The 230686-nt window shown below is 37.5% G+C and carries 183 protein-coding genes and 2 tRNA genes (2 of these 185 only partly in view); 120 read left to right on the top strand and 65 right to left on the bottom strand.

From position 1 onward, the window contains the following. From IWC72_RS06620 to cobA, 4 genes are all read right to left on the bottom strand, one after another. Window positions 1-1242: the 5' portion of a CmpA/NrtA family ABC transporter substrate-binding protein gene (locus IWC72_RS06620; RefSeq protein ID WP_194529247.1), read on the bottom strand. Its footprint begins 144 nt before the window's first position; only the first 1242 of its 1386 coding nucleotides appear in the window; its start codon is at window positions 1240-1242; its stop codon lies beyond the left edge, outside the window. Window positions 1243-1509: 267 nt separating this feature from the next. Further along, window positions 1510-2271, bottom strand: a complete 762-nt coding sequence (locus IWC72_RS06615; RefSeq protein WP_194529246.1) for a Crp/Fnr family transcriptional regulator — start codon at window positions 2269-2271, stop codon at window positions 1510-1512. 6 nt (window positions 2272-2277) lie between these two features. Then, on the bottom strand, window positions 2278-3699 hold the full coding sequence (locus IWC72_RS06610) for an MFS transporter (protein ID WP_194529245.1): 1422 nt from the start codon (window positions 3697-3699) through the stop codon (window positions 2278-2280). A gap of 276 nt (window positions 3700-3975) precedes the next feature. Next, window positions 3976-4749, bottom strand: a complete 774-nt coding sequence (gene cobA, locus IWC72_RS06605; RefSeq protein ID WP_194529244.1) for a uroporphyrinogen-III C-methyltransferase — start codon at window positions 4747-4749, stop codon at window positions 3976-3978. Window positions 4750-4873: 124 nt separating this feature from the next. Here cobA and nirB point away from each other — a divergent pair, with 124 nt between their 5' ends. From nirB to IWC72_RS06580, 5 genes are all read left to right on the top strand, one after another. Continuing rightward, complete coding sequence (gene nirB, locus IWC72_RS06600) at window positions 4874-7390, top strand: nitrite reductase large subunit NirB (protein WP_194529243.1); 2517 nt, start codon at window positions 4874-4876, stop codon at window positions 7388-7390. A gap of 30 nt (window positions 7391-7420) precedes the next feature. Next, the gene (gene nirD / locus IWC72_RS06595) at window positions 7421-7798 is read left to right on the top strand and encodes a nitrite reductase small subunit NirD (protein WP_194529242.1); all 378 of its coding nucleotides are present in this window, start codon (window positions 7421-7423) and stop codon (window positions 7796-7798) included. Between the two features lie 132 nt (window positions 7799-7930). Then, the gene (locus tag IWC72_RS06590; RefSeq protein ID WP_194529241.1) at window positions 7931-8524 is read left to right on the top strand and encodes a DUF4202 domain-containing protein; all 594 of its coding nucleotides are present in this window, start codon (window positions 7931-7933) and stop codon (window positions 8522-8524) included. A 30-nt stretch (window positions 8525-8554) separates the two neighbouring features. Continuing rightward, window positions 8555-10414: a sensor histidine kinase gene (locus IWC72_RS06585; protein WP_194525386.1), complete on the top strand. Its 1860-nt coding sequence runs from the start codon at window positions 8555-8557 to the stop codon at window positions 10412-10414. Continuing rightward, window positions 10401-10988, top strand: a complete 588-nt coding sequence (locus IWC72_RS06580; protein ID WP_194529240.1) for a precorrin-2 dehydrogenase/sirohydrochlorin ferrochelatase family protein — start codon at window positions 10401-10403, stop codon at window positions 10986-10988. Before IWC72_RS06585 ends, IWC72_RS06580 begins: the two co-directional genes overlap by 14 nt. Window positions 10989-11022: 34 nt before the next feature. Here the strand turns inward: IWC72_RS06580 and IWC72_RS06575 are convergent, their stop codons facing one another. The 6 genes from IWC72_RS06575 to IWC72_RS06550 all read right to left on the bottom strand — a co-directional run bounded on the left by IWC72_RS06575 (window position 11023) and on the right by IWC72_RS06550 (window position 17661). Next, the gene (locus tag IWC72_RS06575) at window positions 11023-12024 is read right to left on the bottom strand and encodes an LLM class flavin-dependent oxidoreductase (protein WP_194529239.1); all 1002 of its coding nucleotides are present in this window, start codon (window positions 12022-12024) and stop codon (window positions 11023-11025) included. Window positions 12025-12235: 211 nt separating this feature from the next. Beyond that, entirely contained in the window at window positions 12236-13261 is a 1026-nt protein-coding gene (locus tag IWC72_RS06570; RefSeq protein WP_194529238.1) for a Gfo/Idh/MocA family protein, read from the bottom strand. A 9-nt stretch (window positions 13262-13270) separates the two neighbouring features. Continuing rightward, the gene (locus IWC72_RS06565) at window positions 13271-14539 is read right to left on the bottom strand and encodes an MFS transporter (RefSeq protein ID WP_194529237.1); all 1269 of its coding nucleotides are present in this window, start codon (window positions 14537-14539) and stop codon (window positions 13271-13273) included. Between the two features lie 6 nt (window positions 14540-14545). Then, window positions 14546-15931 carry a four-carbon acid sugar kinase family protein gene (locus IWC72_RS06560; RefSeq protein WP_194529236.1) on the bottom strand — a complete coding sequence of 462 codons (1386 nt, stop codon included), beginning with the start codon at window positions 15929-15931 and terminating at the stop codon, window positions 14546-14548. A 6-nt stretch (window positions 15932-15937) separates the two neighbouring features. Beyond that, entirely contained in the window at window positions 15938-16576 is a 639-nt protein-coding gene (locus IWC72_RS06555; protein ID WP_194525382.1) for a cyclase family protein, read from the bottom strand. 5 nt (window positions 16577-16581) lie between these two features. Continuing rightward, on the bottom strand, window positions 16582-17661 hold the full coding sequence (locus IWC72_RS06550; RefSeq protein WP_194525381.1) for an isocitrate/isopropylmalate dehydrogenase family protein: 1080 nt from the start codon (window positions 17659-17661) through the stop codon (window positions 16582-16584). A 611-nt stretch (window positions 17662-18272) separates the two neighbouring features. Here IWC72_RS06550 and IWC72_RS06545 point away from each other — a divergent pair. From IWC72_RS06545 to IWC72_RS06525, 5 genes are all read left to right on the top strand, one after another. Then, complete coding sequence (locus IWC72_RS06545; RefSeq protein WP_194529235.1) at window positions 18273-21419, top strand: SusC/RagA family TonB-linked outer membrane protein; 3147 nt, start codon at window positions 18273-18275, stop codon at window positions 21417-21419. Window positions 21420-21436: 17 nt separating this feature from the next. Next, a complete protein-coding gene (locus IWC72_RS06540; protein ID WP_194529234.1) occupies window positions 21437-23191 on the top strand; it encodes a RagB/SusD family nutrient uptake outer membrane protein in 1755 nt (584 codons plus the stop codon). Between the two features lie 16 nt (window positions 23192-23207). Next, window positions 23208-23882: a hypothetical protein gene (locus IWC72_RS06535; RefSeq protein ID WP_194529233.1), complete on the top strand. Its 675-nt coding sequence runs from the start codon at window positions 23208-23210 to the stop codon at window positions 23880-23882. Between the two features lie 41 nt (window positions 23883-23923). Beyond that, entirely contained in the window at window positions 23924-25030 is a 1107-nt protein-coding gene (locus IWC72_RS06530; RefSeq protein ID WP_226979512.1) for a hypothetical protein, read from the top strand. 72 nt (window positions 25031-25102) lie between these two features. Continuing rightward, entirely contained in the window at window positions 25103-26986 is a 1884-nt protein-coding gene (locus IWC72_RS06525) for a DUF5060 domain-containing protein (protein ID WP_226979511.1), read from the top strand. 51 nt (window positions 26987-27037) lie between these two features. On the opposite strand, the gene IWC72_RS06520 is transcribed toward IWC72_RS06525, so the two are convergent. From IWC72_RS06520 to IWC72_RS06505, 4 genes are all read right to left on the bottom strand, one after another. Next, window positions 27038-28060 carry a LacI family DNA-binding transcriptional regulator gene (locus tag IWC72_RS06520; RefSeq protein ID WP_194529232.1) on the bottom strand — a complete coding sequence of 341 codons (1023 nt, stop codon included), beginning with the start codon at window positions 28058-28060 and terminating at the stop codon, window positions 27038-27040. A gap of 204 nt (window positions 28061-28264) precedes the next feature. Continuing rightward, window positions 28265-30769 carry a heavy metal translocating P-type ATPase gene (locus IWC72_RS06515; protein ID WP_194529231.1) on the bottom strand — a complete coding sequence of 835 codons (2505 nt, stop codon included), beginning with the start codon at window positions 30767-30769 and terminating at the stop codon, window positions 28265-28267. 70 nt (window positions 30770-30839) lie between these two features. Beyond that, complete coding sequence (locus IWC72_RS06510) at window positions 30840-31397, bottom strand: helix-turn-helix domain-containing protein (RefSeq protein WP_194529230.1); 558 nt, start codon at window positions 31395-31397, stop codon at window positions 30840-30842. Window positions 31398-31408: 11 nt separating this feature from the next. After that, a complete protein-coding gene (locus IWC72_RS06505; RefSeq protein ID WP_194525374.1) occupies window positions 31409-32041 on the bottom strand; it encodes a DUF1801 domain-containing protein in 633 nt (210 codons plus the stop codon). Window positions 32042-32371: 330 nt separating this feature from the next. On the opposite strand from IWC72_RS06505, the gene IWC72_RS06500 reads away from it, so the two are divergent. The 13 genes from IWC72_RS06500 to IWC72_RS06440 all read left to right on the top strand — a co-directional run bounded on the left by IWC72_RS06500 (window position 32372) and on the right by IWC72_RS06440 (window position 48847). Next, entirely contained in the window at window positions 32372-33670 is a 1299-nt protein-coding gene (locus IWC72_RS06500; RefSeq protein WP_194529229.1) for a tyrosine-type recombinase/integrase, read from the top strand. Between the two features lie 32 nt (window positions 33671-33702). Next, window positions 33703-34479, top strand: a complete 777-nt coding sequence (locus IWC72_RS06495; RefSeq protein ID WP_194529228.1) for a hypothetical protein — start codon at window positions 33703-33705, stop codon at window positions 34477-34479. Between the two features lie 77 nt (window positions 34480-34556). Then, a complete protein-coding gene (locus IWC72_RS06490; RefSeq protein WP_194529227.1) occupies window positions 34557-34847 on the top strand; it encodes a helix-turn-helix domain-containing protein in 291 nt (96 codons plus the stop codon). A gap of 2 nt (window positions 34848-34849) precedes the next feature. Then, window positions 34850-35479 carry a hypothetical protein gene (locus IWC72_RS06485; RefSeq protein ID WP_194529226.1) on the top strand — a complete coding sequence of 210 codons (630 nt, stop codon included), beginning with the start codon at window positions 34850-34852 and terminating at the stop codon, window positions 35477-35479. A 3-nt stretch (window positions 35480-35482) separates the two neighbouring features. Continuing rightward, window positions 35483-36214, top strand: coding sequence for a P-loop NTPase family protein (locus tag IWC72_RS06480; protein WP_194529225.1), 732 nt, complete (start codon window positions 35483-35485; stop codon window positions 36212-36214). 577 nt (window positions 36215-36791) lie between these two features. Next, a complete protein-coding gene (locus tag IWC72_RS06475) occupies window positions 36792-37331 on the top strand; it encodes a hypothetical protein (RefSeq protein ID WP_226979510.1) in 540 nt (179 codons plus the stop codon). Between the two features lie 45 nt (window positions 37332-37376). After that, window positions 37377-40154 (top strand): type I restriction endonuclease subunit R, encoded by a 2778-nt coding sequence (locus tag IWC72_RS20410; protein ID WP_194529224.1) that lies wholly within the window; start codon window positions 37377-37379, stop codon window positions 40152-40154. Further along, complete coding sequence (locus IWC72_RS06465) at window positions 40154-40531, top strand: hypothetical protein (protein ID WP_194529223.1); 378 nt, start codon at window positions 40154-40156, stop codon at window positions 40529-40531. Before IWC72_RS20410 ends, IWC72_RS06465 begins: the two co-directional genes overlap by 1 nt. Further along, on the top strand, window positions 40531-42108 hold the full coding sequence (locus IWC72_RS06460; protein WP_194529222.1) for a type I restriction-modification system subunit M: 1578 nt from the start codon (window positions 40531-40533) through the stop codon (window positions 42106-42108). The genes IWC72_RS06465 and IWC72_RS06460 overlap by 1 nt, the downstream gene beginning before the upstream one ends. Further along, window positions 42108-43835, top strand: coding sequence for a restriction endonuclease subunit S (locus IWC72_RS06455; protein WP_194529221.1), 1728 nt, complete (start codon window positions 42108-42110; stop codon window positions 43833-43835). The genes IWC72_RS06460 and IWC72_RS06455 overlap by 1 nt, the downstream gene beginning before the upstream one ends. Continuing rightward, on the top strand, window positions 43832-45523 hold the full coding sequence (locus tag IWC72_RS06450; protein WP_194529220.1) for a restriction system-associated AAA family ATPase: 1692 nt from the start codon (window positions 43832-43834) through the stop codon (window positions 45521-45523). Before IWC72_RS06455 ends, IWC72_RS06450 begins: the two co-directional genes overlap by 4 nt. Further along, window positions 45504-46577 (top strand): hypothetical protein, encoded by a 1074-nt coding sequence (locus IWC72_RS06445; protein WP_194529219.1) that lies wholly within the window; start codon window positions 45504-45506, stop codon window positions 46575-46577. Before IWC72_RS06450 ends, IWC72_RS06445 begins: the two co-directional genes overlap by 20 nt. Before the next feature lie 137 nt (window positions 46578-46714). Continuing rightward, entirely contained in the window at window positions 46715-48847 is a 2133-nt protein-coding gene (locus IWC72_RS06440) for a hypothetical protein (RefSeq protein WP_194529218.1), read from the top strand. A 224-nt stretch (window positions 48848-49071) separates the two neighbouring features. On the opposite strand, the gene IWC72_RS06435 is transcribed toward IWC72_RS06440, so the two are convergent. The 12 genes from IWC72_RS06435 to IWC72_RS06380 form a co-directional block, all read right to left on the bottom strand. Then, window positions 49072-50583 (bottom strand): glycosyl hydrolase family 28 protein, encoded by a 1512-nt coding sequence (locus tag IWC72_RS06435; RefSeq protein ID WP_194529217.1) that lies wholly within the window; start codon window positions 50581-50583, stop codon window positions 49072-49074. A gap of 36 nt (window positions 50584-50619) precedes the next feature. Continuing rightward, on the bottom strand, window positions 50620-52761 hold the full coding sequence (locus tag IWC72_RS06430; protein ID WP_194529216.1) for a glycosyl hydrolase 115 family protein: 2142 nt from the start codon (window positions 52759-52761) through the stop codon (window positions 50620-50622). A 39-nt stretch (window positions 52762-52800) separates the two neighbouring features. Then, the gene (locus tag IWC72_RS06425) at window positions 52801-53775 is read right to left on the bottom strand and encodes a mannonate dehydratase (RefSeq protein ID WP_194529215.1); all 975 of its coding nucleotides are present in this window, start codon (window positions 53773-53775) and stop codon (window positions 52801-52803) included. Window positions 53776-53792: 17 nt separating this feature from the next. After that, window positions 53793-54536, bottom strand: a complete 744-nt coding sequence (locus tag IWC72_RS06420) for an RraA family protein (RefSeq protein WP_194529214.1) — start codon at window positions 54534-54536, stop codon at window positions 53793-53795. An 11-nt stretch (window positions 54537-54547) separates the two neighbouring features. Beyond that, window positions 54548-56017: a beta-galactosidase gene (locus IWC72_RS06415; RefSeq protein WP_194529213.1), complete on the bottom strand. Its 1470-nt coding sequence runs from the start codon at window positions 56015-56017 to the stop codon at window positions 54548-54550. Between the two features lie 22 nt (window positions 56018-56039). Next, the gene (locus tag IWC72_RS06410; RefSeq protein ID WP_194529212.1) at window positions 56040-56870 is read right to left on the bottom strand and encodes an SDR family NAD(P)-dependent oxidoreductase; all 831 of its coding nucleotides are present in this window, start codon (window positions 56868-56870) and stop codon (window positions 56040-56042) included. Window positions 56871-56873: 3 nt separating this feature from the next. Beyond that, window positions 56874-58277, bottom strand: a complete 1404-nt coding sequence (uxaC, locus tag IWC72_RS06405; protein WP_226979509.1) for a glucuronate isomerase — start codon at window positions 58275-58277, stop codon at window positions 56874-56876. A 2-nt stretch (window positions 58278-58279) separates the two neighbouring features. Further along, window positions 58280-59956 carry a sodium:solute symporter family transporter gene (locus IWC72_RS06400; protein ID WP_226979508.1) on the bottom strand — a complete coding sequence of 559 codons (1677 nt, stop codon included), beginning with the start codon at window positions 59954-59956 and terminating at the stop codon, window positions 58280-58282. A 91-nt stretch (window positions 59957-60047) separates the two neighbouring features. Further along, complete coding sequence (locus tag IWC72_RS06395; RefSeq protein WP_194529210.1) at window positions 60048-60989, bottom strand: RraA family protein; 942 nt, start codon at window positions 60987-60989, stop codon at window positions 60048-60050. Window positions 60990-61012: 23 nt separating this feature from the next. Then, entirely contained in the window at window positions 61013-62851 is a 1839-nt protein-coding gene (locus tag IWC72_RS06390) for a DUF4861 family protein (RefSeq protein WP_194529209.1), read from the bottom strand. A gap of 191 nt (window positions 62852-63042) precedes the next feature. Further along, a complete protein-coding gene (locus IWC72_RS06385; protein ID WP_194529208.1) occupies window positions 63043-64719 on the bottom strand; it encodes a RagB/SusD family nutrient uptake outer membrane protein in 1677 nt (558 codons plus the stop codon). Window positions 64720-64737: 18 nt separating this feature from the next. Further along, a complete protein-coding gene (locus tag IWC72_RS06380; RefSeq protein ID WP_194529207.1) occupies window positions 64738-67761 on the bottom strand; it encodes a SusC/RagA family TonB-linked outer membrane protein in 3024 nt (1007 codons plus the stop codon). A 297-nt stretch (window positions 67762-68058) separates the two neighbouring features. On the opposite strand from IWC72_RS06380, the gene IWC72_RS06375 reads away from it, so the two are divergent. Beyond that, window positions 68059-69096: a LacI family DNA-binding transcriptional regulator gene (locus IWC72_RS06375; RefSeq protein ID WP_194529206.1), complete on the top strand. Its 1038-nt coding sequence runs from the start codon at window positions 68059-68061 to the stop codon at window positions 69094-69096. A gap of 138 nt (window positions 69097-69234) precedes the next feature. On the opposite strand, the gene IWC72_RS06370 is transcribed toward IWC72_RS06375, so the two are convergent. Together IWC72_RS06370 and mce are read right to left on the bottom strand one after the other, a co-directional pair. Then, window positions 69235-69308, bottom strand: a tRNA-Ile gene (locus IWC72_RS06370). A 150-nt stretch (window positions 69309-69458) separates the two neighbouring features. Beyond that, window positions 69459-69863: a methylmalonyl-CoA epimerase gene (mce, locus tag IWC72_RS06365; RefSeq protein WP_194529205.1), complete on the bottom strand. Its 405-nt coding sequence runs from the start codon at window positions 69861-69863 to the stop codon at window positions 69459-69461. A gap of 71 nt (window positions 69864-69934) precedes the next feature. Between mce and rbfA the strand changes: the two genes are divergently transcribed. Beyond that, window positions 69935-70327, top strand: a complete 393-nt coding sequence (gene rbfA, locus IWC72_RS06360; protein ID WP_194525372.1) for a 30S ribosome-binding factor RbfA — start codon at window positions 69935-69937, stop codon at window positions 70325-70327. Window positions 70328-70329: 2 nt separating this feature from the next. Beyond that, the gene (locus tag IWC72_RS06355; RefSeq protein WP_194529204.1) at window positions 70330-71523 is read left to right on the top strand and encodes an ABC transporter permease; all 1194 of its coding nucleotides are present in this window, start codon (window positions 70330-70332) and stop codon (window positions 71521-71523) included. Between the two features lie 106 nt (window positions 71524-71629). Here IWC72_RS06355 and dusB read toward each other — a convergent pair whose 3' ends face one another. Continuing rightward, window positions 71630-72625: a tRNA dihydrouridine synthase DusB gene (dusB, locus tag IWC72_RS06350; protein ID WP_194529203.1), complete on the bottom strand. Its 996-nt coding sequence runs from the start codon at window positions 72623-72625 to the stop codon at window positions 71630-71632. Between the two features lie 67 nt (window positions 72626-72692). Between dusB and IWC72_RS06345 the strand changes: the two genes are divergently transcribed. Genes IWC72_RS06345 through IWC72_RS06335 form a run of 3 tightly spaced genes read left to right on the top strand, consistent with a single transcriptional unit; the run spans window position 72693 to window position 75008 of the window. Beyond that, window positions 72693-73460, top strand: a complete 768-nt coding sequence (locus IWC72_RS06345) for a prolipoprotein diacylglyceryl transferase family protein (RefSeq protein ID WP_226979506.1) — start codon at window positions 72693-72695, stop codon at window positions 73458-73460. After that, on the top strand, window positions 73432-74826 hold the full coding sequence (locus tag IWC72_RS06340) for a radical SAM protein (protein ID WP_194529202.1): 1395 nt from the start codon (window positions 73432-73434) through the stop codon (window positions 74824-74826). Before IWC72_RS06345 ends, IWC72_RS06340 begins: the two co-directional genes overlap by 29 nt. Beyond that, window positions 74823-75008, top strand: a complete 186-nt coding sequence (locus IWC72_RS06335; RefSeq protein WP_194525368.1) for a hypothetical protein — start codon at window positions 74823-74825, stop codon at window positions 75006-75008. Before IWC72_RS06340 ends, IWC72_RS06335 begins: the two co-directional genes overlap by 4 nt. An 18-nt stretch (window positions 75009-75026) precedes the next feature. On the opposite strand, the gene IWC72_RS06330 is transcribed toward IWC72_RS06335, so the two are convergent. Further along, window positions 75027-77426, bottom strand: coding sequence for an outer membrane beta-barrel protein (locus IWC72_RS06330; protein WP_194529201.1), 2400 nt, complete (start codon window positions 77424-77426; stop codon window positions 75027-75029). 119 nt (window positions 77427-77545) lie between these two features. Next, window positions 77546-77938 (bottom strand): hypothetical protein, encoded by a 393-nt coding sequence (locus IWC72_RS06325; protein ID WP_194525366.1) that lies wholly within the window; start codon window positions 77936-77938, stop codon window positions 77546-77548. 93 nt (window positions 77939-78031) lie between these two features. Here IWC72_RS06325 and IWC72_RS06320 point away from each other — a divergent pair, with 93 nt between their 5' ends. Together IWC72_RS06320 and lepA are read left to right on the top strand one after the other, a co-directional pair. Beyond that, window positions 78032-79213 (top strand): helix-turn-helix domain-containing protein, encoded by a 1182-nt coding sequence (locus IWC72_RS06320; protein WP_194525365.1) that lies wholly within the window; start codon window positions 78032-78034, stop codon window positions 79211-79213. A 101-nt stretch (window positions 79214-79314) separates the two neighbouring features. Then, window positions 79315-81111: a translation elongation factor 4 gene (gene lepA, locus IWC72_RS06315; RefSeq protein WP_194525364.1), complete on the top strand. Its 1797-nt coding sequence runs from the start codon at window positions 79315-79317 to the stop codon at window positions 81109-81111. A 59-nt stretch (window positions 81112-81170) separates the two neighbouring features. Here lepA and IWC72_RS06310 read toward each other — a convergent pair whose 3' ends face one another. Beyond that, entirely contained in the window at window positions 81171-81539 is a 369-nt protein-coding gene (locus IWC72_RS06310; RefSeq protein WP_194529200.1) for a hypothetical protein, read from the bottom strand. Between the two features lie 255 nt (window positions 81540-81794). On the opposite strand from IWC72_RS06310, the gene IWC72_RS06305 reads away from it, so the two are divergent. Beyond that, a complete protein-coding gene (locus tag IWC72_RS06305) occupies window positions 81795-82028 on the top strand; it encodes a GTP-binding protein LepA (protein WP_194525362.1) in 234 nt (77 codons plus the stop codon). An 80-nt stretch (window positions 82029-82108) separates the two neighbouring features. Here the strand turns inward: IWC72_RS06305 and IWC72_RS06300 are convergent, their stop codons facing one another. Then, entirely contained in the window at window positions 82109-83977 is a 1869-nt protein-coding gene (locus IWC72_RS06300; RefSeq protein ID WP_194529199.1) for a cation:proton antiporter, read from the bottom strand. Window positions 83978-84460: 483 nt separating this feature from the next. On the opposite strand from IWC72_RS06300, the gene IWC72_RS06295 reads away from it, so the two are divergent. From IWC72_RS06295 to gloA2, 7 genes are all read left to right on the top strand, one after another. After that, the gene (locus IWC72_RS06295) at window positions 84461-86770 is read left to right on the top strand and encodes a type IA DNA topoisomerase (RefSeq protein ID WP_194529198.1); all 2310 of its coding nucleotides are present in this window, start codon (window positions 84461-84463) and stop codon (window positions 86768-86770) included. Between the two features lie 87 nt (window positions 86771-86857). Then, the gene (locus IWC72_RS06290; RefSeq protein ID WP_194525359.1) at window positions 86858-87721 is read left to right on the top strand and encodes an MBL fold metallo-hydrolase; all 864 of its coding nucleotides are present in this window, start codon (window positions 86858-86860) and stop codon (window positions 87719-87721) included. 361 nt (window positions 87722-88082) lie between these two features. Beyond that, a complete protein-coding gene (locus tag IWC72_RS06285) occupies window positions 88083-89714 on the top strand; it encodes a S8 family peptidase (RefSeq protein WP_194529197.1) in 1632 nt (543 codons plus the stop codon). Between the two features lie 6 nt (window positions 89715-89720). Next, on the top strand, window positions 89721-91583 hold the full coding sequence (locus IWC72_RS06280) for a M1 family metallopeptidase (protein ID WP_194529196.1): 1863 nt from the start codon (window positions 89721-89723) through the stop codon (window positions 91581-91583). A gap of 85 nt (window positions 91584-91668) precedes the next feature. Then, window positions 91669-92064 carry a ribonuclease P protein component gene (gene rnpA / locus IWC72_RS06275; RefSeq protein WP_194529195.1) on the top strand — a complete coding sequence of 132 codons (396 nt, stop codon included), beginning with the start codon at window positions 91669-91671 and terminating at the stop codon, window positions 92062-92064. Window positions 92065-92115: 51 nt separating this feature from the next. Beyond that, the gene (locus IWC72_RS06270; protein ID WP_194529194.1) at window positions 92116-93747 is read left to right on the top strand and encodes a S41 family peptidase; all 1632 of its coding nucleotides are present in this window, start codon (window positions 92116-92118) and stop codon (window positions 93745-93747) included. A gap of 18 nt (window positions 93748-93765) precedes the next feature. After that, window positions 93766-94152, top strand: a complete 387-nt coding sequence (gene gloA2, locus IWC72_RS06265; protein WP_226967966.1) for an SMU1112c/YaeR family gloxylase I-like metalloprotein — start codon at window positions 93766-93768, stop codon at window positions 94150-94152. A gap of 7 nt (window positions 94153-94159) precedes the next feature. Here the strand turns inward: gloA2 and IWC72_RS06260 are convergent, their stop codons facing one another. Beyond that, a complete protein-coding gene (locus tag IWC72_RS06260) occupies window positions 94160-94954 on the bottom strand; it encodes a 3-keto-disaccharide hydrolase (RefSeq protein ID WP_194529193.1) in 795 nt (264 codons plus the stop codon). Window positions 94955-94994: 40 nt separating this feature from the next. Next, a complete protein-coding gene (locus IWC72_RS06255) occupies window positions 94995-96101 on the bottom strand; it encodes an acyltransferase family protein (protein ID WP_194529192.1) in 1107 nt (368 codons plus the stop codon). Window positions 96102-96271: 170 nt separating this feature from the next. Between IWC72_RS06255 and IWC72_RS06250 the strand changes: the two genes are divergently transcribed. The 6 genes from IWC72_RS06250 (at window position 96272) to IWC72_RS06225 (ending at window position 103330) form a co-directional block, all read left to right on the top strand. Continuing rightward, window positions 96272-98695: a glycoside hydrolase family 95 protein gene (locus tag IWC72_RS06250; protein ID WP_194529191.1), complete on the top strand. Its 2424-nt coding sequence runs from the start codon at window positions 96272-96274 to the stop codon at window positions 98693-98695. 64 nt (window positions 98696-98759) lie between these two features. Beyond that, a complete protein-coding gene (locus IWC72_RS06245) occupies window positions 98760-100889 on the top strand; it encodes a pyrroloquinoline quinone-dependent dehydrogenase (RefSeq protein ID WP_194529190.1) in 2130 nt (709 codons plus the stop codon). A gap of 33 nt (window positions 100890-100922) precedes the next feature. After that, a complete protein-coding gene (locus IWC72_RS06240) occupies window positions 100923-101786 on the top strand; it encodes a fructosamine kinase family protein (RefSeq protein WP_194529189.1) in 864 nt (287 codons plus the stop codon). Window positions 101787-101903: 117 nt separating this feature from the next. Then, window positions 101904-102476 carry an REP-associated tyrosine transposase gene (locus IWC72_RS06235; RefSeq protein WP_194529188.1) on the top strand — a complete coding sequence of 191 codons (573 nt, stop codon included), beginning with the start codon at window positions 101904-101906 and terminating at the stop codon, window positions 102474-102476. Window positions 102477-102487: 11 nt separating this feature from the next. Beyond that, window positions 102488-102685, top strand: coding sequence for a fructosamine kinase family protein (locus tag IWC72_RS06230; protein WP_194529187.1), 198 nt, complete (start codon window positions 102488-102490; stop codon window positions 102683-102685). 186 nt (window positions 102686-102871) lie between these two features. Further along, window positions 102872-103330, top strand: a complete 459-nt coding sequence (locus tag IWC72_RS06225; RefSeq protein WP_194529186.1) for a hypothetical protein — start codon at window positions 102872-102874, stop codon at window positions 103328-103330. 135 nt (window positions 103331-103465) lie between these two features. Here the strand turns inward: IWC72_RS06225 and IWC72_RS06220 are convergent, their stop codons facing one another. Then, window positions 103466-104659: a C40 family peptidase gene (locus IWC72_RS06220; RefSeq protein WP_226979505.1), complete on the bottom strand. Its 1194-nt coding sequence runs from the start codon at window positions 104657-104659 to the stop codon at window positions 103466-103468. A gap of 58 nt (window positions 104660-104717) precedes the next feature. Here IWC72_RS06220 and dcm point away from each other — a divergent pair, with 58 nt between their 5' ends. The 3 genes from dcm to IWC72_RS06205 all read left to right on the top strand — a co-directional run bounded on the left by dcm (window position 104718) and on the right by IWC72_RS06205 (window position 107179). Beyond that, window positions 104718-105944: a DNA (cytosine-5-)-methyltransferase gene (gene dcm, locus IWC72_RS06215; RefSeq protein ID WP_194529185.1), complete on the top strand. Its 1227-nt coding sequence runs from the start codon at window positions 104718-104720 to the stop codon at window positions 105942-105944. 29 nt (window positions 105945-105973) lie between these two features. Then, the gene (locus tag IWC72_RS06210) at window positions 105974-106588 is read left to right on the top strand and encodes a hypothetical protein (RefSeq protein WP_194529184.1); all 615 of its coding nucleotides are present in this window, start codon (window positions 105974-105976) and stop codon (window positions 106586-106588) included. 216 nt (window positions 106589-106804) lie between these two features. After that, window positions 106805-107179, top strand: a complete 375-nt coding sequence (locus IWC72_RS06205) for a hypothetical protein (RefSeq protein WP_038236721.1) — start codon at window positions 106805-106807, stop codon at window positions 107177-107179. Between the two features lie 124 nt (window positions 107180-107303). Here the strand turns inward: IWC72_RS06205 and IWC72_RS06200 are convergent, their stop codons facing one another. From IWC72_RS06200 to IWC72_RS06190, 3 genes are all read right to left on the bottom strand, one after another. Next, window positions 107304-107747 (bottom strand): GNAT family N-acetyltransferase, encoded by a 444-nt coding sequence (locus tag IWC72_RS06200; protein ID WP_194525346.1) that lies wholly within the window; start codon window positions 107745-107747, stop codon window positions 107304-107306. A 1-nt stretch (window position 107748) separates the two neighbouring features. Then, complete coding sequence (locus IWC72_RS06195; protein WP_194525345.1) at window positions 107749-108660, bottom strand: cation diffusion facilitator family transporter; 912 nt, start codon at window positions 108658-108660, stop codon at window positions 107749-107751. A gap of 156 nt (window positions 108661-108816) precedes the next feature. Further along, window positions 108817-109248, bottom strand: a complete 432-nt coding sequence (locus tag IWC72_RS06190) for an RpiB/LacA/LacB family sugar-phosphate isomerase (RefSeq protein ID WP_194529183.1) — start codon at window positions 109246-109248, stop codon at window positions 108817-108819. Between the two features lie 651 nt (window positions 109249-109899). Between IWC72_RS06190 and rnr the strand changes: the two genes are divergently transcribed. The 3 genes from rnr (at window position 109900) to IWC72_RS06175 (ending at window position 113621) form a co-directional block, all read left to right on the top strand. Beyond that, on the top strand, window positions 109900-112092 hold the full coding sequence (gene rnr / locus IWC72_RS06185) for a ribonuclease R (RefSeq protein WP_194529182.1): 2193 nt from the start codon (window positions 109900-109902) through the stop codon (window positions 112090-112092). A 56-nt stretch (window positions 112093-112148) separates the two neighbouring features. Next, window positions 112149-112829 (top strand): head GIN domain-containing protein, encoded by a 681-nt coding sequence (locus IWC72_RS06180; RefSeq protein WP_194529181.1) that lies wholly within the window; start codon window positions 112149-112151, stop codon window positions 112827-112829. A gap of 120 nt (window positions 112830-112949) precedes the next feature. Then, window positions 112950-113621 carry a LysE family translocator gene (locus IWC72_RS06175; protein ID WP_194525341.1) on the top strand — a complete coding sequence of 224 codons (672 nt, stop codon included), beginning with the start codon at window positions 112950-112952 and terminating at the stop codon, window positions 113619-113621. Between the two features lie 83 nt (window positions 113622-113704). On the opposite strand, the gene IWC72_RS06170 is transcribed toward IWC72_RS06175, so the two are convergent. The 6 genes from IWC72_RS06170 to IWC72_RS06145 form a co-directional block, all read right to left on the bottom strand. Then, window positions 113705-113775: transfer RNA gene (locus IWC72_RS06170), tRNA-Cys, on the bottom strand. Between the two features lie 146 nt (window positions 113776-113921). Continuing rightward, window positions 113922-114284 (bottom strand): dihydroneopterin aldolase, encoded by a 363-nt coding sequence (gene folB, locus IWC72_RS06165; protein WP_194525340.1) that lies wholly within the window; start codon window positions 114282-114284, stop codon window positions 113922-113924. 104 nt (window positions 114285-114388) lie between these two features. Continuing rightward, complete coding sequence (locus IWC72_RS06160; protein ID WP_194525339.1) at window positions 114389-115342, bottom strand: PorP/SprF family type IX secretion system membrane protein; 954 nt, start codon at window positions 115340-115342, stop codon at window positions 114389-114391. A gap of 31 nt (window positions 115343-115373) precedes the next feature. Continuing rightward, window positions 115374-130010: a T9SS type B sorting domain-containing protein gene (locus IWC72_RS06155; RefSeq protein ID WP_194529180.1), complete on the bottom strand. Its 14637-nt coding sequence runs from the start codon at window positions 130008-130010 to the stop codon at window positions 115374-115376. Continuing rightward, the gene (locus IWC72_RS06150) at window positions 130010-132154 is read right to left on the bottom strand and encodes a PorP/SprF family type IX secretion system membrane protein (protein WP_194529179.1); all 2145 of its coding nucleotides are present in this window, start codon (window positions 132152-132154) and stop codon (window positions 130010-130012) included. The genes IWC72_RS06155 and IWC72_RS06150 overlap by 1 nt, the downstream gene beginning before the upstream one ends. A 13-nt stretch (window positions 132155-132167) precedes the next feature. Then, window positions 132168-134423 (bottom strand): T9SS type B sorting domain-containing protein, encoded by a 2256-nt coding sequence (locus tag IWC72_RS06145; protein WP_194529178.1) that lies wholly within the window; start codon window positions 134421-134423, stop codon window positions 132168-132170. A 220-nt stretch (window positions 134424-134643) separates the two neighbouring features. On the opposite strand from IWC72_RS06145, the gene IWC72_RS06140 reads away from it, so the two are divergent. The 4 genes from IWC72_RS06140 (at window position 134644) to IWC72_RS06125 (ending at window position 137631) form a co-directional block, all read left to right on the top strand. Beyond that, window positions 134644-136326, top strand: a complete 1683-nt coding sequence (locus IWC72_RS06140) for a glutamine--tRNA ligase/YqeY domain fusion protein (protein WP_194529177.1) — start codon at window positions 134644-134646, stop codon at window positions 136324-136326. 412 nt (window positions 136327-136738) lie between these two features. Further along, window positions 136739-137068 (top strand): YtxH domain-containing protein, encoded by a 330-nt coding sequence (locus IWC72_RS06135; protein WP_194525334.1) that lies wholly within the window; start codon window positions 136739-136741, stop codon window positions 137066-137068. Window positions 137069-137071: 3 nt separating this feature from the next. After that, window positions 137072-137422: a hypothetical protein gene (locus IWC72_RS06130; protein WP_194525333.1), complete on the top strand. Its 351-nt coding sequence runs from the start codon at window positions 137072-137074 to the stop codon at window positions 137420-137422. Continuing rightward, window positions 137419-137631 (top strand): DUF6327 family protein, encoded by a 213-nt coding sequence (locus IWC72_RS06125; protein ID WP_194525332.1) that lies wholly within the window; start codon window positions 137419-137421, stop codon window positions 137629-137631. Before IWC72_RS06130 ends, IWC72_RS06125 begins: the two co-directional genes overlap by 4 nt. 79 nt (window positions 137632-137710) lie before the next feature. On the opposite strand, the gene IWC72_RS06120 is transcribed toward IWC72_RS06125, so the two are convergent. Together IWC72_RS06120 and gltX are read right to left on the bottom strand one after the other, a co-directional pair. Then, a complete protein-coding gene (locus tag IWC72_RS06120) occupies window positions 137711-138637 on the bottom strand; it encodes an SPFH domain-containing protein (RefSeq protein WP_194525331.1) in 927 nt (308 codons plus the stop codon). 170 nt (window positions 138638-138807) lie between these two features. After that, on the bottom strand, window positions 138808-140316 hold the full coding sequence (gene gltX, locus IWC72_RS06115; RefSeq protein ID WP_194529176.1) for a glutamate--tRNA ligase: 1509 nt from the start codon (window positions 140314-140316) through the stop codon (window positions 138808-138810). 131 nt (window positions 140317-140447) lie between these two features. Between gltX and IWC72_RS06110 the strand changes: the two genes are divergently transcribed. From IWC72_RS06110 to IWC72_RS06085, 6 genes are all read left to right on the top strand, one after another. Beyond that, entirely contained in the window at window positions 140448-143912 is a 3465-nt protein-coding gene (locus IWC72_RS06110; RefSeq protein ID WP_194529175.1) for a DUF4175 family protein, read from the top strand. Then, the gene (ybeY, locus tag IWC72_RS06105) at window positions 143905-144324 is read left to right on the top strand and encodes an rRNA maturation RNase YbeY (protein WP_194529174.1); all 420 of its coding nucleotides are present in this window, start codon (window positions 143905-143907) and stop codon (window positions 144322-144324) included. Before IWC72_RS06110 ends, ybeY begins: the two co-directional genes overlap by 8 nt. Before the next feature lie 74 nt (window positions 144325-144398). After that, window positions 144399-146267, top strand: a complete 1869-nt coding sequence (gene mnmG, locus IWC72_RS06100) for a tRNA uridine-5-carboxymethylaminomethyl(34) synthesis enzyme MnmG (RefSeq protein WP_194529173.1) — start codon at window positions 144399-144401, stop codon at window positions 146265-146267. A 294-nt stretch (window positions 146268-146561) separates the two neighbouring features. Next, a complete protein-coding gene (locus IWC72_RS06095) occupies window positions 146562-147110 on the top strand; it encodes a hypothetical protein (RefSeq protein ID WP_194529172.1) in 549 nt (182 codons plus the stop codon). Continuing rightward, entirely contained in the window at window positions 147088-147918 is an 831-nt protein-coding gene (locus IWC72_RS06090) for a class I SAM-dependent methyltransferase (RefSeq protein WP_194529171.1), read from the top strand. The genes IWC72_RS06095 and IWC72_RS06090 overlap by 23 nt, the downstream gene beginning before the upstream one ends. Window positions 147919-148297: 379 nt before the next feature. Next, complete coding sequence (locus tag IWC72_RS06085) at window positions 148298-148804, top strand: OmpH family outer membrane protein (RefSeq protein ID WP_194525324.1); 507 nt, start codon at window positions 148298-148300, stop codon at window positions 148802-148804. Window positions 148805-148859: 55 nt separating this feature from the next. Here the strand turns inward: IWC72_RS06085 and IWC72_RS06080 are convergent, their stop codons facing one another. Both IWC72_RS06080 and IWC72_RS06075 read right to left on the bottom strand, forming a co-directional pair. Next, complete coding sequence (locus IWC72_RS06080; protein ID WP_194525323.1) at window positions 148860-149258, bottom strand: DoxX family protein; 399 nt, start codon at window positions 149256-149258, stop codon at window positions 148860-148862. A gap of 63 nt (window positions 149259-149321) precedes the next feature. After that, a complete protein-coding gene (locus IWC72_RS06075; protein WP_194529170.1) occupies window positions 149322-150473 on the bottom strand; it encodes a DNA polymerase III subunit in 1152 nt (383 codons plus the stop codon). Window positions 150474-150614: 141 nt separating this feature from the next. Here IWC72_RS06075 and IWC72_RS06070 point away from each other — a divergent pair, with 141 nt between their 5' ends. From IWC72_RS06070 to IWC72_RS06060, 3 genes are all read left to right on the top strand, one after another. After that, window positions 150615-151805: a phosphoglycerate kinase gene (locus IWC72_RS06070; RefSeq protein WP_194529169.1), complete on the top strand. Its 1191-nt coding sequence runs from the start codon at window positions 150615-150617 to the stop codon at window positions 151803-151805. Between the two features lie 144 nt (window positions 151806-151949). After that, window positions 151950-153593, top strand: a complete 1644-nt coding sequence (locus tag IWC72_RS06065) for a LysM peptidoglycan-binding domain-containing protein (RefSeq protein WP_226979504.1) — start codon at window positions 151950-151952, stop codon at window positions 153591-153593. A gap of 12 nt (window positions 153594-153605) precedes the next feature. After that, window positions 153606-154601, top strand: coding sequence for a DUF4837 family protein (locus IWC72_RS06060; RefSeq protein ID WP_194525320.1), 996 nt, complete (start codon window positions 153606-153608; stop codon window positions 154599-154601). Window positions 154602-154679: 78 nt separating this feature from the next. Here the strand turns inward: IWC72_RS06060 and IWC72_RS06055 are convergent, their stop codons facing one another. The 3 genes from IWC72_RS06055 to tatA all read right to left on the bottom strand — a co-directional run bounded on the left by IWC72_RS06055 (window position 154680) and on the right by tatA (window position 158360). Continuing rightward, window positions 154680-154850 (bottom strand): DUF6747 family protein, encoded by a 171-nt coding sequence (locus IWC72_RS06055; RefSeq protein ID WP_194529168.1) that lies wholly within the window; start codon window positions 154848-154850, stop codon window positions 154680-154682. Window positions 154851-155200: 350 nt separating this feature from the next. Continuing rightward, on the bottom strand, window positions 155201-157816 hold the full coding sequence (locus IWC72_RS06050; RefSeq protein WP_226979503.1) for an OmpA family protein: 2616 nt from the start codon (window positions 157814-157816) through the stop codon (window positions 155201-155203). Between the two features lie 361 nt (window positions 157817-158177). Then, window positions 158178-158360 carry a twin-arginine translocase TatA/TatE family subunit gene (gene tatA, locus IWC72_RS06045; RefSeq protein ID WP_194525318.1) on the bottom strand — a complete coding sequence of 61 codons (183 nt, stop codon included), beginning with the start codon at window positions 158358-158360 and terminating at the stop codon, window positions 158178-158180. Between the two features lie 195 nt (window positions 158361-158555). On the opposite strand from tatA, the gene IWC72_RS06040 reads away from it, so the two are divergent. The 22 genes from IWC72_RS06040 (at window position 158556) to purD (ending at window position 183873) form a co-directional block, all read left to right on the top strand. Next, window positions 158556-159422 carry a M23 family metallopeptidase gene (locus IWC72_RS06040; RefSeq protein ID WP_194529167.1) on the top strand — a complete coding sequence of 289 codons (867 nt, stop codon included), beginning with the start codon at window positions 158556-158558 and terminating at the stop codon, window positions 159420-159422. 67 nt (window positions 159423-159489) lie between these two features. After that, window positions 159490-160989: a GH3 auxin-responsive promoter family protein gene (locus IWC72_RS06035; protein WP_194529166.1), complete on the top strand. Its 1500-nt coding sequence runs from the start codon at window positions 159490-159492 to the stop codon at window positions 160987-160989. A gap of 145 nt (window positions 160990-161134) precedes the next feature. Continuing rightward, window positions 161135-162820, top strand: coding sequence for a DUF6909 family protein (locus IWC72_RS06030; protein WP_194529165.1), 1686 nt, complete (start codon window positions 161135-161137; stop codon window positions 162818-162820). Between the two features lie 4 nt (window positions 162821-162824). Then, window positions 162825-163832, top strand: a complete 1008-nt coding sequence (locus IWC72_RS06025; protein WP_194529164.1) for a hypothetical protein — start codon at window positions 162825-162827, stop codon at window positions 163830-163832. Between the two features lie 10 nt (window positions 163833-163842). Continuing rightward, complete coding sequence (rfbB, locus tag IWC72_RS06020) at window positions 163843-164865, top strand: dTDP-glucose 4,6-dehydratase (RefSeq protein WP_194529163.1); 1023 nt, start codon at window positions 163843-163845, stop codon at window positions 164863-164865. A 4-nt stretch (window positions 164866-164869) separates the two neighbouring features. Further along, window positions 164870-165724 carry a glucose-1-phosphate thymidylyltransferase RfbA gene (gene rfbA / locus IWC72_RS06015; RefSeq protein WP_194525312.1) on the top strand — a complete coding sequence of 285 codons (855 nt, stop codon included), beginning with the start codon at window positions 164870-164872 and terminating at the stop codon, window positions 165722-165724. Window positions 165725-165742: 18 nt separating this feature from the next. Then, window positions 165743-166288, top strand: coding sequence for a dTDP-4-dehydrorhamnose 3,5-epimerase (rfbC, locus tag IWC72_RS06010; RefSeq protein WP_194525311.1), 546 nt, complete (start codon window positions 165743-165745; stop codon window positions 166286-166288). Further along, window positions 166285-167061: a dTDP-4-dehydrorhamnose reductase gene (gene rfbD / locus IWC72_RS06005; RefSeq protein ID WP_194529162.1), complete on the top strand. Its 777-nt coding sequence runs from the start codon at window positions 166285-166287 to the stop codon at window positions 167059-167061. The genes rfbC and rfbD overlap by 4 nt, the downstream gene beginning before the upstream one ends. Window positions 167062-167079: 18 nt before the next feature. Continuing rightward, window positions 167080-167661, top strand: coding sequence for an acyltransferase (locus IWC72_RS06000; protein ID WP_194529161.1), 582 nt, complete (start codon window positions 167080-167082; stop codon window positions 167659-167661). A gap of 16 nt (window positions 167662-167677) precedes the next feature. Then, a complete protein-coding gene (locus IWC72_RS05995; RefSeq protein WP_194529160.1) occupies window positions 167678-168772 on the top strand; it encodes a DegT/DnrJ/EryC1/StrS family aminotransferase in 1095 nt (364 codons plus the stop codon). Then, window positions 168773-169711, top strand: coding sequence for a Gfo/Idh/MocA family protein (locus tag IWC72_RS05990; protein ID WP_194529159.1), 939 nt, complete (start codon window positions 168773-168775; stop codon window positions 169709-169711). Between the two features lie 12 nt (window positions 169712-169723). Beyond that, window positions 169724-171004 (top strand): lipopolysaccharide biosynthesis protein, encoded by a 1281-nt coding sequence (locus tag IWC72_RS05985; RefSeq protein ID WP_194529158.1) that lies wholly within the window; start codon window positions 169724-169726, stop codon window positions 171002-171004. A 2-nt stretch (window positions 171005-171006) separates the two neighbouring features. Beyond that, the gene (locus IWC72_RS05980) at window positions 171007-172128 is read left to right on the top strand and encodes a CapA family protein (RefSeq protein WP_194529157.1); all 1122 of its coding nucleotides are present in this window, start codon (window positions 171007-171009) and stop codon (window positions 172126-172128) included. Next, a complete protein-coding gene (locus tag IWC72_RS05975) occupies window positions 172125-173309 on the top strand; it encodes a hypothetical protein (RefSeq protein ID WP_194529156.1) in 1185 nt (394 codons plus the stop codon). Before IWC72_RS05980 ends, IWC72_RS05975 begins: the two co-directional genes overlap by 4 nt. Then, the gene (locus IWC72_RS20405) at window positions 173302-173793 is read left to right on the top strand and encodes an acyltransferase (RefSeq protein ID WP_194529155.1); all 492 of its coding nucleotides are present in this window, start codon (window positions 173302-173304) and stop codon (window positions 173791-173793) included. Before IWC72_RS05975 ends, IWC72_RS20405 begins: the two co-directional genes overlap by 8 nt. Continuing rightward, entirely contained in the window at window positions 173793-175184 is a 1392-nt protein-coding gene (locus IWC72_RS05965) for a polysaccharide deacetylase family protein (protein ID WP_194529154.1), read from the top strand. The genes IWC72_RS20405 and IWC72_RS05965 overlap by 1 nt, the downstream gene beginning before the upstream one ends. 1425 nt (window positions 175185-176609) lie before the next feature. Beyond that, on the top strand, window positions 176610-177593 hold the full coding sequence (locus tag IWC72_RS05960; RefSeq protein WP_194529153.1) for an O-antigen ligase family protein: 984 nt from the start codon (window positions 176610-176612) through the stop codon (window positions 177591-177593). 204 nt (window positions 177594-177797) lie between these two features. Then, window positions 177798-178919 carry a glycosyltransferase family 4 protein gene (locus IWC72_RS05955; protein WP_226979502.1) on the top strand — a complete coding sequence of 374 codons (1122 nt, stop codon included), beginning with the start codon at window positions 177798-177800 and terminating at the stop codon, window positions 178917-178919. A 165-nt stretch (window positions 178920-179084) separates the two neighbouring features. Further along, complete coding sequence (gene wecB, locus IWC72_RS05950) at window positions 179085-180176, top strand: non-hydrolyzing UDP-N-acetylglucosamine 2-epimerase (RefSeq protein WP_194529152.1); 1092 nt, start codon at window positions 179085-179087, stop codon at window positions 180174-180176. A gap of 200 nt (window positions 180177-180376) precedes the next feature. After that, the gene (locus IWC72_RS05945; RefSeq protein WP_194529151.1) at window positions 180377-181123 is read left to right on the top strand and encodes a glycosyltransferase family 2 protein; all 747 of its coding nucleotides are present in this window, start codon (window positions 180377-180379) and stop codon (window positions 181121-181123) included. Window positions 181124-181139: 16 nt separating this feature from the next. Continuing rightward, a complete protein-coding gene (locus tag IWC72_RS05940) occupies window positions 181140-182507 on the top strand; it encodes a sugar transferase (RefSeq protein WP_194529150.1) in 1368 nt (455 codons plus the stop codon). 94 nt (window positions 182508-182601) lie between these two features. Further along, on the top strand, window positions 182602-183873 hold the full coding sequence (gene purD, locus IWC72_RS05935) for a phosphoribosylamine--glycine ligase (RefSeq protein WP_194529149.1): 1272 nt from the start codon (window positions 182602-182604) through the stop codon (window positions 183871-183873). A 52-nt stretch (window positions 183874-183925) separates the two neighbouring features. Here purD and IWC72_RS05930 read toward each other — a convergent pair whose 3' ends face one another. Next, complete coding sequence (locus IWC72_RS05930; protein ID WP_194525296.1) at window positions 183926-184147, bottom strand: DUF6341 family protein; 222 nt, start codon at window positions 184145-184147, stop codon at window positions 183926-183928. A gap of 252 nt (window positions 184148-184399) precedes the next feature. On the opposite strand from IWC72_RS05930, the gene IWC72_RS05925 reads away from it, so the two are divergent. The 3 genes from IWC72_RS05925 to IWC72_RS05915 are packed head-to-tail and all read left to right on the top strand — an operon-like array spanning window position 184400 to window position 186919. Then, a complete protein-coding gene (locus IWC72_RS05925) occupies window positions 184400-185245 on the top strand; it encodes a hypothetical protein (protein ID WP_226967962.1) in 846 nt (281 codons plus the stop codon). Window positions 185246-185280: 35 nt separating this feature from the next. Beyond that, a complete protein-coding gene (locus tag IWC72_RS05920) occupies window positions 185281-185883 on the top strand; it encodes a DUF4254 domain-containing protein (RefSeq protein ID WP_194529148.1) in 603 nt (200 codons plus the stop codon). Beyond that, a complete protein-coding gene (locus tag IWC72_RS05915) occupies window positions 185870-186919 on the top strand; it encodes a glycosyltransferase family 9 protein (protein ID WP_317171392.1) in 1050 nt (349 codons plus the stop codon). Before IWC72_RS05920 ends, IWC72_RS05915 begins: the two co-directional genes overlap by 14 nt. An 8-nt stretch (window positions 186920-186927) precedes the next feature. Here IWC72_RS05915 and IWC72_RS05910 read toward each other — a convergent pair whose 3' ends face one another. After that, the gene (locus tag IWC72_RS05910) at window positions 186928-187545 is read right to left on the bottom strand and encodes a TetR/AcrR family transcriptional regulator (protein WP_194525293.1); all 618 of its coding nucleotides are present in this window, start codon (window positions 187543-187545) and stop codon (window positions 186928-186930) included. Between the two features lie 363 nt (window positions 187546-187908). Here IWC72_RS05910 and IWC72_RS05905 point away from each other — a divergent pair, with 363 nt between their 5' ends. From IWC72_RS05905 to IWC72_RS05865, 9 genes are all read left to right on the top strand, one after another. Then, window positions 187909-188619 carry a TIGR04282 family arsenosugar biosynthesis glycosyltransferase gene (locus IWC72_RS05905; RefSeq protein WP_194529147.1) on the top strand — a complete coding sequence of 237 codons (711 nt, stop codon included), beginning with the start codon at window positions 187909-187911 and terminating at the stop codon, window positions 188617-188619. Between the two features lie 84 nt (window positions 188620-188703). Continuing rightward, window positions 188704-191922, top strand: coding sequence for a SusC/RagA family TonB-linked outer membrane protein (locus IWC72_RS05900; protein WP_194529146.1), 3219 nt, complete (start codon window positions 188704-188706; stop codon window positions 191920-191922). Between the two features lie 38 nt (window positions 191923-191960). Further along, window positions 191961-193403 carry a SusD/RagB family nutrient-binding outer membrane lipoprotein gene (locus IWC72_RS05895; RefSeq protein ID WP_194529145.1) on the top strand — a complete coding sequence of 481 codons (1443 nt, stop codon included), beginning with the start codon at window positions 191961-191963 and terminating at the stop codon, window positions 193401-193403. An 81-nt stretch (window positions 193404-193484) separates the two neighbouring features. After that, entirely contained in the window at window positions 193485-194708 is a 1224-nt protein-coding gene (locus tag IWC72_RS05890) for an ABC transporter substrate-binding protein (protein WP_194529144.1), read from the top strand. Then, window positions 194698-195552, top strand: coding sequence for an ABC transporter permease subunit (locus IWC72_RS05885; RefSeq protein WP_194529143.1), 855 nt, complete (start codon window positions 194698-194700; stop codon window positions 195550-195552). The genes IWC72_RS05890 and IWC72_RS05885 overlap by 11 nt, the downstream gene beginning before the upstream one ends. Next, window positions 195542-196315, top strand: a complete 774-nt coding sequence (locus IWC72_RS05880; RefSeq protein WP_194529142.1) for an ABC transporter permease — start codon at window positions 195542-195544, stop codon at window positions 196313-196315. Before IWC72_RS05885 ends, IWC72_RS05880 begins: the two co-directional genes overlap by 11 nt. Beyond that, window positions 196315-197034 (top strand): ABC transporter ATP-binding protein, encoded by a 720-nt coding sequence (locus IWC72_RS05875; protein WP_194529141.1) that lies wholly within the window; start codon window positions 196315-196317, stop codon window positions 197032-197034. Before IWC72_RS05880 ends, IWC72_RS05875 begins: the two co-directional genes overlap by 1 nt. Window positions 197035-197058: 24 nt before the next feature. Beyond that, window positions 197059-197979, top strand: coding sequence for a nucleoside hydrolase (locus tag IWC72_RS05870; RefSeq protein ID WP_194529140.1), 921 nt, complete (start codon window positions 197059-197061; stop codon window positions 197977-197979). A gap of 34 nt (window positions 197980-198013) precedes the next feature. Continuing rightward, window positions 198014-198799: a patatin-like phospholipase family protein gene (locus IWC72_RS05865; protein WP_194529139.1), complete on the top strand. Its 786-nt coding sequence runs from the start codon at window positions 198014-198016 to the stop codon at window positions 198797-198799. Between the two features lie 40 nt (window positions 198800-198839). On the opposite strand, the gene IWC72_RS05860 is transcribed toward IWC72_RS05865, so the two are convergent. Further along, window positions 198840-199889 (bottom strand): ferredoxin--NADP reductase, encoded by a 1050-nt coding sequence (locus tag IWC72_RS05860; protein WP_194529138.1) that lies wholly within the window; start codon window positions 199887-199889, stop codon window positions 198840-198842. A gap of 270 nt (window positions 199890-200159) precedes the next feature. Between IWC72_RS05860 and IWC72_RS05855 the strand changes: the two genes are divergently transcribed. The 19 genes from IWC72_RS05855 to IWC72_RS05770 all read left to right on the top strand — a co-directional run bounded on the left by IWC72_RS05855 (window position 200160) and on the right by IWC72_RS05770 (window position 218161). Next, on the top strand, window positions 200160-201629 hold the full coding sequence (locus tag IWC72_RS05855; RefSeq protein ID WP_194529137.1) for a DUF5687 family protein: 1470 nt from the start codon (window positions 200160-200162) through the stop codon (window positions 201627-201629). Window positions 201630-201664: 35 nt separating this feature from the next. Further along, a complete protein-coding gene (locus tag IWC72_RS05850) occupies window positions 201665-202393 on the top strand; it encodes an ABC transporter ATP-binding protein (protein ID WP_194529136.1) in 729 nt (242 codons plus the stop codon). Between the two features lie 415 nt (window positions 202394-202808). Next, window positions 202809-205361, top strand: coding sequence for a type IX secretion system periplasmic lipoprotein PorW/SprE (porW, locus tag IWC72_RS05845; RefSeq protein WP_194529135.1), 2553 nt, complete (start codon window positions 202809-202811; stop codon window positions 205359-205361). A gap of 3 nt (window positions 205362-205364) precedes the next feature. Beyond that, a complete protein-coding gene (locus tag IWC72_RS05840) occupies window positions 205365-205814 on the top strand; it encodes a bactofilin family protein (protein ID WP_194525279.1) in 450 nt (149 codons plus the stop codon). Continuing rightward, on the top strand, window positions 205792-206016 hold the full coding sequence (locus IWC72_RS05835; RefSeq protein WP_194529134.1) for an AtpZ/AtpI family protein: 225 nt from the start codon (window positions 205792-205794) through the stop codon (window positions 206014-206016). The genes IWC72_RS05840 and IWC72_RS05835 overlap by 23 nt, the downstream gene beginning before the upstream one ends. A 2-nt stretch (window positions 206017-206018) precedes the next feature. Continuing rightward, entirely contained in the window at window positions 206019-206405 is a 387-nt protein-coding gene (locus tag IWC72_RS20450) for a DUF6168 family protein (protein WP_226979501.1), read from the top strand. Between the two features lie 113 nt (window positions 206406-206518). Next, entirely contained in the window at window positions 206519-207679 is a 1161-nt protein-coding gene (atpB, locus tag IWC72_RS05830) for a F0F1 ATP synthase subunit A (RefSeq protein WP_226979500.1), read from the top strand. 38 nt (window positions 207680-207717) lie between these two features. Beyond that, a complete protein-coding gene (gene atpE, locus IWC72_RS05825) occupies window positions 207718-207906 on the top strand; it encodes an ATP synthase F0 subunit C (protein ID WP_013993139.1) in 189 nt (62 codons plus the stop codon). A gap of 88 nt (window positions 207907-207994) precedes the next feature. Then, on the top strand, window positions 207995-208495 hold the full coding sequence (locus tag IWC72_RS05820; protein WP_194529132.1) for a F0F1 ATP synthase subunit B: 501 nt from the start codon (window positions 207995-207997) through the stop codon (window positions 208493-208495). 66 nt (window positions 208496-208561) lie between these two features. Continuing rightward, entirely contained in the window at window positions 208562-209101 is a 540-nt protein-coding gene (atpH, locus tag IWC72_RS05815; RefSeq protein ID WP_194525275.1) for an ATP synthase F1 subunit delta, read from the top strand. A 62-nt stretch (window positions 209102-209163) separates the two neighbouring features. After that, window positions 209164-210744, top strand: coding sequence for a F0F1 ATP synthase subunit alpha (gene atpA, locus IWC72_RS05810; RefSeq protein ID WP_194525274.1), 1581 nt, complete (start codon window positions 209164-209166; stop codon window positions 210742-210744). A gap of 104 nt (window positions 210745-210848) precedes the next feature. After that, a complete protein-coding gene (atpG, locus tag IWC72_RS05805; RefSeq protein WP_194525273.1) occupies window positions 210849-211709 on the top strand; it encodes an ATP synthase F1 subunit gamma in 861 nt (286 codons plus the stop codon). Between the two features lie 141 nt (window positions 211710-211850). After that, window positions 211851-212294, top strand: a complete 444-nt coding sequence (locus IWC72_RS05800) for a hypothetical protein (protein ID WP_194525272.1) — start codon at window positions 211851-211853, stop codon at window positions 212292-212294. An 80-nt stretch (window positions 212295-212374) separates the two neighbouring features. Then, entirely contained in the window at window positions 212375-213841 is a 1467-nt protein-coding gene (locus tag IWC72_RS05795; RefSeq protein ID WP_194531090.1) for a lipopolysaccharide biosynthesis protein, read from the top strand. 46 nt (window positions 213842-213887) lie between these two features. Beyond that, window positions 213888-214322, top strand: coding sequence for a dUTP diphosphatase (dut, locus tag IWC72_RS05790; protein ID WP_194529131.1), 435 nt, complete (start codon window positions 213888-213890; stop codon window positions 214320-214322). 25 nt (window positions 214323-214347) lie between these two features. Beyond that, window positions 214348-215283, top strand: a complete 936-nt coding sequence (locus IWC72_RS05785; protein ID WP_194529130.1) for a tetratricopeptide repeat protein — start codon at window positions 214348-214350, stop codon at window positions 215281-215283. A 14-nt stretch (window positions 215284-215297) separates the two neighbouring features. Next, window positions 215298-216092: a DUF4292 domain-containing protein gene (locus tag IWC72_RS05780; RefSeq protein WP_194529129.1), complete on the top strand. Its 795-nt coding sequence runs from the start codon at window positions 215298-215300 to the stop codon at window positions 216090-216092. After that, the gene (locus IWC72_RS05775) at window positions 216082-217311 is read left to right on the top strand and encodes a murein hydrolase activator EnvC family protein (protein WP_194529128.1); all 1230 of its coding nucleotides are present in this window, start codon (window positions 216082-216084) and stop codon (window positions 217309-217311) included. The genes IWC72_RS05780 and IWC72_RS05775 overlap by 11 nt, the downstream gene beginning before the upstream one ends. Window positions 217312-217318: 7 nt before the next feature. Then, window positions 217319-218161, top strand: a complete 843-nt coding sequence (locus IWC72_RS05770) for an aldo/keto reductase (protein WP_194529127.1) — start codon at window positions 217319-217321, stop codon at window positions 218159-218161. A gap of 7 nt (window positions 218162-218168) precedes the next feature. On the opposite strand, the gene IWC72_RS05765 is transcribed toward IWC72_RS05770, so the two are convergent. After that, window positions 218169-218681, bottom strand: coding sequence for an acyl-CoA thioesterase (locus tag IWC72_RS05765; protein WP_194529126.1), 513 nt, complete (start codon window positions 218679-218681; stop codon window positions 218169-218171). Window positions 218682-218814: 133 nt separating this feature from the next. Next, complete coding sequence (locus IWC72_RS05760; RefSeq protein WP_317171391.1) at window positions 218815-219837, bottom strand: HU domain-containing protein; 1023 nt, start codon at window positions 219835-219837, stop codon at window positions 218815-218817. Window positions 219838-219879: 42 nt separating this feature from the next. Here IWC72_RS05760 and dprA point away from each other — a divergent pair, with 42 nt between their 5' ends. After that, the gene (gene dprA / locus IWC72_RS05755; RefSeq protein WP_194529125.1) at window positions 219880-220983 is read left to right on the top strand and encodes a DNA-processing protein DprA; all 1104 of its coding nucleotides are present in this window, start codon (window positions 219880-219882) and stop codon (window positions 220981-220983) included. Window positions 220984-221165: 182 nt separating this feature from the next. Here dprA and trpS read toward each other — a convergent pair whose 3' ends face one another. Then, entirely contained in the window at window positions 221166-222134 is a 969-nt protein-coding gene (gene trpS / locus IWC72_RS05750; protein WP_194529124.1) for a tryptophan--tRNA ligase, read from the bottom strand. A gap of 72 nt (window positions 222135-222206) precedes the next feature. Here trpS and IWC72_RS05745 point away from each other — a divergent pair, with 72 nt between their 5' ends. After that, window positions 222207-222947 (top strand): lysophospholipid acyltransferase family protein, encoded by a 741-nt coding sequence (locus IWC72_RS05745; RefSeq protein WP_194529123.1) that lies wholly within the window; start codon window positions 222207-222209, stop codon window positions 222945-222947. Between the two features lie 17 nt (window positions 222948-222964). Here IWC72_RS05745 and IWC72_RS05740 read toward each other — a convergent pair whose 3' ends face one another. The 6 genes from IWC72_RS05740 to recA form a co-directional block, all read right to left on the bottom strand. Further along, window positions 222965-223885: a YeiH family protein gene (locus tag IWC72_RS05740; protein ID WP_194529122.1), complete on the bottom strand. Its 921-nt coding sequence runs from the start codon at window positions 223883-223885 to the stop codon at window positions 222965-222967. A gap of 75 nt (window positions 223886-223960) precedes the next feature. Beyond that, complete coding sequence (locus IWC72_RS05735; protein WP_194529121.1) at window positions 223961-224845, bottom strand: LysR substrate-binding domain-containing protein; 885 nt, start codon at window positions 224843-224845, stop codon at window positions 223961-223963. Between the two features lie 57 nt (window positions 224846-224902). Next, the gene (locus tag IWC72_RS05730; RefSeq protein WP_194529120.1) at window positions 224903-226498 is read right to left on the bottom strand and encodes an outer membrane beta-barrel protein; all 1596 of its coding nucleotides are present in this window, start codon (window positions 226496-226498) and stop codon (window positions 224903-224905) included. Between the two features lie 56 nt (window positions 226499-226554). After that, window positions 226555-227127 (bottom strand): RNA polymerase sigma factor, encoded by a 573-nt coding sequence (locus IWC72_RS05725; RefSeq protein WP_194525259.1) that lies wholly within the window; start codon window positions 227125-227127, stop codon window positions 226555-226557. 93 nt (window positions 227128-227220) lie between these two features. Beyond that, window positions 227221-227649: a hypothetical protein gene (locus IWC72_RS05720; RefSeq protein WP_194529119.1), complete on the bottom strand. Its 429-nt coding sequence runs from the start codon at window positions 227647-227649 to the stop codon at window positions 227221-227223. Window positions 227650-227801: 152 nt separating this feature from the next. After that, window positions 227802-228809 carry a recombinase RecA gene (gene recA, locus IWC72_RS05715; RefSeq protein WP_194525257.1) on the bottom strand — a complete coding sequence of 336 codons (1008 nt, stop codon included), beginning with the start codon at window positions 228807-228809 and terminating at the stop codon, window positions 227802-227804. 613 nt (window positions 228810-229422) lie between these two features. On the opposite strand from recA, the gene trhO reads away from it, so the two are divergent. Then, complete coding sequence (trhO, locus tag IWC72_RS05710; RefSeq protein ID WP_194529118.1) at window positions 229423-230454, top strand: oxygen-dependent tRNA uridine(34) hydroxylase TrhO; 1032 nt, start codon at window positions 229423-229425, stop codon at window positions 230452-230454. 3 nt (window positions 230455-230457) lie between these two features. Here trhO and IWC72_RS05705 read toward each other — a convergent pair whose 3' ends face one another. Next, a protein-coding gene (locus IWC72_RS05705; RefSeq protein ID WP_194529117.1) for an MFS transporter crosses the window boundary here: on the bottom strand, window positions 230458-230686 show its final stretch. Its footprint extends 941 nt past the window's final position; the window shows 229 of its 1170 coding nt (coding positions 942-1170); its start codon lies beyond the right edge, outside the window — the gene reads right to left on this strand; the stop codon is at window positions 230458-230460.

The raw sequence follows: 230686 nt of genomic DNA, 5'->3' as shown, positions 1-230686 counted from the left end.
CACTAGCAAGTCCGCTGCTTTTTTCCAAATGTCCGGACGATAAATATCTTTAATCGTTTCGCCGTACCACTCAGCCGATTTGGTTTCAGGAATTTGTCCCCATCTACGCATTTGAGTTAAAAACCAAATACCATCCGAGTAAAATGGATATGTAGCGTTATACTTGTAGAACACGTTGAAATCAGGCATCTCGCGCTTATCACCTTTTTCAAATTCAAACGTACCGGTCATAGAGTTGGCCAATACTTCCTCTGGAGCACCTACGTACTGAGACATAGATAGGATTTTTACAGCTTCCGGTCTATTTGAAGGCTCATCTAACCATTTACCTGCACGGATTAGAGCTTTAGTAACCGCAATAGCAGTATTTGGATTATCCGCCACGAACTTTTCGGTCATTACAAATACTTTCTCTGGATTGTTTTTCCAGATATCATAATTGGTAGTAACAGGAACCCCGATACCTTTAAAAACTGCTTGTTGGTTCCAAGGCTCACCTACACAATAGCCATAAATAGTACCAGATTCCAGCGTGGCCGGCATTTGTGGTGGAGGCGTAACAGAAAGTAATACTTCGGCATCAATTTGACCTTGTACGTTATCAGCAGTATACATCCCTGGATGGATACCTGCCGCGGCCAACCAATAGCGTATTTCATAATTATGTGTAGAAACAGGAAATACCATTCCCATTTTAAAAGGTTTACCACTGTTCTTATAATCTGTGATTACAGGTTTTAAGGCATCTGCTTTAATAGGATGAATTGGTTTTCCTTCAGAATCTGCTGGTACGTTAGGTTTCATTTTAGACCAAACATCGTTGGATACGGTAATACCATTTCCATTTAAATCCATAGAAAAAGGAGTAACCAATTTTGCCTGTCTTCCAAACCCTGCGCCAGCCGCAATAGGCTGACCCGCTAACATATGAGAACCATCTAACTGACCGTCTATAACACGATCTAAAACGTTTTTCCAGTTTGATTGTGCTTCAACGGAAACAAACAATCCTTCATCTTCAAAAAATCCTTTCTCTTTAGCAATGGCCAAAGGGGCCATATCCGTCAATTTAATAAAACCGAAAGTTAATTGTGGTTTTTCTATATCTAACATTTTGGTTTTAGATGCCACCGCTTCTTCCGTACCTGCTGCTTCAGTTTTTTTTGCTTCTTTTCCTCCACAAGCCATAACTACTGCAGCCATAGTTGCCAGTAATGATGCTTTTGTAAAAATGGTTTTCATAATAGTATGGTTTTTAATTTAACTACGTATTAATACTTATTTTAAGCAAATATATACGTATTTTACTTTCTGTCATATGGAATAATACAGGTTGATTCCTCTTTTTGTACCATGTATAAAACTGATTATGCACAGTATAAAACCTGCTAAAAAACATGTAATTTATGTAACGCACTCTGAATTAAAGTATTAACACATTACACCTATAGACAATAGATACGTAGTAATACTTAACAGTAAAATTTCTGGTTGTAAGGGGTATTGAGGCTAACTATCCAAGTAAAAGTTATGCTCTAATATTTCATCTTTTAAAAGAGAAGTATTATTAATTCCTACGCGTTTTCCTTTGGTAACTATTAAACCTTCTTTCCTCAAGGCTGAGAAAACACGTATGATCTGTTCCTCGGTAGTGCCCGTATAATTGGCGTATTCACGTCTACTGAGAATGATATCGATAAAATTATTTCTTTGTCCAAACTTTCGCTCTATATAAATCAAAGTATCAATAACGCGTTCTCTAACCGTCATTTGAGAAATGGATTTTACTTTGGCCTCACTTCTATTCAATTCATTGGCATAGAACAACATCAAATCAAAAGTGAAGCTTGGTGCCATTAACAACATTTCCTGTAAATTATCTTTTGAGAAATAACAAAGTTTGGTGTCTTCTAGAGCCATGGCACCTATGGTATAATATTCTTGCGTACCAAAACCTCTATGCCCGATTATTTCTCCAGAATTGGCAAAGCGAACAATCTGCTCCCTACCATTAATACCCGTTCTAAAAACCTTTACTTTTCCGGAGAGCACAAAGAATAACCCATTAACCGGAGCGCCTTCAATTATAAACTGTTGTCCTTTTTTACATGTGAACTCTTTTCTTTCTTGTGTAAACTGCGAAACTGTTTTGTTCTCCTTTATGTTGTTTTTGATTAAGCAATTCTTATTCGAACAAATAGCGCATGCCGTATTGACCAAACTTTCGTCGGTACCAGCTAGGTTTTTATTTGTCAAAGTAGAAATCAACATTGCTCCTTACTTATTTCCTAAAGCGTACTCAGGTGTTTTAGTTCTTTTCATTTCTAGTGCAGTGGCCTCTTCGTCTTCAGTCGAAAACTTTATAGCTAACGATAATCCTGCCGCAAGAACAACACATATGCCAATAACCAGGTATCCAGCGGACACCGCAGTAGACGCAGCAGCAGCTTGAGCTGTTCTAACCGCCTCTTCCCCTAAAGCAGTATTTGCAGCAATGGCCTCGGTCTCCGCCAATGCCGACTTCGATTTAAGAAACATAGCAGCCACAAAAGCCCCTACATTACCTCCCGCACCAACAATACCAGAGATAGAACCAATGGCTTTTTTATTTATAAACGGTACTACTGAGAAAGTAGCTCCTTCCGCCATTTGCACAGATAGGCTAAAAGCTATCAAAAATAAAATACCGAAGGCAATGCTAGTAGTTGTTGAAAAAATGGTCAACATACAGCCCTCAATAGCAAGAATAAGAGCTAAAAACATAACTCTTCCTCTTAGGCCTTTTAACTTCCCAAATCTATCCCCAAAAAAGCCTCCCAATGTTCTGGCAAAAATATTCATCAATGCAAACGAGAGTACCAGATTTCCTGCCGTGGTTCGGGTGAGTCCAAATGTATTCTGCAAATAATCATCCATCGTTCCATAGACGGTGAGTTCCATTCCAAATGAAGCTGCATAAATGACGAACAAAATCCACACTCTATAATCTTTTAATACACTTGCAAAACTTTCCTCATCTTTTTTAAGTGTTGGCATTTTACCCTCCTTTTTCAATTGTGCAAAATTACCTTCTGGTGTATCTTGTGTGAAAAAGTAATATACAAGCCCCATTAGCATTGCGATAACACCGGCAATCATCATTGAATATCTCCAAGCAACCTCGTCGGCAACTCCAAAACTTACAACGGCAGCAGCAATCAAAGGCATACCCAAACGGTTTGCTCCACCGCCTAAATTCCCCCATCCTGCGGAAGTTGCATTTGCCGTACCCACAATATTGGATGCAAACATGATAGACGTATGAAACTGAGTAATTACAAACGATGCTCCAATAAATCCAATAAACAAACGACAGATTAAAAACTGTGTCGGGGTTTGCACAAACCCAAGTAGAATTACAGGTATTGCTCCTAAAATCAATAGATAGGTATAACATATTCTTGGCCCATACTTATCGCATAATTTACCAATTAGCAACCTTGCGAATACCGTTCCTGTTACTGCCAAAATAATGGAGTTCCATTTTTGTTCAGGGGTAAGACCTAAATCCTTTACAACATCCGGCATAAATGGCACAATACCGAACCAAGCAAAAAAACATATAAAGAACGCTATTGAGGTTATCCAAAATGTACGGATTGGCACAGTTTTAATATCGGTCAGTTTTAAGCTGGTCGCTTTTTTAGATTGAGTTTCCATAATACTGATGTTTAAAGTTTAACGATATTCAAAACTACGTATATAAATACGTATTACTACGTATAATTATAAAAATTAGCCAACTTTTAAGTATTTTTACGAAGGCAGAAGGAAGTAGCGGAGAAAAATCAGTTATTCTAAAAAAGGTTAGGGGAAATTTGATAATATGGAATTATATCAAAAAATAAATCGCTCTATACACCACTTAGAACAAGCAATATATAGAGCGGTTATACCTTATCATATGTTAAGATACGTATTTACTGACGTATTGATTTACATACCAGAATGTAGTACGCGTTGCACCTCTTCCTCAAAAAACGAAGGGTGTTCTGCCACTACATCACCTATAACAATGATACCTGGTTTAGACAAATCTATATCCAAGACGTCAGAATTTATACTACCCAAAGTTCCTACTTTGCAGGATTCATTTTGCATAGTACCGTTTTGAATAACGGCCATTGGAGTTAAATACCCTCTGTATTTATTGACTTCGGATGATATCTCTTTCAATTTTCGAACTCCCATCAAAATAACCATCGTTGCAGAAGATTGAGAAGCATGTTTTAAATCTTCAGAAAAAGATCCGTCACGTTTTGTAGCCGTCATTACCCAAAAACTACTGCTTACTCCTCTGCGGGTCATAGGTATGCCTTGACTAGAAGGAACCGCTATTGCACTTGACACCCCAGGAACGACCGTTACCGGAATACCAAAAGATTCTACATAATCAATTTCTTCGTGAGCTCTCCCAAAAACAAAAGGGTCACCACCTTTTAGGCGAACCACATGACCAAACTTAAAGGCATTTTCAACTATCAACATATTAATATCGTCTTGCGTGAACGAATGTTTGCTGCAGCGCTTGCCTACGTATATTTTAGGAATACTATCATCAATCTGCAATAATAGGTCTTCATCAATCAAAGCATCATATAATACTACGTCCGCGGCCTTCAAAGCTTTCAAACCCCTAACTGTTATAAGGTCTGAGCTTCCCGGTCCTGCACCTACCAAGGTAACTATTGGTTCTTTTACTGTTTTCATACCGAACACTTTTAAAGGGTTGTTTTAGTAATTCCTCAACAAAACTACGTAATTATTTTCATAAAAATAGTTTATATATACGTATTAATACGTAATATTGCTAAGTAGTTTAAAATCGAAGCCTATGAAAACTATTATTGTTGTCGGAAACGGCATGGTCGGATATAAGTTCTGTGAAAAAATCGCAGCTAAAGAAGAATCAGAAAATTTCAAGATCATCGTTTTCGGTGAAGAACCAAGACCTGCTTATGACCGTGTTCATCTAAGTGAGTTTTTTGAAAACCAAGATGCAAAAGCTTTAGAAATGGCTCCTGCAGAATGGTATACAGAGAATAATATAGATTTGATCGTTGGTGAACTCGTTTCTGATATTAATAGAGAAGAGAAAACTATAACCACGGTTAAAAACCGAGAGTTTTCATATGACTATTTAGTTCTAGCGACGGGTTCATCCGCATTTGTGCCTCCAATTAAAGGTGTGGAGAAAGATGGCGTTTTTGTTTATCGTACCATTGAAGATTTAGAAGGCATGCTTGCTTATGCAGCAAAACTTAAAGAGAAAAACCCAAATGCCAAAGCTGCTGTCCTTGGTGGCGGTTTATTAGGTCTAGAAGCCGGTAAGGCAGTTATGGATATGGGCTTAGAACCTCATATTGTAGAATTTGCCCCAAAACTTATGCCGAGACAATTGGATTCTAGAAGTAGCCAAGTGCTACGACTTAAATTAGAGTCTATAGGTTTAAATATTCATTTAAGTAAAGCTACCAATCAAATTCTAGGTGATAAAGCCATAACAGGAATGGAATTTGGCGAAGATGATGTCTTAGATGTTGAAATGCTAGTTGTTTCCGCTGGTATTCGCCCTAGAGATGAATTAGGAAAATCTTCGGGTTTAGCCATGGGTACCCGTGGCGGTATTGTTGTAGATAATAAAATGCAAACCTCGGACCCTAATATTTACGCAATAGGAGAAATTGCCCTTTATAACCAAATGATATATGGTCTAGTTGCTCCGGGTTATGATATGGCTGGGGTTGCTGTAGACCAAATAATAGGAAACACAAAAACCTTAATGCCAGACGAAATAGACATGTCTACCAAGCTAAAACTTATTGGGGTAGATGTTGCTAGTTTTGGAGAGCCCTTCATGCCTGCCTCTAAAGGGCATTCTATTATTTTCGAAAACAAAACCCAACATTTATATAAAAGAATAAACGTAAGCCTTGATGGTAAAACCTTATTAGGGGGTATTCTAGTTGGCGATGCTACGGATTATAGCATGCTACACCAAATATATTTAAACGGAATGGCCATTCCTGAGGACCCTGCACAGTTAATTTTACCGGCAACTGAAGGTGGCGGTTCTTTTGGCGATGTTATGGACTTACCAGATGAAGCTCAGATTTGTTCTTGTGAAAATGTCACGAAAGGGCAAATTTGCGGAACTATAGAAAGTGGTGAATCCAAAGACCTTGCCGATGTGGTTGGCTGCACCAAAGCAGGTACGGGTTGTGGTGGTTGTAAACCAATGGTAAAAGACCTTACGGAAGCTACTTTAAAATCTTTAGGTATAGAGGTTAAAGATACCGTTTGTGAACACTTTGATTTAAACAGACAGGATTTATATAAAATAATACAAGTAAAAGGATATAAAACTTTTAATGAAGTTCTAGATAATCACGGAAATGGTGGTCATGGTTGCGAGTTATGTAAACCAGTTGTAGCATCTTTAATGGCTAGTATAAATGCAGATACTGCTAATAAAGAATATGCTATACAAGATTCTAATGATAGGTTCTTAGCTAACATTCAACGTAACGGAACCTATTCTGTTGTTCCTCGTGTTCCTGGTGGAGAAATTACACCAGATAAGCTAATTGCTCTTGGAGAAATTGCCAAGAAATATGATTTATATACCAAAGTAACTGGTGGTGTTCGTATCGATTTATTTGGTGCTACCTTAAACCAATTGCCATTAATCTGGAAAGATTTAATAGATCACGGTTTTGAAAGCGGGCATGCTTACGGAAAATCTTTACGTACAGTAAAAACTTGTGTGGGTTCTACTTGGTGCCGTTACGGTATGGATGAAAGTGTAAGTTTTGGTATTGAATTGGAAAATAGATACCGAGGAATACGTGCTCCACACAAAATTAAAGGTGGAGTTTCTGGCTGTATTCGTGAATGTGCCGAAGCTCGTGGTAAAGATTTTGGTTTAATTGCTGTAGAAGGTGGTTGGAACTTATATCTTGGCGGTAATGGTGGTGCTACACCAAGACATGCTGAGTTATTTGCAGAGCAAATAGATAACAAAACGGTAATTAAATATATAGACCGTTACTTAATGTTATACATGCGTACTGCTAAACCATTACAAAGAACAGCGGCATGGCAAGAACGTTTAGAAGGTGGTCTTGATTATTTAAAAGAAGTAATTATTGAAGATAAATTAGGAATTGCAGAAGATTTAGAAAATGAAATGCAAACGCTAGTTAATAAGTTTGAGTGCGAATGGACACAAGCTATTAATGACCCAGAAATGATGAAACGTTTTAACCACTTTGTAAATAGCGAAGAGGAAGATGACAACTTAGTATTTGTACCATTAAGAGAGCAAAAAATGCCAGAAAAGTGGATCTAATTGAGTTTTAAAGCAACTAAATTTTAAATCATGAATATAGTTTCAGATAAATATAAAACAGTAAAACCAGAAGATGTAACCGTTTGGTTTAAGGCTGCACCCATTACTGTGTTTCCAAAAGATGGAGGCGCTTGTGTAAAATATAAAGATTTACAAATTGCCGTATTTAATTTTGAAAGGTTAAATACATGGTATGCTTGCCAAAACCTATCTCCTGAAAAACAAGAAATGGTTTTAAGCAGAGGAATGATCGGTGATCACAAGGGTACTCCTATGGTTGCCTGTCCATTGCATAAAAAGATATTTTCATTAGAAAATGGAGAAAATTTAAACGGGGATTTAGAAGCAATTGCAACATATCCGATTAAAATAGAGAGTGATTTTGTCTATGTTGGTTTTGAAGAGTAGTAGTTAACCGGATATACAAAAACGTGCAAACCACCCTAAAAACCTCCTATATTCCGATTAGTTAACTAAAGTGATTTCATAGAAGAGGATTAGGTTTCACGGTATTCGTATATTAGGGCCAAAATATACGCTATGGCATCGCCCGATAAATTACAGCAAGCCTTTTCATTGTTTGATAAGGCGAATGAAAAAGACCCACATACAGAAACTGCTCCTTCAGGGAAAACATACCCAAAAGAATTGCTTTATGCACTTCGGATGACGGAAAAATTGAATGATTTTGCACCCAAAGCCTCAGAAGCTTTACAGTTAACAGCAAGGTGCCAACATATCTGCCGTTGGGAAATTCCGCGGGAATCATATGAAATGAACCGTACAGGTTATCTCAAATGGCGTCAAGACCTGAAAAAATTCCATGCAAAAAAAGCGGGTTCAATTTTAGAAGAAGTGGGTTACGACCAGGAAACTATTGATAAAGTGGCCTTTTTGCTTGAGAAAAAGCAACTGAAGAAAAATGAGGATACACAAACCTTAGAAGATGTTATTTGCTTGGTATTTTTAGAGCATTATTTTGAACCATTTGCCTCCGAGCATGAAGAAGCCAAGGTAATAGATATCCTTCAAAAAACATGGCGAAAGATGTCGGAAGAAGGTCATAAAGCCGCATTGAAACTACCTCTTTCAAAAAGCTCGCTTAAATTAGTTTCAAAGGCAATAGCAGGTTAATACAAGGGTCAGTAATTTGATACACCTAACATGGCAAAAGACAAAACCCAATTACCACTTGACTCCGAAACTTTTCTGAGTATCAGAAAGTGGTACTTATGGGCTTTGGCGGGTATTGCAATAACAATTATCATTTCGCAGATTCTAATTCAATTGCACCTAAATTCGCAACTGAGCGATTCTCGTGTTATTAATGTGGCCGGACGCCAACGCGCCTACAGTCAGAAATTGGTAAAAGAGGCATTACTCCTTCAAGAGAGTCCTATCTCTAAGGAAAAAAAACGCTTAATCGCCTTAGAAATTAAGAAAACACTTTCTGTCTGGAAGGCTTCTCATGCAGGGCTCCAGTCAGGAAGTTCAGAGCTGAACCTTCCCGTTGAAGAAGATGCTAAGATTCTTTCTTATTTCCATGAGATCGAACCCCATTATTCAGCCATGGAAAAAGCTGCTCAAAATATCATTGAGCTTGTTTCTGACCCCACGCCTCAACCCTTAGAAAACCTCACGACCGATGTTTCCGTTTTATTAAAAAATGAACGTTCCTTTCTGACATTAATGGATACTATTGTTAATGCCTACGATGAGAATAGTAATGAAAAACTACAGGGGTTAAAACGAAAAGAACTTCTACTGCTAGGCTTTTCTCTCTTAATTTTACTATTGGAAATATTCTTTGTCTTCCGCCCTCTTTCCCTGCAAATCCGCAAGACCATAGGAAATTTAATGCAAAACCAAGTAAACTCTGAAGCTCGTGCCAAAGAGGTTCAACAACTATATTCAGAAAAAGAAAAGTCCCTACAGGAATTACAAGAGCTTAATTTTGTCATAGACAATGCCTCACTATTTGCAAGTGCACGAAAAGATGGAAGCGTTGTTTTTATTAGCAAAAAATTTCTTGATTTATTAGGAATTACTGAAAATCAACTCAACAAGCCCTTAGCAGAAATTCTTACAGCCGACTCGGGCCAACAGGAATACCTTAGAGAAGTGCTGAAAAGCAATAGAAAAAATATAATCCGCACCGAAGAAATTAAGATTACGACCACAAAAGGAGAGCATTTTTGGCTGGATATGTCTATCGTACCCATGCATCAATCAAGCAGACAACAAAGTATTCTTATTCTATGCTCGGACGTAACGGAACGTAAAGAGAACAGCATTAAAGTTGAACAGCTTACCCAACAGAATTTTGAAGCCCGCATGCTTCAAAAAAAGGTACAAGCCAGCCAAATTGTAGAAGGGCAAGAAGAGGAACGCAAACGTATTGCCAAAGACATTCATGACGGTATTGGTCAAATGTTGACCGCACTAAAATTTAATATTGAGTCTATTGACCCTGAAAACCAAGAAAAAACGGTAGAAAAAATAGCCTATCTAAAATCGCTAACATCAGATTTAATTAAGGGCGTGCGCACAGCTACTTTCAATTTAACTCCGCCGGAGCTTAGTGATCACGGTATTTTTCCTGCGCTTCAAAAAATGACGGCAGAGCTCTCAAAACTGACAGGAAAAACCGTATTATTCGACAATAAAACCGATGAACACCTACGGTTTGATTCCCTAGCAGAAACCAATATGTATCGTGTGGTGCAGGAAGCGGTGAACAACGCTATTAAATATGCCGAAGCAAATTATATTTTGGTAACCATTAGATTTCAGGACGAAATTTTAAGTATAGTTATTGATGACGATGGCAAAGGTTTTGATGACTCTATATTAGGAAAAGTACCAAAGAACAACAGCGAAGGCGGAATGGGCCTCTTTTTTATGAAAGAGCGTATAGATTATATAAACGGAAGGTTGTTTATAAATTCCATTCCTAATGAAGGAACACGTGTCACCATCAATTATAAAACAGAAAAACAAGCAGAAGAACATGGAGCGGAATGAACTGTACCCGGTATTTCTTAAAGTATCGAATCTAAATATTTTAATCGTAGGCGGTGGAAACGTGGCTTTAGAAAAATTGACCTTTTTACTAAAGTCAAGCCCCAGTGCACAGGTTGAAATGGTATCACCTATGTTCAGGGAAGAAACCGTTACCCTAGCCAATAAGTTTGGAATTAAGATGCGTGTTAGCAATTATAACGAAGCTTTTCTGAAAGGAAAACACATGGTGGTAGCCACAACGGACAAGGTTGAGGTTAACGAACAAGTTTATCATGATTGTAGAGCGCAGAGTATTCTAGTTAATGTAGCGGACAACCCTCCTTTTTGCGATTTTTATATGGGCGGAATCGTTACCAAGGGAAATGTAAAAGTGGCTATTTCCACAAACGGAAAATCCCCAACAACCGCAAAGCGTTTACGTCAGTTTTTTGAAGATGTTATTCCTGAAAATATAGATGATTTAGTGCAAAACCTTAATGAATTCAGAAAAACCATTAAAGGAGATTTTGAGGAAAAAGTGGAAACCTTGAACGAATTCACAAAAGGTCTGGTCAACAAAAAAGACGAAGATTAGGCCACTATTTACACAACCTAATCTTCAATAACTTTTACATTTCGTTCATCACCTCAGAAAACAGTCGGAATGAGTTGATTCTATCCTCTTGATTGTAAATATGTGATACTGCTATTACTTCGTTTACACCTGTCTGCTTAATAAATTCCTCTGTTTGCTGTTTAACGGTAGCCTTATTCCCTACAAAAGCATATTTCAACATTCGCTGAAAGGCAGGGTCTGCAGAAATTTGTTTAAGCTCAGCTGTCATCTTTACCGGTGGCTGCATATAATCAATCTTACCGGTCAATACACCTAATATTAAGCGTAACATAGAAGTTGAAATGGTCTCGGCCTCTGCATCGGTTTCGGCAGCAATTACATTTATGCCCGCCATAGTATAAGGCTCTTTTAGATATTTAGAAGGCTGAAAACTATTATAGTAAATATTCAGCGCCTCCATAAGATGAGCGGGTGCAAAATGACTTGCGAACACATAAGGTAAACCTTCTTTTGCCGCCAAATGTGCGCTGTCCGTACTAGAGCCTAAAATATACATAGGCACATCAACACCTTCGGCTATTGGCACCCTAACTTTTGCATGCTGATTCTCTTTTGAAAAGTATTTTTGAATATTGTGTAGTTCTTCAGGAAAACGGTATACCGCCTGCATTCTATCCGGACGAATGGCATTTGCAGTGGTTTGATCTGTTCCAGGTGCTCTCCCTAACCCTAAATCTATTCTATTGGGGTATAAGGATGCCAAAGTACCAAACTGCTCTGCAATGAGCAAAGACGAATGATTGGGCAACATAATTCCACCAGAACCCACTCGTATTTTTTGTGTTCCACCGGCAATATGCCCCATAAGCACAGAGGTTGCCGAACTGGCAATACTTAACATATTATGATGTTCTGCCAACCAAAAGCGGTTGTAACCAAACTCTTCAGCCTTTTGTGCCAATTCTAGACTATTGTCAAAAACTTCTTTTGGCTTAAAACCTGCACCGACGGTTGCTAATTCTAATATGGAATATGGTGTTTTCATTTCTTTCATGTCTTCTTATCTTCAAAATTAAAGAATAAATCACCTTTAAAACCTAAAACCCTCATGCCAATGAGCTAAATCTATGTAGTTCAGCACACTAAAGAAATTTTAGATTTAAAGGGAAATATTAGTCGTTCTAAAGGTGGTTTTCTTACAGTGAAAATACGGCAGGTGTTTACATGAATCCATCAATAATAATGAAGACGAAAAGCGATATAAACTAGATTTTTACCGGGACTCCATTCTTACTGGATTCGTAGATTTTTTCCAGCACCAAAATGTTGGGAATATAGTTAGAAACATCCGTTTCAAAAGGAGTTTCAGAAATGAGATTCAATACAAAATGGTGTTGTGTGGCAAAAACACAATCCCCCGAAAAATTCTGATTATTAAAGCTATATTCATGCTCCTTTTCATTCTCCCCAAGAAGCTGAATCGTAATCTTTCCATCATCGTAAAGTCTCAAGCTGCCTTTATCACCTTCAATAAGCACGGCACCAAAAGTTAACCTTGGATCTTCGGAAGTATTTTCATTGTACCTATTGGCATCTAAAAACCCTAATCCCCCATTTTCAAAATCAAAATGCACCCAAGCAAAATCTTCGCCCTTTATGTTACTATTCAGCGTTCTCAGTTTTGCATAGACTTCGGTAATTTCCCCTGCCAAATACCGGAACACATCAATAAAATGAATTCCCGTTTCATAAATGAGTAAGCGCTCCATTTCCCTAAAATAAGGTTGACGGTTCATATAAGCGTCCGTTTGCCAACCATCGCCCATACGCATACGCAGGTTTATGGTGTGTAGTTTATCGCCTATTACATTAGTTTCCAGTAATTTTTTAAGTTCACGGTGCCAAGGTTGAAACCGGAAATTTTCGTGCACCATCATCCTAACGTTAGATGCAGCAATAAGGGATTCTATCTTGCGAGCTTCTTCTAATGTGGGCGCCAAAGGTTTTTGACAAATAATATCAATATTATGTGCCACTGCCAATTTACAGAGTTCCAAATGGCTTTCAGGAGGTGTAATGATATCTACAAAGTCCGGCTTTTCTAGGCGGAACATTTCTTCAACATTGGCATAGGCCTTTTTAAACCCGTAAGTTTTTACAATTTCTTCCGCGCGTTCTTTGACGGCATCACAAACCCCTACAATTTCTACCTCATCTATTCTTTGCCATGCCTCAAAATGAAACTGACCAAAGTAACCCGCTCCTATACAAACGCCTTTTAATTGTGCCATACTTCCTGATTAATACGTGCTAAAATGCCTTTGGGGTTTCATGTTGTACCACATTACAATTGCAATAGTATTCAATAATGCGCCCACCACAAAAAATGGAGTTGTAGATTCCGTCCAAGATTGTAGATACGGAAATGCCAAAGCGGTCAAAAAAGCACCAATATTTCCGGCCATGTTCATCGTTCCCGATACGGCGCCTGAATGTTCTTTTCCAATATCAACACAAAAGGCCCATGAGGATGGCAAGGTCATGTCGGCACCAAAAATCGCAAGGCTCAAGCATAGGATTGCACCTTCCACGGAATCCATATAAATACTTCCTACTAGTCCGAGTGCAGCAAGAAAAAATCCTATTGATGCCGGGAGGATACGAGACCTATCCCAGTTTCCTAATTTATATATGCGATCGCTCATCGCACCGGAGGTCCAGTTACCAAAAGCACCAAAAATTAATGGAATCGCGGTATAAAAACCGGCTTCCATAGTATTGAGCCCGTACTCGCTTTTCACATGCGGGAACAGCCAGGTCAAGGCAAAGAAAAAAGTAAAATTGCTGCAGAAATACTGCCCCATGGCCAACCATATATTTTTTGATTTTAGCAGGTCGCCCATATTTATTTTTTCGGCCTTTACACTGGCATCTTGCTGTTGTCTTGTAGATAAAATAAACTCTTTTTCATGTTCGGAAACGCCAGAATGCTCCTCCGGAGTATCCCTAAAAAACAGAAACCAAGCGGCGGCCCAAACTACACCCACAACCCCGAGAATAACAAAAGAAGCCCTCCATCCGAAGCTATCGATCAACCATGCTACCGCAGGAAGCGCAAATGCCGCTCCCAATCGAGAACCAGAAAAATTAATGCCAGTAACGAGGCCCCTTTCCTGTAAAGGAATCCAGGTATAAATTGCTCTTGACATTCCAGGAAAAGCACCCGCTTCTCCCGCTCCAAAAAGAAACCGCACCACCAAAAGCGATATAAAATTGAAAGCTGCACCTGTTAAAGCCGTAAAAACGGACCAAATGGCCACGATGGCCGAAAGCACTTTTCGCGGTCCCAAAGCATCTGACAGCATGCCTGCCGGAGTTTGGAAAAGGGCGTATCCCAAGGAAAATGCTGCTAGCACCCAACCCATCTGTTTATCGCTCAAACTGAGCATATCAGAAATTGGGTCTTTTGCCACTGAGATACAAACACGGTCTACATAAAGCAGTAAGGCCAATAAAAATGTGCCTAAAACCATAAAATACCGCTTTGGAAAATAGCCCTGAGTCTTCATATTTTTTTATTTCAATACCGTGATTAATTCATACAACGCCTTATCATCTCCCACGTTCCCTGGAAACACGATGTAAGGCATATCAGGAAATTTTGACTCCTGGTCCAATTGCCATACAGGCACACCTTTAAGCACTTGCCCAAGAACATTTGCACGACGTACATTGAGACCTTTTGTAGCTACATCACTTGATGTGATCCCTCCCTTTGCCAGAATATATTTGGGTCTAAACCTTATCTTTTTTACAATGGAGATAAGAGCGTTGGAAACCCGATTTACAATTTCCAGGCTTTCTTGTTTTGTGGCTCCTTTTACTACTTTTCTACTAGTAAAAACAACTACGTCCCGACCGGACTTAATATTAAAATTTATCTTATCAACCAACAGCACCAATTCTTTACAGAAAAGGTCAATATTAAAAATATTGGTTACATCTAACTCTAGAAATTTGGCATCGCCATATTCTTTAATGTAAGCCAGTTGAGCTGTAGTCTTAGGCACATAGGAACCCACCACGATTAACGCACCATTTGAAGATGGATCTATTAAAATTTCATCTTTCGTCAAGCAAGGTTTTATGTCAATACCAGAAATGGCATTTACAAATGAGGCTGCCGTTCTAAAAAGTAAGGGGGCGTTGCATTGTAAAGCAGCAAGTGCCATCACCTGCAAATCTGCATAGGACGTGGCATTTATCACCAAGTGTGTGGTATTTGGCCATTCAATTCTTGTCTTTATTTCTTCGGACGATATACTTCGCAATTCTTTCACCGAAATACTATCGATAGTATTTCGGTCTATTTTTCCTTCTGATTTTTCTACTATCCAGTTTTTTAAATTGGATGACGTATAACCGAATGTATTGTCTTTTGCAAAAGGAGTTTCCGCTGCAGGGATAAAATCGTTCCCTTCTTTTACATAATGAATATCATCATACGTATAGCGACCACCTTCAAAAAAAGCAGGAACCAATAATTGCTTTGAATGCCTAAGGCCTATTCCTTTTTCCAGCGCATCGACCTCATTAGGATAATGCCCTCTGAGTGTGGAATCGCTTCGGCTGATAATAATTAGTTTCTTTTGATGCTTCTCCGCCAATTTCTGTAATCTGCTTCCCAGTAGTTCCCCAAGTGCATCGGCTTCATCAACTTGTAAACTTCTAGAATTGGTGAGTATAAAAAAAACAGGACTGACCAAAAGTTCTCTTTCCAATATATCCTCCGTCCATTCTGTAATCACCGGAACATCGTACACCGTTTGTGTTCCTGTTGGGTCATCATCTAAAACAACGATCGATTTTGGGTTTTTTGCTAGCTCAGCACGTACCTCAGACTCATGGCCGCGCAAGCCCTCCCCATCTTTAATCGATTCTAAAAGTGTTTGGTGAGACATTGCGAATTAGTTTTGTATGGCAATTATACGGGCAGGTGCCCCGTCACCATTTTTTACCTTCAACGGAAGGGCCACAAGGGTGATTTTAGACTGTGAAATTGCCTCTAGATTTGTTAAACCCTCAACAATAATTATATCGTTTTTCATTAAAATGGTATGCACCTCGGTCACTTCTTGAATATTATTGACATCCGCCACGGAAGGGGGTTCAACACCCAGAATATTCACCTTTTTTTCTCCCAACCAATGCGCCAATTCAGGGCTGATTCTAGGGAGGGCGTCACGATATTCTTCGGTTCCTACTTTTTTACTCCATCCTGTATGCAAGAGAATGCTTTGACCATTTACGAGCTTTTCTGCCACCGCTCCCAAATGCGCTACGGTAATGGATTCCTTAGGCTGAATGCCCAAAAGGTTTACTACCCAAGCCTCAGAAACAAACCGATCAACCGGAATTTTATCTATCGTTTGATCATTGACCTCAAAATGCAACGGAGCGTCCATATGGGTACCACTATGCGAATACAAGTGTAAAGTGGTGGCATTCCACCCGTCTTCTGCCAAGGTTTTGGCCTTATCAATGGTCACGCCTTTATCCCCGGATTGAATGGGCAAAGTAAGGTCAATGATTTTTTTATCTATCATTCTGATTATATGCTTGACAATTTTGTAGCATTAATATACTCCACTACGCTCGCGGCCACCTCAGACGTTGATGCCGTACCGCGAAGGTCTTTTGTTAAATTTCCTTTTGCCGTTGTAGCTTCTATACCCGCCATAATATCTTTTGCCGCTTCGGTTTCTCCCAAATGATCTAACATTATGGCTGCAGACCAAATCTGGCCGATAGGATTGGCTATATTCTGACCTGCAATATCGGGAGCAGAACCGTGAATAGGCTCGAACATAGAAGGAAAATCCTTTTCCGGATTGATATTTCCACTTCCACCGAGACCCAAGCTACCCATAACGGCGCCTCCTAAATCAGAAAGGATATCTCCAAAAAGGTTGGTAGTCAAAATAACATCAAAAATCTCTGGACGCAAAACAAAACTCGCCGATGCATTGTCAATATACATTTTATTGTATTCAACATCTGGGTATTCTTGTGCCACCTCCGCAATTACACTGTCCCAATAGGCAAGGCTATTGATAAGTGTGTTGGACTTGGTTACATTGGTAACCTTATTATTACGTTTACGTGCCAATTTAAAAGAATAATGTGCAATACGTTCAATACCGAATCTAGTGAAAATACTGGTATCCATTGCCATTCCGCCCGGTTTGTCGCCGTGCATGATTTTTCCACTCTGAACAAATTCGCCTTCATTGTTTTCGCGCACTACAACAAAGTCAATATCCTTTTCCGTTTTGTAGCGCAACGGACTTTCAACTCCCGGAAATAACTTCACGGGGCGGTAATTTACATACTGTTGAAAAGAGGTCCTTACACGAAATGTATAATCTCTTGCCGGAAGGGTATCATCAACATCCGTTAAGCCTACGGCGCCGAAATATATAGCATCAAATTCCTTTAAAGTTTCAAGAGCATCGTCTGACATAAACTTGCCATGCTCCTTAAAATAACCTGCTCCAAAAGGAAACTCCTGTTTATCTAATTTAAATCCGAATTTTTCTGCTACCGCATCTAGCACGGAAACTCCGGCAGGAACTATTTCAGCCCCAATTCCGTCGCCGTTAACAACAGCGATTTTGTACGTTTTTCCCATTTTATTTTTCTGATTGTAATTATAACTTCAATTGCGCAATATTTGCGCAAAAGTTTCAATTAATTGATAATTATACTAAATATCAAACAAATATATACAAATATTATTATAATTACCTATATAAAACATCATTTAAGCATAATTATTGTGCAAATATTTGTATTAATTCTGTACTGGAACCATATAGCAAAACAAAAGTCGCCACCTGTAAAGAAGCAACATATATACAACCAAAATTAAAGATTAAAAGAAAAAACAAATCAAACACTAGCTTTCCATTTTCCAAATAGAGAAACACTCAATTCATTTTATAGACAAACTAGTTCCAATCTATCAACCAACAGCAACCTTGATAATTTGCGCAATTAATTGCACTCAAATATTTGTCAATTTCTTGCTATATAAAGAAATATTTTATAGTATTGCTATTATAATTAACTATTTATGATAATTAAATATATATAATTATGAAATGAACAATTATTTGCACAATTACTTTGTTTTAATGAGCCACCATCTTTTAGAGTATTAAAATTGAAAAAAGATGTTCTCCTAACTATAATTCATCAATTATAGGGTCACTTCTACTTACTTAACAACATCTCTACACTATGAGAACCACCTCTTTTAAAACTATTATTTCGCCAGCGATATGTGCCATAGTACTCTTTCTGGGAGTTAGCGCATTTGCACAAAACAATCAGATTACCGGTACTGTATTTTCATCCGATGGCTTTCCTCTACCCGGAGCCAACGTTATACAGAAAGGAACAACTAATGGGGTAGTTACCGATTTTGACGGTAAATTTTCGCTCAACCTCCAACCAAACTCCGATATTTTAGAAATATCATATATAGGTTTTGAGCCACAAGAAGTTACTGTTGGAGCCCAAAAATCTCTTAGTATAACTCTTGTTGAGAATCTTGAGAATCTTGACGAAGTTATAGTTACTGGTTATGGATCTCAGAAAAAAGTTGATGTGACAGGTTCTATTTCAACAATAAAAACCAAAGAACTAACAACGGTTCCAACCCCCACAATAGCCCAATCTATAGCTGGTAGAGCAACTGGTGTATTTGTACAAACTAAAAATGCCCAGCCAGGAGATTACGATGGTCTTTCTTATAACATTAGGGGTTTTGGTGAGGCTTTGCTTATCATTGACGGGATGCCTGCATCTAATGAAGAGTTTCTACTTCTAGACCCAAACGATATTGAAGAATTCAACGTTCTTAAAGATGCCGCAACCGCAGCGGTATATGGGGCAAGAGCAGGTAATGGTGTTATTCTCGTAACCACCAAGCGTGGTAAAGTACAAGATGCCAAGTTTAGTTATACCGCCAGTTTTGGATGGCAAAAATTAACAATGTTACCACATGCAGTCTCTTCTTGGGAAAATGCCCAATTTGAAAATGTTGCACGTCAGAATGCCGGACTAGACCCATTATGGAGCAACGATGATATTAGTAAGTTCAAAGCAGGAAATGACCCAGAATACCCTAATACAGACTGGTGGGATTTAACCTTGCGCGAAGCAGCACCACAAACACAGCATAACATAAACGTTAGAGGAGGAACCGAAAAAATCAAATATTTCGTTTCTGGAGGATACTATTCCCAACAGGGTATATACCGTTCCGATGATTTAGAAAACAAAAAATACAACCTTAGATCTAACCTTGACATAAAACTAACAGATAAATTAGACCTTGGGATTAATATATCCCTTTTAGAAAACGATTATGTAGGTCCCAGTTGGGATATGGCAAACAGAAATGGTCACCTAGGAGTTATGATGCTGCTCTATCGTTCACGGCCTCAGTACCCTGGTGAATACCCTGACCCCACAAAATTCCCAGCCATGGGTAATGATGATTTAAATCCTGTATCCGCTACTAAAATAAGTGACGTTGGTTATCTTAAATGGAATCAATTAACAGCTGACACAAAATTAAATCTATCTTATAAACTTCCATACAATTTCACAGCCAGGGCCAATTTTAATTATAACCGTGTTTCAAGAAGAGATAAAAGAAAAGAAAATATAGCGCCAGCATATTGGTTCGACTACGATGCTGAAGGCAATATCGTATATCACAACCACAGAAACTTTAACAATTACAACTGGTTATACGAAAAGAGCCAAGTGTCCAAAAACATAAACCAACAGTACATGTTAAGTTGGAACAAAGAGCTGGGAGACCACCGCATTAACGCTCTTGGAGTTTATGAGCATTTAAGTAGTGAAGGAGACTATATAGATGCGCAACGTATCCGTTATGAATTTGACTTAGATTATCTTTTTGCAGGCCCAGATTTAGATAAGTCCAACAACGGCAGTGGATGGCAAGATGGTCGTATTGGACAGATATTTAGCCTAGATTATAGTTTTAAAGAAAAATATCTGTTTGGGTTTAATATTCGTAGAGATGGTTCTCCTAAGTTTCCAGAAGACACACGCTGGGGAACCTTCCCTTCTGTTTCTGCAGGTTGGCGTATTTCTCAAGAAAACTTTGTTAAAGAGAAGTTGCCTTTTATCAATAGCCTTAAACTTCGTGCATCATGGGGTAAGTTAGGGTATGATAATACTGGAGATTATCAATACCTATCTACTTACTCCATTCAACCTGCGCAAGTAATGGTAGACGGCGTGATTAAATCTGGTATTAATGCCGATAATGTTCCTAACTACAACATTACTTGGGAAAAAATGACCACAACTAATATTGGCCTAGATTACGGTCTTTTTAATAACAAATTCTCTGGTGCAATAGACGCCTTCTATCGTAAACGTAGTGACGTTCTAGGAAACAGACAGGTTTCACTCCCCGATATTGTAGGCGCTACATTGCCCAAAGAAAACATAGAAGAATACAGTAACCGAGGTATAGAAATGTCTTTACAGTATGCCACCAACATTGGCGAGGTACGATTTAGTTTAGGCGGCAACATTTCTTATTCACGTGAGAAAATTGAGTATATAGATCAACCCGAATATGCTTCCGAAGAAGATTTTAGGCGTAACAATAAAATAGGACAATGGTCGGACACTAGCTGGGGCTACCAGTCTGACGGAGTCTTCACGTCCCAAGAAGAAATAGATGATTGGGCCGTAATTGATGGTAGAAATAATGCTACCGTAAACGTAGGAGACATTAAACTAATAGATTACAACGGAGATGGTGTGATCAATTCGCAAGACAATGTTATAATTGGCAGAGGTACTTCTCCCGATATAATATTCGGTATCAATAATTCCATTTCATGGAAAGGAATAGACTTTAGCATGCTCTGGCAAGGTGCTGGGCTTTATGATATACATTATGGCGCTAGCGGTGATTTAAGTGAACCCTTTAGAGGAGGCAATGCTCCATTTTCTGAAATGTACAATGAATCCTATGTTCCTCAAAACGAATGGGGAATGCCAGCAAATGTAGATTCTCACCCCACATTCCCAAGATTTTACTGGCCAGGATATCAGACCCATAACACGAATGCCAACTCTAGTTTTTGGTACAAAAGCGGAAATTACATTCGTTTAAAATCAATTGAACTGGGGTACAACCTCCCCAAAAAAGTAGTGAATCGTTACGGAATAGACAATCTTAAAGTTTACTATTCTGGATACAATGTTCTTACTTTTTCTTCTCTAGATTTTTATGACCCAGAACTTCAAAATAGTAATGGTGGTAATAATGCCGCTCTAAACTATCCCTCTACATCAACATATAGTCTTGGATTGATTCTGGATTTTTAATTCTAAAAAAACGAACAATGAAAAATAAGATATTTATAATAGGAATTATTGCCATTATAGCAGGAATCTATAGTTGCGACAATGATGTTCTTGACCGTAAGCCTCTCGATAAGATCTCAGACGAGGAAGTTTGGCAGAGTGAGTCTCTCATGCAGGGATACGTTATCGATCTTTATGATAGATTCCCTTCTTTTGCCTTTGAAGATTATTTTGAATACTCTGATGAAGGTACGGGCAGCAGTGGAAACAGCAACCCAATTACTCAAGGAACAATGTCTAAAGGAAATGTGCCCAACGATCTTGAATATTGGGATTATGAGTACATCAGAGACTGCAACACTTTTCTTGAAAATGTAACTGAAGCACCTATTGCAGAAGAAGTTAAAGCTCAATTAGAAGGAGAAGTCACAACTATGCGTGCAGTTGCATATTTCGAAATGGCAAAACGGTATGGTGGTGTTCCCATAGTAACCGAAGTAATTGATCCTTTCGGAGAAATAAATGAAGAACTAAAAGAAAGAAATACCGAAGTTGAAGTTTATGATTTTATAGATACTGAACTCACAAGAGCGATTACGTTACTTGAAAATAGTGAAAGTCAAACACCAACAGCACGCATAAATAAGTGGGCAACATTGGCCTTTCAAGCGAGAGCGAACCTTTGGGCAGCTTCTATTGCAAAATATGGTTCCGTACAACTTAATGGAATTGTTGGTGTGCCAGAAAATAGAGCAGATGATTTTTTCCAAAAAGCAGCTACAGCAGCAAACACGGTATTAACTACTGGTCCGTATGAGCTCTATTCCGGCAAGGAGGACAAAGCTCAGAACTACCAATACATATTTTTAGAAGAAGGCAATAGCGAAATAATGTTTGCCAAAGAATTTAATGGTGTTGAGGTAAGACATGATTGGGATCATTGGAAAGCACCTCCACGATTTGCCAGTGGGCAAGGAGCCAGATGTAATCCAACTCTAGACTTTATTTTAAAATATGAAAATGTGGACGGCTCTACCACTGATTACACTCAATTTTTTAACGAAGACAATCTATATACAGATGGATGGGACCTATTTAAAGACAAAGACCCTCGCTTAAATGCAACTGTTCTCTTTCAGGGTTCATTCTTTGTAGATGATCAAATTCAAACTTACGAAGGTATTGATACCGGAAATACCCCAGACCCATCCAATATTGTAAACAATCCTAGTCTAAGTTATGAAGGGGTAAAGCAAGTAGGTGTTGATTCTAGATTAGTAGTTGGTGATGACAAAACTACCAACTCAGGTTTCTTAGTGCGCAAATGGTGTGATGAACCCAACTTACCCGTACCGGCTAGTCAAAGCCAAGTAGATTGGACAATTATGAGATTGGCCGAAGTATATCTCACCAAGGCCGAAGCAGAATTTCAACTCGGTAATACAGCGCAAGCAGTTACAGCACTAAATGCCACCAGAGAAAGAGCAGGCATTAGTCTTGTTGACGAGAGCACCATAAACATAGAAAAAATACAGACCGAATGGATGGCAGAATTTGCTTTTGAAAATAAGCGCTTCTGGGATTTGAGAAGATGGCGCATTGCAGATGACGTATTGAACAACCAATTTAATGGGCTTAAAATCATATGGCATTACGACTCCAATCAGTACTATTTTCTTCCTTTATTGGCGGAAACTTTTAACCGTGTTTTTAGACAAGAACATTATTACCTTCCCATAACGAACGAGATGCTAAACAACAATCCGTTGTTGGAACAAAACCCATTATACTAATCAAAAAATGGAAAAGATGAAAACGACCAATATAAAATTGATTTTATTGACATTCATAGCTACAGTTACTTTTAGCTGCGAAGACGAGGTAACGGATTTTGGATTTAACGGAACTATTTCGGGCATGATTAGCGATAATGATGGCACGGCATTGTTTGGTGATTTAAACAGTAACAACCTTGTAGTTTATCTTTTGGGCGAAGGTGATGAACAGCCCACACAGATACGGGTTGATGGAGAAGGGGCTTACCAAAATTTAAAAATGTACCCTAAGGCTCACAAAGTTTGGTTGGAAGGGCCTATAGTCGCTTCCGATACTGTTTCCGTTGACTTTAGTACGCAGGAAATGATTGAAAAATCTTTTACCGTAGTACCGTTAATTACTCCAAAAATTTCTTCTGCCAACACAGCAGGACAGACCATCTCTGTAGAATATGTAATTTCCCCAAATCAAGGGAATTCTGTAAGCAAAATGGAAATTTATTGTAGTACAGTAAAGCATCCTACGGCAGCAACTGGATCCAGAACCAACGTCTATTTCACAAAAACAGTAGAACTTTCAGAACTTTCTGGAAATGTAGTCATTGACGGTTTAGAATCTGGAGTAGAATACTATCTTAGAATAGGCGCTCAAGCTCAAGGCGCATCAGTAATGAATTATAGCAACCAAGCAATCGTTACAACCAATTAATAATACTTTGCCCAGAACAATTCAATAATAAAACAATATTTATGAAAAAGTACATTATTGCCTCCTTACTTCTTTTATTCGGTTATTCTATTTCTTTTGGTAACGAGCCTCCTCCTGAGAAAAAAGAAAGAAAAACAGTAGTTACTATTGAAAAAGATAAGTTTTTTATAAATGGTGAGCCTACATACAAAGGGCGTACTTGGCAAGGTCACAGTATAGAAGGACTTCTCATGAATTCCAGAATGGTGCAAGGGGTGTTTGACGATTTAAATCCTGAAACCGTAGACCGCTGGAAATATCCCGACACTAACACTTGGGATGCTGATCGAAACACAGATGAATTCATCGCAGCCATGGATGGTTGGTACGATAAAGGTTTGTTGGCTTTCAATATTAATTTTCAAGGCGGTAGTCCTGAAGGTTATTCAAAAGTTCAACCTTGGGAAAACAATGCCTTTGACTCCAACGGCTCTCTACGCCCGGCATTTGCAAAAAGAATGGCTCGGATTATTGAAAGGGCTGACGAATTAGGCATGGTGGTCAATTTAAGTATATTCTATTTCGGTCAGGACGAACGTCTAAAAGATGAAAAGGCTGTTATTGCAGCAGTAGATAATGTGGTAGCATGGATTTCTAAAAAAGGTTACACCAATATTATTTTAGAAGTAGCCAACGAAAGTAATAATGGAGCCTATCAACACAAAATTATAGGTCAACACCGTATACATGAGCTAATTTCAAGAGTAAAAAAAATAGCCCCATCCCTATTGGTCTCCACTAGTTTCAACGGAAATACCTTACCACCAGATAAAGTTGTTGAAGTTTCTGATTATGTATTGATACATGGAAATGGAGTAAGTAACCCAAACCGTATTACAGAAATGGTTGCCCAAGTAAGGGCTCTACCCTCTTATCGCCCTATGCCTATAGTTTTTAATGAAGATGACCATTTTGATTTTGACAAACCATCCAACAATTTTGTTGAAGCAGTAAAAGCATTTGCCTCTTGGGGTTATTTTGATTTTAGAATGAAGGATGAAAACTTCAATGATGGTTACCAATCCGTACCTGTCAATTGGGAGATAAGCTCACCTCGAAAAAAAGCATTCTTTAATAAACTAGAGGAAATCACAGGAGGGTTTCACTAAACAACATAGGTGATATTCTTTCAGTTTTATATCAAAATTCTACTTCTACAAGCTATTTGAAAAATAATTAAAATGGAAAACATGAACTATCCTTTTATAAAAACATCCTTTTTACTCAGTACAGTCTTTTTTTTCACAACTTTGGTTTCCGGTTGCCAATCCGAACCGGAATATACTATTCAGGGGGAACTCAAAAAGTGGCACAAAATAGAATTAGTTTTCAACGGCCCCTCTACTGATGAAATGAATGAGGTAAATCCTTTTGTGGACTACCGACTAGACGTTACATTTACTAATAATGATCAGACCTTTGTAGTACCCGGTTTCTATGCCGCAGATGGTAATGCCGCAGAAACAGGGGCAGAAAAAGGAAATAAGTGGATAGTCCGTTTTGCTCCAAACGCTACTGGAAATTGGAATTTTAAGACTTCCTTTAAAAAGGGAACCAATATTGCCGTTGCAGATGCTGTTAATAATGCCACCAGCGCAGAATATATAGATGGAACAACCGGTAATTTTACCGTGGCCGAATCAGACAAATCAGGTATTGATAACAGAGCAAGGGGCAAGTTAGAATATGTGGGCGAACATTACCTTAAATTCAAAGAAACGGGCAAATACTTTATAAAAGTTGGGGTAGACGCTCCAGAAAATATTTTAGCCTTCAGTGATTTTGATGCCACCACCAATGCCCTAGATTTACTTAAAACGTGGGAACCACACCGGAAAGATTTTAATGAGGACGCTAAAGACCTGTTATGGCAAGGTGAAAAAGGCAAAAACTTACTTGGTGCCATAAACTATCTAGCTTCTGAAGGCCTAAATGTATTTTCTTTTCTAACATTTAATGTTGATGGAGATGACCGTAATGTTTTCCCGTATCGCTTAAAGACATCTGAAGAAGAATACACTCAATATGCCAATGACAAGAAAAACAAAAATGCATGGCAGACCATGTTTCATAAAACCCGTTTGGATGTTTCCAAACTAGAACAATGGGAGCGAATTTTTGACTATGGCGAAAGAAAAGGAATGTTCTTACATTTTAAGACCCACGAAACCGAGACCGATCATTTAATGGACAACGGGGTCTTTGGTGTTGAGGGCAAATTATATTATCGCGAACTTATTGCCCGTTTTGGGCATCATTTGGCTATGAACTGGAATATTGGCGAAGAAAACAACCAACCCATAGAAAATGTTAGGGAAGTAACGGATTATGTGGCAAAGTTAGACCCTTACAATACACACAGGGTATTGCACACATTTCCTGATCAAGATTATCGTTATGCAGAATTGGTAGGTGACCAATCTACGCTTACCGGAGCCTCACTACAACTAAGTGAAGAAGACTTTAAAGATGTACACCCAAGAGTTCTAAAGTGGATGAAAAATGCGGACGAAGCAGGTAAAAAATGGGCTATTGCCGTAGATGAGCCGGGCAAAGCAAAAATTGCGCTTTTGCCAGATGCAGAAGACAAAGAGCATAATGATGCCCGCGGGAATGCACTCTGGGGAACCTTATTGGCTGGAGGCTACGGTGTTGAATGGTATTTTGGTTATGCAAGTCCACATTCGGACCTTACTTGTCAGGATTATAGAAGTAGAGACCTGTTTTGGAACCAAAACCTTCACGCTAAACTCTTTTTTGAGAACCACATCCCTTTCTGGGAAATGGAGCCCTCAGATGACCTAACCATCGATTCTGATTCTTTCTGTTTTTCAAAAGCCGATGAGGTATACGTAATCTATCTCCACCCAGGAAAAGAAACAACCTCGTTAAATTTAGGTGATTCCGGCGACACATTTTCTGTAAAATGGTATGACCCAAGAAACGGTGGTGATTTGTTAGATGGATCCGTTACATCAGTAGAAGCTAAAGGCACTGTTGCTTTGGGCAACCCTCCAAAAGATCAAAAAAAGGACTGGGTAGTGCTAGTTCAAAAAAAGAACTAATTGTAGTTAAGTTTTAAAACTCCTACTCTGTGGGTATTGGTGATTTGTTTTCTACAATTTATTCTTATTCGTAGAATTACGAATCACCAATTCTGATTTTAAGACCTTACGTGAATCTTCCTTTTCGTAGTTTTCGATTCTATCTAGAATTAGGTTTGCGGATTCTACACCCATTTCATAACTGGGCTGATCTATACTGGTAAGAGAGGGTTCTAAAAGCTCGTCTATAGGTTCGTTATTGAAGCCTATAATTGCAATATCTTCGGCCATTTTCAAACCTCGCTCTTTTGCGGCGAGCATTACCCCTATTGCTACTTGATCACTAAATGCCAGTACTCCGTCTGCATGTTCTGGAGAGTACAACAATTTTCTAGCAGTACTTAAATTTCCTTCTCGTGTGAAATCTGTAGTTTCAATAAACTTTTCATCCACAGGAATATCAGCATCTATCAAAGCCTTTTTATAACCCAAAAGACGGGTAGAGCTTATCTGTAGCATTTCTGGTCCTCCAATATAGGCAATGCGTTTACACCCTACTGATATTAAATGTTGGGTTGCATCGTAGGCCGCTTTAAAATTATCGATGATTACCTTGTCCGATTCGACCTCATCGCAAAGGCGGTTAAAAAACACCAATGGTATTTTTCTTTTTTTAGCTTCCAGAAAATGGTCGAACTCTTTGGTTTCGCTTGCCAGAGAAACTATGAGTCCGGACACTCCTATATCCATCAATTCTTTGACCAATATTTTTTCTCGCTCGTACGACTCGTTCGATTGACAGATGATTATCTGCATCTGGTGTTTTTCCAGGACTTCCTCAATACCTGAAATGGCCATGGCATAGAGGTGATACTTTATACTCGGTACAATAACCCCTACCGCTTGTATCTTCTTTTTAGAAAAGGGGTTGATATGCTTGGTCTGAAAATAATTGTACTCTTGCGCCAGTTCAAGAACTTTTTCCCGGGTTTGTGCGCTGATGCGGGTATTGCCCTGTAATGCTCTAGAAACGGTAGAAATAGAAACATTAAGTTTCGCGGCAATATCCTTTAAGGTCGTTTGTTTTTTATCCAAATCACTAGAAATGAGTGCGACAAATATAACTTAAATATACTTCCTTATGGCTTATAGGGCAAATTCTGTTGCTGCAAATCAATATTTATTTGGCATAAAAGAGAGCCCTTACAGACAATTTTATATCATTTGCATGTAAGCGCTCTCTTCTTTAAAACAATTCTATGGGATTTATCTAGACGCAACTTTAAACCACGACCATTATCAACTATCTATTTTTACTGTTCTTAGCCTCAATGCATTCGCAATTACAGAAACGGAACTAAAACTCATGGCAAGAGCAGCAATCATTGGTGATAATAAAAGACCGAATACAGGAAACAAAACTCCTGCGGCAATAGGAATACCAACGGTGTTATAGATTAAGGCAAAAAACAGGTTTTGCCTGATGCTCTTCATTACGGCCTCACTTAAATTTCTTGCTTTTACAATGCCGTGCAAATCGCCTTTTACCAAAGTTATCATCGCACTTTCTATAGCCACATCGGTTCCGGTTCCCATAGCAATACCCACATCGCTTTTTGCCAACGCTGGGGCATCGTTTATTCCATCACCTGCCATAGCGACTACCTTACCTTGTTCTTGCAACCTTTTTACCTCGTTTAACTTGTCCTCAGGAAGCATTCCTGCTTTAAAATCCGCAAGCTTAAGTTCTTTGGCAACTGCTTTGGCGGTATCATGATTATCTCCTGTTAGCATTACCACAGCTATACCCTTCTCCTGAAGAACCTGAATTGCTTGAGCACTTGTTCCTTTGATTTTATCGCCAATAACAACATAACCCACCACCTGCTCACCTACGGATAAATACGATACCGTTTTGCCTTTTTTCTGTTGCTCGTTGGCTTCATGCTTCAGGTTTGCTCCTAAAGAGGCCTTTGCATGCTCCATCATTTTTAAATTGCCCAAAGCAACTTTCTTCCCTTCTATTTTACCTTCTACCCCTTTTCCGGTTACGGCATTAAAACTATCGGTCTTCAAGATTTCTACGCCTTGTTCTTTCCCGTATGTTACGGTAGCTTCCGCAAGAGGGTGTTCACTGGAACTGTTCAAAGAAGCTATTAACTGCAATATTTCTTTTTCGGAATATTCGCCTTTAAACGTGCCAATGGCTTCCACGGTGGGTTTTCCTTCGGTAATCGTTCCCGTTTTATCAACAATCAACATATCTACTTTGTACATTTTTTCCAAAGCTTCGGCATTTTTGACCAATACCCCATTCTGAGCTCCTTTGCCCACACCCACCATAACGGACATTGGCGTTGCCAAACCTAGAGCACAAGGGCAGGCGATTATCAAAACTGCAATTGCGTTCACCAAAGCATATACATACGCAGGTTCAGGACCCCAAATGGCCCATACCAAAAATGTAATTATAGAAATAAGCACCACAGCAGGTACAAAATAACTGGACACCGTATCTGCCAATTTCTGTATGGGAGCGCGGCTTCGGCTAGCATCGTTAACCATATGAACAATTTGAGATAACAGCGTCTCACTCCCCACTTTTTCCGCCTTCATTAAAAAGGATTGGTTGCCATTTATGGTACCGCTGCTGACCTCATCTTTCTCCGCCTTATTTACGGGAAGCGGTTCCCCAGAAATCATAGATTCATCTACTGTGGTCGTTCCCTCAACAATAAAACCATCTACCGGGATTTTCTCTCCTGGTTTTACACGAAGCACATCGCCTTTTTGGATTTGGTCTATAGCAACTTCTTCCTCTTTTCCGTCAACAACGCGTACCGCTTTATTGGGTGCTAACTTCAACAATTCTTTTACGGCGGAATTGGTTTTGCTATGTGCCCGCGCCTCCAACACTTGGCCCATCAACACTAAAGTAAGTATGACCGTTGCTGCCTCAAAATAGACGTGCACCGCATCTGTTTCCGTTTTGAACTGTGGTGGAAAAAAGTCTGGAAACAACATTCCGAATACACTAAAAAGCCACGCCACCCCGGCACCAATGCCGATAAGGGTAAACATATTCAGGTTCCATGTTTTTACACTTCGGTAGGCGCGTTCAAAAAACATCCACGTGGCATAGAACACAACGGGAATAGAAAGTCCCAACTGTATCCAGTTCCACCATTTTTGTTCCATAAGAGCATATAGCGGATTGTTCGGAATCATCTCGCTCATAGCAATGATAAAGATGGGTAGCGTAAAGCCAAGTGCCAGCCAGAATTTGTTTATGAGCTTTTTATACGTTTTCTCTTCTGCGGAAAGGTCGGGTTCCATAGGTACCAAATCCATACCGCAAATAGGGCAACTTCCCGGTTCATCACGGATAACTTCTGGGTGCATGGGGCATGTCCATTTCTCGGAAGATGTCGCATTTAAATTTTGCTCTTCCACTAAATCCATTCCACAAACAGGACAATCACCTGCTTCATCATAGGTCTTATCACCTTCACAATGCATGGGGCAATAGAAAGTGCCGGTACCCTTGCCCTGCGGTTTGGGTTTTTCAGCTGCCTCATGGCGTGGACCTTCCCCTAGATTATGAATACTGTATGAACCGCCATCATCTTTTAGCGCCTGTTGAAAAGTATCTAAAGTAATATGAGATTCCATCTCAATGACGGCTTCTGCTTTTTCTAAATTTACAGAAGCATTGGTCACGCCCGCTACCTTTGATAGTATTTGTTCTACATGGCCGCGACATCCGTTGCATGTCATTCCGTGTATATGATAGGTATGTGTCATTTCCTCATAATTTTAGAGTGTAAAATTACTAAGAGGCAATACAAATCGTTTACACAATTACGATTCTTATTTATACAATTTGGTCCAAGGTCTTTCTATTCCAGCTTTCTAGGTTTTTGTATGCGCTCATGGACATTCCGGTGGAATTTTTGAACTGCCGTGCCAAGTGGCTACTGGTTTTATAGTTTAGGGTATAGGCTATTTCGGAGAAATTAAGCTGTCCCAACTGAATGTATTCTTTTACTTTTTCAATTTTTAGGTTGATGGTGTATTTTTCTAAGGTTACGCCCTCAGATTTGCTGAACAACTTGCTCAAAGCTGTTTCGGTCTTGCCAAATTCTTCCGCTAACGATTGAAAGAGGTGTTCCATTTCCCCGGATTCTATTTTACTTATCAATTTTACTTTTATCTGCTCAACAAGTGTTTCAGTTTCGTTATCGATAAGCTCAAATCCTGTTTCCTTCAAATCATTGGCCAAATTGGCCTTGCTACTTTTATCATCTGCAACGGCGTTTACTTTGCCTAATTCTATGGATTCCACCGTGTAGTTTTCCTTGGCAAAAATATCCAAAACCGAAGCGATACAACGGTTACAGACCATGTTCTTTATGTAGAATGTTTCACTCATTGTTTAATTTTCTATTTATTATGCGACCCATCACAATTGGGCATTCGTTTGGAACGACCGCAAGTACAATCATTCAGACCAAATTCGCCTAATATCCGTTCCGTGCTTTTTTCAATTCTAGATATTCGTGTAGCAGATTGCTTTGCCTTTGAAAAATATAGTAAATAGCCTTTTTGCCTTCCCGGGCTCAGGTTTTTAAAAGCTTCTTTAAACTCGAGGTTCTCTTTGAATTTCTGTTCTAACTCAACAGGAGTTTCATATTCTGAAACCATTTTCGTTTTGACTTTGAGTCCTAGTTTTTCAACTTCTATCGCCTCAAGAATATATTGTTTGATGATGGCTTTTTGCTCTTCTATTTGGGTAAGGTTCGTAAACCTAATTTGTCTTGCAGCCTGTGTGTTCCTGGTTTGCTGAATCAAAATTTGCTCAACATTCTGCAGTAACGCCCCCTTATTGAAAAGGAGCGCGCAATAGTTCTTGAAGCCATGAATAAGTACAATGTTTTTACCTTTATAGGTGTAACATGGATGCATCCATTTGAATTCCTCCACCAATTGACAATCCAGAATTAACTCGCGCAGTCCGGATAGTTCTTCTTGCCATTGGTCCAGACCATTTAGAAACTCATCTACTTTTGGGTTCATTATCAAGGAAAAATATTAAATTCTTAGCGGTAGCAATTAATAGTGCTGCTATACATAGTAATTAATCATAAAAGATAACACTATTCGGTTTTAGGAAGTAACTAAAAAAGAAAAAACCTCTCAAGAACGATTGTTCTGAGAGGTTTTATGTGGTCCCACCTGAACCATTTATATCTTGAATACATGTTACTTAAAATTACTCAAAACACTCGTAAACCACCGTTTATATTGCACAATTAGGATTTAAGGATAAAATGTGTACTTTTGAATTATCAACAAATAAAGGATATGTTGTCCCTTATGTTGTCACTTTTTACCATTTTACAAAATATGGATAAGTATATTAATTCTACGACAGGCACTGTTCGTTTCATTCTAAAAGACCCAAAATCTGATAGGGCTTGTCCCATAATATTTAACTTTAGTTTTGGTAGAGGTAAGAGATTAAGATGCGCTACAGGCTTTAAGGTTCACCCAAAAAATTGGGACTCTAAAAATCAAAGAATCAGAGCGATTTCTACAATTGCAAACAGAGAAGAAGTAAATGCACGGCTGAGAGATATAGAGAGCTTATTTTTAAAAAGAGTTTCCTTCTACCATAATCAAGGCAAAAATATTGATCGGACTTTTCTTAAACAGATTTATGCCAATCTTAAAAACAGAATTGAAAATGATTTAGAAGACAACAAGGTGAATTTCTTTTCTTACGTTGATGGGTTTACAGATGATAAACAGAGACATATAGACAAGACCAAAACAATCCCTCTAAGTAAAATAACCCTAAGAGCCTATAAGCAAACAATTAAGAAGCTGAAGGCGTACAGTAAATCACACAATCCCAACTTAGATTTTGACAGTATCAACCTTGAGTTTTACTACTCGTTTATACACTATCTAGAAAACACAGGGCTTTCTCTAAACACCATTGGCAAGCATTTAAAAAATCTCATAGCAATTTTGAACAGGGCAACAGAAGAGGGTGTAAATACTAACTTAGCTTATCAACATCGTGAGTTTAGAAGGGTTTCCGAGAATACTACTTCTATTTATCTTACCGCTCAAGAAATTGATAAATTAGAAAGGAAAGACCTATCCGACAAACCCCTTCACGAAAGAGCTAGAGATATATTTTTGATAGGTTATTATACTGGCCAAAGAGTATCTGATTACAATGGTTTGAGTGTAAACAACATTAGAAATTTTGAAGGGAGAGATGTTTTCGAAATTATACAAAAGAAGACCTCAAAAACCGTATACATTCCAATACACCCAAAACTTAAAGCTATATTCAAAAAGCGGTATAAAGGTAAAATGCCCAGTAAAATGCCAGAACAATTAATAAATAAATATATCAAAGAAATTGCTCAGTCAGTTAAAATTAAAGAAGACGTATACGTCACAAAAACTATTGGAGGAAAAAAAATCACAGAACCAATAAAAAAACATAAGCTAATAGGTACACATACAGCCAGAAGGTCTTTTTGCACTAATGCGTACCTCTCAAAAATGCCTGTTATAGATATTATGGCCGTTAGTGGCCATACAACCGAAAAAGAATTCTACAAGTATATTAAGGTCTCTTCACAAGAAAGAGCTGTTAAAATAGCCGATTCGGCCTTCTTTCAATAATAAATTAATTAATACAACAAACCCTATTTCATATGTATCAGAATGTATTTTCAATTGACGAAACTTATTACAAAAGCAGAATAGAAAATGGAGAGCCTTTACCCGAATACCAATTGAATAATTACGACTATTACCTACCAAGGTTAGAGGAAGATATTTACCTTAGAATCTTTCTTAAAAAACTATTGTTTGACATTGACATATTACAAGTATCAGAATATTTAGACTTTCACTACGAAAACTCCCAAAGAAATAATAAGTTAATCCAAATTATAGAATTAAAGGTCCTTCCAGCCGTAGATAACATTATTGCCAACTCCTCAATAAATCTAAATGGAGGCTATCCTAGTCAACGCAAGCTAGAAGATGGTTTTGTCGATATAGAAGGTACTTTTAAGAATGACCAATATGAATTCAGCACATTTTATCATATAACAGGTTTCAAGAAACTATCAGAGGGACTAACAAAACGAAAACTTATAATTTTCGATTGGCTGAAGACCTTTAGTATACAAAACGAGCCTCTTAAATTCACTCCAATTAAATGGTGCGGAAAACCCTCTCATATCGGTATTGTAGTAAATGAGTTGATTCAACAAGGCTATATAGAAGCTCCACTAAATTCAAATGATGAAATCAACTATTCCGAACTTTCACGAACTATTTTAAAAATGTTCTCATTTGATAAACCTTCTTCCGTTGAGACTTTAAGAAGGTATTTAAATCCCGATGACAACAAACACATCCCAGTAAAAGAAAACTTTGACAATCAAGGTTTTAACATACCTCACTCGGGACTGACCAGTTAGGTACCGGTACCCTCTGGTACCCATAGAGAACTCATTGCATAGTAGTTTTGTTCAAAACAAATTTAATACAAGCTACTATGCATTCTAATCAGAACAAATTCTATCAAATCGTTCCCGAGACACAAACGACAGATATTATTTCTGGACTGGTAAAAGCAATAACACCTCTCTTAAGTAAAACTCAAGAAAGGCCAACCGATGATTTCGAAGAACTGTTCACAGTTGACGAAACTTTAAAGTTTCTTAAATGCTCCAAACAAGCGTTATGGAACTGGAGGAAAAATGGTATCCTCCCATCTTATAGATTGGGTAATAGGGTATACTACAAGAAGAGTGACATTTTTGCAAAACTTATCAAACAAGAATAGTTATGATAGGTTTTATAAAACTACCTCGAGAAATTCTTGATTGGGAATGGTATACCCACCCAACCGTATCTAGACTCTACATTCACTTACTCGTAAAAGCTAACTATACTGATAAATGTTGGCAGGGCAACGTAGTAAAAAGAGGGCAGCTAATTACATCCTACAAACACCTTGCTGCACAATTGAACATAACAATTCAACAGGTTCGTACTGCTCTAAAAAAATTGTCTACTAGTGGTTATATCACATACCAACCAACAAACAGATTTTCACTTATAACGATAGTAGAATATGACAATACACAGAACTCTACATCTGAAATTAACAAACAGTCTTTAACCTTAGAAACGCACAAAAAACATTCTGGAAACAATCCAATAACAACAACTAAAGAAAATAAAGAAATATATAAATCAAAAGAAGAGTTTAGAAGAGCGGTTTTTTCTCACTCAAATCATTCAAAAATAATTTTAAAAAGTTTTTTCAATTATTGGAGCGAAACCAATAAAACAGGGAAAACTATGCGAGTTAATGGTGAAACTTATTTCGATGTCTCGGTGCGAATAGAAAAATGGAAGAAAAACGAAAGGGCAATCCAAAACAAGGACTATAAACTATCAACTAATCGTTAACTTATGAAAACTACACAAACACTATCATTGGCTTCGCAAAATTTGATACAAGCAATAACCAATCAAAATATATCAGGTGACCTAAATCAAAAAGCTCTTAGTAATCTGAACAAAAAGCACCTCTGGCCACTATTTCTTAGAAAATTTGAATCAATAACTAAAAGTAAATTCCATCAAACCCCAGAATCTCTTGCAAACATTAGTTGCTTGTTTCATTATTTTTTAATGGATGAAAAGTTTTTAAATCATCCAAACATTAGAAAAGACTTATCAGAACCATCATTCACAAAAGGCTTGTTAATAATTGGTGGTTATGGAGTTGGAAAGACGGCCTATATGCGAGCCCTCGAAGAAAGTTTCAAGGCTCTGAAAATTTATGCTTTTAAGACCTGTTCTACCAATAGTGTGGTCCAAAGATTTGAAGAATGTGGTACTCATGAAGATAAAGTCTCTCTAAGAAAAGATTTTCAGAGAGGCATTCTCCTCTTCGACGACCTTAACTCTGAACGCGTTGCCAATCACTATGGAAAGGTTGACGTTATGAAGGAAACACTAGAAGAGCGATATATGCTAAATAAACTTACCCATATCACTATGAACTATCTTGAACAACATGAAAATGACGTAGAAGCAACCCTAATGTCAATAGGCCAAAGGTATGGAAGTAGAGTATATGACAGATTATTTGAAATGTTCAATATTGTGGTGTTCAATGGTAAAAGTTTCAGGAAATAGGGTGATAGGGTGATAGGGTGATAGGGTGATAGGGTGATAGGGTGATAGGGTGATAGGGTGATAGGGTGATAGGGATATTACAAAACCTTAGAAACATACCACCTTTAACCATAATGTATTGAATAAGTGTGGTTGAATTTATTCCCCTATAACTTTACTTAAGGTATTTCTACACATATCAAATCTAACCAGCTATATAACCACACCATATCCAAATGCTCCAAATATCATATCATTTTTTATAAATTAAATAAGCCATATGCTCTTAAATAATCGCAAGAAAAAAGGTAATCTATAAAATTCAAAACGGTTTGCAGTTAAAGATGTGGAGTTTAATAATGTTGAACTGTGTTTCAACATTATGAATATATATGAACCATACAAATAACGGATTTAACCATATAAATGAATCCGTTATTACCTTCACCAGCCTATATTTATTCCTTTACGCACTCAATCTATTTGCCACCTTTAATCAATCACCAACTACCACCACACAATTTGTAAGAAAAATGCTTATTTTGGTAGTTGCAAATAGATAGAGACCTTACCACTCTCACAAACATATCAAACCAAAATGCCAGATTGTATTGAATCCAGCGCCAATACTAAATTTAAAAATGGGCTCTGTTCAGATTGTTACCAAAGAAAGAATGGGAATCCATGGGTTTCCGGAGTGATTAAAGGACGAATTGCTGAAACTATTATTGAGCAACTTTTCATTTCATTAGACTTCCAAGTGTTTAAATATGGTATGGAGAATTCTATACCTGGAATAACCGACCTACTCAAAGGAGTGAGAGGAGACGTTGCTAAAAACATCCGCCAGATGCCTGACTTTGTCGTGTTCAAGGATAATCAAGCTCACTTTATTGAAGTGAAGTTCAGAAAGAGCGGAAAACTAACTCGAAAAGACATTGAAAATTATGGTGACTATCCCTTTGAAAATGCTCTATTTGTTTTAGTCACCCCCAAACATATTAAATGTATCTCATTTGAAGAGCTTAAAGAAGGAAAGGAAATCCATGAAAAATGTCGAAATTGGCTAGGCGATAGAAAAGAATTTGAAACCTGTAGAGAGAAAATAAAGGAGTATTGTAGTACGCAAATTCTTTGAAAATGTCGACTAATTAGAACCATATCAAGGCAATAGAATCAACTTGTGAAAGAAGCTCAAACCAGAAAAGAAATTATTGATCACCAGCTAAAACTGGCTGGCTGGAATGTTAATGACTATACCCAAGTAGCTGAAGAGTATTCAGTTATATCAAAATTAAATGAATCATCCATAGAACATGATACTACTTTTAGTGATTATGTTCTTTTGGGAAAAGACGGTAAAGCACTAGCAGTAGTGGAGGCAAAAAAAACATCTAAAGATGCAGAAATAGGTAGGGAACAAGCAAAGCAGTATTGCGAAGGAATAAAAGAAGATATAGGAATTCTGCCTTTTTGCTTTTATACTAATGGATTAGATATTTTCTTTTGGGATTTAAACAATTACCCACCTAAAAAAATTATTGGTTTTCCTACTCGTGATGATTTAGAACGATATGATTATATAAGAAAACGGAAAAAACCACTTGCAGCCGAATTAATAAATACGGCTATCGCAGGAAGGGGTTACCAGATACAAGCCATTCGTGCAGTCATGGAAGCCATTGAAAAGAAGCGCACAAAGTTTCTTTTAGTTATGGCAACAGGAACTGGTAAAACAAGAACCTGTATTGCTTTAACAGATGCATTAATGCGCGCTAGTTGGGCTGAACGTGTTTTGTTTTTGGTAGACAGAATAGCATTGCGCGATCAGGCCTTAGATGCTTTCAAAGAACATTTACCTAACGAACCCACTTGGCCTAAACGAGATGAAAAATTAATTGCTACCGATAGGCGTATTTACGTTTCTACCTACCGCACAATGCTTAATATTGTCAAAGATGATGAGAATACCCTTTCTCCACATTTTTTTGATTTGATTGTTATAGATGAAAGCCACCGCTCCATTTACAATACCTACCAAGAGGTTTTAGGTTATTTCAATACCATAACGCTAGGGTTGACTGCGACACCTACAGATGTGATTGACCATAATACGTTTGATTTGTTCGAATGCGAAGATGGCTTGCCAACCTTTGCGTATTCCTATGAAGAGGCGGTGAAGAATATTCCACCTTATCTGTCGAATTTTGAGGTGATGAAAATTCATACCAAGTTTCAAGATGAAGGCATTAGCAAGCGTACGGTTTCTTTAGAAGACCAAAAGAAATTATTGTATGAAGGCCGTGATATTGAAGAAATCAATTACGAAGGTACACAACTCGAAAAATCAGTACGGAACAGAGGAACGAATGCTTTGATTGTTCGAGAATTTATGGAAGAATCTATCAAAGATTTAAACGGTGTACTGCCGGGTAAGAGTATATTTTTCTGTCAATCTATTCCACAAGCACGACAAGTAGAAGAGATATTTGATAAGTTGTATCCCGAATATAATGGCGAACTGGCCAAAGTTATGGTTTCAGATGACTCAAGGGTTTATGGAAAAGGTGGGTTGCTAGACCAGTTTAAGTTAAACAATATGCCTAGAGTGGCTATTAGTGTCGACATGTTGGATACTGGTATCGATGTTCGCGAATTGGTGAATTTAGTTTTTGCAAAGCCTGTCTTCTCTTATACCAAATTTTGGCAAATGATTGGGCGAGGCACTCGCCTTTTGGAACCAACGGCAATGAAACCTTGGTGTGTTGAAAAAGATGTATTTAGAATTATCGACTGTTGGGATAATTTCGAATATTTTAAACTGAACCCGAAAGGTGTAGAAAACAAAAAACAAGTGCCCTTACCTGTTCGTTTTGCAGGACTACGGATCGATAAAATTGAACTGGCTCTAGAACTGAATGAATTGGACATTGCGCTAAAAGAAATTGAACTATTCCGAACACAACTTAAGAACTTACCAAAAGATTCGGTAGTTATCCAAGATGCGCAGACACCTTTGGTAAGAGCTATGAAAGCAGATTTTTGGGAGAATTTAGATACTAAGAGTTTTGAGTTTCTTAGAGACATCATACGCCCTTTGTTTAGAACAGTTTCTCAAGTTGACTTCAAGGCTATGCGTTTTAAAAAAGATGTATTGGAGGCCTCTCTGGCGCATTTAGAAGATAATGCCGAACAATTAGAAATTCTAAAAGAAAATATTCAAGAGAAAGTATCGCTTTTACCCCTATCGGTAAATGTGATTGAAAAACAGGCCAGCTATATCAAAAAGGTGCTTACAAACAACTATTGGGCTACTATTACAGATACAGAGTTTGATGTGCTTGCCCAAAAGCTGGCCCCTTTAATGCGCTATGTTGATAAACCTGTGACAGGTAGTGGTATGGATCATTTAAATATGAAGGATGTTGTCACCACAAAGGAGTTTGTGGAATTTGGGCCCCAGCATGAATCGGTTAGTATTTCCCGGTATCGAGAAATGGTAAAGCAGAAAATCATGGAGCTTTTGAAGCGCAATCCTATACTGAAAAGCATTAAGGAGGGCAAACAAATAACAACCGAAGAAGCCGCTCAATTGGCCGAAGAACTGCATTCGGAAGACCCTCATATAACCGAAGCCTTATTGCAAAAAGTGTACAAAAACCAACGTGCCAATTTTTTGCAGTTCATAAAACATATTTTAGGTATTGAGGTATTGGAAAGTTTTGATGAAACTGTTAGTAAAAAAGTCGCTGAATTTATACAAACACACACTACCTTGAGCACCCGACAAATTGAGTTTTTAAATCTCTTGCGCGATTATATTATTGAGCGAGGGCAAATACATAAACGAAATTTATTAGAAGCACCTTTTACGGTAATACACCCAAAGGGAATACAAGGGGTATTTAACCCTAAAGAGATCAAAGAAATAGTAACATTAACTGAGCAACTGGTAGCATAATGGAAAGTGATATTAGAAAACACCTTATTGAATTAGCGAGGCTACGTACGACTCGCAGTTATTCACAAGTTAATGATGCGTTAATGCTTGGCCTTGATTTTTCAAATGACTACCATCGAAATCTCATTGGTGAATGGTTAGGTAACATTTCTGTTTATGAGTTTAAAAATGGCAGACCTTTATTGAGTGCTTTAGTCACACACAAAAATGGACAAAGGGAACAGGGAGATGGTTTTTATAAACTTTCTGGGGATCTGCTAAAAAAAGATTGGCAAGACCTAAAGAAAGATAAAAAGTGGGAGAATGGCGTTATTACCAAATGTTATGAATTTTGGTTAGATAAAGAGAACTTTAGGAATTTCAAAAACGATTATTAATGAGCTTATTACAACATAATCCAACCATAAAATCAAAAATTCAGGAACTCTGGAATAAATTCTGGAGTGGTGGCATCTCTAACCCACTGACCGCTATTGAGCAGATCACCTATCTGCTTTTTATGAAGAAATTGGATGAAAATGATACCGATGCTCAATCACGAGCGGAATTTACAGGAGACCCTTTTAAATCTCGTTTTGAAGGAGAGTTTCAATTGCCCAATAGTGACCTTAAAATTGAAAAGCAACAGTTACGTTGGAGCGAATTTAAACGATTACCCGGTGAAGAAATGTTGCAACGGGTACAGCAATATGTGTTTCCGTTTATCAAGACCTTGGATACCAATGATTCCCCCTTTGTAAAACATATGCGCAATGCCGTTTTTATCATTCCTAAACCATCGCTGTTGGTAGAGGCGGTGAAGATTATAGATAGCATCTATGAGGAAATGGATAGGGATGCCTCTGAAAAGGGACAGGATTTTCAGGATATACAAGGGGATGTATATGAATACTTATTAAGCGAAATAGCAAGTGCGGGTAAAAACGGTCAATTTAGAACACCACGCCATATCATTAAATTATTGGTGGAATTGGTTGCTCCACAATTGGGTAATCGTATTGCAGATCCAGCTTGTGGTACAGGTGGCTTTTTGTTGGATGCTTATCAATATTTAGTAACTCAATTAGATAAAGAGAAAGGTACACGAGAAACCGACGAAGACGGATTTATACGCTCTAGCAAGGCATCAAGATTTGATGAAAAGACAAAAGCAATTTTAGATGCCAGCCTTCAAGGCTACGATATAGACCAAACCATGGTACGTTTGGGGTTGATGAACCTGATGATGCACGGTATAGAAAGTCCTCAGATAGATTATACCGACACCCTTAGTAAAAGTTATAATGAAACCAGCCAATACGATGTGGTATTGGCCAACCCACCCTTTACAGGTAATATAGATAAGGGAGATATTAATGAAAGCTTGCAATTGAGTACGACCAAGACCGAACTGCTTTTTATAGAACGTATTTACCAAATGCTGCGCATGGGTGGTACGGCCGGTATTGTGGTGCCACAAGGGGTTCTTTTTGGAAGTGGAAAGGCCTTTAAGGAAGCCCGCAAGTTGATGATAGAAAAAAGTGAGCTTAAAGCGGTAATAACGGCGCCAAGTGGCGTTTTTAAACCATATGCCGGGGTTAGTACTGCCTTACTCATTTTTACCAAGGGTGGTGAAACCGAAAATGTTTGGTTCTATGACATGCAAAGCGATGGCTATAGTTTAGATGACAAACGGGGCAAATTAGAAGGTTATGGAGACTTGCAAGATATTGTCATTAAATATAAAAGTGCAAAACCGGCGTCTGAAAATGACCGGAAACGAAAACACTTTACCGTACCCAAAAAGGAGATTGTTGCAGAAGGCTATGATTTGAGTTTCTCCCGTTACAAAGAAGAGGTATATGAGGAAATTAAATATGAAAAGCCCGAAGTAATTTTGGAAAAACTAATGGGAGTAAATGGTTTGGAAGCTCAAATTTCCAAAAAGTTGAACGAATTAAAGGAGTTGTTTTGATGAAAATGCAATCCAAAAACATAGCCCAGATAGCAGAGGTAGTTGCCGGTCAATCTCCACCTTCTGACAGTTATAATGATATAGCTGAAGGGCTTCCGTTTTATCAAGGCAAAACTGATTTTGGTGCTATAAATCCTATTCCTAGAAAATGGTGCACTAACCCTAAGAAAATCGCTGAAACCAATGACATACTAATGTCTGTTAGGGCGCCAGTAGGTCCTGTTAATTTGGCCAATGAAAAGGCTTGTATAGGAAGAGGGTTAGGAGCAATAAGAGCTAAAAGACAAAATGATTTTAGATACATTTATTATTTTTTAAAAAACAATCAAGAATTAGTCTCTAGATATTCTACGGGTTCAACTTTCAAATCAATATCAAAAAGGGATATTGAAAGAATTAAAATTTATGTTCCAAAAGACCCTTTAGACCAAAAACGCATAGCGCAAGTCCTGACCGATTGTGAAGAACTCATTGCCAAGCGCAAAGAAAGTATTGCCCTTTTAGATGAGTTGTTGAAAAGTACTTTTTTGGAGCTATTTGGGGATCCTGCTTTGAATAATAAAAATTTTTCAGTGCAAAATGTTGAGGATATAATTTCGAGCAAACCGGTTAACGGTATTTCACTACCCAAATCTTCGTATAAAGATGATGGAGTTGAAATGGTACATATGTCAGACTTATTTTATGATATAGTAAAACGCGGAGAATTAAAAAGAGTGAAAATTCCAGAAAATTTTATTACAAAATATGGATTAAACTCGGATGACATTTTAATAGCTAGAAGATCACTGAATTTTGAAGGTGCTGCAAAAGCATGTTTAATACCAAAAAGTGATGAACCTTTAGTATTCGAATCTTCAATGATTCGGCTAACTCCAAATCAAGATTTAATATTACCTATATATCTTTTTCATTTTTTCAACAATGAGAGAGCAAAAAAAAAGTATGTTTTAAAACGTGTTACAAAATCAACTATATCCGGAATAAATCAGTCAAATTTAAAGCTGATAGAAGTTATTTGCCCTCCACTCCAGTTGCAAAAGGCTTTTGCCAAAATTGTAGATAAGGTTAACGAAACTAAAGAGCTATATCAAAACCATTTAAATGAGCTTGAAAACCTTTATGCTCGCTTAAGTCAAGATGCATTTAAAGGTGAGTTAGATTTGAGTAAGGTAGTTTTGAGGGAGGAGTTTTCAACAAAAAATAATAGTACTGAAATCCAACAAGAATATCTTAAGTCTGAAGAGCAACCCAAAATCATATACAAAGAAAAGGTTTCTCTTCCTCCCATAACGGATGAGGAAGCGGAAGACATGAAATGGGAAAGTTTTGACCCAGAAGAACCCCTGAAACTTAGAATAGAAGATGTCAGTTCAGAGTTTTTAGCAGACCTTATAAAAGAACGTTTTAGAAACCACCATTTTTCAATGGAAATGTTAAGAAAGTGTTTTAAAGAAGAACAAAAAATGGAAATAAGCTACTATTCTTCTGAACAGTTAAAAAAGAAACCACATTTACACGAGCAACAAGATTTAAAGAAGTTTATTTTCTCATCCATTGTTTTAGAGTCGGGTAAAAACCGCAACCCGTATTTAAAGTTAGAGCAAGCTTTTTATGATGCCCAAAAAGAAAATTTTGATTTAAAATTAAGCGCTAGAGACTATAAAATCTTCAAAGAAAAAGATGTGCATCAACGTTCTGGCATCTATTTTAAAATATTGGGATGAGATTAAAAAGTGTTGAAATATTAGGAAGTGAATTTAGTAGCTTAAAACCAAACTATCGTTTTGAGTTTAACAACTCTAAGGATACGACACAACTTTCCACCAAGATTTTTGCAGGCTTAAATGGTAGTGGTAAATCTAATTTACTTGAGCTCTTTTCTAAAATTTTTTACTTCTTAGAATTATACCATTTACCATCAGCCTCTGAGGAAAATAGATTGGACAAAAATTTTGGTTTTATTATTGAGTATTACCTGCCTTATGTAGCTGTGCAAACTGCTATTCATCAGCAAGATCAAGAGCAATATTTAGTAAGGATTTCAAAAAAAATTGGGGAGCACCCTGAATTTTCTTTACACTATAACAATGAAAAAGATTCAAGAAGAATTGATTACACGGGACCCGAAGGTGAAACTAAAGATATACTTCCTAAAAAAGTAATCGCATATACATCTGGCCAAAATGAGTTATTGAGCAACCCATACTACAAAGTACGTTACCATTACTTTAAGCAATTGGAAACTGATAAGCAAAAAGGACCTAACCATAATCCAATGGAGAAAAACACATTATTTTTCATGGATTACGAGTCAAATTTTTCTGTTTTTATTTGCAACATGCTGCTGGCTAATAAAGTGAATCTAGATTATTATAAACAAATTCTTGCCATTGACGGTCTTAGTTCCTTTAGGATAACTTTGAACCTTACTGACTATAAAAACAAAAATGTTGTCTTAGGATACCGATTAGAAAAAGAACTCCAAAGATTAAAGTTATGTGCAACTTCCTATTACGAAGAAAAAGGCAAAAAAGGATTTAAATCTAAAGTGATTTTAGATTATAAAGTAAACAATGCGACAATAGAGGCGTTTAAATTTCATTTCAAGAACGCCTTTGACTTGTTCAAAGTGTTCTATGAGTTTGATACACTCAATTTATATATGGTTCCTGTAATGACCCGTAAATTGATTATGAATGCTCATGAGACCTTAAACTTATCAGATGAAATGCCAAAGGCAGATCCATCAAGTCTGGTATTTAGAATAGAGAAGATAACCGTTGATAAGATTATTAACAGATCAGAAAACGAAATCAAGGAAATTTATTACAAATCCCTATCCGATGGAGAACATCAATTTAGTCAAGTAATAGGGTCGGTTTTAATGATGGAAGAACCAGGTTGTCTATTCCTTTTTGATGAGCCTAATACGCACTTTAACCCTATGTGGCGTGCCAAAATGATAAGCATTCTTAATAAAATTACGGGGATTGAATTTGATAGTAATAAACGGGTTTCAAAGGTTAGACAGCAAGAAGTAATATTGACCACGCACTCCCCTTTTGTAATTTCTGACAGTTTTAAAGAGAATGTTTACAAATTTGAAAATGGAAAATTTTCAAACCCGGAATTACAAACACACGGTAGTTCCATAACCTTTCTTTTAGAACTAATATTTAATAGAGATATCTCCATTTCAGATTTTTCTAATGAAAAATTGATAGAACTAAAAGAAAGTATTCATACAAAAGAGGATATAGCTAAAGTCAAAAAAAGCCTATTAAACTTTGGTGAGTCCATTGAAAAATTTGATATATATACCTTCTTGATGGAAAAAGAGGAAGAATTTAAAGACGATAAAGATGGAGACAATTTAATGCCACCAACGACCAATGATCTACAGCTACAATAAAATAAAGCATAAGATTACTGGTTTTCATTGGCACATTTGTTATGTCTTTGAACAAATCTTCAAACTTGATTTAACGAGTTATGATGAAGATAAATTAATTCATCCTGACTTTAGACCAATTGTAGGCGCATCAAAAGTTAGGTTAGAAAAACCTTTAAAAGAAATCGTACATGCGTATCATAATCTTCCAGACTCAGCTAAAATTCAACTTCAAGATGCGTTTCTTGCTAATAATGATATTGCATGTTTAAGTGATAATAGTAAATACTTAGTTCCATATGAGGCCTTACATGAAGATATTGTAGATATTCTTAAGCCTTTTTTTACATCCCTTTGGGAAGAGTATCCAATAGTGATTGCAATGGAAACTGATTTTGGCACCGTAAAGTCCCATTATGAGAGTCTAGCACAAAATATTTTTGTTTGTCCTTTTTGCGGATTGGAGTCTTTTGAGACCCCTGAAGATGATTACAGAGAAGCCTATGATCATTATTATGCAAAATCTAAATATCCTTTTATAAGTGTCAATTTTGATTTGCTCTTCCCCACTTGTCATAAATGCAATTCTAAAGAAAAAAAGGCCCTTGATATCTTATACTTCGATGATGGAACTAGACGTTTAGCATACAATCCCTATGACGATAAACTATGTTCTGATGAACTTGAAGTTCAAATCATTAAAGATGAAAAATATAATAACCATACACTTATAACACTTTTAAAGAGTGTACCATGGAATTTAGAACTAAGGAGAAATGCAAAGATTGAAGAAGAAATAGGAACTTGGGATTCAATTTACGGTATTAAAAAAAGGTACTCTAACAGACTAAAGCATTACGAAACGGAATGGTTTAACGAGTTACTAGATAATTACAAGGATTCTCTAGAGGATGAGGTAGACTTTCAAAAATTCAAAAAAAGACAACTTAAAAAAGCAAAATATAGGGTTCTCAATTCTACTAATGGAATCTTACTTTATTCTTATTTTAAGTTTCTTTTTGAATCGGAAAATATTGAAAAAAGGCTTTATCAATGTGCTCGTAAAACATCTTAAATAGAAAATGGCCATTACAACAGGAACAAAACACTTAAACATATGACTCTATCATTTTAGTTTCAAATTAAAAATAATTTTGTAATTTAACAGTACTTCCCTCACTTTCAATAATTAACCATTCAAAAATGAAAGATATGAGGAAAGTCTACGTAATCTTCCTGCTGTTTTCCGTCACCATTCTACACTCCCAAGAAACAGCTGAATTTGAATTATTAGGTACGAAATACCAATACCTATTTGAAAAAGGGGCAAATAAATTTTCTATCTGCAAAATTTCTTCAGATGAAAAGTCCTGCAAGGTATTTACATTAAAAAACAATGATGCCTTTGCCCTTCCTGAAATGCAATCCCATTTAAAAGATTATTTTACAGAGCTTCGGGATAGTCTATCTACATATGACTCTTTAAAACTTACCTTGAATGTCGAAACCTTAAAAAAAGATGCTCTAGATGCTATCTATTTCAATCAACCAGTAAGCCTAAAGGCGTTTTTAATCGAATTGACAGAGAGTACTCAAGACACTAACACCTATGTCTTAAAACCCCTTAATCCAGCGTTTTCTTCAATTGAAAATATTCTGCTAAAAACTAGTAAGGACACCGCATCAATAAAATCTGATTTAGAATCAAAAATTCAGCAATTTTTAATCACTTCCCTAAATAATAACAAGAACGATATCATTAAAAATGTAACTCAGGCCTATACGAACGAATATGATAGTTTCTATAAGGGAAAAATAGCTAAAACCGAAGATTATAGTTATTTAACTACCGAAGAGTTAAAGCTTATAAGTAGTGATACTACTGAAAAATTTATATGGTACAAACTCATCTCCAATAATATATTTTATTTAAAAGTAATTCCCAAGGAAGATACTGGTAAAAACACAATATACGGTCCGTTTGAACTAGGTATTGGGTCAAGCGATTTTGTATCTCAAATAATAGAACAGCGGCAATTCGCAGGAGATGCAATTAACAAGGTGACACTGGAGAAAGTATATTTAAAGGTTGAACAGCCTATAAAAGAATTAAGAATTCAAAAAGAAAAAGAAACTCAAAGGGATATGCTTCTATTAATTGCAGATAGTATTGAAAATAAAAATATTGAATATAGCGGGTCCTTGACTCTTAATAAAGAATTTATTTTGACTGCCAAAGATAAGCATCCTAAAGTTTTTAAAGTTGACTCTGCAACCATTTCATTTTTTAACAATAGAGCAGATATGATAGTTATTGAGGGAACAGTGGATGGTAAAAAAGAAGTTCTAATCAATAACAATTATTCACTTCCTCTTAGGGCATTCAATGATTCTACACAGACTAATAGCTTAGGAGATTACAGCTACTCTTATGGCAATATATTCTGTTACGGCACTGGCAAAACCTTTAATTATGCCATTAAAAATGATGAAATAAAATTGACATCAGGTAAATCTGTCAAACTAAAACAACGCGATTTAATGGATTACTTTACTGGAATTATCTTTTCAGATTTTTTAGGCCTTAATAATAACACAAATGGTATAATCATCGCAGAAGCTCAAATGCGCCTACCACTGAACTTAGTTAACTATAAGTATATTACATTCTTTGATAATATCACATTTTATTTAACGGCTAACTTATTTGGTGGGTTAGAAAATGGTAATAGGAAAATAAAGTTGGAAGATGTAAACTCTAAAGACCCGGAGTCATTTTTGGAAAATGACCCTTACATGTTTAAAACCGACAACTTCAACCTTTTATTAAATAATAGTATTGACGGGGGGATTCGAACTTCGATTTTTACATATGAAATCAAGAGAGCCTCTACTTTTATGCACATAAGATATGGGCTCCGCTTCTTAAGCACTGGTGTTGAATATAATTTAAATGAAAGTATAACTTCAGAAAATGGAAATACAGTAAACAGCCTGTATGAAAAGCGCGATTTTCGGGTGTTTGCAATAGGCCAGGAAATCGAGACTAATTTTGAAATACGCCCACAATCAGACATTGGTGCAGACTTGACTATAGGCCTGAATTGGTTTGGAGCAACTGGAACAAATAAAAACGATATTAAGTTCAACACCTACAATAATTCTCCAAACTTAAAAGTAATGGCAAATTTATACTCCCTGGTTAATCCCAATAATAGTAAATCAGGATTATTTTTTAGATTAGGAGGACACTATGATTTGGGTAATTATGATTTATACCCGCAAATTATGGTGGGTTATGCAACCAACTTAACTTCCTTCATTAACAAAGTTCAGTCTAAATAAAACCCATGTTAAATGAAGCTTACAAAAACTGGTTTTATCCATTACTTACAGTGTCCTGAAAAGTATCCAAAAGGAGGGTTATGAAGAGTAAAGTTATGTAATTGAAATTTTTAATGCCCTTATTGTTCTCAGCCATTTCATCAGTCCTTCATAAATTGAACTTTATGATAAAGTTAAATACTCTAGTAAATAGTTCTACAGCCACTCTCATAAATTGAAGAACTTTATTTTATAACTGTATTTGTGGCATTTTCAATAGCAATTTTGGCCTCTTCAAGACTTCGCATGCGCTTTCCTCCAAAGGTCAAATTTTCAATTACTACGCCATCTACACTATAATCATCATCCCATCCTTTTATTAAAGAAGGTATAACCTTTTCTGAAACCACTTGAATATCCTTAAAAATTACATTTTCAATCTGCCCTCGGTTTTTTGAGTAAGAAGACCTCTCACTTTGAGGCAAGTAAAGCCATTGACTTCTATTATCGTTTGCGTCGGGGTCTTTAAGTGAGTCAGGAATATTAAAACCAAAACGTCTAGAATATTTAGCAGGAATGTCAACACTATAAATCGATAGTCCGATATAAAGATCAATAAGTTCATCACGTGCATCTTCCACACGCACATTTTCAAAAGTAACATTTCTTACAGTCGTATCTTCCGCATTATGAATACTTAATGCAGCTCCCCTTTCAACCCGAATGACATCACAATCGCGAAAAGTTATGTTCTGAACATAGTCTCCTTTCAACTCAAAACCTACCTCTAAGGCATTCCCGCCAATAGCGTTCCATAAAACAGTATTTTCAATCAATACACTATCGACTTTCGGGCTGCCCCGTCTTCGCACAATGTCAGGCTGTTTGCTTTTTATAGCAATACAGTCGTCTGAACTGCGAATAAAGGAATTTTTAACTTCTACATTATGACTTGCCTCTATATCGATACCGTCGCAATTGGCACGCCATCCAGTCTGCTTATGGTTGTCAATAATAACATTATCACATCCTCTCGGGTGCAGTGTCCAACCCCAGGCATCGTGTATTTGAACATCTTGGATTAGTACATTCTCGCACTCTGTAAGTAGTATGGAATTCACCTTTAGGGTTTTCCGGGCCGATTGATCCAAGATGCCACTCCCCAATATTCTGATATTATTCACATTATCAGCCGTAACATAGCCTTGTACAATTGCACCAGGCTCCAAATACAGGGTTTCGTTATCGTATAGCCTAATTTCACGGGCGTCGTAAATCTTACCCGCTTCGTAATAGCGTACATTGGGGTCGTCTTTGCTAGGGACATTTTCACGTTCAGGACTAGTAAACAAAAAAAGTGGCCTTTTTATATCATCGTCAAATTCAATACTGAGATTCATCGCTTTTGGGATAGAGAAAATGACCTTATTTCCAATAATTTTAGGTTTAATTCCGGCACTCAATGGGCGAACGACGACTTTTTTAAAGGATTTATCTCTTACGACAGTAACCGTACATTTACCCTTGATAATAGCATACGACATAGCGGCAATCGTACCTTCCAAAACAGGTAATTCCTTCCCCTCGGCGGTAACTTGAAAATCTTGAGCACGGGGATATTCTTTGGCAAAATTCGGCACGATTACGGTTTCAGCCGGTATTGTGGATACACCCATACTTAGAAATAAAACACCAATCATCAAAAGGGTCATGATAACTTTATAATAGTTTTTTTTAGGAAAATGTTGTCTTGTCATTCTGGCGTTATTTTTTCTTTTCCAATCATATATTATTTACATTTTCTCTCCCACGCTTTTCAACACCTCTTTGGTCCGTTCTTTCAAGGCGTTTATGTTCATCTTTTTATCGCCTCGGTACCAGTTCTTCCATTTGCCTTTTGAGGCCTTTTGTTTTCCAGAATCTATTACTTCGAAGGCATTTAAAGCTGTTCGTAAATGTTGTCTAGTTGTCTCCCAGTCTCTATTATCGGCAGCCTGTTTGGCGTAAATACAGTTTTCTAGCCATTGGCCAAGACCAATTACTATATCCACCTGTCCAATTAGATTACTTTCAAAGAAATCCTTTTCCATACCCGCCAATTTCGAATCTGCCGATACTGCTAAAGATTTCGCTTTTTCAAAGCCGGCAAGTTGTAAGTTCACCTTTTCCAAACTTTCATCTAATGGAAGTCCTCCAGCGGGGTTTGTATCCGACAGACTAAGGTGAAAAGCATCTTTAACTTTTATACTTTTCGTCTGCTTTGCTTGTTCCTCTCTTTGGGCATGGCCATCCACTAGTAATTCATTTAATTGGCCCAATATACTGAGTCCCTTAATCCGCTGCTGACCATCCAAAAAACCAGGTATCTGCTTATTTCCAACTTTTTGATAACTATCAAAATATTGACTATATGCCGCATAGGTTTCTTCGGGAGCATCAGAAAATCTATTGGCACACCATGCTTTTAGCGCTTCCGAAGGTTCAAATGAATCCATATTCCAAAACATGTCAGAAGAAGTCTGTAACGCCAAAGGAAACTCTCGAATGTTGGAAACATTTAAAATGGCATACTCGTTTGTATTTCGATCCATTGCCTCTTTAAATAACTGAAAAGGTTTAGATGGTGGAATCGCCTGTGCCAAATGCGGGCCCGCTCCCCATAATTGGTAGTGGTAGTAAATTCCATATTTATTATTTTCCGAACGCTCTGTATCATAAAAGTCAGATTGCCAGACATAACCCGGAGAGTTATCAGCAAAAATTATCATTACATTATCCGGAATCTTTAAGAGCCCTTCCTGATGAAAAAAGGCTCCTTCGGCCCACAGTGTAGTAGACATCAAAGGATTTTGATTACCTGTAACATTCATGATAATTTCCTTTTGAACCTTCATGGCATCGGAAATAATTGCAGCCCTTTCTTCGTCAGATTGTGGTACTCCAGGATCTGCCTGCCACATAGGCCTATCTGCAATTCCTCTTAATCCAATCTGCCAAATAACATCAGGGTATATGGCCCAGCGTTTGGCATAATCAGTCCACGTTTCGATTAACTTTTCCTTTTCACTATAAAAACTGAACAAGGGGTTTTTTTCTTTTTCCTTCCAATAATTCTGATAGCCAAAGGCACTCACTCCGACTGGTTCAATATGATGCATTGAAATAAATAGCCCTCGTTTAGAAACCTCTTTTATAAGGCGCTCTTCAGCAGGATTTCTTATGTCTAAAAAACTAGCGGGAATAATCAAATTGTAACGTAGTCGAACTGCTGCTTTCGCAACCTCCCTGATTAACACGGGATTTGTGACTTGACCATAGTAAGGGTAGTCAATTTTTCGGATACCTCCACTATCTTTGAATTCGGTCAAAAGGTCTTCATCATTTATAAACCAGCCACGAAACTTAAAATCAGGCTCAACGCTCTTGTAGTCAATTGGCTGCAATATAATTTTCTCTCTTTTTTCTGGCTCATAGCCTGTCCAATACTTCAATGGATCTACACCCAATTCCTTTTCCAAAAAATAATATATCCCGAACATTGTGCCCCGAGGATTACCGCCAATAATGTTTAGCCGGTTATTCCTCCCTTCTTTTGAAGAAAATATAACAAACTTCTCCCAAGCCCCCTCCAAGGCGGAAATTTTTTCGATGTCGATAATATTCCTTATGTCCGAATCGCCTACAGTACCAATTACGATGCAATTACCTTTGCATTCTTCCATATAAGTCACCGTTTTTAAAGTAATGCCGGTAATCAGCTCAATGTCGTCAATCAAATCTTTTGCGGCAAGTTGTACATATTCAGGTTCGTTAGAGCTGATAAAAATAGAGGTGGTAACTTCTCCAGAAATAACGAATTCATCCGAAGTGGTTGTACATTGGAAGAAAATTAAGCCAACTATAACTAGGAGTACTCGGTTTAATTTATGTTTCATGCTTAACAATTTGAAAATTTTCTTTAAATGGTCATACGACTAGGAAGTAATAATTCCTGCAGCATGTATCAACCCCTTTATATAGCCGATACCAAAAAGGTTGCCTTTCATTTCATAGCCCACATTTTGATTGTCTTCACCCGCCATGGTCGGTACGTGGTCAGATCGTAATGGGCCATCAAAACCGACTTCTTTATAAGCCTGCATCATCTTGAACATATCGGTAGGGCCGTTGTCGTGAAAGGTTTCGCGGAAATCTTCGGGATTGCCAACGACATCCCTAATGTGTACAAAGAATATCTTGCCGTTCTTACCGTGCTTTTTGAGCATCGCCATTACATCTTCATTCATAGTAGTAAAAGTTCCTTGACAGAAAGTCAAACCGTGTGAGGGACTATCTGAAAACGAAAGTGCCTTGTCCATTGCTTCGGCCGTGGTAAATATTCGGGCGATACCATGAACGGGACTTATTGGTGGATCATCAGGGTGCAACGCCATTTTAACATTGTTCGCCTCTGCTACGGGCATTACCTGTTCGATGAACCACTGGTAATTCTCCCAAATCTGCTCTTCAGAAAAATTGCCCCATTCCGAAAAGGGTTCTTTTTTAGCCGTTTCATAGTTAAACCCACTGACAATCGCCCCCCCCCTTTCAGGAATCGCGTGATGCGTTCGGTACCAGCCCGTGGCCATAAAATTGTAACAGAGCAAAGAAACCCTAAGGCGACCCATGTTTTCAAGCATCCTTTGATACCTCTCGATATCTTCTTCCTTTCCTTCCAAGCCCAACTTGATGCGGTGCATGTCGAACTGGTCGCCCTCCAGTCCATAGAGCTGGAATCCGTTTTCCTCAAATATTTCCTTTGAACGGGCAAAGGAATCGTAATCGTCAATCGAAGGGTTTCCAGTAAGTTCAGGGGCCAACTTGGCAATGGCATAGTCAATACCCATTTGGCGACAGAGCTGCCATTTTTCGTCAGGTGTATTGCCAAAAAACAAGAAAGAGAGTTTCATAATAAACGTCGAATTATTTAAAAGTATCCCCCTTTATCAGAGATTTCCTTTGCTGATTGACCTTCCTTTACCCAACCGAAAATCTTCTTTTCGTTTTCCCGTATCTCTTCTGCTCGTAATAGCACTTCATAAGCAATGTCCCTTGGTACTGCAAGTACACCATCAACATCGCCCAAAATGATATCGCCTGGCTTAATAAAACACTTATCTATCTGAATTGGCACCTGGTAATCAGTAATCAGACATCGGCCCAAACTACCATTTGAAGAACGGTATTTATAGAATACAGGAAATTCGGCCTCCAAAATTTGATGGGTATCTCTAATCCCACCATCAACACAAGCGGCTTTTACTCCTTTTCCTTTAGCAGTTGCTGTCATTACTCCTCCCCAAGACGTAGATTCCTCGTCGCCACTGGTATCGTAAACCACAAATGCATTTTCATGCATCTCGTCCAGCATTTTGGTACGAAATTCCATTTCGCCGGTTACCCTTGTACTAGAAGAGCTCTTAACCGTAAATGCAAAACCCGCAACAGTTTGATAGTTTTTCAAGGCTCGTATTCGAATCGGCAGGGCTTGGTTCATTAAGGTAAACTCTCTAAGCACATCACTTATGGCTCCTGTATATATTTTCTCATAACGGCTTAAAAGTTCCTTGTCAGAAATAGGAAATTTTTTGGTTGATACGCCTTCCCGAACCTCAATCAACTTTTCGAGGTTCATCATTCCGACCTCTTTTTTATAATCTTCTACACTCATCTTTCTTAAATTTATTTTTTCTTAGATTTTAATTTAATCAGACTTTTTTCTGCAATCAAAATAGGGGAGTCATAAATTGGAATGTTAATAAACTTATAATGCGTTCCTTTTTTACTCCAGTCATTTTTCGGAATGTCAAATATTTCTCCGGTACGCATATCTACATAGACCGGTTCAGAAAAATTTCCATTCGTAAATTCAAAATCAATTGTGGTCTTGTTGGTTGAGTTGTTTGGCGTGTCACCATTTTCCCAAATTGTCACAACTTGATAATCTGAACTGTCCGCTCGATATCCATACACGGAAAGAGAACTCGAGGCATCAGTTACATATGGATAATTGGTAATACGCTTTAGAGAGTAGTCGAAAATAGATGTCAAATTTTGATAGGCAAAATATGATGGCTTTAGATAATCGACTGTATTATCTTTTTTCGCTTTAATAAGACCCTTTGTATTTACAGTATAAATTGGATCTTTCAGAACGGTAATCTTTCCATTTACTTTTTCCAAAACTCGTACATAATTCATGTCGATTATTGAAAAATATAATGAAGGTATATCACGCCCAAGATCACCTAACAACTTTCTTAACATCCATTTTGATTGGGAAACTTCCGTCCATGGATAATTTTTCAGGGCATAGTGTTTTTGGTTTTCGGAAGGGCAGCCCAATTCCCCCTGGCCTATAATTATATGATCGGAATACGATTTCGTTAAGCTCTGGATTTTTTCATATTTTGTATATATCTCTTCAGGACGATAGGTGTAACCATGAAGCGTAATCACATCGACCAAATCTAGCTTATCATGCTTTTTTAGGTAGGCTAGAAAAGGTTCTACATATTCAACATTGATTCCTGCCAACGATAACGCATAAATAGTAGCTTCGGGAATTTCAGAACGAATAATTTCAGCTGTGCGCACAAAAATTTTGGAATAAGCATCAGGAGTATTCTCGGAATTAAGATCACTCTCGTTCCAGATTTCCCAAATTTTCACCCTGCCCTTGTAACGTTTTACCAGTTCCATAACCCACTGGTCCCAAGCGGCCAAAGCTTCCTCTGAGACAGGAAAACCGCCAGAAAGATTTGGCATTCCACCTCCTTCATAAATGGGGTTTCCATAAGACGTTTGCAGCCAGGGTTCCACGCCTTGCGCTATTACTTCGTCAATAATTCTGTCAAGCCACTCAAAATCATATTCACCCTTTTTTGGCTCACATTTAGCCCATCCTGCTTGTAACCTGATTTTTTTGGCTCCCGTTGCACCTAAATATTGCTTCCATTGGTCAAAATCTGTGAAATCTCGATCCATCGTTTCACCTCCAATAGACCAATTTGAAGCAGCAATTTCGTGTGAGCTTCGAGACTGTACCGCTCCAATCGAAGAATAGGTAATATCTTGGTTCTTCTGAGCATAAGAAAAAGTAGATATTATTAGGGCGGCAAATAGATAAGTAATCTTAAGATTAATTTTCATAGTATATGGTTTTAAATAATTTTTATACTCCTGGGCTGGACAAAAACCCTCCGTCTACCGGAATGGTAATACCTGTCACAAACCCAGCATTTTTTTCGTCAATCAACCAATTCATACAGCCAATGAGTTCGGGGGCTTCACCAAAACGTTTCATAGGTGTTTGCCTCAATATGTTTTGTGCGCGTTCCGTCTGCGAGCCGTCTGCATTGAACATTATCTTACGGCTACGGTCATTCAGAAAGAAGCCTGGTGCGATTGCATTTACACGAATATTTGCAGGTGCCAAGTAGGCAGCCAACCATTGAGTAAAACTTTCGATCCCGTTTTTAGCCATTGCATAAGCCGCTACCCTCGTAATTGGCCGATAGCTGGTCATAGATGCAAAATTGATGATGTTGCCTTGCTTGTTTTTCGCCATACTCTTCCCGAATACAAAACAGGGAATAACCGTCCCCATCGTGTTGATGTCGATAACACTTTGAAAAACCTCCATATTAAGATTGAAAAATCCTTTTACCGCATCATCATTGTTTAGCTCACGTTCGTCAAATTCAGGTATATTGGGAAGCGCATCGTTTTGATTTCCTCCCGCACCATTGATGAGCAGTGTACAAATGCCTAATTCACTTTCTATTATATCCTTGGCTCCTCTCATAGCGGCCTCATCTGCTACATCTGCACATACAGAAATAGCAATACCGCCATTGGCTCTAATTTTGTGCTCCACGATTTTCAATTTCTCTTCGGTTCTACCCAACAGAGCGACCTTATATCCTTGCTTAGCCAAGTCTATTGCCATTGCCGAGCAAAGTGTACCACCCGCTCCTGTTACTACTGCAATCTTATTTTCCATATATTATTGGTTAATGTTTAGTATCCATTTTTTTGCATTCCGATAACAGACATCCTCTATCAATTCTTTTAAGATGGACATATCATTTGGAAGAAGCCCTTGCTTGACCCAAGTTGAAATCAAATCACAAAAAACCCTTCTAAAGAATTCGTGTCTAGACATAGACACAAAACTGCGGGAGTCAGTAGTCATGCCAATTGAATTGTGCAAAAGCCCATGACTCGCCAAGGCCTTTAACTGGTTTATAATACCCTCGTAATGGTCATTATACCACCATGCCGGCCCGAATTGAATTTTTCCGGAAACACCATCTTCAGGAAAAGACCCTGTTAAAGAAGCAAAAGCCGCATTATCGACAGGATTCAGGTTATACAGAATAATCTTAGGTAATTGACCATTTTTATCCATGGTATCAAGCACTTCGACCAGTGTCGAAATATTAGTGACACTTCCGATGGATGCATAGCCACCAGCCCCGCCCACCAACTTCTTCAATCGTGAGCTGGTCTTCCGTTGAGCTCCGATATGTAACTGCAAAATCCAATTTTTTTGAGCGCAGGCCCTCCCAACCATTACTAAAAGATAGGATTGTAAAGAAACCATATCCTCATCGCTCAATTGTTCACCTGACAAAAACTGCTTGAAAATCGTCTCAACCTTTGATTTATCAATATAATGGAACTCAAAACCAGAATCCAATGCTTGATCTGCCAGTTTACAGCCAGCATCCGAAAAGAGATCAAATCTTTTCAGTACAGCGGCTTCATAACTATCCAAATCCTTAATTTTAATTTGGGTAAGGTTCTCCAAAACTTTGTGCCAAATCTGGAACTCTTCCGGTTTATTTACGATACTATCCGTGCGTAACGAAGGCAAGATGACAATTCCCTTTTCGGAGGCCTTTTTATGTATAGACACGTCGTCAAGCAAATCATCGGACGTGCAAAGTACTTCAACATTGAATTTTTTTAGTAGCGAAACAGTGGCAAGCTTGCCAGAATCAATCTGTTTTTGGCATTCGTTCCAAATATCCTTAGCCGAACTTTCATTCAGTGTCGAATCGATATCGAAAACCCTTTTTAGTTCGAGATAGCTCCATTGATAAAGTGGATTTCCTAATGTTCTTGGAAGGGTTTTTACCCAATTTAAATATTTATCATAATCCGTTGCATTCCCTGTAATTCCGTCTTCGGGAATACCGTTGATTCGCATCGCCCGATGTTTGTATTGATCGGACATTACCCATAATTTGGATAAGTTTTCCGGCTGGGCGTTACTGGCTATCATCGCCGGATTCAAGTGATTATGAAAATCGATAATTGGTAGTTGCTGGGCAAAATCGTAATATAACGACCTTGAAAGTTCATCCGACAACAAAAAATCTTTGTGAATATATGGGGTTGTCATTTTCATTTTGTTGATTTATTTGAAAATTTAAAGGTTCCCGTTGTAAACCATTTTAAGAGTATGGCCAATATGATACAGGCCCCGCCGATAGCCAAGGCTATTTTTCCACTCTCCAACCCGATGGAGGGTAGGCTTACGGCACAAAACAATAATCCAGATGCGCCAATGGCGATTGAAAAAAGATTGGCCAAAGCAAAACGAAATTTTGGATCCGGCTCGCCTATTTCATTAGGGGTCAAAGGGGTTCGTATTTTCTCAAAAAAATTATTGACCCTTTTTTTGTAATTTTCTTTGGAACTCAGTAGAAATCCCGATAGGAAGAATATAGCAATACAACTTACAATCTGTATCAAGGTCGCTATTTCCCACGTGAAATCACTTGACAAGGTCAAAATCAACCCCGTACAAATACCAATCAGTACTGTAAAAAAGGCCCCAACAGAATTGGTTTTCTTGAACATTAGTCCTAGTACAAGAGGAATAGCCAACGGAATGGCGAAAAGTCCAGTCAAAATCTTGTTGGCTTCAAAAGCTCCCCCCAGTTTTCCCACGAATAACGAGCCTGCAACAACAATGGCTCCCACCAATACAATATTTAATCGCGCCGCAAAAATCAGTTGTTTTTCACTCGCTTTAGGATTAATTAGACGTTTGTAAATGTCATTGGTCAATACCGCGGACATTACGTTGAATTCTGAATTCAAAGAAGACATAGTGGCCGAGAACATGGCGGCAATCATCAAGCCCAACAAACCTGCAGGAAGCAAATGCACCGCCACAGCTACATAAGCTTGCTCTGGATCTTCCAGGCCAGGCAGAATATCGGCTGCCGCAATCGCTGGAAGCAAAAATATTATGGGAAATATCAACAGTAGTGCTGCCGAAAAAAAACCTAGTTTTCTGGTAGCTTTTTCGTCCTTTACGCTGTAAAATCGCTGAATAAAGACCCAATTTCCATTATACTTAAAAAGAATCATTATGAAATAGACCATCAGCCACAACGGTTGGCCTTTAGGGCCGGAGAAAAACTCAAAATGGTTAGGGAGCTTATCCATCAAGGTGCCAAGTCCTCCTGCCGCTTCCAAAGAAAGAGGGACCAATAATACCGAAACAAAAATTAAAATAACAAATTGTAGCGTATCCATGACAACTACGGCCCAAACCCCACCCACTATGGTAAAAAGTGTGGTTATTGCTCCAGAAAAAATGATGGCCTGCACAAACGTCAAATCCGTGGCGGTAACTAAAAAAATACCCATAGCATACTGCCGTACCATGTTATCTAGAAAGCGCATGCCCAAGCCTGTCCATCCAAATAATTGACGAATATTGGCATTAAATCGTGTTTCGAGATATTCAACCGGAGTTATGATTCGAGACCGAACCCAAAGTTTTCCTATAATTAATGCTGCAAACACAAAGGGTATAACAGCACTCCATAATACAGTCACTCCGATAAGGCCATCCTTATAAGCAATACCTGCGTAAGCAATAAAAACAAAGGTGCTGAGTGACCCCATAAAATTACTGATACCAGAAATGCCCCAAGGAATGGTATTTCCTCCTTTGAAGTACCCTTTTATATCCTTTACGAACCATCCGAAAAACAGGCCGACCCCAGCCATCAAAAGTAGATAGATGCCGATGGATATATAATCTAATGTAGCGAGTTTGCTCAAAATTTAAATGTTTGTTGAATTCAACGCTTTCGCCGAATCATTTTCTTGTTTAAAAAATTTTATCATGCGCAGGATAAATGTTATATCACTATCAAAAATTACGCTCCTGAAGATACTTTTCCAAATCTCTTTTTGTCATGGGTAGTTTACCCTGATAATCGTTAACCCAAGTCCTAAAATCTTTTTTTATCTCATCGGACCATACGCTATCTATTTCCCCAGCAGAATATTTTTTCTCCTTAATTCGTTCTTGACCAAAAAGGTCGAAAAGGTCTGTAACCTCACCTTTTAAAACAATTTTCTCCACAAGATGTGCTGGAATGAAAACAACGCCATCCTTTTTGGCAAGTACTGCATCTCCCGGTAACACTGTTGCTTTCCCTATCCTAATGGGTGCATTAATGGTGGTTAAGAGCGTTTTTCTCATATAGGAAGGATCCGAACCTTTCACCCACCCATTAAAACCTTCGATTGCCCTCAAGCCTTCCATATCACGCACATTTCCAAAGACTATAATTCCTCTTTTCGATTTCGCATACACTCCGTTACCCAAATTGGAACCTATAACTGTCCCATAAGAGGGTTTTCCATAACCATCTGCCACGTAAATATCTCCTTCAACAAGCGTGCTGATTGCCCAAGATACTGTTCGCCGTTGCTGCCAATTTCTACCCTCGATTCTGCCTTGATTTATAACTTGATTCTCTAAATCGATTCGCGCTGGCATAAATTGTGCAGTGACGGCACGACCTGTCATCGTGGTCTCCTCATTCTCATCAATCAGTTGCCAATCTCCCTCAAATTGATTGTGATACCCTAAATCGATAAGTTCGGCCCATGCTTCTTCCAAAGTGATGTTCTTGAGACGCTCCAATAATCCGCTAGCTATCTTCGGCCTACCATCATCAAACCGTTCTCCGTTCCATTCAGCGGTTAAAGCTTTAATATATTCTGGCGTAGAACCTATCTCTTGGGCTGTTGTTGGTAACCCTGATAGTATAAGCACTATTAAAAGAATTAAACTACTTTTCATTTTGCATGTGTTTATTGACGTGTTCAAAATGTGATGTTTTTAACTTGTTTTTTTATATAGTTTTGCCAATTGACAGCGTTATCGAAATGTTGTGTCTTCTCCCACCCCGCTCCGGCATAATAAGTGAAGGACTTATTGGTTTGAACCCGGACCAAGACAAACTCGTTTCCTGAGTAGCTTACGAAATCTTTGACTTGGTCTGGATTCACGATTATTGCTGTCCCTAAATTTCCGTTTATAGGGTCTATTGCTTCCCATACACTTAATACACCATTCTTTTTGTCAGGGTGTACTTTTTGTTTACCAAAAGTAGTCAGCCCAATAGCCAAGGTTATTTCAGTATCTTTTTCACTTTCTATCGTACTTGTAACCTTGAATAAATTGGTCCCCATTACCATCTCAATTATCTTCTGTTCTTTCAGTTCAATGCCAGGTGTATCCCAGGTATTGTAATTAAGTTCAAAGACTAATTTGTCATTCTGGTTTCTAACAATTTTATATGTATCAAATGTTTTTGGGGGATGAGGCTTTCCGTTAACCCAAAGTGCAATTCCCCCGCAGCCCATTTGTTTGCCTGCACTATAAAAGTCCGAACCTTCTCCTCTATCAACATGGTAATCTTTACCTTCATTGTTTAATCGATACCATTTATCGAGAACTGGATAATCCACAGATTTAGCCCATACATCAATACCATTACCTACTTTGTCTCTTACAGTGGGTCCAAAAACACGGTAGGCAATTCGATCGTTTTCCCATGCGATATCCGATTCACGTGCAGTGCAAACATAAGTTCTTGGTGTCTCGGGAGAATCAGTAATGCAGTACAACCCTATATTTTTTAAGGGGGTAATACTTTTAACCCCCATTTTTGCCGCCTGGCTAAAGGCCAGTACAACTGGGCCAAAGGCATGTTCATCATTATAGACCCAAGGATGATTTATATAATCTTCCTTCGTGCCGTTTTTTGGACACAAACATCCCCCACAAGTATGACTTACAGAGCCATCGCTACCGATGTAAGAAGTATACCCACGTAACCCTAATGTGAAATTATCCATAAATGCCTGATTCAGTAAACCGGTTTCAAGCATGATGCCTAAGCCAAATAAAATCAGCCCGCTTCCCGAAGTCTCTACATATGAAGTTGAGTCGGTCATCTCTTGGTGCCAAAGACCTTCTTTATTTTGAAATTTTATAGCTGCAGAAAAAAACTGTTTGGCAAGTTCTTCAATTTCACCACGTCTTGGATGAGATTCAGGTAAGTCGCGAACTAAAGTAGCCAGTGCAAATGCTCCCCAACCGTTCCCCCGGCTCCAATTATCTTCTGAAATTTTTCCTACACCTTGAAAACCCCTTCCTTGATGTAGCAATCCAGTTTTCCTATCCTCAAGAATTCGGAATAATTCGGTTGTTTCATGTATAGCCGTTTCAATATACTCTTCATTTTTCAAATCTAAGCCTGTATATAATAAATACGGTGTTACTGCGAAGGCAACATCGATAAAGACCTGATCTTTACCCTTCTTTACCCATGGCGGCACTAAAATTCCTTCAGAGGACCTTTTTTGTTCATCAAACATCCGTTTGGCACCTTCGGACATTTGACTTCTTAAATCTTTTGTGTTTTTCTTCCAAACCATGTATGGAACACCCGAACCACCATATTGGTAAGAAATAAAGCTACCGTGACCCTTTATTTCACCGGTCTCGAACTTTCGAAAGAGATTGATTTCATAATTCAAGTCGGAAGAGTCTTTCTTCACCATTGCCAACTCGGCCATCCCATGCAACAGCAATGTGCCAGGATAATATCCCAAATCTATTTCGGAAATGCCCTTATTTAATACTGTTTGGGCCACCTTCAGCGTGCTAATATCTTGACTTGACTGCCCTAAGGAATTAGCTGTAGTAAAAAAAATAAATAGTATATAAATAAAACGAGTTAGGTTCATCTTATATAGTGTCTTGATTATATGAATGACATGCATTGAAAAACAAACCCCAGGATACGGACCCTGGGGTGCTCCAAATTAACTGAAACTACTCAATATTAATATCCAGGGTTCTGTTCAAGGTTCCCATTGATATTTGCTTCAATTTCTTTAGCTGGTATTGGCCATAATCCGTGATAATCGGCTATATCGTCTGTATTGAGATCATTGTAAAGACGTACCCTCTCGACCAATTTTCCAGTTCGGTGCAAAGTAATTCTCCGCATTTCTTCAAAACTTAATTCTCGAGCACGCTCATCCAATATATAATCAATATCAACTTCCCCAGCAGTTACTGGATTTGCATTCGACCGCTCCCTAACTGTATTGATGTCTGCAGCTGCATTCCCCAAATCATTTTTACCCAAATAGGCCTCTGCCCGTAGTAAATAAGTTTCCGAGAGCCTAAGGTAATATCGGTCTCTATATGTTGTTCCGCCTGAGGATTTTAATAATAACAGTTCTGGGTCATCATAAATATCATCGGGATGATTATTTGGGGTTGTAGCCTTTGTCAACCATGGATACCACCTCCAGCTTTGTCCCTCTCCCAAATATAGTGACCCAGGGTTATCTCTAGCACTCTGCCCGAACCAGGCAGATTCAGGATTGTCATAAAAAATATCTCTTACATAATTAGCCTCAGAATTTCTAAGGTCATTGTCAAAATCACTTTCCCATAACGTATTTTCGAAAAAGGCCGTTGGTTGTACAAAAGATACACCCCGCCCCCCAGCATTGGCGTCACCTCGCCATCCAAGAATGCCAATGTTACCATCTGGGTCGTTTAAAGTCCAGCTTGCAGGAACATGATATCGCTCTAAGTTATTAGTGTTCGAACTTGTTGTAGTAATATAACCGCCAGGCAAATCTACCTCCATCTGCGATACCCAAATTGCTTCAGTATTACCTGATGTTCGGTTTTGATTCTCCCGTCTGAAGAGATCCCAATATACATCACCTGATTCAGCAGAACGAGAACCAAAACGGTTTCTCATTAACGCCGTAGCCGGATCATTGATAACCACTGAAGCCGCCGTGATTGCTGCATCATAATTGCCTAGGGAAATATAGGTTTCGGCTAATATATGCTGTGCAACAAGGTTAGACAGCTTTCCGTCGACAACCTCAGAAACTCCTGGAAGGTTTGATGAGGCAAATGTTGCATCATCAACAATTTGTTGGAAAATATCATCTGCAGAAGCCCTTGTAAAATCTGTTTTTGGGGAAGATATTTCTTCTGTAATTAAAGGAACCCCTCCAAATAGATAAACTAAATGTCTATACGCAAGAGCTCGAAAAAGTCGAGCTTCAGCCTCTACCAAAGTACGTTCTTCAATTGCAATTTCGGAATCATTGAGCTTAGCAATTATAGTATTAACATTCGCTATAATCTTATACCATCTATCCCAGTGATATTCCGGAATACTAGAAGTAGGGTCCAAAGCGGCAATATAATTGCCAAATCTAGAAGCATCTTCGGAACCCCTCGAATTGAACATGATATCGGTACCCAAAAAGTGATTATAGTTGCTAAAACCGCCATCGAAATAGATTTCGCGGTATTTTGCATAAATGTCGGCCAAAGAACTTTCCAAATTTTCTATTGAAGCGAACGAGTTGCTAGGGTCGAAAAAATCGAGAGGTTCTTCACTTAAAAAGTCCTGTTCGTTACAAGAAAAGAATATAAGCAACAAACCTAAAATTGCGTAAAGTTTATTATTGTATATTTTCATATCAGTATATTTTGAGGTTTAAAATGATAGATCGAGTCCAAAAGTTATACTTTTCATGACTGGAAGTCCACTTGAGGACAATGCTAATCCTTGACCTGTTTCTGGGTCCCAGCCTTCCCAATCAGAGATGGTTAAAAGGTTTTTTCCGCTTAAAAAGATTTTTAAGCCTTGGAAACCTATTTTTTCCGTGACATCGCTAGGAAGATTATAAGACAGGGAAATATCTTGCAGACGGATAAAGCTACGGTCGAAAAAACGTCTTGCCGTTACCGGCCCAGCGACTCCTGGCCGCCTGTAAGTGGCTTCAGGATTACTAGGTGTCCAGTAGTCAATATCCGTATACTTATTACTATTCTGAGCAATACCGGGTGTGCTGTAGCCACTTTGCCATGGATCATTCCTGCCCAAATAACCATCACTTCCACCTTGAATTGAGTTTATAAAAAACTTAAATGCAAAATTTTTATACGATAGTGTATTATTAATACCGAACTGATAGGCTGGCTCTGTTCTTCCTAGTATTTTTCTATCTCCTTCTGGAGATATTCCTTCCTCTCCATCTAAATCAACCAACCTTTGAAATCCAGGTTGGGACCCACTAGGTATATCTGTATCCCCAATTTGATAAAGCCCGTCGGTCACATAGTCATATATCGTTCCAATTGACTCGCCAATGAAAAGACCATTCGCTATCAAATCGTCTTCCCGTCCATCACCATCCAAATCCTCTCCTAGTAATGACTTAATTTTGTTTTTATTCCTTGCAAAATTGACGCCTATATTCCAATTTAAATTATCGCTTCGAACTGGATTGAAGTTCAAAGAAAACTCTAGACCTTTATTTTCTATCTCTCCGATGTTGGATCGAATTGAGCTAAATCCACTCAACTCTGGCAGAATAAAATCCCATAGCAAATCTTTAGTTGTGGAACGATAGTAATCAACGGTACCTGAAATCTTGTTTTGAAAAAGTCCAAAATCGACACCTATATTTATACCGTCCGTACGTTCCCACTTGAGGTCAGGATTTGCAAGTGATACTACGGTCTGGCCATTTACAGTCGATCCACCATCGCTGAACACATATCGTGAATCTTCTGGTGCCTCGATTTGGGCAAGAGAACTGTACCTAGAAGTTAAATTACCATTACTACCATAACTGCCGCGAAGTTTCAAGAGATTGAGCATGTCTGAAGCAGACAATAGTTCTTCGTTTGAAATAACCCAACCTAATCCTATTGAAGGAAAAAGAGCTGTCTTATTATTTTCGGCAAAACCACTAAATCCGTCCCTACGTAGGCTAGCGCTTAAAAGATACTTTCTTTTAAAATCGTAGTTTACCCTTCCAGTCTGTGCTGTATAACTCTCTTCCCATGCATTAGAAGAGATGACCTGATTTACGGCCTGTTCCAAATTATTATATGATAAAGCTAGATTTGAAAAATTAGTGCCCTCAGCCCTAGTCTGCTCAAAATCGATAGTATTAAATCCTGCGACAAGAGTCACTTTTAAACCATGATTTTCATCTTTACCAAAACGCTTGTCGTATGTAAGAATGTTATCTACCAAGACATCATGTGTAGAATTAGTTTGTTTAAAGGCACTGCCGGTCAAGCCTGCACCATAGATATCAGAATTCCCCTGCAATGACCACCGATAGTTGTTACTGTAGTTAACTCGAAAGTTTAATCCAGGAATTTGGGGAATATCTACAGAAGCATAGAAAATTGCAGAAATGTTATTAAGATTATCACGATCATCCTGAAGGCTTTGTAAATAAGGGTTCACGATGTTATCACCCAAAGGGTTGGGAATGAATTCACCAGATGAATCTTGAGGCATGACGAGTGGGCTCATAACTGCGAGACCGCTAATATTAGGACTTACCCCAGAAAAATCAGAAAAAGACCCAAAAGTATTTGCTCCGATAGTTAACCAATCAGTAACTTTAGTATCAATATTCACCCTTACAGTTTGACGATCATAATTATCATTTGACAACCAACCCACTTGTTTTGTCAATCCTCCTGATATAAAGTATGAAGTATTATCTGAGCTACCTCGGATACTTAATTGATGGTCCATTGTATAACCCGGTTTGGTGCTTTCGTTAAACCAGTTATAATCATTGCCCGCTGCAAGCCCATTCAATAATGGTGGAAAAAAAGAGGTATCGTTCGCCGGTGTCCAATCGGGATTTTCTTGGATAAAGTCCGGCCCAAGAAAGCCGTTTTCCCAATCCAAATCACGTGTTGCTTTCAGATATTGCTCTCGGTTCATTGTAGTCCTTTCATTTGTAGGACTTTGAACAGCATAAAAAGTCGAATAATTAATAGTGGATTTTTGAGCAGTTTTTCCTTGTTTTGTACTTACAATTACGATTCCATTTGCTGCTTGAGCTCCATAAATAGCCTTACTACTGGGGTCTTTAAGTACATCCACCGATTTAATATCCTTTGGGTTCAAATCTGCAAGTCTTCCTCGATAGATTACTCCATCCAACACGATAAGTGGATTTTGACTACCGTTCAATGTGGAACGTCCTCTGATTTGAATATCTGGCTCCGCTCCAGTCGTAGCAGTTTGGCCAATAGTTATACCCGGGAGAGCTCCTTGCAAAGATTGTAAAACGCTAGTGTTGGGTGATTCTTGAAATTGTTCAAGATCTGCCGAAACGATAGCACCAGTTAAATCTTGTTTTCTCTGAGTACCATATCCAACAAGCACTACTTCATCTAAAACTTGTGAATCCTCAGAAAGTATAATATTCAATAGATTCTGGTTTCCCACTGTGATTTCCTGAGTAGCAAAGCCAATTGAACTAAATACCAAAATCGCATCTTGACCCGATACGCTAATCGAATAGTTACCATCAAAATCAGCTACAGTTCCATTAGTAGTTCCTTTTTCGACGACATTCACTCCAGGCAAGGGTTCGTTGTCTGCTGCAATAATAGTCCCACTAACTGATACTGATTGTGCGCTGAGGCATTTTGAAATTAGTAAGAATCCAAACAGAAATAAGATGGACAATTTTTTCATACTAGTTGGTTTTTGGTTAACATCAGTTCTATGCTAAATAAACTTTATGGTTATCTCCGTGTACGTTAACGGTAAGTGATAAAAAATATATGTGAGCTTCTAAAATTTGTTATTTTTCTACCCATGAAGTAACTATTTCACCAGTATAAATTAAAGTTTTATATTGCAAACACATTACCGTTAACGTACACGGGAATACACAAATATTAAAATTATATTTGGATTACAAAAATTTTTAGTTGAAATTTTTAGTTTTTTGCTAATAAAAACCGTTATTAATTGTCAATATGATTGTATATGAGAGATAAACCAACAATAAAAGATATTGCTAAGCTTGCAAAGGTTTCTATTGGGACAGTTGATAGAGTTTTACATGATAGAGGGGATGTTTCTAAAGAAACAATTCAGCTAGTTAAGAGCATAATGGATAAAGTTAATTATGTTCCGAATACCTTTGCCAGAAACTTAGTCCTAAATAAAAATTTCAAAATCGCTGTTCTTTTACCTAAACATACAAAGGGGGAATATTGGACTGAACCCCTCAACGGTGCAAAAAAGGCATTGAAAGCCTTTAAAACATTAGGTATTTCAGTGAATGTTTATCTTTATGATCAAAAAAGCAAACAATCTTTCTTTGATACTGGTAAACAAATTTTTAATGATAAAAATGACGCCGTTCTCTTAGCACAAGTACTTTATCACGAAACCGAAATATTTCTGAAGAAATGCAAACTAAATGGAATCCCTTTTGTTTTAATTGGTTCTGGGCAACATAATTCTGGTGCAATTAGCTACATAGGTCAAAATTCATATCAGGGCGGAAGACTTGCTGGAGAACTAATTAGCTTGGGTCAGAAAAAAGAATCAAAATTTTTAATTCTAAATATCACCAAAGCCCAGAATCCCAACTTCAATGTAAACGAAAGAATAGCAGGTTTTGAGTCGTATTTTGAGGACAATTGTGGTAAACATTGTAACATTGAGATATTTTCTGTAGCACAAGAAGATAAAAAAATAATACAAAAAATTAAGAAGAAACTAAACTCGCAAGATAATATCAAAGGAATATTCGTTCCTAACTCTAAATCTTTTATTTTGGCCAAAGCCCTACTTCCCTCGAACCAGATTCGTATTGTTGGATATGATCTTCTAGATAAAAATAAACAACTGTTAGAGGACAAAAAGATAGACTTTCTAATAAATCAAAGACCTTTTGAACAGGCTTTTCAGGGTATAGAATATTTATACAAATTTCTGGGAATGCAGCAACAACCTCCACAGGTAGTTAGTTTACCCCTTGATATTGTTACACATGAAAAGTTAATGTATTACTAATGAAAATTATAAATAGAATTGCAACGAGGATTAAAGTGTAATGAAATAGAATATAAAAATGTAGGCCCTAATGTTGTCACTTCCAAAAACAAAAAATCCATAACTCCTTAATTAAAAGTGTGTTATGGATTAATTCCGTGGTCCCACCTGGACTCGAACCAGGGACCACCTGATTATGAGTCAGGTGCTCTAACCAGCTGAGCTATAGGACCGGTTATATAATTCAATATTTCAATTCTTATCCATCTGTCCCCAAATAGCTATCGGGAAGCGTTAGGTACTACAAGCAGCTGAACCGCAGGAGCAAAAATTGGACTGCAATATTACTACTTATTTTTTGGTGGTGCAAGCTATTTTATTCGCTACTTAATTATTTCTTGACATAATTCTATCAACACCCCGTTACTGCTCTTGGGATGTAGAAAAGCAACTAGTTTATTATCAGCTCCTTTTTTTGGTTTTTCGTTGATTAATGTAAAACCTTCTGCCTTTAACCTTTTCATTTCTTTTTCAATATCGTCTACAGCAAAAGCTATGTGGTGCATGCCCTCGCCGTTTTTATTCAAAAATTTAGCAATGGGTCCCGATGGCTCTGTTGCTTCTAAAAGTTCTATCTTACTTTCCCCTGTTTTGAAAAATGAGGTACGGACGCCTTCACTGGGCACTTCTTCAATCTTATAGTGCGATTGTCCTAAAAGCTTACCGAAGCGTTCATTGGCCGCTTCTAAATCGTGTACGGCTATGCCTATATGCTCTATTTTTTCCAAATGAAAGATGAATTTTATCCGTATTGGTGTTTATCCCCCTAAATTACGCTATTTCTCCGTATTTTTGCGGTATGGAAACACAACGACAGAAAAAGATTGCGGGGGTCATACAAGAAGATATCGTAGATATTCTACAGCGTGCCGCCATTGATGGTGGGTTGAAAGGTACGTTGATTTCGGTTTCAAAAGTTTCGGTAACGACCGACCTTTCTATTGCCAAAGTATATATCAGTATTTTCCCGAACAAAGATGCAAGTGAGCTTATGGAAGGAATAAAGTCCAATCAGCCGCTTATTAAGCATGAATTGGCGCAGCGCACCAAAAACCAATTGCGAAGGGTTCCTGAGCTATTGTTCTTTTTAGATGATTCTTTGGATTATATCGAAAATATTGAGAAATCACTGAAACGGGAAGAAAACCCTATTGAGAACAGAGACCTGTTGGACAAAAGAAAAAAGATGTAAGGTTGAATTTTCCGTTCTACATTGCCAAGCGATATGTTCGTTCTAAAAGCAGTCAAAATGCAGTAAACGTCATTAACTTCATTACCTTTTTGGTAACGGTTATTGGCTCTGCTGCTCTTTTTGTAGTGCTTTCTGGTTTTGCAGGACTCAAAACTTTTAGCTTATCCTTCAGTAATACTTTTGATCCTGATTTAAAGGCCTTGCCGGCCACTGGGAAATTTTTTTCTATTTCTCCCGATCAAGAAGAAAAACTCCAACAAATTGAAGGGCTTGCCTACTACTCAAAAGAGCTTGAGGAAAAAGTATATCTAAAGCATCGCGAAAAAGGCCATATTGCTTTTATAAAAGGTATTGACACCAATTACACCAATGTTATGGGTGTTGACAGTATGCTTTTGTACGGCACTTGGCGAATCAATAGCCAAGAAGCTGTTGCCGGTATTGGTGTGACCAATATTCTTGGGGTTACCATTAATCAGTACAGGAACCCTTTGGTGGTCCTTGCCCTAAAGCCAGGTAAAGGCTCGCTTACCCAGAAATCGCTTAAAACCAAATCTCTTGTGCTTAGTGGTGTCTATTCAGTAGAAGAAAATCTGGATAAAAAATATGTTTTTGCAGAACTGCCAGAGGTGCAACTGTTGTTGGAAAAGAAACCCAACGAAGTATCTGGTGTAAACTTCAAAGTCACGAATGTTGAGCAGCTTGCAGCCGTTAAAAATCAGATAGCCACAGTTCTTGGAGATACCGTATTATTAAAAGACCGGCAAGAACTAAACAGTACGTTGCACCGTATGCTCAACACTGAAAATTTAGCTACGTACCTCATCTTTACCCTGGTTTTGATCATTGCGCTTTTTAATGTGGTGGGAGCAATAATTATGATGATACTAGATAAGCTACAAAATCTTAAAACCCTGTATAGCCTTGGTACTACGCTTAAAGAGTTGCGACGAATTTATTTTGTTCAAGGAATATTGGTTACCAGTTTAGGCGGAATAATTGGGCTTGTATCCGCATCACTCTTAATATGGTCGCAAATCGCATTCGAATGGTTGAAAATAACACCTTCTCTTGCCTACCCAGTGGAGTATCAGTTTATAAACGTCCTTATTGTTTTCGGAACTATTTTTATTCTGGGAATCATCGCCTCAAAAATTGCGAGTAGCAGAATTACCAAGAAAATGATTTCAATTTAAAGTTTCGGCTTTATTAGGAAGTAAGCTACATCAAGGCAAGCCCGCGAGACATTAAAAGGAATACCCCCTTGATTTGGAAGGCGAGACTCGTGGCATTTAATCTCGATTATCGAGTAAATTGATAATCGCCAAACTTCTGAAGCACCTCATCAAAAGCAGCAAATACATCTACCGAATCATCACTGGTCACCATTTTCATACGGTGTTCCTTAAAATTAGGTATGCCTTTAAAGTAATTGGTATAGTGCCTACGGGTTTCAAAAACACCTAGTTTTTCTCCTTTCCAATCAATAGACATTTGCAAATGACGTCTTGCGGCCTCAACACGTTCTGGCATGGTTGGCGGTGCTTTGTGTGTTCCGGTTTCAAAAAAGTGCTTTACCTCATTGAAAAACCACGGATATCCAATACTGGCACGACCGATCATAGCACCGTCCAAGCCGTATTCATCGCGCATTTTTACAGCGGCTTCAGGTGTGTCTACATCGCCATTTCCGAAAACAGGAATGTGCATGCGCTGGTTGTTCTTTACTTGGGCAATAGGTTTCCAATCGGCTTCGCCTTTATACATCTGTACCCGGGTTCTACCGTGAATGGCAATCGCTTTACAGCCTACATCTTGCAAACGTTCGGCAACCTCAACTATTTTTATGGAATCACTGTCCCACCCCAAACGGGTTTTTACGGTAATCGGTAACTTGGTATGTTCCACCATTGCTTTGGTGAGCGAAACCATTAAATCAATATCTTTTAATATTCCGGCACCGGCACCTTTACTGACCACTTTTTTAACGGGACAGCCAAAATTAATATCGATAATATCCGGTTTGGACTTCTCTACAATTTCTACCGATTGCAGCATTGAGTCCAGATTAGCACCGAAAATCTGAATGCCCACAGGCCTCTCCTTTTCGTAAATATCCAACTTCATTACGCTTTTGGCAGCATCACGAATCAATCCTTCCGAAGAAATAAACTCCGTATACACCACATCTGCACCCTGTTCTTTGCATAACGCACGAAAAGGTGGGTCGCTTACATCTTCCATAGGTGCAAGAAGCAACGGAAAGTCAGGTAATTGTATGTCTCCTATTTTTGGCATGGCCGCAAATTTACAACTAATCTGCAAGCCGTTAAAATGTGGAACATAACTATCTTTACTGAAAGCTATGAATATAACCCTGCCTTTTGAGCCTATACTTTTCGGTATAAAATGGAACATGCACCTAATTCTAGAGTATTTGGCATTTTTTATCGCTTTTAGGTATTATGTCTTTCTACGAAAGCAAAGTGCCGATTCCATTACTTCCGCCAATCGGCTTTCTATAATCATTGGTGCAATTTTTGGTGCTTTACTGCTCTCTAGAGCTGTAGCCTTTTTAGAGAACCCAGTAATTCATTCACAAGAAGGGTGGATGGCCTTAATGAACAATAAAACTATAATGGGCGGACTTTTTGGAGGCTTGTTGGGTGTGGAGTTAGCAAAGATGATAATTGGCGAAAAACAGTCTGCAGGAGACCTTTTTACTTTTCCTATAATTCTTGGAATCATCATAGGGAGAGTAGGGTGCTTTTTAGCGGGAACAAACGAATTTACTTATGGTAAAAAGACCTCATTTTTTATGGGAATGAATTTAGGCGATGGTCTAAACAGACACCCTGTGGCACTGTATGAAGTGTTTTTTCTATTACTGTTGTTCATTCTTTTAACAAAGATTCAAAGAAATTCAAAGTCTTTAGAGAGCGGAATGCTTTTCAAATTTTTCATGATCTCATACTTCCTATTTCGCTTCTTTATAGAGTTTCTAAAACCGAACACCTTTTTTGTTGTGGGGCTGAGCAGCATCCAAATATTATGCTTAATTTGTCTATTATACTACCAAAAAACCATTCGCCAAGCCACTGCCTATGCCGTCAAAAAACTACACCTATTATGATTTTACACTTAGTCTTTGCCCGGAATGTTTACGACGTGTAGATGCTAAAATCGTTTTTGAGAATGATAAGGTATATATGCTCAAAAACTGTAAAGAGCATGGCAAAAGCAAGGTGCTTATTGCAGATGATATAGAATATTACAAGAATATCAGAAACTACAACAAGGCTTCTGAATACCCAAAGACTTTTAATACCAAAACCCATTATGGTTGCCCTTATGATTGTGGCCTTTGCCCAGATCATGAGCAACATTCCTGCCTAACCGTTGTTGAGCTAACCGATCGGTGCAATCTTACGTGCCCTACGTGTTACGCCTCCTCTTCACCCACCTACGGCAGACATCGTTCTGTAGAGGAAATCAAAAAAATGCTAGATGTAATCGTTAAGAACGAAGGCGAACCCGATGTTGTACAGTTAAGTGGTGGCGAACCTACGATACATCCGCAGTTTTTTGAAATAATGGATTATGCCAAAACATTGCCCATTAGGCATTTAATGGTCAACACCAACGGTATTAAAATTGCCAAAGATTTTGCTTTTGCCCAAAGATTAGCAACGTACGCTCCCGATTTTGAAATATATCTACAGTTCGACTCTTTGGATAATACGGTGCTACAAACACTAAGAGGAGCGGATTTAGCCGAAACCCGCTTAAAAGCATTAGAACACCTTAATAAACTTAACCTTTCCACAACACTTGTGGTCACCTTGCAAAAAGGATTGAACGACCACGAAATGGGAGAAACCATAGACTTTGCCGTAAAACAAAAATGTGTTCGAGGGGTAACCTTTCAACCTACTCAAGTTGCCGGTCGTTTAGAAAATTTTGAAGTTGATGACAATAGAATAACCCTAACAGAAGTCCGGAGAAAAATTTTGGAGCAATCACCTATTTTTGAAAGTGACGATCTCATTCCGGTGCCCTGCAACCCAGATGCATTGGTAATGGCATATGCCCTAAAATTAGGAGATGAGGTGAGTCCGCTTACGCGATACATTAATCCAGACGATTTATTGAACGAAGGAAAAAACACTATTATCTATGAACAAGACGAGGCATTGCATGGTAAGATGATAGAACTATTCAGCACTGGAAACTCAGTTGAAAAGGCATCGGAAAACCTGAAAAGCATCATGTGCTGTTTGCCCGAAATTGATGCACCAGAATTAGGGTATGACAATCTATTTCGCATTATCATCATGCAATTTATAGACGCTCATAATTTTGATGTGCGCGCCATTAAAAAGTCATGTGTGCATATTGTAAATAAAGATTATAAAATCATCCCTTTTGAAACAATGAACTTGTTTTATAGAGATGATAAGGTGACGTACTTAGAACAACTACAAAACGAAATGGTATGATCGGACTTGTATTTTTAATGATTGGCCCACCTATTATTTTTTTCATTCTGGCCATAGTAGGATTGATTAAGAAAAACAGTAAAATGGCCAAGATTTTCTTTATTCTTACAGGTGTTTATCTCCTCATCAGTTTTGGAACTTGTGGTATTATGCTCAGTAATTTTACGCTAGATACAAAGTAGAGTACCGTTACATACTTTCTAAATTCGGTTGCGCTCGTCTACCCTTTTGGATTTCTTATTATCCCGCATTTTGGAGTTACCAAATTTGTAGCGTAGCCCCATGACTAGCAAACGGTTCTCTCCTCTTTTTAACGAAGTGCCATTTTGATCTTGATAATGTCTGGTATTAAACTGATTACCCTGATTGAAAATATCCTCAACTCCTAAAGAAATACTTAATCTTTTGTCATATAAGGTTTTCCTAGCCATTAAGTTCAATGCCCCAAAAGCATCAAATTTTGTATTGCCAGACAACATGGCCGTTGTGTAAACAAGATTAAGGTCTACCGTTAAAGATTTATCATCCAAAAAGCTAAAACTATTACTGTTTCGTATAAACCAGCCTAGTTGGTCCAACTCTACCATACTATTGGTACTTATATTAATGAAATTGAAAGTTTCACTATAAAAACTAGTAAGCAGATAGCAATTATAAAAGTTAGAGAAACTCTTATTTACTGAAAAGTCTATTCCATAAGACGTTTCTTGTGCCACGTTAGATGAAATAAATTGCAGCAGATTATTGTCGTTATTTTGAAAAATAAGCTCAGACAATCCGTTTTTCGCTTTTTTATAAAACAGCTCTACCGTATAGCTTTTATCAAAAGTATATCCGCCAGCAATATAGTATCTCGTGGCAGGCAATAATTCAGGATCTCCTTCAATAGTAGAAAACGTACTTTGAAAGGTTTGAAATGGATTTACATTATTATAACGTGGCCTACTAATTTTTCTAAAATAATATAAATCAAAACTGTGATTTTCATTTGGTATATACTGAATGGAAAAAGATGGGAAAAACTGAAGATTATGACGTTCCACAGACAAAACATCGGTATCCAGCTCCCCTTCCGTTTTGGCATACTCTGCTCGCAAACCAGATTTCATTTTCCAATGCTCCCACTTACCCGAATAGGAAATATAGGCTGCGTAAATAGATTCGTCATAATCAAAATTCCCCACTTCAGACGGGTCAATTCCTGGTTGGTCCCTATCAAAACCTTGTTGCGTTATACTGCTCTTAGAAGATATTCCCGCATAGCGTAAACCTGCTCCAACTCTACCAGAATCTCCAACCGGTGATTCGTAATCGCCTTGAAAACTATACAGGTTGATTTCTTGCTCAGAATCCGTTGTAAAATCATTATTTCCAGAGAGCGTTCCGTTCGTATCATAAAAGATAGACTCTAGTATTTGGTCTCTTGTATGGTCATAATAGGTATAATGACCATTAAACGAAAGTTGGGCTCCCTTTTCATTTAAATCATATATATAATCTATATAATAAGAAGTGTTCAGTTTCTGTATTTCGGAATTGTTTAATGTGTGAAAACGAGAAAATTCATCATCGCCTACTACATCAGTATCTGTATCGTAAACACGATTTCTACTAGGTTGCCATAAGGTTATGGTAGTAAAGCTCAACCTGCTTTTTTCATTTATATCATAATCGAAAAAAACGGAAAGGTTATGTTGCTTACTATTATTGAGATATTCTTGCTCTGCAGACCACGTAGAAATGGTATTGTCTTCAGTAAAATTTGTGATATCCGTATAATAACTAACATCTCTATCTTGCTTAAAACTATAATTAAGTGATAGTTGGGTTTTCTTTCCCTTAAAAAAATGGTCCGTACCTATGGTGTGTTTGGGAAGCACCCCTTGAATGTATTTATTATAGATTGCACCGTTATAACCTGCAATTATATTCTTCTTCATCACAATATTGATGAGTGCACTTTCCTCTGCACTATACTTAGCAGGAGGATTGGTTATTACCTCAATACTTTGCACATTACCAGCAGAAGTACCAGATAGTAGGTTTACAATATCATCATGAGGAATATTTACTTTTCTCCCATTAATTAAGATACCTACTGATGTACTACCCTTAACACTCAGGTTTTCACCAATAACCATTACACTTGGTGTTATTTTAAGTACATCCCAAACATCACCATCTGCATAGGCTGTGTTTTCGATGTTAAAAACCAATCGGTCTATTTTTCGTTCTAACCTAGGTTTAAGGGAAGTAACAATCACCTCATCTAACTCTTGGTCCGCATCGTCCAGAATTAATGGTTCTATTTCCATATCAGCATTCAATTGAACCGCTTTTATAGCACTCTCGTTACCAATAAAACTAGCCTTGATTAAATAGTTTCCTGCAGTAATGCCTTTCATCTTAAAAGTTCCGCTTTCGTCAGTAGAGGTTCCATTGATTACAGAAGAATCTGTTGCACTCAATAGTAAAACGTTTGCAAAAGAAACAGCATTATCTTCCTGACTCTTTACTGTACCCGAAATGACAAAGTCTTGGGAATAAAGTAGGCAGTTAAAGGATAGTAGAAAAAATAAGGGGCAAATAAAGTTTTTCACTAAACATTAGATTCTATCTCAAATCTAACATATTTTAAGTAAAATCCTACACATATGGTTGTATTATTATGCTTGCATAGCTCTTTAGTTTTTAAATTAGTACGAAACTGCTTAGGGTTTTAACTATCTTTTTCCTTGTTTATCAGAACTTTAAGTTCTCCACATGATTCAGAAGATTCTTTTAAACTAGATTCTACTACAGTGTATTTAACCCTTAATTGACCCTCGTAATCTACCTCTATAATACTGTTTTCTCCCGTATGGGTTAAGTTATAACTTATGGTTTTTCCAAAAAACTCTAACCAATCTAATTTTTGGGTAAACTCCATATATTCTTCTACAACTATGAAAATTGAAAAGCTATAAGGACATTTATATTTAGTCCCCTTTCTGTGGTCTGTGTACATAAGTAAACAAATGTCCTGGTTAAGTTCTCCCCATTTCTTCATTTTATAAAGAAACTTATCAGTGTTATAGTCCGGATTTAACATAAAAAATGCTTGTTTACTCATCAAAATAACCCTAAATTTAATAGCCTATGCTATCACAGCTGTTACGATTTCCGAAATTGTAACAATCCCATTACTTCATCTTAACCTCTTTGTATGCTAACGGACATTCTTCAGTTTATCGGAGTGCTATTCTGTCTTTTTACAGCATTTCTTATTCGCTTTCGGCTAAATAAGGATAATTCATTTTCTGGGCACCTTTTAGCTACGCTACTGTTTTTGATTGCCGTTTGCAATAGTTTCTATCTCTTTATTATATATGGTATTATTAACTACTTTCCCTATTTATACAAAGTACCAGCACCTATAACATTTTTAATATTTCCACTGTCCTACCTTTATGTTAGGGCTGTTCTGAACGGAGAAAATTCATTTAAAAAAGTAGATGCCATTCATCTGCTTCCGTTTGTATTCTTTATGGTAAATTATTTTCCGTTTTATATCATGCCTCTTGATGAAAAATCTCAAATGGTATATGAGATAACAAAGGATTTTTCTAAAACCTATATCGGTCAGGACGGGTTGCTCCCTGAATGGGTAAACATTAGTTGTAGGGCACTTTCGTCTATTCTGTATTTAATATTACAGTGGCATTTGATTATCACTTTTTTCAAGCATAAAACACATATTTCCTCTAAACAATTTGCTTTAGTAAAAAAGTGGGTTTTTGACTTGACCATAATACAGACCGTTCATAGCGTGTCATTAATTATTCTGTACATTGCGAATGCGCTTATGGCCATGAACATTATTCCTTTTGCTCATTTCATTCACATTGTTTTAGGTCTTTTCGTATCCGGCAGCTTTCTCTTTGTGTCCTGTTATCTACTTTGGAGCCCAAACCTATTGATAGGTCTACCTTATATATCTTTTAAAAACTACGATGCCACAGTCAATTCACCCAAACCTGATATTGGCTCCGTTTTTTCAGAACTGGAGACTCATCTTAATAAAACAAAACTCTTTTTAGACCCTAACTTAAAAATAGACACGCTTTCCAGAGCCACCAACATAGCCTCCAGAAAGATTACCCATACCATAAGCGAATCTGACTATAATAATTTTAATGATTATATTAATCAAATGCGTATTGGCTACGCCGCAGAAAAAATTAAAGACAATTACTTGGACACGTACTCGGTAGAAGCACTCTCACTCACCTGTGGCTTCAACTCAAAAAATGCTTTCTACAGGGCCTTTAAAAAAGCCTACGGTTGCACACCTGGCCAATATGATTCAAATAATTTAGATTCGGACAACCATACAATAGAGCCATAAAATACTTTGCACCTATGGTCTTTAATGAAAGAGGATTAAAATAACGTATCTTTGCCAACTTAATGTAAAAGGATTTGCTTGCCGAAATGAGCTCACCATCAATGAAGAACATTAGAAACTTTTGTATCATCGCCCATATTGACCACGGTAAAAGTACCTTGGCAGACCGTTTATTAGACTTTACAGGATCTGTAACAGACCGTGAAAAGAAAGAACAGTTATTAGATAGTATGGACTTGGAGCGTGAACGTGGTATTACCATAAAGAGCCATGCCATACAAATGGACTATACCTATAAAGGGGAACAATATGTTTTAAACTTAATTGACACACCAGGCCACGTAGACTTCTCATACGAAGTATCTAGATCCATTGCTGCATGTGAAGGTGCGTTATTAGTCGTAGATGCTGCCCAGAGTATTCAGGCACAAACTATATCTAACCTTTACCTTGCTTTAGAGAATGATTTAGAAATTATTCCTGTTTTGAACAAGGTAGACTTACCGAGCGCAAACCCAGAAGAAGTTACCGATGATATTGTAGACCTCTTGGGCTGCAAGGCCGAAGACGTAATACCTGCCAGTGCAAAAACGGGTATAGGTATTGAAGAAATTCTTGCTGCTATAATTGAACATGTACCTGCACCAACAGGCACACCGGATGAAGCTTTACAGGCATTGGTATTTGACTCGGTTTACAACCCTTTTCGTGGTGTTGAGACCTATTTTAGGGTTATTAACGGAGAAATTAAAAAAGGACAAAAGATAAAATTTGTAGCAACGGACAAAGACTATTTTGCAGATGAAGTAGGAACTTTAAAGTTGACACAACACCCCAAGCAATCTATTAAAACGGGAGATGTAGGTTATCTGATCACGGGGATAAAAGATGCGCGTGAAGTTAAAGTTGGTGATACTATCACCGATGCTGTAAATCCTACTAAAAATCCAATTGGAGGTTTTGAAGATGTAAAACCCATGGTTTTTGCAGGTATCTACCCTGTAGATACGGATGAATTTGAAGAATTACGTTCTTCAATGGAAAAACTACAACTTAATGACGCGTCATTGGTATTTGCTCCTGAAAGCAGTGCTGCCCTTGGTTTTGGATTTAGATGTGGTTTCTTGGGAATGCTTCATATGGAAATCATTCAAGAACGTTTAGAGCGAGAATTTAATATGACCGTAATTACTACGGTACCCAATGTAAGCTACCATGCATTTACGCGTAAAGACCCAGACAAGCCGTTAATTGTAAACAATCCTACAGACCTTCCGGATCCTTCAACCATAGATCGTGTAGAAGAGCCTTATATAAAAGCTACCATCATTACAAAAGCAGATTTTGTAGGTAATGTAATGTCCTTATGTATTGAAAAAAGAGGACAAATTACAAATCAGACTTATTTAACTACAGAGCGTGTAGAGCTGAATTTTGACATGCCTTTAGCTGAAATTGTTTTCGATTTTTATGATCGATTAAAAACGGTCTCAAAAGGGTATGCTTCTTTTGATTATGCTCCAATTGGTATGCGAACCTCTAAACTAGTTCGTGTTGATATTTTATTAAATGCTCAACCTGTAGATGCCCTTTCTGCCCTAATTCATGCTGATAATGCGGTGACTATTGGTAAGAAGATGTGTGAAAAATTAAAAGAACTTATACCAAGACAACAATTTGATATTCCAATTCAAGCTGCTATTGGTGCAAAAATAATATCTAGAGAAACTACCAAAGCATTACGTAAAGATGTAACAGCTAAATGTTATGGAGGTGATATTTCACGTAAACGTAAACTTTTGGAGAAACAAAAGAAAGGTAAAAAACGAATGCGCCAAGTAGGTAATGTAGAAGTGCCGCAAGAAGCTTTTATGGCAGTTCTTAAATTGAACGACTAAAGAAAAAAGTCCCTTACATCAATGATGTAAGGGACTTTTTCTTTTCGCTACTTTTACTCCTATTCTTTAAGAGCAACTACTTCTCCTCCTTCTTCTAAAGTGGTGTGACCCAATTCCTCTCCTATAGTAAACGTATCTATACCTACTTCCTCATCAACATAATCAACAGTATATGAGTCTTCGGTTTTAGTCCATCTAAAGGCAGTTTCATAATCTACCTCATCGTTCATCATTTCTTTATAATGACCTGTTCTATCATTCTTAAAAACCCATTCATCAGTATAAGATGTAGTAGCGCCTCCAGTAGGTGTACTACTGAATTCAGAAACCCAGGTACCAAGAATTGCATCCGTATCGTCCTGATCCTTTGAACAACTGGTAAAAGCTACTGTACTAGCCAAGGCAAAAAATAGAAATAGTTTTTTCATAATAGATTTGGTTTAAGAATATTACAGTTTAAGTAGAAATAAAACGACTCTTCAATCGGAATATTGCTGTCTCCTATAGCTCCAAAGTCTTTTATGCTATTTCCTATAGATAGTGATAAGATGCGCAAACTGCTTTAAATCAATTAATTTCAACGTTCTTACAGGAAGGTTGTTTTTTTCTTACAAAAAATTGAATGTTTGGGCAATTTTTAACCGCAGTATCTGTTTTAAAGATGTAAAACTATTTCACTGAAAATGACCACGTATATAGCCCATTTTACCGCAAAGCATAATGTAATTCCAACGGAGCAAAATTCCATATTTATATGGCGGCAAGAGAGTGGCGAGGTAGATATAAAACTTCTAGAAGATAAAATTAAAAGAGAGTCATCCATACACTTTTACGGCCTTGCAACAGACGATCAGGTGGAGGTAAAACAAGATGACATCAACATCAACGTTTTTAAAACAATGCCGTTTTCAGGTTAGAAATTACGATAAATACATCTCAAGACCCAGACTCAGAAATTCGGCAATGTTCAATACAAAGGAGCTTATTCTATATTGAGTTATTCCGCGTCCTGTTGCTCTATTTCAACTTCATCTTTGGTTTCATCAACATCAAAGATTTTTCCTAAATAAACTAATCGGTATTTATCTGTAATATCCTCAAAGTCTGTACTAAAGCTTGATATAATCTGTAGATCCCCTTTGGGTGTCTTTAAAAAAATAGGAACAACATTCTCATCGGCCTTTGTAATTTCTATTAATGCCTCATAGTGCTCTTTATCCTTTAACTCTATCTCATGTACTGCAGGATACTTACGTGCGGTCTCTGTTAATTTAATGAAGTCGTCAGTGTGTGAGAACAACCCCTCTTTAGGGTTATTTTCTGGATTGTTCATCTCATCTGCATTTACCAACCGAAATGATCCATTTGCCCCAAATTCTTTTCCAAAATTATTGACTGCATATTTATTAATATCCGAGTTACCTGTCAAAGCCATAAGATACCCCACATCGTTAAGTTCTATATTGTCCGTTAGTGAATCTGCATAAATATTGGCAGTAAAAGCCTCTAGCCCTAGTTTCTTAGCCTTGATAATGTTGGTTTGGTTATTATCAATCAAGACTACGTGGCGGTTGTTTTTATTAAGGTAGTCGGCAATAAGACGAGATGCTTTTGAAGCGCCAATGATAAGTATACCCTCTGATTTAGTCAAGAACACCCCAATAGCTTTGGCAAACATACGGGCCGTGGTAGCATTTAGCAATACTGTACCCAAAACAATCATAAATACTAAAGGTGTAATAAACTCTGCTCCAGCCTCGCCTTTAGCCAATAATTTTGAACCAAATAACGAAGCAATACCTGCAGCAACAATACCTCTTGGCCCTACCCAACCAATAAACAGTTTTTCGTTGAATTTCAGATTAGAATTTATTGAACTGAGAAATACCCCCAAAGGCCTTATTATAAAAACAATAATTGCGAACAGCCCTGCGGTTTTCCAATTTAGAATCAATTCAAGGTCAGAAATATTGATATTCGCTGCCAATAAAATAAACAAGATAGAAATCAATATAATACTGAGTGATTCTTTAAAGTAAAGCAATTCTTTTATATTCGGAAGGTCAGTATTACCCATTACCATACCCATTACAACCACTGCTAAAAGACCAGATTCGTGCGCAAATGAATCTGACATTACAAACACTAAAAGCACGGTTGAAAGTGAGACTACATTCAACAAATAATGTGGAATAAAGTTTTTCTTAATCACAAATGTCAATGCATGGGCAAAAGTAAAACCAAAAGTAAATCCGAAAAGTAGAATCTTACCGAACTCTATTAAAGCTGTTATTGTATAGGCTTTTCCCTCTCCAACACTTATAAATTCAAAAACCAATACGGCAGCCAAAGCTCCAATGGGGTCAATTAATATTCCTTCCCATTTCAATACGGCAGAAACATCTTTCTTTAAAGGAATATTTCTTAAGATAGGTGTTATAACTGTAGGCCCGGTCACAATAATTAAAGCGGCAAACAGGAAAGAAATCTGCCAGCTCAACTCAAAAATGTAATGCGTAGCAATACCAGCGCATAAAAAAGTGACCAAAGACCCTAACGTAATCAGTTTCGTTATTACCGGCCCTATATTTCTAATTTCTGAGCGTTTTAACGTAAGTCCGCCTTCAAAAAGAATAATACTTATGGCTAGCGAAACAAAATAATAAAGTGATTCTCCAGGGAAAAGACCTTTTTCACCATTCCAAATAGGCTGAATAAGTTTTTGCCCATCTTCCATATATAGCGAGGCTATTGGCCCCACTAACAGGCCTATAAGAATTAACGGAAGAATTGCAGGTAACTTTAAACGCCATGCAAACCATTGCGCTAATATTCCTAAAATGACAATTCCTGCAAGTTCTACCATAGCTTTTTCGTTAAGATTGAAAAATAACTATTTTATCTGAAAAAATACAATTGAACAAGTCAAGATATTTCTTTTTTATTGATAGCCTATATGGGAAATCCGTTATTTATTCATGGCGTCAGAACTACAGCCGCTTAAAACTGTTTTATTTGGCTTATTTTCTCCGTTTCTTTGAAGGTAACTATAAGTGAATCGAACAATAAGATTCTTGAGCAAACGGAGCACCAAAACTTAGAGGAAGAACTTCAATGAAAAAGAGGGAGTTCATGTCGCGAAATTACAGATACCCGTGCTTCATCAAAATTGATTTATTAGTTCTTAATACCATTCGGCATAAAACATGCTTCAATTTTATGTGCGTTCCATAACTAGAAAATTAACTCGTAAAGTATGCTGTTCGACAATCAACTTTGTGAATTGGTGAATAGTAATGTTCTTATCAGTTTATAACTAACTTTGCAATATTAAATATCAACAAATTCAATGAAAGTCTGTATTGCCGAAAAACCATCTGTAGCAAGAGAAATTGCTTCCGTACTTGGTGCAACTACCAAACGAGATGGGTATTATGAAGGCAATGGCTATGCGGTAACCTATACTTTTGGACACCTTTGCACACTTAAAGAACCTAACGACTACAAACCACATTGGAAAAGTTGGGATTTAAATAATTTACCCATGCTACCGGAACGTTTTGAAACCAAAGTGTCCAAAGATTCTGGTATTAGAAAGCAGTTCAACATTATAAAACAGTTATTTGATAAAGCAGATGTTGTTATAAATTGTGGGGATGCTGGGCAAGAAGGAGAATTAATACAGCGTTGGGTTATAAACCAAGCAAATTACAAGGGCAAGGTTGAAAGGCTTTGGATTTCTTCGCTTACCACAGAAGCCATAAAAGAAGGTTTTAAAAATCTAAAACCTTCTGAAGATTACGATAATTTATATTATGCAGGTTTTTCTCGTGCCATTGGAGATTGGCTTTTAGGCATGAATGCTACCCGTTTATATACTGTAAAACATGGTGGTTACAAACAAATGCTGTCTGTTGGTCGCGTTCAAACACCAACATTGGCTATGTTAGTAAACCGATTTAATGAGATAGAGAATTTTAAACCGCAACCGTATTGGGAGCTACAAACACGCTATCGCGATACCCTATTTAGTTACGAAGAAGGGCGTTTTCTTAAAGTTGAAGATGGAGAGAAACTGGCGAAAATTGTAAAAGAACACGATTTTGAAATTGTTTCAATTACAAAGAAAGCAGGTAATGAATACGCACCAAAGCTATTTGACTTAACAGGTTTACAAGTGTATTGTAATACTAAGTTTGGTTTTAGCGCAGACGAAACGTTGAAGATCGTTCAGAAGTTGTACGAACAAAAGGTGGTTACCTACCCTAGAGTTGATACTACCTTTTTACCAAACGATGTTTATCCAAAAGTACCGGGCATACTTAAAAATTTAACCAACTATGCAGCATTAACAGCACCTCTACATGGTAAAAAACTAAAGAAAACCAAAAAGGTTTTTGATGATAGTAAAGTCACAGATCACCACGCAATTATACCAACTGGTCAGCAAATGAATTTGCAATACAACCAGCAACAAGTTTACAATATAATTGTACGCCGATTTATTGCCGTGTTTTACCCTGATTGTAAAGTCTCTAATACAACGGTTATTGGTAAAGCTGAAAAAGTAAATTTTAAAACCACGGGAAAAGAAATTTTAGAAAAGGGTTGGCGTATTGTTTTTGAAACTACTGATTCTCCGTCTAAAGAATCAGGCATTCTCCCCACTTTTGAAAAAGGGGAAAAAGGACCCCACGAGCCCTCTTTTTTAGAAAAACAGACCAAGCCACCAAAGCAATATACAGAAGCCTCTCTCCTACGCGCTATGGAAACTGCAGGAAAACAGGTTGATGATGACGAGCTTCGCGAGATTATGAAAGAAAACGGTATTGGTCGCCCTTCTACACGAGCCAATATTATTGAAACCTTATTTCGAAGGAAATATATAAAGCGAAATAAAAAACAAGTCATACCAACGGTTACCGGTATTCAGCTAATAGGTACCATTCAAAATGAATTATTAAAATCGGCCGAGCTTACCGGTAAGTGGGAAAAGCAGCTAAAAGACATCGAAAAAGGAACGTTTAGCGCCGGAAGTTTTATTAAGCAAATGAAACTAATGGTGGATCGTTTGGTATATGAAGTTAGAAGTGAAACAAGAAAAGCCAATATATCAGCAATTCACAATAAACCTGTTGCGACAAAGAAAAAAGCAGTAAAAAAGTCTTCAGGAATAACAACGGAAAAATGCCCTAAATGTAAGAACGGTACACTGCTTAAAGGGAAAACAGCTTATGGTTGTTCCGAGTTTAAAAAAGGCTGTGATTTTGTTATTCCTTTTAAGTTCGAAGGTAAAACCATCTCAGAAAAACAGTATGTTAGATTACTTCAAAAAGGATCAACAGTAAATTTAAAAGGCTTTAAGGTTGATAATGTCACGCTTGAAGGTCTTGTTAGATTAGATGATAGTTTTAAGTTAAAATTGGAGCCTAAAAAGAACTTTGTCTCCAATAATATGGAGTCGTCTTCTAAATCTTTGGAATATAATAGCTGCCCAAAATGCCACAAAGGTACTATTGTAAAAGGGAAAACAGCCTATGGCTGCAGCCAGTATAAAACAGGCTGCGATTTTAGGTATAGTTATGATGCCGTTCGTGAAAAAGCCCAAGGGCAAACACTTACCAAAGATTTGGTTTATAAAATACTTCAAGCAAACTGAATGTACTTTTCTGATTCAATGTGGTCTTTTGCATAATTATAACAGGCTATTTTCCCATAATCCTAATCCATTCATTAATTTTATACTATGCAACTATACCCCTTAGAGACAGGAAATTTTAAGCTGGATGGCGGTGCTATGTTTGGCGTAGTGCCAAAAGCTATTTGGCAACGTACCAATCCCGCAGACGCCAATAACCAAATAGATATAGCCGCACGCAGTTTGCTTATTGAAGACGGTAATCGGTTAATTTTGATTGATACCGGCATGGGCAACAAACAATCAGACAAGTTCTTTGGTTATTACAATATGTGGGGCAATCATTCTATTGATGGTTCATTAAAGAAAATAGGTTTTACACGTGATGATATTACCGATGTATTTCTAACACACCTACATTTTGACCACTGTGGTGGATGCATTCAATGGAATAAAGATCGAACAGGTTACGAACCCGCATTTAAGAACGCTACGTTTTGGACAAATAAAGACCATTGGAAATGGGCTACGGAGCCCAACGCTAGAGAGAAGGCCTCCTTTTTAAAGGAAAATTTACTGCCGATGCAAGAAAGCGGACAATTGAAGTTTATTGAACGAACATCAGATTGCTTCCAAATTGATTCGGAATTAGGTTTTGGAATTCATTTTGTTGATGGGCATACGGACAAACAAATGCTCCCTCATATTTCGTATAAAGGAAAGCAACTTGTATTTATGGCAGATTTATTACCCACAGTTGGGCATATTCCTTTGCCCTATGTAATGGGTTATGATACGCGTCCTCTTCTGACATTGGCGGAGAAAGAATTATTTCTAAACAAAGCTATTTCAGAAGAATATTACCTGTTTTTTGAGCATGATGCGCATAATGAGATATGCACGCTAAAAGAAACCGAAAAAGGGGCCAGACTGAATGACCTTTTTACTTTTGACCAACTTTTTAATTCATAAAATTAGAACATATTATCGTATACGAAAATAGGTGTGTATCACTATTTTAAGCGGGTATTGACACAAAAACGATTCGGTATAATCCTCATTAATCAAAAGGTTTACATTCAAGGTTTATATGATGCTTTAAAGCTTAAAACAAAAGATGACTTTGAGCTGTAGACTATGTAAGGGCTTACTTATTCCGATAAAAAAATCATAAAAACATTACGATTCGGTTAAAAAATTGTGCCAAATCTTACCTTTGCAGGCATTTATGTTAAACTATTGAGTTGGTTCAGTGCAAAATTTAATCATATTTGAACCTTTTGCTCACCATAATTTATAGTCTAAAATCAAACACTAAATTCTATTTAACTATATGACTTCATTTTTTTCAAGACCTTTAATAGGTTTATCCGCTGGCCTTATTCTTATGGGCTGTGGTTCTACGGCATTGGTATCTACACCAATCGAAAGTATTGATACTACTCCATTAAAAATATCCGACCTCTCAGATGCCGAAAAGCAAAACTGGGGTCATCTAGATCTTGTTACGGATACCATTCCAGGAATGAGCGTAGATAAGGCCTATGCTGAGATCATAAAAAATAAAAAAGGAGAAACCGTTATCGTTGCCGTACTAGATTCAGGTATGGATCTTAAACATGAAGATTTAAAGAATGTACTTTGGACCAATAAAGGTGAAAAGGCCGGAGACGGCGTAGATAATGACAAGAATGGTTATGTTGACGATATTCACGGATATAACTTTTTAGGCGAATCTTATAATGAACAACTAGAAGCAACCCGTATCGTTAGATTAAAGTTGGGCGATGCGGCTATTCAGGCTAAAGCCAAAACAAAAGTTGATACGGAATACGCCAAGGCAACACAACAAAAAGCACAATACGAGCAAATCTTTCAAACCGTAAAGAATGCCGATGAAGCTGTTAAAAAGGAATTGGGGAAAGACACCTATACCACAAAAGACCTTGCCGGTATTGAGTCAAAGGACGAGGCCATGCAACAAAACGTAGGCATTTTAACGCAAATGTTAACGTATGAAGATTCTATTGCCGAGGTATTAGAACAAGTTGAAGGAGGTATTAAATATTTCACCGATCAATTGAACTACAACTACAATGTAGATTTTAATGGTAGAAAAGACGTTGGCGATGACCCCTATGATATTAATAATCTTGGTTACGGTAATGGAAACCCACAGAATAGAGAGGAAGACGAAAGCCACGGTACACACGTTGCAGGAATCATTGGTGCGGAAAGAAACAATGGCAAAGGGGCAAATGGCGTTGCCAATAATGTTGAAATCATGAGTATTCGTGCTGTTCCAAATGGTGATGAATATGACAAAGACATTGCTTTGGGTATTCGCTATGCAGTAGATAACGGAGCAAAAATTATTAATGGTAGTTTCGGAAAGGCATTTTCTCCTAAGGCCCAATGGGTCTATGATGCCATTAAATATGCTGAAGAAAACGATGTGCTTTTTGTGCATGCCGCTGGTAATGAAGGTGCTGACTTAGATAGTCCTGCCAATCCTAATTTTCCTAATGACCAAGTAGATAACGGTCCTGAAATTGCGGACAATGTTCTTACGGTAGGTGCTTTGGCTTCTAAATACGGTTCTGAAATGGTAGCTACATTCTCTAACTACGGAGCTATTAATGTGGATGTTTTTGCCCCTGGCGATGAAATATACTCGTCTATGCCCGGTAACGAATATGAATATCAAGGAGGAACTTCCATGGCTGCTCCTGCAGTTGCCGGTGTTGCTGCTTTAATTCGTTCATATTACCCTAAATTAAAAGCTTCGCAGGTAAAGCATATCATTATGGAATCCGGCCTTGCGCCAAGGGCTAATGTCATTCTAGGTGGAAATACAGCCAATACCGCTACGTTGGATGAAGTTTCAACTTCAGGAAAAATCGTAAATGCCTACAACGCCTTGATAATGGCGGACAATGTATCTAGAGGAAAAATAAAACTATAATATACCATGAAGTATTTTTTTAAATCAATCGCTGTTGCTATTGTCCTAATGGGGCAAGTGGCAGTTGCTCAAAACACCTCGTATTGGCAACAGCACGTAGATTATACAATGGAGGTAGATATGGATGTGGAGAGTTTTCAGTACACCGGTACTCAGAAGCTAGTATACACCAACAATTCTCCAGATGAGCTTACTCGCGTATACTATCACTTATTTTTCAATGCTTTTCAACCGGGCAGTGAAATGGATATGCGTCTACAGAGTATTCCGGATCCAGACGGAAGGATGACGGACGAGCAGAAAAACAGTCGTATCGCAGGACTCAAAGAAAATGAAATCGGTTATTTACATGCTTCCTCGCTTACACAGGATGGTGCTAAAGTGAATTTTGTTGAAGAAGGGACGATTTTAGTTGTGGAATTGGCAAAGCCTATTCCTTCTGGAGGAAAAACAACTTTTGAAATGGAATTTAAAGGCCAAGTGCCGGTACAAGTGCGTCGCTCAGGAAGAAACAGTGCCGAAGGTATTGCGCTATCTATGAGCCAGTGGTATCCTAAACTAGCGGAATACGACTTTGAAGGTTGGCATGCCGATCCATACATTGCCCGTGAATTTCAAGGTGTATGGGGAGATTTTGATGTAAAATTGACTATCGATAAGAAATATGTTGTTGGTGGTTCTGGTTACTTGCAAAACCCACAAGAGATTGGTCATGGTTATGAAGCATCAGGTACCAAAGTGAAAAAGCAGAAAGGAAAAACACTTACTTGGCACTTTAAAGCACCTATGGTACATGACTTTATGTGGGCTGCAGATCCTGAATATTTGCATGATACGTTACAAGTAGAAAACGGCCCTATGCTTCACTTCTTGTACAAGGATAACAAAGAAATCATAGAAAATTGGAAAAAACTTCAGCCTAAAACAGCTGAGTTTATGAAGTTCTTTAGTAAGAATATTGGTGAATATCCATACAAGCAGTATTCCGTAATTCAAGGTGGTGATGGTGGTATGGAATATGCCATGGCTACTTTAATCACCGGAGAGCGCAAATTTGAAAGTCTGGCAGGGGTAACAGCTCACGAGCTTGCCCATTCTTGGTTTCAGCATATCTTAGCGACTAACGAATCTAAGCACGAATGGATGGATGAAGGTTTCACAACGTTTATTTCTACATTAGCCATGAACGAGGTGATGCAAGAGAACAAAGAGAATCCACTTGAAGGCACGTACAAGGGATATTTTAATTTGGTAAACTCAGGTAAAGAACAACCGCAAACTACCCATGCAGACCGTTACGATCTTAATTTTGCGTACGGTATTGCCGCTTATAGCAAAGGTTCTATATTCCTATCGCAGTTGGGTTATATCATTGGGCAGGACAAGTTAATGGAGACTATTCGTAAATATTACGAAGACTTCAAGTTCAAACATCCTATTCCAAATGATATTAAGCGTACCGCTGAGAAGGTTTCCGGCATGGAGTTGGATTGGTATTTGACCGATTGGACACAAACTACAAACACTATAGATTACGGTATTACCGATGTTAAGGACAATGCTGGCAAAACCGAAGTTTCCATGGTACGTACCGGTGCAATGCCAATGCCCTTAGATATTTTAGTAATTTATGAAGACGGTACAAAAGAGACCTTTTACGCTCCTCTACGAATGATGAGAGGCGAAAAGGAAAACCCGTACCCACAAATAAACCGAACGGTATTAGGAGATTGGCCATGGGCACAATCTAACTACAACTTTACCATTAATAAACCTGTTGACTCCATTAAAGCAGTAGTTATAGACCCTTCCCAATTGATGGCAGACATCAATCAAGAAGATAATGTTTGGCAGAATACAGAGGAATAAACAACCAAAAAGTGTTTATTTTTTCTTCAATGATTAGATTTGTAATTGCCCCCGTTAAACGGGGGCAATTTTTTAAATAACGTTTATGTCCGACTTCACTTTCCCGAAAAAAGAAAAGCTGAAAAGTAAAAAGCTTATCGAGCAATTATTTGCCGAGGGGAAGTCAGTTTCTGTATTTCCAATCAAACTAATTTATCTTCCTGTTCAATTTACAGAAGACACACGCTTAAAGGCTGGAGTTACCGCTCCCAAAAAGAATTTTAAAAGTGCGGTAAAACGAAATCGTATTAAGCGCTTAATGCGAGAAAGTTATAGAGGTAACAAACACCTTGTTTTTAACAATAGTGAAGGCTCTTTTGCGTTTCTATTTTTATACCTTGGTAGAGATATGCCATCTCAAGGCAAAGTTGAAAAAACGATGAAAGAGGTACTGAAGCGTTTTTTAAACAAAAATACTCCAGATACAGGCATACAGAATTAGAAATTAAAGGGACGGTCTATGACCAAAAACCCTCAAAAATTATACAAGAAGATGAAAAAAATGCTCGGCAAAAAAATACTGATTCCTGCCTTTGCAATAGTCGTTTTAGTGGCTGGCAGTAGTTTTGTAAAAAGTGATTTCTTCGAAATTGCCAAGCAAATTGAAATTTTCACTACCCTGTTCAAGGAATTGAACATGAATTATGTAGATGAGACCAACCCGGCAGAACTTATGGATACCGCCATAAAGAACATGCTAGATGATCTTGACCCCTACACTAAATTCCTAAACGAACAAGACGTAGAAACCTATCGCATTAATAATGCCGGTGAATATTCTGGAATTGGGGCTTTGGTACGCTCTTTTAAGGACAGGTTGTTGATTGTTGAGCCCTACAAAGATTATCCTGCAGATAAAGCTGGACTTAAAGCTGGTGATGAAATTATTAAAATTGGCGCCATAAAGGTTTCGGATTTTGACGATAACGCTAGTGAACTTTTAAAAGGAGCCAATAATACTGCAGTTGAAGTTACCTATAACAGACAAGGCGAAACTAAAGTAGCCACAATTACCCGTGCCGCTGTAGAGGTTGACGCCGTTCCGTTCTATAAAATGATAGATGAAAAGACGGGATACATTGTACTATCTCGGTTTAACGCCAAAGCATCTGCACAGACCAAAGAAGCTCTAGTGGACCTAAAAGGAGAAGGAGCAGAAAAAATCGTATTAGATTTAAGAGATAATCCCGGGGGTTTACTTTCAGAGGCAATTAATGTTACCAATCTTTTTGTAGAAAAAGGCGAACTGATCGTAACCACAAAATCGAAAGTAAAAAAATTCAATACCGAGTATAAGACTAGAAACAAGCCTGTAGATATGGACATCCCACTGGTAGTCTTAGTAAATGGTAGTAGTGCTTCCGCTAGCGAAATTGTTTCCGGGGGTTTGCAGGATTTAGATCGTGCAGTGGTCATGGGCGCACGTAGCTTCGGAAAGGGGCTTGTACAGCGGCCTTTGAAGCTTACTTATGGCACACAATTAAAAGTTACTATAAGTCGCTATTACACGCCTTCTGGACGTTGTATACAGTCATTGGACTACTGGAACCGGGATGAAGACGGTAACGCTGTTAAAAAGAATAATTTTAAGGACTTTACCACTCGTAATGGCCGTAAGGTACAAGATGGTGGTGGCGTTTTACCAGATATTGAAGTGGCATCCGCGAAAGCGAACCAATTGACCACGGCTCTTATGAACAACAATGTTATTTTTGATTACGCTACAAACTATTTCTACAAGCATCAAATAAAGGATGTGTCCAGTTTTAAATTCACTGATGCCGATTATAAAGAGTTTAAATCCTTTGTATCTAAAAGTGATTTCTCATACGAGACTAAAACCGAAAAAACATTGAAAGCTGCAATGACCAACAAAGAAGAGGTCATTTTTAACGATGCTATTGAAAACGACTTTAGAGCCTTGTTATTAGATATCGAAAAGAGTAAAATTGTTGCTTTAGACGATTATCAAAGAGAAATAAAAAGCAAACTAGAAGATGAAATCGTAAAACGTTATTTCTATCGTGAAGGCCTTTATGATTATTACCTAAAAAACGATGATGCCATCTTAGCGGCTACCGAACTTTTGGGTAATGAAGACAAATATTGGGGCATCTTGAAATAAGAGTTTTTCACTTTAATTATGGCCTTCAATAAAATTCATCATATTGCCATTATTTGCTCAGACTATCAAAAGTCCAAGCACTTTTATGTTGAAATTCTGGGCTTGAAAATATTAAATGAAGTATTCAGAAAAGAACGAGAATCATATAAATTAGATCTTGCTCTTAATGGAGAGTATATCTTAGAGCTTTTTTCGTTTCCTAATCCACCGCAACGTCCTTCACGGCCAGAAGCTCAAGGTCTGCGCCATTTAGCCTTTGAAGTGGATAATGTTTCAGAAGAAAGAGAAAGACTTATTAAAAAAGGAGTAGATGTTGAACCCATCAGAACCGATGAATTCACAGGCCGCAAATTTACTTTCTTTGCGGACCCAGATGACCTTCCTCTTGAACTCTACGAAAAATAGAGGTTTCTTAAGGTTCTAAATTTTTGATTTTAACATTTCTAAAGTCGATAGGCTGCCCTTCGCTCTGCAAAGCGATCATACCTTCTTTCAACAGTTTGCCATCTTCTTTTTGTTTGGGATCATAACCAACAACGGTACCTCCACCTACTTGGGGTTTGGTGTATTCCAAAACTACTTGCCCATTAATAATTTGCGTTACCAAAGAATCTCCTCTAACAATCAATTCGGCTTTTACCCATTGGTCGCCATAATAGGTTTTGGAAGAAGATCGTAAACAATGGCTTAGGTAAATCTTGCCCTCATATTCAATTTCAGTTCCTGGGGAGCACATATTACCTGTAGGCCTAGCTTCGCCTTCTTTTATTCCGCCAAGAAACTGCATTTCTACGGAAATGGGCCAGTTCTGTTCTTTCAACATCGTTCTTGGGTCTTGAGAATGGTACATGACACCACTGTTCATCTCTGTAAAAATGGGCGCACCCGGATGAAGGTCTCCCACAAATCTATATTCCATGGACAAATGAAAACTAGAGTACGGCTTGTCAAAATATAAATGTCCAAATCTGTCGTTAAAATCGCCTTCATATTTATCATAACGTACCTTGATCATACCATCTTCAGCACGGAACGTATCACCAAAATTATCACCTGTTTCATAATGATGAATTTTTGTGGTCCATCCATCCAGGCTCTTACCGTTAAACATGTCTTCCCAACCAGCTTCAGCAACGGTTGGCTTGGTAGAATTACAGGCCATTAGGGCCATAGAAAAGATAAAAAGAGCAATTTTCGTGCGATTCATAGTGTTCTGATTGAGTAAAATTATATTTGAGATATGAGTTCTATACTTTAAAATACACCTTATGTTTGTCCAAAAAGTAAGTTATGTACCAAAAGATGTACAGTACAAAGAAAGCATTGATGACCATAATTACTTTTTCGGAAATACCAATGGGTGCAAGCAAGCCTTCTGTCCAGATTTGTCCAAATCCCCTAAACCACTGTACGCCCACTGTCTCGGCAAAGAGATAGATAAAAATAGAGTTAGTGCCCACTACAGAGAAAATCTTAAGCCAATTCTTTTGATATCCTTTTATATCAATAAGCCAATAGAAAAGTGTTAATGTCAAAATAGCCAAGCCACCTGATGCCAAGGTAAAAGAACTTGTTGCAATACGTTTTACAATCGGTGTGATGCCTGCAAAATCCATCGAAAAACCAAGAACTACCAATGCTGTTCCCCAAATTAAAAAAGGTTTAAGTTTTTCTTTTACCGATATATGAGATAGTAAAATCCGTCCACAAACAACACCCCAAATGGTATGGGCCGCTGTTGGAATAAAGTTTACAAAGACCCAATACCCATCATTTACCTGCCCCATTACCAACATATCTATATACGAACCGAAACTTTCGTGACCTTGTGCATAAGGTGCTTCCGGATTGTATGCACGATACAATATCTCCGTAAGCACAAGCAAACCTAATGATATACCGATTTGTATTTTATTCGGCAAATTCATAATTGCATAGGCTATGAGAATAGTAAAAGCTAATTGTACCAGTACGTTCCAAAGCTCCCAAACTAGTGCGTGACTATAAACACAATGCAACAATACACCAAACGCGAACAATAAAAAGCATCTGCGTAAAATATGTTTGGTGACCCCTATTCTATCTCCCGAAGCTAAACGCTTTCGTAAAGAAAAAGGCATTGCTACACCAACAATGAACATAAAGAAAGGCTGAATCAAATCCCAAAACCAGAGTCCGTTCCACGGGTGATGATGTAATTGATGTGCAAGACCGGAAAACATAGTTCCTTCAGTCAGTTCCGAAAAATTATGGTGAAATCCTGCCGCTTCGGCAATCAATAAAAACATGGTGAGTCCACGAAAAACGTCCAAAGAAAAAAGACGTTTTGAGACATTTTCCGCTAATTGAGACATAGGCTGGTTGGGTCAGGTTAGGATTTTATTTTTTTTGTCATTTTTCATCCTAACTTGACAAATAGGGCCGTTTAGGTTGAAATTTGCTCTAATTTAGAAAAAATAATACCATTGTCGTTTACTAATTGCCGCTATCTTGCTGCCGTCTAATTTTACATACTTCTATTTTCATGATAAAGCCGTTCATTAGTTTGCTAAAAAAAGTATTTGTACTATCCATATTATTTACCTTGGTCTCAGTAAACCTTCTCTCTTCACAATCTTCAAATTCACTTTGGTTTGACCGGCCGGCCGAACATTTTGAAGAAACTTTGGTAATAGGAAACGGAAAGGCAGGAGCATCAATTTTTGGCGGTGTTGCTACCGATTCTATTTATTTAAACGATGCTACACTTTGGAGCGGCGAACCTGTGGACCCAAACATGAGTCCGGAAGCATATAAAAACGTTCCAGAAATCCGCGAAGCGCTAAAAAACGAAAATTATAAACTGGCAGATTCTTTACAAACCAAACTACAGGGAAGCTTCTCTCAATCCTACATGCCTTTAGGTACCGTATACTTAAATTTTGAACATAAGAACCAGCCCATCTCCTACAACCGTCAGCTTGAATTAGAAAAAGCGCTTTCTACCGTAACCTATGAAGTAGATGGCGTAACTTTTACTCGTGAGTATCTTATTTCCCATGAAGCGCAAACCATGGTCATCCGACTAAAGAGCAGTAAAAAAGGAGCGCTTAATTTTAATATTGGATTTAACAGTTTGCTTAAATATGAGGTTACGAGTAACGAATCTACTCTAGAAGTAAGCGGTTACGCCCCTTATCATGTAGAACCCAGTTACCGCGGTAAAATCCCGAACCCAGTTCAGTTTGACCCTAATAGAGGTACACGTTTTACTTCGCTTTTTAAAATACAGAATACGGACGGAGAATTGGTAAGCACAGACAAATCGGTTGCCTTAAAAAATGCTACGGAAGCTGTTATCTATATTTCCATAGCCACGAGTTTCAACGGTTTTGATAAAAACCCCGCTACCGAAGGTGCAGACCATAAAGCCATTGCTGCCTCACAACTATCAAAAGCAAACTCAAAATCTTTTGATGCCATATTGAACAACCACCTTAAAGACCATCAAAAATATTTTAACCGAGTGCATTTAGACCTGGGAAAAACTACTGCGGAAGACCTGCCTACAGACGAACGCTTAAAGCGCTATGCTAAAGGCGAAGAAGACAAAAACCTGGAAGTACTCTATTTTCAATATGGGCGGTATTTGCTGATTTCCAGTTCTAGAACACCAAATGTGCCTGCCAACTTACAGGGTATTTGGAATCCGTACATAAGACCGCCATGGAGCAGTAATTACACTTTAAACATCAATGCCGAAGAAAACTATTGGTTAGCAGAGAACGCGAATCTTTCCGAAATGCACCAGCCTATGTTGGGCTTTATAGAAAATATAGCCAAAACAGGTAAAGTAACCGCCAAAACCTTTTACGCTGCCGGTGGATGGGCCGCATGCCATAACTCGGATATTTGGGCAATGAGTAATCCTGTGGGCGACTTTGGTGAAGGTGGAATCAATTGGGCCAACTGGAATATGGGCGGAACCTGGTTAAGCTCGCATTTATGGGAACACTATACGTTTTCTCAAGATCTGGATTTTCTACAGGATAAAGCCTACCCCCTGCTGAAAGGAGCGGCAGAGTTTTGTTTGGAATGGCTCGTGGAAGATGAAAAAGGAAATTTGGTGACTTCCCCTGGAACATCACCCGAAAATAAATTTATTACTCCAGACGGATATGAAGGTGCAACCTTGTACGGTTCAACATCCGACCTTGCCATGATTAGGGAATGCTTTCAACAGACTATAGCAGCGTCAGAAACCCTAAAAACCGATGTGGAATTCAGAACTCGACTAGAAAAGGCGCTTGCCAAACTATATCCGTACCAAGTAGGAAAAAAAGGAAATTTACAAGAATGGTACCATGACTGGAAAGACGTAGATCCCAAACACCGTCACCAGTCACACTTGTACGGCTTGTACCCTGGGCATCATATCAGTCCGGAAAAAACACCGGAATTGGCAGATGCTACAAGGACCACTTTAAACATTAAGGGCGATGAAACTACTGGCTGGTCAAAAGGATGGCGCATTAATCTTTGGGCTAGATTGTTAGATGGAAACCGAGCGTACAAACAATATCGTGAACTGTTGCGTTATGTTGCCCCAGATGGTGTACGGGCTTCTTATGAAAAAGGAGGCGGAACGTATCCCAACTTGTTTGATGCACACCCGCCCTTCCAAATTGACGGGAATTTTGGTGGTGCCGCTGCAGTTGTAGAAATGTTGGTACAGTCCTCTTTGAAAGAGATTCAGCTTTTACCTGCTTTACCAGATGTGTGGGCCAATGGCTCCGTTGAAGGTCTAAAAGCCCGTGGAAATTTTGAAATTGCCATTACTTGGAGCAACAAAGTACCAACTAAAGTAAAAATACATTCCGTTACCGGAGGAGCTACCGTTTTAAAACACGGAAGTAAACAGAAAAAGATTACTCTAAAACCCAATGAAACAGTAGAGTTAGATTGGTAGAAATTTGATTACACCCTAGTTTTCAGTTTTTGCCTACATTTAGGAAAGCTATACTTTCTCCTATATGTTTTCAAAAAAATTAGTTTTACCCGTGTTATGCACTGTTCTGGGTATTGTGCTTTTTAGTTGTCAATCAGATTCAAAACAAGAACCGGTAAATAAGGCCTATACCACATGGTCCTCCTATTTGGGCGACCCGGGCCGTAGTCACTACTCCACCCTTTCCGAGTTTACCAAGGACAATGTAAAAGACCTAAAAGTGGCCTGGACATATGAAGCGGCAGATTGGGGCCAGATGCAGATGAACCCCTTGGTGGTAGATAGTATACTTTACGGGGTTACCGCAGCACTCAGAGTGGTAGCTTTAAATGCCAAAACGGGTAAGGAAATTTGGCAGTTTGGCGATTCCATACAAGTTTGGCATTCTACCAGTAGAGGAGTGTCCTATTGGGAACAGGGCGATGACAAGCGGATTCTCTGTACACGCGGACCTCATCTTTTTGCTTTGGATGCCCTAACGGGAAAGCCCATATCCACTTTTGGCGATAACGGTAAAATAGACCTGCGTTCAGGAATGCCCGAAAGTGCACGGGAGAAGTTCGTAATATCCAATACGCCCGGAACCATTTTCAAAAACCTAATTGTAATGCCCCTTAGGCTCTCGGAAGGTTCTGGTGCCGCTCCTGGAAATCTTATGGCGTTCAACGTCATTACAGGTGCCGTAGAATGGGTTTTTCATACCATTCCGCATCCTGAGGAGGAAGGCTATGATACGTGGGAAGAAAATGCCTATTTAAGTGATGAGGTGGGCGCGGCTAACAATTGGGCCGGTATGGCGGTAGACGAAGAACTGGAAATCATTTATGCGCCTATAGGTTCCGCCGCGCCAGATTTTTATGGGGGAGCCCGAAAAGGAAGCAACCTTTATTCTGACTGCCTGTTGGCTTTGGATGCGAATACGGGCAAAAGGCTATGGCACTTTCAATTTACACATCATGATTTATGGGACCGTGACCCTCCTGCCCCGCCCAATCTTTTGATGGTAGAGCGAGAAGGTGAAAAAATTGCTGCCGTAGCTCAGGTTACCAAACAAGGTTATGTGTATGTTTTTGACCGAAAAACGGGCGAACCCCTTTTTGATATCGAAGAAGTTCCTGTACCATCGTCTAATTTGAACGGTGAGGAGACTTGGCCCACCCAACCCATTCCCGTAAAACCGAAACCTTTTGCACGCCAATCCACAAACATCACAGAAAACAATGTGAGTCCATATGCGGAAAACCCGGATTCCCTTAAAGCCATTCTAAGTAAACTGGACAAACGCATCTATGCTCCACCAAGTTTAGAGCCTGTCTTACTTTTACCCGGTTACGATGGAGCAGCGGAATGGGGCGGGACAGCGGCCGACCCCGAAGAAGGAATTATTTATGTGAATTCCAACGAGATGCCCTGGATTATGCAAATGGGCGTAAACGACACCAAGCTAGAAACCTTGCCTTTGGGCGAGGCTACCTATACCCAATATTGCGTAAGTTGTCATCAAACGGATAGAAAAGGACTGGCCGCAAGTGGATTTCCTTCATTGGTAGATATTGAACTCCGTAAATCTAGAGATGAAATCTCTTCTATCATTGCAAACGGGAAAGGGATGATGACGGGTTTTCCACAATTAAAACAGAAAGAAAAAGATGCACTTATTCGTTTTCTGTTCAATCAGGAAATTAAACATAACGTTGCGGAAAATATGAATTCCGAAAAAGGATACCGCACGCCTTACAAACATCTAGGTTACACCAAGTTTCTGGATAAAAATGGCCTGCCCGCCATAGACCCGCCATGGGGGACAATGCATGCCATCAATTTAAATACCGGAAAGTATATTTGGTCTATTGTTTTGGGCGAATCCCCGGAACTCTTGGAAAAAGGCATCACCGGAACAGGAACAGAAAACTACGGAGGTCCTGTAATTACGGAAAACGGACTCCTGTTTATAGCTGCTACCCGCGACGGTTATTTTAGGGTTTTCGACAAACATACCGGAGCCAAATTGTGGGAATATAAACTACCTGCCCCAGCCTTTGCAACACCTGCCTTATATGAAGTAAACGGAAAGCAATTTATTGCTCTAGCCTGTGGTGGTGGAAAATTAGGAACCGAAAAGGGGAATACCATTATTGCTTTTTCATTGGATTGAAAAAGACATTGTTAATGTCATACACTTAGTACCGTGGATAAAGACTTAAAGGAACATATAGCCTATCTACTTTGTGTGAATATTCAAGATATTCAACCCGTTTCTGGAGGTGATATTTCCGAAGCCTATTTGTTGGAAACAGAAACCGAACGTTTCTTTTGTAAGATAAACCGAGGAGAAAATGGCTATGAGCTGTTTAAGGCCGAAAAATTGGGTTTACAAGCCATTGCCCAATCCAAAACGATAAGCGTACCCAATATTTTACTCTGTGAACCCTTAGAAAAAGGCGGTTTTTTGGTGATGGATTATATTGAAGCCAAACGCCCTTCAGAAACCGACTTCGAACTTTTGGGCCATCAACTGGCAGCCCTACACCACCATACGACCCAAAACAAATTTGGGTTTTCCACGGACAATTATATTGGCAATCTTGAGCAGTCCAATTCCAATCATCTGGAATGGGCCGATTTCTTTGTTCAAGAACGACTGGCGCCCCAATTGCAACTGGCAAAAGTGGCAGGTAAGCTTAATAATAACGAAATCCCTACGAAAAGTAAGCTATTGCAAAACTGTAAAAATTTATTTCCGAACACAAAACCATCTTTAGTACATGGCGATTTATGGAGCGGAAACTATCTAATAGCGACAAATGGAACCCCTTATTTAATAGACCCAGCGGTGTATTTTGGTCATCATGAAGTAGATTTGGCCATGACACAATTATTTGGAGGTTTTGATGCTTCTTTCTATAATGCCTATCAAGAACATTTTGCGCCAATTGGTAATAAAAAAGAACGAACGGATATCTACCAACTTTACTATCTCTTAGTGCATTTAAACCTATTTGGAAGTTCTTATAAAGCTTCGGTTACGGAAATATTGCAACGGTATTTTTAAGTTTTTACTTACATTTAAATACCTGATTAGTAGATTACTCTCGATTACAAAGTGCTTTGCTAGCGCGAGCGTCTCGCTCGTGTCGTTTAGAGTAAACAGAATAAGAGCAAACAAACAATGAGTAGAAAATATAAGTTTAATAACCCGACCTCAGCCTACTTTGTAAGCTTCGCTACGGTATACTGGATGGATATATTTACGAGACAAGAATATTTCTCAATTCTAGAAGAAAGCATAACCTATTGTAGAAAAGAAAAAGGCATGGAAGTCTTCGCTTATTGTTTCATGTCAAGCCATATACATTTGGTTTTCAGATCCAATAATGACGACCCTTCCGGTCTACTTAGGGACTTTAAGGGTTTCACAGCAAGAAAGCTGATTAAGGAAATTGAAGATAATCCACAAGAAAGCAGAAAAGAGTGGATGCTTTGGATGATGAAAAGAGCTGGGAAAAAGAAAAGTAATGTGAATGAAAAACAGTTCTGGCAGCAACACAATAAGCCTATTGAACTATGGAGTAATAAGGTTATAAAACAAAAAATAGACTATATACATAACAACCCTGTACAGGCTGGTTTTGTTACTAATCCTGTAGATTGGAAATACAGCAGTGCGAGAAATTATGCAGATGATGACACCGTATTGAAAATTGATAATGAAGGTATTATATTGGGTATGCTAGACAAATAGGCTTAAGGCAAATGTTTGACGGCACAAGCATGATGCTTGCGCTAGCGGAGGCTTCTTTCTATAATGCCTATCAAGAACATTTTGCACCAATTGGTAATGAAAAAGAACGAATAGATATTTACCAGCTTTACTATATCTTAGTGCATTTAAACCTTTTTGGAAGTTCTTATAAAACTTCGGTTACGGAAATATTGCAACGGTATTTTTAAGATTCTTCTGTCATTTCCCTTGAAGTATTTTGAAACAGAAAGGAGCGTGATGCTTGCGGTAGCAGGGTCAATAAACAAGTTTAATCTACAATATATCACCTGATGTAGAAACGATTTTTTTTATATTTTTCTTATAGAATAACATACTTGTATTTATGTCTTGAGCTTAAACTAAAGAAAACTTTGATGGAATTAAATGACGCATTTGACGAAATTTACAACCATACTCATCTATGGAATTGGGGACCGGATTGGATAGTACTTAAAAAAGTTTACCTGTCTTTTCCGGAGTCCTTTTCTATATTAACTCCTTTTGCGTATTCATATTTAGAAGAATTAATTAGGTCGACAACAAGTGAATATGGCAGAGAATTAGTCAATACGGACGGAAAGTTGAAAAAATATAGAAAAGTCGGTACTAAATTAATCTATTTAGCGATTGAGGAAAATAAAGATAGTAACCCAGAATTTGTTGAAATTTTACCAGAAATAAAGTCCTATTTCTCACAATCTGACCCAACCGATACTGGAGATAATCGAAATAGCGTTGCTCACGGATTTATGCATCCTAGATTTTGGAATCAGGATTCATTTGAAAAGTTAATTTTCGATATTGCAAAACTCTCAAAACATGCGAGATTCTAAATGCCCAAAAATTAATTGAATAAATAAAAACATCCCTGGAAAGCGCCGGTAAGGGCTCTTTTACTGATTCCTTTAGGGTACAATAAATCCCTTTTGGAAAGCGGGTGCACCTTACTAAAGACGAATAGATTTACCTTAATCCTTAAAAACAGGATTTTTAACCAAGCTGATCAAAACATCATCATTTTCCTTTAAGATGCGTTTTGAGCGCAAATAGCGGTTATGGTTATGCTCGTCATAGTTATCGGCATTAGGGTTCATACTGCTTATGCGTACCATTTCTGAGGCATGTATAAACTCATTGTTCCCGATCCACATACCAACGTGCACTACTTTCTCCGCTGTGGAGTCGGTTGCTTTTCTTCCAAAGAACAATAAATCGCCTTTTTGCAAGTGGTCAAAATTTTTGACCGAATCAATGGCTTTGCCCGTATGTACCTGTTGCGAGGCATCTCTGGGAATAACCATTCCGTTAAGGAAAAAGATGGTTTTGGTAAATCCGCTACAATCCATGCCTTTGGTTGAGGTTCCTCCCCATAAATATGGAACTCCCATAAGTGTTTTTGAAGTTGTTACAAGGCTCTCTTGGGTAGGTTCTAATTTTTCTAACCAGGCACCGTAGGGTTCTGACTCTTCCTTTCTAACCACCGCTTTACGGCCATCTGGGTACTGCACTTCAAAAAAATCATCGGTTTCGCCCGTCATTTCAATTATATCTCCTGCTACCAAATCAGAAACACGCTGCATTACCTGAGTATCTTGATATGAATATCCCGCAGTTTGTGTGTAGATGAGTTTTGTTGTGCTTTTCCAATTTTGGGCCTGAGTGTCATCCATTAAAACAATTCCACCTACATTAACCCAAGAAAGGTATTTATCGGGAGTTTGAATGTAATACCAATTTTCTTCTTTCTTCAAAACCTTTACCGGAGTCCCCAAAGTTGCCTGTGTGGCCAATTCTGCAGAATGTTTGGGTTCACTTCTAAGGTTGGCTACAGAAATATTGACAACCGCATGGGTCTTGCCCTCCAAATCTTCAGAGGGTAATATTTTTATTCTGCTCTCATACATGATGTTCTCGGCATCCAGCTTGGTTTTCAAAAGCGCTACTGCTTCCGGAATATTACTTTCACCTATTAAAATATACTTTTCTGTATTTATAAAAGTATGAATATCAAAAAGAGCGGTTCTTTTGTCTGGTGCATATTGTTTTTTTACCTCTGAAATGCTCTCCAATAACTTCGCCTCTTTCTCGCTCTGTTTGGTACACGAAATCATAAGCAGTACTAAAAAAACAGTGATCAAACTTCCTAACTTATATTGCTTCATTTTTAAATCTATTAACCAATTTACTTTGCCATAGTGAAATTATGTAATTTTATCGCAAATGAGCAAACTCAAGGCAATAGAACTTTTCGCAGGCGTAGGAGGATTTCGCCTCGGATTGGAAAAAACAGGACAATATGAGGTAGTCTGGAGCAACCAATGGGAGCCTTCTACCAAAGCGCAACATGCTTCTTTAGTGTACGAAGCCAATTTTGGAAAAGAAAACCACAGTAACCAAGATATTGCGGAAGTAGAAACCCAAACCATTCCCGATGCGGATGTGCTGGTTGGCGGATTTCCGTGTCAAGATTACTCCGTAGCTACTACATTACAGAACTCCAAAGGCCTTATTGGTAAAAAAGGTGTGCTGTGGTGGAGTATTCATAAAATACTCTCGGAAAAGAAGAATCCGCCCAAATACTTATTTCTTGAAAATGTAGACCGTTTGTTGAAATCACCTTCTGCCCAACGTGGGCGTGATTTTGCTATTATGTTAAAAAGTCTTGATGATTTGGGTTATGCCGTAGAATGGCGGGTTATTAATGCCGCAGATTACGGTATGCCACAACGGCGAAGACGCATCTTTTTCTTGGGATATCATAAATCAACTCCCCTTTATAAATCTTTGAAAAAGGCCAACCCTGCTGATTGGGTGCTATCATTGGGGACTATTGCTTCAGCATTACCTGTACAGCAAACCACTCAAAAACCTAGTTCTTTTAAGATTGAAGGTGATTTAGTTCATATCTCCGATAACTTTAATTTAGGTGAAAAGTTATCTCCGTTTCAAAACTCTGGTGTGTTTATAAATGGTAAGGTATTCACCGTAAAAACAGAATCCAGTTATGCAGGGAAACGTGCTGTTTTAGGCGATGTGCTTCAAAACGGCGAGGTAACCGAAGAATTTTATATTCCAGAGGAGGATTTCCCTAAATGGGAATACTTAAAGGGCGCCAAAAAAGAGGTGCGGACTGCCAAAACCGGATTCACATACAATTACAGTGAAGGCGGAATGATTTTTCCAGATGCTCTGGACAATGCTTCAAGAACTATTATTACAGGGGAAGGTGGAAAATCACCATCTCGTTTTAAACATGTAATACAATCTCAAAAGGGACTACGGCGTTTAACACCGGTTGAATTAGAGCGTTTAAATATGTTTCCTGATAATCATACGTTATTAGAAGGTATAAGTGATACCAAACGCGCCTTTTTCATGGGAAATGCCCTTGTGGTAGGCGTAGTAGAAAAAATTGCCGAAGCCCTAGCCGCTAAAATTCAGGTTTAGTTCTTCTGCTTAAAACCAACAACCGTACTATGCCCCTTAAAAGTAATTTTAAGTCAGATTTGGAAAGGGAGCAAAAGCTGTGTGTTTTGTTAGATCGCTATTACCATCAATATCTAAAGCAATATTCTTTTGACCGCGTCTTTGAAATCAAACAACAGATGGAAGGTATAGATCTGATTTTTACACATAAGGACCATGGCAGAAAATATACTATTGACGAAAAAGCCCAGCTTGACTACATAAATGAAAACCTACCCACTTTTGCCTTTGAACTAAGTTATGAAAAGGACGGAACATTAAAAGAAGGTTGGTTATTTGATACATCAAAAAAAACAGAATTCTACGCGTTAATAACTTCTATTTACTCGGATGCTCCAGATGTATTTACTTCATGTAAAATTACATTGGTGAATCGGCAAAAATTATTGGCTTTTTTAGTCGAGAGAAATATTACCTCATCAACCTTAAAAAAATACGTTTTACCAAATAAAAATATGCATGGTAAAATTAAGATTGATGAATTGCACTACAGGAAAGAAGGATATCTGTACGCATCCACTAAAAATAAAGCTGAAAGACCATTAAACCTCATTCTGAAACTGGATTTTTTAGAAGAAACAGGTATTGCCAAAAGATTAGCTTAATAGTTTCTACAGACTGCTTAGTCTGTAAAATTTATATTTAACCTGAAATGTTGACTGGCATATACTTAGAGCGATAGAATATTGCATTTTATCCGTACAAAAAAAACAAATTATTGAAACAAATAATGACCAACAAACTGGGTGGTCGGTTCTTAAAATGCTGTTAATCAACGTTAAAAATTTGTTATTCTTATTTTTTTATTTATCTTATTCTTTATGGTAAGAACAGAAAAGTCAGAAAATCAGGAATTTTTAGAGAAGTCAATCAACCATCTTGAAGCCACTGGTTTCGAAGATATCAAAGCGGATATTGAGGGGTATGATACTCCAAAATCCTATGTTAGAAAAGGTACAGATTCCAAAATTACGCCGGACATAGTAGCACTAAAAAATGGAAGAAAATATTACTTTGAAATTAGCCTGAAATCGTCTAAACCTAGACTTCTAAAAACCAAGTGGCTTTTCTTGGATACCTTAAGTAGAATGAACTCCAATAGGTTTAGAATAATAACTACCAAGGGGCATTACAAGTTTACTGACAATATGTTGGAAGATATTAACCTTACTAACAAAGAACCTATTCGTATATAATTTTACTCGATAATCGAGATTAAATGCTCCGAGGCTTGTCTCGAAATCAAGGTGTATCACTTTTGATGCCTCGTGGTAGTTTGCTATTCATCAAAAAAAATAAAAGGTTCGTTAAACACGGGCCTTATTTTTTTACCATACCTATATGTGGTATTCCATCTTCTAGATACCCATCTCCTTCTTGGTCAAAACCTAAGGTGTGATAAAAGCGTTCTAAATATAACTGGGCAGAAACTTTAATTACTTTTTCATTAAAATGCTCTTCGACTGCAACAATTGAGGCTTTCATTATATCTTTTCCATAACCATACTTTCGTTCGGAATCCTTTACTACTACCCTACCTATGCTGGCTTCATCAAAATAATCACCAGATCTGAATATTCGTGTATAGGCAATTATTTCATCATTTTTAGTGGCAATAACATGAAATGCCTTTTGGTCTTTATCATCAATATCTTGATAAACACAATCTTGTTCAACCACAAAAACCTCACTTCTAATTTTAAGTATATTGTAAAGCTCTAGTTTTGTGAGTGCCTCAAATGATTTTACGTTAATCTCTATCATATTAATCTTGTACTATTATTTGTTTACTACCACATTTTCCATGTTCCGGTTGTATAGTAACGTGATTGATTCCGAATTTGTGATATACAACCTCTTCTATTTCATCAAGAATGTTGTCAAACTCCGAAAGTTTGATGTCTTCATTAAAATCTACATGTGCCTCTAAGTGCACCTCATCTTCATTTAACTGCCAAATATGAATGTGATGAATATTTTTTACAGAGGTAATCTTACATACTTCTTCTACTATCTGTTTAACATGAATGGTATCTGGCGTAAAAAGCATAAGTACGCGTGTTGAATCTTTTAATAAATCATAGCCTACGAAAATCAAATAAATAGCAATAGCCAAGGTCAAGGCCGCATCTACCCAATATACCTCATAGAATTTCATTAACAACCCGCCTATAAGCACTGCCACAGATGCCAACATATCTGTTAACAAGTGTAAATAAGCTGATTTCATATTCATATTGCTCTTAGAATCTTTCTTAAGCAAGAGCACGCTAAAACCATTGGCTACTATACCTAATAATGAAAGCCATATAACTACGTTAGATTCTATTGCTTGTGGCTCAAAAAATCGTTCCGAGGCTTCCTTAATCAATATAAGTGCCACCATAATTAAAGTAGCTGCATTTACAAAAGCGGCAATGATTTCGGCACGTTTATAACCAAAAGTCTTATTCGTTGAAGCTTGTCTTTTAGACAATAAAGTGGCTATATAGCTAATAATAAGTGAAAGAACATCACTGAAATTATGTAGCGCATCTGAAAGTAATGAAAGACTTCCAGAAATTAAACCTCCAATTACTTGAGCAACCGTAATTAGAATGTTTAATAGGATGGATATAATTAAATTCCTTCCTTTTAAATTAGAATGACCATGGTCGTGTCCGTGAGAATGTCCCATTTCATATGGAAAATAAATGGTTTAAATTATAGATACGTAAAAACGACCAATAGCAGTCCTTATACTGTTATTGGTTTAAATTTTAAGTATTGTAAATAGTTGGATATTAAGGTGCTAAAAAAGCTATGGTCTGCCTAAAAGTAAGGCTTTGAGTACTTACTTACAAGGAATTTTTTCTATTCTTCTTTCGTGTCTACCACCTTCAAAATCTGTATTTAAAAATGTCTTTACCATTTCAAGAGCTTGGGATAAAGAAATAAACCTAGCCGGTAGACTTAAGATATTGGCATCATTATGTTCTCTGCTTAATTGAACTATCTCTTTTGTCCAACAAAGAGCACAACGTACTTGCTGGTGTTTGTTGGCTGTCATAGAAGCACCATTACCACTGCCACAGATAATAATACCAAAATTTACTTCACCTTTATCAACATCTAAAGCAACAGGGTGAACAAAATCTGCATAATCAACACTATCCGTTCCATCCGTTCCATAATTATTAACCTCTATATTCATAGATTTCAATAAACCTACAATGGCTAATTTATAGTCCGTACCTGCGTGATCGTTTCCAATAGCTATTTTCATTATACGTAATCTTGTTAGAACCTTTATTTAAATACGGTTTTACAGCCCTATAAAACCTTCTTATAGTTTACAAAGGTACAAATACTAGTACTTCACCACAACATACACAGTCCTCACAACATTAGTTTTATGTAAACACTTGTTCATTGTTAATTTGTTATTGTTAAAAGGTGTTTATATTGTTAATAACCTTGCAAAAGAAAGTAGATCATAAATTTTGATTTCTCGGTGGAATAGTACTCTACAAAACTAATCGCTAATTGAGAAAATTATTTTTACGCTTTTTATAAGACACTATCAAAATGTTATTGTACGTAGTTAACACTAAATTTACGTTTACTTATTAAATAATTTATGTTGATATCACTTATCAACGCATATTAATAATTGCGTTACAGGCCTGATTTTATGATATATTATAACTGTAAAGATTGTCAACAACTTATTAAAGTGGTTCAAAGCAACTATTTCTTCAAAATTTTATAAGCCTTATTAACACACTATAATAACCACCATTTTATTTTTTAAAATTTTAAAAGAAAAACAGATTATAATATAGTTGTTGATAACCTTGAATTTAGATCAAGGATGTTCAATAACAGAGGTAATGAATTATAATTCGTAATTTACCGTATAAATTAAAGATAGTTAATGTCAAAGAACAAAAAGAAAGCTCGTAACCATAGAACAAACGAGATAACAAAAGGAATCTTCACTGTATTAGAGAAAGATCCTAAAAAGAGTTTCAATTATAAACAAATAGCCGCTAAGCTTGGCCTAGATAATACACAAGACCGTAACCAGTTAATTAAAAGGTTAGGGCAACTTAAAGAAAAAAATAGAATACAAGAAGAAGGCAGAGGTAATTATATGGCTGTGGCTTCTACAAAAAAATACCAAACAGGTACTGTTGACCTTACCGGGCGTGGTAATGCCTATGTTGTCATAGAAGGTATGGAAGATGATGTCTTTGTTCACGCCAATAAAGTGAATAAAGCTTTTCATGGAGATACTGTAGAAGTATATATATTTCCAAGGAGAAAAGGTAAGAAACTGGAGGGTGAGATTGCTAATATTCTGGAACGTAAAAAGACTGAATTTGTTGGTATTGTAGATATACAAAAGACATTTGCTTTTGTACGCCCAACCGATTTTAGAATGTATAAAGATTTCTTTATTCCCAAGGATGATATAAATGGAGCTAATGATGGCGATAAGGTCATAGTTAAACTTGTTAATTGGGATAGTAAAGACGATTCTCCTACTGGAATTATTACTGAAGTATTAGGAAAACCAGGAGAACACAATACTGAAATACATGCTATTTTGGCAGAGTATGGTCTTCCATATAGCTTTCCTACGGAAGTAGAACGTTACGCAGACACGCTTGATACTTCTATTAAGGAAGAAGAAATAGCAAAAAGAAGAGATATGCGAGAGGTTTTAACCTTTACCATTGATCCAAAAGATGCCAAAGATTTTGATGATGCCCTCTCTTTTGAAGTGTTAGAGAATGGTAATTATGAAATAGGTATTCATATTGCAGATGTTTCTCATTATTTGGTACCTGATACTATTTTGGATGATGAAGCTTATGAAAGAGCTACCTCAGTGTATTTAGTTGATCGTGTAGTACCTATGCTTCCAGAAGTGTTATCTAACAATGCTTGTTCGTTAAGACCTAATGAGGAAAAATATACTTTTTCTGCCATTTTTGAGATGGATAAAGATGCGAATATCAAGAACCAATGGTTTGGTAGGACGGCAATAAATTCTAATGAACGTTTTGCTTATGAAGAAGCGCAGCATATTATAGAAACTAATGAAGGCAGTATTCCAAAAGAGATTTCTATTCGTGAGGATGCATATACCGTTCCAGAAGATGTAGTGAACGCTACTTTAGAGATGGATCGTATGGCTAAGATTATGCGTGGTAGACGTATGCAAGAAGGTGCTCTTTCTTTTGATAAGGTAGAAGTACGTTTTAATCTAAACGAAAATAGTGAACCTATTGGTGTATTCTTTAAAGAATCAAAAGATGCTAATAAGCTAGTTGAAGAGTTTATGCTTTTGGCTAACAGAAAAGTGGCAGAATTTATAGGAAAACAGAAGCCAAAGAAGACATTTATCTATCGTATTCACGATGATCCTAATGAAGATAAATTAATAGCCCTTAACGGTATTATTTCTAGGTTCGGGCATAAGTTAGACTTTAAAGATAAAAAATCCATTAGTGCGTCTTTAAATCAGCTTTTGAGCGATGTTAAAGGCAAAAAAGAACAGAACTTAGTAGATACGCTCACTATTCGTAGTATGAGCAAAGCCATATATACTACAGACAATATTGGACATTATGGTTTATCGTTTGATTACTATAGTCACTTTACATCGCCTATTAGAAGATACCCAGATGTAATGGTACATAGGTTATTACAACATTATTTAGATGGAGGCGCCTCGGCAAAAGAAGAAGTTTATGAACAGAAATGTAAACATTCTTCGGATATGGAGTATTTAGCTTCAAGTGCAGAACGTGATTCTATTAAATACATGCAGATCAAGTTCATGCAAGACCATCAAGATCAAGAATTTGTTGGGGTTATTAGTGGTGTTACCGAATGGGGTATTTATGTTGAAATCATAGAGAACAAGTGTGAGGGCATGGTCCGGATCAGTGATATAAAAGATGATTATTATACCTTTGACGAAAAGGAGTACGCAATTGTAGGAGAAAAGACAAAGAAAACCTATCAATTGGGTGACGAAGTTGTAGTTATGGTAAAGAATTCCGATTTAGTAAAACGTCATTTAGATTTCTCCTTATTGGGAAAGCATGAAGGATAGTCGTTTTTGGAACGGAATTTGTCTTTGAACTATCAAAATAACCTAAAAGGTACATTATGAAAAAGTTCGTTTTGCTTGTCATTTGTATACTTGGGCTCCAATTTAGTTTTGCCCAGGACGCTAAGATGACACAAGACCTAACCAAATTCTCAGAGGTTAAGGCTTTTGACGGTCTTTCTGTGACGCTTATTAAAGCTGATGTGAACAAAGCAGTCATATCTGGTGAGAATATAGATAAAGTAGCCATTGTTAATAATGATGGTGTGCTTAAAATACGCATGCAAATAGGTAAAATTTTTAGTGGATATAGAACCTTTGTAGAAATCTATTATACAGAAAATCTGATTGTAATAGATGTAAATGAAGATGCCCGGATAGCCTCTGAGGAACCTATTAAACAGGAAGTACTGGAATTAAAAGCTCAAGAAGGAGGTGAATTAGAAATTAATGCCGAGGTAGAACAGATGTTAATAAAGACGGTTACAGGAGGTATTATTTCTACTATTGGTTCTTCAAACTTACAAGATATTGTTATTAATACCGGAGGCATTTACGAAGGTAAAGAGTTCAAAACCAAATTTTCTACTATTAATGTTAATGCAGGGTCTAGAGCAGAAATTTTTGCTTCGGATTATGTAAAGGCAACCGTAAAGGCTGGTGGTGAGGTACTTGTATATGGTGATCCAAAAAAAATGGATGAAAAAACTGTATTTGGTGGCACCGTAACACGAATGTAACTGGTTTTGTATCCGGTTACGATCTCTTAACTTTGCATACCAAGCAGTACAAAACTGTGCAAGAGGTTTTATAACTACCATTTCTCCTCAAACTAATAACAGAAATACGCAGAATAACACATGTGGGAAGACATTCAGGCAGCGGTTCCTTTAGGCTTTTTATTAAGTTTTATGATCGGTCCTGTTTTCTTTGTGCTTTTAGAAACCAGTGCAATAAAAGGCTTTAGAGCTGCTATTGTTTTTGATTTTGGTGTTATTCTAGCAGATGGGGTTTTTCTTGTTGTTGCCTATTTTAGTAGTTTTCAACTTTTAGAAAATTTAAGTAATCAACCAGGGTTATATGTCTTTGGTGGTGTAATTCTTCTGGTATATGGTATTACTACTATTTTTAAAAAACCTCCCAAGCAAGTAGAAACTCATATAAAAGTTAAGAAAAGTGATTATTTAGGCCTATTCATCAAAGGATTTTTACTCAATTTTATCAATATTGGTGTTCTCGTATTTTGGTTAGGTATTATTATTGTTGTAGGTCCAAGTTTAGATAATGAACCTAACCGTATAGTAGTATTCTTTTCAACAATGGTAGGCGCTTATTTTGTAACGGACATTTTTAAAATTCTTTTAGCGAAACAATTAAAGCGAAAGCTCACTGTTCAAAGAATTTATTTGATAAAAAAAGGACTTGGTATTATTCTAGTTATATGTGGTATTGTACTCATAGTTAAAGGTTTTTTACCCAAAGACCAGTTTACTATTGAAGAAGGAATTGAACGTATGGAAAAGTTGCAGTAAAATGAAATAAACCCTTATTTTATTTGGGTTATGGAAAATAGCGGAATAAAAAAACCTTCGTAATTTACGAAGGTTTTTTGTTGAGGCATCGAGCAGATTCGAACTGCTGTACAAGCTTTTGCAGAGCTCTGCCTAGCCACTCGGCCACGATGCCATTTGCAGGTGCAAAGATAGTTTTTTTGATGGAAATGTTATTTTTACTTTACTTTTTTTTTACACTGGCTCATTATAGCTCGTAAGAAAATTTGTAAGTGTAAAGATTTGCAGATGTTTAGATAGTAATTTCAGATATTTAGAAGGTTACTTTTTTCGCTTTTCTTTTAAAACAATAGTTACCTTCTCTACATCACCACCAATAGGCGGGTTTATTTTGGAAACCTCAACTTCTGCTTTTTTTACGATTGCTATTTCTAAGAAAATACGGTCTATGATACGTTTACCAATATGTTCCAAAAGCTTAGAAGGTATTTTCATTTCCTCCTTTACAATATGGTTGATATGAACATAATCAACTGTATCAGTTAATTTATCGGAAATTGATGCTTTGGTCAAATCGGCATCAACAGACACGTTTACCAAATATTCACTCCCTATTGCGGTTTCTTCCGCTAAGCAACCATGGTGGGCATAAACCCTTATATTACTAACCTTAACCTTATCCAAAATTAAATATATTTCTGCAAATTTAATTGAAACAGCTGGAATAAAGATAGAAAGCTAAAAGGTAATTTTTAAGGCTATACTGATGTTTAAAATAGTTCTGTTTTTTAGTATGTACAACGACAGTTACTAAGACCTTGAAATAAATCTACACCTATGGTAACTACATGGGTACCTGTACTGTAGGTAAGTAATTCGTTAAGAATTATTTGATACGAATATCCAAAATAGAAATTATTTTTCTTTAGACCGGCAAAAGGGGCTACAAAGAGGGGACTACCTATTTGATCATTTAAGAAACGGTAGTTAACACCTGCATAGAAATAATCTTCAAAATTATACCATCTAAATTTTAAGTTTAAATCTGTTTCAGAACGACCATCACTTTCAAACATTTTGAATAATACAGAAGGTTCTATTTCTAGATCACTGTTCTTATTTTTTCTATAACGATATCCTGTATACACATAATAGTTTCTTAACTCATTAGGCTCATCGGCATTAAATGTAAAGCTACTAGGATCTTTTCCTAAAAGGTTAGAAGCATTTCCACTTATATAAAATTTACCATACCGGTACAACACACCTACATCAAAGTTATGATTGCTGGTTTGACGGTTGTTAATAACACCCGGATCAAGATTAGCATCCACAAATTTATCAATGTCTATTCTAAACTGGTTAAAATTGTATGAAAGACCAAATGAAAGAAATTCATCATCATATCTATCTAGGGTTAAGTGATGCGCGAAAGAAACCCTCGCACCTTGTTGTTTAGTATATCCGTTTTTATCATTATACAGGAATAGCCCTATACCTGATTTTTCACCCAGACGCATGTCTGCTGCTAAAGACTGTGTTTGCGGGGCATCTTTAATTCCCACCCACTGTGTAAGACCATTAAGTCTAATTTTTACATGATCGCCTATACCAGCATACACTGGAGATAGAACAAAGGGGTTATCTGCCAAATATTGAGTAAGTTGGGGCGAATTGAGCTCCTGACCTCTCGCAGTTATAATGCCCGATAAGAGCAGCAAGGTCCATATGAATTTGCGCATGGTACTATAGGTTGTAGGTTAAGTATTTTATTTAGCGATATAGGGTAAAGTGTCCAACGAATTCTCTGTCATCATTCTCTCCGTTTAGTTTGATTACGTACCAGTAATCTCCTGAAGGAAGTTCTTTTTGCAAGTAAAGACCATTCCATCCTGGATCACCGACACCCATTCGATACACCTCTCTACCATAACGATCAAATATGATGGTTAGTATCTCTGGGAAGCCTTCTTCATTTTTAGGTTTCCACGTGTCATTTTCCGCATCTCCATTTGGGGTAAAGAAATTTGGAATATCAATATCAATAAACTCCATAAAAATACTTGCTACTGCTTCACAACCATTTTCATCGGTTACGGTAACTATATAGGTATCAGTACGATTAATATAGAATGTATTGTCAGAACCATTGTTTTTATCACCAAAGGTTATCGTGTATTCACCTCTACCTCCACTAACGTTTGCCGTAATCTGGTTGATATTGCTTTGTTCTAAAGTAATAGTTAACGGTTGGTAATCTTCAATTTCTATGTCATAGGTTACAATACACCCATTGGCGTGCGATATTGATACATAATGAGTACCAGGTGTCAGATCCCTAAAGAATGGATTTAATTGCATTTCTGCTGGATCTGTAGTATCTACTCCATAAAGCACTTGTTCTGAGACACTTTCATCTTCCAATGTGATATTGATGTAGTTATTTGGAATATTTCCGTTACAACCATACACTGGTTCCACATTAGCATTTAAGTTCACACCAGGCTCTACGGTTACGGTCACATTTTCCTCACATCCATTGGCATCGCGTACAAATATGATGTATACACCTTCTACTAGATCTGTAAAGGATGTTCTATCTTGAACAAAATTAGTTTCGGTATGTAATCTGGAACTATAAGCACCTGTTCCACCTGAAATGGTAAGATCAATTGTACCATTTTCTTCACCTACGCATATTTCTGGTGTTGAGGTTGCTATAACTTCAATCACAGCTGGTTCATCAATAGTATATTCTAATTCTATGAAACATCCATTCTGATCTTGAGCAATTACTCTATAATCTCCAGGAGCAAGGTCTTCAAATGTATTTTCATCATCAAACTGATTAAGGTTTGGAGATATGGCATATTGATAACCTCCTGAACCACCGGATAAAGTAACGGTTATACTACCATCTTCTTCACCATTACAGGTTACGTTAATAACTTCATCGGTATATTCTAAAGCTGTTGGTTCAGAAATAACTACTCGTTCTGGAGTTGTTAGTCTACAATCTTGACTTGTTACATCTACGTAATAGGTATCTGCTGGCAATGCACTAAATATTCCATTGCTTTGTGGTCCTGCAATACGTGAAGCAACACTTAACGAAGCATCAGTATAAAGCGAATATTGATAGTTTCCTAAACCACCATCTGCAGTGGCATAAATGGTAGCGGTATTATCTCCATTACAATTAATTACCGCAGCAGTCTCATCTACAGTTAAAATTAAAGGATCAATAGGGTCTTCTTCAATAGAATTAGATTGAACAGCTGTACATAAGTTTACAGCATCTCTCACATAATAGCGATAGATACCAGCGCTTAACATACCGCTTAGAGGTAAATTAACACTGTTTCCAGGCATTGCTGTCCAACTTACGTTGTCTGTACTATACTCATAAAATCCGCTTCCTCCAGTGGCACTTAATTCAAATTCTACACCTGTTGTACATGTCAACGGGCTAGTTCTTATTAATGATGCCTCTACTTCTGTTGGGTTTACGATTTCAACAATGGTTGTTTCATCAGAACATCCAACTTCATCACTTACGGTAACACTATAGAAACCAGCAGCTAAATTGTTGAAATCACCTGTACTCTGCCCTACTGAAGTAGTCAATAGGTTACTTCCAGAAATATCGTTATAGACATTCAACTGATATACATAGGTAGGTGTAACATTTCTAGCACCTACTGTAGTAGATATACTAGCAGTATTTCCATTGAAACAAGATAAAGTCGTTGCTGTAATATCAGCTACAATATCATCAGGTCTAATCAAAGTAATGTTATCAGAGAATACACAAGAGAATGCATCTGTAACAGTCACATGAAAATCACCAGCCGATAAGTTTCTGAAAATAAAGGCTTCAACATTTGTCTCAGTATATACCGCAGAAGTAGTTGTGTTTTCTAAACGGATGGTATACGGACCTTCACCACCTGTTGGGTCTATTAATATTTCACCTTGATCATTAGTACAAGAAACATTGGCTTCTTCACTTATCGCAGCTGTTATTGGAGCACTTGGAGCCAATACAGTGATTACATTAGAATCGTCATCACACAAAGGTGCATTGGTTTCTGTAATTCGCACGTAATAGGTTCCTCCGGCTAAATTAGATATGGTTAAAGGAGTACTTGTATTACCTGTTCCACTAAATCCGGCACCAACTACAGGAATATCATTTATATCATATACTTGATAGCTATAAGGCCCAGTATAATTGTTAATAGTAACACTAAAACTTCCGTCATCTACACCATCGTTCAAACATTGTTCATCCGTTAATTTAGTAGCAATAACTTCAATAACATCTGGGTCAGCAATTGCATGAACCGTATTAATAACACAACCTGTATCTAGGTTGGTAATGCTTATACTGTAATTACCTACTTCTAATCCTGTAAAAGTTTCCGGATTATTAGTAGAAGCAATGGTCTGACTATACGTAACATTTATTCCTGTTACCGTATATTCTAAATTAGGTGTTGCACCAGAAGGGCTAACGGTTACGCCAACCTCTATTTCAGCATTGTTCAATGGGGAACAAGCGGCTTCTTGGGTAGTGGTTACAGTAGCATTGCTGATTTCTACAAAAGGTAAAACGGTATCAGTAGCTGAAAGTGCTGAACATCCTGCATCATCATAAACGCGTAATTCGTATGAACCACCTAAACCATCAGTTTCAAAATAAGTGGTGTTTGAACCATCTTGAACAACGCTTCCATCGCGAATGAATACATAACGAACAAAAGTTCCTGTTCCACCTGATGCGTTAGTGAATGATATACTGGCGTTGTTTCCGTTATTTCCAATAGTACAACCGTATTCAAGAATAGTGATTGGATCTACTGTGATAACATTTAATTCGGTAATAGTAACATCTGTTGTGATGGTACAGTTATTAGCACCTCTTGCCTCAATAGTGTATGTTATTCCTGCAACAGAACCTTCAAGTCCATCAAAGAAAGCTGAGGTTGCTGTTGAAGAAGTTGCTGCTATTGGGAAGGTAGCCGTACTACCAGGGCCAGTAATAATACTGAAGGTATATGGTCCTACTCCATTATCGGTTACACTCACTGAAATCGTTCCGTCATCTAAGCCATTACAAGTTACGTTGGTAGAAGAATCTACATTCATAACTGGAATCACGGCTGTTTCCAAACGTTGCGTGATTGTGGTACTACAACCATGATTAGGGTCTAAATCGGTAATTGTAAATACATAATCACCTACTTGGGTAAGGCCTGTAAAAATACCGGTGTTGTTGGTATCATCTACTGTGGCAGGAGCTGATAATGGATACTGTACGTCATATCTAAAGCTTCCAGAACCACCCGTTTGTGAAATGGTAATCTGTCCACCTGGATCTGTAGTAGAACAATCTATAGTTTTAACTACAGAAGCCAATGGTGAAATAGGTTCATGTAAATCAATGCTTGTACTTGTAGTACCTACACAACCCCACTGATCGCTAACAATTACTTGATACTCACCTGCACCTAAACCACTAAATATGGCTGAGGTTTGTATAGGTCTCATATCTTCAAAAGCAGAAGTACCTGTATTGAAGAACTGTAACTGGTAACTATAATTGCTACCTTGACCGTTCAATACGTTGATAACTTCAATTTCACCTTCTAAGTCGGTACAGTTAGGCTGATTGATTCTTAAATCTGCCGTAATCGGTGTTGGATCAGCCAGAACAACATCTGCCAATTGCTCAGCACATCCTCTAGAATCCATAACCCAAACTTGGTAGGTAGCCGCGGTTAGGTTTTCTTCTTTCTGGTTTGAAATATAACTAGCAGGGTCAGTAGTGTCAATAACTGGACCGGCCGCATCAAAGATGAGATACGAATAACCGCCCCATCCACCAGTAACATCGGTAATGGTAATGGTTCCGTTGTTACCTGGTACGCAAGTGATATCGGTAAATATCCTGTTTGCGCTAATTGGGTCACTAGGACCTGCAATGGTAAATAATTCAGAAGCTACACAAGAAGGATTACTGTCTTGGGTAACCTCAACGCGGTACTCGCCCGCGCCAATGGCGTAAGGTGTAGTGGGACCTACATTGGCCGAGGTTCCAGTTGCTGCAACAATGATAGTATCATCACCTGTGGCAACCGTACCTTGTGAATTATAAATTTGCCATGTGAAACCTGCAGCGTATGGATTGGTAACATCGCTTATAGTAAAGCTTACAGAACCATCGTCTCCATTGCAAACTACATCAACTGTGTCAGCTGTGATTTCAAATGTATTTGGATCTTCAATTTCAAAAGTGGTTTGTACAAAACATCCCGTATCCGTATTGGTTACGGTTACTTCGTAGTTTCCTACTCCTATTCCAGTAAATGAATTAGTAGGTTGATTTAAGTTGCTATATGCATTATCGGTTCCAACAACAGAATATGATAGTGTTGGTGTTCCTGAAGGTGGAGTTAAATCGACCCCTATTGAAACCACGGCATCATCTCCAGGGTTGCAGCTTACATCCGTATCAATAGTAACGGTAGGATTACTGATTTCAACAAAAGGAGCAATTGTTTCCGTAGTAGTACCAGAACAACCATTATCGTCATAAACGTTTATGGTATATGCACCACCTAATATATCAGTTTCAATATAAGTTTCATTAGAACCATTTTGAACCACAACATCTGCCTCAACAGCTACTGTATTAGGGTTGTCATTTTTAATGAATTCATAACGAACAAAAGTATTTGAACCTCCTGTAGCACTAGCAACTGAAATACTTGCATCATTTTGGTTATTTGCTGTCGTACATCCAAACTCTACGACCGCATCCATTGTTACAGTAATAGTTAATGGTTCAGCAATTTCAATGGGTGCACTATCGGTCGTACAGTTATTTGTGGTTGAATTTCCTCTAAGCGTAACTATATATCCAGCAGCAGTTGTTGTTGGCGCAAGCCCTGTAAATGTTGCTGTAGTATTTGTAAAACTTGTTGGATTGATGCTTGTTGCAGCACCATCCATTGAAGTAATTTCAAAAGTATACGGACCTGTTGCATTATCTATTGCCGATATTGTAATAGCACCATCAGAATCGCCTATACAGGTTACATCTGTTGCTGCAATTGTATTAACAACAGGCTCTATTCTAGTAGGAACATTAATTACAAACTCTCTATTACATGATAAGCTACTTGGTGTGTTGGTATCATAGATGGTAATTGTATAATCTCCAGCAGCAGGTGCTTGGTAATTAAACGGATTCCCAGGAACAACTGTTTGCGTAACTGCTGGGGCTCCAGCAGTATTTGTAATAGAGTACTCGTAGCTTCCTGAACCATCTAAAACTTCAATTGCGATTACTGCATCTGGGGATGCCGTACAATCTAATGTTTTTGTAAGTTCTGCTTTAGCCGATAACACAGGGTGAACAACAAAAGCCGATTGTGAGTTAGTACATCCGTTTCCGTCTATGATATATACATCATAAGAACCATCAGCTACATTTTCGAACAATCCAGCATTATCAAGATATGTTGTTGGTGCAGGGTCTCCCGCAGGCACAATAGCATAACGAATATTGCCCGCCGCTGAGTTTCCAACTACGGTAAGGTCTATTGGAGCGCTACAATTATCTTGGGTAATGGAATCAATTGTTGGGTTTGGTGATAAATCCAAAGTAACGGCGGCCATGGTAAATGAACAACCATATTGATCATTAATCGTAACTGTATAATCTCCTGCAGGTGAATTTACAGGAATCTGTACCGGATTGGTATTTGTACCTGTCAATGGGGTAAAGCCAGCAGGCCCAGTAACGTCAAAAGTGTATGGCGCTCCGCCACCACCGGTAATATTATCTATAGTAATTAGACCTGATAAATTACATGAGATATCGCGTGTAGCCGTTGCCGTTGCATTTAAAGCATTTAGTTCCTGAAGATAGGTATTTTCACTACCTCCTGTACAAGCGTCAGCATTAGAACCGTCTACCTGAATAACATCAATGTAGTATTCGCCTTCGCCAAGTCCAATTGTGGTTGTTATGGTATTGTTGTAAGGAACATTACCTCCACTGGTCTCAATAGGAGTTCCATTTCCTAATTCATACACCTCCCAGCGCATACTAGGGTATGACGTGGTAGGATTTAAATTAAAGGTGATAGAACCATTAGCAGCCCCGAAACAACTTGGTGTTATATCAGAAGTTATTTCAATAGGTAAGTTGATTCCAGGAATATCGTTTACGTTTACATTACTTTGTCTTATACAACCAGCACCATCTCTAACGTAAAATACGTAGGTACGTCCTGGTACTAATAGAGGTACTTCAGGATATTGTGGGGTTGTTGGGTCAATATTTTGAAAAGTGTGTGAGGTTCCACTAGGCAATGGTGCAGTCCACACATTGGGGTTCGAAACAAACGTATTAAAGTTAGCAGGATCGTCTGTATAAGTATACTCATATCCTGGAATTGGGTTACCCTCGCTACCCTCGACCGTAACACGAAGGTCATTACAACCTATAATTATTGCTGATAGGGTAATATCCAAATCATCTAACGGATAAGGAATTATATACCTATCAAAATCTCTCTGACAAATAGTTCCACTAGGCAAAGTAACTCTAATAGAAGGGAATACTTCTGTACCCGAATCAGTGCCTCTTAATTCATCTGAAAGCTGCCAAGAAGCACCGCCGTCATTACTATATTCTATAGTTCCACCAGCAGGAGCGGTTACATTATCGAACCTGAAACCGTATTCATTAGGATCAGGGTCATTACATGCTGCTGGTAAAATAGGAACGATATCCGCAGTTATTTCTGTGGCATTGTTTATTGTAATTGTGGCTGAGGTTACCGCACAACTGTTGGTATCGGTAACGGTAATTTCATAATCTCCTATCCCTATACCGCTGAAAGTTAATGTGGTTGTGGAAATATTGGTGTTGGTTGTTCCATAATCAATTCCATCAGCAGGAGTCAAATCTACTAATTGATACGTAAACGGACCTGTTCCTCCACCTACCGTAGCATCAATTGAACCTAAACCATCAAAACACTCAGGGTCGGTTGCTGTTCCGCTTGCGGTTAATGTGGCAACAGGAGTAAGTATAATATCTTCTTGTAGGAAAGAACATGATGGAGATGCCCCATTATTATCTAGAACATATACATCATACCCAGTTGGGTTGGCCGTAGCCATAGCGCTAGTAACGTTTAAGAAGTTAGTTGTTGAATAAAGGCCAGAAGGACTTGTATTTGCCGGTACAATGGCGTAAACCAAGGTTCCGTTTCCACCTGTGGCATTAACAGTAATTGAACCGTCATTACATGCGCTGATATCAACCACATCTACAGATACTACTAATTGTGGGTCTATGGTAATAGTTTGTTGGACAGCCGTACATCCATAAGCATCTCTCACATCTATGGTATAAGTACCATTGGCTAGATTGTCAAAAGTGTGAGTTGTTCCTGTAACTGGAGTTGCTGCTACAAACGGGCCACCATCAATTCTGAAACTGTACCCTCCATTGCCTGCTGTAACATCAACCTGTATTGAAGCATCATTAGTACCTGAGTAACAAGCTGTGGCAATGGTATCAAAAGTAGGTACTACTGGAGCGGTAACGGTAATTGCCGTATTTATTGGATCGCTACATGAATTTGTGTCTCTTACCCTTACGATATAATCGCCTGCAGGCACGCCGGCAAAAGTAGCTTCTGTTTGATAAGTTGTTATTGTGGTTCCTAAATCATCCTCTAGTTGGTACTCGTACGTTGGAGTTCCTCCTATTGCGCTAGCTGTAATAGTAGCACCTGTATTGTTACAAGTATACTGTTCTGTAATGCTTGCCGAAGCAACAATAGCATCCGGTTCGGTTAAAGTTTGATTTAACAGTACCGTACAACCAGGAAGACTGGCAACAGCATTGTCAACATCTCGTACTTCAATTGAATGTGCTTGTGCTGCAAGACCCGTAATTTGTTCTGCAGCTGTAAAAGGACCAACAAATGCAGCTCCGTTTAGGCTATATTCAAATCCTCCTGTTCCGTAATTATCGGCATTAATGGTAATAGTTCCTGAACTATCAGCATTACAATCCAGATTTTCAAAAGCGGTAATCGAAGCTTCAAAAGCATAGCCGTCCTCAACAATTACAGTTGTATCAACCGTACAATCACTACCATAGTTAACAACAATAGTATGACTTCCTATTGCTACATCGCTAAATAAATTTGGTGTTTGAGCCGTTGCTCCATCTATACTGTATGTATACGAAGCATCGTTAGGTAGAACGGTTATGTTTCCTGTTCCATCACAGTTATAAGTAACTGAGGTAGAAAGTGTTGGTTCTGTTGGTAATGGAGCAATTATAACATCGGCCAAAGTAAGCTCACATGAAGTAGCATTGGCATCCCTAACCCGAATGCTGTAGGTACCATCGGTTAAACCAGAGAAAGTATGCACTCCTGTTGAAGAAGAAGCGGTCCAAGCACTCCCGTTTATGCTATACTGATAATCTCCAGACCCACCTGTTGTTGGAGTAACGTTACCAACAGTGATTTCACCGTCAACAAGACAGGTATAATTTTGTGTAATACTCGCTTCTGCTACCAATTGAGATGGTTCCGTAACAACTACATCTTGAGGCGTAGTTTCACAATTATTGGAATCTCTAACGCGTACAGGATAGGTTCCCGCACTAAGGTTAGGGAAACTATTTTCGGTTACATAGGTAGTCCCGTTGTCAATACTGTACATGAACGGTGCGTTTCCGCCAGAATCTACAACTACTGAAATTGCCCCGTTTGATTCTCCAAAACAAGTTACAGCGGTTGGCGTAGGTGTAATTGCAATAGGAGCGTCTTGGTTTACAGTAATCGTGTACATGGCAGAACAGTAATCTGCTCCCCCACTATTGTCACGTACATACACATCATAATCTCCAGCAGCCGAAACTGTAACAGGATTTGTTGTATTAAAATCTCCGTCAAGAACTGCAGTGCCGTTAGTTACAACAGCAAATACATAGTTGTTGTCTCCACCTGAAGCAGAAATAGTGATATCTGTATCAGTTGCACAGGCTGTAATTGTTGGAGCCGAAGCACTGACCGTTAGTTGAGGGTCAATTGTAATATTTTGCAAAACTCCAATACAACCAAATCCGTCTTGAACATTAATGGTATAAGTGCCGTTTGAAAGACCGCTAAAAGTGTGTGTTGTGCTGTTTGCTGGAGTTGGGCTAACCCAAGGATTACCGTTTATGCTAAAAGTATAATCTCCATTTCCGTCTGTAACATCTACTTGAATCGTAGCGGTATTTCCACCAGGATAACAGGCGGTAGGCGTAACATTAAAAGTAATCGGGTTTGCAGCGGCAACTGTCAATGCAGCATTAATTGCATCTTCACAGGTATTGGCATCTCGTACTTTAACAATATAGTCTCCAGCTGCTAATCCAGAAAATACCGTATTTGCTCCGTTCGTTGCATAATCAAAAGTTCCAACAATAGCGCCTAGATTATCTTCTAATTGATACTCATAAGCTGCAGTACCGCCAGTAACACTAGCGGTTATAGTTGCACCGCCATTGGTACAACTTAATTCGGTTGTAATTGAAGCAAATGCTTCCAGTGCATCAGGAGCGTTTATTGTTTGTGTCAGTGTTCTTGAACATGTTGTTTCATCCGCTTTTCTTACCACTAAGGTATGTGAACCGGCACCAAGGTTGGATGGAGAGGTTACAGGTGATAAAGTTGAGGCAATAAAAGCACCTCCATCTATGGAATATTCAAATCCGGCAGCATTAAAATTCTCTACCTCAAAGGTTATTGATCCATCGTTTAATCCATTACAACTTACATCCGTAGAACCAGTAATATTTGCGGTAAATACGTTACCAGCAACAACGGTTACAGCAGTTTCAACAGTTTGCTCACAAACTTCAGGTACTTGATGTATCACTATATCATCAAGTGCAAAATCATTACCGCCATTTCCGTTGACTTCAGATCTTATTACAAAATCCAGAGTTGTATTTGCTCCTGGATTAAGGGTTGCCGTGAACTCTACCCAATCACTAGATCCCGTATTTTTTGCAATTTCGCCGGTTCTTATAGATTGAACAACATTTGTTGTTCCTGTCTCTCTTATTTCTACGGTCAAATTTGGATCAAGACCACCAGTGCCTTGCCGCAGGAGGTTCATAACGTATAGTGTAACACTTAAATCTTGATTAGGTATTACATCATTTATCTGTTTTGAGTAGATTATTTGAGTTGGAGTTGGTGTACCCACATTCATTACTAAATAGCGGCCTTGACCTGTACGTGTACCAGAAGTATGGTCTATTGGGTTGATCCATGTGCCAAAGGGGGCAACAATGTCACTTGTTACCGTGTATTCAAAATCATTTACATTACTGTTAGAATCTCCTGGTGCATTGTTTGTTTGATCTTCGTAGGTATACCCGTTGGTATTTGGGCTAGGAATAGTCGTTCCACTACCAAAATCTTCAGCCAATAATAAACTTGGTGTTGGTGGTGTTTGCGATGTATAATTTGTACTTACCGTATAAGTTCCTGGTCCCACATTTAGAAAAACGTTGCTCGTTGGGTCCGGGGAATTTACTACACCATCTAAGGCATAGGTATAATTGTATGTTGTAATATTTGGCGTAGCAGTTACTGTGGCCAAGCCGTCACAGTCATAACTTACTTCTGGTGTAAGCGTTACTTCTGGCTCGTCTGGTACGTCTTCTACAGTAACGTTCATTGGGAATTCACAAGAACCATCAGTTACGATTACCGTATAATCACCTGGAGGAAGCGTTGCTGTGCTAGAAGCTCCATAAGTTGCGCCGCCGTCAAAACTATATTGGTATGGAGAAGTACCACCTGTAACATTTGTTACTCTTACTTCAGCACCATTAGGGTCACAAGTAGCGTCTCTTGAAACACCTGCGGAGGCACTTAAAGGAAACGGCTCAGTTAAGTCTACTGTTTGTGAAAAGCTACAACCAGATGAATCCGTTACAAAAACTTCATAAGTACCAGCAATAAGGTTTACAAAATTTGGTGTTCCTTGCGTAGTTGTTCCTCCATCAATACTGAACTCGTATGGTGCTACACCACCAGTGGTGTTAATTGTTATTGCTCCATCTGAATCACCACTACAGGAGGGTGCGGTTTCTGTAATGGAATCAAGGGTCATTGCCCCATTGTCGCTAATTGTTACTTCGTTAGAAAATGCGAAACAGTTGTTAGAGTCTACAATTACAAAAATATAGTCTCCGTCTTCGCCTGCAAAATATTCATCAATATCATCGGCGTCAGTATCTCTCCATCCAAAAGAAAAAATAGGGTTGGTGTCATATGCATCTCCTGGAATAGAAGTTACATCAGCATATAAATTTGTTCCGTTTTTGCTCCAAATGGCATATGAATAATCAGGATTTGGAAGTCCACCGGCACCTGTAAGCTCAATAGTACCTGCAGTACAACCTATGTTTCTTGTTGTAACAGCCAACACGGTTGGATCTGGAGTACGGGTTACGGTAACATCTTCTGTATAGAAACATCCATCTTGTGAAGATGCTTCTATAGTATAATCTCCGGCATTTACATTGAATGAGTGCGTGTTATCTGATTGAGCGGTTTCGTCGTCTATCAAGGTTCCGTCACTTCTTCTTAAGACGTAGGTGTAATTAGGTTCAACATTAAGAATATCAATCTTAATAATACCTTGAGCATTACAATTAGAAGGTGTAGTTGTTACATCTACTTGAAAGTCTCTATCTAAAATTCCTATATCTGGAGTATTGAATATACAAGCGTCCGGAATAGGGTTTCCTGAGCTGTCTAATTGAGTAACATCAACTCTATAAGCTCCATTTGTAGCAATATCAAAACTTGGCCCGTTGTTAGCACTAAATGGGACTACAATAGTATTGTTAGCCACATCTACCAATTGGTAACCGTAGTTACTACCTAAATTGGTTATGGTAATGTTACCATTCGTGTTACAAATAATGTCCCTGTCATTGTAAAGAATGTCTAAGTTATTCTGAAAAACGTCAAAATAAAATCTACTAAAACACCCATTGGTATAATTTATGACCAAACGGTATTTTCCTGCTGTATCAGCATCATAATTGCTTCCTGTGGCAACTTCGTTCCATGTACAGGTTAGGTTTTTATTGGCACAATCATCCGGGGCGGCAATACAGCTACCTTCATCTAGTTTTTCCCAAGAAATACTCTGTGCGTCTAGTATATTTAAACGAATAGGCTGTATATCTGCTGAGCCACAAAGGAAAAACTTAGGTAGTAAATCTCCATCAATACTACACTGTACAATTTCACCTTGAATATCATTGGTTGGATCCGCATCGCTATTGGTATCGTTAAAATAATCTACAAGCGGATTGGTCTGGGTAGTGCCATACCTTTCAACAATCATTATTTCTTTGAAACCCTTACAAGGATCAGCAACTATTTTGTCTACAATGTAGGTGCCAACTTCGGTTACTTCTAAAGTACTTTGGTCAGAATCAGGGTCGCCATCATTTAAAACAGGGTCAGAAGCATCAATTTGTCCATTGCCGTTTTCGTCACGAACCCAAATGTAATCGTCAAAATTATCACCAGCATCTAAAACTGCGCTTAGACCACAGAGTTGAACGGTTCTCGTGAAATTACAGTCAGAAAGATCATCTAATAAAAAGTTAGTCGCACCTGGAGTAACAAAACCACAATTATCAAAATCAGATACACTAGGATCATCAGTAATTTGGTTATCGTTTATTCTTCCCTGATAAGTAGAATAAGCCAAATTTTGAATAAGATCGGTACACGCATCAATAAAGTCAAAGCAGTTTTCCGCCACTTGAACACGCATACGTATTTGTCCAGGGGTATCACCTATTTCTACAAAACTGTTAGGAATGAAAAAATCTACCTCTCTGGTTGCTGGGTCATAGGTGTATGTGGTTCCAGTTGGCATGTCTAGATTTGCCTCATCTAACGTGACATTTATGGGTAATATATCACGAATGGTATAATTTACCGCGTCATCGTTTCCGGTGTTTTGAAACGTAAGCACATAGTCTAAAATTTGACCTAGATTAACACCTAGACCGGTTATGTCATTTCCTGCAATATCTTCTACCTTTTTTTCTAGAACAATATCCGGTTCAATAATTTCTATATTGAACGAGTTGAAAAACGGATAGTATTGGTCACCATTAGTTTGAAATCTAAAAGTAGCAGCTGTTTCGTTATTTGGTATAACGGAATTGGTAGGGTTATTTAGATTAAATATGTCGCTATCAAAACCTAAGGTATTTAGACTGAACGGGTTTCTATTTGTGGCATGAGTACCATTACGAGTAATGTTACTATTAAAGAAATTATTTGATGGATTTGTACCATTGCTCAGAGTAGTAAACCCACCGTTACTTGCAGCGCTGATTCTTAATCTATCACCGGTAATTCTAAAATCACCTTCCAGTGAAGCTGCTCCAATGTTGGCATTTACCGGGCCTACAGGAATTGTATTAAAGCCAGAATAATTTATGTTGATGGTGTCTGAACCTGTAACGCGGGCAAAACCATCAAAAGTAGTAATGAGTTTACCACTTGTATTGGGATTTTCATAAACAATTACTAAGGTCCAACCACCTGCTGCACCACCGGTCATTATTCCTGATCCGTTTGGGGCAATACCATACCCTTCGGCACTTGGGACGTTTGCTATGGTATAATCTCCCTCTGGGTTTGCCAAGGGAGTTATTAAACTGGTTACATCTGCGTAACAAGCGTAGGGTGCGTTTGCACTGAGCGCTGTGTCAGTTAAACCGTCATATAATATTTCATCCGCGGTAATATCTACATAGGTACCACCGGGAACTTTAAATTTTATCTCATCAATTTCATAATCTCTAGGCGTGCCCACTGGGTCTGCAGTATCATCTCGAGGATAGGTTGCTGACCAGTAAAGGCCTGCATATCTAATAAGATTACAGTCGGCACTTGGAAATGTAAATGTTGCGGTACTAGAACTAAAGGTATTCGTGTCCGTATCAACATCTATGTACCGCATATTTTTACGGTCATTATAATTGTAATACCCTCCAGTTTCAGTATTTCTATTACTGGATGGCCAATAGTTTCCATTGGTGTTGAGGTTATCGTAAGGGTCTTCCGGGCGTCGGCCGGGAATATTTTCATCTCTATTTAGTATACTATTAGAGATAAAGGTCAAGTCTCCCTTTATATTGGTTTGATACCTGAAATTTTCCCCGGATGGGTAGGTTCTCGTAAATGCTTTATATTCTTGTGAAAATCCCGCATATGCTAATAAAAACAGAGCGCCCGCAAGTATTTTTTTTAAGGATTTTGGTATCATTAGGCCAGTAGATTTGGTCTGACGCGCATAATCCACATTTTGTCGTTGTACGCATCGTTCAGGTTGGTATAGTAGGATAACAGGGCATTGTTCCAAGATTGGTGTCTTTTCAGGTAAACATACCTCCAGTTATTTTCAGGGTTTATGAAGTAACTGGCACTAAGCCCGTAAGAATTTAAAAGTTTTACAAAACGGTTTGCGTTTTTGGGATTTGCAAACACGTTAGCTATGATATAGTAGCCAGAACCAATACCATCAATCTTATGTGTTTTAGGGTCTAACTCGTTAGATACCATTTGGTCTTTTACAACCGTGTTGGTACGTAGTACATCTGTATCGTATTTGGCCGACTTTTCTTTTAATTTGTCTACATTAGAAGCATAGGCTTCGTTTGTATACCGGTTGTCAACATCCATAATCCAAAGCGGACCGTCATAGGTGCCGTTCATATTACTATTGTGAGCGGCTACTGCTTCATCCCAAGTGTCATAGCGTTGTAAATACACATATTTTAATCCATTATCAGGATTGTCAACATAGTTAGAAGAGAAACCGTCATTATTTAGTTTGTTCATAAACTTGTCCATGTACTGCCCACCTTTATATACATTAGCTACTACATAATAACCGTCTTGAACATTGTCTAAGTTTTTGAATTTTCTGCTTTTTACATTACTTCTATCTGCAATTTTAGAGGTTGAAGATGTTTTCCCAACGGCTGAGTTTTTTGTATTTTGAATCTTATCTTTTGCAATTGCAGGCCTAGATTTCTTAGGTGTGTTTTGAACTAAAGTTGCTGTTCCAGCATCTGTAGTTGATGTGTTTTTATTTGATGTACTGTTTGGTATAATAATGTCTTTTTCTGTGGTAGTGTTAGCTACAGCAGGACGGTCATTAGTTCCCATAAACAACCTTTCGGCACGGTCTTCTAAATCAGGTCTTTCACCACTGGTTTCATTACGAACCATACTCATTACCATATTAAAGCGCCGCTCTAAATCTTTTTGACGATCATTTTCTATGGAATCTTGACGGAACATGAGCTCTTGAATAATAGCATCGTTCTCCGCCAGCTTACGTTTAAGCTCTTCTATCTCTTCATTATCTACTAGGTCATTTTTGTCTACTTCTTCGTTTTCAACCAAAGAGTCTTCATAGTCATCTTCTAACATTACACGGTCTTCGGTAAGGTTTGGAGTAAAGGAGTATGCAAATGATATTTCATGAGTAACACCAAAATTATTGAAGTCGGTTCCAAAGCCTTTTTCCATGGTATAACCTAATGAAAGTCTTTTATTGATATTGAAACCTGCACCTGCAGAAGCACCATAAAAACTATCATAACCCGCTTGTAACCATCCAAGTTTTGGTAAATCTAATATGGCACCACCGCCGTACGATAAATCTTGGGAATCATCAGCAGATGATAAACGGTTTTGACCGTTCATGCGTACTCTAGCAATAGGCATTAAACGACTACCCTCCATAATACCATCACTTTTATCAAACCGATGAGTATATTGTAAGTGGCTAGAATAGGTTTTGTCAGCGAAGTCAGTAAGAGACTCGCTTGTTTTTAGATTATAATCAAATAGGTTTTCAGCAAAAACACCAAAATCTATATTACCATAAGAGATGTTGAAACCAGGCTGAAATGAAAGAACGTTACTGTCTTCGGTTCCACTTAAACTGTAATCATTAATATCTATAACATCAATACTGTTTTGGTCTAGACCCGTACTATAGTAAGCTAAGTTTGCACCAAATGTAAAATTACTCTTGTCACTAAGTTTTATGCCGTAGGCATAATTAGCCAACGCACCAATATTTGATACTGCACCTACACTTTGTGTGTATAAGCTAAGACCTAAACCGCTCTTATCGCCTATTCTACCGCTATAACTTAAGAAATAGGTTTGATCATTATCCTTAAATTGTACCGATTGGTTTCGGTGCAAAAGATTAACGTAAGACTTGTCTTCCTGAACTGTTGAAAACGTTGGGTTTATCAAAAATCTATTGAACTTTAATAGATTCTGAGATGCCGGACTGTATAACAATACAGGGTCATCTTCTTGTGCCTGAACGTTTGCAAACGTAAAGGCGGCCAGTATTATAAGCGCTATGTATTTTACAAATTTCATGGTTGGTTGGGGATTATCTTATAACGGTTACAGTACCTTGTTTCAATGTTTCACTATCGTTTTTGATTACATAGTAGAAAACCATGTTTTGTTTAGCGAAGCTCATTGATGACTCTGGCCAGTTATTTTGGTAATTGGTTGAGTTAAGTACTTCCGCACCGTTGGCATTATATATAATAACACGAACGTCAGATTTGTTAGAATATGAATTTGGTATAATCCATTGGTCATTGGCTCCATCACCGTTAGGTGTAATAACGTTAGGTATATTAAAGAGGTCTAAGTAGGTTACTGTAATGGGTTTACTAATTTCACAGTTATCAATATTGGCAATTAATAAGTAGTTACCTTCAGTAGTAAATGTGGCCGAAGAAGAACCGCTAATTTCAATATTATTAGCATCTAACCATCTGTAAGCTGTTCCTCCGCTAGCGTTTACGGTTTTAGAACTTCCTTCTGGGAAAATAACATCGCCATCAATATCCAAGGTAATTAGGTCTGGATTAAGAGGGGTTATACTAATTTCATTAGATATTTGAGAACAAGTCCCTTTTTGTATTATTAAACGGTATGTACCTTGTTGGGTGACGGATAAAGATGCATCTGTTGAGTTAATGGCTTCTCCATTCAGTTCCCAACTAAAGGTTTCAGAAGATAAATCTGTTGTAGTAGATATCGTAATTATATCGGAAGAGCTACAATATACCGTACTTGTACTACTAATTGAAATTGCCGCACTTCCTAATTGTACTGGTAATTCATTAGAGGTAGAAGTCATTCCACCAAGCTCTGTATTAACAGTATATGCTCCATTTTCATCACTGCTAGTTAAACTAATAGATTGTGAGGTTTCGCCAGTTGCGTTAGCACCATCTTTTTGCCATTGGTATGTGAAAGAAGAAGCAACATCTGAGGTTACGTCTACTTCAGTTCCATCGCCTAAAACAGCGTATATTTTATCAGCAATTAAAGCTATACTTGTACTGATACATGACTCATATGAAGTGGCATATGAAATTTCAGTTCTGAATGCTGTTGGAGCAACAACCTCTGTATTTTCAGAATTAATTGTTGTAGATGCGCAAGTACCTCCAGTTTGTGTAACTGCTGCATGATAGGTGCCAGCCTGGCTAACTGTTAAGGATGTATTGTTTGAGCTAGGTATTGGAGTACCATTTCTAAACCATTCATAAGTTGGTGAGTTGGCATTTGTAGTAATACTTAAAGTTTGTGTTTGCGATGGTAGTATTACAATGTTAGCGTTATTGTTTCTTGTAACCGTAAATGCTCCAGCATTAGTAATTGTAATTGCAGTAGAGGTTTCTGTACATATTCCTGATCCTTGTACTCTAACGGTATAGTCGCCTACAAAAGCAGGATTGTTGGTATCAATAGTATAGGTAAACCCTCCTGTTTGGGAAGCTTGTACTTCTGCACCATCTTTATACCATGTATATATGTAACTACCATCTTGTACATTTGCTTCTAAAGGTGCAACTGTATCACCGGCACATAATGCGGTGGCCGCTGGAGGGTTAATGGCAATTCCTGTGCTTGTACCCGAATTAACAACAATATGGTTGGACTCTGTATTTGCAGACCCTGTACAATCACCGTAATCTATAAAAGCAAAATATTCACCTGTGCCATCGGTTACTATAGATGGTCCGGTTTCAGAAAGTTTGGTGCCACTTCTATACCAAGCATACTGATAGGTATTTAACTCGGAAGAAGGGATGTTATCAACGGTTAAGGTGATTTGTGTACTTCCACAAGCCTGAACGCTCCCTGGAGTAGTTCCATCTCCATTGGGACTCATATGTAGGTTGGTATCAAAACCTAAAAAGTACATTGAGTATCCTGGTGAAGCTGGACTTGTTGAAGCTGGGCTTGTGCTTTTAACGCGCATCATATAGTTTGCCCCTCTAGTATTTGTGGGAAGGCTAAAGCTTGTTGTAAATTCTGGGTTACTATTTTGGTCAGTAACTGTTGATAGTTCTAAAGGACTAGAAAAAGAACCATTGGCATCTGATAACTCTAAAATAAATTCGTTGTCTGAGTTTGCAGCCCCAGCCCATTCTATGGAAACAAAGAATTCATTGAAATCGGTATCGGCACATGCCCTTGGCCAGGTGTTTGTTCCTGATAAATTTGGGTTGTCTGCTGGCACTGGAGCCTGTAAGGCAATCTGTGCGGAGATTTGTGTTGTGAGGAGCACTAGAAGTGCCGTCAAAATTGTTTGCGGAATGTTGATTCTTTTCTGTCTCATAAGTAGGCGTAGTTTTGGGTTTACTACAGGTTTCAATGTCAGATTTGGGAAATGACATGAGAATACATTAGCAAATATGACTTATAATTCACGCGTAGGGAATTTAATGTTGTAGGGGATGATAAAATTGTTGTGAAATGCAAGAATTTGTATGAATGAAGATTGAAAGCTTCCTGATTACTGCATTTTACTTACCTTTGTGGCACTAAAAAAGAACCCTATGAGCGAGGCAGTTGAATCGTTGAATTTCATCGAACATATTGTTGAAGAAGACTTAAAAAATGGCTATTCTGAGGAGGATTTACGCTTCCGTTTTCCACCCGAACCCAATGGCTATTTACATATAGGCCATGCAAGTTCAATTTGCTTGAATTTTGGGCTGGGATTGCGCTATAATGCACCTGTTAATTTAAGGTTTGATGACACCAATCCGGCCAAAGAGGAACAGGAGTATGTAGACGCTATTAAGAAGGATGTGGAATGGCTTGGTTTTACATGGGATACCGAAAGGTATGCTTCTGATTATTTTCAACAATTGTATGATTGGGCTATTGAATTAATCAACAAAGGAAAGGCATATGTAGATGAGCAGTCATCGGAGGATATGGCCATCCAAAAAGGGACTCCTACACAATCTGGTACGAACAGTCCTTATAGAAATCGTTCTGTAGAAGAGAATTTGTCTATTTTTCAAAAAATGAAAGATGGTGAATTTGAAGAGGGAACACATGTATTAAGAGCAAAAATTGATATGGCTTCTTCTAACATGCTAATGCGCGACCCAATAATGTACCGAGTGTTACATAAATCGCATCACAGAACTAAAACCGATTGGTGTATTTATCCAATGTATGATTGGACACACGGTGAGAGCGATTATATAGAACAGGTATCACATTCTTTCTGCACACTTGAGTTTGCTATGCACCGCGAACTTTATGATTGGTTTTTAGATGAAGTAACGGATACGAAAAAATTACGTCCAAAACAGCGTGAGTTTGCACGTAGGAACCTTAGCCATACGGTAGTTAGTAAGCGTAAGTTGTTACAATTAGTGGAACAGAATGTGGTTACAGGTTGGGATGACCCTAGAATGAGTACCTTATCAGGATTACGCAGACGTGGTTATACACCCGAGTCTATCCGTAATTTTGTGGATACTATAGGAATTGCCAAGCGAGATAATTTGATTGATGTTTCTCTCTTAGAGTTTCATTTACGCGATCATTTGAATAAAGTTTCACCAAGGGTAATGGGTGTTTTAGATCCGGTAAAAGTGGTAATAACAAATTACCCGGAAGGCGAAGTAGAGTTATTGGAAACAGAAAATAACCCAGAAGACGAATCCGCAGGTATACGAGAAGTTCCTTTCTCTAGAGAGATATACATAGAGAAGGAGGATTTTAGGGAGGAAGCAAATCGTAAGTTCTTCCGTTTAAAACTGGGGGGTGAGGTTAGACTTAAATCGGGCTACATCATCAAAGCAGAAAGCTGTACTAAAGATACCGATGGGAATATTATAGAGATTCTATGTACGTATGATCCTAAAAGTAAGAGTGGGAGTGGTACAGAAGAAAGTCTCCGAAAAGTGAAAGGGACTTTACATTGGGTGTCTGTGGCCCATGCTTTGGAGGCCGAAATAAGATTGTATGATCGCTTGTTTACAGATGAAAGTCCTGATACACATAAAGATAAAGATTTCATGGAATTCATTAATCCAGACTCTTTGAAAGTGATCACTGGATTTTTAGAACCTAGTTTGGCAAATGCCAAATCTGGGGAGAGATTCCAATTTCAACGTATTGGCTATTTCTGTGTTGATCCAGATTCAACTAGTGAGAAATTGGTGTTTAATAAAACGGTTGGCTTAAGAGATACTTGGGCTAAACTTCAAAAACAATAAAAAATTCTTTTCTTAGTATATGAACTCCTTAGAGACATTTTGTTTCTAAGGAGTTTTTTGTGGATTTCTGTTAAATCAAACTCTATAAAATTTATCTATTTAAATTTTAATTTCTATTGAGTTTATATATTAAAATTGACTTTGTTTAGTGCCGTTAGATGATTTTTACAGACTAACCCTATATAATATATCCACTCAAGTGGGTTGTGGGGCTAAAATGGCTTTAAAAGCGTTAAATATCCCTTAAAATCATGTAAACGTTAATTTTCGAAGCGATTGAGGTAATATCGTTTCGATCTATGCAGTAAATTGCGGTGTACATAAGAAGGTGGTTTGTATTATTCATTTTATTAAAGCTGAGAAAATATCACCTTGTAATTTTAGTCAAGTATTAATTTAAAAAATAGAGATTATGTCAAACGATAGTGGAAATGTTTTGTTGGCCGTACTTACCGGAGCAATTATTGGAGTAGGAGCAGGAATATTGTATGCACCGGATAAAGGTGTGAAGACTAGAAAAAAAATTAAGAAGAACGCTTTAAAGACCAAAGATGATTTAACACACAGAATCACTCAGGCTACGGAAGAGTTAACAAAAACTGCCGAAGAGAAAAAAGTAGATTTCGAACAGAAATTAGAAGATACAATTTCTAATATGAGCTATAAGGCGGATGATATTATTATGAGTCTTGAGAACAAATTGGCCGAATTGAAGAAAAAGAACGCCCAATTACAGAAATAGTATATGGCATTTGATGAACTAAAAGAGAGCATATCAGAAGCTGAGGCAAGTGCTAAGTCATATTTAGACAGCAGCACGGAGTTTTACAAGTTAAAAGCCTTTAAATTGCTTATGAAAGGAGTTACGGGCTTTGCCCAAGCTGCTTTTATTGGTATTGCCGTAGTATTGGCCCTTTTATTTCTGTCCGTAGCAGCGGGTTTTTGGATAGGAGCGGAGTTGGAGAATACGGCTTTAGGTTTCTTGATAGTGGGAGGATCCTATGTTATTTTGGGAATATTGATTTTTGTTTTCCGCCGGTCATTGGTTAAACCTTTAATGGCTCGTTTTTCTGAACTTTATTTTGAGGAGATATGATACCAAAGAAATACACATCGTTTGAACAGATAGATCAAGATTTAAAAATCTTAAAACTACAGCAAGAAATAGAACGGGAAAATCTTAAAATGCAGGTTCAAATTACTAAGAGTAACTTGTATCCGTCCAATTTACTGGGTGGTTTTAGTGGTATTTTGCAGAAGTTGACACTTTCTATGGTTGCCAAAAAGTTGATGAAAAAATTCTAACTCTGAAGAAATTATAAAAAAGCCTCAAGAACATTGTTCCTGAGGCTTTTTTTGTATGGAAAAACAATCAAAAGTGAGGTTACTTTTTCTTTTCTTGTTGTGTTTTTTTCATGGATTCGCCAATCATATTACTGGCAGTAAATGAGGCAACCATGTTATTAAGCATATCACTACCTGCTTGTGGTGAATTAGGTAATAGAATTAAATTGGTGTTAGTTTCTTCACCTATGGATTGCAGGGTGTCATAGTGTTGAGTTACTACAATTAGGGCAGAGGCTTCTTGTGAATTGATACCTACTTTGTTTAGAACTTCAACAGATTCTTCCAATCCACGAGCAATTTCACGTCTTTGGTCAGCAATACCTTGCCCTTGTAATCTTTTACTTTCTGCTTCAGCTTTTGCTTTTTCTACGATGAGAATACGAGCGGCATCACCTTCAAATTGAGCAGCTATCTTTTCGCGCTCAGAGGCATTAATGCGGTTCATGGCTTCTTTTACCTGAGCATCTGGGTCAATGTCGGTTACTAAGGTTTTAATAATGTCGTATCCGTAGTCTAACATGGCTTCCTGTAATTCAGATTTTACGGCTATGGCAATATCATCTTTCTTTACGAAAACGTCGTCTAGCTTCATTTTAGGAACCTCGGCACGTACTACATCAAATACATACGAGGTAATTTGTTCGTGCGGATATTCCAACTTATAAAAGGCATCATATACCTTTTCCCGAATCACTACATATTGAACCGAAACTTTCAATTTTACAAAAACGTCATCCAATGTTTTAGTTTCAATGATAACGTCTAATTGCTGAATTTTTAAGCTCACTCTTGCTGCAATACGCTGTACATAAGGTATTTTAAACTGAATTCCCGATTGTCTAACACTGGTAAACTTCCCGAATGTTTCAATCAAAACCGCAGTTTGCTGTTTCACAATAAATACGCCGGAGAGAATAGTCACCACGACAAAGAATAGAATAGGTATCCAAATAAAACTGCCCATAATTTTTAAAGTTTAAGTTAACGGAATGAATTTACGAAACGCTTTATTGATATGTAGTAATTTTCTTGTGTTTGTTACATTAGTCGCGTTTTGATTGTTGCGGGCATAAAAAAAGCCTGAATAGAATGAACTATTCAGGCGCTTATGGTTAGGTATATTCCCTTGTAATTTTAGGCTAAAGTGGTAATTGCTTTTTGAATGCGAGCTATACTATCTTCTTTACCGATCATGGCCATGATATCAAATAAATGCGGGCCTTTCATATCACCAACAATCACTAAACGTAGTGGTGGCATTACTTTACCGAAGGATAGTTCTTCTTTGCCAATCCAAGCCTTAACAGTAGTTTCAACATTTTCAGATGAGAAATCTGAAATTCCTTTTAGTACTGATACCAAACGGTTTAGACTTTCAGGAGTACCTTCTTTCCACTGTTTTTTAACGGCTTTTTCATTGTATGAAGTAGGTGCTAGGAAGAAGTAATCGGATAAATCCCAGAAGTCAGCAACGAATACCGCGCGTTCCTTTATTAATCCAACCACCTTTTCGAGATAGTCATCTGCTTTTTCATCTACCGAAATAGATTTCTGTTTTAAAATATCGACATATAATTTAGCTAATTCAGCATCGGACTTGGTCTGTAGGTATTGCTGATTGTACCATTTGGTTTTGTCAGGGTCAAAACGAGCTCCGGACTTGTTAACCCGCTGTAGGCTGAACGTTTCTACCAATTCCTCAAGACTAAAAATTTCTTGTTCCGTACCAGGGTTCCAGCCTAAAAGAGCTAAGAAATTAACAACAGCTTCGGAGAAATAACCTTCTTCTTTGTATCCAATAGATTCATTCCAGCTTAATGGAAATACAGGGAATCCCATTTTTTCACCGTCACGTTTGCTAAGTTTCCCTTTTCCTACAGGTTTCATTATTAAGGGTAGGTGAGCAAATTCAGGGGCATTCCACCCAAAAGCATCGTATAATTGCTGGTGTAGTGCTAAAGAAGGCAACCACTCCTCACCACGAATAACGTGTGTAATTTCCATTAAATGGTCATCTACAATGTTGGCAAGGTGATAGGTAGGCATTCCGTCACTTTTGAAAAGAACTTTATCGTCTAAAACATTAGTGTCTATTTCAATAGTGCCTCTAACAATATCCTTTAAATGTAGTTTTTCATCTGGCGGCGTTAAAAAACGAACCACATAATCTTCACCTTCATCTAGGCGTTTTTGAACATCTTCTGGCATTAGGGATAGGGAGTTATCTAGTTTTAAGCGGTTGTGCCAGTTATAGATAAAGGTTTTGCCTTTTGCCTCGTGATCTTTACGGTGAGCATCTAACTTTTCTGCGGTGTCAAAGGCGTAATACGCTTTTCCGTTAGCTATTAGTTCTTCAACATATTGTTTGTAAAGGTGTTTACGCTCGCTTTGTCTGTAGGGGCCAAAATCACCTTTTATACCAGGCCCTTCGTCAAAAGTAAGTCCACACCAGTTTAGCGCGTCAATAATATACTGTTCTGCACCTTCAACATACCGGTTTTGATCAGTGTCTTCTATTCTCAAAATAAAGTCTCCACCGTGCTTTTTGGCGAATAAATAATTGAATAGGGCAGTGCGGACACCACCTATATGCAATGGCCCTGTAGGGCTTGGTGCAAAACGTACGCGTACTCTTTGGCTCATGGCTAAAAATTTATGGCGCAAAGGTATAAAAAGCTCCTTATCTCCACAAAGTAAACATATGAAACCACAGCATAAAGGGCTTAGGGTAGGTTCTAAGGGCTCAGGTGCTTTTTTCTGTATCTTTACAATCTATGAATGGTTATCAGAACATACTTCAAAAGCTGAACGGTTTTGTCAGAAAGTACTATACCAAAATGCTTATTAAGGGCATATTGTTGTTTGTAGCCTTCGGCGCCCTCTTCTTTTTCGTTGTTCTTGGTGTTGAATACCTGCTTTGGCTCAATTCTACGGGCCGCTTAGTGCTGTTAGTGCTATTTGTGTGTATTGAGCTGTCCTTATTGTTCAAATACATTCTAACGCCTTTATTCTATCTGTTTCGGTTAAAACAGGGTATTAGTAACAGAGAAGCTTCTGTTTTGATAGGCAAACATTTTCCTGAAGTAGGCGATAAGCTATATAATCTTATTGACTTAGGAGAGGACAAAAACCAATCGGAATTATTGTTGGCTAGTATTGAACAGAGGAGTGAACGTATGCGTTTAGTGCCGTTTACGAAGGCAGTAGAATTTAAGGATAACTTAAAATATTTGAAATACCTTGTTATTCCGGCATTGGTGGTGTTTGTTATTGGCATATCGGGTAATCTCAAACCTTTTTTTGGTTCTGTAGATCGCGTTGTAAATTATAACATGGCTTATGAGCCACCGGCTCCTTTTTCGTTTCATTTATTATCCAATGAGTTAAGTGTATTGGATTCTAAGGAATTTTCGCTTCAAGTGACTACTGAAGGTGTTGTTAAGCCGGAAACAGTATTTATTATTATAGATGGTAAACAATCTATTTTACAAGAAGATAACGGTAGGTACCATTATACATTTACGCCCCCTTTGAAGTTTATTGATTTTCATTTTATGGGCAATGGAATACGTTCTAAGCATTACAAATTGGATGTTCTTAAGACTCCTGTAATAAAGGATTTTCAAGTGAAGTTGGATTACCCAAACTATACAGGCAAACCATCGGATACCTTAAAAAGTACGGGCAACGCTGTATTTCCAGAAGGGACCAAGGTTACTTGGGTGGTTTCAGGTGAGAATACTGAAGTTATCAAATTAATTACTGCCGATACCGTTCAGAATTTTTTAAAAAATGAAAACGATTTTAGCATTCATAAACGGGTGTATAACGATTTGAATTATGAGGTAACAACATCCAATACGAATGTATCGGATTATGAGAAATTAAGTTACAAGTTTACCGTGGTTAAAGATGCGTATCCCTCAATAAAGGTAAAGCAAGTATTAGATACACTTAATCCTAATGTAGGATACTATGTTGGAGAGGCCGCTGATGATTATAAACTAAACAGTATTAAATTGGTTTGTTATGCTGACGATGATCCAGAGAACAGGCAAATTATAGTGTTGGGTAATCCTAGTTCTAATTTTGATCAGTTTTATTACACGTTTCCTTCAGGCCTGCAATTAGAGGCAGATAAAAAGTATAGCTTTTATTTTGTAGCGGTAGATAATGATGCTATTCACAAAGGCAAGGCTACCAAATCTCAGGTGTTTTCTTTGTCTTTATTAGATGAGGATCAATTACGGAATAAAGAGTTGGAATCCCAGCAATCCCTTATAAACAATTTAGATAAGTCTTTAGAGAAGTTCAAAGAACAGAAGGAAGACCTAAATGATATAAATAAGGAACAAAAGGAAAAAAATCAGTTGAATTTCACGGAGCAGAACCAAATAAAGGATTTTCTTAAGAAGCAGCAGCAACAGGAAAGTCAGATGGAAAAATTCAGCAAACAGCTTAAAGAGAACCTCAATAAGTTGAACAGTGATGATAAGATGAATAAATTACTGCAAGAGCGTTTGGAACGTCAGGAATTGCAGGCAAAGAAGAACGAAAAGTTGCTGGAAGAACTCAATAAAATTGCTGATAAAATTAATAGGGAGGAGCTCTCTAAACGATTAGAGGAATTAGGGAAAAAGCAAAAGAATGGGGAGCGTAACCTGGAGCAGTTATTGGAACTGACCAAACGGTATTATGTAACCGAAAAGGTAGATCAATTGGCTAGGGATTTGGATAAAATAGCCAAAGAACAAGAGAAAGCAGCTGATACTCCGGATAAATCAGGTGAAAAGGAGAAACAAGAAAAATTAAATAAGGTATTCGAAGAAATAGAAGAAGAGTTAGACGAGCTCCAGAAGGATAATGAGGAATTAAAGAAACCCCTAGATTTGGATCGTAATAAAGAGAAGGAGGGAGAAGTAAAGAAAGAGCAAGAAGAGGCCTTAAAAGAGCTCGAAAAGCAAGAATTGGAGAATTCTAATGCAGAGGAAAAGGAGGAGTCTTCTAAAAAGGCCTCAAAGAAGCAAAAGTCTGCCGCACAGAAAATGAAGGAAATGAGCGAGCAATTGAGCCAATCAGCAGCTAGTGGTGGTGGTGATTCTTCCATTACGGAAGATGCTGAAATGCTTAGACAAATTTTAGATAATTTAATTACTTTCTCCTTTAAGCAAGAACTATTGTACGACAGTCTAGAAGATATTGATGCAGATAGTCCACAGTTTTCCAATGCTATCCATAAACAACAAGAATTACGGGAGCTATTTGAACATGTAGATGATAGCCTTTTTGCGTTGTCGCTCAGACGTGCAGAGCTTTCAGAGTTTGTTAACGAGCAAATTACTGAGGTGTATTATAATGTGGATAAGACTTTGGAGAGCATAGCTGAGAATCAAATATACCAGGGAGTATCTTACCAAAAGTATGTTTTAAGTGCCTCGAATAGTTTAGCGGATTTTCTTGCTAAAATTTTAGATAATATGGAACAGAGTATGATGTCTGGCAAGGGCGAAGGCGAGGGTGAGGGTTTTCAGCTTCCAGATATCATAAAGGGCCAGCAGGAGCTGAAGGAGAAAATGGATGGTATGGGAAAACCCGGACAAGGAAAGCCCAGTCAAGGTGATGGTAAAAGCGGCAAAGGGGAGGGTTCTAAAGATGGAGAGGGAAAATCCAAAAAGGGTGAAGGGCAAAAAGCTGGTGAAGGAGACGATGGTCAAGGAGACGATGGTCAAGGAGAACAGGGACAAGGAAAAGATGGCAAGGGGAATAGTGGAAAGGAACAAGGAGGTCAGTCTGGTGGTGGTTCAGGACAACTTTCGGAATCTGAGCTTCAGGAGGTTTATGAGATTTACAAGGAACAACAAAAGTTGCGTCAGCAATTGGAACAGCAATTAGTTGACATGATGAATGCCGGAGATAAGAAGTTGGCTCAAAAACTTATAAAACAAATGGAAGATTTTGAAAATGATCTTCTTGAAAATGGCGTTACACACCGGAGTAATTCAAAGATTAATAACATTCAGTATGAAATGTTGAAGTTGGAGAATGCTGCTATGAAACAAGGTAAGAAACCTGAAAGAGAGAGTAATACAAATACCAATCAGTTTCAAAACCCTATTATTACTAAACCCTCATTATTAGAGAATTATCGCAATGAAATTGAGATTTTAAATAGACAAAGCTTACCTTTGCGCCAAAATTTTCAAAACAAGGTTAAAGAATATTTTAAAACGGATGATTGAGTTTCACTATAAGACGGATTTTGCTTTAGAAACGGAGGATAAATATGTAGATTGGTTGAAAGCCGTTATAGATTCTGAAGAAGGAGAATTGAGTCAAATAGATTATGTTTTTTGTTCAGATGAAGAGGTTCTCGAGATGAATGAAAAATATCTTAATCACAATACCTATACAGATATTTTGACGTTTGATTATACAGAGGGAAAGCGTGTTGGTGGCGATATTTTTATTTCTGTTGATAGAGTGAAGGAGAATGCAAAGGAATTCAATACTCCTTTTGAAGAAGAAATGCGTAGAGTTATGGCGCATGGAGTGCTACATCTTTTTGGATTTAAAGATAAATCTGATTTAGAAGTTAAAACAATGCGGCACAAAGAAGACGAAAAGATTAAAATGTTCCACGTGGAACATTAAGAGTATGCCGGTTACATTATGTGTTTCTGGTTTTGAGTATGTATAGTAGATAATCACATTTTATAGGATAAGAGATGTTTGCAGAGGAGTATGATGTTATAGTAGTTGGAGGTGGTCACGCAGGAGCGGAGGCAGCGGCGGCAGCTGGAAATATGGGTTCCAAAACCCTTTTGGTTACCATGAATTTACAGACCATAGGGCAAATGTCCTGTAATCCAGCTATGGGAGGGATTGCTAAAGGACAAATTGTTCGCGAGATAGATGCACTTGGAGGTTTAAGTGGAATTATTACGGATAAGTCCGCTATTCAGTTTAAAATGTTGAATAAATCTAAAGGACCTGCCATGTGGAGTCCGCGTGCGCAGAATGATCGCATGCGGTTTGCTGAAGAATGGCGCTTGGCTTTGGAGAATATACCAAACGTTGATTTTTACCAAGAAATGGTTAGCGGATTGCTAATTGAGAACGGTAAAGTTGTTGGGGTAAAGAGTTCTTTAGGAATAGATATAAGGTCTAAATCTGTTATTCTAACGAACGGTACTTTTTTAAATGGTCTTATCCATATTGGAGAAAAACAGTTTGGTGGTGGAAGGGCAGGAGAGAAAGCTGCAACCGGTATCACTGAACAATTGCTTCAATTGGGGTTTGAAAGTGGTCGTATGAAGACAGGAACACCACCACGGGTTGATGGTCGCTCTTTAGATTATTCAGTTATGATTCCACAACCTGGGGATGAAATACCTGAGAAGTTTTCCTATTTACAAACGCCCGTTTTGACTACCCAACGTGATTGTTTTATGACTCATACAAGTGAATTGGTTCATGATGTGTTGCGTGAAGGTTTCGATAGGTCGCCTATGTTCAATGGGAGAATCAAAAGTATAGGGCCACGTTATTGTCCGTCTATAGAGGACAAGATTAACCGCTTTGCAGATAAGAATAGTCATCAGATTTTTGTTGAACCTGAGGGTTGGGATACGGTAGAAGTTTATGTAAATGGCTTCTCAACTTCGTTGCCCGAGGATGTTCAATTTAAAGCATTACGTTCGGTGGTAGGATTTGAAAAGGTTAAATTTTTCAGACCTGGTTATGCTATAGAATATGATTATTTTCCGCCAACACAATTGAAACATACCTTAGAAACTAAACTTGTAGAGAACCTGTATTTTGCTGGTCAGATTAATGGAACCACAGGGTATGAAGAAGCTGCTTCTCAAGGTTTAATGGCGGGTATGAATGCTCATTTAAAAATCAAGGAAAAGGAAGAATTTATACTTCAAAGGGACGAAGCGTATATAGGAGTTTTGATTGATGATTTGATTACAAAGGGCACAGAAGAGCCGTATCGTATGTTTACTTCTAGAGCAGAATACAGAACTTTACTGCGACAAGATAATGCAGATTTGCGTTTGACTCCACGTAGTTTTGATATTGGTTTGGCCAAAAAAGAACGCTTGGATAGGATGGAGGAGAAGGAGAAGAAATCTGATTCTTTTGTAAATTTCTTTAAAGAAACGAGCGTTAAGCCGGAGGATATTAATCCTATTTTGGAGAGTGTAGATTCTGCTTTGGTAAAGCAATCTGATAAGATGTTCAAGGTTTTTTCGAGACCAAAAGTAACCATGGAGCACATGCTTAAATTAGAAACTGTTTCGGGTTTTGTGGAAGATAATAATCTTGACCGAGAGGTGCTAGAACAGACAGAAATTCAAGTTAAATATTCTGGATATATCGCCAAGGAAAAGAACAACGCGGATAAATTATTACGTCTTGAAAATGTAAAAATCCCTGCTAATTTTGACTATTCAAAATTGAAGTCTTTGTCGTATGAAGCACGAGAGAAATTGAATTCCATACAGCCGGTTACGATCGCGCAGGCAGCTAGAGTGAGTGGAGTAAATCCTTCGGATATAAGTGTGTTGTTAGTGTACTTGGGAAGATAGTTTTTGAGAACGTTCCACGTGGAACATATGTCATTTCCACGCTAAGTTTCTAAATAAGAATAGCACGGAGACATTAAAAAGAAAGACACGCTAGTATACGCTATTGCTTATAGAGCATGAATTTTTAAAAGGTTTATAAATTATAATACGTAAGGGTTTTTGAACGGGTTCTAGATAAGAACTGTTTGAAAATCCTTTTTAATTTTCTATTTGTATAGAACGAGTGGGGTAGGGTAAAATTGCTTTGGGCTCGATTTTTGTTGAAGTATTTTTTCAATCTAAAAGTGCTTTCAAATGAAACGATATCTGTTTGTTTTGTGTCTTGCCATAATGGTTCAATCTTGCATTCCGGTACGGATTGCGCCAAACATAAAAGACTATAAATTATCTAAAGGAAAGAAGTTTAAAAGAAGTCTTTCCAAAAGAACAATGTTCATTTTTGAAGACCCTAAAGAAGCGGAACATTTTTACAATTATGTAAATACAAAGTTTCAATTGAATCATGAAAATGTATATGATGATATACCATTTATGATTGATGGAAAAACTTATTTTTTTGCGTTTTATGAAACAGCTATTCCTACTAAAGTTTTGAATTTGGCACCAGCTATTTTTAGTGCAACTTTGAATGCCGCTTTAGATACTGATGATGATTACGTTGGTGGAGAAGATTTAATCAGAACAGATAATTGGTATATTGCCATTGAGGTGTACAGTGATTATGAAAAAGACTGTCTTCATGAAGATTCGTTTTCAAGAGAGCTAGTTTTGAATTATCTTCGAACTCTCAAAAAGGAATACCTTACCACGCACAACTATAATGAAACCGTTTTTAAAAACTAAGGACTTCTCAATTACCGGTGAAGACTTTGAATTACTTTTAGATGAAGAGCTGCAAATGTTGGTGACCAAACCCCAACCAAAAGATCTTCAAAAGTTCTACGAAAGTGATGCCTATATTTCGCATACTGATGCTTCCAAATCTGCTATAGATAAAATGTATCAGGCGGTAAAAAAAATTAGCCTTGCTCAAAAAGTATTTTTAATAAATAGGTATGCAAATCAGAATAAAACGTTGTTGGATGTTGGTGCAGGTACAGGAGATTTTTTGTTGGAAGCTGAAAAATGGAAATGGTCCGTTAAAGGAGTAGAGCCAAATCAAGATGCTAGAATTCGTTCTCGTGAAAAGAAAATGGAATTGTTATCTAGTATAGATGAAGTGCCTCAAACCAAATTTCAGGTTATTACGCTTTGGCATGTTTTAGAACATCTGCCAGATTTGGACTTACAAATAGCAAAAATTATAGAAAGGTTAGAAGATGATGGTGCACTTGTTATTGCTGTTCCAAATTTTAAATCTTACGATGCTAAACATTACAAAGAATTTTGGGCGGCTTATGATGTTCCTAGACACCTTTGGCATTTTTCTAAAGAAGCCATAGGGAAGATATTTGCAAAACATGATATGCAATTGATGAAAACAAAACCCATGTGGTTTGATGCTTTTTATGTCTCTATACTTTCTGAAAAATATAAAACAGGGAAGCAGAATTTTATCAAAGCATTTTTTGTGGGCCTATATTCAAATCTGGTTGCTGTTTTTAACGGGCAACCTTCCTCAGTAATCTATATTCTCAAAAAGCAGGAGTAAACCTCAATTTTTGGCTTAAAACTTGTTTTAAGCCGTTTTAAGGCCGTATGTTGGGTTGTGGTTTATGAGTATGTGTTTTTGAAAAAATCTTCTCTGTATGCTGTTTTCATGAGGCTGTTTTTGATAATTTTCCTTTATACTAAATCGATTTCAAGATAGAAACTCCTTATGGCATGTTTTTTTATCCTTTTAAAGGTGATCGAAATATATTTCTTGAATCGTTGCTTCTTCGTCCACATTTAAAAATTAGATGACAACAATTAAAAAAGCTTTTCTATTTTTGCGCAACTTGAAAATTAATTTCTTTAGAATTTAATAAGATTTAGGTTTTAGAATTAATTAGCGAAGAGTAAAAAGTAGACTAATAATAAACTTAATTATGAAAAACGTAGTAGTGGTATTCTTGATGTTGGTAATGGTTTCTTGTCAACAGGAAAAAATTGGATTTGTAGACAATGTAAAATTGATGGAGGAATACCAAGAAAAAATTGATGTTGAAGCAGCGTTTCAGGTAAAGGTAGATGCGCTTACTAAAAAGAGGGATAGTATTTCTCAGGCTTTTCAAATGGAGGCACAGGCGTTTCAAACTAAAGCTCAAAAATTGTCTCAGGCAAAAGCACAAGAAGAGTATGGTGTAATGCAACAAAAAGGTCAGATGATCGGTCAGCAATTACAACAAGAAGATCAGCAACTGCAATTGTTGGGTCAGACTGAAATGGATAGCATCATCAGCAAGGTAAAAAAAGAAGTAAAGGCATATGGAAAATCTAAAGGTTACAGTTACATTCTTGGTGGCGGTGATGGCGGTAGTGTTCTTTATGGCTCAGATGCCAATGACTTAACTTCAGAAATCGTAAAGCTTCTGAACGATAAGTATAAGAAGTAACATAGCTTCTTGTTATTTAAAAAAGGGTCTGTTGATTAATCAACAGACCCTTTTTTTACTTTTGAAGTATATACACTAGGAATATAGCGGGCATGAAATAGACAGCAATGGTTTTTGCACCTTCATAATCTTTTGCCATTCTTTGGCCAAACATTAGCATTAGTAAAGAAATGCAGGAAAGTATACTGCCGTAAAGTGCAATGCTACTTTCTCCTAGTATTAATATTTGATATAGACCTACAGCACATAAAATGCCGGATGCCATCTCTATTAGAACTAACGTGCTCAATAGAAGCGGAACTAAGTTTTCTAATGGAGTCCCGGCAAAGTGTTCTTTTAACCAAGAAAGATTGCCTTTCCAGTCAAACACTTTGTCAATACTACTTTGAACAAAAACAATTATTAAAAAAAATAGGATTAAAATTTCGGTAGCATAGTGGAGAAATGTGTCCATAGACTTTGGGTTTTGCAGTTGGTGCAATTAAGTTAGCAAAAAAAATCTATAGTGTAGCATAGCTTATGCTGCTTTTCTATGCAACAAGCGCGTTAGCTTTATGGAAAGGTCTGTAAGTATAATTTTAGAATTTCCGTTTCGTTCAATATGGTAAATAGCATCCTCAAGTTCTTTTACAATAGTTAGAATGTTGTTTTCATGAATAAAAGGAGCAAATTTGTCTAGGCTAAAACCATCAGTATGAATGCGCATAAAAGCAAGGTCCTTCGCATTAAAATTAATGAGCATAGCTTGGCGCATTACGGTTATGCAGTAGTGTAAAAACTTCTTTTGAGTCTCACGACCAGTTTTAGCCACTTCTTCACTCCACATAATAAGGTCTTGGATAGCACTTTTGTTTCCTTTAGCCTTAAAAGCACTACGAACCCATTGTACAAACCATTTTTCAAAAATTAGGTCTTCAGAATCTTCGTTCAGTAAATCTAGCGCCTTGTTAAAATTTCCGTTAGCTTCATGAGCTATACGAAGGGCTTCCTCTCTTAGCGCTCCTTTTTCTATTAGGGCATTGGCCATAGCTTCTTCCGCAAGAGGGGGAAAATGTAAAACTTGGCAGCGAGAACGTATGGTCTGTATAATTTGTTCCTCGTCTTCGGTAATGAGAATAAAGACGGTTTTATTAGGGGGCTCTTCAATTAGTTTTAAAAGCTTGTTGGCAGCCGCAGTATTCATTTTTTCGGCCATCCAAATCAACATTACTTTATGTCCCCCTTCGTATGATTTTAAAACTAGTTTCTTAACAACATCCTGAGCTTCATCAACACCAATCTGACCTTGTTTTTTTTCAATACCTATTAAACGGTACCAGTCAAAAAGATTTCCGTAGGGTTGTTCTTTTACAAATTTTCGCCATTCTTCCATATAGTGATTACTGACCGCATGGCTTTTTACCTTGTCAGAGTTGGAAACGGGAAAAGCAAAATGCATATCCGGATGAGAAAGCGCACCAAATTTAAGATTGCAACTTTGGTTTTCTCCGTTGTTCTCTCCCCCACTGTTGCCGCAAATAACATATTGCGCATAAGCAATAGCCATAGGCAAGGTTCCAGAGCCCTCTGGTCCTACAAATAACTGTGCGTGCGGAATTCTACCTGCGTTGGCACTAGTTGCCAAATGAGTCTTAATATGTGATAGCCCTAAAATGTCGTTGAACAGCATGGCTCAAAGATAACTTTTTTAATAGATACGATCCAAAGGTGTCAACATCATAAATATGGTTAATATATAGAGTCTATTGGTTTTCGGTTACCAGTCTACCATCCTTTTTATTACATTTGCGGCTCTCTAAAACCGCATAACATGAAAACTGTAAACGACTTTAATTTTGAAAATAAGAAAGCCCTCATTCGCGTTGATTTCAACGTTCCTTTGGATGAGGATTTCAATGTTGCCGATGCTACCCGTATAGAAGCGGCAAAACCAACAATTATAAAAGTGCTAGAAGATGGTGGTAGCGCCATTTTAATGAGCCATTTGGGAAGACCAAAGGGACAAAAAAATGCCGATCTATCTTTGCAGCATATTGCTAACAAAGTTTCAGACGTTATTGGTGTTACCGTAAAATTTGTTGCTGATTGCGTAGGTGATGTAGCCGAAAAAGCAGCAGCTGATCTTAAGCCAGGAGAAATACTATTGTTGGAAAACTTAAGGTTTCACGCGGAAGAAGAAAAAGGGGATGAAGGTTTTGCCGAACAACTTTCTAAATTAGGTGATATTTATATTAATGACGCCTTTGGTACTGCGCACAGAGCTCATGCCTCAACCACTATTGTGGCAAAGTTTTTTACTGATAAAAAATGTTTCGGATTTTTGTTAGCCAAAGAAATTGAAGCAATTGATAAGGTAATGCAAACGGGTGAAAAGCCAGTTTTAGCAATTTTAGGAGGAGCGAAAGTTTCTTCCAAAATTACTATTATCGAAAATATACTGGATAAAGTAGATCACCTAATTGTTGGCGGTGGTATGACATATACTTTTGTAAAAGCACAGGGCGGTCAAGTAGGCGATTCTATCTGTGAGGATGATAAAATGGACTTGGCAATGGACATCCTAAAACAAGCCAAAGAAAAGAACGTGGAAGTTCATATTCCTGTTGATGTATTGGCCGCAGATGATTTTGCAAACGATGCAAACACACAAATTGTAGACGTAACCAAAATACCTGACGGATGGCAAGGTTTGGACGCAGGTCCAAAAACTTTGGAGAACTTTAAAGAGGTAATCTTAAAGTCAAAAACCATTCTTTGGAACGGTCCTATTGGTGTTTTTGAAATGGAGAGCTTCGCAAAAGGAACTATCGCTTTAGGTAATTATATTGATGAGGCTACGCAAGGCGGTGCTTTTTCACTTGTAGGAGGTGGTGATTCCGTTGCTGCCGTTAAGCAGTTCGGTTTTGATGATAAGGTAAGTTATGTTTCTACTGGAGGTGGCGCTATGTTAGAAAGCTTAGAGGGAAAAACCCTGCCTGGTATTGCTGCAATAATCGGCTAACAAAGGCGTTATCGGTAAACGGGCACACGTTTAGTTGTATAAAAATTTTATTTTTTCAGAAAAAAGTACGATTTTAGAAGGGTTACAGTTAGCTGTAACCCTATACTAATCAAAGCAATTGGCACCGCTATATATGCACTTTCAATGGTAAAAAACAGAAAGCGTTTTTTTATAATATTTTCAAGTCTTGTTTTGGCCATGCCTTTGGTAGCCCAAGAGCAGGAACGGGATTCTGTTGTGGGTTCTCAAAATCCAACAGATGAGATTGTCGCAGATACATTGGCAATGGATTTGAACGGCATTGAGCAGATGGAGCAAATGGCTCTTGATAGTACTGAAATTAACGATAGTCCTATCGGCCTCAAAAAGGATAGTTTAGACTTGTCTTTTAAGCTTCGGGATTTACCTGAAGCCGCTAAATATGATAGCCTTTGGATGAAGGAACTTTATGCAAACGCATCGCTATCTGATGAAATGTTTCGTGAAGTAGAGCATTTAGATTACGATAAGACCTACCCTACTTCTCTTCCAACGGACACGCTTAAAGCACGTTTGGAAAGGTTGAACCAAAAAACACCGTTTAACATAGCTTACAATCCCTCTTTAGAGAATGTGATCAAATCATTTCTTTTTAGAAAAAGAGATTTGATGGAGCGTATGTTGACCGTGAGCCAATTCTATTTTCCGCTGTTTGAGCAGGAATTAGATAATTACAATATTCCATTAGAAATGAAATATCTTTCTATTGTAGAATCTGCATTGAATCCACGAGCCCGTTCTCGTGTTGGAGCAACCGGGCTATGGCAGTTTATGTACGGCACTGGTAAGCAGTATCAATTGGACGTGTCTAGTTATGTAGATGATCGTCGTGATCCTATAAAAGCAACCACGGCAGCTTGCCAATTTCTTTCTAAACTTTATGACATTTATGGCGATTGGGATTTGGCCCTTGCGGCTTATAATTCTGGTCCTGGCAATGTAAACAAGGCTATTAGGAGATCTGGTGGGCACAAAAATTATTGGAACTTACGCCGGTACTTGCCTAGAGAAACTGCGGGGTATGTTCCTGCATTTTTGGCTACCATGTATCTTTTTGAATATGCTGAAGAGCATGGAATAAAAGGAAAAAAAATAGAACGAGCTTATTTTGAAACGGATACAGTACACATAAAAAGCATCATAACGTTTGACCAAATTTCTGAGTTAACTGGTGTTAGTAAGGAGGAATTAAAGGTATTGAACCCTTCTTATAAATTAGATGTTATTCCTTTTGTTGAAGGGAAAACACATGCGTTACGTTTACCTAAATACGCTATGGGAAGCTTTGTTCATAATGAAGATGCCATTTATGCCCACATTAAAAAGGAAATGGATAGCGAAGAGAGCCCGCTGCCACAAATGGTAAAGGAGGCGGAACAGAACCGTATTCGTTACAAAGTTCGTAGCGGAGATTTTCTGGGCAAAATAGCGGAACGCTATGGAGTTGGTGTAAGCCAGCTAAAACAATGGAATGGCTTACGCAGTAATAACCTTAGAATTGGGCAACGACTTACAATTTTTCCAAGAAAAATGCCTAGTGCAGCAGTTGTTTCAACAAAAACATCAACTTCTTCAAAGAGTTTTCCTCCAGGCACAAAGACCCACACAGTGCGCAGTGGAGACTCACTTTGGACCATCTCAAAAAAATATCCAGGAATTTCTGTTGAAAATTTACGACAATGGAACGGTATTAGTGGTAAGAATCTAAAACCGGGCACAAAATTGAAATTGTGCGAATGTTCATCGTAAACCTATACCAAAATGAAACAAGCTGGAACACTATTTTTACTCTTTTCCTTAGCACTTTTATCCTGTAAAGACGGCAAGAATCAAAACTACCTTCCTACCTCAGTTGGAGCCATAAACTCTATGGTTGTTGTGATTGATAACGAATTATGGAAAGGTAACGTGGGCGATAGTATCAGAAGTCATTTTGCAGCCCCTGTAGTTGGTATGCCTATGGATGAGCCTCTGTTTACCATAGATCAAATAGCACCTAAATTTTTTACGGGTTCCGTTAGAAATACGCGCTCTATTCTTTATGTAGTGGAAGATTCATTGAATCTGGCGCATATAAAAAGTGACATGTATGCTTCTCCACAACGTGTTGGGGTTATTAAAGGCACAACTAAAGCAGAGGTCATTGAAAATATTGACGCTGAAGCAGATGAAATTATTGCTGCTTTTAAAGATATGGAGATCGAAGCGGCCCAAAAGCGCTTTAATCGTTCATTAAACAAAGAAACTGAGTTACAGGATAAGTTTGGTGTCAAATTAAAAATACCCTCAATCTACAAAGTAGGTAAGCAAGAAGACAATTTTGTATGGATTGACCGTGAAATACAAAAGGGCACAGCTAATATTGTTGTATATGAGATGCCTGCTAACAGTTTTGATAGTGATTCTACCTTGGTGAAGGATATAGTGGCTATGCGGGACTCTATTGGGGCTAAATATATTCCTGGACCGGATGTTACCGGTAAAATAACCCACATGCGTACGGAGCCAGCATTTGCTCCTTACGTATATCCTGTAGAGATAGCTGGCTTAAAAGGGGTTGAAGTAAGAGGGCTTTGGGATATTAAAAATTACCCAATGGCCGGGCCGTTTTTGACCTATATTCTAAACGATAAGGTAAACAATAGAAAATTGGTTCTTGAAGGTTTTGTCTTTGCTCCTGCTACGCAAAAGAGAAATGACCTTTTTGAATTAGAGGCCATATTAAAGACCTTAAAAATAGAAAGTTTAGCAAAATAGCTTCGAGTTTTTAATTGTCGACTTAATGAAAACGCCCGTCTTTATAAGACAGGCGTTTCTATTTTACACCTGTTTTGTTTAAGCGAATACAAAGCCCGTAGAGAGCCTGTAAATAAGTGCATATACAGCAACCATCAATAAAGCAAAACAAAACCACGAGTATACTTTAAAATACTTGGTGAGCATTTTAAAAGTCCAGTCTCTAAAAGCCTCTACATAAATTTCCTTGAAAATTAATAATTTTCGCATAACATCAATTATGAGATTCGTTACAAAGTTGAGATGTAATTGCCTATGTTACACATAAAATAGATGAAGAGGCAGGATATTAAGGTGTGTTAGTAGCTTATTTGAAATAGAGGATAAACAGTTTCTTTACGGGATGAATAACCATTTTTGACTTTCAAATTTATTTTTTGGTGACACCGGTTTATTGATTTTTCATACACCAATATATCTTACTTTGTGTAGGAGAACATTAAATATGAAAATGTAAGTTATTTTAATGTGCTTCTTCTTCTTGGTAGATGTCAGAATTTTTAAGCATAAAAAAACCGCTGCGTAATGGGCAGCGGTTTTAGATATGGGATTTATGGTTTTTACATGTTTAGTATAATAAATTCTGACCTTCTGTTTAGCACGTGGTCTGCTTCCGAACAAGGTGATGATCCATCACAATCATTAAGCAGTCTGTTCTCTCCGTAACCAGTGGCACTTTCTATACGGTTGGAGTCAATACCTTGAGAAATGATATAGTCTCTTGTAGACTTCGCTCTTTTATCCGAGAGGTATTCGTTATAAACTTTGCTACCACGTGAATCTGTATGAGATTCAATTTTAATAACCATAGATGGGTATTCTTTCATTACGCTAACCAACTTATCCAATTCTTTGGAGGCATCAGGTCTTATTTGAGATTTATCAAAGTTAAAGTAAATCATTTCAGTCTTGATTTTCTTGATGCCATCTTCAACAGCAATCATTTCTTCAAGACGCTTCATAGCTATATCTACTTTTGTTGTATCATTTACTGTAGTTTCTACTAACCTTTCATTATCTACGAATTTAGGCTGTACCGTTTTTAAAGTGTATTGTGTTGAGTCGTTTAGGTCTTCAAAAATAAAGCTTCCGTCGTCTTCGGTTACCATTTCTTTAAGTTTGATACCATTTTCATCCAAAAGCTGTACTAATGCTTGAGGCATTACATCTCCTGTTACCATTTCGGTTACAAAACCTGCAATGGCATTATTGTTTTCAGGAACTTCTTCTAGAATTAATCGCTTAAAAGAATAGATATCATCATCTCCCTTACCCCCTTCTCTATTAGAAGCGAAATAACCTTGTTGGTTTTCTTCGTTTACGATATAAGAGAAATCATCTTTATTACTATTAACTGGCTGACCTAAGTTTTTAACTTCCGCAAACCCTTCTTCTTCGTCATAAGCACTTTCATAAACGTCTAGACCACCTAGGCCAGTAAATCCGTCAGATGAAAAATAAAGTTTGGTTCCGTTAAAGAATGGGAACATTTCACGTTGTTCCGTATTAATGGTTGGCCCTAAGTTCCTAGCTTCGGAGAAACTACCGTCTTCTAGAATATCTACTACAAAAATATCGGTCTTACCTAAACTACCTGGCATGTCTGAAACAAAATAAAGTTGTTTTCCGTCAGGGCTTAGAGCTGGGTGACCCGTAGAATAGTTATCACTATTAAAAGACACTTCTTCTGCTTCTGTCCATTCTGTATCTATTTTCGTAGACTTGTAAATTTTTAAGTGGTTTACACCATTATTGTCTCTCTTTAATTTCTTTCCGTAATTGTTACGTGTAAAATACATGGTACTGTTATCCGGTGAAAAGGTTACCGAAGCTTCATGATATTTTGTGTTTATTTTTTTAGAGAATTTAAGAGCATCTTTTAGGTCATTAGACTCTTCATTAATTTTAGCTACATATAAATCCAAATAAGGTTGGTCGTTCCATTTATACCGTCTGGTACTAAAAAATGATGAGTCCTTAGCCGAAGAAAAAACTACTTGATTAGAATCTAAGAACATTGGAGAAAAATCAGAATACTCTGTGTTGACCGCTAAGTTCTTTATTTCAAAATCTTTTTTAGAATTAAGGATGTTATCCAATGTACTTTCGTTTGCTTGAAGGTTATTAGATAATTCACTGGCAGGAGCATCTTTCATTTTTTTACTATAAAGGCGCATAAGACGTTTTGATCTAGCATATTTTCCTGTACCTTTTAAAGAATGTGCATACTTGAAAATGTTTTCCGAAGACATTTCTTTACCATAGTTTTCGTAAAGTACATTATACCACTCATATGCTTTTTCCATATTTGTGTTAAAATAGTAAGCATCCGCAGTTTTTTGAATAACTTCTTTGGAACGGTTTTTACCACCTTTCTCCAAGGCTTGCTCGTAAAGGTCAGCAGCCTCGGCATACCACATTTTATCAAAGTAATGATCGGCACGTTGTAGAAGTTTAGTCTTATTGGATGTTTCTGAAATGGTATTAATTGGCGTTTCTACTTCAGTAACATCAGTATCAATAGGATCAAGAATTTCGTCTTCAGAATTAATAATAGAGGCTACATCTGCTTCTGTTTTTTGAATTTCGTTGGTTTTTTCTAGTTCTGAAAAATCTGAAGATTCAGTAATGGTTTCCATAGCTACAATACCATTCTCAATAGACTCGGCCTCATCATTAAAATCAACACCGTCACCTCCTATTGCAACACTATTTTCTATTTCAAGAATCCACTTATCTTTTGCGTAGTTACCATCTAAATTAGAAGCGCAAGCATCTACAGCTTCAAGACCAAATGGGTAATAAGCCAGATACACATAATTAAGGTCGTTTTCCGGATTTAGAATATATCCAGCAGACTCAAAACCTTTCTTACGTAATTTCTTAAGTGTTTTGTTTAAAGTTTTGTCTTTACTAAAAACACCTGAAATGATGTAATAACCATTTTCAGTACCAGAAAGACCACTAAATGTTCTGTGTGGAATCTCATACCTATCTGCAGCCTCTTCAAAGGTTTCTGTTATAGAAAACGTTTCAGAGTCAACTGGCGTAAAATTGACCGTTTCCGTTTCTGGCTCGGTCGAAGTTACTATTTCTTCTGAATCAAGATTCTCAAAGTCTTGGGCAAAACAGGCAAAAGACAGAAGAAAAATAAATGCGGTTATTAGTTTTTTCATGATTTTGGGTGTTTAAAAAATCTAGAGATTTTTAAAATTTGGCTGGTGTTTTTTATAGAAATTTACTTGTAGCATGGTATGACAGCGTTGTGTTTTACCTTAATACTATCTTTTGATAACGTAAATTTCGGGTGAAGGTTACGTATCTACTGATTTTTGTTGTGAAAACCTTGTTTTGAGAAGTGAATGCTCTTTAAATTGATGTGAGCATTTTAAACAGGGTAAATTCTAGAAATTCGAGAAGAATGAGATGCGCGATATCTTCGATAAACAATAAATACCGTTTGGTATTTATATAAAACATAAAAAAACCTCTGACGTAAATCAAAGGTTTATAAATCATCAAGAATTAGGGATGTTCCTATTCTTTTTTCTCTTCTAACGTATCGTCTTCTTTAGAGGCATCTTTAAATTCTTTAATACCACTACCAAGTCCACGCATCAATTCTGGAATCTTTTTTCCTCCGAACAATAAAAGAACCACTAAAACTACGATTCCTATTTGCCATGGTCCTATCGCTAAAAATATCTGTAAAGTTGTCATATTTTCATTTTTAAACAGATTCAAAGATACTAAAAAAGTTACTTGATTAACCCTAAATATACATGCAAGCAGATTATTTTAACAGATTTGTGCTAGTTTTCTTAAATGTGTTGGCAGCATGACCATGGTATTTACAAGAATCATTAATTTAGAACAACGGTATAAGAATCCGATTCCATCCTTTATATTTGCTCCATGGCCAAAAAAGTCAAAAAGAGAAAAGAGATTAAACGCAAACTGCTTCATAAGTATCGTTTGGTTATTCTTAATGAATCTACTTTTGAAGAGAAAATCTCTTTTAAATTAAGTCGTCTTAACGTTTTTGTTACCGGTTCACTATGTATTATTGGTTTAATTGGCCTTACTACGTTATTAATCGCCTTTACCCCTTTAAGAGAATACATACCTGGATATTCTAGTACTAAGCTTAAAAAACAAGCTACGGACCTTACTTATAAAACGGATTCCTTAGTGGCCTCATTAAATAATACCAATAAGTATTTAGAAAGTATTCGTATGGTATTACGAGGAGATGTGGCTTCTCAAGAAGTAAATTTAGACTCATTACGAGAACAGTTTAAGATAGACCCATCTAGCGTAGACCTTACACCTATAAAAGAAGATTCTCTTTTAAGGGCAGAAGTGGCTTTGGAGGATAAATACAATCTTTTTGAACGTAGCGCAACAGCAGCAGAAATTGAGTTGTTTCCTCCTTTGAGTGGAGAAATATCTAATCAGTATGATCCGGAAAAGCGTCATTATGCAGTAGATGTTACGGCGCCTAAGGACACTCCAATTAAGGCAGTTGCTAATGGTACAGTTATTTTTTCTGAATGGACTGCAGATACGGGCTATGTTATTATACTTGAACATAAAGACGGACTTCTGAGTGTATATAAACACAATGGATCTTTAAATAAAACACAAGGCGAAGTTGTTAGGGCAGGTGAAGTAATTGCCTCTGTTGGTAATACAGGTGAATATACAACTGGACCTCACCTCCATTTTGAACTTTGGAGTAATGGTAATGCTGTAAACCCGTTGGATTATATAGACTTTTAATTAGGACTTTTGACTATTAATTTATCAAAAGGAAAAAACTCTCTTAAACTGATATCTGATTTTTTCTATGTCAATAAAATCACTTGGAGCTAAAATATTTGCGAAACGCATTGCCAAGCAAACGGCAAAGTGGCGAGATAATCCTGTTTCTACACAAGAAAAGGTTTTTAACCAACTATTACAAAAGGCAAAGAATACTAAATTTGGGTTGGACCATGGTTTTCAGAATATACAATCACATGATGATTTTGTAAAGAAGGTTCCTGTACGCGATTATGAAGCGCTGAAGCCTTATGTAGAGGAAGTTGTAGCAGGAAAAGAAGATATTCTTTGGCCAGGTAAACCCGTTTATTTTGCCAAAACTTCAGGAACTACATCTGGGGCAAAGTATATTCCTATTACAGAAACTTCAATAAAGCATCAAGTCAATGCTTCGCGAAATGCCATTTTAAATTATATAGAAGAAACCGGTAATGCAGATTTCGTAACCGGCAGAATGATTTTTCTTCAGGGAAGTCCTGAATTAACAGAAAAGAATGGAGTTAAATTAGGCCGACTTTCAGGCATATCCGCTCATTATGTACCAAACTATTTACAAAAGAATCGCTTACCTAGCTGGGAGACCAACTGCATTGAAGATTGGGAAACCAAGGTCAATACCATAGTAGACGAGACTATGGGCGAAGATATGACCGTCATTGCGGGTATACCTTCTTGGGTGCAAATGTATTTTGAAAAACTAGAGAATAAAACGGGTAAGAAAGTTGGTGATCTTTTCAAAAATTTTCAACTTTTTATCTACGGAGGGGTCAATTATGAGCCATACCGGGCAAAATTTGAAGGTTTGATAGGTCGTAAGGTAGATAGTATAGAACTCTTCCCTGCTAGCGAAGGCTTCTTTGCCTATCAAGATTCTCAGAAAGAAAAAGGGATGCTTTTGCTGTTAAACTCAGGTATATTTTATGAGTTTATAAAAGCCGATGAGTTTTTTGAGGAAGGGGCAAAACGCTTAACAATTAAAGATGTAGAACTAAACGTAAACTACGTAATGATTATTTCTACAGATGCAGGTTTGTGGGCATACAACTTAGGAGATACCGTTCAGTTTATTTCATTAAAACCCTACAAGGTCATTGTTTCTGGCCGTATAAAGCATTTTATCTCTGCTTTTGGAGAGCATGTAATTGCGAAGGAAGTGGAAGAAGCCATGCAATTGGCAGTCAAGGAAACCGGCGCCAGTATAAATGAATTTACAGTTGCGCCACAAATTACTCCTGAAGGTAACCAATTACCCTACCATGAGTGGTTTGTAGAGTTTGAAAAAGAACCATCTAATATGGAGGAGTTTATAGCGGTTTTAGACAATTCTCTTCAAAAGCAGAACAGTTATTATTTGGATTTAATAGAAGGGAAGGTCCTTCAAACTTTAAAAGTTACTAGCATTGCAGAAGGTGGTTTTAACGCTTATATGAAATCTATAGGTAAGTTGGGCGGTCAGAACAAGGTACAACGGCTAGCTAATGATCGAAAGTTGGTAGATGGGTTGGCTTCTTTAAAAAATGATTAATACTGGTTGGTATTTGTTTAATTTGAGTAGTATTCGGTTTCTAAAAAAGTAATGGGGCTTAGATATGGAATTGAAACTAAAAGACAACAACGATCAAATCTTAATGACACCAAAAAAATATCGTAATTTTGATTGAAATGTTTTTATGGGAAATAATATAACTACAACTCGAGCTCAAGAATCTACAAATGCTATTGAGCGCTTATATATAACAATGCGTCATCTTTTCAACCGTGGTTTTTATAAGCCAACAGGGGTATCGGGTGAATCATTGAAAAATGCTTTGTTACAATTAAGACCAGAGATTTATGGTTCTATAGCAGAGGAGAAGGCAGAACTTAGTGGATTAATTTATGTTCTTGAAAGGTTACCAAAAGGAATTGAACAATGTCGTTTTATTAATTTAACTTCAGACGAAGGTTATGGTAAATCACATTTTGATCCAATTGTACCTCCAAAACGACGTAGAAATTGCTACCGAATAGATGATGAACAAATGAACATCGAAATTACTCGAGGCCGTTCTGACATTTATGATATTCTTACTCATTTGACTTTTCTTTTTATCGAATCTGAAAAAATCTGTAAAAGGGTTTTGATAGAAGATACCGATAGAACCATTCGCGATTGGAAAAAGTTGGAAGATGCGGTCAAAAAAGAAGAATTGACTTTAGCAGAAAGAGAAGTTGCCGTTATACATACTGCCAATATTCTGGGCCGCTCGTTCATTGAAATTATGGCCGTTCATGAACAATTTTCGACAGACGAACAACCGGAACGCTTTCTGGAAATTGTCTATTGGTTAGGTAAATTGGCCATAGAAGAGGAAATTACCGGAGAAAAACGAGCAATAACTTTCAGCGCCTTGCTTCGGGAACGCTTGGGGCATCATATCCACGGAGAACGTTGGGCAGATACCATTAAGGAGACCTTAAAGAAAAATGGGCTTTTAGAACGCCCCATACATATCATAAGTGCTAATATGCACAGTGTTATGAATTCACTTTTTGCTAAGAATTCTTTAAAGAAAGAATTTAAGGATAAAGAGTCTTTGGAAATTTACGAAGCGTTAAGTTCTTCTTTAAACGGAGAACTGAGGGCTAAAGTAACTAAGGTCGCAGTTAAAAATGGAATGATAGCGATTGACGATCTTTCAGGAACAAATATAGATGTACAATTATTTGATACAGCTAAAATGGGCTCAGATGTCTGTTGTTATGATTTGCCAAAGGATATGGCAGATAATCAAAAGCCAGTCCTCTTTGTTATGGATTATGCCTTTGGAGAGCAAGCCTATGAGACCATTGATGAATTTTTGAAACCATATAAGGTAAAAGGAGATAAATCTATTTTTCTTGATGTTGCTTCTATTTCCATTATGGGGAAAGCCGGAATTCTTGAAGGAGGAAAAGGTGATTTAATGATTCCGTCCGCACATATTTTTGAAGGAACTGCGGATAATTACCCTTTTAAGAACGAGTTGTGTGCTGAGGATTTTAAAGGGCACGGGCTTAAGGTATTTGAAGGAACCATGATTACTGTTCTTGGAACATCATTACAAAACAAGGATGTGTTGAAATTCTTTCATCAATCAACCTGGAACGTTGTTGGGCTTGAAATGGAAGGTGTTCATTATCAGAAAGCAGTACAATCGGCCTCCAAGATTCGTAAGAGCGTCCGAGACGATATAAAAGTGCGCTATGCTTATTATGCTTCGGATAATCCTTTAGAAACGGGTAGTACATTAGCTTCGGGAGGTTTAGGTACAACTGGGGTAAAGCCTACCTACCTCATTACAGAAAAAATATTACAACAAATTTTTAATTCATAGTTTAATGTCAGATAACAAACCAAATAATACCTCTACCTCTGATGAAATTGATTTAGGGCAATTATTTAAGATGATAGCAAATGGTTTTAACCGTTTGGGTCTTGCTTTTTTACGTGTATTCCTATATTTCAAAAAACATGCCTTTATATTGATTGGGCTCATTGTTTTAGGTATTGCTATTAGTTTTGTGTTAAGTTCATTTGTAAATAAAAAACTGAAAACAGAGGCAATTGTTAGACCTAATTTTGAGAGTACAGATTATGTGTATGATGTAGTTGATGAGATTCAGTCGAACATATTTAGCCAAGACACCCTATTTTTTAAAAAAATGGGTTTGTCTGTAGAGGATTTACAAGGGTTTAGAATAGAAATTCAACCTATTTCGGACCCAGAAGAAACTAAGGAGGAAGCGCAACAGGAATTGGAGTATCTAAAATTACTTCAGAGTTTTAAGGAAGAAAGCTTTGTAGTAGATATTGTTCGGTCTGAACTCACCAAGAAAAGTATTATAGCACACCGTATCACTTTTACCTATATAAATGCAAAAAAAGGCAATGTGATAGCTGAAAAATTACTGAACTATATCAATAATAATAGCTATTACGATAAGGTTATAAAAACCTCTAAGGAAAATGCCGAACAGAGAATAAGTAAAAATACCTTACTAATTTCTCAAATTGATAATCTTATTGATAATTATACAAAAACCTTGTTGCAAAATAATACAGAAAAGCCAGGAGGTTCCGTATATATGGAGAATGAAAGCGCGCTCAATATAGCAAGTTTACTTACTTTAAAGAACAGGTTTCTAAAAGAAATTGAGGAAAAGAAATCAGAATTAACTGAACAGACCGAGATTCTGAGTGTAATTAACATGGGGAAACCCCAAGTATTTAAGAAGCCTTTTTTCAATAATAAATTCTTCTTGGTACCAACAGCATTGGTCGTTTTATTTTTCGCAATTTCCTTTATTCGATTTTTGAACAAAAAAGCTCAAGAGTTGAATGTATAGATAATGTAGCATGTCCAGTAGAACAATTCTTATTACAGGTGGAGCGGGTTTTATAGGAAGTAATTTCATTCCATTTTTTCTGGGGGAACATCAAGGAATTTCTGTGGTGAATCTTGACAAACTCACGTATGCCGGTAATCTCCAGCATTTGGAAGATGTTAAAGATAATGAACGGTATAAATTTGTGCAAGGAGATATTTGCGACGTAGATTTAGTAAAATCTATTTTTGCTGAATATCAGATTTCAGATGTAATACACTTCGCCGCAGAATCTCATGTAGATAATTCAATCGAAGGCCCAGAAGCCTTTATTAAAACCAATATAAATGGAACCTTTACATTGTTGGAAGCAGCAAGAAAGCATTGGTTCAATTCAGCAAATTGCCCTAAAAAACAATTTGAATCATCTCGTTTTCATCATATTTCTACGGATGAGGTATATGGTAGTTTAGGGGAATCAGGTTTCTTTGATGAAGACACAGCTTATGCGCCTAACAGTCCATATAGTGCCTCCAAGGCCGCTTCTGATTTTTTAGTGAGAAGTTATTTCCATACCTATGGATTGAATGTAGTTACTAGCAATTGCTCCAATAATTACGGTCCTAAGCAACATGATGAGAAGCTTATTCCCACTATTATTAGGAAGGCACTCGCAGGTGAAGATATTCCTATTTATGGTGATGGAAAGAATGTTAGGGATTGGTTATATGTCCTTGACCATTGTACAGGCATAGGTGCTGCATTTAGTAAAGGAGAAGCGGGCGAAACCTATGTTATAGGTGGAGATAATGAGCATAATAATATTTCAATTGCTAAGGCAATATGTACCATTCTAGATCAGGTCCACCCTAAAGAAAATGGTAGTTATGGTGAACAAATTACATTTGTAAAAGACCGTTTGGGACATGATTTTAGATACGCCATAGATGCACGTAAAATAAAAACTGAATTGGGGTGGGAACCACAGTTCAATTTCGATGCGGGATTGAAAAAAACAGTTTCATGGTATCTTAGTAAATATCAGAAGAGTTAAAAAAATGAAAGGAATCATCTTAGCAGGAGGGTCGGGAACTCGCTTACATCCACTTACTTTGGCTGTGAGCAAGCAGCTAATGCCTATTTATGATAAACCGATGATTTATTATCCATTGGCTACGCTTCTATCCGCTGGTATCCAAGAAATACTAATCATTACCACACCGCAAGACATTCCGCTTTTCAAAAAGTTATTGGGAGATGGCAGTCAATTGGGCTGTAACTTCCAATATGCCGTACAAGAGAACCCGAACGGATTGGCCGAAGCCTTTATAATTGGAGAAAATTTTATTGGAAAAGATAAAGTTGCTCTTATTTTGGGCGATAATATATTTTATGGGTCTGGTCTAGCAAAACTGCTTCAAGCCAATAACAACCCTGATGGTGGAATTATTTATGGCTATCACGTACAGGATCCAAAACGATATGGTGTTGTTGAGTTTGATGAAAATGGTAAGGCAATTTCAATTGAGGAAAAACCAGATAAGCCAAAATCTAACTATGCGGTTCCTGGCATTTATTTTTATGATAACCAAGTGGTGGAAATTGCAAAAAAAATTAGGCCAAGTTCAAGAGGGGAACTTGAAATAACTGACATTAACAAAGTGTATCTAGAGGATAAAAAATTAACTGTAAGCATTCTAGACCGTGGTACTGCGTGGTTGGATACGGGTACATTTAGTTCTTTGATGCAAGCATCGCAATTTGTTGAGGTTATTGAAGAGCGTCAAGGTCTAAAAGTAGGCTCTATTGAAGAAGTAGCATATACCATGGGGTATATTTCTAGAGAACAATTACACGAACTCGCCAAACCTCTTGTTAAAAGTGGTTACGGAAACTATTTATTAGAGCTATAAATTGCTGAAAACAATAGCATGAAAATAACGGAAACCAGTTTAAAAGGCTGTTTTGTCTTACAGCCAAAACAGTTTGAAGACGAAAGGGGAGTATTTTTTGAATCTTACCAGCAGAAAAAATTTGAAAACGCCGTAGGTGAGCAGATCAACTTTGTTCAAGATAACATTTCGGTGTCAAAAAAAGGAGTGCTTAGGGGGCTTCACCTTCAAACTGGCATTCATGCTCAAGCTAAATTGGTGCAAGTTGTTCATGGAGAGGTCTTGGATGTAATAGTAGATTTAAGAAAAAGCAGCACCACTTTTGGGAAACATTACAAGCTTAAACTGTCTAGTGTAAATAAAACTGCTGTTTTTATACCAAAAGGTATGGCTCACGGTTTTGTTACTTTGAGTGATGAGGCTACGTTTATGTATAAATGTGACGCGTTTTATAATTCAGCTTCGGAAAGCGGTATAATTTATAATGATCAAGATTTACAGATCGACTGGGAATGTCCTGTAGAGTCGCCCATTATTTCCGAAAAAGATATAGTACTTCCTACTTTTAAAGAATTCTTCAGATGAAATCTGTACTCGTAACCGGTGCCAATGGGCAATTGGGCCAAAGCATTCAGAAAATAGCTTCCTCATATCCGGAATTAGATTTTGTTTTCGCAAGTTCAAACGAATTAGATATTACAGATGTTACATCGATAGAAAAAAAGCTATCTATTAAGGCGTTTAGTTATTGTATTAACTGTGCGGCCTATACTAATGTTGAAAACGCCGAAAAAGAACCTGAGAAGGCATTTAAAGTCAATTCCGAAGGTGTTAAAAATTTAGCGACCATTTGTAAAGAGGAGCAAACCGTCTTGATACATATTTCAACAGACTATGTTTTTGATGGAGAAAAAGGTTCTCCTTACTTGGTTACTGATGCAACTAATCCAATAAATGTGTATGGGGCGTCTAAGCTGGAAGGAGAACAGCATATTCAAAGTTTAATGAGGGCTTATTTCATTATTAGAACTTCTTGGCTCTATTCGGAATTCGGAAAAAATTTCTATAAAACTATATTGCAAAAAGCAAGGGAAGGTGCCGACCTTAGTGTAACCGATGACCAGGTGGGTTGCCCAACACATGCGGGTAATTTGGCTAAATATGTTTTGAATTTAATTGCAGGTGAAAGTATGCATTATGGAATCCACCACTTTACCGATGAGAAAAGTCTAAGTTGGTACGGTTTTGCAGAGGAAATATTACGCGAAAACAATCTGTTCGGAAAGGTACAATTAGAGAAAGCGAAGAATTATCGTACTTTTGCTAGAAGGCCCGCATATAGCGTCTTAAAAAAATAACCGAATTAACTTTCCAATATGTCTACCGATACGTTTTTTGCCCATGAAACAGCCGTTGTTGATGAAGGCTGCAACATAGGCCTAGGTACTAAAATATGGCATTTTTCTCATATTATGTCAGATTGTAAAATAGGTGAAAGATGCAACATAGGTCAAAACGTTGTAGTTTCACCTCAAGTGATATTAGGTAATAACGTTAAGGTTCAGAACAATGTTTCTATATATACTGGTGTTGTTTGTGAGGATGATGTTTTTCTTGGTCCTTCCATGGTATTTACCAATATTATAAACCCTAGAAGTGCCATTGTTCGTCGAGACAATTATCAAAAGACACTTGTTAAGCAAGGGGCATCAATTGGTGCTAATGCTACTATAGTTTGTGGTAATCCACTGGGAAAATATTGCTTGATCGGCGCAGGATCTGTGGTGACCAAAGACGTGCCGGATTACGCACTAATTGTTGGCAATCCTGGTAAACAAATAGGATGGGTTAGCGAATACGGGCATCGTTTGGAATTTAACGATGGAAATAGTGCTACTTGCCCAGAAAGTAATCAAGTATATAAATTGGAGGACCAAAAGGTTGTCCGCATGAAATAAAAACCATTTACTATTTATGAAGATTGATTTTGCCAACCTTACTAAGGCGTATCAAGAGCATAGTTCTGAATTTGAAAAAGCCGTTTTGGATGTGATGTCCTCTGCCCGTTACATTTTGGGAAAAGAAACGGATGAGCTTGAGGCATCTTTACAGGACTATGTGCAAACAGACTATGCTTTGGGGGTGTCTTCAGGAACGGATGCCCTATTATTGGCTATGATGGCATTGGGTATTCGTGGGGGCGATGAGATTATCACAACCCCTTTCACTTTTATAGCTACTGCCGAAACTATAGCTTGCTTGGGTGCAAAACCGGTTTTTGTTGATATTGATGAAGAAACGTTTAATATGGATGCATCCCTTATTGAAGGTGCAATAACTGAAAAGACAAAGGCTATTATGCCTGTTTCGCTATATGGGCAAATGGCTAATTTGGATGAGATCAATAAGATTGCTTCTAAACATAATTTAGCTGTAATAGAAGATGCTGCGCAGAGCTTTGGAGCTCTATATAAAGGAAAGCGAAGCTGTTCCGCCACAACTATTGGTTGTACCAGTTTTTTTCCCGCTAAACCATTGGGGTGTTTTGGAGATGGAGGAGCGGTATTTACAAAAGACCAGGAGCTTTATGACAAGATGAAAGCAATGCGCGTTCATGGACAGGTAAAACGTTATACACACAAGTACATTGGTATGGGTGGCCGATTAGATAATCTTCAGGCAGCTATTCTTAATATAAAACTAAGGCACTACGAAAAGGATATTGAGCGAAGACAAAATGTGGCTGAAAAATATACAGAACAATTAAGTTCCTATGTATCCACTCCTAACATAAAAGAAGACAGAACTTCGGTTTGGGCACAATATACAATTAGAATTAAAAATAGGGAACAGCTTCAAGCACGTTTAAAAGAAGCAGGTATTCCTACGGCAGTTCATTATCCTATACCTATGCATTTACAGGAGTGTTTTGCTTATTTAGGGCATAAAAAAGGAGATTTTCCGGTTAGTGAAACTTGTGCTGCAGAGGTAATGAGCCTTCCTATGAATCCATATTTAACCAACGACGAAATAAAGTATATAACTTCCAATTTGATAAAACATTTATAGATGAAAAACTTCGCATTAATTGGCGCAGCAGGCTACATAGCGCCCCGGCACATGAAGGCCATTAAGGATACGGGAAACAATTTGCTTACCGCTTTTGATAAAGGCGATAGTGTAGGAGTTATTGATTCTTATTTTCCTGATGCAGATTTTTTCGTTGAATTTGAACGTTTTGACCGTCACATAGAAAAACTCAAATACGAGAAAAACACCTATTTGGATTTTGTTAGTATCTGTTCTCCAAATTATTTGCATGATGCCCATATTAGATTTGCGTTGCGCAGTGGTGCGGATGCAATTTGCGAAAAACCCTTGGTACTTAACCCTTGGAATGTTGATAAATTGCAGCATGTTGAGGAAAAAACGGGCAAAAAGATTTATAATATTTTGCAGTTAAGGGTACACCCAAGTATTATTGCCCTTAGAGAGAAAGTGAAAAATGCAAAGAAGGACACAAAATTTGAAGTAGACCTTACTTATCTCACCTCTAGGGGGCACTGGTACCATACCTCTTGGAAAGGAGACAAAACAAAATCTGGGGGCATAGCCACTAATATTGGTGTCCATTTTTATGACATGCTCTCTTGGATTTTTGGAGATGTACAAGAGAATATTGTACATATTCATGAAAATGACCGAGCAGCTGGTTATCTAGAGTTCGAAAATGCCAGAGTTAAATGGTTCCTTTCTATAAGCCCACAATACCTCCCACAAGAAATTAGAGATAAAGGCCAAACAACTTTTAGGTCCATAACCATTAATGGTGAAGAATTAGAATTCAGCGGCGGTTTTACAGATCTTCATACCATGGTTTATAAAGACATACTTGACGGCAAGGGATACGGCGTTGATGCTGCCCGAACAGCTATAGAAATCGTTCATAATATTCGTAACTCTGAACCTGTTGGTTTGAAGGGAGAGTATCATGAGTTTTTAAAGTAATAACATTAAATATTGAGAAAACTCGAGGAAAAGTTTAGGACAATTGTTCAGTCTGAGTTTGCAAGAAACGTACTCACATTAACGTCGGGTACCGCTTTTGCTCAAATAATACCATTATTATTGGCACCTATACTTTCCCGGATTTATTCTCCGAATGAATTTGGAAGGCTAGCCCTATATCTTTCCATTGTACAAATTTTAGGCTCTATTTCATGTGGTCGATATGAGTTGGCCATAATGCTCCCAAAAGAAAAAAGAAAGGGGGTTCAATTAACCTTATTGGCGATTATAATTACAACTATCGTTTCAATTATATCTCTTATCATAATTCTCTTTTTTTCAAAAAACATAGCCATATTTTTAGGAGATCCAAAATTGTCCAAATGGTTATTTTTTGTTCCTTTAAGTGTTCTGTTAATGGGAACGTTCAATGCCCTTAATTACTTCAATTCTAGAGAAAAAGAATTTAAAAACATAGCTAAAGCGAATGTTTTTAAATCATTAGGTGGTAATGGTTTTCAATTGTTTTTAGGCTTGAGCAAATATACCAGCGGAGGGTTAATTATTGGTCAAATAGTATCTCACTTCTTCGGTAATCTTAAAATGGCAAAGACATATTTAAAAAACTCAACTGCAATTAAAAATACAAAGTACGCCAACCTTAAAATATTGGCTTTACGATATTTAGATTTTCCTAAATTTTCAATGTGGGGTATTTTTTTGAACACAACTTCGGTAAATCTAACTAATTTTTTCGTTTCAAGTTTTTATAGTTTAAATTATGTTGGTTTTTATTCCTATTCTACAAGATATATAGGTTTGCCTATTTCGTTGATTGGAAATTCAATAGGGCAGGTTTTTTTTCAAAAATTATCAGAAGAAAGGGATAATGGGCAAAAAGCATATAAAATTTTTAGAAACACGTTTAAAAAGTTAGTGCTTTTAGGGAGTGTTATTTTTGTTCCAGCCTTTTTTATTATTGAGGATGTATTTATTCTGGTTTTTGGAGAGCAATGGGAAACGGCCGGGAAATTTGCACAACTTTTAATACCTCTTTATTATTTAAGATTTATATTCGGACCGCTTAGTTTAACAAATATTGTTTACGAGAAGCAGAAACTGGCCTTGTTGTGCCAAATGTTGATTATGGCCGCACAATTAATAGTTTTATTCTCCGCATGGTATTTAAATTTTGAAATAACAAATTTGATTTTGTTGCAAGTAGGAGTCTTAAGTGGGGTATACGTATATTTATTCTTTGTTCTAAAATCAGTAGTAAAGGGAAAAATTTAATTATGAAGGTAGTCTTTGTAGGCGATGTTTTTCTGGGGGGCGACCTTATTGCTAAAGAGTTGAAATCGTGTATTGACATAACACGATTTCATGATGCAGATTTTAAAATTATTAACCTGGAGCACCCAGTAAGTGATTCCCATAAAATTGCGGACAAGTCTGTTTTATTTACGGGTTCTGAAGTTTTGGAAACACTGAAAAACAGTGGAATTAATGCCGTTTGCTTAGCTAACAACCACATTCATGATAAGTTAGATGCAGGTATTCTGGAGACTATTGAAAACCTCCGAAAGTACAAAATAGCTTCTTTTGGAGCTGGCAAAGATCTTAATGAAGCAAAAAAACCATTATGGATTAAAGACAGTCTTTGTTTATTGGGTTATTGCCAGTTTAATTCGCCTACATTGAACAATATACAAGTTGCTACGAAAAATAGCCCGGGAGTAGCACCTTTAACCTTGGAAGGGATTGAAAGCGACCTTAATAAAATACCGAACGGTTCCAAAGCAATTCTCTATATGCATTGGGGCCGTGAGCATGTTTGGCTAACACAATATAAAAATATAGTATTGGCTAAAAAACTTTTAAAAAATGACAAAGTTGCTTTGATTGTGGGGACACATCCACATAGGGTACAGGGCTTTTTGTCGGCCAATAACAAAAGGGCCTATTTTAGTTTGGGAAACTGTCTTTTTCCCAATTTTTTAATAAAACCCAGTATAGAGGCAGTTAATCGACCCTTGAATATTGACTTAATAAAAAAAATAGATGTAACGCGACAATATCATTCTGTAAGCAAGTTGACTTATAAGAAATGGAGGTTTGTTAATAGGGTATCCCAATTAGTTGAATATGATACTAAGACCAAAATTGTGGACCATACGTTTCTATATCAGCAAGATGACTTTCCGGTAGTGAAGGAACTTACTGGTATACCACGATTTCTATTTGTTGCTATAGTGAATTATTTAAATGTAATGTACCGCGTTCCAAAGCTTATCTATAATCGTTTAGAATTTCTATTTTCAACTATTAGATTCAAAATATGGCGATTTCAAATTATATGGTTTAAAATAAGACAAATGGGGTTTGTAAGCTCAATTAAGAAACGATTTCAAAGATGAAAAACAATGCTTGTGCTGTTGTTTTAGGGGGATACGTAAATGGATATTCAATTATACAAGAACTTGATTACTTTCGTGTCAAGAATATTGCTTTGCTTTATCATGGCAATCAAATAGCAAGGTTTAGTAGAAAACTAAAGGAAAAACGCAAAATAGGAACAGGCAGGGAAGACTTATTGATCGCCTTGGAAGACTTTAGTAAGAAGTATACCAAACTTGTCATATACCCAACTGATGACCACCAGATGGAAAACCTTCTTGCATTAAAAAACCAAATAGAACCCTATTGCTTTTTGCCGTTTAACCCTGATAATCTTCACAAGGTGGCGGATAAGGCTGTTCAATATCAGTTTTGTGAAAAGTTGGGTGTGCCATACCCTAAGACCATTGAGGTCAAAAGTGAGGCCGATATTAATAATATAAAGCTATTGGCCTTACCTCTATTAATCAAACCCAATAAAAGGGAAGATTTAAAAATAAAAGTCTTCAGGTCTTGTGCCGTTAATTCTTGGGAAGACTTTGAAGCAGTTCAGGAGCAATTAAAAACCTTTATGGAGAAGGGAGTTGCGTTTATTGCTTCGGAGATTATTCCAGGGCATACAAACGGAACTATTTATGCATATACGGCATATAGAAGTCAAAGAACAAAGAAAATACTGAATGAGTGGATAGGTAAAAAGCTAACTCAATTCCCAGATGACTACGGAGTTTTTTCATCAGCCTCCAACGAGGCTCCTGAAATCATAAAGAAGCAGGGCCGAGTATTATTGGAAGGAATGTCCCTTTACGGAATATGTGAACCGGAATTTAAACTTGACAAAAGGGATGGTAAGTACAAGCTCATGGAAATAAACCTTAGGTCCATGATGTGGCACCGTACAGGTTTTCTCTCTGGAGTGTGCTTGCAATACACCCAATGGTGCGATGCTTTGGATATGCCAATCCCCAAATATGTGCAAAACCCAGCTTTGCGACATTTTTGCTATTTTAAACATGAGATTATCAATCTAATTTTTAGGAGAGGATATTTTAAGTATTTTAAAAACAATCTGGGGAATAAAAACATGAGCTTGGCTCTTTGGGATATAAAAGATCCATTTCCCTTTTTGGTCGATCAATTTTATACCGCCGTATCCTTAACAAAGTTAGTTATACGTAAAATCATGGGAAAAAATGCCTAAATCAATTTTAAATAGGTTTAAACTGATCATAAAAAAAAGCCGCCTAAAAAGGAAAGGAGTAGTTATTTTTAACAATACTACTTTTAGCAATGTGCTCTATAAAGGTACGGCGGTAATCGAGCCCTATTGTAGGTTGGTAGGAAGCCCTAAAATCCAAATTGGAAATAAGTTTTACTTAAATGCAAACTGTCATCTTTTGGGCGATATTACTATTGGCGACAATGTCATGATAGGCCCCAAAACCATTATTTGGAGTAGGGATCATGGTATAGAGTTAGGTGAACCTATGAATGCGCAACCCCATGTAGAACAACCTATTACTATTGGTGATGATGTGTGGATAGGGGCTGGGTCAATTATTCTAAAAGGAGTTTGTATAGGTGATGGAGCGGTCGTAGGCGCAGGGGCGGTAGTAACCAAAGATATTCCTGCCAATGGAATTGCAGTAGGCAATCCTGCTAAAGTCATTAAGTACAGGGGGTAATGGTAGAAATTCATACGAACAGGGTTTGTTTAGCTGAAAAAGAATACATCTTTCAATTGGTTCTTCACGAGTTTCTAGGTGTTGATTTTGTTTTGGTCCTAGACGATAACCTTACTGATATTAGAATTGTCCGAAACGGAAAAAAAATCCTACTTAACGCAGATTTTTTTCAACAGTTCATTAATAAAAAATGGTTGTCTCCGGACACCATGCCTAGCTTGCCTTTAGAATTTATTTGCGGCAACGTATCACCGAAAATCACATTTAATTGCCCAATTTTATATGGTAAGAAGGAGTTTATACAAACAGATAACACTATTGAAATAGGTTTGGATATATTTGGCTCTAGTTTTTTTATGTTGTCTAGATATGAAGAATTAGTTGTCAAAACAAGAGATTCACACGGTAGGTTTCCTGTTAAAAAATCCATTTGCTTTAAAGAGAATTTGTTGTTAACACCCATAGTAGACGAATATGTAGATTTGTTGTGGGAACTCATAAATTTTTTATGGCTTGATTTACAAAGGAGGAATAGCGTTTCTCGAACGTTTATTAGCTGTGATGTGGATCATATTTGGGACAAAGGAATTAGGTTTCCGGGTATCCTTAACCGATTGGCTGCAGATTTAGTGAAAAGAAAATCCTTAGTAAAATTTTTAGATTCCTTTAGACTTTTTTTTCTGGTAGGTGTTTTTGGGATGAAGAAAAAAGATCCATTTAGAACGTTTCAGTTTATGATGTCTGAATGTGAGAGATATAAACTTCAAATGGCATTTTACTTTATTCCTCTGAATAACAAAAAAGGTATAGATGGATATTATGATATTGAAAGTGAAGAGGTTACTCTGATTATGCAAGAGATTATAAAAAGAGGACACGAAGTGGGTTACCATGGAAGTTATGATTCGTATAATGACAAGGAGAAGACAATCCAGGAAATTAATTTATTGAGAAAAGTATACCAACAGGCAGGAGGTGACCCAAATGAAATTAAGGGTGGAAGGCAACATTATTTAAGGTGGGAAACCGGAATAACGGAAAAAAACTGGGAAGCCGCCGGTATGGAATATGATAGCACGCTTGGTTACGCTGAGCATATTGGTTTTAGGTGTGGAACATCCCGAGAGTATAATTTTTATGATAGTATTGAAAGGAAGGCGCTTAATCTTAAAATAAGGCCTTTGATTATAATGGAAGTTTCGATGTTCAACAAAAATTATATGAGGTTAACTGAAGAAGAGGCCCTTGCAACGGCTGCAAGGTTGTTTAGTGAACTGAAAACAAAAAAGAGTAATTTAACTTTGTTGTGGCATAATTCATCATTTCAGACTAAAAGAAGAAAACATATGTTTATCAATTTACTAGGGGAAATGCAAATCAATGAAAGGTGAAAACCCTGTGTGGAATATGAAGAAGATATATTGAGTAAAAAATATCACTTGGAATAATGTTTAAGATTGCTAAAACAATAAAATATACGACCTTTCAAAATGTTCTACTATGGTTATTTATAACTAGTGGTATAATAAAGCCATTTTTCTCTTACTTAAATGCACCTTTTGATTGGACATTTTTAATCTTTGCTATAGTAGCACTAGATATTGTCTATTGTTCAGTAACAAGAGTTCAACAAATTAGATTAAACAAGGAGAAATTGTTTATGATTGCAATTCTCTTTATTCTGTATCTATTAATTGTGATCTCTCTAATTTATAGCCCATCAAAAAGTTTTTCATTTGAAAAAAGCTTTTTGTTTTCAATTAACGTATTGTTTTTCATTTACCCGTTATTTATAAAGGAATGGAACTTAAACTTACAATACAATTTATTTCTTTTCATATTATTGCCCTTAACTGTTTGGTTTATCGTTGCCAAAACATTGTATTTTTCCCCTTTGAACAGTAGTTACAGGTTGGTGAGCATAAGGTTTTATGATATAAGGAAGTTCTATTTAGGTTTTGGAATGGGGCTTTGTATTTTAGCTATTCTACAAGTCTATTTAAAAAAAAGTTATTTAGTAGGCTTTTTTTCGATTGTAGTATTATTGGGCTTGGGAGCACGGGGAGCCTTAATTTTTCTTATGATAACACTTTTGGTATGGAAATGGAAATCTCTTTTGGTCAAGATAATGGACTTCAGGATAAAGCCAAAAATTCTTAGAAACTTAGCTATCGCTTCAACGGTGTTGCCAATTATACTAATCACACAGTATGAAAAAATCTATAGTTTTTTATACTTGGGAATAATACGTTTTACGTCGCTTTTCCAAATTGGAGAAGACAAGTCTGTTTTGGGGAGGGTTGAGCGAATAACATTTACAATCGACTATATTTTCAATTCTTTATCTACTTTTTTGTTCGGAAATGGAATAGGGAGCTTTGGAATAATTTACTCGGGGCAAGACAAAAGGGAATATCCACATAACATCTTTCTTGAAGTGTTTTTTGAGTTAGGAATATTTTTTTTATTGCTCTTCCTTATTTTCTTGTTTTTACCTTTTTTTTATAAAAGAAGAATTTTATTCAAGTTGTTTGTTTTTTACTTTTTGTTGAACGCCTTAAAATCAGGCGATTTAGTTGGCTTATGGTTGCTTTTTATTTTTATTGGCCTATTGGTGTTTAATCCAAAAATCAAAGATGAAGTTACCTCTTGAGTATTTCTTCGTATTAGTATTCCCCATGGTGTTGGCATTGCCATTACCTCATTTGATTAGTTCAATCGCTTTAGCGGCCGCACTGCTGAATGTGATAGTAATTGCTGGGGCAAAAGGAGCTTGGAAAACAATTTCCTTTGACGGGTTTAATCAAAATTTTCTCGTGGTTTTTGGTGCTCTTGTTATTATTATAGACACTTTTACAAATAGCCTACGGAGTTTTAGTTTTGAGCCAGTTTTTCGTGAAGTGCGAGTTTCTTTTATAATTGTACCCTTAGTTTTTTGGATTGTCAAAGACAAGATGCATATTCTAAGGTCACAACTTTTGTGTTCAATGGTTTTGGGCGTGTTGCTTTATATTTTATATGCATACGGGTACTTAACATATTTTTATACCAATATAATTACAAACAGAAAATTTGAGTTTAACCATTTCTTAATTTATGATTTAAGGGAAAATTTGCCAGGTGCTTATCATCATACTTATATTGGCATGTATATGACTTTTTCAATAGTTATTCTCCTATACGAATCATTGCAAATAAAAAAAGGATACTTATATTCAATTGTTTTTTTTATTTTGTTAAACCAAGTTGGCTTCGGAAGCAAGCTTACTCTTTTGTTAAGCTTGGCCTTTATTGGGTTCTATTCCATGAGGTATCTTAAGAAAGAAGTGGGCATAGTCTTTAATATGTTTGTTTTGATTGTTTTAGTTTTGCTGGTAGTCGGTTTTTTTATAAACGAATCTGGTATGGTAAATTCGTTAAGCTTTAGTTCAAGCAACCGTATTGAGTCTTGGCAATGTGCACTCCAAGGAATCTATTCAAAACCTTTTTTAGGATATGGGCATGAAATGTCAGTTGTATATATGGAAAACTGCATTACTTCAAATGCCGTAAGTACCCATAATCAATATTTGGAAGAGCTAATTAATTATGGGTTTTTTGGCATTTGGTTACCTGTTTTCTTGATGCTGCTTTTCCTTAGGTCAAAGGATGACATATTATTCAAAGCTTTTCTGATTATGATAATTACCATAGGGTTTTTTGAGAATTTAATGAGCCTCCAACGGGGGGTGCTTTTCTTTGTGTTTTTCAGTGTCGTTTTTTCCTTTAGATCAAGCAATCGAACAAGAATTAAACAATAAGGTACTGTATGTTTTAGTTAGTCAAAAATAACGTTAATGGTATCTTTTCAGAAGGAAAATGCAAATTCTATTTTTTGAAATTTCACTCTTTTTATAAATAAATACTTTATGTAAACAAACACAAGCTAAGCGTAAATTTGATGGACAAATCCTATATTCTCTATTGGAATAGGCAATTGTATAAATTATAAAAAACTTATCAACTTGATAAAAAATACCATTAAAAGAAAAGTATGCCACCTGACTACGGTACACGTAAGGTACGATACGCGCATTTTTGTAAAAGAATGCTGTTGTCTTGCCGAAAAGGAATATGACGTTACTCTAATAGTCGCTGACGGAAAAGGGGATGAAGATAAAAATGGAGTTAGAATTCTGGATGTTGGAAAACCCTCCGGAAGAATAAAACGGGTATTGCACTATCATAAGATAATTTTAAGTAAAGCACTGGAATTAAACGCCGACATCTTTCACTTTCACGACCCAGAATTACTGAGGATTGGCACAAACTTGAAGAAGAAGGGCAAAATTGTAATCTACGATTCGCATGAAGACGTTCCAAGACAAGTACTTGATAAGGCTTACTTACCTTCTTTTTTGAGAAGACCACTTTCAAAAATTATTGAAAGGTACGAGAACAAAATTGTTTCTCAGCTCTCGGGCGTAGTGACGGTTACCCCAAATTTGGAGAGACGGTTTTTAATTACTAATAAAAACGTTGTCCAGGTATGTAATTTTCCTAAAATCCAAGAGTTTGAAATTGTTGGTTCCCAGAATATTGTAAAAGAAGATGCGGTTTGTTATGTGGGTGCTATTTCAAAAGTAAGGGGTGTTTTGAACATGGTCGACGCTATGCGGTTTTCGAATGGCGCTAAGCTTCTTTTAGGGGGTAAATTTGAGAATGAGGGATTACGGGAAGAGACGGTTAAGAGTAAAGGGTGGAAAAATGTTGAGGAACTCGGTTTTTTAAGTAGAGATGAAGTTAGAGTAACGCTAGAAAAGTCAGTTGCAGGGTTGGTTGTACTTGAACCGACCAAAAGTTATGTAGATAGTATACCCGTAAAAATGTTTGAATATATGATTGCCGGTATTCCAGTTGTGGCCTCTGATTTTTCATATTGGAGAGAACTAATTGAAAAAGAAAATTGTGCCTTGTTTGTTGACCCACAAAAGCCCGAAGATATTGGAAAAGCAATCAAAACCTTGGTCAATGAAAGGCAACGTGCCTCGGAAATGGGGCTCAGGGGCAGAAAAGCGGTGTTGGAAAAGTTCAATTGGGCTAGTCAAGAAAAAAAGTTAATTGCGTTTTACGACAGCTTTTCCTAATAATCATCAGCTTAATAGATTTAATTTCCCTTTCTAATACGTCTACAGTCAGAATAGTTATTTGTTATTCTATTAAATATTTGCTTTCATCTACAAAAAAGATATGAACAATCAATTATGCCTAGCTTGGAACGCTCGTAAAGGAACCTCGGAAATCGGAATATTATGAAAATAATCACAATCGTTGGCGCAAGACCACAGTTTGTAAAAGCTGCCGTTGTAAGTAGGGCAATTGAAGAGTTTAACGCCAATAAAGGGGATTGCAATATAGAAGAATGGATTGTTCACACTGGCCAGCACTACGATGAGAACATGAGTGCGGTGTTCTTTGATCAAATGAACATTCCCAAACCGCATTATAATCTTGAGATTAACAGCCTTTCGCACGGTGCAATGACAGGCAAGATGCTGGAGAGAATAGAGGAAGTGTTACTCAGTGAAAGGCCTGATTGGGTGCTTGTTTACGGAGATACGAATTCTACTATTGCTGGAGCTTTGGCGGCTAAAAAACTACATATTAAGGTTGCCCATGTTGAGGCGGGATTGCGCTCTTTCAATATGCGGATGCCTGAAGAGGTCAATAGAATACTAACTGATAGGATAAGTGACGTTCTTTTTTGTCCTACCCAAACGGCTGTCGACAACTTAAAAAACGAGGGCCATGATACCATTGATATCAAACAGGTGCTCTGTGGAGACGTTATGTACGATGCCGCACTTTTCTATGCCGATCGGGCAAATCGTCCGGTAACGGTCACAGAGGATGCGGGATTTGTGCTCTCTACTATACACCGTCAGGAGAATACCGACGACAAGGAAAAATTGACCTGCATTTTCGAGGCCTTAAAAGTAATTGCCCGGAACCAAAAAGTTATTTTACCCTTGCACCCGAGAACTATTAAAAAACTGGAAAATTTTGGCATTGTGCCTGACAGCAATATACAGATTTTAGAACCTGTTGGTTATTTTGAGATGATATGGTTGCTTATAAACTGTAGTTGTGTTATTACTGATAGTGGCGGTTTGCAAAAAGAAGCGTTTTTCTTTAAAAAACCCTGTATAACGGTAAGGGAAGAGACCGAATGGGTAGAGCTTATCCATAACAAGGTGAATTTTTTGACCGGGTCCGACAAGCATAAAATTGTTGAAACCTTTAACCGTATAAAAAAAGTTCATATCGATTTTAGCATGAATCTTTATGGAGAAGGAGATACGGGGCGGCGTATTGTTGAGGAACTGGTTGGTTTTGAGCTTTAGTTGAATTTTCTGTGCTTTTCAAGTTAAATAAGGAAAAATAACCCATTTAAAATGTTATAATTCTAGTTACGCCGGTCAAGTGTTGAAACCGAATCAAACAAATAAAAGATTCTTATTTTTGAAGTTGAATGAAGTATAGAAAATAATTCTGTTCAGTCTAGTCCGAAGGGAGTGACTGTTATTTTAAATCAACACAATTAATGACCCTAGTCTCCATAATTACGCCAGTATACAACTCCGAAAAATATTTGGCGAACACTATTGCTTCGGTACAGGCCCAAACCCACTCTAATTGGGAGCATATTTTGGTGGACGATTGTTCTAGAGATAATAGTGAAACACTAATAAGGTCATTTCAAGAAAAAGATACCAGAATTAAATATCATCGACTTGAAAAAAACAGTGGAGCCGGTATAGCAAGAAACAAGGCCATTGAGATAGCTAAAGGGAATTACATTGCCTTTTTAGACAGTGATGATACATGGTATCCTGCAAAGCTTGAAAAGCAACTAAACTTCATGAAAAAGAATAATTATCACTTTACCTTTTCTAGTTACGATAAGATGGATGGTGGAGGCAGCCTTATTAATGCCGTAGTACGAGCTAAAAGAATGGTATCGTATAAATCTGCACTTTATAAAAACCCAATAGGTTGCTTAACTGTTATGTATGATGTGGGCTTTTTTGGTAAGCAATATATGCCTTCTATTAGAAAGCGCCAAGATTATGCATTATGGCTAAAGCTATTAAAAAAATCCAATGCTTATGGACTTGATGAAGTTTTGTCTACATACCGTATAGGCAATGAGTCTATATCCTCAAATAAGTTTAAACTGCTAAAATACGAGTGGCAAATCTATAGGGAGGTGGAAGGCTTATCTTTACCACAATCTATATTTTATACGGTTTCCGCAATCATTTTAAAATTGAAAAGTTACTTTTGGTAATTCTAAACTGGTAAAAATGCCTAGGCCTTCCGTATTAAATTCTGTAGAACGCAAGTTTATATTGCTTGTAGGCGATTTGATTATAGTACTGGCCTCGTTAAATGTTTTGGTGAACAATGCTATTGACGCCAAGTATATTTTAATGGGGCTAAAAGTGGTTGTTTTTTCTTTTGGCGTGGCAAGCTATTTGGTTCTAGCCTATATTTTGGAATTTTACAACCTTGAGAAAGTTTCAAAACGTCGTTATGTTTTTTCGCAGTCACTTTACATAAGTGCCATGTACGTTTTTATAGTATTTCTGTTTTTGGTCATCGTATACGATGTGAGCTTTTGGAGAATGCCTCTGCTATATTTTCTTTTATTAACACCTCTGGAAATAGGCCTATGGCGTTTATTTTTCAGGAATATTTTTAGAATTATTCCAGTAACAAAAAACGTTCTGTATATATATGACCAACAAGCGGCTAGTCTACTTAAAGATGACGTAGCCGTTATTAATGGAGACGAGCTAAAAACGTTTTATCGAGTTAAGCTTACATATCCTTTAGAGCAGGTAGATTATATTAAAAAGAAACTGTTTATGTCTGCTGTTGATAAAATTGATGTCTTTATCATAAATATGCAGAGTTACAATGATATTCCTAAAGATGTGGAGAAAGTACTGCTGAGGGCTATATTGTTAGGAAAAGAAGTGGTGACGTTTACCTCTTTTTATGAGGATGTATATCAAGCTCTTCCCATTAGATCTCGTAACGATAGTTTTTACGAAATACTCCAATTGAGAAACCGTAAAATTAGATACTTGGGGCGGATTTTCACATTCGGCGTGAATTTTATTTTGTCACTATTTGCAGGTCTGGTATTTATCGTCTGTATTCCTTTTGTTTGGTTCGGGAATTTATTTTTTAATAGGGGTCCGTTATTCTACACTCAAAAAAGAGTGGGGTTTCACGGTAAAGAATTCAGTATCTATAAGTTTAGGTCTATGGTAGTTGATGCCGAAAAATCAGGTGCGGCAATGGCCACTACAAATGATGCAAGAATTACGCCTTTCGGTAAAATATTAAGATTATTTAGAATTGATGAGCTACCCCAAATTATATCCGTAATTAAGGGGGATATGCAATTTATTGGCCCTAGACCAGAACGAAAAGTATTTGTGGATCAACTAAATGAGATGATTCCCTACTACAGTGCAAGACATCTTATAAAGCCTGGAATAACGGGTTGGGCTCAGGTAAAGTATAAATATGGGGAGAATCTTGAAGATTCTATTAGAAAGCTTGAGTATGATCTGTACTATATTAAGAACAAATCTATTACTATAGATTTACGAATTATTTTTAAGACCGTTACCACAGTTTTATTCTCGCGTGGAGTGTAGCCCATTGATTTAGTTATTTCGTTTTTGGTATATTAATCTATAGTTATAACGAATATTTCCCCTTCAAAACGTATTTTTGCGCAAACCTTAGAACATGAACATTCTTATTTTAGGTGCTGGCGGTCGCGAGCACACTTTAGCCTGGAAACTAAAACAAAGCCCCAAACTAAATAATCTTTATGTAGCCCCCGGAAATGCGGGTACTGCCGAAATCGCCAAAAACATACCGGTTGGTGTAAACGATTTTGAGGGAATCAAAAAGGCTGTTCTGGCTAATGACGTGAATATTGTTGTAGTTGGCCCAGAAGACCCGTTGGTAAACGGAGTTCATGATTACTTTCTTAACGATTCTGAATTAAAGAGTATTCCAGTAATCGGACCGCAAAAAGCAGGTGCTGAGCTGGAAGGTAGTAAAGAGTTTGCTAAAAAATTTATGATGCGGCACAACATACCCACCGCAGCCTATGAAAGTTTTACTGCCGAGACACTTCAAGAAGGTTTCAAATTTCTTGAAACCTTACAGCCGCCATATGTATTAAAGGCAGACGGACTGGCAGCTGGTAAAGGGGTTGTTATCTTAGAAGATATCGCGGAAGCAAAAGAAGAGCTAAAAACCATGTTGGTGGATGCTAAATTTGGCGATGCCAGTGCAACTGTTGTTATCGAGGAGTTTTTAGCTGGTATAGAGCTAAGTGTTTTTGTGCTTACAGATGGAAACGGTTATAAGGTTTTACCAACTGCCAAAGACTATAAACGTATTGGTGAGGGAGATGCCGGACTCAATACAGGCGGTATGGGTGCTATTTCACCTGTTCCCTTTGCAGACGAGGCCTTTATGAACAAGATACACCAACGAATAGTTAAACCAACGGTAGAAGGTCTTAAAAAGGATAATTTGCCATATAAAGGTTTTATATTTATCGGGATTATTAAAGTCGGTGACGAACCTAAGGTTATTGAATACAATGTGCGTATGGGCGATCCAGAGACGGAAGTGGTCATACCTAGAATAAAAAATGATTTAGTAGAGGTTTTTGAAGCGGTGGCTAATGGAACTTTAGACGCTATAGATTTAGAACTAGACCCAAGAACGGCATCTACGGTAATGCTAGTTTCTGGAGGTTACCCTGAGGCATACGAAAAGGGTAAAGAAATTACTGGGTTTGATTCTGTTAAAGACTCATTGGTGTTTCACGCGGGCACTAGTCTAAAAGAAGGTAAGGTAGTTACTAGTGGAGGTAGGGTAATGGCAATTACTTCCTACGGAGATAATTTCAAAGAGGCATTAGCTACATCTTATGAAAATATCAAGAAGATAAAATTTGAGGATATGAACTATAGAAAAGATATTGGATTCGATCTTTAGAAGAACGAATCCAATATCTTTTCTATAAAATTATCAGAAAACCTAAAGAGGTTTAAAGGTAAGAGTGAGAAGATATTGATTTATCTTCTTCGTCATTGTCACTGTATTCTTTCAGTTGTAGCATCCAATAGACAAAAGCTACAAAACCAATTACAGCAAGAATCCAGTTAATAATGTTGGCGCCCCACCAGCTATGCATAAAACGCAATTGATCCAATGGCCAAAACAAATGGTTTACGAACAAATCCGCTATTCCTTCAAAAAATGATGTCATGTTAGCTATATTTACACTTGCAAAAGTATAAAAAGCTTAGGAACTTTCTAAATTTTAATGTTGATGATTTAGTTCGTGCTTTTGCAAGTACAATAAAAGGATAGTTTCTGTCTTTGAAAAGAAAAAATACTGGTCCGTAAAATTTAGATAGTTTATCAAATGATATCAATCATTTTTGGCAAAACAAAGCCAATTAATTACATAATAGTTCTATCGTTTCTGTTCATTTTCTACTGGTTCGTCCATTTTTCAATGTTCGAAAGAATCTACTCCTTAGGTCAGATATTTTGGCAATTCTTTATTTTATCTGTTCTTTTCTTCAGTGTATTTGTAGTCAATTTTATTGTAAAGCGGAATAAGGTTACGGGAGTCAATTCGTTTACCATACTTTTTTACGGGCTTCTAATGGTCGTTTTCCCTGAAACCTTATTAGATTCCAATGCTATTTTCTGTAGCTTCTTTTTATTGTTGGCCACCCGAAGGTTGATTAGTATCAGGTCTTTGAAAAATATTAAATTCAAAATTTTTGATGCAACTATTTGGATTTTGGTATCAAGCCTTTTTTATGACTGGGCGGTGTTGTTCTTAATTTTAGTAGTAGCGGCAATATATTTTTATGAGCCAAAAAACATAAGAAATTGGTTAGTTCCGCTTGCTGCCATTTTCACGGTGCTCATGATTGCGGAATGTGTTCTAGTTTTGTACGGTACACCAAATTTTTTTGCTGAGCACTACACATTTGCAGTCTCACCTAGCATCAGGTATTTCTCATATTGGGGGCACAGTACCAAATTAATTTTGTTTTCTCTGACAATTTTAATTGCCGGTATTTTGGCTTTTATAAAACTAGGTAAGTCAGGGTTTGGTAAGGTAATAACTATGCAGCTGATCGGCCTATCTTTCATCCTCGGTCTAGTTTTGAATGTGCTATTGCTGTCGGACAACGTCTATCCTGTTATGATTACATTCTTTCCTGCAGTTGTTTTTATGACCAAATACATAGAGTCATTGCGCAGAGCGAACATTAAGGAGATTATTTTAATGGCCGTAGTAATTATTCCGTTTTTGGTACTGATGACCAGTATTGCCATCAAATAATTTATGAATAACTTTGCTTCTAAAGCAAGAAAGAGATGTTCAGTAAATTCGCATATACCATTTTTGAGGAAAGTATTCAGAAATATCACATTCAAGATGATGTCTATCAGTCGTTTGTTAACCCCTATCCTAAGGATGATATTGCACGTTTGCTCTACAGAAAAAATTGGATAGATACCGTACAATGGCATTATGAAGATATTATTCGTGACCCTGAAATTGCTCCTGATGATGCTTTGGTACTAAAGCGAAAAATTGATGCTAGCAACCAAGACCGTACAGATTTGGTTGAATTTATTGACAGTTATTTTTTAGAGAAATATAAAGATGTTACCGTTAAGGACGGTGCCACAATAAATACAGAAAGTCCTGCGTGGGCCATAGATAGACTGTCAATTTTAGCTTTAAAAATCTATCACATGCAAGAAGAGGTTGGCCGTACGGACGCTTCTGTTGAGCATATTGAAAAATGTACTCAAAAATTGAACGTACTGTTAGAACAACGGAAAGACCTTTCCACTGCAATTGACCAATTATTAGCGGATATTGAGGCTGGAGACAAATATATGAAAGTATATAAGCAGATGAAGATGTATAATGATGATGAGTTGAACCCTATTCTCCGTGGCCAAAAATAAACCAGAACATTTGTTGGTCATACGGCTTTCGGCCATGGGTGATGTTGCTATGACCGTTCCTGTTCTTGTGGCGCTCTCAAAGCAATACCCTACCCTGAAAATTACGCTGCTAACGCGTAAATTTTTTAGTCCCATGTTTGCTACGTTACCAAACGTTAGCGTTTATGAAGCAGATGTAAAGGGAAGACATAAAGGGGTTTTTGGCCTTTGGAAACTTTACAAAGAACTTAGGAAACTGAAAATTGATGCCGTTGCCGATCTGCACAATGTGCTGCGCAGCAAAGTCTTAAAAAAATATTTCAGGTATGGTGGCTTTCCGGTTGTACAAATTGATAAAGGGAGGGCAGAAAAAAAAGCGTTGACCTCTAGTAAATCAAAAGAGTTCAAACCATTAAAATCTACGCATCAGAGGTATGTTGATGTTTTTCAGAAGTTAGGTTTCCCTATCGATTTATCACAAAATATGGTATTGGCCAAAGCGGATCTGTCAGATGAAATAATTAAAATCACCGGATCTGATTCTAAAAAGTGGATTGGTATTGCCCCTTTCGCTGCTTTTGAAGGCAAAACCTATCCATTGGAATTAATGAAAGAGGTGATTGAAAAACTTAACACTACCGGAAAATATAAGATTTTCCTTTTTGGAGGTGGTTCCGCTCAAGAAGAACAGCTAGAAGTTTTCAATTCCAATTTTGAAAATTGTTTGAACATGGTAGGTAAACTTTCATTTAGTGACGAACTTGGCCTCATTTCAAATTTAGATATTATGTTATCTATGGATAGCGGCAATGCACATTTGGCGGCAATGTTCGGTATTCCGGTAATTACTATTTGGGGGGTTACCCATCCGTATGCCGGATTCTTTCCTTTTGGTCAAGATATTAATAATGCTCTTTGTGCTGACCGAGTAAAATTTCCGCTTATTCCAACTTCTATTTATGGCAATAAAATGCCTGAAGGTTATGAGCTGGCCATGAACAGCATTCTGCCGGAACAAGTGGTACAGAAAATTGAGCACGTTCTTTACTCGGAGTAAAATTTGCTTTAAGCGGAGGCTCTTTTTGGCTCAATAGATTTAAAGTATTGACGTAATTGAGACATAAAACGATATTTACGTGCGCTAGGGGCAGTTTCTACCATTAAGGTCCTCACACCAATGTAAGAGCTCATAAGATAAACGGCAACACCTTCACTGTCTACATGTCTATCAATATGGCCATTGAACTTTCCTCGTTGTACGGCAGATACCAAGTTTACTTCCCAAATACGAAGAATATCGTTTAGGTGTTTCATTACAGTTTCATTCTTACCATTAAACTCGTTAATGAAATTACTTAACACAAAACCAAAGTCAAATTCATTGTGAACGGCAGTTTCTAAAGCTTCTTCAAAACACTGTGTGATAAGGTCCAATGTATTTTCGTGACCTTCAATTGGCTCTATAAGCTGACTGTACATTTTACGAACCAATAGGTTTTCTATAATTTGAATAAAGAAATCTTCTTTAGATTCAAAGTGATAATAGAAGGCTCCTTTTGATAAAGATAATTCTTTTAATACATCATCAACACTTGTATTGTAGTATCCGTTTCTGTAGAAAAGCTCTAGTCCTGTTACTTGCATTCTTTGCATGGTAGCCATGCGTTTTAAGCTCTTGGTCATAATTTTAAAATTTGGGTTAAACAGACCGTTGGGTCTCATACAAAGAACACTAGGAGTGAAAGCTATGTTCGGAAATAGGGGTCGTCTGACCAATTTTTTCGTTTAAGTGTCCAAAAGGTTAAAAATGAGGTCATTCAACGAGCGACCTACAAACCACGTGGTCGGTTAATTAATGTCGATTACCGAGTAAAATACTATAGCTAATTGATTTAAAATCATGATTTAGGTGTGTTTACGGACTAATGATACTATATTAATTTGTAGGAAATTATCTATAGTATGGTAGAATGCTTGTTACTTCTTTAGTAACTTGCACCCAAAAGAGAAGTAAGGTTCAAAAACAATTACGACGAAAGTTGATAAATGGGGCAAAAAAATAAGGATACCGCGATTTTGATATTCTCGCTTTCGGCACAGCTGGAAGCAGAACGAAAGTCCCTTTTTGGTAAACGTAATAAAAAGGCGTCCAAAGGCTTTTTTGACATCCTTATAAACCGAACCCATAAAATTGCATCAGCAACCCAAGCCGATGTTGTTGTTATAGATGAGCGCCTTCAAAAAGGAACAACTTTTGGAGAACGCTATGCAAATGCCTTTCAGGAACTTTTTGACTTAGGTTACACCAAAGTACTTTCTATTGGTAATGACACGCCAGATTTAACTTCCGAAATACTAGAACAGGCTGTTGAGCAAATTCAGAATGTTGATATGGTGGTTGGTCCTTCAACAGATGGAGGAATCTATCTGTTAGGGATGCGTAAAGAGTTTTTTGATGTAGATGGATTTAAAGCGCTTCCGTGGTTACAGTCTACGTTGTTCCATACACTGGTTAATGGTGTGTATTGGAAGGGAGCAAAAACACATTGTTTCGGAGAGCTTTCGGACATTGATACCGCTCATGCGCTGCATCAATTTTTATATACTTCTGATGACGTTGTTTTAGTTGAGTTCATTCTAAACCATTTATCGGCCAATACAAATCGTACTTATCACTTAAAAGCACTTTATTATTCAAACGAATATTCATTTTCTTCTCAATTAAGAGGTCCTCCTGCATTCTTCATTGCAGCGTAGTTTAAACCTTAAAAGGTTAGAAAAGGAAGATGCCTAGTGGTTTTTCTTTTTCGTAAAACAAATAACAACCCTTATTGAATTTTAATGAAAACAGCTATAATAGCGCTTATGCAGCTATGTGTGGTAATGGCGTACGGCCAGTCTAACACCTACACTGCAAAATTGATAGATACAGATAATAATCCTGTACCCTACGCTACTGTAAACGAGCTAGGAACCAATAATTATGTAGTTTCTGATGAATTGGGTTTCTTTAATTTAGAAACGGAAGCAACTTTTTTTACTGTCAGTATTGCATCCATAGGATATATAACCAAAGAGATCGAAACGGTTAATGGAAAGCTACCTGAGGTCATTACACTAGAACTCTCTTCGGAACAGTTAGATGAAATTGTGGTGACTGCTTTGGGTATAGAAAGAGAGAAACAATCTTTGGTTTCTGCGGTAACAACGGTTAAAGCAGAACAGCTTACCGAAGTACCGCTAACGAACATGGTCAACAGCCTTGCAGGTCGCGTTGCGGGTGTTCAGATTACAAATGGCTCTTCAGGTGTGGGTTCTTCTTCGCGAATTGTAATTCGGGGAGAAAACTCTTTGGGAGGTAGTAACCAACCCTTGTTTGTTGTTGATGGTGTACCTATTAGTAATGAGCAGATTACAAGTAATCTGGTAAACGATGGAGCACTCCAAGAAGTAGATTTCGGTAATGGTGGTGCAGATATTAGTCCAGATGATATTGCTTCGATCTCTATTTTAAAAGGAGCTGGTTCCGCGGCCTTATATGGTGCGCGTGCCGCAAACGGTGTGGTAGTCATTACGACCAAAAGAGGCCGGAAGAAGAAAGGCTTAGGAATAAGTATAAACAGTACGTTAACGGTGGAAACTTTGTTGACCTTGCCAGATTACCAAAACGAGTATGGCGGAGGTTCCAATGGTGAATATGCCTTTCAAAATGGAATTGGCGCAGGTTTAAATGACGGAGGAATCAGCAGCTATGGCCCGCGTTTAGACCAAGGGCAGTTTATTGCTCAGTTCGATAGTCCTTCCACAGATATCAACGGTAATCCTGTAAGGGCAGGAGATGTGATTTCCAGAACCCGTCCAGATGGTTCGTTTACGGATATAACCCCTACACCGTGGGTGTCAAGACCGGACAACGTTCGTAATTTCTTTGAAACAGGAGTTACCTATCAAAATAACATTTCAATAAGCACAGGAGGTGAAAAAGGAAGTGCAAGATTATCATATAGTAACCTAAAAAATGATGGTATTGTGCCGAATACGGATTTAAAACGGAATGGTCTTGCCGTGAGTGTAGACCAAAACGTGCATGAAAAGTTGAAGGTCAAAGCCTTCCTGAATTACATCAATACCCGAAGTGGTAATAGACCGAATTTGGGTTATGGCTATGAAAATCCGCTGTACGGATTCAACTGGACAGGTAGAAATACCAATGTGGAGTCGCTACGGAACTATTGGCAGGCAAGCCAAGAAGGTATTCAGCATTATGATTTCAATTACTTATGGTTGACCAACCCCTATTTAACCGTCTATGAAAACACAAATAGCTTTAATAAAAACCGAATTTTAGGAAACGCATCTGCTACCTACGATATTACGGATAAGCTAAGTCTAAGTGTTCGCGCCGGTATTGATACGTATGATGATAAAAGGGAATTCCGTCGAGCGGTGAGTACCAATCAAAATCCGTTGGGTACGTATCGTGAAGATGATGTGCGATTTCGCGAGTTGAATACAGATGTGCTACTTTCATATTCGGATAAGATTAATGACGATTGGAAATACAATGTATCAGCCGGAGCAAACCGTTTTGACCAAGACATTCAATATAAATACTCAGAAGCTTCACAATTAGCAATCCCTGGAATTTATACATTGGCAAACTCAAGAACACCACTTGTGGGTGATAGTCAGAAATTCAATAAACGCATTAATAGCGTATATGCAAGTGGGAATCTCTCCTATAAAAATTCACTGTATTTTGATGCCACTTATAGAAATGATTGGAGTAGTACGTTACCGAGCGATAATAATTCTTTCGGATACTATTCAGCGGGACTTAGTTATGTGGTAAGTAATATGTTTACCCTTCCTGAAGCTATATCTTATTTGAACTTAAGGTTTAGTGCGGCAAGTGTGGGTAATGATACAGACCCGTATCAAAACGTTCAGAACTTTGTTTTTAACCAAAATTATGGGTCTAGTTTTCGGGTCACCAATGAAACGGTGTTGAAGAACGCCAATCTAAGACCTGAACGTCTAAATGCATTAGAGGCTGGTTTGGAAGCATGGTTTTTAGATGGAAGGTTTCAGTTGGATTTAGCAGGATATCAGAATACGAGTATTGACCAGATCATTTCCAGACCTATTTCGCAGACCAGCGGGTTTTCCAATTTTAATGTAAATGGAGGCGAAGTAAGAACCAGAGGGTTTGAAGCTTTGGTAAGTGCTGAAATTATTCGTTCGGAAGATTTTAATTGGCAATCATCAGTAAATTATTCAACTTATAAAAGTGAAGTTACCAAGTTGCCCGAAGGCGTAGATCAATTTGTAACAGGTACCGCCAATGTATTTTCTGGTGGAGGAGGCTCCAATACTGTTTTCTATATTGCTCGTGAGAACGGTCGTGTAGGGGACATGTACGGTACCGGTTTTGTTGAGGTAGATGGTAAAACCGTTTATGGAGATAATGGTTTGCCCATACAAGATGGTAATCTTAGGCTTTTAGGAAATTATAATCCTGATTTTACGGTAGGCTTCAATAACAAGTTTTCCTATAAAAATATAGATATGACCATACTTTTCGATTGGAGAAAAGGAGGCACGATCATTTCCAGAATAAAAGCATTGGGTAGTACTTCGGGTGTTTTGCAAGAAACTCTAGTGGGTCGGGAAGATGGTGTCGTTGGCGATGGGGTCGTAAATGTAGGAACTACCGAAAGCCCGGAATACGTGCCGAATACTACAGCAGTCCCGGCAAGTCAATTTTACAACAACTTTTTTGATCGCGGTAATGAAGACAGCGCGCTTTATAGTGCGTCTTATGTAAAACTGCGTCAGTTAGGTCTGTATTATAATCTACCGGGAAAAGTGTCAAAATCCATTGGCTTTCAGAATATCAAGTTAGGCTTAGTGGGTAGCAATTTATTGTTGTTTACGGAGAACCCACATTTTGACCCAGAACTCAATGCGTTGCAAGAACAACGAATTGTTTACGGTGTAGAAGACTTTTCATATCCATCCACTCGAAGTTTTGGCTTCAGTGTTAAAACTGATTTTTAAGAGGAGGAATTATGAAAGGAAAACAAAAAATTAAAACAATGAACAAACTATATATATCAGGTTTTTTAAGTTTTGTCTTGCTTCTTGGCGGATGCACAGATGAGTTTGAAGAACTGAACGAAAACCCGAACGCTCCGGAATCGGTTGATCCGCAGTTTTTGCTTGCTAACGTTATTTCGGTGGAAGCGGACCAAAATGCGTACAATCAAGGGTTTCGTTTGGCTAATTACATTCAGCAGTTTGCGGCTAGTGTAGAATTTGAGCGCATTGACCGTTACGAAATGGGAACGAATAGCGAGTACTGGAATACTATTTTTCAGTTATTGAGTGATATAAAATCAATGCGAGAGCTACAAGGCTCTAATGAGGCTTATAACGCCATTGGAGATATAATGCAAAGCTTTCTGTTCTCTCAATTGACGGATATGTGGGGAGATGTGCCCTATACCGATGCCGTTAATGCGTTGGAGGGCCAGTTTACACCTGCTTATGATACACAAGAAAGCATTTATACAGATCCGGAAACAGGAATTTTAGTTGTTTTGGAACGTGCGGCAATTACGCTAGAGAATTCAACGGCAAGTATTAGTGGTGATGTGCTTTTTAATGGGGATTTAAACAAATGGATGCGTTTTGCCAATTCATTACGGTTGCGATATCTTATGCGCATTAGTAAGCGATTGACGGATTATTCGGAAATTCAGACTTTGGCATCTTCGGGAAAGTTGATGCAATCCAATGCAGATAATGCGGTTCTACCTTATTTGACTTCGGCACCTAATCAATACCCAATGACATTGGCCGCTTTGGGCCTATATCAAGAACACCGCATGACGGCAACCGTTGATTCGGTTTTAACTTTGTGGAACGACCCCAGGGTTGAGGTTTTGTACAAACCAACCCAGGTAAGCATTAATACAGGAAATCCTGAATTCAAGGGATTGGTCAATGGTCAAGATCGAGAAACTATTGCAGAAAAAGGAATCGATTTAAACGACGTTTCTTTGTTCGGTGCTATTTTTAGAGATGTTCCTGACGGAGTAGATGCTCAGTTTATGCAGTATTCAGAAGTGCAGTTCGCTTTAGCAGAAGCGGCGGAACGGGGTTATATTTCAGGGGATGTTCAAACCTTTTACCAAGCAGGAATTGCTGCAAGTTTTGAGTATTATGGGGTTGAGGTTCCTACAGAATACCTAACACAAGAATCGGTTGCTCTTAGTGGCGTGGATAATCTTAATAAGATTTTGACCCAAAAATGGTTTAGTCTAATTTCTAATGGACACGAAGCCTGGTTTAATGTTCGTAGAACGGGTATTCCTGAATTAAAACCAGGACCGGATAATTTGAACAATGATAAATATCCCGTTCGGTATTTGTATCCGGAATCTGAGCAGGCTACTAATAGTGCAAATTATAAAGCTGCCGCAGAAAGAATTGGAGGGGATAATATCAACAGTAAAGGTTGGTGGGAAAAAGACTAGCTTAAAAATAAGTTGAACATTTTTAAAAGGATTCACCCATTAAGCGACTAAGTGATTTATAAATAAACAGAGGTAATTTTAATGAAAAGGACTAAATATATACTGTTCGGTTTTTTAATGAGTGTCATTGTGCTTTCTTGTAAGGAAAAAGTACCCCAGGACAGTAATAAACTTAAAAGTGCATCATGGGAAGAAATTGAGGAAAATGCCGAGGGTACTACAGTTAATTTTATGATGTGGCAAGGCAGTACGGCTATTAATGACTACATCAATAATTATGTGGTGCCAAGTGTTAAGAAAAAATTCAACATCGACTTACAAATTAGTGGAGGTCAAGGACCTGAGATTGTTCAGCTGGTCATGGGAGAAAAACAGGCTGATATTGAACAAGGACAGGTAGACATGGTTTGGATTAATGGAGAGACATTTTTTCAATTGAGAAAGATAGAAGGGCTATGGGGTCCGTTTGTAGGATTGCTTCCAAATGCATCTTTAATCAACTTTGAAGATTCTTATATTAGCACGGACTTTCAGCAGGCTGTAAATGGTATGGAAGCCCCGTGGAGTGTTAATCAATTTGCAATCGTATACGATTCAGAAAAGTTGCCAAGTCCACCTAAAAGCATTCCTGAGTTGGAAAAGTTCCTTAGGGAGCACCCAGGAACATTTACCATATCCAATGACTTTACGGGAATGACACTCTTAAAAAGTTTTATGGCAGAGTTAGGTGGTGGCCCCAATGCACTAAATGGTTCATTTGATGAGGAGAAGTACAATCAGCTATCCGAGAAGCTATGGAGCTTTATTAATAATAACAAACAGTATTTTTGGAAAGAAGGAAGTACGTTTCCTAAAGAGCAATCCAAAATGAATCAGTTATATGCCAATGGAGAATTGCTCATTGCCTACGGTTTTAGTGAAGGCGGTATTGAGGATAAAGTACTGACTGGTCTTTATCCAAAATCAACCAAAGGGTATGCTTGGGAAAACGGAACCATTAGAAATTCTAATTACCTAGGTATCTTACACAATGCACCTCAAAAAGCAGGAGCGATGCAGGTCATTAATTTTCTTCTTTCACCAGAGGCTCAGTTAAAAAAAGCAGATGCTAACGGTATGGACTCCAACACGGTTTTGTCTATGGATAAATTGGAGCCGGAATGGAAAGAAAAATTCTTGGATGCCAGAAAACGGCAATACGGGCCTACTTTAAAACAGTTAGAGGTAAATGCTATTGAGGAACCGGCTCCAGAATATATGATCAGGTTGTATGAAGATTTTAGAAAAAGGGTAATTGAAAATTAAAAAGCCGAACATAGGGATTGTATTGTTCTTGCTGATAGGTGTGGTGCCTTTTGCAGCAGCATTTATTTATGCCCTGCTTTATAGTTTTGGTGTAATTGGGGTAGCTAACAATGGCTTTACGCTACAGTTTTGGGAGTCTGTTCTAGCTTCAGGAACGTTTTTTAAATCTTTTGGGTATAGTTTTATCATTGCTTTCGTTGCTGTAACTAGTTCAGTAGGTGGGGCACTTTGGATTACATTAAAATTCAGAAAGCAACTAGAAAAACAGTTTTTATCGTTTATCATCTATTTACCACTGGCAATACCCGGAATCGTAACTGGGTTTTTTACGTTTCAGCTTTTTTCAAAAGGAGGCTTTTTTGCTCGCATCAGTTATAAATTAGGATTAATAACTAAAGCTTCGGAATTTCCTGATTTGGTAAACGACGGGCTGGCTTTCGGTATTATCTTGTCATTTATCACCATGATTATGCCCTTTTTCGTTTTGCTTTTCTTGAACGTTTACAAAAATGAACGGGTTGAAGAACTTTCCGTGTTGGCACAATCACTAGGGGCAGATGCTAATCAGATTACCAGAAAAGTGTTTTTACCTATTTTGATTCAAAAGACTTGGGTGCTTATCGTGCTCTACTTTATTTTCCTTTTAGGAGCTTATGAAGTGCCGTTGATTTTGGGTCAAGAATCGCCTCAAATGCTTTCCGTACTTATTATTCAGGAAATTAAACAATACGATTTAGATAAAATTTCAGAAGGATATGTGGTAGCTGTTTTATATACTTTAATTGTTTCTGCAGCTGCTATTGTACTGTTTCTACCCAAAAGAAAAAGAGTCTATGCGAATTAATTGGCAACCCTTTATATTGAGTTTGGCGGTGCTGTTAATCCTGTTTCCGTTTGTGTACCTTGTGTTCCTATCATTGGCATCCGAATGGCGTTTTCCTGATGTTTGGCCGTCTTATTTAGGTTTCAAGAATTGGGTTACAGTTTTTGGTTCTGAAGCGGGATTGCTATCAAGCTTTTTTTCCTCTTTATTAATTTCACTATCGGTTGCGGTTTTTTCTACAACTTCTGGGTTTTTGATTAGTAAGGCTGTTTTTTATCATCCGAAGAAAAAGACATTGACGCTATTGGCTTATTTTCCATATATATTGGCGCCTGTTGTTTTTGCTGCATGTCTTAGTTTCTTCTTTCTAAAAATGGGGTTGTTTGGTAACATGACTGGCGTGGTAGTTGCACAGTTTATTATTGCTTTTCCTTATGCCCTGCTCTTTTTCAGTAGTTTCTGGAACGAAAAGGTAAAGAGCTATGAAGACTTAGTGACTACTTTAGGTGGAAATAAATGGCAGACGTATACCAAAGTTGTTTTGCCCTTGGCCAAAGGGCTAATTCTGATCTGCTTTTTTCAGACGTTTCTGATCTCTTGGTTTGAGTATGGGCTAACTTCTATAATTGGCATAGGAAAAGTTCAGACACTAACAATCAAGGTGTTTCTATTTATTAAAGAAGCTAACTATTATTATGGTGCCTTAAGTTGTTGTTTGTTGATTTTTCCACCCGTAGTTTTATTGTATTTTAACAAGCGTTATGTATTTAAAAAATTAGTCTAATGTTTCTTGAGGTACAACATGTTATAAAAAGTTTTGGAGAAGAAAAGGTTGTTAAAGACCTTAATTTCTCTCTGGAAAGCAAGCAAACATTAAGTATTTTAGGAAAATCGGGCTGCGGAAAAACTACGATGCTTAAAACCATAGGTGGACTCATAACACCTGATTCTGGAAAAATTTTATTGAACGGAGAAGATATTACTGCGGTGAAACCCGAAAAGAGAAACATTGTGTATCTGTATCAAGAAGACTTGCTTTTTCCACATTTAAATGCTTTTGAGAATATAGCTTTCGGACTGCGATTAAAAAAAATACCGGAAGGTTTAATAAAGGAGGAGGTTAACCACATGCTTCAAAGCTTAGAACTAGAAGGCCAAGCGGATAAAATGCCTACAGAGCTTTCTGGGGGGCAGCGGCAACGAGTTTCATTTGGCCGAGCGATTAGCACTAACCCTTCACTTTTGTTGTTAGATGAGCCTTTTGGTAGTTTGGATACCGGAACCCGGCAACGTATGCAAGAACTGTTTAAGAAGTTAACTGCAGAATATAAAATCACCTCACTCTTTGTAACCCATGATTTAAAAGAAGCTGTATTAATGGGGGACCAAATCGGTTTTATGCACGATGGAATTTTAAAGGTGTATGAAGACAAGAAAGATTTTATTCAAGATCCGGAAACAGGAGTTCAAAATGAAATCGATTTTTGGGGCGGATTGATATAGGAGAAAAAATATAATTTATATAGAATGACGAAGAAAAAAGTATGGATAGACACCGATCTTTCTGTGGGAATGAAGAGAGAAAAGCGTGCGGGTTATTGTGATGTTGATGATGGGTATGCCGTTTTGCAATTGATGAAAGCTGATACTATAGAAATTTGCGGTATAAGTGCTGTTTTTGGAAACACGGTTATTGAAAATTCATATCCGCTGAGCCAAAAAATGAGTACTGAGTTTGCTCTTGGCGAAATACCTGTTTATAAAGGAGCTGGCGAAGCTATAAACCTCAAAGCAGTAGAAAGTAACGAAGCTGTTGATGCGTTGGCAGAATCACTTCGTAAACAGCCTTTGGTTATTATGGCTATCGGCCCCGCTACCAACGTTGGTCTTTTGCTTCTAAAATACCCAGAACTAAAAAGACAGATTCTAGAAGTGGTTTTGGTTGCCGGTCGTAGAACCCCTAAAGACTATTTTAAGATTGGAAATCAGGGCAATCACGCTCAAGATCTTAATTTTGATTTGGATAATGATGCTTTTCGGTTGATGTTCGAAAATGGGATTCCCGTTACGCTTTGTCCGTTTGAAATTTCAAACAAGGTATGGGTTAAGGCAGAAGATTTGGATGCTTTGGAAAAAGGTGATACTGGCAATCAGTGGTTAGGAAAAGCTTCCAGAGCATGGTTAAAGCAGTGGGTAGACCAGGGGGCGGATGGTTTTAATCCGTTTGATGTTCTGGCGAGCCATTATATTATTTCACCAGAAGATATTATATCTGAAGAACTGAACGCCCGTCTTGAGATACACCCGGACGATACTGTAAAAGAGAATAACAAAGAAGTTTTCAAAGCATATTTGTTGTGCGATAAAAAAGAAGGTTCTCCCGTGAAGTACTGTTACGATGTGGTACCAGACTATCACAAAAAACTGATGAATAGTCTTCTGAAATAAATACCTTCGTAAGGTAGTTTTCAGAATATCTAGAATGAATGACTTAAAAACAAAATCAATTGGACTTGTACTTTCGGGCGGAGGAGTGCGTGGCATGGCGCATATTGGTCTTATACAAGCCTTGAATGAGTTTGGTATTACCGCGAGTGTTGTTGGTGGTAGTAGCGTGGGTGCTTTAGTTGGGGCATTATATGCCAACGGAAATTCGGTGCTAGATATGATGGCTTTTTTTAAAGAAACACCTTTATTCAAGTATAATTTCTTGACGATTGTAAAACCGGGCTTTATAGATACCGATAGGTATTTTGATGTTTTTAAAGCTTTTTTCCCTGATGATACGTTTGAAGCGCTCCATAAAAAATTGCACGTAACCGCTACCAATCTAGAAAAGGGTGATCTTGAATATTTTTCTGAAGGAGAACTCATTCGGCCTTTATTGGCATCTGCAGCCCTACCTCCTGTTTTTAGTCCGGTAGAGATGAATGGAGGGCTTTATGCCGATGGTGGTATTATGAATAACTTTCCGTTAGAACCGTTAATGGGTAAAGCCGACTATATTATTGGTAGTAATGTTTCGGTCGTTAGTGAGCTGAATAAAAAACATCTTAAAAACTCATTACAACTTGCAGGTAGAGTCACAGGACTCATGATTTATGCTATCAATCGAAAAAAGCTTGAAGCTTGCGATTTGTTAATGGAGTTCAAAGAGCTAGAACATATTGGTGTATTAGACCGCAAGGGAATTGAAAAAGCATATCTCATAGGATATGAAAATACATCTAGACGATTAGAAGAGTTATTAAAAAAGCCGCAACTGTAAATTACAATTGCGGCTTTTCTTATTTTTAAAACAATGTCATTTAAACATCATCATAATCTACTTTTAAGGTGGGTGTTGTGGGATGCGCTTGGCAAGTAAGAATCAAACCTTCGGCAATTTCACCATCGGTAAGAATCTGGTTTTTTACCATTTCGGCTTTTCCTTCCGTTATCCTGGCAATACAGCTACTACAAACCCCACCTTGGCAAGAATAAGGAGCATCAATATTCTGTTTTAAAACCGCATCTAGAACAATTTCTTTTTTATCCATTGTTAAGGTAAACTCTTCATCATCTACCATAATGGTAACTTCAGTTTTACCTTCGGCTTGCTGAGGCATCTCATCCAAAATTTCGGTAGTCGTAAAAAGTTCAAAATGTATCTTGTCTTTTGGTACATTGTTTTCCTGTAATGTATCGGAAACCAAATGAATCATGGCCTCAGGCCCACAAAGGAAATAACCATCAAAATCTACATCTTTATGCTTGTTCTTAAGAGCATAATTAACGGTGGACACATCAATACGGCCAAAAAGAGAATCATCTTCTTGGGTTTGACTAGTTACAAAATAGGCTTTGAATCTGCCAGCGTAATCTAGTTCTAGTTTTGCCAAGTCCGTATAGAACATGGTTTCTTGGTGAGACTTGTTTCCGTAGACAAGAACAAATTTACTTTTAGGATTATCTGCCAAGACTGCTTTTGCAATACTCATGATAGGTGTAATACCACTACCAGCAGCAAATGCGGCAATATTTTTGACCTTCCCAGTAGGCTGAAAAGTAAACCTACCTTCAGGAGGCATTACTTCTAAAACATCACCGGCTTTAAGTTTAGTGTGCGCATAATCCGAGAATCCGCCTTTATCAACTTTCTTGACGCCAATTGTAAAACAATCGCTTTTAGGTGAAGAACAGATAGAGTAAGCCCTTCTGATCTCTTTGCCTTTGAGCTCCATTTTAATGGTAATATATTGCCCGGGAACAAAATCAAAAGTTTGTATAAGGTCTTTAGGTATGGTAAAAGTTATAGCAACCGAACTAGGTGTAAGCGGTTTTATATGCTTTACGGTCAAGGAATGAAAATGCACCATTGTATCTTTTTTAGTCAAATGTGACGGCAAAAATAAGCATTGATAGAGCCATTTGAAACGGAAATGATAAAAAAAGGAACTTAAATGTTGTATTTTAAATTCATTGGCATCACACGTAATAGGTAAAGATGTATAATGTTTAAATAGGATGGGCTAAAATAGGAAGTAGCGTTTTAGGCAAAAACGTATCCAGAATATAAAATGTTCAATTTTTTGTAACAAATCATACTACAAGAAATACTAACTTACCAGACCAGTAATCTATTTCTTATGTTTAAAAGCTTTATTAAGCTGCAATGGAAATCTTTCTTTCGTTCTTCGGCACTGGGTAAGAGCTTGGGCGTTAAAATACTAATGGGTTTCTTTGCACTCTATCTTATGGGAATGTTAGCCTTTCTAGGCTCTACCTTATTCTTTATTTTAAAAAAGACAATACCCAGTGTGGACCCAGTGGTTATTTTGAACCAGTATCTTTTGTATTGGGTGTTGGGGGAGTTGTTTCTGCGTTATTTTATGCAAAAGCTTCCCGTATTGGATATTAAGCCGTTTTTGACACTACCTATCAAAAAAAGCAGTATTGCCCATTATATTTTAGGACGTTCGGCAGTTTCTTTTTATAATTTTTTGGCTTTGTTTTTCTTTGTTCCGTTTAGTGTAGTTCTACTTATAAAAGGGTATGCTCCACAAAACGTTTTATTTTGGTTATTGGGCATTATTGGTATTGTTCTCAGTATTAATTATGTCAATTTTATAGTGAACAAGAGTGATAAAGCTTTAGTCTTGATCGGCACTCTTTTGTTGGCTTGTTATGGTTTGGATTATTTTGGTATCCTTCCTATAAAAGAATATGCAGGAACCATTTTTTATGCCTTATATGAAAACCCACTTTACGCCCTAATTCCTTTAGGTGTTGCAGCTGCTGCCTATTACATGAACTACTCGTACTTAAGAAACCGAATTTTTCTAGATACAACGCTTAAGAAAAAGGAAACAGAAGCAACTTCATCAGATTTATCATGGACCAAACGTTTTGGTGACATTGCTCCGTATTTACAATTGGATTTAAAGCTGATTTGGCGCAACAAACGAACCAAAACTCAGGTTTTTATGTCCTTGGCCATGATTCTGTACGGTCTTCTTTTTTATACGATGGATGACTTTGGAGATACATCACCAATGCTTGTTTTTGTTGGGGTTTTTATGACGGGAATCTTTTTAATGAATTTTGGACAGTTCATCCCTGCGTGGGATAGCTCCTATTACAGTATGATGATGTCTCAGAATATTCCGTTACGAAGCTATTTAGAATCAAAGGCGCGCTTAATATATATTAGTGTAGGTGTTATGTTTCTTCTATCTATTCCATATGTTTATTTTGGGTGGGAGGCCCTGGCCATAAATTTTAGTTGTGCGCTATACAATGCAGGTGTAAACGTGCCAATAGTTTTATTTTTTGGCTCCATGAACAAAAAGCGTATTGACCTTAATAAAAGTGCTGTGGGTAATATGCAGGGTATGGGTGCCGCCCAATTTTTAGTGGGTATTCCCTTGTTTGGCCTTCCAATACTACTTTTTGTGCTATTGAATTATCTCGTGTCGTTTCAAGTGGCTGTAATCGTTTTAAGTGCATTCGGCTTGCTGGGGTTTGCTTTTAAGGATATTTTACTTGATAGGATTACTAAGGTGTATAGAAAGAAAAAATACGGAATGATTGCTGGCTTTAAAGAGCAGAACAGTTAGAGACGTTAAATTGAAACAAGAACATTTTCTTAATTATGATAACAGTACAGAATCTTACTAAAAAATACGTTGGTAAAACCGTATTGAACCTAGAACACCTTATAATTCCAAAAGGGCAAAGTTTTGGCCTTGTGGGCAACAACGGTGCAGGTAAAACTACTTTTTTTAGTCTTTTGTTAGATTTGATTCAGCCTACCACAGGGCACATTATTAATAATGAGATACAAGTAGACCAGAGCGAAACTTGGAAACAGCACACTTCGTCTTTTATTGATGAAACTTTTTTGATCGGGTATTTGACTCCAGAGGAGTATTTCTATTTTATTGGGGAGTTGCGAAATCAAAATAAGGCAGATGTTGATGCTTTACTTGCAAATTTTGAAGACTTCTTTCACGGTGAAATTCTAAATCAAAAAAAATACCTGAGAGACCTTTCAAAAGGAAATCAAAAGAAAGCGGGTATTGTGGCATCTTTTATTGGCAATCCAGAAGTGGTAATTTTAGATGAGCCTTTTGCTAATTTAGATCCCACAACTCAGATTCGACTTAAAAATATTATCAAAGATTTGGCTTCCAAACAAGGGGTTACGGTTTTAGTCTCTAGCCACGATCTAATTCATGTAACCGAGGTGTGCGAAAGAATTGTGGTGTTGAACAAAGGTGAAATTGTAAAAGACATTGAAACTTCAGAAGCCACTTTAAAAGAATTGGAATTGTTTTTTAGTGGAGAAGAGGAGCTTAAAGATGACGTTCCAGTGGCATAATTCCTTTTTGTAAAACAGACTGCATGGTCGGTTCAGCTTTTGTGAGGCTTCAATAAAATAGATTACACTTCGGATAATGTGTTGTTTACTTCTGATAATGGGGTTTAAAACAGAGTTCTTATCGATGAAATAAAGAAACACAGACCGCTTAGTCGGTGAAAAATGAACTCCCGTTTTTCTACTTTCTGCAAACTTCACGTACTTTGTGAAAAGTTGAATCCGTTAAAAAGAAAATTCGTTTTGAGTTTTTAAGTTAAAATGATGATTAGGTCGGCTTAATAATGAAAATGCCGTTTTTGCTATTACCAAGCTTTCTTTTTCCTTCCGTAAACCCCGAATGATAAACTTTTTATCGACCAACTGCATAATAATCCCGTTCTTTTTTAGTTAGAGTAAAGTACGTAGATATACAATTTTGAAGCTGCACTATAAACTTATCATATTTTCAATTCTGGGAGGCGTTGTTTTAAACGGATGTTCTACCAAAAAAGACGCATTCGTCAATCGTAATTGGCATGCGCTTAACACCAAGTACAATACATTGTACAATGGCAACATCGCTTTTGAAGAAGGAAGGGCAGAGCTCAATCTTAATTACCATGATGATTATTGGGAGGTTTTACCTATTGAGCGTCTAGAAGTAACCGAAGATATAAAGCTAGATTCTGAGGATAATAACCCTAATTTTATTATTGCCGAAGAGAAAGCCACCAAAGCCATACAAAAACATAGTATGGATATCAGAGATGTGGAACGGAACCCACAGACAGATGAGGCGTTTTTACTTTTAGGTAAGGCCCGGTATTTTGACCAACGTTACATGCCAGCGCTTGAGGCTTTCAATTATATAATCAGAAAATATGATTATAGTGATAAGCTGAACGAAGCGCATATTTGGCGCGAGAAGGTAAACATTAGACTTGAGAATGATGAGTTGGCTATTAAAAACTTAAAGCGGCTTTTAAAGTTTGAACAGCTATCTGATCAAGAATATGCAGATGCACGTGCCATGATGGCTCAAGCCTACATCAACGAAAAGGTATTGGATACCGCCGTTCAGCATTTAAAAGTAGCATCGCATTACACCAAGAAGAACGAAGAAAGAGGCCGTTACTATTATATTATTGGACAGTTGTACAATCAAATGAATCATAAGGATAGTGCCAATTATGCCTTTACCAAAGTCATTGACCTCAATAGAAAATCACCTCGTGTTTACATGATTAATGCGGAGATTCAAAAAATCCGAAATACCAAAATTACTTCTGAGAATAGTGAAGAGATGTTGGAGTATTTAACAGATTTAGAGGAAAATCGTGAAAACCGTCCATTTTTAGATATAATTTTTCGCCAAGTGGCAGAGTACCATTTGGAGCAGGAGAATGATAGTATGGCAATCACCTATTTTAATAAGTCACTTCGCGCTACGGAAAACGAACCTAAGTTGAATGCCTTAAATTATGAGAATTTAGCCGTTTATAATTTTGACCGTAATGAGTATAAACTGGCAGGAGCTTACTATGATAGTGTTATACCTAACCTAGAAGAGAATACAAAGAAGTATAGGTCTACCAAGAAGAAATTAGATAACCTTGAAGATGTTATCAAATATGAAGACATTGCGCATCAAACAGATAGTATCATTACATTATATAATTTACCATTAGCAGAGCGCACGGCTTATTTTGAAGATTATATAGCAGAATTGCAAGCGGCAAAAGATGCGGCTGCGAAGAAAGAAGAAAGAAGATTGGCTACTGGTTTTGCGGAGTTCGCAAAAAGTAAAGGCGGTAAAGAGAACCAGGGTAAATTCTATTTTTATAACCTAAAAAGTTTGGGTTTCGGCAAAAATGATTTTGTCCAGAGATGGGGTAAAAGAGTGTTGGAAGATGATTGGAGATGGAGCAACAAAAAAAGAACTTTGTCACAAGATGATAACGAAGCTATTGTCTCAACCGATAGTATTTCTGGTGATGTTGGAGAAGAAGAAAAATTCTCTGTTGATTATTATTTAGATAGAGTACCTACAGATGTTGCTGTAATTGACAGTTTAAAAGGTGAAAGAAACTTTGCTAATTACCAATTAGGATTGATTTACAAGGAAAAATTCAAGGAGAACCTTTTGGCAGCAGCAAAGTTGGAAAATGTATTAGATTCTGAACCTGAGGAACGCTTGATACTTCCTTCAAAATATAATCTATACAAGATTTATGAAGAAGAAGGTAGTCCGCTTTTGGCTTCTATGAGAAAGAATATTCTAAGTAACCATGGCGATTCTCGCTACGCGGAAATTATACTAAACCCAAGAGCTGTTCTTGAAGATGATGCAGATAGTCCAGATTCGCGTTACGCAGCTTTATACCGTAAGTATAAGCAGCAAGATTTTTTGGCAACCATAACGGGAGCCGAAGAAAATATAGAAAAATACACTGGTGATCCAATCGTTCCCAAGTTTGAAATGTTGAAGGCGAACGCCATTGGTAGATTAAACGGGTTTGAACCTTTTGAAGAAGCTTTAAACTATGTAGCCCTAACCTACCCTAACAATCCGGAAGGTAAGAAGGCAGAGCAGATGGTTGCTGAGCAGCTTCCTAAATTGGCCGTTAAAGATTTTTCCACAGAACTTGGTTCTTCAGGCACTGGAAATTGGAAAGTTGTTTTTCCGTTTAGAAGAAGTAATGACCAAATTGCACAAAGGGTAAAGAAGGCATTAGAAGATGCTATTATAGATTTGAGATATAAGAATATTGTTTCAAAAGATATCTATACCTTAGAAGACCAATTTGTGGTCGTACATGGTTTTAAATCCAAAGATTATGCATTGGGCTTTGCAGAGCTTATAAAATTTAACAAGGATTACCTTATTGAGAATGAGAATTTTGTAATTTTATCTACCAACTATAAAATTATACAGGTACATAAAAACCTACAATCTTATAAAAATCAAATTTTAACCCCAAAACCTTAAAAAATGTTTTCTGACAACAAAAAACCTAGAACTATGAACGAAATTGGCGCACAACCTAACAGAATTTCCAAGCACACAAAAATTAAAGGTGATATCGAATCTGAAGCAGACTTCAGAATTGACGGAAAATTAGACGGTAACGTAAAAACTACCGGTAAAGTGGTCATTGGTAAAGACGGTTATATTCATGGTAAAGTAGAATGTGTAAATGCAGATATTGAAGGAAGCTTCAACGGAGAGCTTTTAGTATCCGATTTGCTTTCTCTTAAATCTTCAGCAGTAATTGAAGGTACGGTTTCTGTAACTAAATTGGCCGTTGAGCCAGGAGCTACATTTAATGCTTCATGTACCATGAAAGGTAAAGGAGGGTCTTTGAACAGTGGTTCTAGCAGTTTTAAGTCCTCTCTAAGCAATAGTTCTAGCACAAGCAATGAGCCAGCAAAAGCCTCGTGATAATTCAAATTTAATACGTACTGCGGCCAGTTTTTCGGGCATTGCTATACAAATGGGTGTTACCATCTATTTGGGCAATCTTTTGGGGGCCTGGCTAGATGTAAAGTTTGAAAAAACGTTTCTTGAGGATACATTTACCTTACTTGCCGTATTTTTGTCAATGTATATCGTCATCAAAAAAGTGATGACACTAAATAAATAGCATTGATCAAACAAATAGTACAATATCTAGTCGTGTTCATTTTGGTGGGCGCGACTTCTTTTTTTCTTCATCAATTTTTATTGGCAGATGATAATATAGCGTTTAATGATTTACTTCAAAACGCCTATATTTTTCATTTTATTTTCTCTTTATCGGTAATAATTGCCTTTCAACTGCTCTCAAAAAGCGAAAAAGTTTTTACCCAATTAGGTTTTATTTACATGGGGCTTTTGGTTTTTAAAATAGTGGTGTATACTGCTATGTGCTACCCGCAACTTGTGGGAGATCAGTATTTACCGAGATTTTATAGAGCTTCTCTTTTAATTCCTGTGTTTGTTTTTTTAGTCCTGGAAGTCTTTTTTGTTTCAAAAATTATACAACGTAGATAGTTTCAAAATTTTATGGAATAAAAATGCTTTGTATTACAGCAAGATTACCTACTTTTGCGCAAAATTTCAGGAGCATAATTTTTTGATAAAAAATAATGAAGGAAGTTTCAAAAATGATTAGAACACTAGTATTGCTTTGTACATTCTGCATTTCTTTTCAAGGTTTTTCTCTTTCTGAGGGGAGTGATGAAGGAGCTGTAGACACAAAAGAAGAGGTGGACGCATACATTTTGCATCACATTAAAGATGCTCATGATTTTCATTTGTTTTCATACACAGGTGATCACGGTGAGCGTAAACACGTAGGTTTTCCATTGCCAGTTATTCTTTGGTCTAGTAATGGTTTGGTAACTTTCATGTCTTCTGAATTTCATCATGATGATGCCGGAAAGGTAATTGTTGAAAAAGGTGGATCGAAATTCGTAAAGCTTCACGGGAAAATATACGAATTGAACGAGGGAGCTTCCGAAGTTCAGTTTGATGATCATCACCATGCGGAAAATGCGGCTAAAGTTTTAGACTTTTCAATTACCAAAAGTGTTTTTGGAATATTGATGATTGGTCTTTTTATGCTTTGGGCTTTCTCTTCATTGGCAAAACAATACGCTAAGAAAAAAGTGCCTACCGGTTTTGGTAGAGTATTGGAGCCTTTAGTAATCTACGTTAGAGATGAAATCGCAAAGCCAAATATCGGCGAGAAAAAATACCGTCAATTTACAGGGTATTTATTAACTGTGTTTTTCTTCATATGGATTTTGAACCTTTTAGGTCTAACTCCGTTAGGTTTCAACGTAACTGGGCAATTAGCAGTTACTGCTGCCTTGGCAATTTTCACATTGATTATTTACACGTTTAGTGGTAATAAAGATTACTGGATGCACATGTTGTGGATGCCGGGTGTGCCTGTTTTGATTAGACCGGTTCTTGCTATTATAGAGTTAGCAGGTGCTTTTGTAATTAAGCCTTTTTCACTGCTGGTACGTTTATTCGCGAACATATCTGCAGGTCACATTGTAGTAATGAGCTTAATTGCTATCATGTTTACACTTAAAGAAAGTCTAGGTGTGGTTGGTGCTACAGGTTTATCATTAGTACTATCATTTTTCATTACGCTTATTGAAGTGTTGGTGGCGTTTTTACAGGCTTATATTTTCACTATGCTATCAGCATTGTTTATTGGTATGGCCGTTGCGGAGCACGACCACGATCATGAGCACGATGCAAAAGGACATGAAGTTCCGGACGCGGAAGACGTTAGAGGGGATTTCATTTAAAAGAGAGTTTTTTAATTTAATTATATAAATCAATTACTATGTACAACTTAATTGGAGCTGGTTTAATCGTAATCGGAGCAGGTATCGGTCTTGGTCAAATTGGTGGTAAAGCAATGGAAGGTATTGCTCGTCAGCCAGAAGCAACAGGAAAAATCCAAACTGCGATGATTATCATTGCTGCACTTTTAGAAGGTTTGGCATTCGGTGCCTTGTTCTTAGGAAAATAAGAACAGCAAAACCAAAAGACATTTTCCTGCAACGGTTGGTTGCAGGAAATGTTTTTAATCAAGTTTAGAATTTTAAAGTAGTATTTATATGGAAGTTTTATTAAACGATTTTTCGCCAGGCCTTTTCATAGTTCAGACTATATTATTGTTGGGGTTGATTTTTTTATTGGTGAAAGTTGCATGGAAACCAATCTTAACTTCATTGAACGAACGTGAGGAAGGTATTCACGGTGCGTTAGAAGCAGCTGAAAAAGCACGTGCAGAAATGCAAAACTTGCAAGCTGATAACGATAAGTTGTTAAAAGAAGCTCGTGCCGAACGTGAAGCGATGTTAAAAGAAGCTCGTGAGATCAAAGATAAGATGATCACAGATTCTAAAGAGCAAGCTAAAATTGAAGGCGATAAAATGTTGAAGCAAGCTCAAGCTGCTATCGAAAGCGAAAAGAAAGCTGCGGTTGCTGATATTAAAAACCAAGTAGCTGAACTTTCTGTAGAGATTGCTGAGAAGGTTTTAAAAGAGCAACTATCCAACAAAGACCAACAATTAAAGTTGGTTGAAAGTATGTTGGGTGATGTTAAATTGAATTAAGTAGCTATATTGCTTTTTGTTACACCGATGAATTTCGGATAGCAAGACAATAAAACAAGATAAAAAATGAGCGATTCTAGAGCAGCAATACGTTACGCAAAAGCAGTTTTGGACCTAGCGGTACAAAACAAAGCTACGAGTGCAGTTGAAAAAGACATGCGTTCTGTTGTGGCAACTATTGCCGATAGTAAAGAGTTGAGGGCCATGTTGGCTAGCCCAGTAGTTAACGGGGAAACCAAAAAGAAAGCTTTGACTGCTGTATTTAAAGGTAGCGATCAGGTTACTTTAGGTATGATCAACACACTTGTTTCAAACAAAAGAATATCTATTTTAAACGAAGTTGCTTTAAAATATATCATTCTAAATGAAGATTTAAAAGGTGAAGGTGTAGCTTACGTTACTACTGCAGTGCCATTGAGCGCAGACCTTGAGAAAAAAGTGCTGAAGCAAATAGCTCAGATAACAGGTAATGCGGTAACTATTCAGAATAAAATAGATGAAAGCATTATTGGTGGGTTTGTTTTACGTGTTGGCGATTTGCAATATGATGCCAGCATTTCAAACAAATTGAATACAATTAAAAGAGAGTTTACAAGTAGTTTATAATATCAATAACGATTCGATAAAAGTCTTGTGTCTTTCATCTTTTCGTCTTTATATCTAAAACAATGGCAGGAGTAAAAGCCGCTGAGGTATCAGCAATTTTAAAGGAACAATTATCAGGATTTGAAGCCACCGCTACATTAGACGAGGTGGGAACAGTACTGCAGGTTGGTGATGGTATCGCCAGAGTCTACGGTTTATCAAACGTCCAATACGGAGAATTGGTAGAATTCGAAGGAGGCCTTGAGGGTATCGTTCTTAACCTTGAAGATGATAACGTTGGTGTGGTTCTTTTAGGACATTCCAAAACTATTGTAGAAGGTGCTACAGTGAAACGTTCAGAACGAATTGCTTCCATTAAAGTTGGTGAAGGCATCGTTGGTCGTGTGGTAGATACCTTGGGTAACCCAATAGATGGTAAAGGACCTATTTCCGGTGATACATATGAGATGCCATTAGAGCGTAAAGCGCCAGGTGTTATCTTTAGAGAGCCGGTAACCGAGCCAATGCAATCTGGTATTAAGGCTATTGATGCAATGATTCCTGTTGGCCGTGGTCAAAGGGAGCTTGTAATTGGTGACCGTCAAACAGGTAAGACTACCGTTTGTATCGATACCATTTTGAACCAAAAAGAATTTTACGATGCTGGTGAGCCAGTATATTGTATATATGTTGCTATTGGCCAGAAAGCTTCTACTGTTGCTGCAATTGCACAGACTTTGGAAGATAAAGGTGCAATGGCATATACGACTATCGTTGCTGCTAATGCTTCCGATCCTGCAGCAATGCAGGTGTATGCTCCATTTACGGGTGCATCAATCGGTGAGTATTTCAGAGATACAGGTCGTCCAGCTTTGATTATTTATGATGATTTGTCAAAACAAGCGGTTGCGTATCGTGAGGTATCTCTTCTTTTGAGAAGACCACCGGGACGTGAGGCATACCCAGGGGATGTTTTCTTCTTGCACTCAAGATTGTTAGAGCGTGCAGCAAAGGTTATCAACGATGATAATATTGCAAAGAACATGAACGATTTACCAGACGTATTGAAGCCTATGGTAAAAGGTGGTGGTTCTTTAACTGCACTTCCTATTATTGAGACGCAAGCAGGTGATGTTTCTGCATATATTCCTACGAATGTTATTTCTATTACAGACGGACAGATTTTCTTGGAGCAAGATCTTTTCAACCAAGGGGTAAGACCAGCAATTAACGTGGGTATTTCAGTATCTCGTGTAGGTGGTAACGCTCAGATTAAATCCATGAAAAAAGTATCTGGTACTTTAAAATTGGATCAAGCGCAGTTCCGTGAATTGGAAGCTTTTGCTAAGTTCGGTTCTGATTTGGATGCTGCTACATTGAATGTTATTGAAAAAGGACGTCGTAACGTAGAGATTCTAAAGCAAGCGCAAAACGATCCTTATACTGTAGAAGATCAGGTTGCGATTATTTACGCAGGTTCTAAGAACTTGTTACGTGACGTACCAGTAGAGAAGATAAAGGAATTCGAAAGAGATTACTTAGAGTTCTTGAATGCGAAGCACAGAGACGTATTGGATACATTAAAGTCAGGTAAACTTACCGATGAGGTAACAGATGTTTTGACTGCTGTAGCAAAAGACCTTTCAGGTAAATATAGAAACTAGTAAGGAGTATTAAGTACTCGAGTATTAATTACAAAGTAATTGGTACAGGTGTAAAGCCGAGGGTACGAACTACAAACTGCTAAATGCTAAATACTATTTAAAGAATGGCGAACTTAAAGGAAATACGAAACAGAATAGCATCGGTATCATCAACCATGCAGATTACCAGTGCCATGAAAATGGTGTCTGCTGCAAAGTTGAAGAAAGCACAAGATGCCATTACTGCAATGCGACCTTATGCCGATAAGCTTACTGAGTTGTTACAGGGGCTAAGTGCAAGCTTGGATTCGGATTCTGGTAGTGTATATGCTGAGAAAAGAGAGGTAAATAAAGTCTTGGTGGTTGCCATAACTTCAAACAGAGGTTTGGCAGGTGCTTTTAACTCTAATATCTTGAAACAGTGTACTGTTTTAATTAATGAGAAGTATGCTGGTAAGCAGGTAGATTTTGTTGCGATAGGTAAGAAAGCCAATGACTTCTTGGTAAAAAGGTCAAATGTTATTGCCAATCATAGTGATATTTATGACGATTTAAATTTTGATAGCGTATCTGCTATAGCCGAAGATTTAATGGAGCAATTCACCTTAGGGAACTATGATCGTATTGATATTGTGTATAACAAGTTCAAGAATGCGGCAACACAGATTATAATGACCGAGCAGTTTTTACCAATTGTTCCGGTTGAAGGGGCAGACAATTTGAGTAATGATTACGTTTTTGAACCTTCAAAAATAGAAATCATTGAGCAACTGATTCCTAAGTCTTTGAAAACGCAGTTGTACAAAGGTATCCGTGATTCTTTTGCCAGTGAGCACGGTGCACGTATGACCGCTATGCATAAAGCAACGGATAATGCAACAGATTTAAGAGATCAATTGAAGTTGTCTTATAACCAAGCAAGACAAGCTGCAATTACCAACGAAATCTTGGAGATTGTTGGTGGTGCGGAAGCATTGAACAATTAATACAATATATCAGCTTTGACCTAGTCAATGTAGATACTTATAGGATAAGAAACCCCACAGAAATGTGGGGTTTCTTTTTTTAGGATAGTCTTTGCGCATGCTTTACGCGTATGTATTGCCAAATATAATTAGAGGACTATCATGAAAAAATATATCTATATTTTAGGATTAAGCTTGGTAATTCTTTCGGGTTGTGGGCCTACAAAGAAACTGGAAACTATGGCGCCTTTTAGTTTAGGTGAAACTTATGCTCAAAAGTGGTCCGTTGGTGAACCAATGGAGGAGGATGGTTACGAGTTAGTGGTTTCCGTTCTTAGTTTAGACAACGATAATGCCGATCTAAAGAATATCTACTATAATGGAAAAATGGCACCTATTTCTATTGAAGTTACCGATAAGGGCATCATTGGGATATCCGAGTTTGGAAAAGTCCAAAGTTCTGAAGAGTTTCCTTTTGAGCTGACCGAAACCCAAGCGGTTATAAGTTATATGCAAAAGGATAAAGTAAAATACTACCAAATCAATGGTATTCAACAGAATCTTCCTATTTCCTACTCCAATTTAGACGAAAAAAATAGCCGCTAGAAAAAAGAAAGTCTTCGGGGTTTAACTTCCCTTTGCTACATCCCTTTAAATGGGTACTTTTGGATTTAAATACTTCGCTATTGAATCCGCTTAAAAAATTGTTCAAACAAACGGCTATCTACGGTCTTGCCACTGTATTGCCTAGAATGATTTCTTTCTTCTTGGTGAGGGTGCATACAGATGCTATGCCTCCGGAAATTTATGGCGAGTTGGCAGTTATTTTTGCGTATTTTGCTATGTTCAACGTGGTTTTGGCCTATGGTATGGAAACTGCATTTTTTAGATTTTATAGTAAGTCAGAAAACAAGGAAACTGTAATATCTACTTCCTTGATGTCCATTTTGGGGTCTACTATGGTTTTTATGGTGTTCTCATTATTATTTCAGGATGGAATGGCAAGCCTTCTGAACATTGACCCTAAGTATATTAAATACGTCATTTTCATTCTTTCGTTAGATGCCCTTGTCATTATACCATTTGCATGGTTGCGTGCCAATGAAAGACCGCTTAAGTATGCGATGGTCAAGATTTTGAACGTTGTAATCAATTTTGGACTGAATATTTTCTTCCTTTTGATATTGCCCGGTGTGGCGGCAGATAATCCTGATGGGTTATTGTCTGCATTGTACAGGCCTAATTTTCAAATTTCATATATTATCATAGCCAACCTTGTAGCAAGTGGTGTAACGCTCTTATTAATGTTGAAGCCGTATTTGATCAGTCGCTATACTTTTGATAAGAAGCTTTGGGAGCAAATGATGAAATATGCGATTCCCGTATTAGTTGCTGGGGTAGCATTTACCATTAACGAAGTTTTTGATAGGGTAATGCTAGAGGCTTTGCTTCCTGAGGACATTGCCAACAAGGAAGTAGGAATGTACAATGCCTGTGTAAAGCTGGCATTGTTTATGACTTTGTTCTCCACTGCGTTCCGTATGGGTATTGAGCCTTTCTTTTTTAGCCATGCCGGCACGGAGAATCCGCAAAAGGCATATGCCCAGATAACCAATTATTTTGTGGTTCTGGGAAGTGTTATTTTATTGGGAGTTGTAGTTTTTGCCGATGTTCTAAAAGTATTGTTCGTTAAAAATCCTGCCTATTGGGAGGCCATGTCCGTGGTGCCGATTATTTTGCTGGCAAGTTTCTTTTTAGGCATTTACCACAATTTGTCGGTATGGTATAAAGTTACGGACAAGACGCGCTATGGTGCTTTTATATCGGTCTTTGGAGCAATTATAACAATCGTTATAAATTACGTTTTCATTCCGTATATTGGCTATATGGCCAGTGCTATCGCTACGGTTATGGCGTATGGCAGCATGATGGTACTTTCGTATTATTTGGGTAAATCAAGATATCCGGTTCCGTATAACTTCAGAAAAATTTTATTCTATCTAGGTTTTTCAATTCTTTTCTCTGCGCTTTCGTTTTATGTTTTCAATAGGAATTTAATTATAGGAAGTATTTTACTTTTGTTGTTCTTAGGTTTGGTGTACAAATTAGAAAATGATAAACTGAAGGAAATCTTTCTAAAACGGAAAAGTTAACATTCAACAGAATCAAATCTATATTTTTTACGTTTAAACAAATAGTATGCAAATAAGAATAATCAACAAGTCGCAACATAGCCTTCCGCATTACGAAACTGGAGCTTCTGCAGGAATGGACTTAAGAGCCAATATTACTGAAACCGTAACTTTACAGCCCTTGGAAAGAGCTATTATCAAAACGGGCTTGTTTATTGAGCTTCCTGTGGGGTTTGAAGCGCAAGTAAGACCAAGAAGTGGTCTGGCAGCTAAAAAAGGAATCACGGTTCTTAACGCGCCCGGTACTGTAGATGCTGATTATCGTGGAGAAATTGGTGTGATTTTAGTTAATCTATCTAATGAAAGTTTTGCCATAGAAAATGGGGAGCGTGTTGCTCAATTGGTTATAGCCAAGCATGAACGCGCAGAATGGGTAGAAGTAGAAGAGCTTTCTGAGACGGTAAGAGGTGCAGGTGGTTTTGGAAGCACAGGTGTAAAATAGCTTTTGGAGGGTTTGTAGAATGAGAATGAGTCCAATCATATTGGTTTTTTTCTGGGGATGTTTATTTGTCTCCTTGTCTACTTATGCCCAAGAAACACCTGTGATTGATGAAAATCAAAGTTCAGAAATCTTTTTAGACGATTATTCGGATGATTTTCAAGAGAAATTCTTTGAAGCTTTAAAGCAGAAAGGAATTGAAAATTATGACAGGGCCATTAACCTCATGTTGGCCTGCAAACAGTTGGATGCGGACAATTATGTAGTAGACCATGAGCTTGCCCAATTGTATGTAAAGGAAAAGCAATATCCCGTTGCTGAAGAATATGCTTTAACAGCGCTTTTGGCAGAACCAAATAACCTTTGGTATACCAATACATATATAGAAGTATTGCAAAAGCAGCAAAAATCTATAGAACCATTAAGGGCGCAATTGCCTTTTGATAATGCTAAGTTCAAAGAAAACTTGGCGTTGGTGTACTATAGAAAAGGAAGGGCAAAAGCTGCTAAGGCTATTTTAACGGAAACCCCAAAATCTAATTTTACACAAATACTATCCGTTAAAATTGATGATTTAATTGAGGTACAAGAAGCTGCAATTACTAGAAGTTCGTTCTCTACGACAAATAATAATAGAGCAGAATCAGGTTCCTTTGAACAGTACAGGGCACGTATTCAAGGTATGCTGCGGACCAATAACTACTTAGCTTTGGACCAAGTGGCGGAAGAGGCATTGGAAAGTTATCCGTCCCAACCTTATTTTTACTATGCTCAGGGCTACGCCTTCAATAAAAAATCAAAACCGCGTGATGCTATTGAGTCGTTAGAAACAGGTTTGGACTATTTGGTGGGTGACATAGCACTAGCCAACAAATTTTATAAGGAGCTGGCAGATGCTTATAATTCCATTAACAATTCAGTCAAGGCAAATATGTATCTTCGTAAGATAAAACCTGGGTTTTAAACTTTACAAAGATTATGGCGTTACCCTTACGAATTGCCATGCGCTTTATGGCGCTGGTATCAATATCCTTTTTTCTTTCCTGTAAATCAAACAAAGTGCTGGCCGATGGAAAGGTAGATGGCAGTCTTTCGGCGAAAGCAATTGTCAAAAATCACTATGCCAATACTACCAATTTCAATACGTTGAGCGGTAAAATGCGTATTGATTATTCAGATGGCGAATCCTCACAAGGAGTTTCAGTAAGTCTCAGGATGGAAAAGGATAAAGCTATTTGGATGAGCGCTCCCCTTGGCATGGTAAAAGCATATATTACTCCGGGTAGGGTTACTTTTTATAACAAACTCCAGAATGAATATTTTGATGGTAATTTTGCCTACCTGAGTAAGTTTTTGGGCACTGAGCTAGATTTTGAGCAGGTTCAGAACTTGTTAATGGGGCAGGCACTTTTTGACCTGAAAGAAGCCAAGTATGACGCTTCCGTTGTGAACGGTGATTATCAGTTGAAACCGAAAAAAGCAATGGATTTGTTTAAGGTGATGTTTCAAGTAGAGCCCAAAAACTTCAAGATGGCTTCGCAACAGTTATCCCAACCTTTAAAGAAACGATTGTTGCAGGTGAACTACACGGACTATCAAAAGATTGGTAAGTACATTCTTCCACAACGTATTGCTGTTGCTGCTATTGAGGGTGATGACAGAAATACGGTCGATATTGAATATAAGAATATTGAATTTGACCAACCGATGAATTTTCCATATAAAATACCGAAAGGTTTTAAAGAAATTACATTAAAAGACGATGCCGAGTAAAAAGCGCTACATCGTTGTTTTTCTTTTATTCTGCTTGTCCGGATGGAGCCCTGCTTTTGCTCAGACCGAAGAGCAGGAAGAGCTTGAAGCCAAGCGGGAAAAACTGCAGAAAGAGATAGAACAAATCAACTATTTGTTGTTTGATCAAAAGAAGAAAAAAGGGAACGTCATTGACCAAATGGAAGCTTTGGATAATAAAATCAAGGTTCGTCAAGAGCTGATTAATGTGACCAACCGGCAATCAAACCTCCTCAATAGAAAAATCAATGCCAATATCAAGGCTATTTCAGATTTAAGGGATGAGTTAGATAGCCTTAAGGATGATTATGCAATGATGATTCAAAAGGGATATCAAAGCAAAATTCAGCAGAGTAAGCTAATGTTTCTTTTGTCTTCAGATGATTTTTATCAGGCATTCAAACGTATTCAATATATAAAGCAATACACCGAATTCAGACGGAAACAAGGGGAAACCATTGTGGTTAAAACTGAAGAGTTAAGTAAGCTGAACATTGGCCTTACTGCCCAACGGAAAGAAAAAGACCGTTTAGTCGCGGAGAACTTGAAAGCTAAGAAGGCCATGACGCAAGAAAAAGAAGATCACCAGGCGTTATTGGGAACTATTCGTAAAAGTGAAACAAAATTTGCAGCTCAAATTCGTGATAAACAGAATCAGGCTAAGGAAATTGACCGTCAGATTGAGCGATTGATTCGTGAAGCCATTGCATCAGCAAATAGAGATGCCGATAAAAAAAGCGATGATCCTAGCAAGTTTTTGTTAACCCCAGAGGCAGCAATCGTTGCAAATAGCTTTACGGCAAACAAGGGCAGATTAATATGGCCGGTTGAAAAGGGATTCAAAAGTCAAGGTTTCGGGGTGTATGCAGATGCTATTTACCCTGGTATTAAACACCAAAGCAACGGTGTTGTAATTACAACGGACGAAGGTTCAAAAGCACGTGCTATTTTTCGAGGAGAGGTTATCGCTATTCTTTCTATACCAGGAGGTAATAAAGCCGTACAGTTAAAGCACGGTAACTTTATTAGTACGTACTATAATCTATCCAACTTATACGTTAAAAAGGGAGATAGAGTCGAGGCAAAGACCGAGCTCGGCGAAATTTATACCAATCGGTCTAACGGACAGACAAAATTAAAATTTTACTTACACCAAAACACTTCAAAGTTAAATCCGGAAGAGTGGGTGTACCAATTATAAGAACTTTATGAAGAAGATAACAGATTTACAAGGCACTTTTAAATTAAGTAACAATGTAGCAATGCCATACCTAGGTTTAGGTACGTATCAAGCAGATAATGACCAAGAGGTGATTGATGCGGTAAGGAATGCGTTGAATGCCGGTTATAGGCACATAGATACGGCTTCGGCTTACAAAAATGAAGAAGGAGTAGGCAAGGGTATTGTTGAAAGCAATGTGGCAAGAGAGGAGGTTTTCTTGGTATCAAAACTTTGGAATGCAGACCAAGGCTATGAAAGTACTTTAAAAGCTTTTGAAGAGACTTTAGGGCGTTTGGGGGTGGATTACCTCGACTTATATTTAATTCATTGGCCGGTTGCCGGAAAATACAAGGATACGTGGCGAGCCATGGAGAAGCTTTATCAAGACAAGAAAATTAAGGCTATAGGAGTGAGTAATTTTTTACAGCATCATTTGGAGGATTTATTAGAAACTTCTGAGATTGTTCCCATGGTCAACCAAATGGAATTTCATCCGTTTTTAGTACAGCAAACACTTATTGATTTCTGTAACGTTAAAGGTATCCAGTATGAATCTTGGTCGCCTTTTATGCAGGGCGAAGTTTTTGATTCCAAATCTGAGGAATTTAAACAACTCACCGAGAAGTATCAAAAATCTACCGCACAACTCATCTTACGGTACAATTTGCAAAAAGGTATTGTAGCCATTCCAAAATCGGTACATGAGAATAGAATAAAATCTAATGCAGATATCTTTGACTTTGAACTTTCGGAAGCCGATGTGGCATATCTAGACGGTCTAGATAAAGGAGAGCGCAGCGGACCTGACCCAGATAATTTTGATTTCTAAGGAGTGGTTATTCTGTAAATAAGGCCTTTAATTCCGTGGCCTCGTTAGGTTTCATCTTACCGGCCAATACTAGACTGAGCTGTTTTCTACGCAAGGCGCCTTCAAAGCGTTCTTGCTCTAGCTCGTTTTCTGGTTGTAAAGGAGGGATTATAGTGGGTCTTCCGGTATCGTCTACTGCCACAAAAGTGTAAATAGCCTCGTTGGCCTTGGAGCGTTCGCCTGTGAAACGGTCTTCCATCCAAACATCAATATAAACCTCCATAGAGGTTCTAAAAGCACGCGAAACCGCTGCTTCTACGGTAAGAACGCTTCCTACAGGAACAGATTGATTGAACGCCACATGGTTTACAGATGCGGTAACGGTAATACGGCGGCTATGGCGGCGTGCAGCAATACTGGCAGCACGGTCCATACGAGCTAAAAGCTCTCCTCCAAATAAATTATTGAGGGGGTTGGTCTCGCTTGGGAGTACCATATCGGTCATTACGGTTCTAGAATCACGGGGATTTTTAGCCTGCATACTTCAATTTTTGGGCAAAGATACCTTTTTTAACGGGCATCATATCATAAGCTTTTGCGCTAAGCAAATGCTGATATTAAAAAAAGGTAAAATGCGTCTTTTCTTTGTAAATGATTAAATGTGAGGACTGGGGTTAGTGACCGGACTTTAACCAAGCATCTTTTTGGGTCAGCTTAATTTCACGCAGTGCATCTAAAGCTCTGTTAGAATCAGTGAAACTATCGTAAGCAACCAAATACAGGCCAAAGGGGTTTGTGCCTATGTAAGATGGGTTGAAACCTTTTTGCTTTAGTTCCTCTATTTTTCTATCAGCATTTGTGCGGTATCTAAATGCTCCTGCAATAATATGGTGCATGCGTTCCACAGCTTTTTCTTCTGTTTCTTTTTTAGAGGTTTTAAGCGTAATAGTTGGTAATTCTAACGGTTGTGCATCAAAAAAAGTGGCTTCTTGAATACGTTTTGAAACCTGTTGTTCAGCTTCCTGACGAGCTAATTGCTGATTGGTAACGTTGGATTTATAAAATTGAAATCCCGTAACTCCCAATGTTAATGCAATTAATGCAACTGCAGCATATTTCAAATAAGGACGCAGGGTTAGGGTTTCACGTTTTTCTGGAGTGAAGGCAAAAGGAATCTTTTCTTCTAATTGTACGACTTCTTCTTTTAAAACTTCGCGGGTTACTGGAGCCGAAACAAACGAAGACATTCCGAAAGAAGACGTCAAGTAATTTACGTTACCCGAAGGCTGAAATTGAATCTTATCTTCTGAACTGTACCAAAGTGTACCAATATCGGCTAAATTTAACTGATTACCTTTTTTAAGGTCTGCTTTCCATTCGCCAACGATTTCGCCCACTTGTATTAGCATTTCCTCAAAAGAAACTCCTTCTGTTTCAGCGGCATAAGAAACCAAAAGTCCGTCGTTTGACAACAGCTGTTGGTTAAAAGAAACCGTTTTTACAGGTGGGTAAAAAGTATTTGTACTCTCATGTATAACGGCGGATTTCTGCTCTGTTAAAAAAGCTCCAAAACCTGGCACGACTACACAATTGTAGCGATACATTAATTCAGATATATAGCGTTCTAGTCCCATTCTACGCAAATATGGAAAAAAATAAAGGGTCATACCAGAGCCCACATAACTTTTTATTAACATTATAAATTGTGTATTTTGTGGATAACTTTGATGCCTTTATAAATGACTACAGATGAATTGCTTGCGGTTTTGCGCCTGCAAGGTGCCCCAAAAATTGGTGATGTAACCCTGAAAAAATTAATTGCACACTGTGGAAGTGCGCAAGCCGTTTTTGAAGAAAAAAGACAGAATCTTTTGAAAATTGACGGTATAGGCACACATGCTTTACAAGGGCTCTATGATGGGGAACATCAAGAAGCTGCCGTTGATGAGTTTGAATATATCAAACGAAATGATATAGGATTCTCCTATTTCATGGATGCGGATTATCCGTCATATTTAAAGCATTGTATAGATAGTCCGGTTTTACTCTATAAGAGGGGAGACATTAATTTGGAGGGACGCAAACTGATAAGTATAGTAGGTACGCGTAACATAACCAGTTATGGAACTGCATTTTGCGAGAAGTTCATAGAAGACATTGCCCCATTGAATCCGATTATAGTTAGTGGTTTTGCGTATGGAGTTGATATTACAGCTCAAAAAGCAGCTGTGAAACATGGTTTACAGACTATTGGCTGCTTGGCGCACGGGCTCAATCAAATCTACCCCAAAGTACATAGTAAGTACCTTCTGGATGTAGAAAAGAATGGTGGTTTCTACACCGAATTTAGAAGCTCAAGCAATCCGGATAGAGAAAATTTTCTAAAACGAAATCGGGTTATTGCCGGGATGAGCGAAGCTACGGTCGTTATAGAATCGGCAGAAAAAGGAGGTAGTTTGGTAACTGCGGATATTGCCAATAGTTATAACCGAGACGTTTTTGCCGTACCGGGAAGAGCACAAGATAAGTATAGTTCAGGATGTAATAATTTGATAAAACAGCAGAAGGCTCATATGTTAACTTCGGCAGCGGATTTGGTGTATTTGTTAGGTTGGGACGTTGTCAAAAAAGCCACACCAACAATTCAAAAACAACTCTTTATTGAACTGGAGCCAACGGAGCAATCCATTTATAATTATTTGCAAAAAGATGGGAAGCAATTGTTAGATAGTATTGCTCTGGAATGCCAGTTGCCTATTTTTAAAGTTTCATCAACACTGTTAAATATGGAAATGAAAGGAATCATACGCCCGTTACCTGGAAAACTGTTTGAAGCTATTTAACAAAAACATAAATTTCTAATAGAAAACTACCGACCAGGCAGTCGGTAAAATTTTAAGCCCCTAGCTAAATACAGGTATTATAGACCTTTATCGATAAAAAACTTCTAAAAATCGGCTAAAAAGTAAAGTGTAAAATCACCTTCTAAAAGCAGAACCGACTCATGAGTCGGTTCTGTTAAAATTTAATAACCCAATTTTTCGCGTACCCTTTCAAGAACACCATCGGCAACTTTACGTGCTTTTTCAGCACCAATGGCCAAGGCTTCGTCCACTTCTTGAAGGTTGTTCATATAGTATTCATACTTCTCACGGGCATCACCAAACTTATCTATAATAACTTCGTAAAGCGCTTGTTTGGCATGGCCATAACCATAGTTTCCTGCAAGGTAGTTGGCACTCATTTCTTCAATCTGTTCTTGAGCGGCCAAAATTTTATATAAGGCAAAAACGTTGTCGTTAGTCGGGTCCTTTGGTTCCTCCATAGGCGTACTGTCCGTCTGTATACCCATGATCTGTTTCCTTAGTTTTTTATCGGTCTGAAAAAGATTGATCAGGTTGCCCCTACTCTTGCTCATTTTCTCTCCATCGGTACCGGGAATGTACATGGTGCTTTCTTGAACCTTACCTTCGGGTAGAACAAAGGTCTCTCCCAGTTGTGCATGAAAACGAGAAGCTACATCACGAGTAATCTCAAGATGCTGCATCTGGTCTTTTCCAACGGGTACAATATTGGCATCGTATAAAAGAATATCCGCGGCCATTAACATAGGGTAGGTAAACAATCCAGCGTTAACATCTTCCAAGCGGTCTGCTTTGTCCTTGAACGAATGCGCCAAGGTGAGCCTCTGAAACGGAAAAAAACAACTTAGGTACCAGGAAAGCTCTGTAGTCTGCGGTACGTCGCTCTGTCTATAAAAAACAGTTTGATCAATATCCAGTCCAAAAGCAAGCCAAGTGGAAGCTATAGCATAGGTATTTCTGCGTAATTCTTCCGCATTTTTAATCTGGGTGAGCGAATGCATATCCGCTATAAACAAGAACGATTCGTTCTTTGGGTCTTGCGCCATTTCTATCGCGGGTATGATAGCACCTAAGATATTTCCTAAATGTGGGGTGCCCGTACTTTGTATTCCTGTTAAAATTCTTGCCATTTGCTTATTTTCAAAGAAGCCCAAAGATAAAAGAAATGGGTTATACCTCATAAAATTGTTACTTTTGATTTTATGCCCAAACCACTTAAAAAAATAGGCTATACCTTGTACCGCATTTGGTTCTATATTCTGGTTGCCTTGCCCATCCTTTTGTTTTTTCCTTTTTTATTATTGAGTACGTTGTCCGAGAAATGGTATCCGCAGTTTTTTTGGATGGCCAGAAACCTTTGGGCCATGCCTATTTTGTATGGAATGTGGTGTCCGCCAAAAATATCTTGGGAGCAGAAAATAACAATGGGAAAGAGTTATATGCTCGTTGCAAACCATACCAGCATGTTAGATATAATGCTTATGCTTTATGTCAGCAAAAATCCTTTTGTGTTTGTTGGAAAGAAAGAATTGGCAAAGATTCCTCTTTTTGGATTTTTCTTTAAACGGGTGTGTATTATGGTAGATCGAAGCGACGCTAAAAGTAGAACAGCGGTTTACAGGCGTGCACAAAAACGATTGAGCCAAGGATTAAGTATCTGCATTTTTCCCGAAGGTGGAGTTCCGGATGATGAAAGCATTCTTCTGGATAATTTTAAAGACGGAGCCTTCAGAATGGCTATTGCCCATAAAATACCGGTCGTTCCCATGACGTTCTATGATAACAAAAAGCGATTCTCATTTTCATTTTTTAGTGGAGGTCCTGGGCTGGTTCGTGCTAAAGTGCATCGATTTTTTGAAACTAAAAAACTTTCCGAAGAGAATAAGGCGGGACTACGCGAAGAGGTGAGAGCGGTCATTTTGAATGAGCTTCAAACAAAATGACCGCTGCATAACCAAGACTAGTATAATATATAGACTAGGGATAGTACTGAAATAAATATCCAAAGAAGAACGGCCAAAACCATGGGACGGATACCTGTTTTCTTCAAGTCGTTTATAGAAATAGTCGAACCCACTAGAAACAAGGTCAATACCAAAAGATGTTTAGAGCCTGATACTAGAAGACTAGTTGCCGGTGCAGGGATAAGGTGGTAACTGTTTACGAGTATCGCTCCAATAAAAAGAAGGATGAAATACGGCCACTTCACTTTTTCGCCTTTGGTTTTAAAAACAAACATAGAGAGAAGGGATAGTGGAATAATCCAGAGCATACGTGATAATTTCACGGTAGTAGCTATTCTTAATGCTTCATCACCATAGCCTAAAGCGGCACCAACCACAGAACTTGTATCATGTATTGCCACAGCACACCAGAGTCCGAATTGGTGTTGAGTGAGGTTTAGGTAATGTCCAACAGCCGGAAAAACAAATAAGGCTACAGAGTTTAACAGGAACACGACGCCTAAGGCAATACTTATGCTTTTACTTTTTGCGTTGATTACGGGAGAAATGGCCGCAATGGCACTACCACCACAAACTGAAGTTCCAGAGGTAATCAAATGTCCTAGTTTGGTGTCTAATTTTAGAAGTTTTGTGAGGAGAAAGCCTAGGCTTACGGTTAAAAGAATGGATAAGAAAGTTAAGGTAAAACCTTCTTTACTGGTCTCCAAGGTTTCTTTTATGAACATACCAAACCCTAAACCTACTACAGATACCTTAAGAAAGGAATGAATGGCCTTATGGCAATATGCCTTAAACGGATTATTAAAAAATAAGGTAAAACCAAAACCAAGAAGTAGTGCCGTAGGGCTATTTACCCATCCGCTAACTACTAATAATGCTAATCCTATAAATATTGCTTTTGTCATTCTATCTTTCATATCAACTTCATTTACTGATACAAAAATAGGGGCGTTAAATTACTTTTAAGCAATTTAATATGCTATAGGAAATAACTAAAAGTTATAGTTGTTTCTGGCGAATTTTTCAAAGTACTCCATTACGTTAGATTGATAGCCTGTTCTAGAAACAAAGTAAAACCAACGTTCAATGGAAATATTCTTAATGTCTATAATTTTCAATTTATTGGCAATGAGGTCTTCATTTATAGCATGAATGGATAGTAGGGCAAAAGTATCCGAGTGGTAGAGATAATGTTTAATAGCTTCGGTGCTATTTAGGGTAACAATGTTGTTCAGTTTTTTAATCTGATGCTCTTTTAGAAAGTGGTAGATAATTTCTCTGGTACCGGAACCCATTTCCCGCTCGATCATAGGTAGTTTCTGAAGGGTCTCTGTGGGTATCGTATTTTGTTTGAAAGCCGAATTTTTGACGCTGGTAACCAGTACAATTTCGTCTTTTATAAATTTTTTATAGTGCAGTTTGCGGTTGGTGTTGCTGCCTTCCGTGATGCCAAAATTTAATTGTTGGTTTAGAATGGATTCTTCTATTTCTTCTGAATTGCCACTTTTTATATCAAAATGGGTATGTGGATGCTGCGTTCTAAACTTCGCAATAATCTTTGGAACTATATGGTTGATTAAGGTGGTACTTGCTCCAAAGTGAATGGAATCAGGAATATGTTCTTTCTGATGCAGAAACTGATTTTCTATTTCGGAATGTATATCTAGTATTCTATTGGCATAGACTAGAAAAGCTTTTCCGTCTTCTGTAAGTTCAATTGAATTCCGTTTTCTAAGAAAGAAAGTGGTTTTGTATTCATCTTCAATAGTACGGATGGCTTTGGATACGGCTGGTTGTGATATAAAAAGTTGCTCTGCCGCTTTTGTGAAACTAGAGTGAAATGCCACCGCCTTAAAAATTTGAAGCTTCTGTTTCATCAATCAGTTTTTACAGTGTGCAAACTACCTAAAAATAAAGAAGGGCTGAGAATAAATTTAGAATTTAAAATTAAGTCCACTGTAAACCCCAATGGTAAACGGATTGAAATCTCCGGATACATCTGAGAAGGTATTCAATTGATATTTAAAAACTGGTTCTACGTTAAAACGTATTTTAGGAGTGAATTTGTAATTAACACCAAACCCAATGTTGGTACTAAAGTTAACGGAGTTCACATTGTTCGCTTCACCTATTTCGGTTGTTAACTCCCCTGATGTAAGGGTTACGGAGTTGTCTATCAGAAACAATGAGCTTACACCGCCCAGTATATTCAAGCCAAATTTGCGATCTATCAATGCGTAGTCAAGCTCTAAAGGCACCTCTAGATATCCAAATTGCTGTGCCATGGTGCCGTTTCTTTGGTTAGGATTAGCGTCTGTGACTTCAAAAGCAAACATAGCATCGGCATTTGCCAGACTATTAAAGTTGCTATTTTGGCCGGTGACCACTATGTTTTTTGCAGTACTGGCATAGTTAATATTCTGTATTTTTTCTGAGGAGGCTTCTTGTAAGGTAGAGGTAAAACCAACATCATTGGTGTCATACCCATAGTCTACTTTATTTAGCCCGGAACGTATGCTTAATTTATCATTTAAAGCATAGGCAACGGTTAGACCGTAGCTAAGGTTAGTATTCCCGGATTTAGAATTTTCATTAAAAATGGAATTTACTGGCGAACCGTCACCAATTGCATTGTAATAAACGGGAGCAACATTGGGTCCTGCAGACCAACGACCGGTTTTTTCAGTGCTTACAATTTCTTCCTCAGCTTCAATTTCATCAAAAATGGATTTCATTTCGTTTTCCTCTTTCTCTTTTTGAACGGACGTGATGTTTTCTACTATTTCTGTTTGGGAAACTGAAGCTGGATCATCGTCTTTTCGAAGTTTCGTTTCTGGGCTATCTGCATTGTTTATGTTTGAAGCTATGCCGATTGAATCACTAACGTTAGTTTTTGATGTTTCTATATGCTCTTCGTTTGAGGGAGAATGGTTTGATGCTGTTATAGGTTGATTGTCTTTTTCCAGGTTGGAAGCATAGTCAGGTTTGTTAGAGGTACTCATAATGGTTCTAGTATTTTCGGTACCATTTGGTTTTTTTTCTGTTTGAGCAACTTCTGTGGTTATATTTGATTTTAAACCTGACTTTTCGTACGTACTTTTGTGAGAATTAGTTTGAATCTCGTCAGCATTCAAAGTAGTCGTAGTTTTGTGCTTTGTTTCCTTATTTGAGGACTCTGGGGTTATTTCAGAATATGTGGATATACTAGACTCATTTTCAACAACTTCGTCTGTGTTGTCTAAAATAAACTCATTGGTATTTTTAGGGGTGTTTTCAATTGTATTTTCCTTTTGGTCAACATCTGTGAAACTACTAGGAGCTTCGTTTTTAGTCTCAAAGGGATAGAAAGCAACTAATCCAATAACCAATGCCGCTGCAGCTCCGCCCAGGGTCCACCAGATAGGAAAGGCCCTTTTCTTTTTCTTCTTGTTCAGAGAGGCTTCAATGGATGTCCAGACCCTTGGGTCCGGCACCTCCTCAAAGTCGCGAAACTTTTCCTGAAACAGGTTTTCTATATTTTTTTTACTCATTATTCAATGCTTAGGTACTTGGTATTTTGTTTTTTTGATGTACTCTTTTTCAAAGGTCAAACGCAAAATCCTATCAAAAGGAAGATGAGTAGGCCAATGATGGCTTTATTCTTTGTAATCTCTATTTTTTCTTTTAACAACTTGCGTGCTCTGGCCAGATTACTTTTTGATGTGCCCTGGGTGGTACCTAAAAGCTCGCTGATTTCTTTGTGGGTATACCCGTCTAAAACATATAGGTTGAATGTAAGGCGGTATTTATCCGGTAATTCTTGAATGTGTTTTAGTAATACGTCTAAACTTAAATTTTCATAGCTGCTATCCAATACCGTTTCTGTATCTTCAATTGCATCGCTTACTAAGCTTAAAGGCTCATCTTTACGGTATTTTTGAAGTACGGTATTGACGGTAATACGCTTTAGCCACCCTTCAAAAGAGCCCTTGTGTTTAAACTGCCCCACTTTTTCATAAATGACCAAAAAACTGTCATGCAAATTGTCTTCGGCTTCCGTGCGGTTACGCGAATACTTTAAGCAGATACCGAACAAGGTGCGAGAATAATCGCGATACAATTGTTCTTGTGCCTTGCGGTTTCCTTTTTTGCAATTAATAATGAGTTCTTCTAGACCCAAAGTGACGGCGTGTTTTTTAAAACATTTGGTTAATCGTTATATACTTGCTTAAAAAAGTTCTTGTGAAGTACTTACGATTTAGGTTAAAGATAATTATTCTTTCACTGGCACTTCAATTTCTATAAATTCAGCTTCTCCCTCAACATCATCGCCCGTATAAAATCTAAAAATATAAGGTTCGGTATAAAGAACTTCAAACTGAAATAAATCTTCAATTTCATCATTAACGTCGGCGCAAGAATCTTTCTCTAAAGCAATACCAATGGCAGAAACGGTCCTAATTTGACTAGTGTCCGTAAAAGAACGGGTCACATCAAACCGATCAAATAAATTACAATCGTTAGTTCTTAGAATGTTAACATTTACATCATATACTTCTCCGAGTTCAAAGGTATCCGGCAAAGTGGCTCCTGTAATTTCTAAAGGCGTATACTTAAAGTTTATGTCGTCATCATTTAAACTACAAGATACTGTAGTTAGCGCAAATGCAATTGTTAAAAGCTTAAGGTACAATTTACCCATAGTATTCAAATTTTTTATAATAGATGGAAAATTGTTACAAGGGTTGCGTGAAGTATTCTTAAGCTTAGGTTAAAGCGTTGCGCCGTTATTATACGATTATCAATAGTCGTATAATAACGGCGCAAGGTACTCTTAAAGGAAGATATTCCTAATTATTCTTTTAGAGCTTTAATAGCAGCTCTGATTTTTCCGTCCAATTCTTCAAAAAGTTCTGGGTTGTCTAATAATAAGGACTTTACGGCATCACGGCCTTGTCCTAATTTTGTATCTCCATAACTGAACCAAGAACCACTTTTCTTAACGATTTCATACTCCACGCCAAGGTCGATTATCTCTCCGACTTTAGAGATTCCTTCGCCATACATAATATCAAACTCAGTAGTTCTAAATGGCGGTGCAACTTTGTTCTTCACAACTTTTACACGGGTTTTGTTCCCTTGAACATTACCATCTGTATCCTTAATTTGTGTAGATCTACGAATGTCAAGTCGTACCGAAGCGTAGAATTTTAATGCGTTACCACCAGTAGTTGTTTCAGGGTTTCCGAACATTACGCCAATTTTCTCACGTAACTGGTTAATGAAGATTACGGTACAATTGGTTTTACTGATAGAACCGGTAAGCTTCCGAAGTGCTTGTGACATTAACCTTGCGTGAAGCCCCATTTTAGAGTCTCCCATTTCACCTTCAATCTCACTTTTAGGGGTCAACGCAGCAACGGAGTCAATAATAACAATGTCAATAGCACCAGAACGGATCAAGTTATCGGCAATTTCCAATGCTTGCTCACCATTATCCGGTTGAGAAATAATCAGGTTGTCAATATCAACACCTAGTTTTTGAGCATAAAAACGGTCAAAAGCGTGCTCTGCATCAATAAAAGCTGCAATTCCTCCGTTTTTTTGAGCTTCGGCAATAGCGTGTAAGGTCAAAGTGGTTTTACCCGATGATTCCGGACCGTAAATTTCAATGACTCTACCACGTGGGTAACCACCTACGCCTAAGGCTATATCTAGGCCTAATGAACCGGAAGGGATGATTTCAACATCTTCCACCACTCTATCGCCCATTTTCATTACGGCACCTTTTCCGTAAGTCTTATCTAATTTATCTAAGGTTAACTTAAGGGCTTTTAGTTTTGCATCTTTTTCCGAGCTCATATTTTCTTTTTTTTAAGGGATGCTAAATTAGCATTTCTTTTATCATAATGCCAGTTCTGCCATTCATTTTCTAAAAATAGGGTACGGGTTTTTTTCGCATTCGCAATACGTTAAAATTTCAATAATTATTATTCGGTTCGTAAGGTATCCGTTTGTTACACGTCTAAAACAGAAGTGTTTATTAAAAAAGTTGTTTCAATAACGCAACCTTGAAGGCGGCGTAGTATCTTATTTAAAATACTGTTCCGGTCATGAACCGGAAACTAACTCAAATAAGTGCCCCTTTTTAGTGTTAGGGGACAATGGTGATCGTTTCCTTTTTAATGTGTTCTTTAAAGATGCTATGAAGAAGAAAAATTGGAACGGTCAATAAAGAGCCTTGATTTTGTCAGGGCTCTTTTTTATTTTTTACTCGATATTCAAGTTGAATATTCCGATGCTTTACTTGAAATCTAAGTATATTCTATTTTATTGTTTCTTGAATCTACCCAAGGTAGTTTACGGTTGATGTTTGTCTTTTTACTTCCGTTCTACCGTTATTAAAACAATCCTCAATATTTCTTATCTTTGCCCACTTAAATTATTCTTTACAAACTTAAAACATTGGTATAGCATGCAACTGTACAATAACTTAAGTGCAAAAGAAAGAGCGGCACTTATTGAAGAAGCCGGTCAAGAACGTTTGACTATCTCTTTCTACAAATATGCACAGATCGGTAATCCGGAAATATTTAGAAATCATCTTTTCATCAATTGGAACGAATTGGACGTTCTTGGGCGAATTTATGTGGCTCACGAAGGGATAAATGCCCAATTATCCGTACCTGCCGAAAATTTTGAAGAATTTAAAACCCATTTGGACAGTATTTCTTTTTTGGAAAATGTTCGGTTGAATATCGCCATTGAGCAAGACAATCTCTCTTTCTTAAAATTAAAGGTAAAGGTGAGAAATAAAATTGTGGCAGATGGTCTGGTAGATGATACTTTTGATGTAACAAATAAAGGTATTCATGTTGATGCGGAAAAATTCAATGAACTTATAGAAGACCCAGATACGGTTCTGGTAGATATGCGTAATCACTATGAGAGCGAAATTGGTCATTTTAAAAAAGCTATTACCCCAGATGTTGATACGTTTAGGGATTCATTAGATATTATTGAAAAGGACCTTGAGAATCATAAAGAGGATAAGAAACTGGTCATGTACTGTACGGGTGGTATTAGATGTGAAAAAGCAAGTGCGTATTATAAGCATAAAGGCTTTAAGCAAGTATATCAATTGGAAGGTGGTATTATTGATTATACCCGCCAAGTGGAGAATAAAAACCTTGAAAATAAATTTTTAGGCAAAAACTTTGTTTTTGATCACCGACGCAGCGAGCGAATTACTGATGATGTAATTGCCAACTGTCACCAGTGTGGTAAACCATGTGACAACCATGTAAATTGTGCTAACGAAGCTTGTCACCTTTTGTTTATTCAATGTGATGAGTGCGCCCAAAAGATGGACAATTGCTGTTCGGACAGTTGTCAAGAAATAAATGCCTTGCCTTTTGAGGAACAGAAAGAACTGAGAAGGGGAAAAGGGGCCAGCAATAAAATTTTTAAAAAGGGAAGGTCAGAAGTCTTAAAGTTTAAAAAGTAAGATTTAAATTTTCTTATCCCCAAAACCCAGATGGGCAATTAGTGATACAATTGAAAGGATTAGACCAAGAGTAGATACACCCATCCATTGGTAGTGCTGCCACGCGTAAGCGCCTAACACGGTTCCAAGGGCACCTCCTAAGAAAAAGATAACCATATAAACCGTATTTACACGGTTACGGGCGTTCTCATTTCGGGAGAATATAATGTTCTGATTGGCAATATGAAGTGAT

The sequence above is a fragment of the Zobellia roscoffensis genome (genome assembly GCF_015330165.1).
Classification (GTDB): domain Bacteria; phylum Bacteroidota; class Bacteroidia; order Flavobacteriales; family Flavobacteriaceae; genus Zobellia; species Zobellia roscoffensis.
The sequence above is the reverse complement of the archived record's forward strand: the minus strand, read 5'-3'. Positions and strand labels throughout refer to the sequence as shown.

What these genes read in the sequence shown, in the direction of transcription:
- IWC72_RS06615 (WP_194529246.1), bottom strand. Translation starts at nt 2,271, where the DNA reads ATGTTGATTTCTACTTTGACAAATAAAAACCTAGCTGGTACCGACGAA.
- IWC72_RS06610 (WP_194529245.1), bottom strand. Translation starts at nt 3,699, where the DNA reads ATGGAAACTCAATCTAAAAAAGCGACCAGCTTAAAACTGACCGATATT.
- cobA (WP_194529244.1), bottom strand. Translation starts at nt 4,749, where the DNA reads ATGAAAACAGTAAAAGAACCAATAGTTACCTTGGTAGGTGCAGGACCG.
- nirB (WP_194529243.1), top strand. Translation starts at nt 4,874, where the DNA reads ATGAAAACTATTATTGTTGTCGGAAACGGCATGGTCGGATATAAGTTC.
- nirD (WP_194529242.1), top strand. Translation starts at nt 7,421, where the DNA reads ATGAATATAGTTTCAGATAAATATAAAACAGTAAAACCAGAAGATGTA.
- IWC72_RS06590 (WP_194529241.1), top strand. Translation starts at nt 7,931, where the DNA reads ATGGCATCGCCCGATAAATTACAGCAAGCCTTTTCATTGTTTGATAAG.
- IWC72_RS06585 (WP_194525386.1), top strand. Translation starts at nt 8,555, where the DNA reads ATGGCAAAAGACAAAACCCAATTACCACTTGACTCCGAAACTTTTCTG.
- IWC72_RS06580 (WP_194529240.1), top strand. Translation starts at nt 10,401, where the DNA reads ATGGAGCGGAATGAACTGTACCCGGTATTTCTTAAAGTATCGAATCTA.
- IWC72_RS06575 (WP_194529239.1), bottom strand. Translation starts at nt 12,024, where the DNA reads ATGAAAGAAATGAAAACACCATATTCCATATTAGAATTAGCAACCGTC.
- IWC72_RS06570 (WP_194529238.1), bottom strand. Translation starts at nt 13,261, where the DNA reads ATGGCACAATTAAAAGGCGTTTGTATAGGAGCGGGTTACTTTGGTCAG.
- IWC72_RS06565 (WP_194529237.1), bottom strand. Translation starts at nt 14,539, where the DNA reads ATGAAGACTCAGGGCTATTTTCCAAAGCGGTATTTTATGGTTTTAGGC.
- IWC72_RS06560 (WP_194529236.1), bottom strand. Translation starts at nt 15,931, where the DNA reads ATGTCTCACCAAACACTTTTAGAATCGATTAAAGATGGGGAGGGCTTG.
- IWC72_RS06555 (WP_194525382.1), bottom strand. Translation starts at nt 16,576, where the DNA reads ATGATAGATAAAAAAATCATTGACCTTACTTTGCCCATTCAATCCGGG.
- IWC72_RS06550 (WP_194525381.1), bottom strand. Translation starts at nt 17,661, where the DNA reads ATGGGAAAAACGTACAAAATCGCTGTTGTTAACGGCGACGGAATTGGG.
- IWC72_RS06545 (WP_194529235.1), top strand. Translation starts at nt 18,273, where the DNA reads ATGAGAACCACCTCTTTTAAAACTATTATTTCGCCAGCGATATGTGCC.
- IWC72_RS06540 (WP_194529234.1), top strand. Translation starts at nt 21,437, where the DNA reads ATGAAAAATAAGATATTTATAATAGGAATTATTGCCATTATAGCAGGA.
- IWC72_RS06535 (WP_194529233.1), top strand. Translation starts at nt 23,208, where the DNA reads ATGAAAACGACCAATATAAAATTGATTTTATTGACATTCATAGCTACA.
- IWC72_RS06530 (WP_226979512.1), top strand. Translation starts at nt 23,924, where the DNA reads ATGAAAAAGTACATTATTGCCTCCTTACTTCTTTTATTCGGTTATTCT.
- IWC72_RS06525 (WP_226979511.1), top strand. Translation starts at nt 25,103, where the DNA reads ATGGAAAACATGAACTATCCTTTTATAAAAACATCCTTTTTACTCAGT.
- IWC72_RS06515 (WP_194529231.1), bottom strand. Translation starts at nt 30,769, where the DNA reads ATGACACATACCTATCATATACACGGAATGACATGCAACGGATGTCGC.
- IWC72_RS06510 (WP_194529230.1), bottom strand. Translation starts at nt 31,397, where the DNA reads ATGAGTGAAACATTCTACATAAAGAACATGGTCTGTAACCGTTGTATC.
- IWC72_RS06505 (WP_194525374.1), bottom strand. Translation starts at nt 32,041, where the DNA reads ATGAACCCAAAAGTAGATGAGTTTCTAAATGGTCTGGACCAATGGCAA.
- IWC72_RS06500 (WP_194529229.1), top strand. Translation starts at nt 32,372, where the DNA reads ATGGATAAGTATATTAATTCTACGACAGGCACTGTTCGTTTCATTCTA.
- IWC72_RS06495 (WP_194529228.1), top strand. Translation starts at nt 33,703, where the DNA reads ATGTATCAGAATGTATTTTCAATTGACGAAACTTATTACAAAAGCAGA.
- IWC72_RS06490 (WP_194529227.1), top strand. Translation starts at nt 34,557, where the DNA reads ATGCATTCTAATCAGAACAAATTCTATCAAATCGTTCCCGAGACACAA.
- IWC72_RS06485 (WP_194529226.1), top strand. Translation starts at nt 34,850, where the DNA reads ATGATAGGTTTTATAAAACTACCTCGAGAAATTCTTGATTGGGAATGG.
- IWC72_RS06480 (WP_194529225.1), top strand. Translation starts at nt 35,483, where the DNA reads ATGAAAACTACACAAACACTATCATTGGCTTCGCAAAATTTGATACAA.
- IWC72_RS06475 (WP_226979510.1), top strand. Translation starts at nt 36,792, where the DNA reads ATGCCAGATTGTATTGAATCCAGCGCCAATACTAAATTTAAAAATGGG.
- IWC72_RS06465 (WP_194529223.1), top strand. Translation starts at nt 40,154, where the DNA reads ATGGAAAGTGATATTAGAAAACACCTTATTGAATTAGCGAGGCTACGT.
- IWC72_RS06460 (WP_194529222.1), top strand. Translation starts at nt 40,531, where the DNA reads ATGAGCTTATTACAACATAATCCAACCATAAAATCAAAAATTCAGGAA.
- IWC72_RS06455 (WP_194529221.1), top strand. Translation starts at nt 42,108, where the DNA reads ATGAAAATGCAATCCAAAAACATAGCCCAGATAGCAGAGGTAGTTGCC.
- IWC72_RS06450 (WP_194529220.1), top strand. Translation starts at nt 43,832, where the DNA reads ATGAGATTAAAAAGTGTTGAAATATTAGGAAGTGAATTTAGTAGCTTA.
- IWC72_RS06445 (WP_194529219.1), top strand. Translation starts at nt 45,504, where the DNA reads ATGATCTACAGCTACAATAAAATAAAGCATAAGATTACTGGTTTTCAT.
- IWC72_RS06440 (WP_194529218.1), top strand. Translation starts at nt 46,715, where the DNA reads ATGAGGAAAGTCTACGTAATCTTCCTGCTGTTTTCCGTCACCATTCTA.
- IWC72_RS06435 (WP_194529217.1), bottom strand. Translation starts at nt 50,583, where the DNA reads ATGACAAGACAACATTTTCCTAAAAAAAACTATTATAAAGTTATCATG.
- IWC72_RS06430 (WP_194529216.1), bottom strand. Translation starts at nt 52,761, where the DNA reads ATGAAACATAAATTAAACCGAGTACTCCTAGTTATAGTTGGCTTAATT.
- IWC72_RS06425 (WP_194529215.1), bottom strand. Translation starts at nt 53,775, where the DNA reads ATGAAACTCTCTTTCTTGTTTTTTGGCAATACACCTGACGAAAAATGG.
- IWC72_RS06420 (WP_194529214.1), bottom strand. Translation starts at nt 54,536, where the DNA reads ATGAGTGTAGAAGATTATAAAAAAGAGGTCGGAATGATGAACCTCGAA.
- IWC72_RS06415 (WP_194529213.1), bottom strand. Translation starts at nt 56,017, where the DNA reads ATGAAAATTAATCTTAAGATTACTTATCTATTTGCCGCCCTAATAATA.
- IWC72_RS06410 (WP_194529212.1), bottom strand. Translation starts at nt 56,870, where the DNA reads ATGGAAAATAAGATTGCAGTAGTAACAGGAGCGGGTGGTACACTTTGC.
- uxaC (WP_226979509.1), bottom strand. Translation starts at nt 58,277, where the DNA reads ATGACAACCCCATATATTCACAAAGATTTTTTGTTGTCGGATGAACTT.
- IWC72_RS06395 (WP_194529210.1), bottom strand. Translation starts at nt 60,989, where the DNA reads ATGAAAAGTAGTTTAATTCTTTTAATAGTGCTTATACTATCAGGGTTA.
- IWC72_RS06385 (WP_194529208.1), bottom strand. Translation starts at nt 64,719, where the DNA reads ATGAAAATATACAATAATAAACTTTACGCAATTTTAGGTTTGTTGCTT.
- IWC72_RS06380 (WP_194529207.1), bottom strand. Translation starts at nt 67,761, where the DNA reads ATGAAAAAATTGTCCATCTTATTTCTGTTTGGATTCTTACTAATTTCA.
- IWC72_RS06375 (WP_194529206.1), top strand. Translation starts at nt 68,059, where the DNA reads ATGAGAGATAAACCAACAATAAAAGATATTGCTAAGCTTGCAAAGGTT.
- rbfA (WP_194525372.1), top strand. Translation starts at nt 69,935, where the DNA reads ATGGAAACACAACGACAGAAAAAGATTGCGGGGGTCATACAAGAAGAT.
- dusB (WP_194529203.1), bottom strand. Translation starts at nt 72,625, where the DNA reads ATGCCAAAAATAGGAGACATACAATTACCTGACTTTCCGTTGCTTCTT.
- IWC72_RS06345 (WP_226979506.1), top strand. Translation starts at nt 72,693, where the DNA reads ATGAATATAACCCTGCCTTTTGAGCCTATACTTTTCGGTATAAAATGG.
- IWC72_RS06340 (WP_194529202.1), top strand. Translation starts at nt 73,432, where the DNA reads ATGCCGTCAAAAAACTACACCTATTATGATTTTACACTTAGTCTTTGC.
- IWC72_RS06335 (WP_194525368.1), top strand. Translation starts at nt 74,823, where the DNA reads ATGATCGGACTTGTATTTTTAATGATTGGCCCACCTATTATTTTTTTC.
- IWC72_RS06325 (WP_194525366.1), bottom strand. Translation starts at nt 77,938, where the DNA reads ATGAGTAAACAAGCATTTTTTATGTTAAATCCGGACTATAACACTGAT.
- IWC72_RS06320 (WP_194525365.1), top strand. Translation starts at nt 78,032, where the DNA reads ATGCTAACGGACATTCTTCAGTTTATCGGAGTGCTATTCTGTCTTTTT.
- lepA (WP_194525364.1), top strand. Translation starts at nt 79,315, where the DNA reads ATGAAGAACATTAGAAACTTTTGTATCATCGCCCATATTGACCACGGT.
- IWC72_RS06310 (WP_194529200.1), bottom strand. Translation starts at nt 81,539, where the DNA reads ATGAAAAAACTATTTCTATTTTTTGCCTTGGCTAGTACAGTAGCTTTT.
- IWC72_RS06305 (WP_194525362.1), top strand. Translation starts at nt 81,795, where the DNA reads ATGACCACGTATATAGCCCATTTTACCGCAAAGCATAATGTAATTCCA.
- IWC72_RS06300 (WP_194529199.1), bottom strand. Translation starts at nt 83,977, where the DNA reads ATGGTAGAACTTGCAGGAATTGTCATTTTAGGAATATTAGCGCAATGG.
- IWC72_RS06295 (WP_194529198.1), top strand. Translation starts at nt 84,461, where the DNA reads ATGAAAGTCTGTATTGCCGAAAAACCATCTGTAGCAAGAGAAATTGCT.
- IWC72_RS06290 (WP_194525359.1), top strand. Translation starts at nt 86,858, where the DNA reads ATGCAACTATACCCCTTAGAGACAGGAAATTTTAAGCTGGATGGCGGT.
- IWC72_RS06285 (WP_194529197.1), top strand. Translation starts at nt 88,083, where the DNA reads ATGACTTCATTTTTTTCAAGACCTTTAATAGGTTTATCCGCTGGCCTT.
- IWC72_RS06280 (WP_194529196.1), top strand. Translation starts at nt 89,721, where the DNA reads ATGAAGTATTTTTTTAAATCAATCGCTGTTGCTATTGTCCTAATGGGG.
- rnpA (WP_194529195.1), top strand. Translation starts at nt 91,669, where the DNA reads ATGTCCGACTTCACTTTCCCGAAAAAAGAAAAGCTGAAAAGTAAAAAG.
- IWC72_RS06270 (WP_194529194.1), top strand. Translation starts at nt 92,116, where the DNA reads ATGAAAAAAATGCTCGGCAAAAAAATACTGATTCCTGCCTTTGCAATA.
- gloA2 (WP_226967966.1), top strand. Translation starts at nt 93,766, where the DNA reads ATGGCCTTCAATAAAATTCATCATATTGCCATTATTTGCTCAGACTAT.
- IWC72_RS06260 (WP_194529193.1), bottom strand. Translation starts at nt 94,954, where the DNA reads ATGAATCGCACGAAAATTGCTCTTTTTATCTTTTCTATGGCCCTAATG.
- IWC72_RS06255 (WP_194529192.1), bottom strand. Translation starts at nt 96,101, where the DNA reads ATGTCTCAATTAGCGGAAAATGTCTCAAAACGTCTTTTTTCTTTGGAC.
- IWC72_RS06250 (WP_194529191.1), top strand. Translation starts at nt 96,272, where the DNA reads ATGATAAAGCCGTTCATTAGTTTGCTAAAAAAAGTATTTGTACTATCC.
- IWC72_RS06245 (WP_194529190.1), top strand. Translation starts at nt 98,760, where the DNA reads ATGTTTTCAAAAAAATTAGTTTTACCCGTGTTATGCACTGTTCTGGGT.
- IWC72_RS06235 (WP_194529188.1), top strand. Translation starts at nt 101,904, where the DNA reads ATGAGTAGAAAATATAAGTTTAATAACCCGACCTCAGCCTACTTTGTA.
- IWC72_RS06230 (WP_194529187.1), top strand. Translation starts at nt 102,488, where the DNA reads ATGTTTGACGGCACAAGCATGATGCTTGCGCTAGCGGAGGCTTCTTTC.
- IWC72_RS06225 (WP_194529186.1), top strand. Translation starts at nt 102,872, where the DNA reads ATGGAATTAAATGACGCATTTGACGAAATTTACAACCATACTCATCTA.
- IWC72_RS06220 (WP_226979505.1), bottom strand. Translation starts at nt 104,659, where the DNA reads ATGAAGCAATATAAGTTAGGAAGTTTGATCACTGTTTTTTTAGTACTG.
- dcm (WP_194529185.1), top strand. Translation starts at nt 104,718, where the DNA reads ATGAGCAAACTCAAGGCAATAGAACTTTTCGCAGGCGTAGGAGGATTT.
- IWC72_RS06210 (WP_194529184.1), top strand. Translation starts at nt 105,974, where the DNA reads ATGCCCCTTAAAAGTAATTTTAAGTCAGATTTGGAAAGGGAGCAAAAG.
- IWC72_RS06205 (WP_038236721.1), top strand. Translation starts at nt 106,805, where the DNA reads ATGGTAAGAACAGAAAAGTCAGAAAATCAGGAATTTTTAGAGAAGTCA.
- IWC72_RS06200 (WP_194525346.1), bottom strand. Translation starts at nt 107,747, where the DNA reads ATGATAGAGATTAACGTAAAATCATTTGAGGCACTCACAAAACTAGAG.
- IWC72_RS06195 (WP_194525345.1), bottom strand. Translation starts at nt 108,660, where the DNA reads ATGGGACATTCTCACGGACACGACCATGGTCATTCTAATTTAAAAGGA.
- IWC72_RS06190 (WP_194529183.1), bottom strand. Translation starts at nt 109,248, where the DNA reads ATGAAAATAGCTATTGGAAACGATCACGCAGGTACGGACTATAAATTA.
- rnr (WP_194529182.1), top strand. Translation starts at nt 109,900, where the DNA reads ATGTCAAAGAACAAAAAGAAAGCTCGTAACCATAGAACAAACGAGATA.
- IWC72_RS06180 (WP_194529181.1), top strand. Translation starts at nt 112,149, where the DNA reads ATGAAAAAGTTCGTTTTGCTTGTCATTTGTATACTTGGGCTCCAATTT.
- IWC72_RS06175 (WP_194525341.1), top strand. Translation starts at nt 112,950, where the DNA reads ATGTGGGAAGACATTCAGGCAGCGGTTCCTTTAGGCTTTTTATTAAGT.
- IWC72_RS06160 (WP_194525339.1), bottom strand. Translation starts at nt 115,342, where the DNA reads ATGCGCAAATTCATATGGACCTTGCTGCTCTTATCGGGCATTATAACT.
- IWC72_RS06155 (WP_194529180.1), bottom strand. Translation starts at nt 130,010, where the DNA reads ATGATACCAAAATCCTTAAAAAAAATACTTGCGGGCGCTCTGTTTTTA.
- IWC72_RS06150 (WP_194529179.1), bottom strand. Translation starts at nt 132,154, where the DNA reads ATGAAATTTGTAAAATACATAGCGCTTATAATACTGGCCGCCTTTACG.
- IWC72_RS06145 (WP_194529178.1), bottom strand. Translation starts at nt 134,423, where the DNA reads ATGAGACAGAAAAGAATCAACATTCCGCAAACAATTTTGACGGCACTT.
- IWC72_RS06140 (WP_194529177.1), top strand. Translation starts at nt 134,644, where the DNA reads ATGAGCGAGGCAGTTGAATCGTTGAATTTCATCGAACATATTGTTGAA.
- IWC72_RS06135 (WP_194525334.1), top strand. Translation starts at nt 136,739, where the DNA reads ATGTCAAACGATAGTGGAAATGTTTTGTTGGCCGTACTTACCGGAGCA.
- IWC72_RS06130 (WP_194525333.1), top strand. Translation starts at nt 137,072, where the DNA reads ATGGCATTTGATGAACTAAAAGAGAGCATATCAGAAGCTGAGGCAAGT.
- IWC72_RS06125 (WP_194525332.1), top strand. Translation starts at nt 137,419, where the DNA reads ATGATACCAAAGAAATACACATCGTTTGAACAGATAGATCAAGATTTA.
- IWC72_RS06120 (WP_194525331.1), bottom strand. Translation starts at nt 138,637, where the DNA reads ATGGGCAGTTTTATTTGGATACCTATTCTATTCTTTGTCGTGGTGACT.
- gltX (WP_194529176.1), bottom strand. Translation starts at nt 140,316, where the DNA reads ATGAGCCAAAGAGTACGCGTACGTTTTGCACCAAGCCCTACAGGGCCA.
- IWC72_RS06110 (WP_194529175.1), top strand. Translation starts at nt 140,448, where the DNA reads ATGAATGGTTATCAGAACATACTTCAAAAGCTGAACGGTTTTGTCAGA.
- ybeY (WP_194529174.1), top strand. Translation starts at nt 143,905, where the DNA reads ATGATTGAGTTTCACTATAAGACGGATTTTGCTTTAGAAACGGAGGAT.
- mnmG (WP_194529173.1), top strand. Translation starts at nt 144,399, where the DNA reads ATGTTTGCAGAGGAGTATGATGTTATAGTAGTTGGAGGTGGTCACGCA.
- IWC72_RS06095 (WP_194529172.1), top strand. Translation starts at nt 146,562, where the DNA reads ATGAAACGATATCTGTTTGTTTTGTGTCTTGCCATAATGGTTCAATCT.
- IWC72_RS06090 (WP_194529171.1), top strand. Translation starts at nt 147,088, where the DNA reads ATGAAACCGTTTTTAAAAACTAAGGACTTCTCAATTACCGGTGAAGAC.
- IWC72_RS06085 (WP_194525324.1), top strand. Translation starts at nt 148,298, where the DNA reads ATGAAAAACGTAGTAGTGGTATTCTTGATGTTGGTAATGGTTTCTTGT.
- IWC72_RS06080 (WP_194525323.1), bottom strand. Translation starts at nt 149,258, where the DNA reads ATGGACACATTTCTCCACTATGCTACCGAAATTTTAATCCTATTTTTT.
- IWC72_RS06075 (WP_194529170.1), bottom strand. Translation starts at nt 150,473, where the DNA reads ATGCTGTTCAACGACATTTTAGGGCTATCACATATTAAGACTCATTTG.
- IWC72_RS06070 (WP_194529169.1), top strand. Translation starts at nt 150,615, where the DNA reads ATGAAAACTGTAAACGACTTTAATTTTGAAAATAAGAAAGCCCTCATT.
- IWC72_RS06065 (WP_226979504.1), top strand. Translation starts at nt 151,950, where the DNA reads ATGGTAAAAAACAGAAAGCGTTTTTTTATAATATTTTCAAGTCTTGTT.
- IWC72_RS06060 (WP_194525320.1), top strand. Translation starts at nt 153,606, where the DNA reads ATGAAACAAGCTGGAACACTATTTTTACTCTTTTCCTTAGCACTTTTA.
- IWC72_RS06055 (WP_194529168.1), bottom strand. Translation starts at nt 154,850, where the DNA reads ATGCGAAAATTATTAATTTTCAAGGAAATTTATGTAGAGGCTTTTAGA.
- IWC72_RS06050 (WP_226979503.1), bottom strand. Translation starts at nt 157,816, where the DNA reads ATGAAAAAACTAATAACCGCATTTATTTTTCTTCTGTCTTTTGCCTGT.
- tatA (WP_194525318.1), bottom strand. Translation starts at nt 158,360, where the DNA reads ATGACAACTTTACAGATATTTTTAGCGATAGGACCATGGCAAATAGGA.
- IWC72_RS06040 (WP_194529167.1), top strand. Translation starts at nt 158,556, where the DNA reads ATGGCCAAAAAAGTCAAAAAGAGAAAAGAGATTAAACGCAAACTGCTT.
- IWC72_RS06035 (WP_194529166.1), top strand. Translation starts at nt 159,490, where the DNA reads ATGTCAATAAAATCACTTGGAGCTAAAATATTTGCGAAACGCATTGCC.
- IWC72_RS06030 (WP_194529165.1), top strand. Translation starts at nt 161,135, where the DNA reads ATGGGAAATAATATAACTACAACTCGAGCTCAAGAATCTACAAATGCT.
- IWC72_RS06025 (WP_194529164.1), top strand. Translation starts at nt 162,825, where the DNA reads ATGTCAGATAACAAACCAAATAATACCTCTACCTCTGATGAAATTGAT.
- rfbB (WP_194529163.1), top strand. Translation starts at nt 163,843, where the DNA reads ATGTCCAGTAGAACAATTCTTATTACAGGTGGAGCGGGTTTTATAGGA.
- rfbA (WP_194525312.1), top strand. Translation starts at nt 164,870, where the DNA reads ATGAAAGGAATCATCTTAGCAGGAGGGTCGGGAACTCGCTTACATCCA.
- rfbC (WP_194525311.1), top strand. Translation starts at nt 165,743, where the DNA reads ATGAAAATAACGGAAACCAGTTTAAAAGGCTGTTTTGTCTTACAGCCA.
- rfbD (WP_194529162.1), top strand. Translation starts at nt 166,285, where the DNA reads ATGAAATCTGTACTCGTAACCGGTGCCAATGGGCAATTGGGCCAAAGC.
- IWC72_RS06000 (WP_194529161.1), top strand. Translation starts at nt 167,080, where the DNA reads ATGTCTACCGATACGTTTTTTGCCCATGAAACAGCCGTTGTTGATGAA.
- IWC72_RS05995 (WP_194529160.1), top strand. Translation starts at nt 167,678, where the DNA reads ATGAAGATTGATTTTGCCAACCTTACTAAGGCGTATCAAGAGCATAGT.
- IWC72_RS05990 (WP_194529159.1), top strand. Translation starts at nt 168,773, where the DNA reads ATGAAAAACTTCGCATTAATTGGCGCAGCAGGCTACATAGCGCCCCGG.
- IWC72_RS05980 (WP_194529157.1), top strand. Translation starts at nt 171,007, where the DNA reads ATGAAGGTAGTCTTTGTAGGCGATGTTTTTCTGGGGGGCGACCTTATT.
- IWC72_RS05975 (WP_194529156.1), top strand. Translation starts at nt 172,125, where the DNA reads ATGAAAAACAATGCTTGTGCTGTTGTTTTAGGGGGATACGTAAATGGA.
- IWC72_RS20405 (WP_194529155.1), top strand. Translation starts at nt 173,302, where the DNA reads ATGCCTAAATCAATTTTAAATAGGTTTAAACTGATCATAAAAAAAAGC.
- IWC72_RS05965 (WP_194529154.1), top strand. Translation starts at nt 173,793, where the DNA reads ATGGTAGAAATTCATACGAACAGGGTTTGTTTAGCTGAAAAAGAATAC.
- wecB (WP_194529152.1), top strand. Translation starts at nt 179,085, where the DNA reads ATGAAAATAATCACAATCGTTGGCGCAAGACCACAGTTTGTAAAAGCT.
- IWC72_RS05945 (WP_194529151.1), top strand. Translation starts at nt 180,377, where the DNA reads ATGACCCTAGTCTCCATAATTACGCCAGTATACAACTCCGAAAAATAT.
- IWC72_RS05940 (WP_194529150.1), top strand. Translation starts at nt 181,140, where the DNA reads ATGCCTAGGCCTTCCGTATTAAATTCTGTAGAACGCAAGTTTATATTG.
- purD (WP_194529149.1), top strand. Translation starts at nt 182,602, where the DNA reads ATGAACATTCTTATTTTAGGTGCTGGCGGTCGCGAGCACACTTTAGCC.
- IWC72_RS05930 (WP_194525296.1), bottom strand. Translation starts at nt 184,147, where the DNA reads ATGACATCATTTTTTGAAGGAATAGCGGATTTGTTCGTAAACCATTTG.
- IWC72_RS05925 (WP_226967962.1), top strand. Translation starts at nt 184,400, where the DNA reads ATGTTCGAAAGAATCTACTCCTTAGGTCAGATATTTTGGCAATTCTTT.
- IWC72_RS05920 (WP_194529148.1), top strand. Translation starts at nt 185,281, where the DNA reads ATGTTCAGTAAATTCGCATATACCATTTTTGAGGAAAGTATTCAGAAA.
- IWC72_RS05910 (WP_194525293.1), bottom strand. Translation starts at nt 187,545, where the DNA reads ATGACCAAGAGCTTAAAACGCATGGCTACCATGCAAAGAATGCAAGTA.
- IWC72_RS05905 (WP_194529147.1), top strand. Translation starts at nt 187,909, where the DNA reads ATGGGGCAAAAAAATAAGGATACCGCGATTTTGATATTCTCGCTTTCG.
- IWC72_RS05900 (WP_194529146.1), top strand. Translation starts at nt 188,704, where the DNA reads ATGAAAACAGCTATAATAGCGCTTATGCAGCTATGTGTGGTAATGGCG.
- IWC72_RS05895 (WP_194529145.1), top strand. Translation starts at nt 191,961, where the DNA reads ATGAACAAACTATATATATCAGGTTTTTTAAGTTTTGTCTTGCTTCTT.
- IWC72_RS05890 (WP_194529144.1), top strand. Translation starts at nt 193,485, where the DNA reads ATGAAAAGGACTAAATATATACTGTTCGGTTTTTTAATGAGTGTCATT.
- IWC72_RS05880 (WP_194529142.1), top strand. Translation starts at nt 195,542, where the DNA reads ATGCGAATTAATTGGCAACCCTTTATATTGAGTTTGGCGGTGCTGTTA.
- IWC72_RS05875 (WP_194529141.1), top strand. Translation starts at nt 196,315, where the DNA reads ATGTTTCTTGAGGTACAACATGTTATAAAAAGTTTTGGAGAAGAAAAG.
- IWC72_RS05870 (WP_194529140.1), top strand. Translation starts at nt 197,059, where the DNA reads ATGACGAAGAAAAAAGTATGGATAGACACCGATCTTTCTGTGGGAATG.
- IWC72_RS05865 (WP_194529139.1), top strand. Translation starts at nt 198,014, where the DNA reads ATGAATGACTTAAAAACAAAATCAATTGGACTTGTACTTTCGGGCGGA.
- IWC72_RS05860 (WP_194529138.1), bottom strand. Translation starts at nt 199,889, where the DNA reads ATGGTGCATTTTCATTCCTTGACCGTAAAGCATATAAAACCGCTTACA.
- IWC72_RS05855 (WP_194529137.1), top strand. Translation starts at nt 200,160, where the DNA reads ATGTTTAAAAGCTTTATTAAGCTGCAATGGAAATCTTTCTTTCGTTCT.
- IWC72_RS05850 (WP_194529136.1), top strand. Translation starts at nt 201,665, where the DNA reads ATGATAACAGTACAGAATCTTACTAAAAAATACGTTGGTAAAACCGTA.
- IWC72_RS05840 (WP_194525279.1), top strand. Translation starts at nt 205,365, where the DNA reads ATGTTTTCTGACAACAAAAAACCTAGAACTATGAACGAAATTGGCGCA.
- IWC72_RS05835 (WP_194529134.1), top strand. Translation starts at nt 205,792, where the DNA reads ATGAGCCAGCAAAAGCCTCGTGATAATTCAAATTTAATACGTACTGCG.
- atpB (WP_226979500.1), top strand. Translation starts at nt 206,519, where the DNA reads ATGATTAGAACACTAGTATTGCTTTGTACATTCTGCATTTCTTTTCAA.
- atpE (WP_013993139.1), top strand. Translation starts at nt 207,718, where the DNA reads ATGTACAACTTAATTGGAGCTGGTTTAATCGTAATCGGAGCAGGTATC.
- IWC72_RS05820 (WP_194529132.1), top strand. Translation starts at nt 207,995, where the DNA reads ATGGAAGTTTTATTAAACGATTTTTCGCCAGGCCTTTTCATAGTTCAG.
- atpH (WP_194525275.1), top strand. Translation starts at nt 208,562, where the DNA reads ATGAGCGATTCTAGAGCAGCAATACGTTACGCAAAAGCAGTTTTGGAC.
- atpA (WP_194525274.1), top strand. Translation starts at nt 209,164, where the DNA reads ATGGCAGGAGTAAAAGCCGCTGAGGTATCAGCAATTTTAAAGGAACAA.
- atpG (WP_194525273.1), top strand. Translation starts at nt 210,849, where the DNA reads ATGGCGAACTTAAAGGAAATACGAAACAGAATAGCATCGGTATCATCA.
- IWC72_RS05800 (WP_194525272.1), top strand. Translation starts at nt 211,851, where the DNA reads ATGAAAAAATATATCTATATTTTAGGATTAAGCTTGGTAATTCTTTCG.
- dut (WP_194529131.1), top strand. Translation starts at nt 213,888, where the DNA reads ATGCAAATAAGAATAATCAACAAGTCGCAACATAGCCTTCCGCATTAC.
- IWC72_RS05785 (WP_194529130.1), top strand. Translation starts at nt 214,348, where the DNA reads ATGAGTCCAATCATATTGGTTTTTTTCTGGGGATGTTTATTTGTCTCC.
- IWC72_RS05780 (WP_194529129.1), top strand. Translation starts at nt 215,298, where the DNA reads ATGGCGTTACCCTTACGAATTGCCATGCGCTTTATGGCGCTGGTATCA.
- IWC72_RS05775 (WP_194529128.1), top strand. Translation starts at nt 216,082, where the DNA reads ATGCCGAGTAAAAAGCGCTACATCGTTGTTTTTCTTTTATTCTGCTTG.
- IWC72_RS05770 (WP_194529127.1), top strand. Translation starts at nt 217,319, where the DNA reads ATGAAGAAGATAACAGATTTACAAGGCACTTTTAAATTAAGTAACAAT.
- IWC72_RS05765 (WP_194529126.1), bottom strand. Translation starts at nt 218,681, where the DNA reads ATGCAGGCTAAAAATCCCCGTGATTCTAGAACCGTAATGACCGATATG.
- IWC72_RS05760 (WP_317171391.1), bottom strand. Translation starts at nt 219,837, where the DNA reads ATGTTAATAAAAAGTTATGTGGGCTCTGGTATGACCCTTTATTTTTTT.
- dprA (WP_194529125.1), top strand. Translation starts at nt 219,880, where the DNA reads ATGACTACAGATGAATTGCTTGCGGTTTTGCGCCTGCAAGGTGCCCCA.
- trpS (WP_194529124.1), bottom strand. Translation starts at nt 222,134, where the DNA reads ATGGCAAGAATTTTAACAGGAATACAAAGTACGGGCACCCCACATTTA.
- IWC72_RS05745 (WP_194529123.1), top strand. Translation starts at nt 222,207, where the DNA reads ATGCCCAAACCACTTAAAAAAATAGGCTATACCTTGTACCGCATTTGG.
- IWC72_RS05740 (WP_194529122.1), bottom strand. Translation starts at nt 223,885, where the DNA reads ATGAAAGATAGAATGACAAAAGCAATATTTATAGGATTAGCATTATTA.
- IWC72_RS05735 (WP_194529121.1), bottom strand. Translation starts at nt 224,845, where the DNA reads ATGAAACAGAAGCTTCAAATTTTTAAGGCGGTGGCATTTCACTCTAGT.
- IWC72_RS05730 (WP_194529120.1), bottom strand. Translation starts at nt 226,498, where the DNA reads ATGAGTAAAAAAAATATAGAAAACCTGTTTCAGGAAAAGTTTCGCGAC.
- IWC72_RS05720 (WP_194529119.1), bottom strand. Translation starts at nt 227,649, where the DNA reads ATGGGTAAATTGTACCTTAAGCTTTTAACAATTGCATTTGCGCTAACT.
- recA (WP_194525257.1), bottom strand. Translation starts at nt 228,809, where the DNA reads ATGAGCTCGGAAAAAGATGCAAAACTAAAAGCCCTTAAGTTAACCTTA.
- trhO (WP_194529118.1), top strand. Translation starts at nt 229,423, where the DNA reads ATGCAACTGTACAATAACTTAAGTGCAAAAGAAAGAGCGGCACTTATT.